The sequence below is a fragment of the Streptomonospora nanhaiensis genome, from assembly GCF_013410565.1.
GTDB classification, from domain to species: domain Bacteria; phylum Actinomycetota; class Actinomycetes; order Streptosporangiales; family Streptosporangiaceae; genus Streptomonospora; species Streptomonospora nanhaiensis.
This window is the reverse complement of the sequence record NZ_JACCFO010000001.1, coordinates 4,105,942-4,333,209: the sequence shown is the minus strand read 5'-3', so window position 1 is coordinate 4,333,209 and position 227,268 is coordinate 4,105,942. Positions and strand designations below refer to the sequence as shown.

Genomic DNA, 227,268 nt, shown 5'->3' with positions numbered 1-227,268 from the left:
GCCGGAGAACTGGAGGCCGCCGTCGGCGATCACCGGGATGTCGGCCGGGTTGGCGGCCTTGGCGGCCTCCATGACGGCGGTGACCTGCGGCGCGCCGACACCGGCGACCACGCGGGTGGTGCAGATGGAGCCCGGGCCGACGCCGACCTTCACGGCGTCGGCGCCGGCGTCGATGAGCGCCTGGGCGCCGGCGCGGGTGGCGATGTTGCCGGCCACCACGTCGGCGGAGCTGTTGGCCTTGAGCTTGGCGACCATTTCCAGCACGCCGGCGGAGTGGCCGTGGGCGGTGTCGACCACGATGAAGTCGGCGCCGGCCTCGACGAGCGCGCGCGCCCGGAGTTCGGCGTCGGGGCCCACGCCCACCGCGGCGCCCACGACCAGGCGGCCGTCGGCGTCCTTGGTGGCGTCGGGGAACTGCTCGCTCTTGATGAAGTCCTTGACGGTGATCAGCCCGCGCAGCCGGCCCTGGGAGTCGACCAGCGGCAGCTTCTCGACCTTGTTGTCGCGCAGCAGCCGGAACGCCTCCTCGCGGGAGACGCCCACGGGGGCGGTGATCAGCGGCATCGGGGTCATGACGTCGCGGACCTTGCGGTTGCGGTCGACCTCGAAGCGCATGTCGCGGTTGGTGACGATGCCGACCAGGCGGCCGTCGGAGTCGGTGACCGGGGCGCCGGAGATGCGGTAGTGGGCGCTGAGCGCCTCGACCTCGGCCAGGGTGTCGTCGGGACCGCAGGTGACGGGGTCGGTGACCATGCCGGCCTCGGACCGCTTGACCAGGTCGACCTGGGCCGCCTGGTCCTCGACCGAGAGGTTGCGGTGGAGCACGCCCGCGCCGCCCTGGCGGGCCATGGCGACGGCCGTGCGGGCCTCGGTGACGGTGTCCATGGCGGCCGACAGCAGCGGGATCCGCAGCGTGATGTTGCGTGACAGCCGGCTGGTGGTGTCGGCCTCGCCCGGCTGGAGGTCCGAATAGGCCGGGACGAGCAGGACGTCGTCGTAGGTGAGCCCCGGCGGCAGGACCTTGCCGCCGTCCCCCGTGAAGAGCTGCGTCATATGCCTTCCAACCACTCGCGCGTGTTGTCTCATCCTAGGGTCTGCGCCGGGTGGTCAGGCGCCGGACCGGCCCGTTCACCCGGGGCCGCGGTCCGGCCGTGGGCAGGCTCACACCGCCGGGGAGACGTGCGGGGCCGGGCGCCGAGGGGGGCGCGGAGGCGCGCGGCGGCGGGCGGGCGCGGCGCGGTCAGGCCGAGCGCTCGGCCGCGGCGGCCTTGCGCAGCCGGGCCAGCGCCCGGTGCTGGGCCACGCGCACCGCGCCCGGCGACATGCCCAGCTCGTGGCCGGTCTCGTCGGCCGACAGCCCCCGGATCACCCGCAGCAGCACCAGGCGCCGCTGCTGTTCGGGGAGCTGGTTGAGCAGGGCGCGGGCGCGCTCGGCCTCGGCCACGCGCACGGCCGACTCCTCGGGCCCGGGGTCGTCGTCGGGGCGGTCGGGCACGGCGTCGGTGGGCAGGTCGGCGCGGGTGGAGCGGCGCAGCGCGTCGGCGACCTTGTGCGCGGCGATCCCGAACACGAACGCGGCGAAGGGGCGGCCCATGTCCTCGTAGCGCGGCAGCGCCGCGAGCAGCGCGATGCAGACCTCCTGGGCGACGTCGTCGGAGTAGTGGACGTAGCCGGCGACCCGGGAGAGCTTGGCGCGGCAGTAGCGCACCACCATCGGGCGGACCTCGCGCAGCAGCGTGTCGACCGCGCCGTGGTCGCCCTGGACCGCCAGCGAGGTGAGGTCGTTGAGTTCCGTGTCCTTCGCTCCGCGCAGGGCGTCCGCTCGGTTCGCGCGCGTGCCCCCCGCTGCGCGTAGATCCGTCACGTATCGAATGATGCCCCGCCTCGGCTACTTACACTTCACCAAGCGCGGATACAGAATGATCACATTTGCCCAAAAAGCCCGGTAAGTCAGGCGCGCCCCGGGCGCGGTGCCCGGGGCGCGGTGGTAATGCGCTCGCGCCGCCGCCCCGGGGGGCGGCGGCGCGCGGTGCCGGCCGGCGGCGGAGGGGCCGCCGGGGCCGGCGCGGGTGTCAGTGCCCGTGGCCGTGGCCGTGGCCGGCCTCGGCCTCTTCCTCCTCGGGCTTGTCGACGACCAGGGCCTCGGTCGTCAGCAGCATCCCGGCGATGGAGGCGGCGTTCTGCACCGCCGAGCGGGTGACCTTGACCGGGTCGATGATGCCCTGGGACATCAGGTCGCCGTAGGTGCCGGTGGCGGCGTTGTAGCCCTGCCCGACCTCCATCTCGGCGATGCGGTGGGTGACCACGTAGCCCTCGGCGCCGGCGTTCTCGGCGATCCAGCGGGCGGGCTCGGCCAGCGCGCGGCGCACGATCGCCACACCGGTGGCCTCGTCGCCGGTCAGGCCGAGGTCGTCCAGCGCGGTGGCCGCGTGCACCAGGGAGGCGCCGCCGCCGGCGACGATGCCCTCCTCGATCGCGGCGCGGGTGGCCGAGATCGCGTCCTCAAGGCGGTGCTTCTTCTCCTTCAGCTCCACCTCGGTGGCCGCGCCGACGCGCAGCACGGACACACCGCCGGCCAGCTTGGCCAGGCGCTCCTGCAGCTTCTCGCGGTCCCAGTCGGAGTCGGTGTTCTCGATCTCCTTGCGGATCTGGCTGATCCGGTCGGCGACCTCGGACTGCTCGCCGCCGCCGTCGACGATGGTGGTGTCGTCCTTGGTGACGGTGATGCGGCGGGCGCTGCCCAGGACGTCCAGCTCGGCGTTCTCCAGGGTCAGGCCGACCTCCTCGGCGATGACCTGGCCGCCGGTGAGGGTGGCGATGTCCTGCAGCATCGCCTTGCGGCGCTCGCCGAAGCCGGGGGCCTTGACGGCGACCACGCTCAGCGCGCCGCGGATCTTGTTGAGGACCAGCGCGCCCAGCGCGTCGCCCTCGATGTCCTCGGCGATGATGAGCAGCGGCTTCTTGGTCTGGACGACCTTCTCCAGCAGCGGCAGCAGCTCGTTGAGCGAGGAGATCTTGCCCTGGTTGATCAGGATGAGGGCGTCCTCAAGCACCGCCTCCTGGCGGTCGCCGTCGGTGACGAAGTAGGGCGAGACATAGCCCTTGTCGAACTGGAGGCCCTCGGTGAAGTCGAGGTCCAGGCCCATGGTGGGGGCCTCCTCGACGGTGATCACGCCGTCCTTGCCGACCTTGTCGAACGCCTCGGCGATCAGGTCGCCGATGGCGGAGTCCTGGGCGGAGTTGGTGGCGACGTAGGCGATGTCGGCGCGCTCGCCGACCTCGCGGGCGCGCTCGACCAGGATCTCGCCGACCTTCTGGGCGGCGGCGTCGATGCCCTTCTTCAGGGACATCGGCGAGGCGCCGGAGGCCACGCTGCGCAGGCCCTCGCGGACCAGCGCCTGGGCGAGCACGGTGGCGGTGGTGGTGCCGTCGCCCGCCGCGTCGTTGGTCTTGGTGGCGACCTCCTTGACGAGCTGGGCGCCCAGGTTCTCGTAGGGGTCCTCAAGCTCGACCTCACGCGCGACGGTCACACCGTCGTTGGTGATCGTGGGGGCGCCGAACTTCTTGTCGATGACGACGTTGCGCCCGCGCGGGCCCAGCGTCACCTTGACGGAGTTCGCGAGGCGGTCGACGCCGCGCTCCAGGGCGCGCCGCGCGTCGTCCCGGAATTCCAGAATCTTGGGCATGTGGGTCTTCCTCAATCCGTACAGGTACGGCGGACATGAAAACCGCCCCGCCCGGCAGGGCGCCGGCCGGGGCGGGAGGTGTCGGCGTCGCGGATACCGCGCGCGGGCCGAGGAGAACTACTTCTCGACGACCGCGAGCAGGTCGCGGGCGGAGAGGACGAGGTACTCCTCGTTGTTGTACTTGACCTCGGTGCCGCCGTACTTGCTGTACAGCACGATGTCGCCGACCTTGACGTCCAGCGGGATGCGCTTCTCGCCGTCCTCGTCCCAGCGGCCGGGACCCACCGCCAGGACCTCGCCCTCCTGCGGCTTCTCCTTGGCGGTGTCGGGGATGACGAGGCCGGAGGCGGTGGTCTGCTCGGCCTCAAGCGTCTTGACGACAACGCGGTCCTCAAGCGGCTTAAGCACAGTCTTGGTGGCGGTCGACACGGTTGTGACCTCCCCCTTCAGGTTCGAGGATTCGAAACGGCATGCTTGGTAAAGGGGCGAGCACGGCGGCCTGCCGTCGCGGGTGCCAGACCGGCCTCGTCGCGATTAGCACTCTACCCTTGAGAGTGCCAGTACTGAACATTAGCCGGGCCCATAGTGCCCGTCAAACAACAGGTCACGGGGGAACATGTCGGTGTCCAGCGGGCGAACCACGCCCGACTCGGTGTTCCGCGCGCTGCTCTCTCCGGCGGGTCGCCGGGTCCTCCGGGCGGCCGATCCCGACGAGGTCGCCGCCGACCCCCTGAAGGCCGCCACGGCGCTGCGCGCGGTGGCCGAGGAGGCGGCGGCCGAGGCCGCGGCCGAGGGCGCGCCCCCGGTGCCCGCCGACGCGCTGGCCGGCGCCGCGCTGACCCAGGCGCGGCTGCGCGGCCGGGCCCGGGAGAAGTTCGGCGCCCGCGCCGGGCGGATGTACTTCACCCCCCAGGGCCTGGAGCAGGCCACCAGGTCGCCCGTCGCGGCCTACCGCGCCCGCCGGCTCGCCGCGGCGCTGCCGCCGGGCGCGCGCGTGGCCGACCTGTGCTGCGGGATCGGCGCGGACATGATCGCCATGGCGGAGGCCGGCCTGCGCGTCGAGGGCGTCGACGCCGACCCGCTGACCGCGGCCGTGGCGGCGGCCAACCTCGCCGAACTGGACCTGGCCGAACGCGCGCGGGCGCGCGTGGGCGACGCCGCCGTCGACACCCGCGCCTTCGACGCCGTCTTCTGCGACCCCGCGCGGCGCAACGCGCGCGGCCGGGTCTTCGACCCCGCCGCCTACTCCCCGCCGTGGTCGGCGGTCCTGGCGGCGGCGGCCGGCGCGCCGGTCTCGTGCGTCAAGGCCGCGCCGGGCATCCCCCACGAGGCCATCCCCGCCGACGCCGAGGCGGAGTGGATCTCGGTCGACGGCGACCTGAAGGAGACCGCGCTGTGGCGGGGCGCGGGCGCGCCGGGCGGCCGGCGCGCCACGCTGCTGCGCGGCGCGGGCGGCACCGCGGCCACGCTGACCGCCGACCCCGGCGCCGGGCCGGCGCCGGTGGCGCCGCCGGGGCGCTACCTCTACGAGCCCGACAACGCGGTGGTGCGCGCGCACCTGGTGGCCGAGGCCGCCGCGCTGGTGGGCGGGGCGCTGCTGGACCCCAACATCGCCTACATCACCGCCGACCGGCTGGTGGCCACCCCCTTCTGCCGGGCGCTGGAGGTACGCGAGGTGCTGCCGTTCTCGCTGAAGCGGCTGCGCGCCGCGCTGCGCGATCGCGGGGTGGGCCGGGTAACGATTAAGAAACGCGGATCAGCGGTCGACGTGGAGAAACTCCGCCGCGACCTGCGGCCCGCGGGTCCGGAATCGGCGGTCGTCGTGCTCACCCGCGTGGGGGATCGCCCGATTTCGCTCGTATGTTCCGAGGTCACGGGCACGGAATGAACAAAACACACTCATCGGACAAACCACCGCCATTCACCGCCCACTGCCACAAGGGGTGACTAACGCGGCGATCGGTACTAGCGTGACGCTCCAGACCACTTCCGTCCGCACCTCTCCTTTGCCGCTTCTAACACGGTGAACAGGCGCGAGTCGTTAGACTGGCCACCGCTGAATCCGTCCTTTCCTGGGCTCCCCCGGCGAAGCGCACAGGTCGGTCGCCGGTCGGCCGGTTGCCCCCGTCCACCGCGACCCCGACCATCACCCCGCGTGACCATCGAGCCCCCGTCCGTGTGCGGCGCGTCGCGGGCGCGTCCCCCGCCGGACACCGTGCCAGAGCCACGCCGGAACCCCCAGGAGCCCACCGCCCATCCACGGCCGAACCGGGTGGGGCGCCCGATCCGAAAAGGAGCACCTCGGTGGAACAGCCCAACCACGACTTCCTCAACGGAGGAGGTCAGGCCGGAGTCTCCGACCGCATGCGGGAGCTGCTGTCGCGGGCAGCCCAGGACCAGCTGTCCGAGCAGAAGTCCCAGAGCGCGGTCAACGAGGAGATGCGCCAGCGCCTCGAAGGCATGGAGTGGCTGCTGCGCGAGTTCCGCGAGCGCGAGTTCGCCACCCTCGCCGAGTCGGTCGCCGGCGTCCAGGCGCGGGTCGACGAGCTGACCTCGCGGCCCCCGGAGTGGGCCGAGACCCTCGCCGAGCACATCGCGCTGGTGGGCGAGCGCGTCAAGCCGCTGGCCGAGATGGCGGCGCTGCGCGCCGACATCCGGGGGATCACCGGGCACCTCGACTCCGTGCTGACGCGGCTGCGGGCGCTGGGCGAGTCCGGTGAGCAGCACTCGGCGCGCCTGGACACCCTCACCGAGCGCCTGGAGGGACTGGCCGCCGGCGCCGAGGCGCGGTTCGCCCGCCTGGACGAGGCGGTCGAGGGCCTGCGCGGCCAGGCCGAGTCGCTGAGCGGTTCGCTGGCGCAGGTGGGCGAGCGCATGGCCGAGCAGCACGAGACCGCCATGGGCGCCGCCGCCGAGCACCGCGAGGCGCTGGCCGCGGCGGTCGAGGAGGGCCGCGCCGCCCTGGCCGAGGCCATCACCGAGGGCCGCGCCTCCGTCGAGACCGCCGTGGCCGAGGGCCGCGAGTCCCTGGCCGCCTCGATCGCCGAGAGCCGCGAGGCCCTGGAGTCGGCGGTGCGCGAAGAGGCCGGGTCGCTGGGCGGCAGGATCGACACCGCGGCCGACTCCCTGCGCGGCACCGCCGAGGAGCAGCACACCGCCGTCACCGAGGGCATCGGACGCCTGGAGACCCGCGCCGACGAGCACCACAGCGCGCTGACCGAGGGCATCGACCGCCTCGACTCCCGCGCCGACGAACGCCACACCGCCCTCACCGAAGGCGTCGAGCGCCTGGAGACCCGCGCCGACGAGCACCGCACCGCCCTCACCGAGAGCGTGGAGCGCCTCGACTCCCGCGCCGACGAACGCCACACCGCCCTCACCGAGGGCATCGAGCGCCTCGACTCCCGCGCCGACGAGCACCGCACCGCCCTCACCGAGGGCGTCGAGCGCCTGGAGACCCGCGCCGACGAACGCCACACCGCCCTGGCCGCGCAGGTCGGCGAGGGCTTCACCACCCTGGGCACCCAGGCCGAGGAGAACCACGCCGAGGCCACCGCCGCCGTCGCCGACGCCAACAGCGCCGTCGTCAAGCTGGCCGAGGACACCGAGGAGCGCCTGGCCGACATCCGCGCCCACGTGCGCGACCGGCTCACCGAGCTGCACGAGCAGCTGGAGCTGCACCGCGCCGAGCTGCGCGAGCGCGACGACCAGCAGCGCACCGACCTCGCCGCCCGCCTGGAGGAGACCGCCGGGGGCCTGCGCGCGAAGTTCGACGAGGACCACACCGCCGCCCTCGCCGCGCTGCGCGAGCTGCGCACCGCCGTCGAGGAGCGGGTCGCCGCGCTGCGCGACGGCGTCGAGGAGCGCATCGGCGAGCTGCGGGAGTCGGTCGACACCCGCATCACGGAGCTGGGCGCCTCGGTCGAGGAGCGCACCGGCGCCCTCCAGCAGAGCGGCGACGACCGGCACAGCGCGCTGACCAACCTGGTCGAGGAGCAGCGCGAGGCCATCGACGGCCGCCTGGAGCAGAGCCGCAGGGAGCTGGCCGAGCGCGTCGACCGGCACCTGGAGTCCATCACCGCGCAGTTCGAGCACGGCCTGGGCCGGCTGGCCGACCGGTTCGACACCTTCGAGGGTCACTTCGAGGGCAGCTTCGAAGGCGTCGAGGGCAAGATCGACGGCGTGGACGGCCGCATCGACGGCATCAACGGGCGCCTGGACGGCATCGAGGGCCGGGTCAACGGCGTCGAGGGCCAGTTCGAGGGCGTCAACGGCCAGATCGACGGTGTCGACGGCCGCCTGGAGGCCGTCGACGACCGCCTGGAGGCGCTCAACCAGCGCCTGGCCCAGCTGCCGGCCACACTGGAGTTCAGCGAGGTGCACCGCCGCCTGGGCGAACTGGTGGACCGCCCGGTCATCGACCCCACCGACCGCCTGGAGAGCCTGAGCAGCCGCCTCAGCGAGAGCGTCGACCCGCTGCTGCGCGAGGTCCAGGCCCGCCCCGACCGCCACGAGTTCGAGGAGGTCATCACCGAGGCGGTCGAGACCTCCCACGACGACGTCACCAAGCGCCTGGCCGCGCTGGAGGAGACCATGTTCGCCCTGGCCGAGGCCCTGCTGCGGCCCGGCCGCGACGGCAAGAAGCGCCGCCGCCGCGACCTCGACGAGGACGACGAGGAGTAGCCGCCCGTCTCCGCGCGCGGACGCCGCCCGCGGGCCCGGTGAGTGGTCGGGGCCGACCGCCGTTCCGGCGGTCGGCCCCGCCGTGTTCCGCGCGCCGGCGCGGCGCGCGTGGGGACACCCTCGCACGCCGGACCCGAATGCGGCCTACCTCCCGTTTCCAGCCGTTGAATCCCTGGAAAGGACGGTACCGGAAAACCGCCCGGATTAACCGCCGGGCACTGGTTTGAGAATTCCCCACAAAGGCCACATCCGGCCAATGTGACATAAGTGAAAAGTGAGCTTGACGCGCGAAAAAGCGGTTGGTTGTCTGGCCCCTGGTCTCATCCCAGGGATTGTGAACCGGTTATCCCAGTCCAACGAAGGAATGCGGGAGAACGGATGCGCAACAACCAACTCTGGAAATCCAATTTAGGACTCCTCTTCGACCGCAGGGCGCGAACGGGCAAGCCCATGGTCTTCCGCCTCAGCCGGCCGCTTGACATCGACCCGCGGGGCCGCACCCTCCTCGACATCGGCGAAATGGCCGACTGCGTGCGCGGCACTGCGGCGGCCCTGCACGCGGCCGGGGTCCGCTCCGGCGACCGGGTCGCCGTGTTCAAGGACAACCACTTCGACTGCGTGCTGCTGGCCGCCGCGGCGAGCCGGATCGGCGCGGTTCCGGTGATGCTCTCGGGCCTGCTGCCCGACGACGCGGTGCGGGCGCTGCTCCAGCGGGTGGAGCCCGCGCTGCTGATCAGCGACCGGCGGCGGCTGACCCCCGCCGACGGCGACGGGAAGCCGCTCGCGTCCTTCGCCGACCGCACACTGTCGCTGGACGGCGGCGTGCCCGGCGCCCTCACCCTGGCCGAACTGGAGGGCGCCCCCGAGCCCGCGCCGGCGCCGCGCCCCAACAACGAGCTGATGATGCTCACCCACACGTCGGGGACCACGGGCGTGCCCAAGCTCATCATGTACACGCCGGCCAAGCTCCAGGGCCAGATGGCCCGGCTGGAGTGCCGCCACCTGCCGCCGATCACGTTCCGCCGCTCCGACACGGTGGCCGTGTTCATGCCCTACGTCCACGCCCGCGCCTTCACCTGGATCTACTCCGTGCTGACCCTGGCGCCGGCCAAGGTCCTGCTGATGAGCGACAGCGACCCCGCGACCGTCCGGCCGCTGTTCCGCGAGCACCCGCCCACCGTGATCGAGGCGCTGCCGATCGACTTCACCAACCTGGAGGACCTCGCCCGCGAGCGCGCCAGCAACGTGTTCTCCTCCGTCCGGATGTTCGCGAGCACGTTCGACGCCGTGTACTGGTCGACGATCCGGTCCTTCCTGAACGCCTCCCAACACCCGTTCCCCCTGTGGCGGTACGGATACGGCCAGTCCGAGACCGGCGGCCTGGGGATGACGTTCATCACCCGCCGCACCGCCAACCGCCGCCGCGACGAGGAGCCCGGCCCGCGCACGGTGGGCCGCCCGATGCCCACCTTCGTCCAGATCAAGGTGGTGGACCCGCAGACCTTCCAACCGGTGCCCGACGGCCGGCCCGGCCTGGTGTTCGCCCGCACCAAGGCGCGCTGCGTCGGCTACTACGGCGAACCGGAACGCTGGCGGGAGAAGGCCGTCGGCGAGTGGTGGAACACCGGCGACATCGGGATCAGGACCCGCACCGGAAGCGTCAAGCTGCTCGACCGGGAGGTCAACCACACGCCCGGCCTGAGCTGCCTGGAACTGGAGGACGTCCTCGTCGACCACCTGCCCCCGCGGCACGACGTCGCGCTGCTGGCGGTCAGCGGCGGTCCGCCGGTGCCCGTCGTCGCCACGCCCGACGGCCGGCTCGACCCCGAGGTGTGGCGGCGGGCGGCGCGCGGCCTGCCCGACCTCGCCGACCCCGTCGTGATCGCCCTCGCGGACATGCCCCGCACCGGCACCGGCAAGGTCCGCCGGGAGGAACTGCGCCGCCGGCACCTCGGCGAGGCCGAGCGCCCCGGCACCGGCCGCTGGACGTAGGCACGACACACGGAGGCGCAGTGGACAGGAACGAAAAAGCCGGACACCGCCCGGCTCCCTTCACCGTGGAACCGTTCACGGAAACGTGCCAAACGGTCTGGCAGCAGCGGCAGCACGTCGTTTTCGGGGTGAGTCCCGGAAACAGCTATTTCCGCACCGAACTGATGGCGGAACTGCTGCGCTGGCTGTGCGCGGAATTCGCCCGCGTGGACGTGGTCGTTCCCAACTCGGCGCTGGCGCACACCTTCCGCGCGCTCGGCTACGACGACCGCCGGGCGGAAAAGAAGGCGCGCGGCGAGACCAACGTACTGCGCAACAGGGTGGCGCGGGCCTGGGAAAGCAGCGGCGGGCCCCGGAAGGACGACGGCCTGCACCGGATGTCGGACCTGGCGGACAACGCGGTCTACCAGGAAAGGCTCGCCGAGTGCGAACAGGCGCTGGAGGCGGACGACCTCCTGTGGGAGACCTGCGCGGAGATGAGCGGCGCCGTCCTGCTCGGCCGGGGGTACGACGGCCCGCTCACCCCCGACCGCGTCGAACGGGCCATGCGCTACCTCATCGCCGAACTGCCGTTCTTCCTGGCGTCCGCCGACGTGTTCGGCGCGCCCTCGTCGCTGAACTTCTACCACCAGCGGCTGCCCCTGGCCGAACTGGTCTTCGCCGGAAAGTCCGTGCTCCAGGCCCCGCCCTGGCAGGGCTATGCCACCATCCGCCCCGCGGCCCCCGCCGCGGACCCGGCCTGACGGCCCCGCACACCGGCCCCGGCCGGGGGCGCGGCGCGCGAGGCGCGCGGCTCCCCCGGTCCGCCCCCGGGCGGGGGTGGCAGGAATTTGGCGAAGACCGTCACCGCTGTCACTGCTCCGGCGGGCGGCACCCTGCGAACGTGGTCCTCCGCAACCACCGCTCAGGCGCGAACGCGTCCCAGGTGGACGCCGGCCGCTACCCCGGTGACGACGCCACGGTGGACGTGCAGATCGCGGCCGTGGACCACCTCGTCCACGCGGCCCGGACGCGCGGGATCGACACCGGCCTGCCCGAACTGCTCAAGGGCCTGATGGAGCGGGCCGCCGCGGCCGGGCACGGCGCCGACAGCTTCGCCGGAGTGGTCGAGGTCCTGCGCGCGCCGGTGGAGGCGCGGTGACCTCCGCATCCGGCCCCCTCTCCCCGACCGCCGCCCGTTCCCCGGCCGCGGCCCCGGGACGGCCCGCGGACGCGGTCCGGACGTGGCCCCGCCTGCTCACGACCGCCGCCGACACCTGCCTGGACGCCCTGCTGGCGGCCGCCGACCGGGACTGGTCGCGCCCGGCCCACGGCCTGGACTGGTCCTGCCGGCAGACGCTCGACCACCTGGCGCTCGGGCTGCTGGGCTACGCCGGGCTGCTCATCGCCCGGCCGCGCGACCGCTACATCACCCTCTTCGGCTCGCTCGACCCCCAGGCACCGATCGCCGACTGCGTGGAAGGGCTGCGGATCGCCGCGTCCCTGCTCACCACGACGGTGCGGGACACGCCCGAGGAGGTCCGAGCGTGGCACCCCTGGGGCCACGCCGACGCGGCCGGGTTCGCGGCCATGGGGGTGGTCGAACTGCTCGTGCACACCCACGACATCGGCCGGTCGCTCGGCCTGGCCTGGACCATGCCGGGCGACCTCGGCGCGGCGGCACTGGCCCGCCTCTTCCCGGACGCCCCCGGCGGCCACGCCCCGGCCGCGACCCTGCTGTGGTGCACGGGCCGCGCGGCGCTGCCGGGCCTGGCCCGGCGGACGTCCTGGCAGTGGGACGGCCGGGTGCGCTGAGTCCGGTCCGGCGGGATCGGGCCATCCTCCGCACCGGGGCCCGGAGCGGCGGCGCGCCGCCGCTCCGGGCCCGCCGGCTGCTTCTAGGCGGCCAGCGGGCGGTCCACCGGCAGTGAGGTGTCGGTGGCGAGGGTGAGGCTCGACGGCGGGAGGCCGGCGGCGACGATCTCGGCGCCCAGGGCGGCGATCATCGCGCCGTTGTCCGTGCACAGGCGCGGTCGCGGCACGCGCAGGTGGACGCCGGCCTCGGCGCAGCGCTGCTCGGCCAGGGCGCGCAGCCGGGAGTTGGCCGCCACGCCCCCGCTGATCACCAGGTGCTCGACGCCGTGCTCCAGGCAGGCGTCCACGGCCTTGCGGGTCAGCACGTCCACCACCGACTCCTGGAAGCCCGCCGCGATGTCGTTGACGGGCAGTTCGCGGCCGTCGCGGACGCTGTCCTCGACCCACCGCGCCACCGCGGTCTTCAGCCCGGAGAACGAGAAGTCGTAGGTGCCGTCCCCCCACTTGCCGCGCGGGAAGCGGATCGCCCGCGCGTCGCCCTCGCGGGCGGCGCGGTCGATGGGCGGGCCGCCCGGGTAGGGCAGGTTGAGCAGCCGCGCCACCTTGTCGTAGGCCTCGCCCGCCGCGTCGTCCACGGTGTCGCCCAGCGACTGCACGTCGGTGGCCAGGTCGCGCACCAGCAGCAGCGAGGTGTGGCCGCCCGACACCAGCAGCGCGATGGCGGGCTTGGGCAGCGGCCCGTGCTCCAGCTGGTCCACCGCGACGTGCCCCACCAGGTGGTTCACCCCGTACAGCGGCTTGCCCAGCGCCATGGCATAGGCCTTGGCCGCCGACACCCCCACCAGCAGCGCGCCCGCCAGGCCGGGGCCGGCCGTGACCGCGATCGCGTCCACGTCGGCCAGCTTCACCCCGGCGGAGTCCAGGGCGCGGCGCACGGTGGGCGTCATGGCCTCCAGGTGCGCCCGGCTGGCGACCTCGGGCACCACCCCGCCGAAGCGGGCGTGCTGGTCGACGCTGGAGGCGACCTCGTCGCCGAGCAGTTCGCAGCCCCGGACGAGGCCCACTCCGGTCTCGTCGCAGGAGGTCTCGATGCCCAGGATCAGGGGCTGGTCCATCGAACTCATCACGCCTTCTCCTCACCCGGCGCCGCGTCGCGGCCGCCCGCCGGGTCCGTCGTGTCGGTCATGCCGCCGTCGTGCGAGTCGGCGAACGCGGCGCCGAAGCCGACCGGTCCGCTCGCGCGGGCGCCGGGCAGCGGCTCGGTGCCCTCAAGGGGGTCGTCGGGGGAGCCGGCCTCCGGTGCCTCGCCGACCTCGCCCCCGCCCGTCTGGACGAGCGCGCTCGCCACCTGCGAGCAGCGCATCACGATCGCGTCGGCGTCGCGGTAGTAGTTGCGGCGCACCCCGATGTCGACGAAGCCGAAGCGCCGGTACAGCTCCTGGGCGCGCCGGTTGTCCGAGCGGACCTCCAGGAACACGTCGGTGACCTCCTGGGAGTAGGCCCGGGTCAGCAGCTCGGTCAGCAGCGCGGTGGCGATGCCCCGCCCCCACCAGGCGCGGTCCACGGCGATGGTCTGCACGTCGCCCTCGGGCGGCACCGAGCGCAGCCCGGCGTAGCCCAGCACCGGCCCCCCGCCGTCCGAACCCGTCCCGGCGCCGCCCTCGGCCGTGTCGTCGCGGCAGGCGACGACGTAGTGCCGGGTGGGTTCGGCGAACTCCGAGCGGAGCATGGACTCGCTCCAGGCGTCGGCCCCGAACAGGTCGTTCTCCAGGGCCATGATCGGCCCGATGTCGTACTCCGTCATCGGCCGGACGTGGAAGCCGCGGTTCACGCCTGCCACTGCCGCACCTTCTTCGGCGCCCCCGGCAGGACGGCGTCGGGGCGGCGCAGGTAGAGCGGCCGGGGCTCGGGCAGCGGCTCGCCCGCCGCCAGGCGGCGCAGGGCGACCTCGCCGATCGCGGCGGCGGTGGGGTACAGCGGCTCGGGGTCTGCCGCGGCGGCGCCGAAGACCTCGGTGTAGAGCCGCGCGCCGTGGCCGATGACCGGCAGCCCCCCGGTGTCGATGTCGGCGGGCCGGTCCACGGAGATCTCGCCGGTGCGGGTGCGGCTGTCGGCGTAGCGCGCCCAGAACACCTCCTTGCGGCGGGCGTCGGTGGCCGCGATGAACGGCTCGTCGCGGCCGGAGGCCAGGGCGAGGGCGTCCAGCGTGGCGACCCCGTGGCAGGGCACGCCCAGGGCGTCGGCCAGCGCGTGGGCGGTGGCCAGCCCGACCCGCAGCCCGGTGTAGGGGCCGGGGCCGATCCCCACCGCGATGTGGGTGACCTCGGTCAGCTCCGCGCCCGCCCGCGCCATCACGTCGCGGATCTGGGGGGTCAGCAGCTCCCCGTGGTGCCGGGCGTCGACGGTGGAGGCGTCGGCCCGCACCAGGACCCCGCCGGAGTCGTCGGACTGGCACAGGGCGGCGGTGACGGCCGGGGTTGCGGTGTCGAAAGCCAGAATCAGCACAGTTGGCCAGCCTATTCCGGCCGGAGCGCGACATCGGCCCACCGCGCGCCGATACCGGTGAGCGTGATCCCCCGGGTGTCGTCGGGGTGGCGCGCGATGGTGATCTCCAGGCGGTCCTCGGCCAGTTCCTCGGCCACGCCCTCCCCCCACTCCACCACGGTCACGGAGTCGGCCAGGGAGCTGTCCAGGTCGAGGTCGTCGACCTCGGCGGAGCCGCCGAGGCGGTAGGCGTCGACGTGGACCAGCGGCGGGCCGCCGGCCAGCGGCGGGTGCACGCGGGAGATGACGAAGGTGGGCGAGGTGATCGGGCCGCGCACGCCCAGCCCCTCGCCGATGCCCTGGGTGAGCGTGGTCTTGCCCGCGCCCAGCGGGCCGCTGAGGATGAGCAGGTCGCCGGGGCGCAGCAGGCCGGCGATGTGCCGCCCGAGGGCGCGCATGGCGGCGTCGGTGTCGGCGGTGACGAAGGCGGTGCCGGCGGGGGCGCGCGCGCCGGGGTCGGCGGCGGCGTCCGCGGCGGGACGGGTGGTCTCGGTCATGGGCTCACAGCGCTGTGTCGACGGGCTGTCTCGTGGATGTCGGGCGGGGCGCGGTGGTGGGTCCGCCCTTGTTACCAGGGTAGGCGTGTTGGGACGCCCCGGTGACGCCGTCGGTCGCGGACGCCGGAGGAGGCCCGCCCGGTGCGGCGGACCGCGCCGGAGGCGGAGGCCGCCGCCCCCAGGCGCGCGCCGAGGCGGCCGAGCGCGCCCGCGCCGAGGAGCGCAGGCGCCGGGCGGAGTTCTACGGCTGCCCCCGCGGGCGTCAGCCCCCGACGTAGACGCGGGGCACCCGCGGGCTGATGCGGGTGACGATCTCGTAGGGGATGGTCCCCAGCGCGTCGGCCCAGTCCTGGGCGGTGGGCTCCCCGCCGTCGCCGGGGCCGAACAGCACCGCGTCGGGGTGCTCCTCGGCGGTGTCGTCGCCGATGTCGACCATGAACTGGTCCATGCACACCGTGCCCGCGACCGTCCGCCGCCGGCCCGCCACCCACACCGGGCCGGTGTTGGTGGCCGCGCGCGGGATCCCGTCGCCGTAGCCCAGCGGCACCAGGGCCAGATTGGTGGCGCGGTCGGTGGTGTAGCGGTGCCCGTAGGACACCCCGCTGCCCGCCGGGACCCGCTTGACCAGGGCGATCCGGGCGCGCAGGGTCATGGCCGGGCGCAGCCCGGTGCCGGTCAGGCCGGGGATGGGGCTGATGCCGTAGCTCGCGATCCCCGGCCGTACCAGGTCGAAGTGGGTCTCGGGCAGGGTGAGCGTGGCGGCGGAGTTGGCGATGTGGCGCACCTCCGGCCGCAGTCCGGCCTTGGCGGCGACCTCCAGCGCCTCGTGGAAGGCTGCGGTCTGCGCCGCGATGGAGGGGTGGCCGGGCTCGTCGGCGCACGCGAAGTGGGAGAAGACCCCGACGACGCGGATCAGCCCGTCGGCCTCGGCGCGGGCCGCCGCCGCGACCGCCGCGGGCCACTGGTCGGCGGTGACCCCGCCCCGGTTCAGGCCGGTGTCGGCCTTGAGGTGCACGCGCGCCCGCCGCCCGGTCTCGCGGGCGGCCGCGGCCACGGCGGCGATGAGCGGCGGGTCGCTGAGGCCCAGGTCGATGTCGGCGGCCAGCGCCGCCGCCAGCGGGGCGCCGGGCGGCACGATCCAGGAGACCAGCGGTGCGGTGATGCCGGCACCGCGCAGCTCCAGCGCCTCCTCGATGATGGCGGTGCCCAGCCAGGTCGCCCCGCCCGCGAGCATGGCGCGCGCGGCGGGCAGGATGCCGTGGCCGTATCCGTCGGCCTTGACCACGCCCATCACCTGGGCGCCGGCCGCGCGGCGCGCCAGGGTGGCGGTGTTCTCACTGATGGCGCCCAGGTCAACGCGGGCTTCGGCGAACGAGGATGGCATGCCGTCCAGTCTGGCACGCGCGCGCGGAGGGGGTGCGCGCAGACCGGTGCGGGCCGGGCGCCGGTGGCGGGGCCGGACGCCTGCGGCCGCTCCGGCTCCCCTGGCCGGGGCCGCCCGCGCGGCGGTCCCGGCCGGCGCCCCTCATGCGGGGTCGGCGGTGCCCGCCTCGGCCTCGGCGAGGCGCTTGAGCCGGGGCAGGGTCTCCTCGATGCCGCGGGCGTTGCGCGCGGGGTAGCCCAGCAGGATGTAGGCGAAGGCGCCGACGGAGTAGTCGAAGGTCTCGGTGACCTTGGTGGTGCCGTCCTCCTGCGGCTCCAGCTCCCAGCGCCAGATGTGCGGGCCGATGTGGCGCCAGGCCAGGCGGCGGTTCTCGACGTACTCCACCACCCGGTTGGCGGTGCGGTAGGGCAGGCCCATGCGCATGCTCATGCCGAAGCGCGAGCCCGGCCCCAGCCGCTCGTCGCCCTCGTGGAGGCCGACCACGGTGCCCGATCCGTCGAACTCGTGGTGGCGCCCGGGGGTGGCGATGATGTCGAAGATCTTCTCGGCGGGGGCGTCGATCACGACACTGCGCGAGACTCGGTTCTTGTCCATGCGCCCAATTCTCTCAACACGTGCCGCACCAGGTGCCAATCGCCCACTCCGCAAGGACGCGGGCCCCGCCTAGACCCGGACCGCGTGGCGCTCCACCGCGGCGAGCGCGCGGTCGGCCTGGGCGATGTGCAGCACCCAGAAAGCGGCCTTGCGCAGGGACAACTGCTGGGTGACCGGCGCGCCGAGCCGGCCCAGCGCCTCGCGCATGAGGAACGGGATCAGCTCGCCGTGGGTGCAGACCACCGTGGGGCGGCCCTCTTCCAGCAGCGTGACGAACGCCTCGGCGGCCGCCTCGCGGTCGAAGGCGGCGGTGTCGGCGCCCACCACCTGCGCGGTGAACGCGCGCTCGGTGCGCATGTCGGCGCCGCTGTCCACGGTGAAGGGCAGCATCGTCTCGGTGCAGCGCGCCGCCGCCGAGCTGACCACGCGCGGGGCGCCGAAGGCCGCCAGCACCGGCGCGAGCTCCTGGGCGTCGGCCCTTCCGGCGGGGTCCAGCGGGCGCAGCAGGTCGTCGTCCCAGGAGCTCTTGTCGCCCGCCGCCGCGTGCCGCAGCAGGACGATCGGGAAGGTGCGGGCGGGACCGCTGGCGAAGTTGTTGACGACCTGGATGTCGTGGCCGTAGGTGAGCCGCCGCCGGGCCTTCTCCAGCGGCAGCCACTCCACCCGGTCGATCTCGTCGTTGGGCGCGAAGGCGGACTCCCCCTCGGCGGTGGCGGCCCACCACTCCACCTGCTTGGGCCAGCCCTCCTTGAGGTAGCGCTGCGGCGGCACCCGGCGGCCCAGGACCGGCGCCAGGCCGGTCTCCTCGGTGACCTCGCGCACGGCGGCGCACAGCAGGTGCTCGCGGTTCTTCACCTTGCCCTTGGGCAGCGACCAGTCGTCGCGGTCGGGGCGGTGCACGAGCAGGACCTCGCGGGAGGCGGGGTCGGTGTCGACGGTGTCGGGGTCGCCGCGCCACAGCACCCCGCCCGCCGAGCGGATCGGTTCGAGGTAGCCGCTGGGCGCGGTCTCGCGCGGCGGGAAGGCACTGGTGATCGTGATCGGGTGCTCTGGGTTCTCAGCCATCGACGACCCGCAGGTGGCGGTCGCTGCGCAGCGCGTTCTGGATGTCGAGCAGGTAGCCGCCGTCGGAGTCGCGGGTGACGCGGGTCCACTCGCCGTCGGCGGCCATGCGCCAGGAGGTGGTGGTGTCGGCCATGGCGAGGTCCATCAGGTCGACCAGGCGGCGGCGCTGGTCGGGGTCGGCGACACGGATCAGCGCCTCGACTCGGCGGTCCAGGTTGCGCGGCATGAGGTCGGCGCTGCCGAGCCACACCTGCGGTTCCCCTCCATTCTCGAAGACGAAGATCCGGGAATGCTCCAGGAACCGTCCGAGGATACTGCGTACCCGGATGTTCTCCGACAGGCCGTCCACTCCGGGGCGCAGCACGCAGCTGCCGCGCACCCACAGGTCCACGGGCACGCCCGCGCGCGAGGCGGCGTAGAGGCCGTCGATGACGTCCTCGTCCACGAGCGAGTTGACCTTGATGCGGATCCGCGCGGGCAGGCCGTTCTCGTGGTTCTCGACCTCGCGGCGGATGCGGTGCATGAGGCCGTCGCGCAGCGCGGCGGGGGCCACCAGCAGCCGACGGTACTCGGACTTGCGGGAGAACCCGGTGAGGTGGTTGAACAGGCCGCTGAGGTCCTCGCCGACCTCGGGGTCGGCCGAGAACAGGCCGAAGTCCTCGTAGATCCGGGCGGTGCTGGGGTTGTAGTTGCCGGTGCCCACGTGGCAGTAGCGGCGCAGCACGCCGTCGTCGTCCTGGCGCACGACGAGGGCGAGCTTGCAGTGGGTCTTGAGCCCCACCACGCCGTAGACGACGTGGCAGCCCGCCTCCTCCAGCTTGCGGGCCCACAAAATGTTGTTCTGCTCGTCGAAGCGCGCCTTGATCTCCACCAGCACCACGACCTCCTTGCCCACGCGGGCGGCGTCGATCAGCGCATCCACGATGGTGGAGTCGCCGCTGGTGCGGTAGAGGGTCTGCTTGACGGCGACCACCCGGGGGTCGGCCGCGGCCATGGCGAGGAACCGCTCGGTGGTGGTGGTGAAGGACTCGTAGGGGTGGTGGACCAGCAGGTCGCGCCGGCGCACGGCGTCGAAGAAGTCGTCCTGGGACAGCACCTGCGGCTCGACCGGCACCATCGGGCTGAACCGCAGCTCGGGGCGCGGGAGGTCGGCGATCTGGTGGAGGCCGGCGAGGTTGAGCGGGCCGGGGACCCGGTAGACCTCCTCGTCGTCGGCGCCCAGCTCGCGGCGCAGGATGGCCAGCACGTCCTCGGAGATCGTCTCCTCGACCTCCAGCCGCACCAGCGGGCCGAACCGGCGCCGGAGCAGCTCGTTCTCCAGGGAGGTCACCAGGTCGTCGGTCTCGTCCTCGTCCACCTCCAGGTCGGCGTTGCGGGTGACCCGGAAGGCGTGGTGCTCCAGCACCTCCATGCCCTCGAACAGCACCGACAGGTGGCCGGCCACCACGTCCTCGACCGGGACGAACCGCTCGCGGCCCAGGTCGATGAACCGGGGCAGCGCCGAGGGCATCTTCACGCGGGCGAACATGGTGCGCCCGTTCTCGGGGTCGCGCACGGTGACGGCCAGGTTGAGGGAGCGGCCGGAGATGTAGGGGAAGGGGTGGGCGGGGTCGACGGCGAAGGGGGTGAGCACGGGGTAGATCGAGCCGTGGAAGAACCGGTGCATGCGGCGGCGCTCGGTGTCGTCGAGCTGGTCCCAGCGCACGATGCTGATGCCCGCCTCGGCCAGCGCGGGCGCCACCGACTCGTGGAAGCAGCGGGCCTGGCGCAGCATCAGTTCGCGCGAGACGTCGGAGATGCGCTGGAGGAGCGCCCGCGGATGGTGGCGGGTGGAGGCGGTGACGGCCACGCCGGTGGCCAGGCGCCGCTTGAGGCCGGCCACGCGGACCATGAAGAACTCGTCCAGGTTGCTGGAGAAGATCGCGAGGTAGCGGGCGCGCTCCAGCAGGGGGGTGTCGACGTCCTCGGCGAGTTCGAGGACCCGCTGGTTGAACCGCAGCCAGCCCTCCTCGCGGTCGAGGAAGCGGTCCGGCGGAAGGTTTGGCCCGCTTTGCCCAGGAACCACCGATTCAAGTGTCACGGTCGCAGAGTCCCCCATCCGTGTGAACGACGTCCGGCGCGCCGGTGAGCCCGCGGTTAATGGCGGCGTCGGGAGGTACCGGGAGATACCGGGATACCGCCGCGCCCGCGGGCACCCGGGCGCGGGACCGCTCCGGACCCGTCCGCGCGGCGGCCCCAATCAGGGTGTTCCCCGTGGGCGCCCGCAGATCCCCCGCAACACCCCGTACACCGCCCAGCTTCCCAAACCGGACACGCACGGAGGGGGCCGGGGTGGCCGGGGCCGGGCGGAGGGCGCTTCGCCCCGTGGCCGGCCCGGCACCCTCAGAGCAGCCGGAGCTCCGGGATGACGGTGAGCAGCAGGGAGCCGCCGCGGAAGAGGATGCTCAGCCAGATGTTGCGGTAGCACGACCAGACGTAGCCGTAGACGATCCCCGCCGCCCCGTAGACCACCACGGACTCCAGCACGCCGGCCGAGACCGTCGCCGCCTCGGTGGTGGAGTCGCCGTAGGCGGCCAGGAACACGCTGACCGCGGTGAACAGCGCCGACGTCGCCAGGATCCCGCCCCACCGGCCCAGCAGCCGCTCCAGCCGGGTCTGCACCAGCGCGCGGTAGAAGATCTCCTCGGGCACCGCCACCGCGGCGAAGATGGCCAGCGCGGCGCCCACCACCAGGCCCGCCGGGACGGGCGGCGCCGGGAACAGCGCGGCGGCGATCAGCGCGAGGTTCACCCCGACCGGGAAGAGCCCGGTCCAGCGCCAGCGGTCGGTCACCCGCATGGCCACGCGCGGCATCACCGTGCCGTGCCCCAAGGTGGTGAACCCGCCCCGGTCCACCACCAGCAGCGGCAGCACGAACAGGAACAGGATCCGCACCGGCGGCATGAGGATCTCCCACGACACCCCGTGGAACAGCGCCGCGGCGAAGTGGGAGACCGCCACCGTGGCCGCGGTGAAGCCCGCGAGCAGCGCCATCAGCCACGACAGCTCGTAGCGCATGGAGTGCCCGTCGAGCGCGGCCCGCGCCCGCCGGTCCAGTGCCTCGCGCCTGCGGTGGTCGGTCACCAGCGCGGCCACGGCCATGGTCACCGGGATGGGCACCAGCACGCTGGCGAACAGGGGCGCGCCGCGCCACCAGCCCAGCGCCGGCAGGCCCGGCAAGAGGACGACGACGAGGGCGGCTGCCGTCACCACGACGGCGAGCCCCCACCTCAGCGCCCGTCCGTACTCCTTCGCCACCGGCCTCCCCCCAGGTCAGGACCTCAGTCTCTCCTGAAGACAGGAAAAGGTGACGCAATGGCAACGGTATGTCGTTACTCTCCGTTTTTTTACCTAACGCTGGCCGACGGCGGCGGCGGGGCGGCTCCCCCGGAGCCGCCCCGCCGCCGTTCGGCGCCCGCGCGGGCGCGGGCCTCAGCCGTGCTCCAGCACCGCCTTGAGGAAGGTGCGGGTGCGCTCCTGCTGGGGGTCGCCGAAGATCCTCTCGGGCGTGCCCTCCTCGGCGATCTGCCCGTGGTCGAACATCAGCACCCGGTGCGAGACGTCCCGGGCGAAGGACATCTCGTGCGTCACGCACAGCATGGTGATGTCGGTGCTCTGGGCGATGTCGCGCAGCACGTCGAGCACCCCGGCCACCAGCTCGGGGTCCAGCGCCGAGGTGACCTCGTCCAGCAGCAGGATCTGCGGCCGCATGGCCAGCGCGCGGGCGATGGCCACGCGCTGCTGCTGGCCACCGGAGAGCTGGGTGGGGTGGGCGTCGATCTTGTCGCTGAGCCCCACCAGCTCCAGCAGCTCCTCGGCGCGCTGGTTGGCCTCGTCCTTGGACACCCCGAGGCTGTGGATCGGGCCCTCGGTGATGTTGCGCCGCACGTTCATGTTGGGGAACAGGTTGAACTGCTGGAACACCATCCCGATCCTGCTGCGCACCCGCCGCAGGTGGGCCTCGTTGGCCTTGACCAGTTTGCCGTTGCGCTCCATGTGGCTGAGCGGGTCGCCGTCGACCCAGATGACGCCGCCGTCGACGGTCTCCAGGGTCATCAGCAGGCGCAGGATCGTGGTCTTGCCCGAACCGCTGGGCCCGATGAGCGTCACGCGCTCGCCGGGGTCCACGGTGAAGTCCAGCTCGCGCAGCACCACGTTGTCGCCGTAGCGCTTGACCACCTTGTCGAATCGGATGATGGGGCCGGCGGGTGCCGCCTCTGCGGACTGCACGCCGGCGGTCGGCTCAGACTGCGGCATAACGGCGCTCCAAACGTCGGATCACAATGGCGGACGGCACGCTCACCAGGAGGAACAGCAGGCCGACCAGGGTGTAGGCCTCCATGCTGCGGAAGGTCTCACTGCCGATGGTGTCCGCGACGAACATCATCTCGTGGACGGTGATCGCGAACAGGAGCGGCGTGTCCTTGAACATGGCGATGAGGTAGTTGCCCAGGGCGGGGATGACCTTGCGGATGGCCTGCGGCAGCACCACCGCGCCCCACACCCGCAGCGGGGGAAGGCTCAGCGCGCGGCACGCCTCCCACTGGCCCTTGGCCACCCCCTCGATGCCCGAGCGGTAGACCTCGGCGGTGTAGGCGGCGTAGTGCACGCCCAGCACCGCCACACCGATGGTCAGCGGCGTGAGGTTGGCCGGCGCCAGGTAGAAGACGAAGAAGAGCTGGACCAGCAGCGGCGTGGAGCGGATGAACTCGAAGACCGCGAACACGATCGGCCCCACCACGCGCACGCGGCGGACGAGCGCCACGGCCAGGCCCAGCACCAGCGCGACCGCATACCCCAGCAGGGTCGCCTGGACGGTGACGACCAGGCCCTCCAGCAGCTGGGGCAGGATCCCGACGGCGAACTCGGTGTCCCACATCATAGGGCGGTCACCTTCGCTCCGGTCGAGGGCGAGGGCGGCCGCAGCAGGCCCAGCAGGCCGCCGCCGGCCGGTGCCCGGCCCAGTCGGCGGTTGGCCCGGCGCTCCAGCAGCCGCACGCCCAGCACCAGCAGCTGGGCCAGGACGAAGTACATGACCAGCGCGCTGGTGAACGCCATCACCGTGTCACCGGTGGCGGCGCGCTGCTGGTTGGCGATCTGGGTCAGGTCGGCCACGCCGACCAGCGACACGATCGCCGACGCCTTCATCAGCTCGATGACCAGGTTGCCGAAGGTCGGCAGCATCTGCGCCCACGCCTGCGGCAGGATCACCCGCCAGGTGCGCCGCGCCCACGACATGTTGAGCGCGACGGTGGCCTCGGTCTGGGCCCGGGGCACCGCGTTGATCGATGCGCGCACGACCTCGGCGCCGTAGGCGCCGACGTTCAGGCCCAGGGCCAGGATCGCGGCGAAGTTGATGTCGAGCTGGTAGGGCGTGATCTGCGGGATCGCGAACGCCAGCCAGAACATCACGACCAGCGCGGCCACGCCCCGGAAGACCTCGGTGTAGAAGGTCGCGATGCCCCGGGCCACGGGGTTGCGCAGCGTGCCCAGGATGCCGATCGCCATCGCCAGCACGAAGGCCAGCGCGGAACCGGCGACCGTGAGCAGGAGCGTGATACCGGCCCCGGCCAGGTACATCGGGAACGTCGAGACGAAGAAATCCACGGGGAAACCTCTGCCTTACCTGTTACTCCGAGCACAGCTCTTCGGTGGTCAGGTCCCCGGGGTGGGCGGTCTCGTCGAAGCCGAACGGCTCGCCGATCTCCGTGAGCCGGCCGTTCTGCTTGAAGTCGGCCAGGACCTCGTTGAACGCGTCGAGCAAATCGGTGTCGCCCTTGCGGAACGCGAACGCGCCGGCCGGCTTGACCTCCTCGCCGTCGACCACCGGGGTGAAGCCCTCGGTGACCTCGTACTCGTCGCCCATGTTGCGCTGCTTGAGCTGGTAGTTCAGCGAGAAGGTGCTCAGCCCCACCGCGTTGACGCGGCCCTTCTCCAGCAGCTCGATCATGCCGACCGCGTTGTCGCCCAGCTCCATCTGCTCGGCGGGCACGCCGGCGCCCTCGGCGTACTCCTGCTCGACCGAGGCGTTGAGCACCGCCACCTTCAGGTCGGGGTTCTCGGCGAAGGTCTCGAAGGTCTCGATGTTGTCGGGGTTGCCCTTGGGCACCATGAACGCCTGGAGCACCTTGTAGTCGGGCTCGGCGAACGCGACCTCCGCGCAGCGCTCGGGGGTGATGTACATGCCGGCCGCCACGACGTCGAACCGGTTGGCCTTGAGCCCCGGGATCAGCCCGTCCCAGGCCACCGTCTCGGCCTGGACCTCATCGATCCCCATCTCCTTGGCGATGGCGCGCAGCAGCTCAGGGGCCTCGCCGGTGACGTTGCCCTCCTCGTCGATGAATCCGAAGGGGGGCTCGTTGTTGATGGCGGCGCGGATGAAGCCCTGCTCGCGCAGCGCGTCCAGCGTGGACTGGCCCTCACGGGGCTCGGTCCGCGAACACGCGGCCAGGCCGGGCACCGCCACGAGGGCGGCGGCGGTGACGCCGCCGACGCGCAGCGCGTCGCGGCGGCCCAGGCGACCAAGGGGATTGGTGTTCGTCATCGTCTTCTCGTCTCCTCATCGTGAAACCAGGGTTGGCGGACGGCGCGGCGCTCCCTCCCCGGGTGGGGAGGAAGCGCCACTTTCCGTCGGTACACGGACGTTGCGTGGCCCAGAGACGGCCCTGGTCGGGGCGTGGAGCAGGGCGTCTCAGTACCCCCGGTCACGCGGGTCGCGGTGCAAGGACAGTTGCTGCGAACTCCGTGCCCATGATCGCTTCGGACTAACTGCGGCGGAATAGCACGTTATGCACTGGTTACCCCGCCACCTGGCCGGGACCGGCCCCGTAACGATCGCGCCACGGAGCGGCCCGGTTTGTCCTGGTTCCACCTTCGTGATCTTGATTGACCGGCGGTTGCGGTGGGATCACACCGCGGTGAAATCGCGCGCCCCCAGGAACGCCGGGCGCGGCTTGGCCGCCGCGAACGGCGCCACGCACGTGTTCTCGACGCTGTTGTAGACGACGAACACGTTGGCGCGCGGGTAGGGCGTGATGTTCCCGTTGGAGCCGTGCATGCAGTTGGAGTCGAACATGATCGCGCCGCCGGCCGGACCGGTCAGCACGTCGATCCCGTGCTGCTCGGCCAGGATGGACAGGCTGCCCTGGTCGGGCGTGCCCACCTCCTGGCGCTTCAGCGACTCGCGGTAGTGGTCGTCGGGGGTCTCGCCCACGCAGGACACGAAGGTCCGGTGCGAGCCCGGCATGATCATCAGCGAGCCGTTGTGGACGTGGTTCTCGGTGAGCGCGATGGAGATGCTGACCGCGCGCATCCGGGGCATGCCGTCCTCGGCGTGCCAGGTCTCGAAGTCGGAGTGCCAGAAGAAGTCGGTGCCCGAGAACCCCGGCTTGTTGTTGACCCGGCTCTGGTGGATGTAGACGTCGGAGCCCAGGATCTGGCGGGCGCGGTCCACGATCCGCGGGTCGCGCACCAGCTCGGCGAACACCTCGCTGATGCGGTGCACCTCGAAGATGGACCGGACCTCCTCGGAGCCGCGCTCCACGACGACGCGCTCGTCCCCTTTCAGCCGGGCGTCGGCGCTCAGCCGCTCCAGCTCGGCGGTGTAGGACTCCACCTCCGCCGGCGTGATCAGCTGCTCGATCTGCAGGTAGCCCCGGTCGTCGTAGCCGCGCAGCGCGGCGTCGTCCAGGGGGCCGGAGTCGGCGCCGCCCCAGACGGTGCGGTCCCGGCGGTAGATCAGCGCGGGCGTGTGGTGCTTGCGGGACGGGTAGTCGTCCATGGTCGGCTGCTCGAATTCGGTGGTCAACACACTCATGGCCTTACCCCTGAGGGATTCGCTCCTTCGGTCTGCTGCGGAGTGCGGCCCGCCGTGCGGCGGGCCATTGGTCCTCTGGTCGCTGGGTGTTCCGCCGGTTGTCCAGTGCCCCCGTGTTCCCCCGTCCCGCCGGGGGCGCCCGCCCCCGGGTTGGGTTCCGCCGCCCCGTCCCCGGCCGGCCGCCCCGCGCGGGGCGGCCGGCCGGGGACGGGGCGGGCGCGGCACCGCGGCCGCGCCCGCCTCGGTCCTACTTCGTCGCCTCCTCGCCGTCCTCGGTCAGCAGCGGGTAGACCCCGTTCTCGTCGTGCACCTCGCGGCCCGTCACCGGAGGGTTGAACACGCACAGGACCCGGAAGTCGGTCTTGGGCCGCACGGTGTGGTGCTCGTGGCCGTTGAGGAGGTACAGGGTGCCCGGCGTGATGAGGAAGGTCTCGCCGGTGTCGTCGTTGGTGACCTCGGCCTCGCCCTCAATGCAGTGCACGAGCTCGATGTGGTTGGCGTACCACATGCTGGTCTCGGTGCCGGCGTAGAGGACGGTCTCGTGGAACGAGAACCCGACACCGTCCTTGGCGAGGACGATGCGGCGGCTGCGCCAGGTCTCGGTCCTGACATCGGCGTCGGTTCCGTCGACGTCCTGCAGGCTGCGCACGATCAAGGTGCTTACTCCTCCTGGTTGGTGCTGTGGGCCCGAAGGCGGTGCCCGGCGGGCGCCGGGCACCGGTGCTCCATCCGGCCGCTGTGAGGGTGGACTACCCGCTTTGACCGGGCGCGATCACGCCGGAAGGGGCTCCTTCATGACGGCGCGGGCGGCCTCGGCCATGATCGCCAGGCCCTGCTCCAGCTCCTCCTCGGTGGTGGTGAGCGGCGGCAGCAGCTTGGCGACCTCGTCCTCGGGTCCGGACGTCTCCAGCAGCAGGCCGCGCTCGAACGCCTCGCGGCTGAGGGCCTTGGCCGCGCCCTCGCGCTGCAGGACCAGCCCCCAGGCCATGCCGCGGCCGCGGACGTGGGCCTCGTCGGCGCCCAGCTCGTCGGCGACCTCGCGCAGCCGGCGCTCGATCAGCGCGCCCTTGGCGGCGGTGGAGCGGGCCAGCGCGTCGTCGCGCCAGAAGTGCTCCAGCGCGGCGGTGCCGGTGACGAACGCCGGGTTGGGGCCGCGGAAGGTGCCGTTGTGCTCGCCGGGCTCCCACACGTCCAGCTCGCGCTTGAACAGGGTGAGGGCCAGTGGCAGGCCGTAGCCGCTGATGGACTTGGACACCGTGACGATGTCAGGGGTGATGCCGGCGTGCTCGAAGCTGAAGAACGGCCCCGTGCGCCCGCAGCCCATCTGGATGTCGTCGACGATGAGCAGCATGTCGTACTCGCGGCACAGCGCCTCAAGCCCGCGCAGCCACTCGGCGCCGGCGACGTTGATGCCGCCCTCGCCCTGGACCGTCTCCACGATGACGGCGGCCGGGGCGTCCAGGCCGCTGCCGCTGTCCTCCAGCAGGCTGCGCAGCCACAGGAAGTCGGGCGTCTGGCCGTCCATGTAGCCGTCGAAGGGCATCGTGGCCGCGTGGTTGAGCGGCACGCCCGCGCCGCCGCGCTTCATGGAGTTGCCGGTGACGGCGAGCGCGCCCAGGGTCATGCCGTGGAAGCCGTTGGTGAAGCTGATGACGGTCTCGCGGCCGGTGTACTTGCGGGCGAGCTTGAGGGCCGCCTCGACGGCGTTGTTGCCGGCCGGGCCGGGGAACTGCACCTTGTAGTCGAGCCCGCGCGGGCCCAGCACGATGTCGCCGAAGGCGGTCAGGAACTCCCGTTTGGCCACCGAGTATGCGTCGAGGCTGTGCACGACGGAGTCCGCCATCAGGTACTCGATGAGTTTGGTCTTGAGCACCGGGTTGTTGTGCCCGTAGTTCAGGGAGCCGGCGCCGGCGAAGAAGTCGAGGTAGGGCCGCCCTGTCTCGTCGTAGAGGTGGCTGCCCCGCGCCTCGTTGAAGACGACCGGCCAACTGCGGCAGTAGCTGCGGACTTCGGATTCGAGGCGGTCGAAGATCTCCATGGTGGCTTCCTTCATTCCTTTCCCCGGACCCGGGTCGCGGGTTCCGGGCGAATGACGCACGGGGTTGTCGGGATCGTGTGTCGTTACCGGAGTGGATCCGCTGCGGTCAGGTGCCCGCCCGTCCCAGCGGGCCGATGCGGACCAGGTCCTCGTGCTCGTCGTCCTCCGCGGCTTCGGCCGGGAAGTGCTCGGGTCCGAACAGCGGCGACCAGACCGCCTCGCAGCCCCGGGACCGGGCGAAGGAGGCGAACAGCGCGCGGGAGGCGGCGTTGTCGGGGGTGACGGTCGCCTCCAGGTGGGTCAGCCCGCGCTGGGTGATGCGGTCGCCGACGTGGTCGATCATCCGGCGCGCCAGGCACCGCCCGCGGAACGCCGGGTCCACCCCGACCTGCCACAGGAAGTAGGTGTCGGGCGCGTCGGGCCGCACGTAGCCGATGATGTAGCCGCGGGCCTGCCCGCCGGAGTCGCGCGCGATCACGCTGGTGGCCGCGAAGTCCCGGGTCCACAGCGTGTAGCAGTAGGGCGAGTTCAGGGCCAGGCCGGCGAGGCGGGCCAGGCGCCACAGGTCCGGACCGTCGCCCAGGACCGGCGCGGCCAGGCGGACGCCGGAGTCGGCGCCCTCGGCTACAGCGGGTTCCGGCGCGGCCGGCGCGGGCGCGCCCGTCTGGTCGTCGCGTGTTCCGTGAGGCACATGGCTCTGTTGGTGAGGCACGTTGTCGGAACATAGCGAACGTTCCTGAGCAGCGTTTTCTGCTGATTCGTCGCAAATGTTTCGACCATGTTGCGCCGGGTAGGTCACGGGATTTGGCCGCGGGCCGTCACCTTGGGTGGTCGGCGCGGGCGCCGCGGGCGGCGCGGGAGAGGGACCCGACACGCGGGTGCCACCAGGGGGTTCCGCCTCCTCGCGGCGGGGGCCTCGCGCGGGCCCCGGCGGCGGGTTCCGCGCGGCCGTCGTGCCTGGCAACAGCCAAACATAGGGGCTGTCCCAGCGAATCTTAAGGGTGTCGTACGTCACACCAATTCGGGTGAATCCTCGCGACATTCCCACCAGGCGACATAAACCCCGGGTGAAGCGGTCCCAAAACGCGTGCCGGCATTCGCGGGAATCCCGGCGGATTCGGGGTAGCGGCGCCGCGACCATGGCGAACGCGGCCGCCCCACCCCGCCCCGCGGCGTGGCCCGCACCACGGCCACCGGGTTGATCCGGCGCCTCCGAATTTGGCAGACTCACTGTAGTACGACCGCTCGTAGTACTACGATAGGTCGCAACAGCGGCGACGAAGCCGGATCCCGGCCACTGCCGCGTCCACATGTCGTCCCTCGCGCGGCCGCGGCCATCCGCCCGCCCCCGCCGAGCGGACCGGCCAGGGAACGGAGGCTCCTGGTGAACCGCCTTTACCACGAAAGCGAGGACTGGGTCGAGCAGGGCGCGTGCCGCCAGTACGACCCCGAACTCTTCTTCCCCGTCAGCACCACCGGGCCCGGACGCGCCGACGCCGAACTGGCCAAGGCCGTGTGCCGCACCTGCCGCGTCCGCCAGGAGTGCCTGAACTGGGCGCTGCGTGCGGGCGAGCCGCACGGCGTCTGGGGCGGCACCACCCCCGAGGACCGCCGCTACCTGCGCCGCGACCTGCTGCCCGCCGCCTCCTGAAAGGCCGCGCCCGCAGGGGTGCGGCGTGCGCCGGGCACGGGGGCTCGGTTAGGTTCGGATCCGTGCGGCGCGGCGTGCGCCACCCGGCACGGCGGCGCGCCGGCACCCGGTCCGCTCCGCCCGCCCCACCGCGTACCGCGCGCCGCACACGAAACACCGCCCCGCCCACGGCCGCGCGCCGCACGGGGAACAACCGGTGTGCGCCCGCCCGCGCCGGCCGGGCCGCACACCCCCGCCCGGAAGGTGCCGACCCGATGACCCCAGCAGCCCCGCCCGCCTCCGCCCCTGCGGCCGCGCCCCCGCGCCGCGCCGCCCGCCGCCTGGCCGTGCTCGCCTCCGCCCTGGGCGCCGCCCTCGCGCTCGGCGTCGGCGCCGCGCCCGCCGCCCTGGCCCACAACACCCTCATCGACTCCTCGCCCAAGAACGAGGCCGAACTGGACACCGCGCCCGAGGAGGTCGTGCTCACCTTCAACGCCGACGTCGGCGAGGGCGCCAACGCGATCGTGGTGACCGGGCCCGAGGGCGGGGACACCTACGAGGACGGCGAGGTGGCGATCGAGGGCGCCGAGGCGTCGGTGCCGCTGCGCGAACTCGACGCCGCCGGCGAGTACACCGTGGCCTACCGGATCGTGTCGGCCGACGGCCACATCCTTGAGGACGACCTCACGTTCACCCTGACCGAGGAGGCCGTGCCCGAGCCCAGCCCCTCGGAGGAGGACCCCGCGGCCGCGCCGGACGGGGAGTCCGCCGACTCCCCCGCCGAGGAGCCCTCCGCCTCGCCCGAGCCCGCCGACCCCCTGGCGGCGTACGGCCCCGTGGGCGCCGTGGTCGGCGGCATCGCGATCGTGGCGCTGATCGTCATCCTGCTGGTGCGGCTGCGCCGCCGCCCCGGCCCTCCGGACCAGGGCGGGCGCTGAGCCCGGCCGTCCCGGCGGCACCCGGCGCACGGCTCGCCCGGCACTTCGCACCCCCTCATCCCCGCGCACACGGCGGCCCCCGGAGCCCGAAGGCTCCGGGGGCCGCTGCGCGCGGGGCCGGCTAGATCCGGCGGGCCAGCAGGATGCTGATGTTGTCGCGGCCCGAGGCGTCCATGGCGGCCTGCCACAGCGCGTGCACCGCGGCCTCGTCGCTGCCGGCCTCGGCGATGATGCGCTCCATGTCCTCCAGCGCCACCAGGTCGCTCAGGCCGTCGCTGCACATCAGCCACGTGCCGGGGTCGGGCTCGTGGTCGCGGCCCACGTGCGGCACCATCGCGGTGCTGCCGCTGCCGCCCAGCGACTGGGTGATGAAGTTGGTGGTCACCGGCTTGCCGTCGTCGGAGGGGGGCAGCGGCGGGGAGTCGTCCTGGGAGAGCTGGCGCAGCCGGGTGCCCTCCAGCCGGTAGGTGCGGGAGTCGCCCACGTTGAACCAGAAGTTGCCGTCGCTGTTGAGCAGCAGCCCGGCCACCGTGGTGCCCATGCCGGAGAACTCGGTGTGCTGGTTGGCGTGGTCCTTGATCTCCTCGTCGATGTTCTTCAGCAGCACGTCGACGTCGTCGGGGCTGAGCAGGCGCGGGCTCATCTCGGCCATGCGGTGCACGGCGTGCTCGGAGGCGATCTCGCCCGCGGCGTGGCCGCCCAGGCCGTCGGCCACGGCGATGACCACCGGTTCGGTGAGTGGGAGCACACACCGCACCGGCATCGTCATGTTGGCGCTGGCGATGGTGAGCGCACCCATGACCACGGCGTCCTCGTTGGCCGAGCGAACAGCGCCCCGGTGCGTGAGGGCTGTGACAGTGACTTCCCCGCCGGCGACACCCATGCGCCCTAACCTCCTGTTTCAACGGCAGTACCTGCCGAACAGTCCCAAGCGGCGCCAAGCCGGACCGCGGCCAAGGCGCGTTGATCAAGCAACCGTATCGGGGGACCGCTGATCGTGGTCAAAATCCGCGTACATCATGGCGGAAATCGCCCCCATACGCAGTTCCTGTTCCGGTTCCCGCCTCCAAAGTACGGTTTCCTCGGCTCCTGAGGCGAGCATCCGGCCCGCCCGGGCCCTTCCGGCCGCCGTTTCCGTCGTTTTGGGCTAGGCCGGGGCGCCGAGCACCTGCGCCACATCCAGCACGTCACCGGTGCGCGCCGCCCCGGCGGCGAGCCGCACCACAGCCGCCGCCACCTCCGCGTCGCTGTCGCGGCGGCCGGCCAGCAGTCCGGTGAGGCGCACGCCCCGGCGGCGCAGGGCCGCGGCCAGCGGCGCCGCCGCCGCGCGGACGCCCCCGTTCACCGTGATCGCGGTGCCCGCTCCGGCCTCGGCCCCGGCGGGGCGGGCGGGCCCCGGCTCGGCCAGCACCACGGCCGAGGCCCCCTCTCCCAGCAGCCCTCGGACGCCGCGCACCAGGCGCAGGCCGCCGCTCAGCAGGCTGTCCCACACGGCCGCGCGCGGGGCGGGCGCGGGGCCGGCGGGCGGCGCGGGGGGGCTTTCGCACACCACCACCACGTCCACGGCGCCGAACTCCAGCAGGGTGTGCGCCGCGGCGGCGCGCACGTCGCGCTCGGCGCGGGGGTCGCAGTGGATCGGCAGGGCCCAGGCGCCCAGGGACGCCAGCACGCGCGCCAGGTCGGCGAGAGGGCCGTCGCCCGCCCCGGCCGCCGGCACGGCCCCGGCCTCGCGGTGCCCGCCGGGCGCGCGGTCGGCCACGGCGACCGCGGCGGCGCCCTCCTTGGCCAGGGCCGCGGCCACGGCCGCGCCCGGGCCTCCCTCGGTGACACCGCCGACCACCAGGGCGCGGCGGTCGGCCAGCCGCCCCGTTCCGGTGTAGCCGGGCAGGGGGTCGGCGGGGTCTCGGGAGTCCGCGCGCGGTCCGGCCCGCCGGTGGGGAACCGGGGGGCGCCGCCGCGGTGGCCGCGCGATCATGGGGGCCTCCGTCTCCGGTCCGGCCGCGGGGGCCCGGACCTGTGCGGTGTCAAGGCGGGCGGAGTGGGGCGGTGGTCAACCGCCGTTCGCCTACGCGCCCACCCTGCCCCTGCCGCCGGGGGCCAAACGCGGCGCGGCGGCCCCCGGCGGCGTCGGCGCACGTAAGCCAGGGGTTGCACCAAGCCGCCGACGTCTGGCACAATCGGCCGCGTTGGGTGTCTAAGACGCAGACACACCGACGTTCGCGCGCTCGCGCCGGGCCACCTCGTGGTGTCCGCGGACTTGCGAGCGCTTTGTCGTTTCCTCCCGCGAACGCTCAAGGTGTGATTCCCATGCGTCTGGCCCGACTTTTTCTTTTTCCGGAGCAGCCACTCCCCTCGGAGTCCCGACTCCCTTCCTCCACCCCCTCCCGCCGCGTGCCCGGTGTCACGCGCCGCGCCCTCCGCCGCGCCCCGCGGCGGCCGGTGCCGCGCCTGTGCGCCGCGCACGTCGGCTCCGCCGCGCCCTGCGCGGCACCGCACACCAGCGGCCCAGCACCCGCCTTCGTTCCGGGTCGTCGTCTCGCCATGAGGAGCCACACGTGAAGATCGCCATGGTCGTAGAGCACGCCAACCCGCTTCCCGCCCATAAGGGCGAGCCCACCGGCGCCGACAGCGTCCACATCGCCGCGCTGTCCCGCCACCTGGCCAAGCTCGGCCACCGGGTCACCGTCTACGTCCGCCGCCAGGACCCCGAGCAGCCCGAGCGCGCCCGCATGGGGCGCGGCGTGCACGTCGAACACCTCGCGGCCGGAGAGGCGCGGCCCCTGTCCGAGGACAACGCCGCCGAGCACACCGGCGCCTTCGCGGCGCTGCTGTCCGAGCGGATCGCCGAGGACACCCCCGACGTCCTGCACGCCGTCGGCTGGACCAGCGGCCTGGCGGCGATCACCGCGGCCGGCGGGGTCGACACCCCCGAGCCGCTGCCGGTCGTGCAGACCTTCCACTCCCTCAACGTCGCCGAGCGCCGCGCGGGCCTGACCGCGCGCCCCGACCGCGCCCGCATCGAGGCCGCCATCGCCGGGCGCGCCGACGCGGTGGTGGTCAACTCCGACGACCAGCGCTTCGAACTCGCCCGCATGGGCGTGCCGCGGCCCCGCGTCAGCGTGGTGCCCTTCGGCGTCGACCCCGACCAGTTCGGCCCCGAGGGCGCCACCGCCGCCGAGACCTGGAGCCCCCGGAAGAAGGGGAGCACCCGCGTGGTCACCGTGGCCGACCTCTCCCACGGCGGCGCCGAGGTGCTGATCGACGCGCTGCGCCGGCTGCCCGAGGCTGAGCTGACGATCGTGGCCGGCCCGGCGCAGGTGGAGGTCCCGCTCAACGAGGACGCCCGCCGGCTGGAGCTGTACGCCAAGGAGGCGGGGGTCGAGGACCGCGTCGCCCTGACCGGGCCGCTGGCCCGCAAGGAGCTGCCGCGCCTGCTGCGCTCGGCCGACGTCTTCGTCTCCGGGGCCGCCTACGAGCCCTACGGCGGCGCGGTCGTCGAGGCGATGGCCTGCGGTCTGCCCGTGATCGCCCGCGGCACCGGCAGCGCCAGCAGCGCGGTGCTGCACGGCACCACCGGCACCCTGCTGCGGGTCTCCCGGCCCGACGCCGTCGCCCGCGCCGTGCGCGCCATGGTGGGCGAGCCCACGATGTCCACGGCCTACGGGATCGCCGGTGTCGACCGCGCGTCCTCCCGCTTCGCCTGGGAGCGCGTGGCCGTGGAGACCGAGCAGGTCTACCGGCGCGTGTGCCCCGAGCGCGAGGCCGAACTCCCCCGCGCCGCCGGTGATGATGCACACTAGAGCCCGTTCCGGCGGGCGGGGCCGGACAGCGGGAGGCGCCCCGGCCCGCCGACGGGACCGGAGCGGTCCGACCAGACGGAGCAGCCGGTACGCCGCCGCGCGTCCAGGCTGGGAGGGTGGCCCGGGGTGAGGTTATGACGTCGCACGTGGAGTCGGCGCGGCTGGACCGCGACGACCTCCGGGAGTTCGAGCACCACGCGGTCCTGTTCGACTCCGCCGAGCACCTTCGCCGCACCGCCGTGCCCCGCCTGCGCTCCGCTCTGCGGCGGGGCGAGCACGCCGTGCTGGCCGTGGCCGACCCCACGCGCGACGTCCTGCTGGCCGGCCTGGGCGCCGCCGACGCGGCGCGCGTGCACGTGGCCGACCACGCCGGGTTCTACGACGCCCCGGGCCGCACGCTCGCGGCCCTGCACCGGCGGGCGCGCGCCGAGCACCCGCGCCGGGTGCTGGTGGTGGGCGAGCCCCCGCTGCCGCTGAGCGAGCCCATGCCGCTGCGCGAGTGGCACCGCCTGGACTCCGCGCTGGCCGGCGCCCTGGCCGAGACCCGGCTGGGCATGCTGTGCCTGCACGACGTCCGGGGCCTGCCCGAGGTCGTGGTCCGCACCGTGCGCCGCACCCACCCGGTCCTGCTCACCCCCGACCGGGAGCTGGCCAGCCCCGACTACACCGACCCCGCCGTCTTCAGCGCCGCCGACCTCGCCCGCCCGCTGCCCGCCCCCACCGGGGCCCAACTGCGCATGGACATCACCGCCGACCTGGGCGCGCTGCGCGGCCGGTTCGCCGACCTGGCGGCCCGTGCCGACGTACCCGGGGAGCGCCGCGACGACCTCGTGCTGGCCGTGAACGAACTGGCCGCCAACGTGGTCGAGCACGGCGGCGGATCGGGCGTGGTCGCGCTGTGGCGCCGGCCCGGCTGGGTGGTGTGCGACGTGCTGGACCACGGCGGGGAGCTGCGCGACCCGCTCAGCGGCTACCACCCGGCCGACCCCTACAGCCCGCGCGGCTACGGCCTGTGGATCACCCGCCAGCTGTGCGACTTCATGGAGATCCGCGCGACCGCGCAGGGCACGCTGATCCGGCTGCACCTGCGCGGCTGAGCCGGGCGGGGGCGGCTGGCACGGGTTCTACGGACACTCGCCCGACTGCGCGGCGCCCCGGGCAGGGATTCTCCATACACCGCGCCCTAGGCCAGGACCGACTCCACCGCGTGGCCGGTGTCCTCCTCGATCGGGATGACCTGGTCGATCCCGGCGATCATGAACAGCCGCAGCACCGCCCGCTGCGGCGCCGACAGGGCCAGGCCCATGCCGTTGTCGCGGGCCTGCCGGTAGGACGACACCAGCACGCCGATGCAGCGGGAGTCGCAGAAGGTCACCTGGGAGAGGTCGATCACGACGCCCCGGCAGGAGTCGGGGTCGCCCAGGATGTCGTTCAGCACGTCGGCCAGCCCCGGGGACGTCACCGCGTCCAGTTCGCCCGCGGGCGAGACGACGACCACGTCGCCCTCGGCCCGCACCGGGATATCCGATGCCACAGTCATGCTCCTCGATCTCGCCGGGGGGCGCTGCGCGCCGCGGAGGATCCGCTCACTCGCCGCCCAGCTCCCTGGTTCGGAAGCGCTGCGCGCCGGACCGCCGGCCGCTCCACGCGAGGCGGGGCAGGACCGGGTCAGCCCCCGAACGCACGCGCCGGTGCGCTCACACGGGGGCGATCCGCTGCGGTCAACACTAGCGGCACAACAGTAGGCGATACAGGATGCGGTTCCGGCCTTGACCACACTGATACGCCCCGTGCGCGGCCGATGCGGTCCCGGTCACGCCCGCGCGCCCGGCCCGGGACGAAGGTCCCGGCCAGGGGCTCGGCACGCGGGCCCGCGCGGCGCGCACGCGGCCGCCGCCCGCGCCTCTAGCGGCCGCCCGTCTCGGCGTGCTGGGCGTGCTCGGCCACCAGGCTGCGGGCGACGTCGGCGACCTTGAGGCGGTTGCGCTGGGCCACCCGGCGCAGCTCCTCGAACGCCTCGGCGGCGTCGCACCCCCGCGCGTGCATGATGATGCCCTTGGCCTGGTCGATCACCGCGCGCACGGTGATGGCGCGGCGCATGTGCGCGGCCTCGCGGGCGACGTCGGTGTAGCGGCCGGCGCTGTGCAGGGCCGCCGCGGCGTGCTCGGCCAGCAGCGCCACCACCGGTGTGACGACCGCCTCGTCGAAGGCGTCGGGGCGCACGGCGTGCACCCCGAAGGTCACGACCTCGCCCTCCAGTTCGGAGGGGAAGGTCACCGAGGCGCGGTCGCCGCACTGCACGGCCATGCTGGTGTAGGCGGGCCAGCGGTCCTCGCGCAGGACGTCTCCCACGGCCACCGGCCGCATCTCGCGCACGGCCTCGACGGCGGGCCCCTCGTCGGTGGTGTACTGGTGCTCGAAGGCGGTGGCGAGGTCGGGGTGCGAGGCGCCGTAGTCGACCACCACGTGCCGCCCGGCCGCGCGCGCGGTGTCCTCGGCGGCGCCTCCGCCGGCGCCGACGTCGCGCCAGATCACCACCAGCGCGGCCGAGCAGCCGGGCACGGCGCGGGCGGCGGCGGCGCTCATCTGGTCCAGCGCCCGCTCCGGGGTGGCGGTCTCGGCCTGCCCCAGGGCGCCGATCTCGCGCGCGAGGCGGTCGACCCACATGGGCGGACTCCCCCTTTCGGCTGTCGGCGCGGTCGGGTGCGCGGCCTTTCGCGGCGCACAGGCGGCACGGCGCGCGGCGGAACCCCGCGCGGCCACCGCACGTCTCCACGGTAGCCCTGATCCCGGGGGAGCGGTCCATGCGTTAGCGTCGTCCCGGGGCCGGCGGCCCGTACACCGCCCGCGCGCCCCGCCACCGTCAGTCAGGAGTGAGCGTGCCGGAGAACCTCGCCGACCTGCAGCGCGAGATCAGCGAACTGAGCGACCGCGTCGCGGCGCTGCGCAGCACGCAGGCCATGTACCCCGGCGACGCCGCCAGCACGGCCGAGGCCGTGCTGGCCGAACTCGGGTTCGCCGAGGAGCTGCTCAAGGACTGCGGCCGCCGGCTGGCCGAGGCCGCCGAGACCGCCGCGCCGCGCCGGGGCGGCGGCGACGACGAGCGCGCCCTGCTGCGGGCGGTCTTCAGCGAGCTGACCGTGCCGGTGGTGCTGCTGGACCACGAGGGCTACATCCGGCGCATCAACACCATCGGCGCCGAGCGGCTGGGCAGCACGCCCGGCTACCTGTCGGGCAAGCCGTTCTCCAACTTCGTCGACCTGCGCCGCCGCGCGGCGATGCGCTCGTGGCTGGCGGCGGTGCTGCGCAACGGGGAGTCGGCGTCGTTCGACTCCCGGCTGGCCCAGCGCGGATGGGCCGAGGACGTGCACGTGACGCTGACCCGCCTGGAGGTCTCCACCGAGGCCGCGCCGATGGTGCTGGTGGTGATGTCGCCGCCGCTGGACGGCGCCGACGACAACGGCCCCGCGCCCCTGGAGGCCGAGGTCGAGGACCAGGTGGTGGTGCTGGCGGCGCGGCGGCTGGACGTGCTGACCCGGATGACCCGGCTGCTGCTGGCCAGCGCCGGGCCGGGCGGCGGCAAGGGCCCGCTGGCGCTGGAGGAGGCGGCCGCGCTGCTGGCCGACTCCTACGCCGACTGGGTGGTGGTCGACGTCTGCGACCTGCCCGACAGCGCCGACCGGCCGCGCCGCGCCGTGGTGTCGGGGCCGCCCGGCGAGGACGCCCAGCACGACCTGCTCGCGGCACTGGACCCGCGCGACTCCGAGATCCCCGGCACGGTGCTGGCCAGCGGCAAGTCCGTGCTCAACCAGCTCATCGAGGACGAGACCGTGCTGGGCCGGGCGCGCACCGGCGCGCCGGTGCTCAGCGCGCTGGGGGCGGGCTCCATGATGTGCGTGCCGCTGCGCGGCAGCCGGGGCGTGCGGGGCGCGCTGACCCTGATCCGGCGCAGCAACCGGGGGTCGTTCCGGCTCGCCGACCTGGGGCTCATCGAGGAGATCGGCGAGCACATCGGCCTGGCCCTGCCGCCGCGCGTCGCCGAGTAGGGCGCGCGGCGGCAGGGCGCGGCCGTGTCCCTCCGGTGAGGAGCGTCCGTCCTCCACGCCCCTCACCGGGGTCGGGTGCCGCCCGCGGCTGTGTGGACCCGGCCTACCGGCGCGCCGCCGGGCGACCGGCCGCCGCGCCGCGGGCGGTGTGCCGCGGGCCGTAGGTGAGGCGGCGCAGCGCCGACTCCGCGGGGCCGCGGATCCCGGCCCGGCGCAGCACGTCGGCGAGGACCACCGTCGCCGCCCAGACGCCGGCGCCCATCGCGACCGCCGCCGTCCCGTTGACGCGCACCGCGAGGTCGAGCATGTAGGGGGCGAAGAGCACGATCCAGGCGACGGACTGCAGCAGGTAGGAGGTCATCGACCGCTCCCCGCACGCGGCCAGCGCCGTGACCACCGGCCCGCGCCGCTCGCCCACCCGGGCCGCTACCAGGGCGATGAGGGCGGCGTAGCCGAACCCGCCCGCGTAGCCGGTGAGCATGAACGCCCACCCGGTGGCCGCCGCCGCACCGGGCCCGCCGGCCCACACGCCCGCCGAGATGAGCGCGTAGGGCAGGCCGCCGACGACGCCGACCGGGATGCCGATGGCGGCCGTGCGCACCAGCAGCGCGCGGTTGCGCTCCGGCGCGGTCAGCACGCCGCGGCGCGCCGCCCATACGCCGACGAGGAAGGGGAACACCGACGTGACGAGCAGCAGCGGGGCCATGGCCGGCCAGGTCATCGCCCGGGTGGCGATGTCGGTCAGGGGGTGCGCCAGGACCTGGGTTTCGCCCTCGACGTCGGCCACCAGCAGGTTGTTGACCAGTGTGTAGACGCCCGTTCCGGCGACGGCCCACACGGCGCCCCAGGCGAGGAGGCGGCGGTCGCCGCGGACGAGCATCCCGGCGAACATCATCGCGATGAGGCCGTAGACGGCGAGGATGTCGCCGAAGAACAGCAGGAGGGTGTGCAGGATGCCGAACACGAACAGCCAGCGCCCCCGGCGGCGGATCAGCGAGCGGGCGGTCGGCCACGAGTCGCCCTGGGCGGCCCGGCGCGCGTGGACGCTGGCCAGTCCGTAGCCGAAGAGGGCGGCGAACATCGGGTAGCCGCGGCCCTCGCCCAAGGCGAGGACCGCCACCGAGGTGACGGTGTCGACCGCGCTCGACGGGGCGGCGCCGCCGTGGGCGAGGCCGTGCAGAATGTGGGCGTGCACGACGGCGATGACCAGCAGCATGACGCCGCGGGCCAGGTCGGGGGCGAGGGACCTCTCGGCGGCGGTCACGGCTCCTCGGGGGGCCGCGACGGAGGTGGGAGGCATGCGGGGGTACCTTTCCGGGGTGTCCGCGGGACGGCGGACCGGTAATAAGAAACACTGACGTATCTAACATAGCATCATAAGAAACGCTCGCGTATCTCAAGGCGGCATCATAAGATACGTTCACGTATCCAGGAGAGTGGCGGACAGGTGAGTGACGACGGCGAGGCGCGGCGCCCCGGTGCGACCCGGCGGCGCGGTGAGGAGCTGGTGCACGCCATCCACGACGCGGCGATCGAGGAACTGCTCGCGGTCGGCGTCGACCGGATGACGATGGAGGGCATCGCCCGGCGGGCGGCCACGGCCAAGACCTCCCTCTACCGGCGCTGGCCGTCGCCGCACGAGGTCCTCGTCGACGCCTTCCTCCGCGTCTTCCCCCAGGAGGAGCCCTCGCCGTCGACCGACGACCTGCGCGGCGACCTGGTGCGGGCGCTGCGGATGATGCGCGACTGGATGTCCACTCTGGGAGCCCGCGCGGTGGCCGAAGTCGTGACCGCGCGCGACCGCCACCCCGAACTGGTCGAGGCCGTGTACGCCCGCGTCTTCGGCGAGCGCGGCGGCCGCTTCACCCAGACCGTCCTGCTCCACTACGCCGAGCACGGGGTGGTCGACCCCGCGCGGCTCACACCGGTGGTCCTCGACATCGGCGAGGCGCTGATCATCAAGTACGGCCTCGACCACGACCACTCCGTGCCGCCCGACGACGCCTACATCGACGCCGTCGTGGACCAGGCGATCCTGCCCGCGCTGGGCCTGCCGCCCGGCGGCGACTGACCCCGGCCGGTACCGGACCGGGCGGCGGCAGGGAACCGCTGGCGCGAAAGGGCGCCGCCGCGCCGCCGGCCGACCGGACGCCGCCCGCGGCGGCTCCGACGAGGCCGCCGCCCTCTTTACACGGCGCGGCCCGCGGGCTAACTTAACGTCTCAGTAACTTACCGATTGGTAGGCGCGCGGACCACGGCGGAGGCGCGACCGCCCCCGCGACCGCCTGCCCTCCCCCGCCCCCGATCCCCCGTTCACCCCTCCGGCCCGCCCTCGGGGCCGGACGTCGCGTCCGAGGTAGCCGATGCCCTCCACCCGTGCCCTGGCGGCGAGCGCGCTCGCCGCACTACTCCTCGTGTCCTCCCCCGCACTGCCCGCGCACGCCGACACCCAGGCCCCCGCCGGGGTCGACGTGGACTACCGACCCCTCCCCGGCTCCGGCGGGGTGAACCTGGCCGCCATGGTGATCACCCCGCCCGGCGAGGGCCCGCACCCGCTGCTGGTCATGCCCGCCGCCTGGTCCACCAGCAACCTGCTGTACGTGGGCGCCGCCTACCGGCTGGCCTACGAGTCCGGCTACCAGGTGGTCAGCTACACCTCCCGCGGCTTCTGGGACTCCGGCGGCGAGGTGGAGGTCGCCGGTCCCGAGGACGTCGCCGACGCCCGCGCCGTGATCGACTGGGCCCTGGCCAACACCGACGCCGACCCCGAGCGGATCGGCATGGCCGGGATCTCCTACGGCGCCGGGATCAGCCTCCTCACCGCCGCGGCCGACGACCGCGTGCGCGCGGTCGGCGCCATGAGCGGCTGGTCCGACCTCGCCGAGTCGATCTACTCCAACGAGACCATCAGCTACCAGGCCGTGGAGCTGCTGCTGGGCTCGGCCCGGCTCACCGGGCGCCCCGGCGCGGCGCTGCGGGAGATGGAGGAGGAGTACCGCCGGGGCAACGTGCAGCCGGCGCTGGAACTGGCCCCGGAGCGGTCGGCCGCCACCAAGATCGAGGCCATCAACGCCAACGGCACGGCCGTCATGATCGGCCACGCCTGGAACGACGGCATCTTCCCGCCCGGCCAGCTCACCGACTTCTACACCGACCTGACCGGCCCCAAGCGCCTCATGCTCTCCCCCGGCGACCACGCCACGCCCGAGGCGTTCGGCGCGTTCGGCCTGCCCAACGAGACCTGGGAGTCGCTGACCCGGTGGTTCGACCACCACCTGCGCGGCGTCGACAACGGCGTGGACACCGAGGCGCCCGTCCGCGTCAAGCCCAACAACGGACGCGGCGACTGGGCGGCCTACCCCGACTGGGAGTCGGTCACCGCCGAGGAGACCACCCTGCACCTGGGCCGGCCGGAGCGCACCTGGACCAACTGGCAGTCCACCGGCGGGCTGGAGACCGCGCCCGAGGACGGCTGGGAGTACACGGTCAACGCCGGAGCCGGCACCACCGCCGAGAGCGGCACGCTGTTCCTCTCGGGCGCCCTCCAGCAGTTCGCCGACATCCCCACCGGGGTGTCGCTGCCGCTGGTCAACCGCAGGAACGCCGGAGTGTGGACGGGCGATCCCCACGCCGACGGCGTGCGGGTCAGCGGCTCGCCGCGCGCCCACCTGACGGTCACGCCCACCGCCGAGGAGCAGTCGCTCTACGTCTACCTCTACGCGGTGAACTCCCGGGGCACCGGGGCGCTGATCACCCACGAGCCCTACACCCTGCGCGAGGCGCGGCCCGGCGAGCCGGTGACCGTGGACGTGGAACTGGAGCCGGTGGTGTGGGACGTCCCCGCCGGGCACCGGCTGGCCCTGGTGGTCGACACCCGGGACGCGCGCTACGTCAACGAGACCGCCTCGGGCGACCAGGTGGTGCTCGGCTCGCCCGAGGGCGACCCCGCCACGCTGACGGTCCCCACCGCTTGAGCGGCGCCGCGGCGCACGCGGGCCGCCCCGCGTCGTGTCCGGTCCCAGCGCGGCGGGTGCCGCGCCCGGACCGGAGGGCCGCTAGGAGCGGCGCATGAAGTAGACCAGCAGACCGATCATGGCGATGGCGCCGATGAGGATCACACCGCCGACGACGGCCGCGATCACGATCATGGTCTGGCCGCCCTCCTCGGCGACGCCGGTGGAGGGCGGGGCCTCGGCGCCGGGGTCGGTGGCGCTGTCGGTCGGCGCCTCGGTGGGCGCGGCCTCGCCGGTCACGGTCACGGTGGCCAGGGCGTCGGTGGTGACGTCGGGCACGCACACAGTGGTGGAGGGGCCCATGCTCTGGTTCACGTAGATCGTGATGTTGCCCGGGGCGACGGTGATCTCGCCGGGGGCGGTCGGCGTGAACGTGCCCGTGAGCGCGGTCTCGTCGAACGTCTCCTCGTTGTTCTCACCGAAGGGGCCGGCGGCGTCGATCTCGGCGCTGGCGGTGGAGGACGGGGCGGCCTCGCCGCCGAGCTGGACCTCGGCGGTCAGGGTGCCCTCGGTGACCTCACCGCCGGACGTGTACATGTAGTAGTTGTAGTTGTCCGGCTCGACCTGGAACTGGACCTCCTGGCCGACCTCCGCCTCGGGCTGCGCCCCGACCCAGACGTTGATGTCCATGGTCTCGGTGAGCGTGGAGTCGTCCTGGTCGGTGCAGGTGTAGCTGTAGGTGGCCGAGGTGCCGTCGACCGTGTCCGCCCACACGGCCGTAGTGCTGAGGGAGTATCCCAGGCCCAAGCTGATCGCGGCGAGGCCGAAAGCCGTGCGGGACATCGTACGGGACACGGTTGTCGCTCCAAGGAGTCCGGTGGATGAGGGCATGTGCGGTTTGCGCGGGACGGCGGCGGATTCCGGAGTCGGGGGCCGGAGTCTCGGGGGCCGCTGTCGCGGATAGGGGATTTATCGATGCGAGGGCGTCCGGGAAGCTACCGCGCGCTTCGCAGCGGGCCATGCGGCTCATCGATGTGCAGCAACATGCTAGATGAACCGAATGCCCCCAACTGGGAGGATTCACCCTTTGTTACACACACGAGACCGCCTGGGTACAGCATCGCCGCTGAGTAGCGCCCCTTCGGGCCCCATCTCTGGCAGATAGGACGCCGCCCCGCGGGGTCCGGTTCCCCCGGATTCGCGGGGTTCGCCCGCGGAGCCGGCCGCACCCCCGCCCCACCGGCCCCGCCGCAGGTCAGCGGGGTGCGGCCGCGGCGGGCGGCGTCGGCCGCCGAAGGCCGGCGGGGCGTCCGGCCGGGCGCCGGGGGCCGGACACGCGCCGGCCCGGCCCCCGATGCGGGGACCGGGCCGGGGCCGCGCGGCTACTCCGGGCCGCGCAGGGCGTCCACGAGCGTGGTGAGCTGGGCCAGCGAGCGGTCGAGGTCGCGGACGGCCTCGACCGTGCGGGGGTCGGAGTCCAGCTCGTCGGCGACGATCCGCTCCCGCAGGGTCTCCAGGCTGGAGTTGAGGTCGGCCACCCGCCGCGAGAGCTGCGCCACCACCGGGGCGGCGGACTCCCCGGTCTCGGCGGCGAGGTCGCGCTGCAGCATCAGCGACTGGGTGCGCAGCCGCTGCTTGACATGGTGCAGCTCCACGAACACCTCGACCTTGGACCGCAGCACCCACGGGTCGAACGGCTTGGTGAGGTAGTCGATGGCCCGCGCGGCGTAGCCCCGGAAGACCCGGTGCCGGTCGATCCCCACGCCGGTGAGGAAGATGATCGGCACGTCCTTGGTCTTCTCGCGCTGCTTGATGTGGGAGGCGGTCTCGAAACCGTCCATCCCCGGCATCACGACGTCGAGCAGGATGACCGCGAACTCGTCCTCCAGCAGCGCCTTCAGGGCCGCCTCGCCCGAGTTGGCGCGCACCAGGTTCTGGTCCAGGGAGGTCAGGATCGCCTCCAGGGCCGTGAGGTTCTCGTCGCGGTCGTCCACGAGGAGGATGTTGGCCTTCTGCGGCACGTCTACTGCTCCTGCTCCTTGTCCGTGCTCTGCGGGGAACCGCCACCATCCAACCACCTGCGGATGACGTTGAGCAGGTGGTCGAGGTTGACCGGCTTGGTCACGTAGTCGGAGGCGCCCGCCTTGAGGCTGCGCTCCCGGTCGCCCTGCATGGCCTTGGCGGTCAGCGAGATGATCGGCAGGTCGGCGAACTGCGGCATCTCGCGGATGGCGCGGGTGGTGGCGTTGCCGTCGAGCTCCGGCATCATGATGTCCATCAGCACCAGCTCGACGTTCTCGTTGGCCTCCAGCTTCTCGATGCCGGCGTGGCCGTTGTCGGCGTAGTGCACCTTCAGCCCGTGCGCCTCCAGCGCGCTGGTCAGCGCGAAGACGTTGCGGATGTCGTCGTCGACGATCAGCACCTCGCGGCCGGCCAGCGCGGCGTCGCGCGCGGGGTCGTCGGCGGCCTCGGCCGACTCCTCGGCGCCGGCCCCCGCGCCCTCCGCGGGCTGGGCCAGCACCGGCACGGCGGGCTCCTGCGCGGCCTCGGGCTCGGGCTGCTAGGCCGCCGGGGCGGCGGGCTCCTCCAGCGGGGCGAGGTCGGACTCGCCGTCGGTGATCTCGGCGGAGACCTCGGTCAGCGGCTCGATGTCGGAGCGCTCCTCGGCCAGCCCCACGGGGGCGGGCTGCTCCTCCATGCGCCGGGCGGTGCCCTCGGGCACCCGCACCGGCAGCAGCAGGGTGAACGTGCTGCCCTCGCCGTGGACGCTCTGCACCCGGATCTCGCCGCCCAGCAGCCGCGCGAAGTTCTGGCTGATGGACAGCCCCAGCCCGGTGCCGCCGAAACGGCGGCTGGTCCCGCCGTCGCCCTGGTGGAACGCCTCGAAGATGACCTGGAACTTGTCGTCGGGGATGCCGATACCGGTGTCGGCCACCGAGAACGCGATGATCTCCTCGTTCTCGCCGAACATGTCGAGGTCGGCGTCCTCCAGCGCCCACGCGGGCTCGATCAGCAGCCGGACCTCGCCGGCGGGGGTGAACTTCACGGCGTTGGACAGCAGGTTGCGCAGGATCTGCTGGAGGCGCTGCTCGTCGGTCCACAGGTGGCTGGGGATGTCGGGCGAGACCTCGACCCCGAACGCCAGCCCGCGCTCGGCGGTCATCGGCCGGAACGTGGCCTCGACGTAGTCGACCAGCTGGCTGATGGAGACGTCGGAGGGCTGGACCTCGGCGCGCCCGGCCTCGACCTTGGCGAGGTCGAGGATCTCGTCGATGAGCTGCAGCAGGTCGTTGCCCGCCTTGTGGATGGTCTGGGCGAACTCCACCTGCTTGGAGGTGAGGTTCTGCTCGCTGTTGTCGGCCAGCAGCCGCGCCAGGATCAGCAGGCTGTTGAGCGGCGTGCGCAGCTCGTGCGACATGTTGGCCAGGAACTCCGACTTGTACTTGGAGGAGACCTGGAGCTGGTGGGCGCGGTCCTCCAGCGAGCGCCGCGCCCGCTCGATCTGCCGGTTCTGCAGCTCGATGGCGCGGTTCTGGCTGGCCAGCTGGCCCGCCTTGCTGTGCAGCTCGGCGTTCTTGCGGCGCAGCTCCTCCTGCTGGCGCTGCAGCTCGTTGGAGCGCTCCTGCAGCGCGTTGGTGAGCTGGCGCGACTGCACCAGCAGGTACTCGGTCTTGGAGTTGGCCAGGATGGTGTTGACCGTGGTGCCCAACTGCGCCACGAACTGGCGCAGGAACTCCAGGTGCACCTCGCGGAAGCGGCTGTAGGAGCCCAGCTCCACCACGCCCAGCACCCGGCCCTCCGACAGGATGGGCAGGATCACGATGGTCAGCGGCTCGGCCTCGCCCAGGCCCGAGCCCACCCGCACGTAGCCGCTGGGCACGTCGTGGATGATCATCTCGCGCTTCTGGGCGATGACCTCGCCGACCAGGCCGGTGCCGGCGCGCACGCGGCGCCGCTGCTCGTCGGGCTGGTAGCCGAAGCTGCCGTAGAGCAGGAAGTTCTCCGCATCGTCCTGGTCCTCCAGCAGGTAGCAGGCGCCGTGCTGGGCCTCGACCTGGGGCGTGACCTCGGTCATGATCAGGCGCGCCAGCTCGTTGAGGTCGCGGTGGCCCTGGATGCGGCCGGAGATCCGGGCGAGGTTGCTCTTGAGCCAGTCCTCGTCGCGCTGCGCGGCGGTGGTCTCGCGCAGGTTGCTCACCATCAGGTTGATGTTGTCCTTGAGCTGCTGCATCTCGCCGCGGGCGTCGACCTGGATGTTGCGGGTGAGGTCGCCGCGGGTGACCGCGCTGGCGACCTCGCCGATGGCGCGCACCTGGGTGGTGAGGTTGCCGGCCAGCTCGTTCACGCTGTCGGTGAGCTGCTTCCAGGTGCCCGACACGCCCTCGACCTTGGCCTGGCCGCCGAGCTGGCCCTCGCTGCCGACCTCGCGCGCCACCCGGGTGACCTCCGTGGCGAAGGCCGAGAGCTGGTCCACCATGGTGTTCACGGTGTCCTTCAGCTCCAGGATCTCCCCCTGGGCGTCGACCGTGATCTTCTTCGACAGGTCGCCGTTGGCCACCGCCGAGGTCACCTGGGAGATGTTGCGCACCTGCGTGGTGAGGTTCTGCGACATCGAGTTGACGTTGTCGGTGAGGTCCTTCCAGATGCCCGACACGCCCTTGACGTCGGCGCGCCCGCCCAGCTTGCCCTCGGTACCGACCTCGCGCGCCATGCGGGTGACCTCGTCGGCGAACGCCGAGAGCTGGTCGACCATCACGTTGATGGTGTCCTTGAGCTCCAGGATCTCGCCCTTGGCGTTGACGGTGACCTTCTTGGAGAGGTCGCCGCGGGCCACGGCCGTCGTGACGGTCGAGATCTGGCGCACCTGGTGGGTCAGGTTGTTCGCCATGGAGTTGACGTTGTCGGTCAGGTCCTTCCACACGCCCGAGACGCCGCGCACGTGGGCCTGGCCGCCGAGCGTGCCCTCGGTGCCCACCTCGCGCGCCATGCGGGTGACCTCGCTGGCGAAGGACTCCAGCTGGTCCACCATCGTGTTGACGGTGTCCTTCAGCTCCAGCATCTCGCCCTGGGCGTCGACCGTGATCTTCTTGGAGAGGTCGCCCTTGGCGACCGCGGTGGTGACCTGGGAGATGTTGCGGACCTGGTAGGTCAGGCTGTTGGCCATCGAGTTGACGTTGTCGGTGAGGTCCTTCCAGATGCCCGACACGCCCTTGACGTTGGCCCGGCCGCCCAGCTTGCCCTCGGTACCGACCTCGCGGGCCACCCGCGTGACCTCGTCGGCGAAGGACTCCAGCTGGTCGACCATGGTGTTGACCGTGTTCTTGAGCTGGAGCATCTCGCCCTGGACGTCCACGGTGACCTTGCGGCCGAGGTCGCCGCGCGCCACGGCCGTGGTCACCTGCGAGATGTCGCGCACCTGGTTGGTGAGGTTGTCGGCCATGGAGTTGACGTTGTCGGTCAGGTTCTTCCAGATGCCCGACACGCCCTTGACGTTGGCCCGGCCGCCCAGCTTGCCCTCGGTGCCCACCTCGCGGGCCACCCGCGTGACCTCGTCGGCGAAGGAGTCGAGCTGGTCGACCATGCCGTTGACGGTGTCCTTGAGCTGGAGCATCTCGCCCTGGACGTCCACGGTGACCTTGCGGCCGAGGTCGCCGCGCGCCACGGCCGTGGTGACGTCGGAGATGTCGCGAACCTGGGCGGTCAGCCGCGAGGCCATCTGGTTGACCGCCTCGGTGACGTCGCGCCAGGCGCCCGAGATCCCCTCGACCTTCGCGCTGCCGCCGAGCTTGCCCTCGGTGCCCACCTCGCGGGCCACGCGTGTGACCTCGTTGGTGAAGCCGGTCATCTGGTCGGTCATGCGGTTGACCGAGGTGGCCAGGCGCAGCAGGTCGCCGTGCAGCGAGCCGTGCCGGCTGGTGAGGTCGACCCGCTGGGACAGGTCGCCGTTGGCGACCCCCTCCAGGATCTGGGCGACCGAGGTGACCGGCTGGCTCACCTCGTCCAGCAGCTGGTTGAGCGCGCGCACGCTCTTGCCCCAGGCGCCGCGCGCGGGGCTCACCGCGATGCGCTCGTTGAGGCGGCCCTCGCTGCTGACCACGCCGCCCACGCGCTGGAGTTCGCTGCTGAGCTGTTCGCAGTGGTCCAGGACCTCGTTGAAGACCGAGGCGACCTCGGCGGCCCTGCCCTCGCCCCGCGGGTGCAGCCGTACACTGAAGTCGCCGTCCCGCATGCTGTAGAGCGCGCGCAGCAGCTCGTCGAGCTGCGCCTCCTGCTTGTCCGGTGCCTGGGTGGCCTCGGGCATCGTCCCCTCCTCTTGGCCTCTACGGCTCAGCGCGGCATCTCGGGCGGGGGCTGCCGGGTGCCGCACGCACGGGCGGCGGTTCCCGCCTGGCAGTATCGTCGTGGCGGGCGGCCGTCGACGCACCGTACCGTGATGCGTGGAGGCCCCACCAGACATCGGCCGAGATGGACGCGATGCTTCAGGTTATGCGGCCTGCCCGCGCTATGGATGAACGTTCTGACATCATGACTTCGTCACCCTTTCCCGTTACCACCCCACCCGAGGCGCGCCGCTCGGGCCGCGCCGCCGCCGGCACCGGGGCAATCGCGGGGGACTACGCCGAGGAAACCGTACGGCCGCACGATGCCACCTGAAACGCTGAAGACAGCCCGCCGCGAGTTCTCCCCCACACCCGAGACCGCGGGCGAAGCCCGCGAGTTCGTCCGCGAGACCCTGGCGTCCTGGGGCGCCGAACGCTCCGCCGACGACATCATCCTGCTGGTCAGCGAACTCGTCACCAACGCGGTGGTGCACGCCGAGAGCGTGCTGGAGCTGGTGGTCCGGCGCCTCCCCTCGGCCGTCGAGGTGGTCGTGGCCGACCGCGTGCCCGAGCGCGCCGTGCCGCAGGCCGGCCCGCTGGCCGTGGACACCTCGCCCTCCGCCGACCCCGGGCGCAGCGGCGGCCTGGGCCTGGCGCTGGCGGCGGCGCTCGCCACCAGCTGGGGCGTCAGCTACAGCAAGGACGACAAGGCCGTCTGGTTCCGCATGCAGGAGGACGCGCCGACGGAGGCCGACGGCCCGGCCCTGGCGCCGCCGCTGCCGGTGCGCCCGCAGCGCCGCCGCCCGCCCAGACCCAGTCCGTGGGCGGCGCTGGACGCCGCGCTGTCGGCGCGGCTGGCGCTGCCCGACCTGCTGGACCGCACGGTGGAGTACGCCCGCTCGGCGCTGGGCGGTGACGCCGCCTACATCGCGCTGGCCACCACCGACGAGACCCAGTGGGACATGCGCGCGGCCACCGGGCTGTCGTCCGGGCCCTGGCGGCCGTTCCGCAGCCGCACCGAGGAGACCTTCCCGTCGGTGGCGCCGGCGCCGGGCGCGGTCATCAACGACGACCTGATGATCGCCCGCGCGCACCGGGGCAAGCTGGCGCGGGCGGGCATGCGCTCGCTGGTCACCGCGCCGCTCATCGTCGACGGGCGCATCACCGGGCTGATCGGGGTCGCCTCGCGGCGCATCCGGCACTTCGGCGACACCGCGGCGCAGCGGCTGCAGGACGGCGCCGACCGGATCGCCCTGCCCATCGAGCGCGCCCGTCTGGCCGAGGTGGAGCTGGCGCGGCGGGCGAGCCTGAGCTTCCTGGCCGAGGCCAGCGACCTGCTCACCGGAACGCTGAACGAGCAGATGACCGCCGCACTGGCGGCGCAGCTCGTGGCGTCGCGGCTGGGCAGCTGGTGCGCGGTGCACTCCATCAGCGACCTGGGCACCTCGCGGCTGATGCACGTGATGCACCGCAACGAGAACTACAACGACGTCCTGCGCACCCTGCTGACGGAGCTGCCGCCGCCCGAGCAGCGCGAGCCCCGGCCACTGTGGAACCGCGACATGCTGTCGCTGGCCGGGATGGACGACGAACTGCTGCTGGAGCTGGCCGAGGGGCCGGGGATCAGCGTGCCGCTGGTGGCGCACGGGCAGACCCTGGGGCGGATGACCCTGGGCAAGGACGCCGGCGCCGACTTCACCCGCGACGACGTGGACGTGGTCGACGACCTCGCCCAGCGGGTGTCCTCGGCCATGGAGAACGCGCGGCTGTACGCGGGGCAGACCTCCATGAGCGAGGCGCTGCAGCGCAGCCTGCTTCCGGCCAAGGAGAAGGAGCCCGACATCCCCGGCGTCGACCACGCGGTGTTCTACCGCTCGGCCGACGAGCGCACGGTGGTCGGCGGCGACTTCTACGACATGTTCGCCACGGACGGCCGCTGGTGCTTCGCCATCGGCGACGTCTGCGGCACCGGCCCGGCGGCCGCCGCCGTCACCGGCCTGGCCCGCCACACCCTGCGCGCGCTGGCGCGCGAGGGGTTCTCGCCCGCGCACATCATGGACCGGCTGAACAAGGCCATCCTGGACGAGAACACCAGCACCCGGTTCCTGACCATGCTCTACGGCGAGATGACGCCGCTGGGCGGCGACGAGGGCGGCATGCGCATCCGCATGGTGTCGGCGGGCCACCCGCTCCCCCTGCGCCTGAACCAGAAGGGCGAGGTCGACTCCCTGGGCACCTCCCAGCCGCTGCTGGGCGCCTTCGAGGACGTGGACTTCTTCACCGAGACCATCGAGGTGCACTCGGGCGACGTGCTCCTGGCCGTGACCGACGGCGTGACCGAGCGACGCAGCGGCACGGAGATGCTCGGCGACGAGGGCCTGACCCGCATCTTCGCCAACTGCTCGGGCCTGACGGCCCAGGCGGTCATCGTCCGCATCGACCGCGACCTGGAGGAGTTCGCCCCGGGCGGCCACACGGACGACACGGCGATGCTGGTGCTGCGCTTCCTGTAGAGGGTTCCTTTGGAGAGTCCCCACGTCCATTCCTGTCAAGGGTCCCTTAGCGGGTCCCCGCGTCCATCCGGGTCCATCCGGCGGGCGGGCACCGGGCCTGTGAGCGGACTGCTGGGGTGGCGACGGGGCGGCGGCGGCAACCAGGGGGTTCGGCCCGCACCCACCGGTTCGGCGGCGCACGGCCGATGCTGCAACGGGGCGCCGACGCCAGTACCGGCTACAGCCAGCCCATCTCCTGGGCGGTGCGGATGGCGGACATGCGGTTGTCGGCGCCCGTCTTGGTGATGGCGCTGGACAGGTAGTTGCGCACGGTTCCCTCCGACAGGTGGAGGGTGCGGGCGATGGTGCCCACCGCCTTGCCCTCCGACGCCGCGCGGAGGACCTCGGCCTCGCGGGCCGTCAGGGGGTTCTCGCCCGCCGCCATAGCGGTGGCGGCGAGTTCGGTGTCGATGTAGCGGCCGCCCGCGTGGACCTTGCGGATGGCTCCGGCCAACTGGTCCACAGGCGCGTCCTTGGCGAGGAAACCGCGCGCGCCCGCCGCAAGGGCGCGGCGCAGGTAGCCGGGGCGGCCGAAGCTGGTGAGGATGAGGACCCCGCACCCGGGGGCGGCCTTGCGAAGGTCGCCCGCGACCTCCAGGCCGCTGCCGCCCGGCATCTCGATGTCGAGCACGGCGATGTCGGCGTCCTTGCCCACGACCGCGTCGACCACCGCGTCGCCTCGGCCGACCTCGGCGACGACCTCCAGGTCCTCTTCCAACCCCAGCAGCGCGGCGATGGCCCCGCGCACCAGGTGCTCGTCGTCGGCGAGCACGATGCGGATCACGCGGTCACGTCCTCTCTGCCCCCTCTGTCGTCTCCGCCGGTACCGGGCCCCCGATGGCCCGGCCGGCCCACTCGGCCGTCGGTTCCGCCGCGGGGGCGGTCGCCCTCGCCCCCGCCGGTGCCGTCCTCTACCGCTCCCGTGCTCGGCGCCCGGGACGCGGGCAGCGGCAGCACCGCCCGGAGCAGGAACCCGCCGCCCCCGGTGTGGGTGGCCGTGAGCGCCCCGCCGGCCGCCGCGACCCGCTCGGTCAGCCCGGACAGGCCGTTTCCGTACTCCGGCGCGCTCCCGCCCTGACCGCGGTTCGCGCCCTGGTTCGCGCCGTTGGGCACGCCGTCGTTGTGGACCTCGACCACCAGGGTGTCGGCGCCGCGACGCAGCACCACCGAGCAGGACCGGGCGGAGCTGTGCCGGAGCACGTTCGTGGTGCCCTCGCGCACCACCCACGAGGCCACGGCGCGCTGCGCCGAGGGGAGGTCGAGGTCGGCCCCGGTGACCGTGCAGCGGACACCGGCGGCGGTCAGCACCGCCTGCACGCTCGCGGCCTCGGCGGCCAGGTCGACCTCGCGGTAGCCGCTCACCGCCGCCCGGACCTCGCGCAGGGCGTCGCGCGCCAGGTGCTGCACGGCCGTCATCTCGCTCGCGGCGCGCTGGGGATCGCGCTCGGCCAGCCGGGCGGCGAGTTCGCTCTTGACGGCGAGCGCCGACAGGCTGTGCCCCAGAAGGTCGTGCATGTCGCGGGAGAAGCGCAGCCGCTCCTCCGAGACGGCGAGCCGGGCCTGGGCGTCGCGGGCCGCGTGGGCCTCGGTGACGATGTCCCACAGCACGATGATCGCGGCGTTGCTGGCGAGCATGACGCCCCAGACGATCAGGTAGACGACCACCGAGTACAGGGTGACGAACACCGGCACGATCAGCGGCTCGCCGCGCAGCGCGATCACCAGCGGGACGATCGAGGCGAGCAGCATCAGCACGGCGTAGAGCGCCTTGCGCCGCCGGGTGCCGGTGATGCACACACTCGCGCCCCAGAACTGGGAGCTGGCCAGCGCGTAGGGGTTGGGGCCCAGCAGGGCCATGCTGACCACCAGCGCGAGGTAGGACAGGACGACGTCGCGGTCCAGCGTGGTGGCGGGCCGGTCGATGCGGGTGCGGATCACCCGCATCGAGAAGTAGCCCTGGACCAGGGAGAACAGCACGCCCACGCCCGCGAGCGCCGGGGCGAGCGCGCCCGGCGCGCGGCTGGCGAAGGTCTCCACGGCATCCACGCCGAAGCCCATGTTGGGCACCGCCGCCATGGCGGTGAGCACGGAGAACGTGGGCGTGGTCAGGGACATCGCGAGCACGGCACGCCGCGCCGTGTTCAGCCTCCGCTGGAGGCCGTCGCGGGGTCGGCCCCGCCGCTGTTCGCCCGTGGCCGCTCCGGCCATGCGTCCGCCCTCCGTCCCTTCGCGCTCCGCACCCTCTTCGGCCTTCTTCACGGTCGGACTGTTCGAGGTCCGCCCCCCGCCCGCGCCGTTCAGCCCGCCCGGACACCCGCCCACCACGCCTGGCGCCAAGCCTAGTGCGGCGCCCCTGCCCGCGATCTCGTTGTCCACAGCCCCCGGCCACGCCCCGTCCGGCTTTGGCCGGCCCGCCGCCCACCGGCCCGCCGCCGCACCCGCGCGGTCCCCACGCGGGTGCGGGCGCGGCGGCCCGAGACGGCCTCCGCGCCCGCGCCGCCGGAGGACGCGCGCCCTGCTCCTCCGGCGGGTTCTCCAACGCCTACTTCGGCTGGCGGGGGTCCCAGCGGAAGTAGCGCAGCGAAAAGACCGCGATCCCCACCCACACCGCGCACACGCCCAGCGCGGGCAGGGCGGCGGCCCACAGGTTGAGGCCCGTGGCGGCCTCGGCGCCGTCGACACCGCCGAAGAGGTCGCGGCCGAAGTAGCCCGCCCGCACGAGGTCGACGGCCGGGGCCATCGGCAGCAGCCGCCCCACCGTGGCAACCCCCTCCGGGAAGACGTCGAGCGGGATCATCAGCCCGCCGGAGGCGTAGAGGCCCAGGAACGGCACCATGCTCAGCATCTGCGCGCTCTCGGCGTTGGCCGCCAGCCGCGTCATGGCCGCGCCCAGCAGCGACATGGTCACCGCCGTCAGCAGCACGCCCGCCGCCACCAGCACCGGATCGGCGGGCAGGGTTCCGTACATCCCGGCCATCACCGCGCCGGCGACCAGGGTCAGCGCGGCGGTGACCGCGACGACCGACAGCGTCGTCGCGCCGAACATGGCGTAGGGCGAGACGCCGCTGGCGCGGTAGCGCTTGAGGATCAACTGCTCGCGCCGGGCCGCGTAGGCGTTGGAGACGTGCATGATCCCGATCATCATCGCGATGGCGGCGGGGGTTCCGGCGACCGAGAACTCGGCCGCCGACACGCCCTCCAGCAGCGACGGCCCCTGGCCCGCGGCCGCCAGCGCGACGAAGACCAGGGGGAACAGCACGAAGAACAGGGCCGTGCGGTACCGGTAGATGAGCGTGAACTCGGTGCGGGTCAGGCGCAGCGTCTGCCGCGCCACCCCGACGGGCCGGCGCGCCGCCGGGCGGGTGGCGGCCGCTGCCGCGGTTTCGGTGGCGGTCATGGCAGGGGGTCCTTTGCTGGGGTCGGTGTGTGGAGTCGGGTGTGGAGTGGGGTGTGCCGTGTGGGGAGGGGGGCGCGCGGCGCGGATGCGGGCACGTGCACCGGCTGCGGGTGCGTGCGGGAGGCGCGGCCCCGGCCGGGGCCGGGTGCGGCCCCGGCCGGGGCGGTGGCCGCAAGAGGCGTGCGGCCGGGCGGCCGCGGACCGGGCGCCCGGGAGACCGGCGCCACGGCGCCCCGCCCCGGTCAGGCGCGGGTGCCGCCCGCCACGGCGTCGGCCGCGCCCTCGGCGACGCTGAGGAACACGTCCTCCAGCGAGGCGCCGCGCAGCTCCAGCCGACGCAGGGTGACGCCGCGCTCCCGCGCCCAGGCCAGCAGTTCGGCCATCGCGCGGTAGGCGCGGCCGTCGGCGTCCTCGCCGTGCACGGTGTAGGCGGCCCACGCCTGGCCCCCGCGCATCTCGACGGCCCCCGTGGCGCCGGGCAGCGCGGGCAGGTCCTCGGACCGGACGTCGGGCGGCAGCAGGAAGCCGATCCGGTCGCCCCACCGCACCACCACGTCGCGCGGCGTGCCTTCGACCCTGATCTCGCCCCGGTGCATGATGGCGAGCCGGTCGGCCAGGCGCTCCGCCTCCTCCAGGTAGTGCGTGGTGAGCACGATCGCCATCCCCTGCCGGACCAGGTCGCCGACGGTGGCCCAGGTGGCGCGGCGCGCCTCGGGGTCCATGCCGGTGGTGGGCTCGTCGAGGAACAGCGCCTCGGGCCGCGACAGCACGGCCAGGCCGAGGTCGAGCCGGCGGCGCTGGCCGCCGGAGAGCTGGCGGACCTGCACCCCGGCCTTGTCGGTGAGGCCGGTGAGGGCGAGCACCTCGTCGCGGCCCATGGGGTCGGCGGCGAGGTCGCGGGAGAGGTCGACGGTCTCGGCGACGGTCAGCTCGGGGAACGAGCCGCTGTGCTGGAGCACGGCGTCGACGCGTTCGCGCAGCGCCGCCGGCTGTCCGTAGGGGTCGAGCCCGAACACCCGGACGCTGCCGCCGGTGGGGCGCCGGAAGCCCTCGACGGTCTCGATGGTGGTGGTCTTGCCCGCCCCGTTGGTGCCCAGCAGCGCGAACAGCTCGCCTCGGGCGACCTCGAAGGAGACCCCCTTGACCGCCTCGAAGTCGCCGTAGCTCTGCCGCAGGTCGCGCACGGTGATCGCGTTCTCGCCGCCGTCCGGTCCGGCGCTCGGCCGTTGCCCTGTGCTCATGTACCCGATCCTGGCCGAGGGGCCCGGCGCGCGGCAGATCCCGATGTCACCGGAGCGGGGTGCGTATCACCCCGTCCGCGACATGACACCTGTCATACCGGTCGGGGCCCGCCCGGACCCGCTGCCTCCGCCCCCTCTCCTCCGCTCCCCCGGGCCGCGGGCCGGACCCCGCTCAGCTGTCGAACCCCATCCCCGCCGCGTCCAGCGCCCGCAGCCACAGGTTGCGCCGGCCGCCGTCGCGGTCGGCCGCCGCCATGGACCGCCGGGTCAGCTCGATCCCGGCGTAGCGCAGCGGCTCGGGCGGGAACGGCACCGGCCGGCCGCGCACCATCGCCAGGCGGGTGCGCTCGGTGCCGGCACCGGCCAGCCGGTCCAGCAGGACCTCGGCGCCGAACCGGGTGGCGCCCACGCCCAGCCCCGTGTATCCGGCGGCGTAGGCCAGCCGACCGCCGTAGGCGGTGCCGAAGAACGCGCAGAACCGGCTGCACGTGTCGATCACCCCGCCCCACGCGTGGCTGAAGGAGATCCCCTCCAGCTGCGGGAACGTGGTGAGGAAGTGCTCGGCCAGCCGCCGGAACGTGGCGGGCCGCCGGTCGTACTCCGGCCGCACCCGCCCGCCGTAGTGGTATACCGCGTCGTAGCCGCCCCACAGGATCCGGTTGTCCGCGGTGAGCCGGTAGTAGTGGAACCGGTTGCCCGCGTCGCTGAGCCCCTGGCGCCCGCGCCACCCCACGGCGGCGGCCTGCTCGGCGGACAGCGGCTCGGTCGTCAGGGCGTAGTCGTAGACGGGCGCCACGTAGTGCCGCAGCCGGCGCAGCGGGCCGGGGAACGCGCCGCCGCACCAGGCCGTCCGGCGCGCCGTCACCGACCCGCCCCGGGTCTCCAGGCGCAGCCCGCCCGCCTCGGCGCTGATGGCGCGGACCGGGCTGTGCTCGTAGAACCGCACCCCCAGCCGCTCGCAGGCGGCGCGCAGGCCCCAGGCGAGCTTGGCGGGGTGCAGCATGGCCACGCCGTCGGGGTCGAGCAGGCCGCCGAGGTAGGTGGGCGAGGCGACCTCGGCGCGCGCCTCCTCGGCGGTCAGCGTGCGCACCGCCCGGCCCAGCGCCCGCAGGGCCGCCGCCTCCTCGGCGAGCCCGTCGAGCTGCCAGGGCTCGGTGGCGACCACGAGTTCGCCGGTGGGCTCGAACTCGCAGTCGATCCCGTGGCGCCGCACCGCCTCGGCGATACCGGCGAGGTTGGCGTGGCCCAGCCGCTCCAGCTCGGCGATCTCGTCGGGCCAGCGCTCGGCCCCGTTGGCGTGGCCGTGGGTGAGGCTGGCGGCGCAGAACCCGCCGTTGCGCCCGGAGGCCGCCCACCCGCTCGCGCGCGCCTCCACCAGCACGACGTCGCGCTCGGGGTCGCGCTCCTTGGCGATCAGCGCGGTCCACAGGCCGCCGTAGCCGCCGCCGACCACCGCGAGGTCGGCGCGCACCCGGCCGGACAGGGCGGGCGCGGGCGGCGGCGGCCGGTGGCCGGGCACCTCGGGGTCCAGCCAGAACACGGCGGGACGGGCCGGGGCGAGGGCGTCGGCGGCGCGGTCGGCCGCCGCGGACCGCCGCGCGGACCGGCGCCGTGCGGACGCGTTCCGGGATGAGGCGTGCGGGGCGGACGGGGGCCGGGCGGACGGGTCTGCGGACATGGCGCGTTCGGCTCCGTTCGTCTGGGGTTCGCGGATGCTCGGGCCGGCGGCCTCAGCGGGTGCGGCGCCGGGCCAGCAGCACGTTGCCCACCGCCAGCAGCACCCCCACCGCGAAGATCAGCGTGCCCATCACGTTGACCTGCGGCGGGATACCGACACGCGTGGCGCCCCAGATCCACAGCGGGAAGGTCTGGGTGCTGCCGCTCACGAACGAGGTGATGATGAAGTCGTCGACCGACAGCGCGAACGCGATCAGTCCTCCGGCCGTGATGGCGGGCAGCAGCAGCGGCAGCGTCACCAGGCGGAACGTCGCCACCGGGCCCGCACCCAGGTCGCGCGCCGCCTCCTCGACGCTCGCGTCCATGGTCAGCACCCGCGCCCGCACGGTGATGGCCACGAACGACACCGAGAACATCACGTGCGCCAGCAGGACGGTGAGGTAGCCGGCCGCGACGTTCATCGTCAGGAACATCGACAGCAGCGCCGCGCCCAGCACCACCTCCGGCGCCGAGATCGCGGAGAACATCACCAGGTCGGTGGCCGCGCGGGGGAACCACGTGACAGACCGGCTGAACGACCCCGGCGCCGACCTCCAGCAGGCGGCGCGCGACCACCTGTGGATGCACTTCACCGACGGCTCGGCCTACGCCGACTCCGAGATCCCGGTCATCACCCGGGGGGAGGGCCCCTACGTCTACGACACCCGGGGCCGGCGCCGGCTCGACGGCCTGGCCGGGCTGTTCGTCTCCCAGGTCGGGCACGGGCGCGCCGAGATCGCCGGGGCCATTGCCGAGCAGGCCCGCACCCTCGCCTACTTCCCCATCTGGACCTACGCCCACCCGGCCGCGGTGCGGCTGGCCGACCGGCTCGCCGCCCTGGCTCCCGGCGACCTCGACCGCGTCTTCTTCACCACCGGCGGCTCCGAGGCCGTGGAGACCGCCTGGAAGCTCGCCCGCCAGTACTTCAAGGCCGTGGGCCAGCCCACCCGGCACAAGGTCGTCAGCCGCGCCGTCGCCTACCACGGCACCACCATGGGCGCGCTGTCGATCACCGGCGTGCAGGCGCTGAAGTCGGCGTTCGAGCCGCTGGTCCCCAGCACGATCCAGGCGCCCAACACCAACCTCTACCGCGCGCCGGTGCACCGCGACGACCCCGAGGCGTTCGGCGCCTGGGCGGCCGACCAGATCGAGCAGGCCATCGTGCAGAACGGCCCCGAGACCGTCGCCGCCGTCTACGTCGAGCCCGTGCAGAACTCCGGCGGCTGCTTCCCGCCGCCGCCCGGCTACCTGCGGCGGGTGCGCGAGATCTGCGACCGCCACGGCGTGCTGATGGTCTCCGACGAGGTCATCTGCGCCTTCGGCCGCCTCGGCGAGTACTTCGGCGCCCAGCGCTACGACTACCTGCCCGACATGATCACCTTCGCCAAGGGCGTCACGTCCGGCTACGTGCCCATGGGCGGGGTGATCGCACGCGAGCACCTGATGGCGCCCTTCCGCGAGCCCGGCAGCATGTTCTCCCACGGCATCACGTTCGGCGGCCACCCCGTGGCCGCGGCGGCGGCGCTGGCCAACCTCGACGTCATCGAGTCCGAGGGGCTGCTGGAGAACGTGCGGCGCAACGCGCCGGTCTTCCGCGCCACCCTGGAGAAGCTCTACGACCTCCCCATCGTCGGCGACGTGCGCGGCGACGGCTACTTCTACGGCATCGAACTGGTGAAGGACCGCGAGACCCGCGAGACCTTCTCCGACGACGAGGCGGCGCGCCTGCTGCGCGGGTTCGTCTCGCCCGCCCTCTACGACGCCGGGCTCATCTGCCGCGCCGACGACCGCGGAGACCCCGTCGTCCAACTGTCGCCGCCGCTGATCTGCGGGCCGGAGCACTTCGAGGAGATGGAGGCGATCCTGCGCGCCGTGCTGTCGGAGGCCGGCCGACGCGTGTGACCCCGCACGGCACCACCGGCCCGTCCGTGCCGGGCCCGCCCCGCGCCCGCGCCGGCCGGGCGCCGGGGCGGAGCGCGGAGCGGACCCGGCCGCGTGCGCGCGCGGGGCCGGCTACTCGCCCTTCCACCGGGGAGTGCGCTTCTCCGCGAAGGCGGCGGCGCCCTCCATGGCGTCGTGGCTGACGAACACCGGACCGGTGACGGCGTCCTGGCGCTCCCACATCTCCTCGGCCGGCCAGGCGTCGGACTCGGTGATCACCCGCTTGGACACCGCGACCGACAGCGGCGCGTTGGCCGCCACCCGCGCCGCCAGCGCGCGGGCGCCCTCCAGGGCGCCGCCGGGCGGGGTGAGGGTGTTGACCAGCCCCAGCTCGGCCATGCGCGGGGCGGCCACGAAGTCGCCGGTCAGGGCGAACTCCATGGCGATGTTGCGGGGGATGCGGCGGGGCAGCCGCAGCAGCCCGCCGCCGGCCGCCACCAGGCCGCGCTTGACCTCGGGGATCCCGAACCGGGCGTCCTCGGCCGCCACCACCAGGTCGCAGGCCAGCACCGCCTCGAACCCCCCGGCCAGGGCGTAGCCCTCGACCGCGGCGATCAGCGGCTTGCGCGGCGGGCGCTGGGCGAATCCGGCGAACCCGCGCCCCTCGACCGTGGGGACCTCGCCCTGCATGAACGCCTTGAGGTCCATCCCGGCGCAGAAGGTCTGCCCGGCGCCGGTCAGGATGCCCACGACCAGGTCGGAGCGGGAGTCCAGGTCGTCCAGCGCCTCGGCGATCCCGCGCGCCACGGCGGCGTTGACCGCGTTCTTGGCCTTGGGGCGGTTGATGGTGATGACCGCTACGCCGTCCTCGGCGGTGTAGTCGACCTCGTCGCTCATCGCGCTCTCCTTACTTGGGCGGCATCCGCAGGCCGCCGTCGATCCGGACGACCTCGGCGTTGATGTAGCTGATCTCCAGCAGCGCCCGCACCAGCCGGGCGAACTCCTGGGGGGTGCCCAGGCGCTTGGGGAAGGGGACCGGCGCGGCCAGGCGCTGCTTGAACTCCTCGGCCTCGGGGCCCTGCCCGTAGATGGGGGTGTCCAGGATGCCCGGCGCGACGGTGTTGACGCGGATGCCCGCGGCGGCGAGGTCGCGGGCGGCCGGCACGGTCATGCCGATGATGCCGCCCTTGGAGGAGGAGTAGGCGATCTGGCCGATCTGGCCCTCGATGCCGGCCAGCGAGGCGGTGTTGACGATCGCGCCGCGCTCGCCGTCGGCGTTGACCGGCTCGGTGGCGTTCATGGCGGCGGCGGCCAGCCGCAGCACGTTGAACGTGCCGATGAGGTTGACGTCGATGACCTTCCGGTAGCTGGCGAGATCGTGCGGCTGCCCCTCCCGGTTGACGGTACGGGTGGCCCAGCCGATACCGGCGCACGACACCGCCGCGCGCAGCGGGCGGCCGGTGTCCACCGCCTTTGCCACGGCGGCGGCGACCTGGTCCTCGTCGGAGACGTCGGTGGCGGCGAAGACCCCGCCGACCTCCTTGGCCAGGGCCTCCCCGCGCTCGGCGTTGAGGTCGGCGATCACGACGGTCGCCCCCGCGGAGGCGAGTTCCTTGACGGTGGCTTCACCCAGCCCGCTTGCGCCGCCGGAGACGAGGGCGGCAACTCCATTCAGCTCCATGGGCGGCACTCTACAGACGCGCGGGGCCGCAGACTAGAACGAGGTTCGGTCAATCGCTGCCGGCCCTGCACACGGGAGGCACCGGCCCGGCGGAGGGAGTGCGCGCCCGGGGCGGCGGGCGCCGATCGGGGCCGCCGGCGGCCGGTCAGCGGCCGTGCCGGGGCTACTCGGGGGCGCCGGGGCGGCGCCGGCGGCGCGCGGGCCGGCCGATCCGGCCCTGGCGGCGGCCCTGCCGCCGGCGCGGCAGCGCGTCGCGGGCCAGGTCGGCGGCGCCGATCAGCCCGGCCTCGTTGCCCAGTTCGGCCGCCTCGATGCGGGCCTCGGGGCGGTAGCCGCGCCCGGTCAGCGAGCGGCGGAACGCGCGCCGCGCGGGGGCCAGCAGCAGTTCCCCGCTCTCCGACACCCCGCCGCCGATCACGAACAGCTCGGGGTCGAAGGCGGCGGCCAGGTTGGCCAGGCCCACGCCCAGCCAGGTGCCGGCCTCCTCCATCAGCTCCACGCACGCGCGGTCGCCCTCGGCGGCCAGTTCGCTGACCAGGGGCCCGGTGATCAGCCGGGGATCGCCCGCCACGGCGCTGAGCAGCGCCCGCGCCACCGGGGAGTCGGCGGCGGCCATCTCGCGGGCCTCGCGGGTGACCGCGTTGCCGCTGGCGTACTGCTCCCAGCAGCCCCGGTTGCCGCACTCGCAGCGGTGCCCGCCGGGCACCACGGTCATGTGGCCGAACTCCCCGGCGATCCCGTGGCGGCCCCGGTACAGCTCGCCGTCGATCACGACCGCGCCGCCGATACCGGTGCCCAGGTTGACCACGACCACGTCGGAGGCCCCGCGCCCGGCGCCCACCCGGGCCTCGGCCCAGGCCGCGGCGTTGGCGTCGTTCTCGACCACCACCGGCAACTCCAGGCGGTCGCGCAGGGCGTCGCGCAGCGGCTCCTCGCGCCAGGACAGGTGCGGGGCGAACAGCACGTTGGCGCGCTGCTCGTCGACGAACCCGGCGGCGCCGATCCCCACCGCGCGCACCGGGTGGCGGCGGCGCAACTCCTCGACCACGCCCACGATGGTGTCCTCGACGACCTTGGGGCTTTTGCTGCGGTCGGGGGTCTCGGTGCGCACCCGCTCCAGCACCCGCCCGGCCGGGTTGACCACCCCGGCGGCCACCTTGCTGCCGCCGATGTCGACGCCGATGGCGAGCCCGCGCTGGTACAGGCGGTCGCCGCCCCAGGAGATAACCATGACCCCGCCAACTCTAGGCGACCACCCGGGCACAGGAGGGGTGGTGACGGGGCACCGAGGCGTGGCGCGTGGTGCGGGCACGCGGTTTCCGTACCGCAGGACACGCGATCGAGGCGGCGACGAGGCGCCGAGGGCGGCGCGGGCACGGGCACGCGATCACCGGCAAGCAGAGCAGACAGCCGGGGCGGGCGACGGGCACGACGGGGCTTCATGGCCCGGCCTCTGCCCCGGATGGCCCGACTGAGGGGGCGGATGGACAGAATCCGCATCTCGTCTGCGCTTGGCGCCGCACTTCCTCACGGTTTGCCCACTTTGTCGCTGTCAACGTCGGTTGCGGCGGCGCCGGAGAGGCCGCCCCTTGAAAGCCCTGGCGTCCACATCGTGAGACAGCCGACCTGAACCCAGTGGTTTGCGAACGCCCCGGGATTCGCCGGGCAGAGATCGCCGGGACCGACGGCCATAAGACCACGTGCCGCATCGCCATCCCGCCGAACCCGCGGCCATCCGCCCCGCGGCCCGACCACCGCCCACCCGGGCCACCCGCCGCCCTCGCCGCCTCCGTCGGGACATCACCACCGGCGCGCGGGCCGATGCTCGCCGCCCGAGCACCGCCGCCCCAGCCGCTTTAGCCTTCTCGCCGCCCTCGCCGCACGCCTAACCCGCCCGAGTGAGGGTCCTGGGGTCGACGGCAGCTGCCGCGTCGACCGGGGGTTCGAGGTCGTGGCGGCCGGCGATCAGCTCCTGGACCCGGATCTTGGCGCGGATCAGGGGGCGGCGGATGCGGCGGTCCCGGCGCAGGGCCTGGTGCCACTTGGCCGAGCCCGTCGGATAGCGCCAGCGCGCCCACGGCGAGCCGGGCACGGCCAGCCGTACGGCCGCAATGATCGAGACGGCGGGCAGGAACACCCCGATCAGGCCGGTCCAGATCTTGCCCTTGAGCAGGCTGACCACCGAGCCCGCGAGGTTGACGAGGCTGAGCGCCATCAGGGCGAACTGCACACCTTGCCCCCCGACCGGCTGGCCCGGGCCGGGCTGGAACTGCTCCCAGCCGAACGGGCGGACCCCGGTCAGCAGCAGGCCGGTCAGCGCGATGGCGACGAACACGGCGTCGACCGAGGCGCGCCCCTGCTCGGTCCAGTAGACGTCGCGCAGGTGCAGGATGAGCGCGAACTCGTCGAGCACCAGGGCGGAGCCGAAGCCGAACAGCGCGGCGGCGACGGCGATCGGAACGCCGGTGCGGTCGGGGATGAGCAGGGCCGCCACCCCGCCGATCATCATGAAGCCCACGCCGAACACGACGTGGTGGATGTGCAGCCCGCCGGGCCGCACGTTGCCCGGCCACCAGCGCACCCGCGCGCGGATCAGGCGCACGCTCATGCGGATGAGCAGGAAGCCGGCGACAAAGGCGACGAAGAAGCTGAACAACGGCAGCCGGCCGGTCGCCACGACGCTGCTGCCGAACCACTCGACCATCGGACTCCTTGAGTGGGAAAAAGCCGCCATCCCCGGGGAGATCAGGGGATGGCCTTCCCCAACAGTACGTTCTCGCGGCCGGCGCAGCGGCGACGCGCCGCCGCGCGGGGCGCCCGGCCCCGGCGCGGCGGCAGCGCCGACCGGTTCAGGCGCGGCGCCCGCGCAGGGCCGTGACCTGCCACAGCGCGAACCCGAGGACCGCTACGGCCTGCAACACCGTCCAGGCGCGGCCGATTCCGGTCAGGGGCAGCACGGACCCGGCGGCGACCGCGAGGCTCGCGGCGGTCCACAGCAGGTTGACGCCCACCACCGGCCACACGGCGGCGCGCACGGGGCCGCGTCCGGCCGCGCGGCGGGCGACGAGGGCCACGACGGCGGCGTAGCAGGCCAGGAAGGCGCCCACGGCCAGCAGCCAGGGCCGGGGCGCGCCCAGCAGGTCGGCGAGCGGGGCGGCGAGCGCGAGGTAGAGCAGGGCGTTGGCGCCGGTCACGGCGGCGTCGGCGCCCAGCGCCAGGGGCAGGGAGCCGAGCAGCCGCGCCGGCCCGCTCGCGGGCGCGGGGGCGGGGCCGGTGGAGCGGGTGGGCTGGATGGAGTGGGTCATGTCCGCCTCCTGCGGGTAGCGGCTGGTGCGTGCTCCGAGCCTCCCAGCGGAGGCGCTGCGGCGCGATTACCTGGGAGGTCATGCCGGAGCGCCGGACGCGCGCCTCGCCCGACCGCGACCGGCCCGTTCCGGAGGCCGCGTTTAGGGTTGGTCCGTCCCGTTGGACCCGGGTGCCCCGGATGCCGCCGACCGTCCCGACCGACCCGGGCTGTCCAGCGCCCGCCGCCGCACCGCCCGCCGACCCTCGAACCGCCTGCCTGCGGCCCTCGAACCGCCTGCCTGCGGCCCTCGAACCGCCTACCGCCGACAAGGAGACCCCGTGAGCGCACCGAGCGGAAACCCCTGGGCGATCCTCGTCGCGCTGTGCCTGGGCTTCTTCATGACCCTGCTGGACCTGACGATCGTCAACATCGCCATCCCCGACATGACCCACCGGCTCGGTGCCGCGCTCGACCACATCATGTGGGTGATCAACGGCTACACCCTCGTCCTGGCGGTGCTGATCATCACGGCCGGCCGGCTGGGCGACCTGTTCGGCCCGCGGCGGCTGTTCCTCGTGGGCGTGGCGCTGTTCACGGTGGCCTCGGGCCTGTGCGGGCTGGCCCCCGACGTCTACACGCTCATCGCGGCGCGGGTGCTGCAGGGCGTGGGCGCGGCGGTGCTGATGCCCCAGACCATGGCGCTGATCGTGCGGGTGTTCCCGCCCGAGCGGCGCGGCGCCGCCATGGGCGCCTGGGGCGCGGTCGCCGGCCTGGCCACCATCACCGGCCCCACGCTGGGCGGGTTGCTGGTGACCGCGCTGGACTGGCGCTACATCTTCCTGGTCAACCTGCCGGTGGGTGCCGTGGCGCTGGTGCTGGGCTGGCGGCTGATCCCCGCCGACACCCCGACCGGCCGCCGCCCGGCCCTGGACCTGCCCGGGGTGCTGCTGGCCACGGCCGCGCTGACTTTGGTGTCCTTCGCGCTCATCGAGGGCGAGCGCTTCGACTGGGGCACGGTCTACGGGCCCATCGGCATCCCGCTGCTGCTGGGCCTGGGCGCCGCGCTGTTCGCCGCGCTGGCCGTGCAGCAGGTCCGCCGCCAGGGCCGCGACCCCCTCGTGCCGTTCGCGCTGTTCGCCGACCGCAACTTCGGGCTGATGTCGCTGGCCGCCTCGCTGGTGTCGGTGGCCATGCTCGCGTTCTTCCTGCTGGTGTCGATCCACCTGCAGTCGGTGCTGGGCATGAGCGCGCTGGAGGCCGGCCTCACCCTGGTGCCGCAGGCGGCGGTGTCGATGGTGGCCGCGCCGGTGGTGGGCCGGCTGGTCGACCGGGTGGGCGGCAAGTACCTCCTGGTCGGCGGATGCGCGCTTTTCGCCGCCTCCTCCGCCTGGGTGGTGGCCGCCTTGGGCACCGAGGGCGACTGGCACACCTTCCTGGCCCCGCTGCTGCTGATGGGCCTGGGCGTGGGCGCGGTGTTCGGCCCCATGAACACCCTGGCCATGGACCGCGTGCGCCCGGACATGGCGGGCGCGGGGTCCGGGGTGCTCAACACCGCGCGCCAACTGGGCTCGGTCGTGGGCGGCGTGGTCGCCGGGGCGCTGCTGCAGTCGGTGCTGGCCGACCGGATCGGCGCGCGGGCCCGGGACGCGGCGGGCGGCCTGCCCGAACCGGTGCGCGAGCCGTTCGTGCGCGGGCTGACCCGCTCCGCCGACCAGGGGGTGGAGATCGGCGGGGCGGCCGCGGCCGCCCCGGCGCCGCCGGAGGGCGTGCCCGCCGAGGTGGCCGACCAGATGGCGCGGCTGGCGCGGTCGGTGTTCGCCGACGCCTTCACCGAGACCGCGCACGTCGTCGGGCTGGTGCCCGTGACGGCCATGGCCGTGACGGCACTGACCGCGCTGGCGGTGCGCAACACCCGCCGGCGCGCCGGCGGCGGCCCCGGCACCGCCGCGCGGGCGGGCGCCCGCGCGGCGGAGTGAGCCGCCCTCCGTCCGGAGCCGCCCCCGGTCAGGGGTGGGCGGCGTCCAGCAGGGCCGCGTCCTCGGGCGGGGCCTGCTCCCATGGGAACCGCTCCGCTCCCAGGGCCGGCTCCAGGTCGAACAGCCAGGCGGCCTTCTCGTCGTAGCGGGCGAAGAAGGGCCGGCCGACCAACTCGGGGTCGCGCGCCTGGATGAAGTGGCAGACGAAGACCTTCTCGCCCGCGATCTCGGCGACGCCGTCGATGCACACCTTGCCGGGCGTGGCCGACATCGACGGGCCGCGCACGGTGCGCGCCAGGCCCGAGACGCGGTTGTAGGCGCCGCGGTAGATCTCGTAGGCGCGGGCCAGCGGAACGGCGAAGTAGTCCTGCGGCCCGGTGTCGCGCTCCACGAACATGTAGTACGGCACCATGCCGTGGCGCACGTGGGTGCGCCACATGGTCTCCCACGTGGCCGCGTCGTCGTTGATGGTGCGGATCAAAGGTGCCTGGGTGCGGATGACGGCACCGGTGGCCCGGATGCGCCGCACCGCCCGCTGCACCAGCTCGGGCGCCATCTCCCGGGGGTGGGAGAAGTGCGCCATGAAGGCGAGGTTCTTGCCGGAGTCCACCACGCGCTCGAACAGCCGCAGCGTGTCGTCGGCGTCGGGATCGGTGGTGAAGCGCTGCGGCCAGTAGGCCAGCGACTTGGTGCCGATCCGGATGGACTCCAGGGTGTCCACGCCCAGCAGCGGCTCGACGTAGCGGGACAGCACCGCCTCGCCCATGATCATCGGATCGCCGCCGGTCAGCAGGACACTGGTGACCTCGGGGTGCTCCTTGAGGTAGGCCACCAGGTGGTCGACCTCGCCGGAGGCGAACTTCAGGTCGGCGTCGCCGACGAACTGCGCCCACCGGAAGCAGTAGGTGCAGTAGGCGTGGCAGGTCTGCCCCTGCTTGGGGAAGAACAGCACTGTTTCGTGGTACTTGTGCTGCATGCCCTCCAGCGGGTCGCGCCTGTCGATGGTGGGCACGTTGAGATCCATCTGCCCCGCGGGGTGCGGGTTGAGCCGGGCCCGGATCTCGTTGGCCGCCCGGTTCACCTCGCCGGCCGGCGCCCCGGCGCGCAGCAGGTCGGCGATGCGCGCCACGTCGGTCTGCGGCAGCATGTCGGCCTGGGGGAACACCAGCCGGTAGATGGGATCGTCGGGCGCGGCGTCCCAGTCGATGAGTTCCTCGATGACGTAGCTGTTCACCCGGAACGGCAGAACCGCGGCGACGGCCCGCACCGCGAGGCGCTCCGCCTCGCCGAGCCCGGCGCGCGCCGTCAGCTCGTCGAGGTGTTTGGCCGTGTAGGCCCGGAACCGGCGGCCGGCGGACGGCGACGGCGTCGCGTCGTGCGTCAAGCTCACGCGTCTCCTTTCCTGGGGGATGGCCCCGCCCCGGCGTGTGTCAGGGCAGGCGACGGCGGGAGGGCCCCGCTCGTGGCGGGGCTCTCCGCGAAACACTTCAGTACTGATCGCGCCGGCCGGGAGCGGGGGCACCGGCCCGGCCGATGAGTCAGCTCACCCGACCTTGGGTGGTTTGTACCCAATCATCCGCCATGAAGGGTTTTGCTGGAAGGACCCGCTTGCAGTTGATGGCGGGTGGTGGCCGGGCCGTTACCTAACCGGCAGGTCCCGGTCCTTCGTCCGCGCCGCGCGCGCGGCGGCATAGCCTTGAACCGGTGGGTCGGAGCGGTGTCCTCCGGGCCGTGCGCCGGGCCGGTCGCCGCACCCGGCGCCGCCCGCGGCCGGCGGTGGAGAGTGAGGGGTCCTCGTGAGCACACCCCAGGCGGCCGGGCCCGCCGGGAGAGCCGAACCGGTGATCGCCCTCGACGCCATGGGCGGCGACCACGCGCCCGACGAGATCGTCAAGGGGGCGGTCCTGGCCCGCGAGCGCGGCCTGCGCGTGCTCCTGGTGGGCCGCCGCCCCGAGATCGCCCGGCTCCTGGCGCAGGAGGGCGCGGCCGGGACCATCCCCATCGCCCACGCCGAGGACGCGCTGGCCATGCACGAGGGCGCACTCGCCAGCTGGCGCCGCCCGCGCTCCAGCGTGGCCGTGGCCTGCAAGCTCATCCGCCAAGGCGAGGCCACCGCGCTGGTGTCGGCCGGGTCCACCGGCGGGGTGGTGGCCACCTCGACCGTGCGGCTGCGCACCCAGCCCGGCGTGCTGCGCCCCGCGCTGGCGGTGGCCCTGCCCACCCGGCCCACGCCCACCGTCCTGCTGGACGCCGGGGCCAACGCCGACGCCAAGCCCGAGATGCTGGTGCAGTTCGCGCACCTGGGCGCCGCCTACGCCCACAGCGCGTTCGGGGTGGCCCACCCGCGGGTGGGCATGCTCACGATCGGCTCGGAGCCGGGCAAGGGCAACCGGCTGGCCCGCAAGACCGCCGAACTGCTCGCCGCCACCGCCGCGCAGGCGCCGCGCCTGGACTTCCGGGGCAACGTGGAGGGCCACGACCTGCTGGCGGGCGAGGTGGACGTGGTCGTCACCGACGGGTTCACCGGCAACGTGGCGCTGAAGTCGGTGGAGGGCGCGGTGCGGTTCACGATGTCGGCGGTGACCGAGGCGCTGACCTCCAGCACCATGGCCAAGGCGGGTGCGCTGCTCCAGCGCGGGGCGCTGCGCTCGCTGCGCGGCCGCTTCGACTCCGAGACCTACGGTGGGGGCGTGCTGCTGGGCCTCAACGGCACCGTGGTGATCGCCCACGGCGCCAGCCAGGCGCCGGCGGTGGAGCGCGCCTGCCAACTGGCCCACGACCTCGCCGCCGGCGGGATCGCCGAGCAGGTGCGCGGCCGGGTGCAGGCGACGGCCCGCTCGACCTGGCTGCACCGTCGGGGGCAGGGCGAGGAGCAGCCGGGGCGCTCCTAGCTGGTGCGGTCCGGGGGCGTTGGGGTGCGGACCGGGGGGAGCAGAAGGGAGAACGCGGCCGGAGGCCGCGCCGGTGGGCGGGTGCAGGGCCCGTGGTCACCGGGCGCGGGGGGCTCAGCCGAGCTTGGGCCCCTCGGGCCGGCGGGGATCCCGGCCCGGCGCCCAGCCGCGCCGGGGATCGGTGACACCGCGCTGCGATGAGTCCTGCTGCTGCGCCCGCCGCGCCCTGGCGAGCCGGCCGGGGCCGATACTGACTCCGTCGCCGAGGACCACGGGCTTCTTGGCGCCCTGGCCCTGCTGCCGCCTCTCCAGGTCCTTCAGCGCGGTGAGTTTGTCGCCGAGCGCCTTGGGGAGCCGCGCCCCCCTCTCCACGATCACCCCGTTGGGGTATTCGGACGACACCCCCTGCCCGATCGTCAGTCCCTGGGGGAAGACGGCGTGCGTGCGGCCCTCGAACCGCTCCTCGGGCACACCCGAGTACACGGTGGGCAGGTTGGGGAGCGTCCTGCCCTCGGGGTCCCACCTCGGGGCCCCGTCGGCCGAGGGCCCGCCCGTCCGGGACGGCCCCGCGGCGCTGTCGGGAGTCGACTCGTTGCCGGTGCTGTCGGCCATGTCCATCACCTCTCCTCACCGGAAACCTAGCGAGGTCCCCCGCCCGACGCGAGGGCCGCGCGCGGCCGGAACCGGCACCCCTCCCGGGCGGGCTCCCGGCCCGTGCTCCGCCCCGTACTCCGCATGCGCCATCGGCGCGGGACGTGGGAAAACCGCGTACGTCCGGCACGCCCGGATCGGTAGGCTTGAGGGCATGGCCGACCCGCAGGAGATCCTCGCGCAACGGGTCCAGTCCGCGCTCGGTGCCGCCTTCGGCCCCGACTTCGCCGACACCGACCCCGTCATCCGTCCGTCGCAGTTCGCCGACTTCCAGGCCAACGCCGCCCTGCCCCTGGCCAAGCGCCTGGGCCGCGCGCCGCGCGACGTCGCCGCCGACATCGTCGCGCACCTGGACGTCAGCGACATGTGCCGCGACGCCGAGATCAGCGGGCCCGGCTTCATCAACCTCACCCTGCGCGACGACTGGATCGCCGCGCGGGCCCAGGACCTGCTGAGCGACCCCCGGGCGGGCATCCCCCAACAGGAGCCCCAGACCATCCCGATCGACTACTCCGCGCCCAACGTGGCCAAGGAGATGCACGTCGGCCACCTGCGCACCACCGTGGTGGGCGACGCCCTCGCCCGCGTCCTGGAGGCGCTGGGCCACAACGTGGTCCGGCAGAACCACATCGGCGACTGGGGCACCCCGTTCGGCATGCTCATCGAGCACCTGCTCGACTCCGGCGAGCACTCGCCCGAGGCCGAACTCGTCAAGACCGACCCCAACGCCTTCTACCAGGCCGCGCGCACCAAGTTCGACGCCTCTCCGGAGTTCGCCGAGCGGGCGCGCAAGCGGGTCGTGGCCCTCCAGGCCGGCGACCCCGAGACCCTGCGGCTGTGGCGCGAACTGGTCGACCTCTCCAAGATCTACTTCAACCGGGTCTACGCCACGCTCGACGTCACCCTCACCGACTCCGACCTCGCCGGCGAGAGCATGTACAACGACATGCTGCCCGGCATCTGCGACGAGCTTGAGGACAAGGGCATCGCCGAGGTCAGCGAGGGCGCGCTGTGCGTCTTCCAGCCCGAGTTCACCGGCCGCGAGGGCAAGCCGGTGCCGCTGATCGTGCGCAAGAGCGACGGCGGATACGGCTACGGCACCACCGACCTCGCCACCATCCGCTACCGGGTCGAGGAGCTGGGCGCCACCTCGCGCGTCGTCTACGTCGTGGGCGCGCCGCAGGCGCTGCACTTCCGCATGGTGTGGGCGGCGGCGCGCAAGGCCGGCTGGCTGCCCGACCGCGTCACGCCGATCCATGTGCAGATCGGCAACGTGCTCGGCGACGACGGCAAGATCCTGCGCACCCGCAGCGGGCAGCCGATCCGGCTCATGGCCCTGCTGGAGGAGGCGGTCGACCGCGCCGCCAAGGTCGTCGCCGAGAACCGGCCCGACCTCGACGACGCCACACGGGCCGCCATCGCCCGCGAGGTCGGCATCGGCGCGGTGAAGTACGCCGACCTCTCGGTCTCCCACGACACCGAGTACGTGTTCGACTACGACCGGATGCTGGCGCTCAACGGCAACACCGGCCCCTACCTCCAGTACGCCGCGGCGCGGATCCGGTCCATCTTCCGCAAGGGCGGCGTCGACCCCGACTCCGCCACCGGACCCATCACGCTGACCGAACCCGCCGAGCGCGACCTCGCGCTGGCTCTGCTGGGGTTCGGCCCGGTGGTGAGCGCGGTCGGCGACACCCTGGAGCCGCACCGGCTGTGCGGGTACCTCTTCGACCTCGCGCAGGCGTTCACGGCCTTCTTCGAGCACTGCCCGGTGCTCCAGGCCGAGGACCCCGCCGTGCGCGACTCCCGGCTGGCGCTCATCGCGGCCACGCTGCGCACCCTGGTCACCGGCCTGGGCCTGCTGGGCGTGCGCACGCCCGAGCAGATGTAGCGCCCGCCGCCACCGCAGAACGCGCGAAGGGCCGCCCCGCTGTGCGGGGCGGCCCTTCGCTGTGTCGTGGCCGCCGCGGCCGCGCGGACCCGGCGGCACACCTCATCAGGCCGAGGGGGTCGGCGAGGGGGCGGGCGGCGCGGCGGAGTAGTCGTGGTAGCCGGGCCGCCCGGGGCGGCCGTCGTCGTCATCGTCGTCGTCCCAGTCCGGTGTGCTGGGCGAGGGGTCGGGGGTCGGCGTGGGCGGCCCGTCGGTGGGTCGGCCGCCACCGCCGCCGCCACCTCCACCACCGCCGCCACCTCCACCACCGCCGCCACCGCCGCCTCCCCCTCCGCCGCCACCGCCGCCGCCGGAGGCGGGGGTGTCGCCGGGCGCGGCAGTGGTGGGCGCACCGGCGCCGGGAGCGGGGACGGCCGTGGGGGTGGAGGCGCCGCCCGGCGCGGACGGCGAGGGCTGGGCGCCGCTGTCCCGCGAGGCCGAAGGGCTGGGGTCGGGCGGGTCCGAGGGGCTGCCGGGGTCGTCGCTGACCTGGCCCGGAGCGGGCGGCGGGTTGTCGACCCCCACCTCGGTGCCGGTGCTGGGCAGGCTGAAGACCGCCAGCATGACGATGGTGATGGTCAGCCCCGCGGTGAGGACACCGGCGGCGATCATCCACTGGCCGCGCTTGCGCAGCCGCTCCTGCCGCCGGCGGTCATGGCGGCCCGGTACTGCCTCGGGACCTTCGTGTGCGCTGCTCATGCGGGTGGCTGGCTTCTCGGTGAGGGTGGTGTCGGCCTGGGCCGTCGTGCGGTGCACGGACTCCCGGCGCACGGATTCCCCAAGGGTACAACGCGGGCACTTCGCCACTATCTATGCGATACCGCCAATCCGGCACGCCCGTCCCGCTCGCCTCGGGCGCACCGGGCGCAGCAGCGGTTACGGCCGCCGCCGCGGCGCGGGTGTGATGTATCCGACACGCCGCCCGGCGCGGCGCGTCCGCGTGCCACGCCTCCGCCACCGCCCCGAGGGCGGCCGCACCGCCCCCGGCCCGCGGCGTGGGGCCGCACGTCCGCCCGCCCCAGCGCTCATAGCGGGACAAACAGGATGAAACACGCTATTAGCCTGATACTTCACCGAATAAAGGGGAAAGCAGTCATGACTTCAGTTCCGCCACCTGAGGAGGCCCTCGGCCCGGAACCGGGCACCTGGCACCTCGACCCGGTCCACTCCTGCATCGTCTTCGTGGCGCGCTACCTGCGCTTCGGCCGTGTGCAGGGCACCATCAGCGACGCCAGGGGCGCCGTGGCGGTGGCCGAGGACCCCGCCGACTCCACGGTGGAGGTCTCCATCCGCGCCGCGTCGCTCAACACCGGCGTCCAGGCCCGCGACGACCACCTGCGCTCCGCCGACTTCCTCGACGTCGAGCGGTTCCCCGAGATCCGCTTCACCAGCACCCGCGTCCAGGAGCGCTCCCGCGCCAAGGGCACCTTCCACCTGGACGGCGACCTCACCCTCCACGGAACCACGCGCCCGGTCTCGCTGGACTGCCAGTGGGCGGGCGAGGCCCCCGACTACGCCGACCCCGACAACACCTACGGCCACTTCTTCGCGGGCAACGGGCAGATCCGCCTCAGCGACTTCGGCGTCGGCGACGGCGGCCCGGTGCCGTGGGGCGGCCGGCTGGTCGGCGACACCGTCGACATCGTGCTGGAGGTGCGGCTCCAGAACCGCGACCCCATCCACTTCCTGCGCAGCATCGGCCACGTGGCCTAGCGGGCGCGGTGCGGGAGCCGCACCCGCCCCGGCACCGCCCGGCGGCTAGCCCCGCCGCAGCAGGTCCTCGATCTCGGCGCGCGCGGGCATCGACGGCGCGGCGCCGTGGCGCTGCACCGACAGCGCCGAGGCGGCCGACGCGAAGCGCAGCGCCTCCTCGGGCGCGCGGCCCTCGGCGCGGGCCACCGCGAACGCGCCGCAGAAGGTGTCGCCGGCGGCGGTGGTGTCGACCGGCGTGACCCGGCGCGCCGGCACGTGCACCGGTTCGGCGCCCCGGCTGCCGTACAGCGAGCCGTCCTCGCCCAGGGTGACGATCGCCTCGGGCACCGTGCGCAGCAGCGCGGCCAGCGCGGCGCGGGGCTCGTGCTCGCCGGTGATGGCGGCGGCCTCGTGCTGGTTGGGCACCAGCAGGTCGACGTGCTCCAGCAGCTGAGCCGGCAGCTCGCGGGCGGGGGCGGGGGTGAGCACCGTGGGCACCCCGGCGGCGCGGCCGGCGCGCGCGGCGGCCACGACCCCCTCCATCGGCAGCTCCAGCTGCAGCAGCAGCGCTGCCGCGCCCGCCAGCAGCCGGGTGTCCTGGGGGGCGAGCCCGGTGACCTCGCCGTTGGCGCCGGGGATCACGATGATGGAGTTGGCCCCGCTGCCCTCGACCACGATGTGCGCCACGCCCGAGGCCCCGCCCACCGTGCGCAGGCCCGTGACCTCGATGCCGCACTCGACCAGGTTGCCGCGCAACTGGGTGCCGAACGCGTCGTCGCCGACGGCGCCGATGAAGGCGACGTCGGCGCCCGCGCGGGCCGCGGCGACCGCCTGGTTGGCGCCCTTGCCGCCGGGCACCTGGGCGAACCGGGTGCCGGTGACGGTCTCGCCGCTGGCCGGGGCGGTGCCGACGTAGGCGACGAGGTCCATGTTGACGCTGCCGAAGACGACGATGCGCGGCTGCCGCGCCGGGGAGGTGGTGGTCGAGCTCACGCGCCGAGCCTATCGGGCCGCCCCGGAGGGCTCCCACCCCGGCGCGGCGGGTCAGGCCGCGCCGGTCCGTGCGGTCAGGCTGTGTCAGCCCTGCGGCGGCGCGGCGGCCCCGGCGGCGTCAACGGAGTCGCTGGTCTCCTGCGCGGTGCGGTCGAGGTCGACGATCACCGGCGCGTGGTCGGAGGCGCCCTTGCCCTTGCGCTCCTCGCGGTCGATGAGCGCGCCGGTGACCCGCGCGGCCAGCGCCGGGGAGGCCAGCACGAAGTCGATGCGCATGCCCTTGCGCTTGGGGAAGGACAGCTGCTTGTAGTCCCAGTAGGTGTAGACCCCGGGGCCGGGGGCCAAGGGCCGTACGACGTCGGCGAAACCGGCGTCGACCACGGCCTGGAACGCGTCGCGCTCGGGCTTGGTGACGTGGGTGCGGCCCTCGAACTCGGCCATGTCCCAGACGTCGTCGTCCTGCGGCGCGATGTTGAAGTCGCCGCACAGCGCCATCTGCGCGGCGGGGTCCTCGGTCAGGCACCCGGCGGCGTAGGAGCGCAGCGCCTCAAGCCAGCGCAGCTTGTAGGAGTAGTGGGGGTCGTCGATCTCGCGGCCGTTGGGGATGTAGAGGCTCCACACCCGCACCCCGCCGCAGGTGGCGCCCAGCGCCCGGGCCTCGGGCGCCTCGGGCTCGCCCCAGCCGGGCTGGCCGGGGAACCCGATCTGGACGTCGGTGATCCCCACGCGCGACAGGACGGCGACGCCGTTCCACTGGGAGAGCCCGTGGTGGGCGACCTCGTAGCCGAGTTCGGTGAACAGCTCCGTGGGGAACTGGTCGTCGCGGCACTTGGTCTCCTGGACCGCGGCGACGTCGATGTCGCTCCGCTCCAGCCAGGCGGCGATCCGCTCGCCCCTGGCCCGGACACTGTTGACGTTCCATGTCGCGATACGCACACCGCCAGGCTAGCGCCCGGGTACGACACGCGCCGCCCGATCGGGCGCGCGGCGCGGCCGGGGCGGTGGGCGGGCGTGGCGGGCGCGGGCGAGGCCCCGGCGCGGCCGTCCTCCGCGCCGGGGCCTCCTGTCTCCCTGTGGGGGTGAAGCGCCGTCATCGCCGCTCTGCCAGATGTGACGCAGGGGACGCCCGAACGGTTCAACCCGCGCGCCGCCGATTCCGCCGCGCGGTCCTCAGCGATTTCCCAGCGCGCGCACTGCCGGGTCACAGCGGGGCACGGCATGCTGGGCGCCGAGCCGCTGAGGGGGCCGCCGGCCCCGCGCCGGCACCGAGTCCGGGCCCCCTGCTCCGCCGACCGCGGAGCCGGCGGGGGCGCCGCGCATGGCGCGCAGCGGCGCCCCCGCCCTCCGGCGCGCGGGGCGGGCGGCGCGCGCGTGCCCCCGCCCCTGCCGCCTGCGGCATCATGGAGGCCAGGCCGGACACGCCGCGCTGAAGGTGGGATGCATGCCCGAGACCGCGACCCGCTCGCACGTACTGGTGATCGACGACGAGCCCAACATCCGCGACCTCGTGCAGGCGGCCCTGCGGTTCCACGGCTTCAGCGTGAGCACCGCCGAGACCGGCGACCAGGGGCTGGCCATGGCCCGCGACCGCCACCCCGACCTCATCCTGCTTGACGTGCTGCTGCCCGACATCAGCGGCTTCGACGTCTGCCGGCGGCTGCGCGACTCCGGCGACGACGTCCCGGTCATCTACCTCACCGCCCGCGACACCCCGTCTGACACCGTCACCGGGCTGTCCCTGGGCGGCGACGACTACGTCACCAAGCCGTTCTCGGTCGAGGCGCTGATCGCGCGCGTGCACGCGCTGCTGCGCCGCGCCCGCCGCGACGACGGCGCCGAGCCCGACCGCGCCGAGCAGGGCGTGCTGCGCGTGGACGACCTCGAACTCAACGAGCGCACCTGGACCGTGCGCCGCGCGGGCGTGGCCATCGAGCTGTCGCCCACCGAGTTCCGGCTGCTGGCCTACCTGATGAGCAACGCCGGCCAGGTCCTCACCCGCGCCCAACTGCTGGAGAACGTGTGGGGCTGGGACTACGCCGGCCAGTCCCAGATCGTCGAGACCTACATCAGCTACCTGCGGCGCAAGCTCGACCCCCTGGGCCCGGCGCTCATCCACACCCAGCGCGGCGTGGGCTACGCCCTGCGCGCCCGGGACCAAGGCTAGATGACGCGCTCGGGCGGCCTGCGCTCGCGCCTGCTCGTGGGCCTGATCGCGGTGACCGGAACCGGCCTGCTGCTCACCTGCGTGGTGGGCTTTTTAACCCTGCGCAGCTTCATCACCGACCGCATCGACGCCCAGCTCCAGCTCACCGCCGAGCGCGCGACCGTCCGGCTGGACAACGACACCCCGCCGGTGGGGGTCGACGCGCCCAGCCCCTCGCCCTACTTCGTGGTGCTGCTGAACAACCGCACCGGCGCCATCGACCAGGTCTACGGCGACACCGAGCGCGAGGACGTGGTCCTGGACCGCATCCGCGCGATACCGCTGGACCAGTGGCGCGAGTACGGCTCCACCGGCGCGATCTTCGAGCTGGACGGGGTGGACGACTCCGTCGCGCCCTACCGCGCCACCGTCCGGCTGCGCCCCGACACCATCCTGGTCACCGGGGTGCCCACCAGCGACCGCGAGGAGTACCCCTGGCGGCTGGTGCTCACCCAGCTCGTGACGGCCGGCCTGCTGCTGGGCGGCCTGCTGATGGCGGGGCGCTGGCTGATCGGGCGCGGCCTGGAGCCGCTGGACGAGATGGCCACCACCGCCAACCGCATCAGCGTGGGCACCGACATGACGGTGCGAATGCCGGGCTCGGGCTCGCACAGCGAGGTGGGCCGGCTGGCCGGGGCCATCAACACCATGCTGCGCCGCATCGACGACGCCTTCGCCGCCCAGCGCGCCTCGGAGGAGCGGGTGCGCGCCTTCGCCGCCGACGCCTCGCACGAGCTGCGCACCCCGCTGACCACCATCCGCGGCTACGCCGAGCTGTACCGGCAGGGCGCCATCCCCGCCGAGGAGCTGCCGGGGGCGATGCGGCGCATCGAGAACGAGGCGGAGCGGATGAGCCGGCTGGTGGCCGAGCTGCTGGAGCTGGCGCGGCTGGACCGCACCGGCGCCCTCCAGCGCGGCCCCACCGACATCGCCGCCGTCACCGCCGAGGTGGTCGCCGACGCCCGCGCGCTGGAGCCCGGCCGCCCCCTCACGCTCGCCGCGCCCGAGGCGCTGACCTGCGACGCCGACGAGGCGCGGGTGCGCCAGATCCTGGCCAACCTGCTGGCCAACGTCCGCGAGCACACACCCGAGGGCACGGCGGCGGCCGTGCGGCTGCGCGAGGAGGGCGGCACGGCGGTGCTGGAGGTCGCCGACGAGGGCCCGGGGATGGCGCCGGCGGACCTGCGGCGCGCCTTCGACCGGTTCTACCGGGGCACCCGGGCGCCCAACAGCGGCTCCGGACTGGGGCTGTCCATCGTCAAGGCGATCGCCGAGGCCCACGGCGGCGGGGTGGAGCTGGCCTCGGCACCGGGCGAGGGCACGACCGTCACCGTGCGCATCCCGCGCCGGCGCGGCGGCTGACCGGCCGAACCGCCGTCCGGCGAACGGATGACCGAATGACCGGCTGACGGGCGCTGTCGCAGCCGGGCTCGCGGCGGCGGGGCCCTGACCGGGGCATGCTTGCGCGCTGCGGCCGGGGGTAGGTGGTGTGACGTAGGCCATACCCGTCGTTGGCGCGACGTCGTTTCGGTGAGGTGATCCACCACCATGACAGCGGTGAACCGCGAGACCGGCCCCGGGCACGTCGACGAGCGGCAGGCCCGCGCCGTGGCCGAGGCCGCGCGCGAATCCGAGTGGCGCCGGCCCAGCTTCGGCCGGGAGCTGTACCTGGGCCGGCTGCGCCTGGACCTCGTCCACCCCCACCCCCGCCCCGACCCCGACTCCGCGGCCGCCGGCGAGGAGTTCCTGACCCGGCTGCGCGCCTTCTGCGCGACCGTCGACGCCCAGCGCATCGAACGCGAGGAGCGCATCCCCGACGAGGTCGTGCGCGGCCTGAAGGAGCTGGGCGCGCTGGGCATGAAGATCCCCCGCGCCTACGGCGGCCTGGGCCTGAGCCAGCTGGACTACAACCGGGCGCTGACCCTGGTGGGCTCGGTCTCCCCCGCCCTCGGCGCGCTGCTCTCGGCCCACCAGTCGATCGGGGTGCCCCAGCCGCTCAAGATGTTCGGCACCGAGGAGCAGAAGCGCGCGTTCCTGCCGCGCTGCGCCACCACCGACATCAGCGCGTTCCTGCTCACCGAGCCCGACGTCGGCAGCGACCCCGCGCGGCTGCGCTGCACGGCCACGCCCACCGAGGACGGATCGGCCTACCTGATCGACGGCGTGAAGCTGTGGACGACCAACGGCGTGGTCGCCGACCTGCTGGTGGTCATGGCCCGGGTGCCCCCCGGCGAGGGCCACCCCGGCGGGATCACCGCGTTCGTGGTCGAGGGCGGCTCCGAGGGCATCACCGTGGAGCACCGCAACCGGTTCATGGGCCTGCGCGGGCTGGAGAACGGCGTCACCCGGTTCCACCGGGTCCGCGTTCCGGTGGAGAACCGCATCGGCGAGGAGGGCAAGGGCCTTCGGATCGCGCTGTCCACCCTGAACACCGGCCGGCTGTCCCTGCCCGCCATCTGCGTGGGCGCGGGCAGGTGGTGCACCAAGGCCGCCCGCGAGTGGGCGCGCGAGCGCGTCCAGTGGGGCCGCCCCGTCGGCACGCACGAGGAGGTCGCCAAGAAGATCGCCTTCATCAGCGCCACCACCTACGCCATGACCGCCATGCTCGACCTGGCGAGCCACTTCGCCGACGACGAGCGCCGCGACATCCGCATCGAGGCCGCCATCGCCAAGCTGTGGTGCTCGGAGATGGCCTGGCGCGTGGCCGACGAACTGGTGCAGGTGCGCGGCGGCCGCGGCTTCGAGACCGCCGACTCCCTCGCCGCGCGCGGCGAGCGCGGGGTGCCGGCCGAGCAGATCCTGCGGGACCTGCGGATCAACCGGATCTTCGAGGGCTCGACCGAGATCATGCACCTGATGATCGCGCGCGAGGCGGTCGACGCCCACCTGGCCGTGGCCGGCGACATCATCGACCCGTCGGCCGGCGCCGCCGCCAAGGCGCGGGCCGCGGCCAAGGCGAGCGGCTTCTACGCCGCCTGGTTGCCCACCCTGGTCGTCGGCCAGGGCCGGCGCCCCGGCGCCTTCGGCGAGTTCGGCCCGCTGGCCGGCCACCTGCGCTATGTGGAGCGCGCCGCCCGCCGGCTGGCCCGGTCCACCTTCTACGGCATGTCGCGCTGGCAGGGCCGTATGGAGACCAAGCAGGGCTTCCTCGCCCGCGTGGTCGACATCGGCGCCGAACTGTTCGCGATGAGCGCGACCGTGGTGCGCGCCCACCACGACCGCGAGGAGCACCCCGAGCGCGGGCAGGGCGCCTACGAGCTGGCCGACGCGTTCTGCCGCCAGTCCCGCCTGCGCGTCGACGCGCTGTTCACGGCGCTGTGGGCCAACACCGACGACCTCGACGGCAGGCTCAGCCGCCGCGTGCTGGACGGCCGCTACCCCTGGCTGGAGGAGGGCATCCTGGACCCGTCCGTGCCCGGCCCGCTGATCGCCCCGGCCGAACCCGGCCCCTCGGTGCGGGAGAATGTGCGCCGGACGATGGGCTGAGCACTCCGCCGTGCGCCGCACCGGGCCCGTGCCGTCCCCGCGGCGCGCGGCGGGCGCGGCCGGCGCGGAGGAGCGGACGGAGGCGACGATGGACGGGAAGACCCTGTGGGAGGCGGCCCAGCGGTGCGCCGAGGCCCTCCCCGGCGCCCGGCTGGAGTACCCGTTCGGGCCCGGGCACGAGGTCTTCAAGGTCGGTGGGCGGATGTTCCTGCTGGCGACCGACGCCCCCGGCGAGCCGGTGGTGGTGCTGAAGGCCGATCCCGCCGACGCCGAGGCCCTGCGCGCGGCCCACGCCGACATCACCCCCGGCTACCACATGAACAAGCGGCACTGGATCACGCTGGCCCCCGGCGGCTCCCTCGACGAAGGGCTGGTGGCCGAACTGGTGGCCGAGTCCTACCGGCTTGTGGTGGCCGGCCTCCCCCGCTCTCGCCGGCCCGCCGGATCCGAGGCTCCCGACGGCCTGGGCTGAGCCGCGGCCCGCCCACCCGCTCCCGGTTCCGGCTCCCGGCTCCGGGGGGCGGTTCCGCACGCGCGCCCGCCGTCCGCTTAGGGCACCGGACGCGGCGGCGCAAGGGCCGGTTCTCCCGCATTCCGCCGCAATTGGGCCCGTTCCGCGGGTTGTTTCCGGATCAGCCGAGTGGCTAGTATTCCCCGGGTCACGCTCTGCCACGCACCCCACGCTCCCCCCGACAGGGCGTCTTCCCCGCCTTCCGTGCAGAGGAGTCCCCTCGTGTCCTCCCACGCCTCGCCCGAGGCAGCCGCGGACGACCGCTCCCCGGACCCCGCGCCCGCCCTCACCAGCGACTTCAACATTCCGCGCGGCGCCGAGGACCCGCCCGGCCCCGGCGAGCCCCGGCGCGGCGGGCTCCGCCGCCGCCTGGCCGCCGTCGCGGCCGGCGCCGCAGTGCTCGTGGGCGCCGCCTACGGCGTGAGCGCCCTCGTCCCCGCGCTGTCCGGTTCCGAACCCGGCGACGGCGCCTCCGTCGTGGTCGACGACCCCGCCCCCACCAGCGAGCACCCCGGCGACGACGTCGGCGAGCCGCAGGGGGCCTCCGCCCCGCCGCAGCGGGTCGAGGAGCCCACCGCCGCGCCGCCCGCCGCCCAGGTCGAGGCGCCCGTGCAGGAGCCCCCGCCCGCGCCGTCCGAACAGGAGCAGCCCGCCGACGAGCCCGCCCAGCCCGCCGAGGAGCCGGCCGGCAGCGGCCCCAGCTACCCGCCCGGCATCACCGAGGAGGACGTCGAGCGCGCCTGGGAGATGTGGGAGGAGTACCAGCGCCAGCAGAACGGCGGCTGAGCCCGGCACCTGCCGCTCGATTCCTCGCCCCCTCCCCTCGTCGGGCGGGCGGTCATCGGACCGCCCACCGGTGGCTGACCCAGGCAACGAGGGCGGCGACGGCGGCAGGTGGCCCGGGCCGACGGCCATCGGGCCGCCCACCAAGGGCTGACGCGAGCAACGACGGCAACAACGGCGGCGGACGGCTGCGGTGCCCCTGCCCAATCACGAGGACGGACAGCCGGACGGCGGGAACGCGATGTCGGTGGGCGCGGCTAGGGTCGTCGGTATGCACGAGTCAGCGCCGCCCCACCCCCGGCGCGGCTCCACCCTCTCGGCGGCCCAGGCCCGCCGGATCGCGGTGGCCGCGCAGGGCTTCACCGATCCCCGGCCCGCGGCCCGCCCCACCGCGCGCCACCTCCAGCGGGTCATCGACCGCATCGGCGTCATCCAGATCGACAGCGTCAACGTCCTGGCCCGCAGCCAGTACCTGCCGGTCTTCGCCCGCCTGGGCGCCTACGACCCCGCCCTCCTCGACCGCGCCGCCACCCGGCGCGGCGGCCGCCTGGTCGAGTACTGGGCGCACGAGGCCAGCCTGATCCCGCCCGCCACGCACCGCCTGCTGCGCTGGCGCATGGAGCGCGCCCGCGCCGAGGCGTGGGGCGCCATGCGCGAGATCGCCGACAGCCACCCCGACCTCGTCAAGGCCGTGCGCGCCGAGGTGGAGCGCATCGGCCCGGCCACCGCCCGCCAGGTCGAGGCCGCCCTGGAGCACGACACCCCCCGCGCCCGCGACCACTGGGGCTGGAACTGGTCGCTGGTCAAGCGCGCCCTGGAGTTCCTGTTCTGGTCGGGCGAGGTCACCACCGACGGCCGCACCGCCCAGTTCGAGCGCCGCTACGACCTCCCCGAACGCGTCCTGCCGCCCGAGGTGCACAACGCGCCCGACCCCGACCCCGCCGCCGCCCGCAGACAGCTCGTCGCCATCGCCGCCCGCGCCCACGGCGTGGCCACCGAGACCTGCCTGCGCGACTACTTCCGGCTGAGCGCCGCCGAGGGCCGCGCGGCGGTGGCCGACCTCGTCGACTCCGGCGAACTGGTGCCCGTCAGCGTCGCCGGCTGGCCGCGCCCGGCCTACCTGCACCGCGACGCCCGCGTGCCGCGCGCGGTGCGCGCCCGCGCGCTGCTCAGCCCGTTCGACTCCCTGGTGTGGGAGCGCTCGCGCACCGAACTGCTGTTCGGGTTCCGCTACCGCCTGGAGATCTACGTGCCGGCCGCCAAGCGCGTGCACGGCTACTACGTGCTGCCGTTCCTGCTGGGCGACCGCCTGGTGGCGCGGGTCGACCTCAAGGCCGACCGCGCGGCCGGGCGGCTGCTGGTGCGGCGCACCACCGTCGAGGACTCCGCCCCGCCCGAGACCGCCGCCGAACTCGACGCCGAACTCCGCGCCATGGCCGAGTGGCTCGGCCTGCCCCACGGCGTCGTGCACGAACCCCGCTGAACCCCTCCGGGCACCCCTGCGCTCCCCCGGGGCCCCCTTGGACCCCGCGGAGCGCGGGGTGCGGTCTCCCGCTCCCCGCGCTCCCGCGCCCTGCTCCCGCACGCGCCCCTCCCCGCCCGGCGGTCCCGCGCCGGACGGCCGCGGGGCGGCCGGGCCTCAGCTCCCGGCGCGCGGTGCGGCCTGCGATGCGGGAACAGGGGCCGGCCGCGCCGCCGCGGGCGGCTCGTGCGGCACAGCCGGCGGCAGGTGGGCGGCGAGCAGCCCCGTCAGGCGCAGCACGATCGCCGCCAGGAAGGCCAGTCCGCTGCCCAGCTCCACGACCTCCTCCAGGGACTGCTGGACGCGTTCGGCCGCAACCGTCCAGGTGGCGGGGTCGATCGAGTCCATGCCGACCGCCACCACGGCCAGCAGCACGCCCAGCGCCAGGGCGTTGCGCGAGGCGGTGTCCACCCGCACCGCGCGCCACACCGCCGGCAGCAGCGCCAGCCCGACCACGGCCAGCCCCATCACCAGGAAGTCGCCGGGGGCCACCCACGGCAGGAACGGCACGGTCACCCCGCGCGGGGCGAGGTAGCCGTCGCGCACCCGCTCGTGCAGGGCGAACCGCTCGTCCAGGGCCAGCGCCGCGAAACCGGCGGCCAGCAGCCACCACACCCCGGTGCGCCCGCCCGAGGTGCGGCGCAGCACGAACGCCACGAGCAGCGCCCCGGCGGCGGCGAGCACGAGCACGACGCTCTGCACCCACGTCATCGGGGTCATCTCCTGGGCGATGTAGTCCCACCAGCGCGGCCACCGCGCGGCGGCCAGCACGGCCGGCACCACCAGCCACACCGCGGCCAGCGCGGCCGCCGGCGGGACCCAGCGGCGGCTCACGCGCCCACCGCCGGAGCCAGGGCGGCCGGGGCGTGCTCGGGCCACGTGACGGGGTCCAGCGGCGCGCCGCACACGGCGGCGAGCATGCGCTCGCCCCACATCCGGGCGCCCCGGTCCAGGGTCTCGTCGCGCCACCAGGCACTGTGCCCGGTCTGCAGGACGCGCCCCTGCACCAGCAGGTCGCCGTCGCGCGCCGGGTCCACCACGGCGTCGTCGACGGCGTAGCCGCGCAGCCGCCCGCCGCGCACCGCCGCCACGGCGGCCGCGGTGTCCACCAGCGACGCCCGGGCGACGTTGACCAGCAGCGCGCCCTCGGGCAGGGCGGCGAGTTCGGCGGCGCCGATGACGGGCGGGGCGCCGAAGGTGTGGCTGGCGCACACCGCCACCGCGTCGGCGGCCAGCACGCCCGCCAGATCGGTGGTCTCCACACCCGACGCGGCGGCGCGCGCGGCGGCCGCGGGGTCGGTGTCGGTGCCGCGCACCCGCATGCCCAGGGCACGGGCCATCCGGGCGACCTCGCCGCCGATGCGCCCCAGGCCCACCACGCCCAGGGTGCGCCCGCCCAACTCGACGCCGCGCAGCGACACCGTGGGCGGCGCCGCCCCCCGGCTGCGGTCGTGGGCCAGGTGCAGGCGGGTGGCCAGCCCGAACAGCAGGGCCAGGCAGTGCTCGGCCACGGCGGTGGTGGCGTAGCCGGGCAGGATCGACAGGCCCACCCCGCGCGAGCGCAGCAGCGCGATGTCGAGGTGGTCGTAGCCGGTGGCGTAGAGGACGATGCCGCGCAGGCCGGGGAGGGCGTCGAGCAGGTCGGCGTCGACGGCCGGCAGGCACAGGTTGGTGGCGGCGAGCAGGTCGGCGCCGGCCAGCAGCCTGATGGCGTCGGCGCGGTCGGGCGCGCGTTCGCACGGCACCACGAGCACGTCGGCGTGGCGCTCCAGTTCGGCCCAGTGGGCGGGGTCGAGTGTCGCACGGCCGCGACGGCTCAGTACGACGAGGCGGGGCAGTGTCATCCGAGGCGGTCTTTCGGTTCGAGGGCGAATACAGGGAAGGGGCGGCCCCGTCTGGGGCACGGCCGTGCAGACCGGCCGCATCGACCACCTCCACCTCCACCTGCCGCCGCCCGGGGAGGGCCCGGCGGCGGGCGGCCCGCCCGGGGGCCGGCCCCCGGGCGGCACCGGTCCCCGGTAGGGCCGCGGCGCTCCGCCCTCCGCCCCAGGGCGCCGGACGCCGCGGCCGAAACCCCCGGTGGGCCGCCCGCCCCGCTCAGGAGTCCAGAACCGCGGCGACCGCCTCCACCTCGACCAGCTGGTGGTCGTAGCCCAGGACGGTCACGCCCATCAGCGTGCTCGGCACGTCGTGGTCGCCGAACGCGTCGCGCACGACCTCCCACGCCGCCACCAGGTCGGCCTGCCGGTCGGACGCCACGAGGACGCGGGTGCTGATGACGTCCTCCAGTGCGGCGCCCGCGTCGGCCAGGGCGGTCCGCAGGTTCTCCACGGCCTTGGCGGCCTGCCCGGCGACGTCGCCCACCGCCGCCGTGGTGCCGTCCTCGTTCAGCGGGCACGCCCCCGCCAGGAAGATCAGCCGCGCCTCGGCCGGAGCCGTGGCGGCGTAGGCGTACTCGGCGACATCGGACAGCGACGCGGAGCGGATCAACGTGACGGCACGCGGCATGGGACCACCTCTCGAGATCGACCGGAACAGCCGAACGGTCCCACAGACCGGCGGAGTTATCGACCGGTTTTCCGTCGCCGCGAGGCCCCCGTTTCGGCTTGAAAGAGCCGAGAGTTCAGGCCATGGGAGGAGTGTGGTGGTGTCAAAGGCGTGGTACCTATCTGACGGTACTACTCACGCAATGTAGCGAATGGACAACCCTGCGGAGGGTCCCGGGCCGCCCTCGCGCCGAGCACGGCGCCCGCCGCCGTCGCCACCGGGCCGCCCACCGCCATCGCGGCCGCCGACCGCCCCGCCCCGCCGCATCCCGCGCGCGCGTCGCCGACCGCACCACCCGCCCACTCGGCCCCTCCCGCAGCCCCGGGCCGCGCCCCCGCCTTCCGCCGACCGTTTCCCTACCCGACCGGCCCCCCGAAAGAAGGACGACCATGAGGCGCCTGACCGCCGCCGTCGCCACGTTCGCCGCGCTCTTGTCCGGCTCGGCCCTGTTCGCCGCCCCGGCCCACGCGGCCGAAGGCTCGATCACCATCGAGGTACTTGAGTACGACTCCACCGAGAACAGCGACAACTGGACCCGCACCGAGACCATCGTCATCGAGGACCCCGGAGCGGGCAGCTGCCACCCCCTGCCCGAGCAGTGGGTCAACGAGGACACCCAGCAGGAGCGGGTCATCGCCAAGCTCCACAACGGAACCGACGTCACGGTCATGATCACCAAGGACCCCTGCGACAACCTCCAGGGCGGCCTCTGGCCCGACGACTGGTTCGACCTCGGCGCGGGCCAGGAGACCTTCAGCGTGCCGCACCACATGCGGAGCGTCGTCGTCCTGGGCTGACCCGGTCCCGCCCGTCGGGACCCCGGCGCTCCCGGCGGCCCTCGGCCGCCGCGTCCACCTGGAACCGCGGGCCAGGCGGGCGGGTGCCCCTGCCCCCGCCCGCGGGGCCTCCGCCCCTTGCGCCGCGCCCAGCGCGGCGGGGCGCGCCCCTCTCGCGGAACCCCGCGCCATGCTGTGCCGTTCCCCCCAGTACCAGGAGACACACCCGCACCACCCCGTGTTGGACGGGCCGAGGCGGGAAGGTGTGCTCCGAGCCTGGCCGCCGCCAGGCGGTTCCGGCATCAGCATGGAAGGTCGCTCATGGAGAACTACGGGGTCCAACTCGGCCTCGTGCTGATCCTGGTCGTGCTCAACGCCCTGTTCGCGGGCAGCGAGATCGCGCTCATCACCCTGCGCGAAGGCCAGATCAAGAAGCTTGAGGCGCGGGGAGCCGGCGGGCGCACCGTCGCCCGCCTGGCGCGCGAACCCAACCGCTTCATGGCGACCATCCAGATCGGCATCACCCTGGCCGGGTTCCTCGCCTCGGCGACCGCCGCGGTGTCCCTGGCGCAGCCGCTGATCGGCCCCCTCGGCTTCCTCGGCGACGCGGCCGGCCCCGTGGCCATCGTCCTGGTGACCATCGTGCTGACCTTCATCACCCTGGTGTTCGGCGAGCTCGCGCCCAAGCGGATCGCCATGCAGCGCGCCGAGGGCTGGGCGCTCCTGGTCGCCCGCCCGCTCAACCTGCTGGCGGCGCTGTCCCGCCCGGCGGTGTGGCTGCTGAGCGTCTCCACCGACCTGGTCGTGCGCCTGACCGGCGGCGACCCCAACGCCGCCCGCGAAGAGGTGTCGGAGGAGGAACTGCGGGACATGGTCGCCACGCAGCGCGGCATGACGCGCGAGCAGCGCACCATCATCACCAGCGCCTTCGAGATCAACGACCGCCGGCTGCGCGAGGTCGTGGTGCCCCGCGGCAGCGTCTTCGTCATCCCCGCCCGGACCGAGGCGGCCGAGGCCACGCGGATGCTCGCCGAGCACGGGCACTCCCGCGCGCCGGTGGTCACCGACGACGACCTGGACGACGTCATCGGCGTGGTGCACTGGTCCGACCTGGTCCAGAGCGAGGGCACCGCCCGCGAACTGTCCCGCCGCCCCCTGCTGCTGCCCGACTCCCTGGTCGTCTCCCTGGCGCTCCAGCGCATGACCTCCGAGCGCCAGCAACTGGCCGTGGTCGTCAACGAGACCGGCGGCATCGACGGCATCGTCAGCCTGGAGGACCTGCTGGAGGAGATCGTCGGCGAGATCTACGACGAGACCGACTCCGACATCCGCACCGCCGTGCGCCACCCCGACGGCTCGATCACCCTGCCCGGCACCTACCCGGTCCACGACCTGCCCGACATCGACGTCCACCTCAAGGAGCGCCCCGACGGCGACTACGTCACCGTGGCCGGACTCGTCATCGCCCTCCTGGGCCGCATCCCCGAGCAGCCGGGCGACCTCGTCGGCCTCGGCGAATGGACCGCCCGCGTGGCCGAGACCAACGGCCGCGTCATCTCAGCGGTCACCCTGCGCCGCCACAGCGACCCTCCCCCCGAGGACACCGCGGCCGCGGAGTGACCTTTCCGCCCCCGGCGCCCTGGGCATCGCCCGGGGTCCGTCCTGAACGCCCCGCGCGGGAACCGCCCCACCCACCGCTCAAGACCGCCACGTCCTCGCCGCCGGTGCCGTGAGACAGGAGTCCGCGCTCGCGACCAGGGCGGCCCGCCCTGGTCTACTCAGGGGACCAGCGGATAGAACGGCTCGTCGGCCGCGGAGCCGTCGACTCCCGTGAGGGCTCCGACGGACGAGCCGTCGATGAACTGGGTGTAGATCTCACAGCGCACCGGCAGCCCCTGTCTCGGTGCATACTCATATTCCACCCCGCTTCTCCTGTGCGAAAGCACGCCTATCCGCGTTTCTCCGCCCGTTGCGCGTCGCCATCACCGACGAAAGCAGCGAAAGGCTGTTGGCGGCACAGCGCGAGCTCCGACGCCGAACAGGCGGCACCTGAATGCTGACGTGCGGGAAGCGCTCCACATACGGCTCGGGCAGGCCTTGCGCAAAGCCGCAAAGGCGATTGCTGCCAGGGGGCGGAAAGTGCGCGCCCGCCGCACAAGAAACCCGGGCGGCGATTCTGCATGGCCGCCCTGGCCTGCGGCTATGGGCATGAAAAGAGCCGACGAGGGGACTTGAACCCCTAACCTATCGCTTACAAGGCGATTGCTCTGCCAATTGAGCTACGTCGGCTGATGACACCCCCAGGGGGTGCCCAAAGGCATGGTACCGGGTTCGGGCTAGTGCTCGGTGGTGCGGCGGCGGGTGACCTCGTAGAGGGCGACTCCGGCGGCTACCGAGGCGTTGAGGGACTCGGCTCCGGTGATCGGGATGGCGGCGATCAGGTCGCAGGTCTCGCGGACGAGGCGGGACAGGCCGCGGCCCTCCGAGCCCACCACGATCACCAGGGGGCCCGTGGCGAGTTCGAGCTGGTCCAGCCGGGTGTCGCCGTCGCCGTCGAGGCCGACCGCGAACACGGCCTCGCTCTTGTAGGCCTCCAGGGTCCGGGTGAGGTTGGTGGCCTGGGCGACCGGAAGGGTGGCCAGGGTGCCGGCCGAGGTCTTCCACGCCGCCATGGTCACGCCCGCGGCCCGGCGCTCGGGGATCAGCAGGCCGTTGGCGCCGAACGCCGCCGCCGACCGGGCCACCGCGCCCAGGTTGTGCGGGTCGGTCACGCCGTCGAGCGCGACGAACAGCGGGGGGACACCGGTCCCCTGCTCGGTGCGCCGGGCGGCGTCGAGCAGATCGGCGGGGTCCCAGTAGCGGTAGGGGCGGGTGTGCAGGGCGATGCCCTGGTGCACCGCGCCCGGCTGGCCGTTGCTCTCGCACCGGCGGTCGAGTTCGGCCCGGGGGACCTCGCGGATCTCGACCCCGGCGGCGCCGGCGAGGCGGGCGGCCTCGGTGACGCGTTCGTCCTGGTCCAGGCTGTTGGCCAGGAACAGCCGGGTGGCGGGCACGCCCGCCCGCAGCGCCTCGACCACCGGGTTGCGCCCCACCAGGAACTCCGCGCCGCCCCCCGCGGGGGTGGCCCGGGGTGCGGCGCCGCCGCGCCCGGCGCCGGCGGGCGCGCCCGCGGCGGGCTTGTCGGGCCGCTTGGCCGCGCGGCGCTGCTTGTCGGAGTACCAGTGGCGCTCCTCGGCGGGAAGGGTGCCCTTCCGGCCTTCGAGAGCACGCCGCCCCTTGCCGCCGCTGCCCTTGGTGGGGCCCTTCTTGCTCTTCTTCGCGGGCATGGGTGTTCGTCCTCGTCGTGTGGTGGATTGCCGGTGGCCGTGCGCCGGCCCGGCCGCAGGCCGCGGCCGTGCCCTTCCATGGTCGCCGATGCCGGGGACCGCGTGCGCCGTCGGTCCGCGGGCGGGCGACGGCGCACCCGCCCGCCGGAACGGTGCCGCCGCTAGGAGCGGCGCAGCTCCCAGCGCGGGCCGCGCGGGGTGTCCTCGACCACCACGCCCGCCGCCAGCAGCTGGTCGCGGATGGCGTCGGCCGCCGCGTAGTCCTTGCGGGCCCGCGCCGCCTGCCGTTGCTCCAGGGCCACGGCCACCAAAGAGTCGACGACGTCGCTCAGCCCGGAATCGGCGCTCTGCGTCCAGGTGTCGGACAGCGGGTCCAGCCCCAGGACGGCCAGCATGGCCCGCACCTGCCCCGCCAACTCGGCGATGCGCTCCTTGCCGCCCTCGGTGATGGCGGTGTTGCCGTCGCGCACGTGCCCGTGCAGCACCGCCAGCGCCTGGGACACCCCGAGGTCGTCGTCCATGGCCGCGGCGAACGGGCCGGGCACCCGCCCGGCGGGCTCGACCGCGCCCACGACCTCGACCGCGCGGGTCAGGAAGCCCTCGACCCGCTGGAACGCCGCCGCGGCCTCCGCCAGGGCGTCGTCGGAGTAGTCGATGACCGAGCGGTAGTGCGCCTGGGCGAGGTAGTAGCGCAGCTCCACCGGACGGACCTTGCGCACCATGTCGGGGATGAGCAGGGAGTTGCCCAGCGACTTGCTCATCTTCTCGCCGCCCATGGTGAGCAGGCCGTTGTGCAGCCAGTACCGCGCGAACCCGTCGCCGGCGGCGCGGGACTGCGCGACCTCGTTCTCGTGGTGGGGGAAGACGAGGTCGAGCCCGCCGCCGTGGATGTCGAAGGAGCCGCCGAGGTACTTGGTGGACATGGCCGAGCACTCCAGGTGCCAGCCCGGCCGCCCCCGCCCCCACGGGGTCTCCCAGCTGGGCTCGCCCGGCCGGGCGCCCTTCCACAGCGCGAAGTCGCGGGGGTCGCGCTTGCGGCGGTCGTCGTCGGTGTCGGCGGCCCCCCGCATCTGGTCGGGGCGCTGGTTGGACAGCGCGCCGTAGTCGGGGAACGAGGTGACGTCGAAGTAGACGTCGCCGGAGCCGTCGGCGGCCGGATAGGCGTGGCCGCGGTCGATGAGCCGGCGCATCAGCTCGATCATCTCGGGCACGTGGCCGGTGGCGCGCGGCTCGACGGTGGGCGGCAGGCAGCCGAGGGTGTCGTAGGCCGCGGTGAACGCCCGCTGGTTGCGTTCGGCGACCTCCCACCACTCCACGCCCTCACCGCGGGCGACGTTGATGATCTTGTCGTCGATGTCGGTGACGTTGCGGCACAGCGTGACGCGGTAGCCGTGGTAGGTGAGCCAGCGCCGCAGAATGTCGAAGTTCACGCCCGAGCGGATGTGCCCGATGTGCGGCGGCGCCTGCACCGTGGCACCGCACAGGTACAGCGAGGCACACCCCTCGCGCAGGGGCGTGAAGTCGCGGACCTGCCGGGCACTGGTGTCGTAGAAGCGCAGACTCACACTGCAAGGGTAGCCGTTTCCCCGTGTACCACGGCCGGTTCGTCCACAGCCGACCGCCCCCGGATCAACGCGCCCCCGCCCTTTCCCGCGGCCCCCTTCACCGGCCGCCGACCAGGGGCGCGGCACCCGTTGCGCCCTTTCCCCCGCCCCGCCGCCCGGCGCGCGGCCGAAGGGCGGTATGCGGCCCGCCGAAAACCGGTTCCCACCCGAACGGAAATCCGGCCGACCGCAATTCCCGGCGCCATGTGAGCTGAATCCCGCGTGTCGCTACCGGAGGTCCGCCCGCTCGTAACCCAGAGCAAGATAATCACCACCGAACTGGACAAATTCCCATTCCGCCGCGGACGCGCGCCCCGCCTCTTGCGGTCGGTTTCGGGCGCGACCTCGTGTTCGCCGTGTTCGCTGGGCTACCCTTCTGCGCACCATGGCCGGTAAACCCTCCTCCAAAACCCCAGGTGCACGCGACGCGGGCGGCCCCCACGCGCCGCCCAGGTCCGGCTCGCGCTTCGCCGCCGTCGCCGTGACCGCGCTGGGCGTCCTCGTGATCGCGGCCTGCGCCGTCCTGCTCTCCTACAACGGCATCTACCAGATCGCCGTGCAGGGCAACATCGACCGCCGCTACGCCCACCTCTACCCCGGCGCGTTCACCCTGCTGATGCTGATGGCGTTCTGGGGCGGCTACCTGCTGCGCACCGCCCCCCGCTCCCGGCGCCTGTGGGTCGACGCCCTCATCCTGCTGCTGATCCTGCTCGCTGCGGGCGCCAGCGCGCTGCGGGCCTACGGCCTGGTGCTGCTCCCCGACGTCGCCGTGGTCGTCGCCGCCGTCGCGCCGTGGGTGGCGCTGCTCGCGGCCTTCCGCATCTTCCTCTCGGTGGTCATGCACCTGCGCGGCGAGATCCCCGGCACCCGGCCCCGGGCCGCGCGCCGCCGGGCCGAGCCCGTCGACGACGGCACCGAGCCGCCGACCGCGCCGCTCGCCGCACCGGCCGCCACCGAGCCCGCCGCCCTGGCCGAGGAGGACGGCCTCGCGCGGCGCCCGCGCCCGGCCGACGAGGCGCCCCGGCTGCTGCGCGACGACGACCCCACGCACCGCCTGGACTACCCCGGCCCCGCCGACGACCCCGCACCCGACCGGTACGAGGGGCGGCCCGTGGGGGTCGACACCGCCTCAGCCGGCCGGGAGGAGCTGTTCGACCGCGAGGGCACCGACGACCGCGGCATGGCCGGAGCCGCCGCCCAGCCGGCGCCTCCGGCGGCCGGGCGCCGCACCGAGGAGCGCGTGGCGCGCCCCGAACCCGTCGCCGACACCGTCCCGGCCGACCGCGCCGACGACGGCGTCGACGCCAAGCCGCTGTGGCCCGAGTCCGCCGGCGGCCCCGAGCCCGACACCGGCACCGTCCGCACCCACCCGCTGGCCCTGCGCCACGCGCTCCGCGCCGAGGACACCGGCGTTGAGGACACGAGGTCCGCCGCGCCGGACTCCCCGCTCGGCCCCGCCGGCGCCGACGACGCCGCCGCCGCGCGCCGCGGCGCGGCGGCCGCGCCCGAGGAGACCCCCGCCCCGGCCGCCGGGGACCCCTCCGCCGAAACCGCAACCGCCGCCCGGTCCGAACCCGCGCACGCGGACGGGGACCGGGACGCGGCCACCGGCGGCCGTGACGACCACGATGACCGCGCCGACTCCGATGACGTCTACGCGGCCTGGGGCGCGGTGCCGCGCACCGCCGCCGACGACGACCGCCCGCGCGCGGAGCCGGAGCGGACCGGCGCGGCCGGCACCGGCGACACCGCCGACACCCATGGCGAGGACGGCACCGCCGCCGACGCCCCCGCCCCGGCGCTCTCGGTCGCCGCCGCCGGCGACGGCGACCGTTCCGACGCCCCGGATGGCCCCGACGGCGCCGGCTCCGACCTGCCCAGGCGCACCCGCCGCGAGAACCCCATCAAGCGGGCGGCGCAGGCCCCGCCGGGCGCGCCGGGTTCCCCGGCGGAGCGGCACGGCACCGATGCCGACTCCGAGCCCGCCTTCGCGGAGGACGGGTTCGTGGACGACCTGCCGCCGGGTGATCCGACCAATGACGAGGGCGAGCCGCTGACCGCCGCTCCCGAACAGCCCGGGGCCGACCCGACCGCGCCCGCCGCAGAGGACTCCGAGCCCGCCCCCGCCGCTGCCGAGCCCGACCCGCTCCCCCCGCCCGAGGGCCCGGCGCACTCCGCCGCGCCGCCCATCGAGAAGCGGCCCATGGTCCTCAAGCCCCGGCGCTCGCCCCGGCGGCAGGGGTCCTCGCCGTTCCCGGCGGAGCCGCCGTCCAACCGGGTGCGCAGCCAGCCCACACCCCCTGACGAGGACTGAGCGCCCTCCTGCGGCGCGGCGGACCGACCCGGCCCCCGCCCGCACGCGGCGCACCGCGAAGCGCCCTGCCGGCCCCTGGCGGACCGGCAGGGCGCTTCGCGTCTCAGCGGGCCGCTAGTCGCCCGGCACGCACAGGGCGGTGGCGATCGCGGCGATCCCCTCGCCCCGGCCGGTCAGCCCCAGGCCGTCGGTGGTGGTGGCCGACACGGTCACCGGCGCGCCCACCGCCTCCGACAGCACCTTCTCGGCCTCGGCGCGCCGGGGGGCGAACTTCGGCCGGTTGCCGACGACCTGCACCGCGACGTTGCCGATCTCGAACCCGGCCGCCCGCACCCGCGCCGCCGCCTCTCTCAGGAGCGCGACACCCGAGGCGCCCTTCCAGCGGGGGTCGGAGGTGCCGAACTGCGCGCCGAGGTCGCCCAGCCCGCAGGCCGAGAACAGCGCGTCGCAGGCGGCGTGGGCGGCGACGTCGCCGTCGGAGTGCCCGCTCACACCGTCCTCGCCCGGCCATTCCAAACCGGCCAGAAAAAGGATTCTCCCGGACATGAAAGGGTGGACGTCGGTCCCGACGCCCACCCTTGGCATTTTCACCATCAACTGAATTGTTCTTCGTGGCCGAATATCAGTTCGTGAGAACTTCGTCGAGAAGCGCCTCGGCCTTGTCCTCGTTCGTCTTCTCGGCGAGGGCGAGCTCACTTACCAGAATCTGCCGCGCCTTGGCCAGCATGCGCTTCTCGCCGGCCGAAAGCCCGCGCTCCTTGTCGCGGCGCCAGAGGTCGCGGACGACCTCGGCGACCTTGTTCACGTCGCCGGAGGCGAGCTTCTCCAGGTTCGCCTTGTAGCGCCGCGACCAGTTCGTGGGCTCCTCGGTGTGCGGTGCGCGCAGCACCTCGAAGACGCGGTCGAGGCCATCCTGCCCGACCACGTCACGAACGCCGACATCCTGGGCGTTGTCCGCCGGTACGCGTACTGTGAGATCACCCTTGTCGACCCTCAGAACGAGGTAGGTCTTATCCTGGCCCTTAATGGTGCGAGTCTCGATCGCCTCAACACGGGCAGCCCCATGGTGGGGATAGACAACGGTGTCGCCGACCTTGAAAGTCATGTGACAAGTACCCCTTCCGCTACCACCAGGATACCACGAATCTGTGACTTAACGTACCTATTCGGTTTACGTACGCGCAGGTCAATGCCGCTTTCGGGGTCTTGACAAAGCTCACCCGAGGTGCTTCGGACCTGGTGGAATACGGTCCGGGCCCGTGCCGCGCGGGGTGCCCGCCGGCCCCGCCGCCGGGCCGCGCGGCCGCACGGCGAGCACGCAGGGTGAAGGTGAAGACCTCCCCCCATGATCTCACCACCGGCCGGTGGCCCGACCTCCGCCCCCTCGACCTCCGCGCGCCGCCCCAAAGCACCGCGCCGCCGCACCGCGTGATCTTCGCCACGCTGCGCGGCGGCGCGCCGTCTCGGCCGGGCCCGCAGGCCCGGGTCAGCTCTCGGTGTCCATGTCCTTGGGCCGCTGGCCGGTGACCATGTAGACCAGGTTGTCGGCCACGTGCACGGCGTGGTCGCCGAAGCGCTCGTAGAACCGCCCGGCCAGGGTGACGTCCATGGTGGCCTCCACCCCGTGGTTCCACCCCGGGTCCAGGATCCGGGTCAGCAGCCGGCGGCGCAGCCGGTCCATGCGGTCGTCGTCCTTGTCCAGCTCCAGCGCGGTGTCGGCGTCGCGCTGCGCCACGACCTCTCCGGCCTTGATGACGAGCAGCTCGGCCTGGTGGCCCATCTCCAGGACCGTGGACCGCAGCTCGGCGGGAATGGCGGAGTCGGGGTGGCGCCGGCGGGCGATCTTGGCGATGTGGACCGCGTGGTCGCCCATCCGCTCCAGGTCGCCGGACATGTGCAGGGCCGTGATGATGACCCGCAGGTCCGAGGCCACCGGCTGCTGGCGGGCCATCAGGTCGAAGGCGCTGGCCTCGATCTCCTCGTCGAGGCGGTTGAGCTCCTCGTCGCCGGAGATCACCTCCTGCGCGGCGTTGAGATCCGCGTCGAGCAGCGCCGTGGTGGCGCGTGCGATCGCGTGCCGGGCGAGCCGCGTCATCTCGACGAGGCGCTCACCGAGGGCGTCAAGCTCCTCATGATAGGTATCGCGCATGTTCACATCGTCCCAGGTCGTAGCTGAATCATTTCGGAATCATCGGTGAATAGTGACGAAACCTCGGTTGTAACCCGTGGTCAGAAGGGTAAAGCAGGCCATCCGCCGCTTACGATCGAACTGTGCAAGGAGAACTGCTCGCCGCTATAGCGGGACTCGTCGGCCTCGTGACAGGCGTCGCGGCGGGTCTGGCGTTCCGCATCAGCGAGTCGGGCGGCTCCCGCGCCCACGAGCCGCAGACCCGGACCGAGCTGCCCGCCGGCATCGCCGAGGTGCTCGCCGCGCTGCCCTCCTCAGCGGTGGTCCTCGACTCCGCCGACCGGGTGCTGCGCGCCAGCTCCGCCGCCCGCGCCTACGGGATCGTCCGCGGCGACGAACTCGTCATCGGCGACCTGCTCGCCCTGGCCCGCCAGGTGCGCCGCGACGGCGTCATCCGCGAGACCGAGATCGAGGTCGCCGTCCACAAGTTCGGACCCGATTCCACCTCCTTCGCCGTGCGCGTGGCCCCCCTGGGCGGCACCGGCCTGGTGCTGGTGCTCGCCGAGGACCAGACCGAGCGGCGCCGCGTCGAGGCCGTGCGCCGCGACTTCGTCGCCAACATCAGCCACGAGCTCAAGACCCCGGTCGGCGCGCTGTCGCTGCTGGCCGAGACCGTGGCCGACGCCAGCGACGACCCCGAGGCCGTGCGCCGCTTCACCGGGCGCATGCAGCAGGAGGCCGCCCGGCTGACCAGCGTCATCCAGGATCTCATCACGCTGTCGCGGATCCAGGGCGCCGAGCCGATGGCCGAACCCGACCGCATCTCCATGGAGAGCGTCGTCGACGAGGCCCTCGACGCCGTCCGCATGGCCGCCGACGCCAAGGAGATCGAACTCGTCTCCAGCGGCACCGAGGACACCACCGTGCTGGGCGACGAGGGCCTGCTGGTGACCGCCATGCGCAACCTGGTGGCCAACGCCGTCGCCTACAGCCCCGAGCGCACCCGGGTGTCGGTCACCGCCGAGGCCGTCGACGACATGGTCGAGATCAGCGTCGCCGACCAGGGGATCGGTATCCCCACCCAGGACCTGGAACGCATCTTCGAGCGGTTCTACCGTGTGGACGCCGCTCGGAGCCGGGCCACCGGAGGCACCGGCCTCGGCCTGGCGATCGTCAAGCACATCATGACGCACCACCGCGGGGAAGTGACCGTGTGGAGCAAGGAGGGGTCGGGGTCGACGTTCACCTTGCGTCTGCCCCGCGCCCAGACCCGGGAGCCGCTCAGCCCCGGTGAGAACACCAATCAGGAGGCAGCACAGTGACGCGTGTACTCGTCGTTGAGGACGAGGAATCCTACAGCGATGCCCTCTCGTACATGCTGCGCAAGGAAGGGTTCGAGGTCGCGGTCGCACCGACCGGAACGGTGGCGTTGGAGACGTTCGACCGCACCGGGGCCGACCTGGTGCTGCTCGATCTGATGCTGCCCGGCCTGCCCGGCACCGAGGTGTGCCGCACCCTCCGGCAGAAGTCCAACGTCCCGGTCATCATGCTCACCGCCAAGGACTCCGAGATCGACAAGGTCGTCGGCCTGGAGCTGGGCGCCGACGACTACGTCACCAAGCCCTTCTCCTCCCGCGAACTCGTCGCCCGCATCCGCGCGGTGCTGCGCCGCCGCGGCGAGGACGAGGCGCTGCTGCCCACCGCCCTGGAGGCCGGCCCCGTCCGCATGGACGTGGAGCGGCACGTGGTCACGGTGCGCGGCGAGAACATCCAGCTCCCGCTCAAGGAGTTCGAACTGCTGGAGGTCCTGCTGCGCAACGCCGGCCGGGTGCTGACCCGCATGCAGCTCATCGACCGCGTGTGGGGCGCCGACTACGTGGGCGACACCAAGACCCTCGACGTCCACGTCAAGCGGCTGCGCGCCAAGATCGAGACCGACCCCGGCAACCCCGAGTTCATCGTCACCGTGCGCGGCCTGGGCTACAAGTTCGAGCCGGTGGCCGCGGAGTAGCCCCCGCGCCCCACCAGCGCCCGGCCCGGGCACCGGGCGGGCCCGGCGGCACCGCCGCCGTCGGCCGTTCACACCTCGACGACGACGGTGAACGGCCCCTCGTTCGTCAGCGACACCGACATCATCGCGCCGAACACCCCCGTCTCGACGCGGGCTCCGAGGTCGCGCAGCTCTTTGACAACGGCGTCGACCAGCGGCTCGGCCACGGGACCGGGGGCCGCCGCCTGCCATGTGGGCCGGCGGCCCTTCCGGGCGTCCCCGTACAGCGTGAACTGGCTGACCACCAGCACCGGCGCGCCCACCTCCGAGCACGACCGCTCGCCCTCCAGGATCCGCAGCCCCCAGATCTTGGCCGCCAGGCGCCGCGCCTCGGCCTCGGTGTCGGTGTGGGTCACCCCCACCAGCGCCATCAGGCCCGGACCGGTGATCTCGCCGACCACGGCGCCCTCCACCGTGACCCGGGCGTGCGACACCCGCTGCAGGACCGCCCGCATGCGCGTCCCTCCCCTTCTCGACCAGACGTGTCGGTCCGCGGCGCCTCAGCGCAGCGTGCGGAACTGCCGCGTGTTGGAGATGACCCCCGTCAGCGTCAGCGCGAAGGACCGGATGGAGTCGGCGAAGTCCTGGAGCTTCCAGTCGTCGGGGCCCACGTACCAGGGCAGCCCGTCGGCGGGGTCCTCGCTGCTGGCCGAGGCCAGGATCGCCGCCCACCGGTCGACGTTGTCGAAGATGATGGCGTAGGGCAGGTAGCGCGAGAACAGCGCCACGCGATGCCGCGGCGGCACGTCCTCGGCCTCGGCGCTGAGCAGGTAGTCGCGGAACCCCAGGGTGTGGGCGAACACCACGCTGCCCTGCCGGGTCTTGGCCGGCATGAACTGCGCGCCCACCGTCACCGCGGCGCCGGCGATCACCACGGCCAGCCCGGTGAACGCCGCCTGGGTGAAGACCGCCAGCAGCACGGTCAGCACCACGCCCACCACCGTGATGGCGATGCCCACGGTCGCCCACCGGTTGCGCTCCACGTTGGGCCGGTTGGCGAACCACTTCAGCCGCACCATGTCGCGGTACAGCTCGTCGCGCACCTCCGACAGCCGCGCCGGGAACTCGCTGCGGCCCAGCTCGGAGAGCTTGACCTGGTGCCACTGGTGGAACAGCGCGTCCAGCAGCATCCGCTCATAGGGCAGCAGGTCGTCGTCGACGGGGCCGGGGCGCTTGTCCAGCCGCCAGTCGGTCGCCGAGTACTGGGCGTGCGGCAGCTCCCGGATGGTGAGGTGGCCGCGCACCGCCAGGTCCACCACGGTGGCGGTGATGTCCACCACGTCGGCCTGCTCGTCGATGAGCGTGCCGATCTGACCGGGGTGGACGTTGTCGGGCGGGCGGAACCGCACCGCGTCGGGCTCCCCGGCGGCGCCGCCCGCGGCCGCCACGGGCGCCCGCCCGGCCGCCGCCTCGGTGCGCAGCGCCCGCTCGTCGCGCCCGCGGATGCGGATCAGCGCGATCAGCCCGCCCACCGGCACCAGCAGCAGCAGCCCGAACACCGTGGCGGTGCCCGGGGTGATGGCGAACGCCGACTGCAGCGACCAGTTGCGCTCCAGGATCGCCTCGCCGCCGATCGACCCGGCCGGGTAGCCCACTACGATGTAGAGGAAGTCGCCCGGCTCCATGTCGGTCTGCAGGAAGCGCGCCAGCAGCGCCTGGTGGCCGCCCATGTCGGAGGAGGTGCAGTAGATGGAGCTGCTCGGCGCGCCGGCCGTGCACGACAGCGCGCTGGGCGGCACGGCGGCGTCCACGACCACCGTGGTCTCGGCCACGGGGGCGCTGTAGCCGCCCACGGCGGTCCACTCCAGCTCGGTGCCGGTGCCCACCGGGTCCACGGCGCCGCGCACGGTGTAGCGCAGCACGACCTCGGAGCGGCCCTCGGTGTCCATGCGCAGGTCCAGGGTGCCGTCGCGCTCGGCGCGCTCCACCTCGACCGCGCCGCCGGAGACGTCCACCGCCGAGACGTCGCTCACCTCGAAGAGGCGGTCGTGCTCGGCGTCGTAGGGCTCGCGCACCACCAGGGTGCGCACGAACTCCTCGGGCGGGTCGGCGCCGAAGGAGATGGCCTCCTCGGCGTGCAGGACGCCGTTCTCGCCCAGTTCCAGCCGGATGGCGTTGCTGGTCTCGCGGCGCGCGCCGTCGCCGGGCAGCGCGGCGGGCAGGGACTCCGTGGCGGAGGGCTCGGGCGGTTCGGCCGGCGCGGCGAGCGCGGGCGCGGCTACGGGCACGGACGCGGACACGGCCAGCACGAGTGCCGCAGCCGCCGCGCGCGCCAGTCCAACCCCGCCCATGTCGTGAGAGCCTATCGGTCGACGTCGGGCGGCCGGTACGCGAGCGCCGCCGGCGGGCCGGCGCCCCGCACATGTCACCACGTGCCGCCATAATCGATGTGGTGCGGCCGCGCTGCCGCACACGCGGACGGATACCGAACGGGGAGGGGGACCAGCGCGTGGCAGAACGCTTCGGGGGGTTCGGCACGGCGGCCGGCCGGCACGCCGCGCTGCCCCGCTACGCCCGCAGGCCCCCGCGCCAGCGCCTGGGCACCGCCGTCAGCCTCGCGCTGTGCACCGGCCTGGCCGCCATCGGCCTGGCGGCCTTCCTCAGCGTCTCCGCCATGTTCGGCCCCCCGGCCCACGCCGGCCCCGCCACCGGACTGCCCGCCGGCACCGCCCCCGCCGCCGACGAAACCCCCGTCGGCGACGACACCGGCGCCGACATCCTCACCCAGAACCCGCTGTACGCCACCGGCGCCATGGCCGAGGTCGAGTGCGAGGCGCCGCCGCTGGACGCCCACGACCCCGCGTCGATGGAGAACTTCCTCCACGACATCACCGACTGCCTCGACCGCGCCTGGGCCGAGCAGTTCGCCGGCACCGGCGCCGAGTTCGAGCCGCCCAGCCGCATCTACTGGTACACCGCCGGGCAGAGCCCATGCGGCAACTTCCCCACCGCCGGCACCGCCGCGTTCTACTGCCAGGCCAACAAGGGTCTCTACCTCGGCATCTCCGACATCGTCGACAACTCCAACGACAGCACCCGCCGCGAGACCTACACCTTCCTGCTCAGCCACGAGTACGCCCACCACGTCCAGGGCGAGGCCGGCATCCTGCAGTACTTCCACCACACCCGCGCCGCCGAGGACGACCCCGCCGCCCAGGACCTCCTCACCCGGCGCAGCGAACTCCAGGCCAACTGCCTGGGCGGGCTGTTCCTGGGCGCCGCCGCCGACTCCTACCCCGTGGGCGCCGACGAACACGACGCCATCCTCGACGACGCCGAGCGCCGGGGCGACTACAATTCCGGCGACCGCACCCACGGCTCACCCGAGAACGGCCGCCTGTGGACGGCGCACGGCATGGACCGGGTCGACCCGGCCGCATGCAACACCTGGGAGGCGCGGGAGGAACTGGTCGATTGAACACCCCACGCTCGCTGACCGCCCTCGGGGCCGCGACCCGGCCGCACGGCGGCTGACCCGCCCGGCACCGCCATGGCGACCATTCCCGGGCCCGCCGGCGGCCCCGGACCGCCCGCGCGCGGCCGCGGCGCGCTCTACGCCGCCCTGGCCGCGCTGCTGGCCGCCTTCACCGCCCTGACCGGGATCGCCGTCGTCGGCGACGACCCCGGCCCCGGGCCCGGCACCGCCGCCACCCCCCAGGCCGGCGCCACCGCCGACCAGGGCGACACCCAGCGCCCCTCCGGCCAGAGCGCGCTGGTGGCCAACCCCCTCTACGAGACCGGCCGGCTGATGCCGCTGCCCTGCCCGGCGCCCGAACTCCACGTGCACGACCCCGCGTCCATGGAACGCTTCCTCCACACCGTCGCCGACTGCCTCGACGACGCCTGGGCGCGCCAGTTCCGCGAGGCCGGGGTGCCCTTCGAACCGCCCCGGCGGGTCTTCTGGAGCGAGGGCGGCACCAGCCCCTGCCGCGCCTACCCCTCGGGGGCGGGCGCATTCTACTGCCGCGCCGTCAAGAGCATCTACATCGGCACCTCCGACGTGGTCGACAAGTGGGGCGGCAACGAGGTCAGCGCCGTCTACGCCTCCCTGCTGGCCCACGAGTACGGCCACCACGTCCAGGGCGAGGCCGGGCTGCTGGAGTACTACCACCAGCAGCGCAGCCTGGAGACCACCCGCATCGACCAGAACGTGTGGACCCGCAAGAGCGAACTCCAGGCCAACTGCCTGGCCGGGGTCTTCCTCGGCGCGGTGCGCGTGACCTACCCGCTCACCGACTCCGACGTCGCCGCCGTGCTCGACGACGCCGCCGCCACCGCCGACCGCGAGAACGGCCCCGAGGAGGAGCGCACCCACGGCTCGGCCGACAACAGCGTCCTGTGGCTGGAGCACGGCATGGCCGACCAGTCGCCCGGGGCGTGCAACACCTGGGCCGTGGAGGACGACGCCCTGGTGCAGTAGCGGACCGCCCCGCCCCCGCCGCGCGCCGCCCTTCCCCGCCCGCCCCGCCGCGAACGACCTGGTCACCCCGGTCGCCGCCGCCCCTGGGCGCGGCCTGCGCGCTCGCCGCACCGCCCCCGGCCGCCGCGAGCGCGCCCCCCGCACCGGTTTCGGGTCCGCGCCGCCCCCGCCCGCGGCGGATCCGGGCCGCCGTATCCCCCCTACGCCCCGGCGGCGCGTGCGAAAATCACGGCATGCAGCTACGCGCGGTGGAGTTGCGGGTCCACGGAGTAAGCGGGGGCGAGGCCGAGGAACTGCTGGACGTCGAACCCGCCGTGCGGGTCTCCGGCGACCGGCTCGCCGGGTTCTTCCGCTGGCGCCGCAAACCCGACACCGAGACCGTGCCCGGCGTCCCCCGCGAGATCTTCGCCTGGGGCACCCTGACCTCCGGCCGCTCCTCCCGCGCGCTGTGGCTGCTGCTCCTGCCGTTCATGCTGGTCAACATCGCCTACTGGATGCGGCCCGGCCGCCTCGACGACGCCCGCTCGCGGCTGGGCGCCGCCGCCGACGCCACCTTCGGCGCGGCCGTGCGGCTGCTGGCGCTCACCCTCACCGCCCTGCTCATCCTGGCCGCCGCCGGAATCGGCATGGACCTCGTCGGCTGGCAGTGCGCCGGCCACGGTACCGCCTGCGCCGAACTGCGCCCCCTACTCGGCCCGCTCTCGGCCCCCGGCGCGCCCCTGGCCCAGCCGCCCCGCGCCCTGGCCGTCGGCGCGCTGCTGCCGCTGCTGGTGGTGGCGGTGCTGTGGCGGCTGTCGCGGCGCACCGCCGCCTACACCGTCACCGGCGCCCTGCCCGCCCCCGACCCCGCCGCCGAGGCGCCGCTGAGCGCCCCCGGGTTCTGGCGCCGCGAACCCACCACCGCGCGGCTGCGCTCCGCCCACATCGCCACGGCCGTCGCGGTGGTCACCGTTCTGCTCGTCGCCCCGCCCCTGACCGCCGACGGCCTCAGCCCGGCCGGCTCGGTCGGCGCCGCCCTGGCCGGACTCACCGCCGGGGTGGTGCTGCTCAGCGCGGTCGGCGTGGTGCTGCCCGGCGACGGCGACCACCGCCACCGGCTCGCCGACCTGTCCTGCCGCGTCGTGCGCGACGTGTCGCTGCTGCTGCTGGTCGCGGCGCTGGCCTACGCCCTGTGGCCCCGCCCCGGCTGGACCGCCCAGGGCCCCCTGCCCTGGTACAGCACCATCCTCAACACCCTCTTCGCGGTGCAGTGCGTGCTGGGCGCCGTGCTGCTGGCCGCCGCGATCGTCCTGCACCTGCGGCGCGGCACCCGCGCCGGCACACCGCTGGGCGGCACCGCCGGACCCGCCGCCGCGATCCTGGGCACCCTGCTGGGCGGCGCGCTGTCGGCCGCCACCGTCTACCAGGCCGCCGGCTGGCTGGGCGGCTGCTACTACCCCGGCGCCGAGGACGACGGCTGCATCGTGCTGCACCCCGCCGGCGCCTACTCCTGGCTGCAGCTGGCCTTCACCATGGAGGCCGCCATCGCCCTGGCGTGCGCGACCGCCGCCCTGGTGGTGCTGCGCCGGCGCGCCCCCGAGGAGGAGCTGCGGGTGCGCGAGATGTACCCCGGCGCCGACGACCCCGCACGCACCCGCGAGATCGCGCGCGCCCGCGCGTTCGGCGGCGTCACCGAACTCCTGCCGGCGTGTGTGGCCGCGCTGCTGCTGCCCGTGGGCGCGCTGGTGGCGCTCGTGCTGTACTCGGCCTTCACCGGGCACCTCACCGCCGCACCCGGCGAGGACGCCGGCACCGGCGGCCCCCAGTCGGTCACCGCCGGAGCGCTGCAGGCCGCCGTCACCGTGATGGTGACCGTCGGCTCGTTCCTGGGCGGCGCGTTCCTGCTGGCGCTGATGTGGCTGGGCGGCACCGCCTACCGCAACGCGCCCACCCGCCAGGCGGTGGGTGTGCTGTGGGACGTCGGCACGTTCTGGCCCCGGCTGGCGCACCCGCTGGCCCCGCCCAGCTACGGCGAACGGGCCGTGCCCCAACTGGTGGCCCGCGTCGCCCACATGGCCGAGCAGGGCACCGGCGTGGTGCTGTCGGGCCACTCCCAGGGGTCGGTCCTGGCCGCGGCCACCCTGTGGCAGCTGCCCCGCCGGCTCGGCGGGCAGGTGGTCCTGCTCACCCACGGCTCGCCGCTGTCGCGGCTGTACGCGCGCTACTTCCCCGCCTACTTCGGCCCCGCGTCGCTGGGCGACCTCGGCTCGCGCACACTGCGCTGGCGCAACCTGTGGCGGGCCACCGACCCCATCGGCGGGCCGGTGCGGATCGCGCGGGAGGGCGGGCCGCACCCGGTGGAGTCCGCCGAGCCCCTGCCCGACCCCCGCCACTACGGGGTCCAACCCGGCGAGGCGCTGTGCCCGGAGGTCCTGGGGCACTCCCGCTACACCCGCGACCCCGCCTACACCACGGCGATAGCCGACGCGGTGGACCTGCTGGCCGAGCGCGCGCGGCCCCGCGCCGAGGAGGACGCCGACGCCGCGGGGGCGCCGGCCGCCGAGGCCCCGCCGGCGCCGCGGCGCCCACCGGGCGGCGCGCCGGCCGCGGACCGCGCGGCCGAAAGGGGCGGCGCGCCGGCGGGAGCCGACCAGCCGGGGCCCGCGGTGGCGCCCGCCCCGGGCGCCGCACCCGCCCCCCGGGCCGAGGGCGCCGCCGCCCCGGCGCCGCAGGACCTACCAGGGGCCGTAGGGCCCGTCCTTGCGCCCGATACCGCGCACGGCCGGGCGGACGTCGAGCAGGTAGATCAGCGCGACGATCAGCGCGATGAAGACGAAGAACCGTACTGAGGTGAACACCGCGCTGAACGACACGAAGGTGGAGACCCCCAGCAGGACCAGCCACAGCTTCTTGGTCTGCTTGTCCATGGCGGGGAACGCCTGGGAGGGCGTGCGTGCGGCGTCGACCAGGGCGAACAGGCTGGTCACGAAGATCGCGACGTAGATGAGCCACCACATCAAACTCAGCGTGCCGAGCACTGGACCCCTCCGAACCTCAGACGGCTGCTGACGGGCCGGCGGCGGGCCGCCGGCCTCTCCCACCCTAAACGGCCAGGCTCGCGCGATGGTGCCCGAACAGGCCCGCCCGAAAAGCCGGGCGGGCCGGGGAGAAAACGCCGGAGAGGAGCCGGGGCGCGCGGCACCGCGCGCCCGCCGCGCCTACAGCGGCACGTGCCACAGGGTCAGGATCGACGCCATCAGCAGCACGGCCGCGCCCAGCACCCCCGCGCTCTGCGAGGGGGTCAACGCCTTCGCCGGGTTCAGCAGCCGCGACACCCGGGTCAGCACCTCGGGCTCGTCGGTGGTGACCGCCAGCGCGCCCGCCGGAACCGGCGAGGCGCCCGACGCGCCGAACCGCAGCAGCGCCATGGCCAACTCGCGCGGCGACCGCTCCCGCCGCGCCTGGTCGTCGGCGCACATCTCGATCAGCAGCGCCACCGCGCGGTAGTAGGTCTCGACCACCTTCACGTGCGGAAACGCCCGCTTGAGCGAGGAGAACGGCAGCAGCACGAGGTCGTGGCGCTGGCGCAGGTGCGCGTGCTCGTGGGCGATCACCGCGGCCAACTCGCTGGGGTCGAGCACCTTCAGCGCGCCCGCGCTGATCACCACCTCCGAGCGCAGCACGCCCGGCAGGCAGTAGGCCGCGGCCGTGGGGTGGTCCAGGATGCGCGCGCCGGGCACCTCGGGGTCGTCGTGGGCGACCAGCCGCAGCAGATCGTGGTGGCGCCGGCGCACGCGCAGCACCTGCACGAACGACGCCGTCAGGCCGCTGAACAGCAGCAGGGTCAGGCTGAAGGCGAGGACGACCGCGCCCACCTGGGTGGCGCCCAGCGTGGTGCCGGAGATCCGCGACAGGTAGAGGTCGTGCGCCCAGGCGTCCTCGGCCAGCGCGAACAGCCCGCCGATGACGCCGCGCCCGTAGGGGGCCAGGCCGAACGCGAGCAGCGCGCCGATGGTGGAGAAGCCCCAGGCCAGGCCCAGCACCTGCCAGGCGATCACGGCGACGTAGGGCCCGCGCGCGGGCCAGGAGGCCCGCCGGAGTCGTGCCGCGGCCACGAAACAGCCAACCGCGATGGTGGTGAGCAGTGCGGCACTGACCATTCGGCTACGTCCTCGGCTCGTCGATTTCCGCGAGCGCGCGGCGCAGCGCCTCGGCCTCGGGACCGCTCATCGAGCGGACGAACGCGGCCAGGGCGGCATCGCGGTCGCCCGTCTGGCCGAGCGCGTCGAACATGAGCTCCGAGACGTAGTTCTCCCGGCTGGCTGCCGGGCGGTAGCGCCACGCGCGTCCTTCGCGAGCCCGTGCCACGACCCCCTTCTTGGCAAGCCGGTCCAGCACGGTCATGACAGTCGTGTGCGCGAGGTCGCGGTCCGCGAGAGCACGGCCCACCTCACGGACCGTCAAAGGCTCGTTCCGCTGCCACAGTACATCCATCACCGCGCGTTCGAGGTCGCCGAGCCGATTCATGGTCCGGAGTCTACCCGGGGTAGTACTACAGGCTGTCGCGGGGCACGTTTCCAGTTCGTGAACTGCCAGACCCCTTGCCGCACAAGGCTTCCCGCACCTCACCCGCCCCACGGCGCGCCCCGGCCGACCGGGGCGCCGGCGGGCACCGGGGGCCCCAGGGGCGGTGGGGTGCCGCCGGAGGCGCCGGATGACCTGGAGGACACCGGGGACACCGGGGACACTTGACCGAGGGCCCCGAGGAGCACCCGCCGGACCGCCGCCCGGTACGCCTCGCCGCGCGCGGGAGGCGGAACCGTTCGACGCGGGGAACGGAACGGGGCGGGCGCGGCGCGGCTGGGCGGGGGCGGCACACGCCGCGGCCGCGCGGCCGCGGGAGGGAAGGGGAAGAGGGCGATGGAGATCACCCTGGTCGAGGGCGACATCACCGAGCAGCGGGTCGACGCGGTCGTCAACGCCGCCAACTCCGCCCTGCTGGGCGGGGGCGGCGTGGACGGCGCGATCCACCGCAGAGGGGGGCCGCGGGTGCTCGCCGCCTGCCGCGAACTGCGGGCCACCGTCCTGCCCGACGGGCTGCCCGCCGGGCAGGCGGTGGCGACCACCGCCGGGGACCTGCCGGCCACCTGGGTCGTCCACACCGTCGGCCCCGTCCACAGCACCCGCGAGGACCGCTCCGCGGTCCTCGCCGCCTGCCACCGCAACAGCCTGCGCGTGGCCGCTGACCTGGGCGCCCGGACTGTGGCGTTCCCCGCGATCTCGACCGGGGTCTACGGCTGGCCGGTCGACTCCGCCGCGCAGATCGCGGTGCGCGCGGTCCGGGCGGTCGCGGCCCAGGATGCGTCGACTACAGTGGGTGAGGTCCGGTTCGTGCTGTTCGGCAGGGAAGCGTATCAGGCGTTCGCACGGGCACTCGGCTGACCCCGGACCATTCCCTTGACCTTGACCTTTTAGGACCTCGGTGTGTTCACGACGCTCTCACGCAGAACCGCGGTGCTCGTGGCTTCCTCACTCGTGGTAGCCACCGCCGGCACCCTCGCCTCGCTGCGGGCCGACGAGGAGCCGCCCGGCGCCAGCGCCCCCGTGGCCGGCGCCGCGTTCCTGCCCGGCGCCGCCCAGGACGCGCCCGCCGTGCACCCGCGCCCCGGCGAGGTCGCCTCATGCGAGCAGGCCGGCACCGACGAGATCATCACGGTCCCCGACAAGGGCGCGCCCGACGGCGAACGCCCCATCTGGGTGCGCCGCCCGCCCGGCCCCGACAGCGCCGACCTGCCCGTCCTGTACCTGCTGCACGGCTCCACCACCACCCACTACGACGTCCGCGACGCCGGCGTGGGCAAGGCCATGGACGAGCAGATGTGCCGCACCGGGGTGGAGTTCGTCATCGCGGCGCCCTTCGGCCAGGAGGTCGGCGGGCGCGACACCGAGTGGGGCGACGACGCCGACGGCGAGTTCGCCATCGAGACCTTCGTCACCGAGAAGGCGATCGAGGCGGTCGAGGGCGACCACACCCGCCCCCGCCAGCTCCGCGCCATCGGCGGGTTCTCCATGGGCGGCTACGGCGCCGCCGCGCTGCCGCTGCGCCACCCCGACACCTACTCCCAGGGCGTCAGCTGGGCCGGGTACTTCAAGGTCGACGACCCCAGCGGCACCTTCGGCGACAACCCCGCCCCCCACGCGCCCGACCGGCTCCTCGACAACCCCGACGTCCGCGACATCCGGTTCATGCTCATCGAGGGCAAGGACGACCACACGCCCCTGCAGGAGGGCAGCATCCACGGCGAGGCCCGGCGCTTCGCCGGGCTCCTGCGCGAGCGCGACATGACCGTCGAGACCCTGTACCCCAAGGGCGGCCACGACTTCGAGACCTGGGTGCCGACCTTCCCGCAGGCGGTCGACTTCCTGGTCGAGGGCTGGACCGCGCCCGTGGCCGAGCCCGGCGGCAACTGAGCCCGCCCCGCCCGCCGCGCCGGGCGCCCCGCGGGGCGCCCGGCCGGGGCCGCTTGGGACCACCCCGGGTGAACCCCTCCCGACCCTGCGCGTCCATCATGGAACACCGTGCGGCCCGGCCCTGTTGAGTGAACGAGACGCTGACCGCGTCCGGAACCCCCGTGCCGGGCGCGGTGGGAGCGCGCGCTCCGGCAGCGCGGCCGGACCGGGCACACACGCCGACAAGCACCGGGAAGGGGACGACAGCAGTGGTGCCGGACAGCCCTGACGCGCCCACGACACAACCCGCCACCCCCGCGGCCGGACCCCGGCCGGGCGGCACCCCGCCCGGCGCCTCCGCCGCCTCCGCCGCACCGGTCCCCGCCGCACCCCCCGCCGACCCGCCCCGCAGGATCGCGTCGATCAGCATGCACACCTCGCCCCTGGAGCAGCCCGGAAGCGGCGACGCCGGGGGGTTGAACGTCTACACCGTCGAGGTCGCCAAGCGGCTCGCCCGGCGCGGGGTCGCCACCGACGTGTTCACCCGCGCCACCGGCCCCGACCAGCCGCCCGTCGTGGAGATGCTGCCCGGGGTCACCGTCCACCACATCCCCGCCGGCCCCTACGGCTCCCTCGACAAGAACGCCCTGGCGCACTACCTGTGCCCCTTCATCTTCGGCGTGCTCCAGGCCGAGGCCGGCAACGAGCCCGGCCACTACGACCTCGTCCACGGCCACTACTGGCTGTCGGGCCGCGCCGGCCTGGCCGCCGCGCACCGCTGGGGCGTCCCGCTCGTGCAGTCCATGCACACCCTGGCCCGGGTGAAGAACCTCGCGCTGGCCCAGGGCGACACCCCCGAACCCGACAGCCGGGTCCGCGGCGAGGACCAGCTCGTCCGCCAGGCCGACCACCTGGTCGCCAACACCGGCGTGGAGCGCGGCCAGCTCATCGAGCACTACGGCGCCGACCCCGGCCGCGTCAGCACCGTTGCGCCCGGCGTGGACCTGGAGCTGTTCAGCCCCGGCTCCCGCCAGGAGGCGCTGCGCGCGGTCGGCCTGCCCGGCGACGCCGAACTCCTGCTGTTCGTGGGCCGGGTGCAGCGCCTCAAGGCCCCCGACGTGCTGCTGCGGGCCGCCGCCGCGCTGCTGGAGCGCGACCCCGCGCTGCGCGACCGCCTGGTGGTGGCGATCGTCGGCGGGCTGTCGGGCGGCGACCTCTCCCAGCCGCGCATGCTCGCCGAACTCGCGCGCTCGCTGGGGGTGGCCGACATCGTCCGCTGGGAGCCGCCGCGCTCGCGCGCCGAACTCGTCTCCTACTACCGGGCCGCCACCGCCACGGTCGTACCCTCCTACTCGGAGTCCTTCGGGCTGGTGGCGGTGGAGTCCCAGGCGTGCGGCACACCGGTCGTCGCCTCGCGGGTGGGCGGCCTGCCCACGGCGGTGCGCGACGGCGCCTCGGGCGTGCTCATCGACGGCCACCGCCCCGAGGACTACGCGCGGGTGCTGCACCGGCTGGTCCGCGAGCCCGCCTGGCGCGCGCGCCTGGGCGCCGAGGGGCTCCGGCACGCGGCCGGACTGGGGTGGGACGCCACGGTCGACGGCCTCCTCGGGGTCTACCGTGAGACTTTGGTCGGCGGGCGCCTGCCGCTCGCCGCAGGGCAGTAGGGACCGCCGCGAACAGCGCGGGGTCCGCGGCGGGCACCGCCGGGCCGGCGCCCGCCGGCAAGGGTCGACAGTTTCGAGGACGCATGTCAGAGCAAGCCAGGGCGGCCGCGGTCGCCGCCGTCGAGGCCGCCGTCAAGGAGGCCGAACTGGAGGTCGAGCGGTCCTCCCCCGAGTCGTTCGTCGTGGCGCTGCCCGGCCGGCGCAAGCTCAAAACGATGGTCGTCATCAGCGTGGGCGAGCACAGCCTGCTGGTGAAGACGTTCTTCTGCCGCCGCCCCGACGAGAACCACGCCGAGTTCTACCGGTGGCTGCTGCAGAAGAACGACGCCATGTACGGCATGGCGTTCTCCGCCGACGAGGTCGGCGACGTCTACATCTCCGGGCGCCTCCCCCTGGCCGGCGTCACCCCCGAGGAGGTCGACCGGCTGCTGGGGTGCGTGCTCAGCTACTCCGACGACAACTTCAACGGCGCCCTGGAGCGCGGGTTCGCCACCTCCATCCGCAGGGAGTGGGACTGGCGCTACCGGCGCGGCCACAGCCTGCGCAACCTGGAGGCGTTCCGCCACCTGGTGGAGGAGGACCGGCAGGCCCCGCCCGCGCGCGGCTGAGGGGGGTCGGGGACGCCGGGGGCGCCGGGCTCGCCGGACGGCACGGGAGTGCGGGCCGGGGCCGGGGGACCGGGGGCCGGGCCGCACAAGTACCGCCCGGGCACCGGACGGCCAAATGGTCTGGACCATTCACGCCCCCGTGGCCCGCCGTCCGCCCGCAAGTCGCTAGGCTGGCCACCATGGCGACTCTCGTTCTACTGCGACACGGTGAAAGTGTCTGGAACGCCGAAGGGCTGTTCACCGGCTGGGTGGACGTCGACCTGTCGGCCACCGGCGAGGAGGAGGCGCGCAGGGGCGGGGAGCTGCTGCGCGACGCCGACCTCCGTCCCGGCATCGTGCACACCTCGGTGCTCAAGCGCGCGATCCGCACGGCCAACATCGCCCTGGAGGCGGCCGACCTGCACTGGCTGCCGGTGCGCCGCTCCTGGCGCCTCAACGAGCGCCACTACGGCGCCCTGCAGGGCAAGAACAAGGCCCAGACCCGCGAGGAGTACGGCGACGAGCAGTTCATGGTCTGGCGCCGCTCCTACGACACCCCGCCGCCGCCGATCGCCGACGACGACCCCTACTCGCAGGTGAACGACCGCCGCTACGGCCAACTCCCGCCGGAGCTCATGCCCCGCACGGAGTGCCTGGCCGACGTGGTCGACCGCATGCTCCCCTACTGGTACGACGTCATCGTCCCCGACCTGGCCGCCGGCCGCACCGTCCTGGTCGCCGCCCACGGCAACTCCCTGCGCGCCCTGGTCAAGCACCTCGACAAGATCGACGACGAGACCATCGCCGGCCTCAACATCCCCACCGGCATCCCCCTCGTCTACGAACTCAACGACGACTTCACCCCGCGCAAGCAGGGCGGAGAGTACCTCGACCCAGAGGCCGCCAAGGCCGCCATCGAGGCCGTCAAGAACCAGGGCAAGAAGTAGCCCGTTCGCCCAAGGCCCCCTACCGGAAATTTTCTTCGGTAGGGGGTTTTTCATGGTCATTGACCGCGATCACGCTGATGCGGCCGACGTTCATCGATCGCTCACCCATTGCGGCGCAGAGCATGAAGCGGGAAACCGGTCAAGGGGCGGTGCGGGCTCAGTTCGGGGGTTCCTCTCTGGGATCGGAGGTGGGGGCCTCTGCCGGGGCCTGGATGGGGTGGGTGACTCTTTTTCCAGTTGCGTCGCGTTCGGTGAGGGCTATGGCGTCGAAGAAGCCGACGCTTCCGAACAGGGTGCAGATGGCGATCGGAACCGACAGGAGCCACCACCAGCCGCCCTGGAGCATGGGGAACGTCAGGGCCACGGCCACCGCGAGCAGGAAGGACGTGAACGAGATCCCCGTCCAGTCGCGGGACTTTCTGGAGCGGTTGGCGATCAGGTCGGCCAGGGAGCGTTCGATGCGGGCCTGGAGTGGGGCCCGCATGGGGCTGGTTTCCGGCAGGAGGGACAGCAGTTCCAGTTCGTGCTTGATCTCGTCGTAGGCGTGCCCCTTGCGCCGGCTCTGTAGGTAAACACCCGCCAGACCGAGCGCGGCCACCGCTACCGCCGAAACCGGTTCCAGGTTCATGACGGGATGGTGCCAGAGGGCGTGAGCGGGCACGAACCCTTTGCCGGGGCCGGACGCACTGATCGGCGGTGCGGGGCCGCGGACCGACTTCGGGCGCCGCGATCCCGACTGCGATTACGGCACGGGCGGTGCCGGCCGCGCCGCCGGTGCCGACTGCGGGAACAGGACCGGCGGCGCCAGGGCTGACGGCACCGGTGTCAGTACACCAGGGCCTGGGCGCCGTCCCGGGTGATCTCCTCGACGAAGGTGGGGGCTCCGGCGATGCGGACGCCGTCGATGAGGTCGGCCTGGGTGAGTTCGCGGCGGGCGGCGCACTGGGTGCAGACCGTGATCGAACCGGCGGCCAGCACCGACTCCAGCAGGTCCGGCAGCGGGGCGGCGTGCGGGAGGGAGAACTCGGCGGCGCGGCCCGGCACCGCGAACCACGACGCCTCTCCGGTCAGCCACAGCGACACCTGCACGCCGCTGGCCACCGCCGCCGCAGCGACCGTGAACGCCTGGTTGCAGCGCTCGGGGTCGTCGTGGCCCGCGGTGGCCTTGATCACGAGAGTGCGGTCCATGGGGGCCAGCGTAACGGCACCCGGTGACGCTTCGGGCACGCTCCCGGCCGGTGGGGCCGTTACCGCCGATGCCGCAGGGGCTTGGCATCAGGTCCTTTCGGCCTCTCCGCGCGTCCGTCAACGCTGCGGACCTCGCGCGCTGCGCCTGCTCAGGCCCCCGCCAGCGTCAGCAGCAGCCCCGCGCACGCCGACACCACCGCTCCGCCGCACAGCAGCAGCGCGTTGGTCCCGCCGACCGCCTGCGGCTCCTCGGCGGGGCGGCCGTGCTCGATGCGCAGGCGGCCGTCCGGCGGCGCCGTGATCACCGGGTGGCCCTCGCGCAACTCCAAAAGACCGGTCACCACCACCGGCTCCCCCGGGCGCAGGATCCACTCGCGGTACTCGAACTCGATCGTCTCGCCGCGGAACAGCCCCGAGATGCGGCCCTTCACCCGCGGCAGCAGGTCGTCGGCCGGAGCCGGCACCCCCCGCTGCGGCCGCCCCACCACGCGCTGCAGGCACAGGTCCGCGCCCTTGAGGGCGGCGTCCTCGGGCTCCACCAGCACCGGCATCGGGTCGCGGCGGCGCTCGGGGTCGGCGACGATCCCGAACCGCTCCGTGGAGGCGTAGTCGGCGATGGAGTCGCAGTCGCGCACCCGCACCCGCTCGCCCGTGTCCGAGTCCTGCGTCAGCGACCAGTAGTGCCGCAGCACCTCGTGGCCGTGCCACACGCAGTCGTGGCGTGCCAGCCGCGACTCGATCGGCCCGGCCGGCCCCGGCACCGCCACCCCCGACACCGTGACCACGCTGCCCACCTGGCCGGTGAAGGCGCGCGGCCGGACCTGCTCCACGTCGCGCTGGTGCGACCACCGGCGCAGCGCCAGCACCGCCGGCGGTGCCAGCACCAGCGCGCCGAGCAGGAGGGCCACCCCGATGATCACCAGCATTGAAGGCCGCCTCTCTGGGTCGCGAGTGGGAATGCCGCGTACGCGCCGCACCGCCGCGCCGCGGATTGCATCCTCTTTACCAGGTGCCGCGGGGACCGCGGGCACGGCGCGGTGGCCGCTTCCCGACCGGCGTGCGCCCGCGCGTGTTCGAGTGAACACCGTAATACCTGAGGGGAGAGTCCGGACCGTGAATAACAGTTGGATTACGCACCCCGGGCGGCGAACACGAAGTGTCACCCGGCCGCCCGGCCCCCGGCGCGCTGCGTACGGCCCACCCGGGCACGGCCACTACGCTCGAAGACTATGCAGCCCGAGGTGCACCCCGATCTGGAGAAGCTGTCGTTTTTGATCGGTCGCTGGGAAGGCGTCGGCGTCGCCGGCTACGCGGACATGGACGAGTTCCAGTTCGGCCAGGAGATCGAGTTCACCAACGACGGCGGCCCCTGCCTGACCTACCGCAGCCGCGTGTGGCGGCTGACGTCCGACGGCTCCCTCGCCGACCTGTGGACGTCGGAGTCCGGCTACTGGCGCTGCCGCACGGCCGAGGCCGCGCGGCCCGCCGAGCCCGACGCCGCCCCGGTGCACGTCGAGGCCCTGATCGCCCACCCCGAGGGCTACAGCGAGGTCTACCTCGGCACGGTGTTCGCCACCCGCGTGGAACTGGTGACCGACGCGGTGCTGCGCACCGAGACCGGTGAGCAGGTCACCGCCGGCCGCCGCCTCTACGGCCTTTTCGGCGACCAGCGCGAGACCCTGGGCTACGCCTGGGACATGGCGGCGCGCGGGCACGAGATCCGCTCGTTCATGTCGGCGCAGTTCAAGCAGGTGAGCTGAGCCCGCGGGCGCGCCGCGCCGCGCCCGCGGGCGCCGTGCCGCGCCGACAGGGTGACGCCCACGCACGCGGCCTTCCGCCCGCTTCGCGGGCGGGTCGGGATCCTTCACAGGTCCACAGGTCCGCCCGGCGCCTGAAGTCAAGAGGCCCCCAGGAGGCGGGAGATCTCGTGGGCCGCCGCCGCGACCTGCTCGCCGCGCCAGGCCGCGGTCCCCTCCGTGGGCAGGTGCACCAGGGCGGCGGCGCTGACCCCCGCCACCACCTCGCCGGTGTAGTCGGTGATGGCGGCGCCCACCGCGTGGACACCCAGCTCGTTCTCCTCGCGGTCCTCGGCGTAGCCCCGCGCGCGCACCGTCTCCAACTCCGCGCGCAGCCGCTCCTCGTCGGTGATGGTGTTCGGGGTCCGGGACGGCATCCCGGTGCGCTGCAGCAGCGCGTGCACGCGGTCCTCCGGCAGCCGCGCCAGCATCGCCTTGCCGACCGAGGTGCAGTGCAGCGCCAGCTGCATGCCCACCCGCGACGCCAGGTGGTAGGGCTTGGAACCCTCCAGCTTGGCGGCGTAGACGGCCTCGTCTCCGGTGAGCACGGCCAGGTGCACGGTCCACTCGGTGCTCTGCTGGAGCCGGTTCAGCACCGGGTAGGAGCGCTGCGGCAGGTCGAGCTGGCGCATGTAGCGGCCCGCCAGCGACAGCACGCGCGGCCCGCCGGTGTAGTGGCCCTGCCCGTCGGTGCGGACGAAGTCGCGCGCCACCATCCGCTGCAGGATGCGGTGCACGGTCGGCTTGGGCAGGTCCGTGGCCGCCGCGATGTCGGCCAGCCGCGAGGTGTGCGCCAGCGCTTCCAGGACGTCCAGCGTCCGATCCGTCACCGTCTCCTTCTCACGCCCAGCAGCCATGCCTCGATTATCCGCGCTCGCGGGGGCGCGGCGGGGCCGGGTGCGGCGGCGCGCCGCTCCCCCGCCCCATGGCCGGTCCCCGCACGCGCCCCGCGGTCTACGCCACCCGCGGCAGGACCTGCTCCACCATCCGGTCGAGCATCGCCAGGTCCTCCTCCACCGGCCGGAAGCGGTCCGGGCTGCCGGGGTAGGTGTCGAACAGCACGTGCTCGGCGCCCAGCTCGGCCAGCTCGTCGAGGTCGCGGCGGATCTGGTCCAGCGTGCCCTGGCCCACAAGACGGTCCTCGCCGTCGATGGGGCCGTCCGTGACCAGCAGCGGCAGCCGCGGCGCGAACTCCGGCGGCCGCTCCCGGCCGGCCTCGGCCGCGGCGCGGCGCAGCGCGGCCAGGCCCTCGCGCAGGTCGGCCATGCGCTGGTTGAGCGGGTGCCAGGCGTCGCCGTAGCGCACCGCGCGCCGCAGTGCGGCCGGGCTCGCCCCGCCCACCCACACCGGCGGGACGCGCACCGGCAGCGGCCCGGTGGCGGCGCGCTCGAACGACACGAACTCCCCGGCGAAGGAGAACTCCTCCTCACGCCAGGCGCGCGTGATGACCTCCAGGTACTCGTCGGTGATCGCGCCGCGCCGGTGGAACGGCACGCCCAGGGCCGCGTACTCCTGGCGCGGCCAGCTCACGCCCACGCCCAGGATCAGCCGGCCGCCGCTGAACCGGTCGATGTTGGCGGTGACGCGGGCGGTGTGCAGGGGGTGGCGGTAGGGCAGGATCGCCACGGTCGTGCCCAGTTCGACGCGCCGGGTCTGGCCCGCCAGCCAGGCGAGCGTGGTGAACGGGTCGTAGAAGGGCGCCGGGTAGACCTGGGCCACGTCGGGCGTGATGGCGACGTGGTCGGAGATCATCGCGGAGTGGAACCCGCGTTCCTCGGCGTAGCGCGCCCACCGCAGCAGGGTGTCGGGGGTGGTGCCGGACGTGAAGTTGAGGATGTTGACGCCGAAGCGCATGGTCGCTGTCGAGCCTTCCGAGTCGGTTCCTGGGCAGTCGGCGGCCGGCGACCGCGGGCGCCGCCGGGTGCCGTCTGGGGTGCGGTCGAGGTGCCGGGGGGACGGCGCCGCACCGGGCGAGGCTACCCGCCGCCTCGGCGTTGCCCTGGGCCGGGGCTCGGGCTGCCGCCTCGGCGGCCGGGCACCGCCCCGCGGCGCTTCCGGGAGCGCGTTCGGCGCCCGCCGCCGCCCGCCGCCGCCCGCCGCCGCCCGGTGTGCCGAGTACCGGTTGCCGGGGCCGGGTGGGCAGGACCGGATGGCGGTGGGGGTTCGGGGCGATTGCGGCCGCGGATGTGGCGTTGGGGCTGCGGACCGATACCCCGTGTGCGGTCGCCGCGCGCCGCCTTCCCTCGCGCGCCGCCTTCCCTCGCGCTCCGCGCTCACCGCGCTCCCCGCGCACGGCGGACCCGCCGTGCCCGCCGCTGCCCGCTACCCACCCGCCGTGGGCCCGCCGCATAGCCTCCGGGCGGTCGACCTCCCGGGTCAGGACATCGGTTCCTCGTCCTCGTGCGGCGCGGCCCCGGCGCCCGGTCCGCGCCCGCCGCCGGCCTCCCGGCCGCGCGGCGCGCCGTCCTCCGTGTCCGTCCCCCTGCCCGTGCCCGCGGCCCCGCCCTCCCCCGGCCCCTCGCCTTCGCCGAGGGCCCCGGCCGGGTGTGTGCCGAATCCCGTGTCCGACATCACGTCGGCCTCCTCCGCCCACCGCGCCCAGTCCGCCAGCGCCTCGTTCACCCTGATCCCGGCCTCGATCGCCACCCGCATCGCGCGCGTCGGCGGGGCGCTCCCCCACTCGCCGCGGTCCTTGGACTCCGCGTAGCCGCGCAGCGTCGCCGCCATCGCCGTGAAGTGGGCGCGCTCCCGCTGCAGGTAGGCCGTGCGCTCGCCCGGCTCCATCAGCCAGCAGAAGTAGGCGCGCTGCAGGGTCTCCATCCGCAGGGCGTGGTCGGTGTCCTCGGTCGTGAGCCACTGCCGCACCTCGGCCATCCCGGCGTCGGTGATGCGGTACGCCTTGCGCCCGCGCGGCCCGTGGCTCTCGACCTCGGCCAGCCCTTCCTTCGCCAGCCGGGTCAGCTCGACGTAGATGCGCGGGTGCTGAGCGGGCCACACCAGCCCCAGGGACTCCTGGAAACGACGCGCGAGGTCGTAGCCGCTCGCGGGGCCCTCAGCGAGCAGACCCAGCAGTCCGTGGCGCAACGACATGTCCTGGCTCCTTCGTGATCAGCACTAACACCATCTTGACATGCCCCAATCCACCGCTACTCTCAGAGATGTACCTACAGACATGTCGGTACATACTTGTGAATTGAGTGGAGAGAGAAGGCCTTCCCATGGCGGACGCCACCACGTCTGCGGCCGTACTGATCACCGGCGCCACCGGGGGCGTCGGCATCGAGGCCGTCCGCGCGCTGACCGCGAAGGGCTTCCGCGTCTACGCCGCGGCCCGCAACCCCGACGCGGTGCCGCGCGGCGCCGGGATCCACCCGGTCCGGCTCGACGTCACCGACCCCGCCGGGGTCGCCGCCGCAGCCGACGAGCTCCGCGCCCAGGGCGTCACATCGCTGCGCGCCGTCGTCAACAACGCCGGAATCATCGTCCAGGGCCCCCTGGAGGTCGTTCCCGACGACGAACTGCACCGCCAGTTCGACGTCAACGTCTACGGCCCCGCACGCGTCATCCGCGCGTTCCTGCCGATGCTGCGCGCCGGACAGGGCCGCATCGTCAACATCACCGCCGGCACCGCCCGCATGGCGGTCCCCTACCTCGCCCCCATCTCGGCGAGCAAGGCCGCGCTGCAGTCCATGTCCGACGCCCTGCGCGTGGAGCTGGCGCACCTGGGCGTGGACGTGGTCGTCGTCGAACCCGGCACGATGGACACCCCGATCTTCGCCACCGCCGCCGAGGCCGCGGCCAAGGCCCAGGCCGGCGCCGACCCCGCCGTGCTCGCGCTCTACCGCGACCAGGTCGCGGCCATGGAGCGCGTGCAGGCCAGCGGCAAGCCCGGCCCGCCGCGCCTGGTCGCCGACGCGATCGTCACCGCCGTCACCGCCACCCGCCCCAAGGCGCGCTACAGCGTCGGCGGCGACACCCGCGTCCTGGGGCTGCTCAGCTCACTACCGCTGCGCACCCGCGACCGCCTCGTCCGCCAGGCCATAGGGCTCGACAAGGCCGCCGCGGCCAACACCGCCGGCGCCGCCAAGTAGCCGGGGGTCCGCCGCCATGAGTCCGTCCTCGGCCGCCCCTCAATCCCGCCCGCGCACCGTCGTGCTGGTCGGCGTGTCCTCGGGGATCGGCCGCCACGCCGCCCTGCGGCTCGGCCGGCAGGGCCACCGCCTCCTCCTCGTGGGCCGCGACTCCCGGCGCGGGGAATCCGTGGCGGCGGCCGTCAACGCGCGCGCGGGCGACCCGCGCCGCGCCGTGTTCATCGCCGGCGACGTCTCCACGCGCGCCGGGATCGAGGCGGTGGTGGAGCGCGTCACCGCCCTGACCGACCGCGTGGACACGCTCCTCAACAACGCCGGGGTCATGCTGCCCGGCCGGCAGATCACCGCCGAGGGCCACGAGATGCACTTCGCGGTGCACCACCTCGCGCCCTGGACCATGACCGGGCTGCTGCTGCCGCTGCTGGAGCGCGGCGACGGGCGCATCGTCAACACCGGCTCCGAGGGGCACCACACGACGCTGACCGGGATGCGGGTGGCGCTGGACTTCGACGACCTGGAGAGCGAGCGGTACTCGATGTTCCAGGCCTACAGCCGGAGCAAGCTGGCCAACCTGCTCTTCACCTACGAGTTCCACCGCCGGTATCCCCGCTTCACGACCGCGGCCGTGCACCCGGGAATGGTCAGCACCCGGCTGATCCGGGGGGCGGGGCTGCGCAACCCGCCGCTGTGGCTGCTCTACCAGGCGATGCGGCCGACACTGCTGCGGCCCTCGCAGGGCGGCAGGCCGCTGGCGCACCTGGCCACCGCGCCCGACATCGCCAACGGCCGCTACTACGACCGGTTCACCCCGCGCGCCTCGTCGGCGGCGTCGATGAACGAGGCCGACGCCCGGCGCCTGTGGGAGATCACCGAGTCCCTGCGCGGACCGCTGGAGCCGAGCCCGGCCCCCGACGGGGTTGGCGGAGGCGACATGCCGGGCGGCTGACAGGAGGGGCCACCGGGGGCTACCGGGGGGCCACCGGAGGGGCCACGGGGCGGCCGGGAGACCGGGCGGCCCACCGGGCAGACCGGGCGGCCGGGAGACCGGGCGGCCCGGAGGGAGCGGGCCAGTCGGACGGCCGGGGAGGGAGGGGCAGGGGACAGGTGCGGGCAGGTGCGGCGGCCCATGGGGGCGCCGCCGCAGCGGTCGGGCCCCCGGGTCCTCTTCCGGCTCCCGCCCCCATCACGCTTTGCCGGTGGTGCCCGCCGGTGGGGCACGAGCGTTCCCGGCCGGCCGCCCGGCCGTCCTCGGCTAGGGTTCGGCGTCCTCCGCCCAGCCCGCGTCATGCACGAGCAGCGCGACCTGCACCCGGTTCGACAGCCCCAGCTTGGCCAGGATCCGAGACACGTGGGTCTTCACCGTCGGCACGCTCACGTGCAGCGACGCGCTGATCTCCGCGTTGGACGCCCCCGCGCCCACCGCCACCGCCACCTCGCGTTCGCGGTCGTTCAACCGCTCCAGCCGCTCCCGCGCCCGCGCGCGGCGGCGGTCCTCCTCCGCACCCGGACCCGCCGCGCGGGCGATCAGGCGGCGGATCACCGGCGGCGACAGCACCGGCTCGCCCCGCGCGACCCGCCGCACCGCCTCCACGATCTCCGCCGGCGGGGTGTCCTTCAGCACGAACCCCGCCGCACCGGCGCGCAGCGCGCGCAGCACGTGCTCGTCGGCGTCGAACGTCGTCAGCACGACCACCTCGGGCGCCCGGCCCCGCGCCCGCAGCGCCTCCGTGGCCGACAGCCCGTCCACCACCGGCATCCGGATGTCCATCAGCACCACGTCGGGCCGGTGCCGCTCCACCAGCGCGGGCACCTCCGAGCCGTCGCCCGCCTCACCCACCACTGCCAGGTCCGGCGCACCGCCCAGCATCATCGCCAGCCCGGCGCGCAGCAGCGGATCGTCGTCCACGATGGCGACACGGATGGGCTCGGCGGGCCGCGCCGCGGGCTGCCCGGAGTCGGAGGCGGTCATACGGGCCAGGGTAGCCAGGCCGCCAGGCGAAACCCGCCCTCGCCGTCAGGCCCGTGGGTCAGGCGCCCGCCCGCCAGCGACACCCGCTCGGCCAGCCCGATGAGGCCCTGGCCCCCGCCGGGGGCGCCGACTCCGGCACCGGCGCCGACACCGCCGCCCGCAGTCGGGGCGGGGGCCGCAACCGGGTCCGGGGACGGCGCCGAGGACCCCGGACGGCCTGGGCCGTGCGCCGGCGCCGCGCCGTTGCGCACCTCCACCTCCAGGCCGTCGCCGGCCGCGCCGCGCAGCACCACCCGCACCGCGGCGCCCGGCGCGTGCCTGCGGGCGTTGGTCAGCCCCTCCTGCACGATCCGGTAGGCCGTGCGCCCCACCGTGTCGGGCGCGCGCCCCGCCACCGCCTCCTCCAGCGTCACCGGGGTGCCCGCCTCCACCGACTCCGCCACCAGGCTCCGCACGTCGGCCAGCGTCGGCTGCGGCAGCTCACCCACCGGCGCCCGCAGCACACCGATGACCTCCCGCAGGTCCTGCAGCGCCTGGTGGGCGCTGCCCCGGATCACCGCCGCCGCACGCGCGACCTCCTCGGGGGGCGCGTCGGGGCGGTACTCCAGCGCGCCCGCTTGCACGCTCAGCAGCGACAGCCGGTGCCCCAGCACGTCGTGCATCTCGCGGGCGATCTGCTCGCGCGCCCGCATCTGCGCCTGCTCGGCCCGCAGCTGCGCCTCGGCCTCGGCGCGCACCGCCCGCTCGCGCAGCGACACCACCAGTTGCCGCCGGTGGCGGACCATCATCCCCCAGCCCAGCACCGCCAGCACCGTGATGGCGGTGAAGCCGACGATCCACAGCATGTCGTCGTCGGGCGCGTCCGGATTTCCGGCGAGCAGCAGGTACAGCCCGAAGTACAGCGCCTGGGCGACGACGACCGCCGTCCCCACGGGCGCCGCGACCTTGGCGGGCCGGTGCACCGCGACCGTGAACAGCGCGACGAACTGGGCGCCGTCGGCGAGCGTCGCGTAGGACGACAGCGGGATGAGGCCCAGCGCCAGGCCCACCGGCCAGCGGCGGCGCAGCCACAGCGCGGCGCAGGCGAGGACGCACGCGGTCTGCTCGCGGATCAGCGCGACGTCGGAGACCTCGGGGTCCTCCTCCAGGGCGATCGCCCAGGCCAGCCCGTAGAGCACGGCGACCGTGAACAGGCCGATGTCCACGACCCACTCGCGCAGGCCGCGCCGCCGGTGGGCGCGCGCGGTGGCGCCGGGTGCCGTGGCGCCGGGTGCGGGCGGGCCGCCGCCGGGCCGGGCCGGGGCGGGCTGGGAAGGGGGCGCGGGGCCGTCCATGCCTGCGAACCTACTCGCCGCGCGACCGTCGGCGGCGCCTCCCGGCGGGATCGGCGACCAAAGTCGCGGCCGTGTCCGACCTTGGTCGCACGGCCGGGGCGCAGGCCGATGCCGTGGTCGCGCGGGTCGATACCGGCGGCCGATGCGGCGGGGGCGCGGCGCGGGCTAGCGTCGGGTGCATGGCACGAGTCGTGCAGGTGCTGGGGCTGGCCGTCTGCCTGGTCGGTGTGGGCGGGCTGGTCGACCACCTCGGTCCGCGCGCGTGGGAGGGCGTCCTCCTGCTCAACCGGGTGCCGCTGCTCGCCGGGTACGAGGTCTTCGCCAACGCGTCGGTGGCCATCGTCGGCGCCGCCGTCGTCGTGGCCGCCGGCCGGCTGCGAGCGGCCGCGCGCGAGGCGGAGGCCGGGCACGCGGCGCGGCCCGGCGGGACGGACGGAGGGGCGGGGGCGGAAGGCGTGGTGGATTCGAGTGGCACTGCGGGCGCGGCAGGTGCGAGGAGCGCCGTGAGGCGAACGGAGGAAGGGGTGAGGGAGATGAGTCCGCGAGCGTCGTCGGCGCCGGGCGCCACGGTGGTCAGCCCGTCCGTCGGCGACCGGCTGCTGATGTGGGGCCTGCTGCCGGTGGTGGGAGGGGCGCTCGGTGCGCTGCTCAAACCGCTGTCCGACTGGGCGCTGTCCCTGCCGTGGTTCCCGTTCGAGGGCCCGATGCGGCTCGTCACCTCGATCCCCGACACCCCTGCCACGATCGGCGGCACGGTGGTGGGCGTGATCGCGGGCCTGGTGCTGGCGATGATCGGCGAGCACGAGGCGGGGACGGTCGCGGTCACCGACGAGGAGGTGACGGTGACGGCCAACGGCCGGACCCGCACGGCGCCGCGTGAGCGGGTCAGCGCGGTGTTCAAGGACGGCAAGCGCCTGGTGCTGCTGGACCCGCGCGGCGGGGAACTGGCGAGCGGCGTGGTCGACCTCAAGCCCCACCGCCTGGCACAGGCGTTCCGCGCCCACGGCTACCCCTGGCGGGGCGACGGCGATCCCCACGCGGGGGATTTCCGCCGCTGGGTCCCGGGCCTGCCGGAACTACCGGCGGGCGCCCACGCCTTGCTCGCGGCGCGCGCCAAGGCCCTGGAGAAGGACCAGTCATCGGACGCGGAGGACCTGCGCGAAGAACTCAGCACCCTGGGCGTGGTCGTGCGCGACGACCGCAACCGCCAGTACTTCCGCCGCGTCCCCGACGCGAGTGAGGAGTAGGCCGGGCGGACGTCGTTGGCCCGAGGTACGGTGACGAGGACGGCGGAGAAGAGGACAGGATTTGGCCGCCAATGCCCCAAACTTCGACGGATTCAGTCTCAGATCGATAACGCCCCCGCATTCCCCCAGGTCCCGAAGGGGTGTTCCCCGCAAGCGCGGGGATGGCCCGCGCCCTCCGGCACCCGCCGGAGGGCGCTTTTTGTGTTCCCCGCAAGCGCGGGGATGGCCCCCGGCTGGACATGCTCCTCAAGGCCGCCTTCGCGTGTTCCCCGCAAGCGCGGGGATGGCCCGCGGGAGCCTTCACGCCCGCCTCACTGCGTGCTGTGTTCCCCGCAAGCGCGGGGATGGCCCCATCAGCACCATGGCGACCGCCACCAGGCCCAGGTGTTCCCCGCAAGCGCGGGGATGGCCCGCGCCCTCCGGCACCCGCCGGAGGGCGCTTTTTGTGTTCCCCGCAAGCGCGGGGATGGCCCGTCCGCGATCGGCCGGGACATGCGCGGCGGCCTGTGTTCCCCGCAAGCGCGGGGATGGCCCCACGGGATTGCCGTCGTGCGTGAACTTTTGCTCGTGTTCCCCGCAAGCGCGGGGATGGGTTGCCCCTGGATCCCGCACCGACCGCGCGGGGACTCGCTACGCGTCCAAGTACGTCAGCACTGCACGCACCCTGCGGTGACCCGAGTCTCCCGGGTCCAAGTCCAGCTTGGCGAAGATGTTGCCGATGTGCTTGTGCACCGCCCGCTCCGTTACCACCAGCTTTTCGGCGATCTCGGCGTTGCTCAGCCCCTGCGCCATATGTTCCAGGACCTCGCGCTCGCGGGCCGTCAGCCTTGTCAGGGGGCTGTCGCGCCGCACGAGCAGCTGTCCGATCACGTCCGGGTCGATCGCCGTGCCTCCGGCCGCCACCCGCTTCAGCGCGTCGATGAAGTCCCCGACCCGGCTCACCCGGTCCTTCAGCAGGTAGCCCACCCCGCCCCGGCCGTCCGACAGCAGTTCCCGCGCGTAGACCTGCTCCACGTACTGCGAGAACACCAGCACCGGCAGCCCCGGCACCAGCCGCCGGGCCGCCAGGGCCGCCTGCACGCCCTCGTCGCGGAACGTCGGCGGCAGCCGGACGTCCACCACCGCCGCGTCCGTGCCGCCCTCCTCCACGATCTTCAGGAACGGCGCGGCCTCGTCCACCGTCGCCACCACCTCGAAGCCCGACGTACTCAGCAGCAGGTTCAGCCCTTCGGCCAGTACCGCGCTGTCCTCCACGATCACGACCCGCATGGCAGCAACGCCTCCACTCTCGTCGGTCCCCCAACCGGGCTGACCACGGTGAACTCCCCGTCCAGCGCCGCCACCCGGCGCCGCATCCCGCCCACACCGGTGCCGCCGTCCTCCGCGACCCCGCCGCGCCCGTCGTCGGTGACCGCGATCCGCAGCCACCCCCCGATCCGCGAGAGGCTGATCTCCGCCCGCGACGCCTCCGCGTGCTTGGCCACGTTGGTCAGCGCCTCAGCCACCAGGTGGTAGGCGGTGGCCTCCACCGACGCCGGCACCGCGCCCAGGTCGTCCACCGACACCGTCGCCGGGACCACGCTGCGCGCCGCCAGCGCCTCCACCGCGCCCACCAGCCCCCGGTCCGACAGGACCGGCGGATAGATCGTGCGGATGACCTGCCGCAGCTCCGTCATCGCCTCCTCGGCGCCCGACTGCGCCTCGGCCAGCAGCCGCGCCGCCTGCTCCGGGTCCTCGCCCATCCGGCTCCGCGCCAGACCCAGCCGCATCGCCAGCGCCACCAGCCGCGCCTGGGTGCCGTCGTGCAGGTCCCGCTCGATGCGCCGCAACTCGGCGGCGTGGGCGTCCAGCGCCCCGGCGCGGGTGTGGCTCAGCGTCTCCACCCGCTCGGCCAACTGGGCCGCGCGCGAGCGGCCCAGCAGGGCGGCGGCGACGGTCGCGTGCAGCCGAGCCAGCGGCGCCACGCCCCACAGCAGCAGCGCCGCCAGGACGACGAACTGGACGGCGCCGTAGAGCAGCGCGGTCGGCCAGTCGGTGACCGACCGCAGCGCCAGGGTCGCCGGCTCCCCGTCGGGCGCCATCCACCACAGTGCCGTCTGCAGCAGCGTGCTGGGCACGCCGACCAGCGCCACCATGCCGAAGAGCCCCAGCAGAACACCCATGACGATGTGCCAGCCCAGCCAGGCCAGCTCCCGCAGGGTGACCGGGTCCAGGAGCGTGGCGCGCAGCCGCTCGCCGAACCCGGAGGGCAGGGGCCGGTAGCGGGCCGGGATCGCACGGCCCAGGAAGCCGCCGGTCCGGCGGCGCTCCTGGTCGGCCCACCTGCGCACCAGGGCCAGGTTCACCGGCAGCACGACGAGTCCCGCGCCGGCCGCCCCGATGAGCGCCACCGACACCATGAGCGTCGACAGGACCACCATCGACACGAGCGCGGTGCCCAGGCCGATGCTGAGATAGAGCGCCGCCCGCATGCCCTTTTCGGCGCGCGCGGTGAGGCGGGGGAACGGGGACATGTCCGCATTATCGCGGTCCGCGCCGCCGGTGACAGTGCAGCAGGCTCCACCATCGGGGCGGGTACCTGCGACCCCGGGGCGGCCGTGGACGGCCGCTGAGCCGTTCCGGCCGTCGGTTGGAACGGCCTTGGCCGCTCCCCGCCGCGCCTGGACGCGCTTCGGGGGACGCGTTGGCGGCCGTGCCGGGGATGGGCTTGGGCGGGCACTGTGCGACAGTCCGGCGCACACGCCGGACTACGCGGCGAGGCTCCGGTGCATCGGTGAGCGGCGGCGCGCGCCCTCACGCGGTCGTGATCCGCAGCGGGAACCGCCGGCTGCGGTGCGCAGCAGGCAACTCCCCGGGAGGGCCTTCGGGCCCGGGGCGGTGTGGGCACCACCGGGACCCCGGCGGTTCGCGCCGCCCTGCGCCGCTGGAGGCGGGGCGAAGCCGTCGGACCGCGCGCTTTGGCTGCGCCCAGCGCCTCAGTCCCGCTCCGACGGGCCTGCCCCGCCGCGCCGCAGGGCGGTGGCGGTGAGCCCCGCCAGCAGGGCCACCGCCGTCAGCGCCGTGAAACCCACCACGTACCCCCGAGGGCCGCCCCCGCCCGCGACCACCGCCAGCACCACCCCCGCCGCACCGAGGGCTCCGCCCACGCGCTGGGAGATGTTGACCAGGGTCGCGGCGTCGCCCACCCGGCCGGGCGGGACGGCGCCGTAGGCGGCGGTGACCGCCGGCATCTGCGCCAGCGCCATCCCCGCACCTCGCACCACCAGCACCACCGCCAGCGCGGCGGTGGACAGCGCTCCCTCCGGGCCCGGCAGGAGCACGGCGGCGGTGGCGGCCGCCAGCAGCACGGCCCCGACGACGCTGACCGCGCGCGGCCCCCGCCGGTCCGTCAGCGCGCCACCCGCGTACAGGGCGGCGGCGCTGCCCAGGCCCATCGCCAGCAGCAGCATCCCCGCCTCGGTACCCCCGCGCCCCGCCTCGGGCAGGTAGACCGCGAGCAGCAGCAGGCCGCCGTACATCGCCGCGCCGGTGAGGGCGGCGGTGGCCGTCGCGGCGGCGAATGCGGGACGGCCCAGCAGCCGCAGGTCCAGCAGCGGCGACGACGCGGCACGCACCGCCGCCACCGCGAACACCGCCACGAGGACCGCACCCGTCGCGGCGGCGAGCAGGGGAAGGGGTGCCGCGCCGCCGGCGCCGACCTCGGTCGCACCGAAGAGCAGCAGCGGCAGCCCGGTACCGAGCAGCAGCAGACCGCGCAGGTCCAGGCGGCGGGACCGGTCCGCCCGGCCGGCGGGCACCAGGGCCCGCGCCGCCAGCAGCGCGGCGATTCCCACCGGCACGTTGATCGCGAACACCCACCGCCACGACACGGCCTCCACGAGCAGGCCCCCCACGGCGGGCCCCACGGCCGGGCCGAGGCTGACCACCACGCCGAGCGCACCTATCAGCCGCCCCATGCGCTCGGCCCCGGCTTCGGAGGCGATCACCGCCTGCCCGGCGGGCACCATGGCCCCGGCCGCCAGGCCCTGCGCGGCGCGGGCGGCGATGAGGACCATCGGGCCCGGCGCCAGCGCGCACACCGCCGAGGCGGCCGTGAAGGCGGCCAGCGACACCGCCCACACCCGGCCGTGGCCGAAGCGGTCCCCCAGCCAGGCGGCGGCCGGAAGCGAGACCGCTCCGGCGACCAGGTAGCCGGTGGCCACCCACTGCACCAGCGCGAGGGTGGTGCCGAACTCCGAGCGGACCGGCTCCAGGGCCAGGTTGGCGACCGTGGAGTCGAGCATGGCCATGAACGCCCCGGAACCGGTGACGGCGGCCATCCACCAGATGCGGGCGGGGATGGGAACGGCGGCCGGCCGTTCGGGGCGGGCGCGCGGTGATCGGGATGCCATGGCGAGGGCGGTCCTTCCGCGGTGGGTCGGGGTGGGGCATGCAGGAGGCAGGCATGCGGGGGCCGGGCAGTGGCGGGTGGTGTCGCGGCACGTGGGCCGTCGCCTGTGGTGCCGCCGCCATTTTTATGATACGCATGTATCATAAAAATGGGCGCGAGGGCGCGAGGGCGCGAGGGCGCGAGGGCGCGAGGGCGCGAGGGCGCGAGGGCGCGAGGGCGCGAGGGCGCGAAGGCGCGAAGGCGCGAAGGCGCGAAGGCGCGAAGGCGCGAAGGCGCGAAGGCGCGAAGGCGCGAAGGCGCGAAGGCGCGAAGGCGCGAAGACGCACCGGCCGATGCCTTTCGGGCGGTGGGCCCGCTCCGCCGGCTTCGCGCTGTGCGGGACCGGGCGATCGGTACCGCGCGTGGCGCGGGTCTGGCGGCCGGAGGTTCCGTCCCCTACGCCGGGTGCGGAACCGTTCTGCACGTGGTGGCCGGCTTCGCGCTGTCGCGAACGGGGCGCCCGGTGGCGGGGGTACCGAAGGGGCCGGATGCGCCGCCCGGCCCGCTACGCGGGGGTCCCCCGGGGCCGGCGGGCCCCCGTCGGCGACCTGGCGGCCAAGCTCGCGGCGGGGCACGGCCGATGGGGCACAATCGGAAAGTGCCCAGGACCGTCGACCACGCGCAGCGCCGTACCCAGATCATCGAAGCACTCCTGCGCGTCGCCGGGCGCGACGGCCTGCACGCCGTCACCATGCGCTCCGTCGCCGCCGAGGCCGGGGTCTCACTGCGGCTGGTCCAGTACTACTTCCACAGCAAGGGCCGCCTGGTCAACACCGCCCTCACCCACCTGGAGGAGCGGAGCAACCGGCGGTGGGCCGAACGTATGGCCCGCGAGCCCGGCGGATCGGCGCGCGCCGCCGTCGAGGGGTTCCTCGCCGAGGCCCTGCCCACCGACGAGCACAGCCGCGCGTTCCACCTCGTCTTCGCCTCCTTCGCCGTCCTCGCCATGACCGACCCCGGCCTCGCCGAACAGCCGTTCGTGGCCGGCACCGACCGCATCGAGCGCCGCCTCACCGACCTCCTGGCCCGCGCCCGCGACGACGGCGAACTCGCCCCCGACCGCGACCCCGCCGCCGAGGCCGCCCGCCTGCTCGCCCTCAACCACGGCCTGGGCACCGACCTCCTCACCGGCCGCCGCACCCCCGACAGCGCCTGGGCGGTGCTCGCCTACCACCTCGACCAGGTGTTCACCGGCGCCGACCGCGCCCAGGGCCGCAGCCCGGACGGGCTATGAGGAATCCCCGCTCGCCCCTCGCGAGGCGCCCTCGCTCCGCGGAGGACTCCCGCCCGGAGCCGCGGCGACCACGAGGGTCCCTACCGCGGCGCCATAAGCCCCTGCGCCCCGCTACTCCTTGCCCAGGCCGTGGATGGCGCGGGACATGCGGCGGCCCAGGAACAGGTAGCCCAGCAGCGCGCCGGTCGTGTTGAGGATGACGTCGTCGATGTCGAACGCGCGCCCGGTGATCAGCGCGCCCTGGACCACCTCGACCAGCAGCATCGCCGCCGCGGCCATCAGCACCGTGCGCAGCACGCCGCGCGAACCGGGGAACAGCGTCGGCAGCAGCACCCCGAACGGCACCCCCAGCGCGATGTTCCCGCCCACCTGCTGGAGCGCCTCACGCGCCGGGGCGTCGAGGTAGTGGCGCAGCGACCAGCCGGGCTGCAGGTTGGTGTGCGTCTGCTCGACCGCGCCGGGCATCGGGGTGAGGGTGAGCTGCGCCAGCACCACCGCGAACGCCACCATCGCCGCGAACGCCGCGAGCACCGCGACCGCGCGCAGCAGCAGGTAGCCGAACCGCCGCAGCGCCTCGGCCGCCGACCGCCCCCCGCCGGGGGCCTCCCCCTCGCCCGACCGCGCTCCCCCGGACCGGCCCGCCGGCCCCTGGGCCATGGCGGTCTCCACCCGGCGCGCCCCCGCGCCGGAGCTCGGCCCCCTCGGCGGGCGCTCAGCGCCCCCCGCGTCGTCGGTGCCCTTCGCGTTCTCGGCGTCCGCGGCCGGGCGGACGGTGTCCTCGGTGCGTCCCTGGAAGCCCTTCACGACATCACACCCACGGGTCTCGGCGGCGCGCCGACGGGGGTGGCCGGCGCGTACGCGGTACCTACCGCGTGAGAGCGCCCTCTAACACCCTGTCGCCGACGGCGCGCCCTCCGCGACCGTGCCGGCGCCGCCCTCGTCCCTGGTCGGAGCGGCCCCGGCACCAACCCGTGGCGGCGCTAGGCCGTGGCGAGGTAGTCGGCGCAGGACTGCATCAGGAACTCGCTGCCCATCCGGGACATCTCGCACGCCTCGGCACTTGCGCAGGTCTGGTGGATCGTCAGCTCGGTCCGCCCGTCGCCCAGGTCGCGGAAGTCCTCGTACATCAACTCGGGCTCCTCCGCCATGGGCACCGAGGTCGCCGTCACGATCCGGCGGTGCTCCTCGACCACCGGGAAGGTGCCGCTGATCGGGTGCACCTCGCCCGTCGGCGTGACGATCTCGGCGCTGAAGGATCCGCCCGGCCGCACGTCCAGCTCCAGGGTCTCGCGCCGCGCGCCGAACACCGCGCTGAAGGGCTCCGGTGTGGACCAGACCTCCCACACCTTCTCGACCGGGGCGTCGTAGACCCGGGTCAGGGTGTAGCTGTGCTCGCGGCCCTGGGGGGTGGTGGTCTCGGTCATGGCGGACTCCCTCGCTCTCGTGTGCTTTCACAGCGGTAGACACCGGGGCCCGCCCGAACTCATCGCTCTGGCGGCCTCTTTTTCACGCCGGATGTCCACAGGCGCGCACCCGAAGCGGACGCGCACCCCAAGATCCCTTTAAGGTTCCCTTACCGCGATTTGAGCGGCGGAAAGTGAAGGGCGGGGGCCATGGCACAACGCAGGCGCGGCAACCGGCAACTCGGAGTCCGGCGCGACAAGAACGTCAAGCTCAGCCTGAGCGAGGACGAACACGCCCTGCTGTCCAAGGCCGCCCTCGCCAAGGACATGACCCTCAGCTCCTACTGCGCCGACGCCGCCGTCGCCGTCGCCCGCGACGAGGTCGACCCCACGCCGGACGTACGCCAGACCATGGTCGCCCTCAACGACCAGATCACCCGCCTGTGCGACGCCGGCGCCCTCCTCGGCGCCGGCGACCCCGCCGCCCCCCATCCCCCCGACGGCACCGCGGACACCCCCGGAGCCCTCCTCCGCCGCATCTCCCGGATCGTCGACGAACTGGAGGACACCGCCTACGAGCTGAAGCGGAGCGTGCGACGGTGATCGCCAAGGTCATGCGCGGCAGCGACACCTACGGCCTCCTGCGCTACCTCTACGGCCCCGGCCGCGCCAACGAGCACATCGACCCCCACCTCGTCGGCGCCTGGCGCCCCCTCGGCGTCCCCGACCCCGGCCGCTCCCCCGACGCCGCCCTCCCCACCCTCGCCCGCCGCCTCGACCAGTTCGTCGCCCCCGACACCCGCACCCGCCACGTCTGGCACTGCGCCGTCCGCGTCGCCCACGACGACCGCCCCCTCACCGACCCCGAATGGAACACCGTCGCCCGGCGCATCGCCGCCGCCGGCGGCGTCGCACCCCACGGCGACCCCCGCGGCTGCCGCTGGATCGCCGTCCGCCACGACGGCACCGAAAGCCACCACATCCACCTCGTCGCCACCCTCAAACGCCAGGACGACACCCGCCCCGACATCCACAACGACGCCCTGCGCCTGCGCGACGAGTGCCGCGCCCTCGAACACCACCTCGGCCTGCGCACCACCGGCCCCTCCAACGGCACATCCGACCGCCTGCCCAAACGCGGCGAGGTCGAGAAGGCCCTGCGGCGCGGCCGCAGCGAACCCGCCCGCGTCCTCCTCGCCCGCGAGGTCCGCACCGCCGCCGTCGCCGCCCACAGCGAGGACGAGTTCTTCGCCGCCCTCCGCGACGAAGGCGTCCTCGTCCACCGGCGCACCGACGGCGCCGAACTCGTCGGCTACGCCGTCGCCCTGCCCGACGACCGCAACGACACCGGCGAACCCGTCTGGCTCAGCGGCTCCACCCTCGCCCCCGAACTCTCCCTGCCCCGGCTCCGCCGCCGCTTCGCCGCCGCCGCACCCCCCGAACCCGGCATCGGCGCCGCCCGCGCCTGGGCCCGCCTGCGCCGCTGCCTCGACGAGGCCCGCCAGCGCACCCCCGGCGACACCATGGGCCGCCGCGCCGAGACCGCCGCCGCACTCAGCGACGCCTTCACCGCCGTCGCCGCCGCCGCGCCCCGCCCCCTGCGCCCCGGCCTGCGCGCCGCCGCCGACGCCTGGCAGCAGGCCGGCCGCCTCCCCTGCCCCACCCAGCAGCACCCTCAGGCCGCCCGGCTGCGCGACGCCGCCCGCACCCTCATCCGCACCGACGGCACCCCCGACACCCAAGACCTCCGGGGCGTGCTCGACCTCCTCGACGCCCTCGCCGCCGACCTCGCCGAGTGGTACACCGCCCAGCGGTGGGCACCCCAGCGCCACCGCGCCGAACTCACCCGCACCCACCTGGCCGCCGTCGCCCTCGACGACCCCTGCGCCGAAACCGGCTAGGCGTCCTCCCCCCGCTGCCACGGCAGGGGCACCCGGCGCTTGTCCGACCCCCGCCCCTGGCCCGGGCGGGAGTTCCACATCAGCAGCAGGTCGCGCACGTAGTAGCGCGCCCGCGGATACCACCGGCGGCCGTCCACCGTGTCCGGAAGCGAGTCCGGGCGGTCGTCCTTGATCTGGGTCACGCTCTTGCCGTCCACCCCGATCAGCGCCGCGAACCCCCCCAGCGTCACCTCGCGGTCCAGGTCCTCAGGCGCCACCTCGACCGGATCCGGGCGGCGCGGCCGGAACCGCTCCAGCTTCGCCGGGTCGTACAGGTTGCTGCCGCCCCCGCCGCCCTTCTCCGTGGCCCCCTTCCGGCGGACCTCCGGCTCGGGGAAGTCGGGGTAGTAGCGCGGCATCACGTGCACCGCGTAGGCGTGGCTGTAGCCGTTGCGCTCCGCCCACTCGCGCAGCGTCACCAGCCCCCGCCCGTCCTCCTGTGCGGACATCCGGCCTCCCTTCCGCGGCCTCGCTGTCAGAGGCCCCGCTGCGGCCCCCGCCGCGGCGGCCCGCCGCGGCGGGCGCCAACGGGCTTGCGGCCCTTCACCGCTTGTTCCACCGCCGCCTTCACCGAAGCCCGCCGGGGGATCTCCAGCTCGTCACTGACCATCGTGTCGTCCCGGTCCGTCAGCGTACGGGCGTAGCCGTCGATCAGCCGGCGCACCAGCTCCCCGTCGTTGCGCACCCCCCGCACGTCCACCGACTCCAGCCCCTGCGCCGCCAGGTACAGATCCGCCCGCGCACGCGACCGGCTCATCGCCGGGTACAGCGAGTGCGCCTCCGCGCCGATCCCGTACACGTGCGCCCGCTCGCAGGTCAGCCCCTGCGCGGCGGCGATCGTCATGGCGTACCCGTGGCTCAGGTCCCCCCGCGCGATCGCCTCCGGAGACACCCACGCGCTCAGCGTCTCGCCCTCGTGGCGCCACTCCACCCGCGCGCCCCGCCGGCCGTCCACCTCGGCCACCACGCCCCGGAAGCCGTTCAGCACGTCCGGCCCCTCGCCCCGGCGCGACCGGTAGTCGTTGCGCCGCACCCGCACGACGTCACCCGAGGCCAGCGCCAGCCGGCCGCCGCCCCGCAGCGCGAACGCCACCTCGTCGTCCGCCAGATGGCCGCCCGCCCACGCCAGCGCCCGCATCCGCATGTTCAACTCGTCGACGTCGCTGTTGCGCGCCGCCAGCACCAGCAGCTCGCCCACCGCCTGGTGCGCATCCGACAGCTCCTGCCGGTCCTTCCACCAGCCCCGCGCCACCAGGTCCAGCGCCTCGTGCGCCCGCTCCGCCGCGTGCACGCGCCCGGCGTGCCCCCAGGCGTGCAGCGCGGTCGCCCGCCCGCCCGCAAGCCACAGGGCCAGCGCGGCGCGGTCCACGTCGTTGCGCTGCCGCCGGTTCTCCGTAAGCGTCTCGCCCGCGACGATCTCGTGGACCGCCTTGAACCCGCCGCCGACACCCACCGCGCGCAACTGGGCCGGGTCGCCGATCCCCACGATTTTCGTGCCGCTGGCGTCCGCCGCCTTCACCAGCGCGCTCATGGAGCGGTCGTCGACCATCGCGGCCTCGTCCACCACCAGCACGTCGACACCCGCGAGGCCCTCGCCCGACTCGATGCGCCGCAGCCAGGTCGCCACCGTGTGGGATGTGATCCCCGACTCCGCCGCCAGGTTCGCCGCCGCGACCGCGGCCGTCGCCGCACCCTCCACGCGCAGCCCCGCCGCCGACCACCCCGCCAGCGCGGCGCTCATCAGCGTCGTCTTGCCCGAACCCGCCACGCCCCGGACCATGTCCAGGCCGTGCCCGCCCCGCAGCAGCCGCTCCGCGGTGCGCCGCTGCTCGGCCGAGAGCGCGAATCCCCGGTCGGCCTCGAACCGGCGCAGCGCCTCCTCGGCGGCACCCGCCGGGACCACCGCCGCCCCCTCGCCCAGCCGCCGCTCCGCCGCGGTGATGATCGCCTGCTCGGCCTCGACGATGTCGGCCGAGGTCCACCGGTCGGCGTTGGACAGGTGCCGCGGCCCGCCCGAGGGCAGCCGGACCGCGCGCCCCGTCGACAGCACGGCATCGGTCAGCACCTCCAGGTGGGACGCGCTCACCACCCCGCCCGGGCACGCCGCCGCCACCGCCGCCATGATCTGCGGACGGCTCACCGCCTTGCGGTGCGCCGTGACACCCGTCTCCGGATCCCAGACGATCGCGGCCAGCTCGTCGACGCTGGGCACCGGCTGGCGGGCCGCCGCACCCCGGCTCAGCGCACCGTCCAGGAGGCCGTCGACGTCGAACCCCGCCTCCCGGGCCACGCGGCGCCACCAGCGGCGGGCGTGGCCCTGGCGGACCGACGACTTGGCCTGCGCCAGCTCGCGCGCGGCCGCCCGCGCCTGCGCGGCCGAGGCGTCCCGGCCCACGTGGTCGGCGATCTGCCGGGACCGGGAGCTGAACACGTCCCGCACGTCCCGGTCGAACCCGGCGATCTCCCACTCCCCCGTGCGCTCGTCGCGCGTCCACACCACACCGAAGCGGCGGCTCAGCCGCTCCCGCATCCGCGCCTTGGCCAGCTCACCCGCCACGGCGACGTGGCGGTGCAGGTCCCGCCCGCCCGCGCCCAGCGCCCGCCACTTGCCGTCCTCGCCCCGGACCATGTTCGCGATCATGACGTGGGCGTGCAGGTGGGGGTCGCCCATCCGGCCGTCGACCGGCCGCGCGGAGCGGTGCAGCGTGATCGACGCGATGAGGCCGGAGGTCGAGACGCGGGCCGCGCTCCGGCCGTCGCCGTGGTGTCCCGCGACGGCGTACCCCGCCCACTCTTCGAGGGAGGCGACCGTCTCGCGCACGCAGTCGAGGTAGATCTCCTCGATCTCGGCCGCCGTGCGGTCCTCGACCAGCCCGTAGAGCACCGACATCGACTTCGGCATGTTCAGGACGGTGTCGAAGCCCCGGTTGCCCACGCGGACCCGGGAGTCGGCGTGCTCCCGGGCGGTCGCCAGTTCCGCGGGGTCCCACAGCATCGCGGGGTCGACCCCGGCCTGCTCGGCGATGACCTCCAGGTCGCGGACGTAGGCGTGGTGGGCCTCGCCGTCGCGCAGCAGGCCGCGCTCCAGGCGGGCGAACCGCTCGGCCGCGGCGGCCGACGTGAAGAGGTCGGCCGCGGGCATGTGCGCGGCGTCGGCGATCGCGTAGACGGCGTCCACAAGGGGGCGCGCCGCCAGCTTCGCCCGGGGGTCGACGGCCTCCTTGGGCGTGACGAGCACCTCGCCGGTGACGGGGTGGCAGCCGGCCATGATGCGGCGCATGGCCTCCAGGTCGGCCTTGCCCGCGAACTCGCTGCCGGGTGCCTGCCCGAACTCGCTCCAGCCGCCGCCGATCCGCTGGAGGGGGCGGTCGGCGTCCTTGATCCGGTACTCGACCTGGAGGTCGTCGGCGTCGCCGTGGCTGTGGGCGTGCGCGTGGGCGTCGCAGCCGCACTGGCCGGTGAGGCGGTACTCGACCTGCGTGGGGTCCGGGCCGAGGGTGGTGACCCAAGCCATGAACGTCTCCGCTGGCGGACGGTTTTCGGGGGGCGGGTGGCGCGATCGGTCGAGGTGATTTTGACGCATCCGGGCGGACATGTCCACCGCGACACGCCCGTATTTCGAGATGGGTGATACCTGCGCGCTTCCCGCTTCTTCGGGCGGGGGCGCGGGTCCGGCGGGGGCCACCCACCGGGGGCCGTGGCCCCCGGTGGGTGGGGGGCTCACTTGCCGCCCTTCGGCTTGCCGAGGTTCTTGGTGGGGGTGTCCTCCTCGTCGCTGTGCATCACGTCACCTCCCTTCGCGGGGTGGGGGCGGTCGGCTGGCGGGGGCGGGTCAGCCCCTCCGGATGTCCCTGCGGAGTTCGGCGGTCTCCTCCTTGATCTCCTCGCGGAGCTGCTCGGGCGTCTTGCCGCCGTTCTCGGCGTCCCGGATGATCTCGTCCGGGGTCCGGTTGTCCTGCTTGGCCATGCGTCTCACCTCCTCTGGCCGTTCATAGGGTCATCGGGTGTTCCGTCCCCTACTCGGGGACGGGGCCGGGGGGACGCTCCCCCTCGTCCTCCGTCGGGGACGGGGGGCGCTCCGGGTCCTTCGGCTTGCCCATGCGGCTCACCTCCTCTCGGCGCTCTGTGGAGTTGCCAAGGTGCGGGGGACGGGACCCGGGTCCGCGTGGGGCGCGGGTCCCGTCCTACTGGCCGTTCACTGTAGATATTACCCGTTCCAGTGGCGGCCAAACCTGGGACTTGCGGGCCTCTTACGGGTGGGCCTTGGTGGAGCCGTCGCCCCCCTGGCTGTCGCTCGACTCACCGGCCGGGGGCATGTTCTCCTGGATCTCCCGGTTGGCCTCGGCGGCCCACTCGGTGTAGCCGGTGCCCTGCTCGTCGCCCTGGTACGCCTTCGGCTTGTCGGACATGGTGACCTCTCGTGTCGTGTCGTGTGGTGGATCGAAGATCCCTGCGCGCTGGGTGGCCCCCGCCGGACCCGCGCCCCCGCCCGAAGAAGGAAAAGGGGGCCAGGACGTGACGCGAGCCGCGCGGGACCGGTGATGCACGGTGACGAAATGATTGCTCTTGGTGGACGATCGGTCGCTCGCCGGAAGGACGGGTGGAGTGAAACGCCCGAAGCTTTAGAGCGTTGATACCTGCGCGCTTCCCTTTCGGGGGCGCGGGGCGCGGGTCCGGCGGGGGCCGGGCACAGGCGGCCCCCGCCGGAGGTCACCGCTGCGGCGGCGCCTTCGGCCCAGGCTTCACGTCCTTGGCCCAGTCGGGGAGGTCACTCGTGTCGTCGTCCCCGTTGCCGAGGACGACCGGGAGCACGGCCTTCATCGGTTCACCTCCTTCGCACACTGTTGAGTTGTCAGGGAACGGTGCGGGACTCCGGCTACTTCGGCTGGGGCAGACCGCAGTTCGCGCAGTCGGCACCGTTGGGCGGGTACGGCGTCCCGCAGTTGGGGCAGTTCACTGTAGATTTTACCCTTCTTGCTGGATGTGAAACCGGGGGATCGGAGATCCCTGCGCGCTGGGTGGGCCCCGCCGGATCCGCGCCACGCGCCCCCGGAAAGGGGTTTTACCTGTGGGAATGCGGAGGAAGCCCTCAACACACACCCTTAGATATAACTTGCTCTCTCTTCCCTCTTCACTCTCTTCTCTCTTCACTGCTCTCTGCCCGCTTCGCAGAGGCGGAGGGCTGTGAAGGACGGGGGCCAAAGGCGGTGGAGCGGGTGGCGGGGGTTTGGGGGCAAATGAGAAGCGGCAGCCGGCCTGCGGAGGCGGCTGCCGCTTCTTGGGGTGTTGCGAGTCGGGGATCAGGTGGGCTTGGGCTTTTTGCGGGCGACCAGGGCGATGGTGGTGGTGATCGCGAGCAGGAGCAGGAAGAGGGCGATCCAGACCATGCCCTGGGTGACGTTCATTTCGGCGCCCTCCACGCCTCGGGTGCGGCCGCCGTCGCGGCCGGTGATCGCGACCGCGAGGATCGTGAGGATCGCCGCGGCGGTGCCGATGCGGGCGGTCCAGCCGAGGGCGCGGGCGAGTCGGCCGCGGGTGTGCAGGCGCTCGTTCCGGCGGGCCGGGGCCAGGAGGCGGACCAGGACCAGGGCGGCCACCGGCAGTTGGAGGAGCCACACCGCGGTGCGGAACCAGCCGTCGAACCAGACGTTCGTGCCGTAGAGCAGCGTGTGCCAGACGCTGAGGGCGTAGACCACGATGACGAACCGGTGCAGCGCCAGCCAGACCCGCGATCCGGTGCGGTGGCGCAGGTAGAACGCCAGGCCGAGGGGGATCGCCAGGTAGAGGGCGATGAGGCCGAGCAGGATGGCCACCTGGCCCGTGCCGGTCGCGTAGCCGCCGGGCACGAACGTCTCCACGAACGCCGTGCCGATCCGGCCGGCCCAGCCCAGGCCGTGCTCGTTGCCGCGCACCAGCTCGGCGAAGAACATGAACGCGTGGCCGAACATCAGCCCGATGGTCGTCAGGCTGGTCGTGCGGTGCCACCGCTCCAGGCGGGCCGGCGGCACGGGGTTCCACCGGGCTCGGGCCGTGGAGCGGATGAGGCCGAGCATCACCGTGATCCACGCCCACAGCAGGGCGGACCAGCCGAACGCCTGGCACAGCCAGTACATCCAGTAGCGGTCGGGGTCGGCCAGCATCGGCATGACCTCGACCGTGGGCGAACCGCCGTCGGCCACGCGCGCGTAGAGCCAGGCGAAGATCGCCGCCGTGGCCGCCAGGGCCGCGGTGGCGTCGGGGATCGCGCCTCGCGCGTCGGATCTGAGGGCCGCCCAGTCGAAGCCGCGGCGGTGGCCCGCCGCCGCGGGGCGTGTGGTGTCTCTGGTCACGGCAGCCGTCCTTAGGGGGTCGGAACGCTGCGAACCGGGCTTGCCCCGGGGTCGCGGAAAGCGACTTCTTTGTAACCCGCGGAAGGCGAATGGTCTAGACCCCTGCTCCGCGCTCGGCCCGCTAGCGTGTGGGGCGGGGGCGGACGGGTTCGACCGCCGGGGCGCGCATGTGCTCGTAGACGACGCTGGTCTCGACGTCGGCGACCTCGGGGCGCTCGGTGAGGCGGTCGATGACGAACGCGTACAGCCCGTCGGTGTCGGGCACCGCCACGTGCACGAGGAAGTCGCGGGTGCCCGAGGTGACGAACACGCTGACGGTCTCGGGCAACCGCGCCACCCATTCGCGAAACGCCTCGATGTTGCGCCGGGACGGCGGGCGGATGCGGACGGCGATCATGGCCTGCACGCCGCGGCCGATGGACTCCAGGTCGACGTCGGCGCGGTAGCCGCGCAGCACGCCGCGCTCGCGCAGGGAGCGCACGCGCTCCAGGGAGGTGGAGGGGGCGACGCCGACGGCGGCGGCGAGGTCGCGGTTGGTGCGCCGTGCGTCCTTCTGCAGTTCCCGCAGGATCGCCCGGTCGAGTTCGTCGAGGTCCATGGTTTTGAGGGTAGCGCCGAATTTTGTTCGGCGAGTGTTGGCGTTCTTTGGGTGAGTGGCTAGCTTCTTGGGCTGTCGCTGGATTTTCAGGAGGTGTGTGGTGCTTGACCAGGATGTCCGGGGATTCGTGCTGGACCCCGACGATGTGCGCATCGACGAGCCCACCCGCAGCGCCCCGGTGAAGTGGGTGATGGTGGTCAACCGGGGGCTGGGGCCGGGCCTGGTGGCCAACACCGCGGGCTGCCTGGCCGCGGGGGTGGCGCGGCAGGCGCCGCTGCTGGTGGGCCCCGGCGGGCCCGACGCCTCGGGGGCCGAGCACGCCGGGCTGCCGTGGACCGGGTGCACGGTGCTGGGCGCCGAGGACGCCGCGGAGGTGCGGCGGGTGCGGGAGCGGGCGCTGGCCAGGGACGGGCTGCTGGTGGTGGACATGCCCGCGCTGGCGCAGGTGTGCCGGGTGTACTCGGGCTACCTGGAGTCGCTGGCCGCGACCGAGGCCGACGACGTGGAGTACCACGGGGTGGCGCTGGTGGGGCCGCGCAACCGGGTGGACAAGGTGGTGGGGCGGCTGCCGCTGCTGCGGTGACGGCGCCGTGGGGGAGGTGGGCCCACCTCCCCCACGGCGTTCGCTCAGTCCCCGGTGCCGATGACCTCTCCGGCGCCGACGGTGAGCCCGCCCTCGCGCACGGCGAATCCGAGGCCGGGGCGCATGGCCAGGGGAACGCCCAGCTCCACCTCGACCTCGGCGGTCTCGCCCGGCAGGGCGGTGTCGGCGCCGCGCAGCGTGATCCGGCCCGGGGCGTCGGCGGTGCGCAGGTAGAACTGCGGCCGGTACCCGCTGACGACCGGGTTGCGCCGGCCGCCCTCCTCGGCGGTGAGCAGGGTCAGCCGGGCGCTGAAGCGGCGGTGCGCGCTCTGGCTGCCGGGGGCCGCCAGGACCTGGCCGCGCCGGACCTGCTCGCGGCGGACGCCGCGCAGCAGCAGCGCCGCGTTGTCGCCGGCCTCGCCGCGCTCCATGGTCTTGCCGAAGGTCTCCACCCCGGTGACCACGGCGGTGAAGCCGTCGTCCAGGCCGACCGCCGCGACGGTGTCGCCGACGGCCACGGCGCCCTGCTCGATGGCGCCGGTGACGACCGTGCCGCGCCCGGTGACGGTGAGCGCGCCCTCGACGGGCATGAGGAACGGCGCGTCGGTGTAGCGCTCGGGCACCGGGACGTGGTCGTCGACGGCCCGCAGGAGGTCCTCGACGGCGGCGATCCACTCCGGGTCGCCCTCCAGCGCGCGCAGCCCCGAGACCCGCACGACGGGCGAGTCGCGGTAGCCGTGCTCGCCGAGGAGTTCGCGCACCTCCAGCTCGACCAGGTCGGCCAGCTCGGGGTCGGCGCCGTCGGCCTTGTTGAGCGCGACGACGATGTGGGCCACCCCGACGCGGCGGGCGAGCAGCACGTGCTCGCGGGTCTGCGGCATGACGCCGTCCTGCGCCGAGATGACGAGGATCGCGCCGTCGAGCTGGGCCGCGCCGGTGAGCATGTTCTTGACGTAGTCGGCGTGGCCGGGCATGTCGACGTGGGCGTAGTGCCGGGTGGCGGTCTCGTACTCGACGTGGGAGATGCTGATGGTGATGCCGCGGGCGGCCTCCTCGCGGGAGCGGTCGATCCGCTCGAAGGGCACGTAGGCGGCCCGGTCGGCGGCGCTGAGCACCTTGGTGATCGCGGCGGTGAGGGTGGTCTTGCCGTGGTCGACGTGACCCATGGTGCCGATGTTGAGGTGCGGTTTGGTCCGGACGTAGGCCCGCTTGGCCATGGTGTTCCCTTTGCCTGCTCGAATGGGCGGCGGCCCGCGCGGCTTCCACCCCCTCCCGCGGGGCCGCCCACGGGCGTGCGGGAAGGGGTCAGCGGTCGGCGCCGTCGCGGTGCAGGCGGGCACGCGCGGCGGCACCCGCGGGGGCGGGTGCGGTGGGGTGCGCGTGCCGGGACATGGCTTCGATGGTGGACCGGGGCGGCGGGCGCGGCAACCGGTTTTCCGGGCGAAGTGGCCACCTTCGGCCGCGCGGCGGGGGGTGGCGGCGGGTACATCCACCACAGCTGCGGGGGGACGGACACAACGGCATAAGGGTGGTTGGGCATGGGCGACGTCGAACGGCAGGTGGCCGTCTTCATCGACTTCGAGAACCTGGTCTGCGGCGCGCCGCAGGGCGCCGGCGGCGCCGACCCCGTTCCCGCCGACGCGCTGGGCCGGTTGTGCCGCTACTACGGCAACGCCGCGATCCGGGTCGCCTACGCCGACTGGAGCAGGTTCGGCGGCCACCAGCACAAGCTGGCGATGAACGGGATCGACATGATCCACATCGCTCCGGCGGGCGCGGCCGGGAAGAACGGCGCCGACATCCGGATGGCGGTGGACGCGGTGGAGACGGTCTTCATCCACCCCGCGCTTGAGGTGTTCGTGCTGGTCACGGGGGACAGCGACTATTCGGCGCTGGTGGGCCGGCTGCGCGAGCACGGCAAGTACGTGGTGGGGGTGGGCACCGAGAGCAACGCGAGCCGGCGGCTGGTGTCGGTGTGCTCGGAGTACAAGTACTGGGGCACGCTGGTGGCGGAGGTCGATCCGGCGGTGCGGCCGGTGCGCGACGCGGCGTTCCGGTTGGAGGCGGCTGAGGCGCTGCTGCTGCGGGCGTTCGAGGAGGCGACCACGGACACGCCCACGGCGGCCAGTCTGAAGAGCCGGATGCGGCTGCTGGACCCCACGTTCGACGAGCGCAACCACGGCTTCCGCAACTTCCGGGACTTCCTGGCGGCGTTTCCGCAGCACGTGCGGCCGGTGGGGCACTCGGGCGCCGACATCACGCTGGCGCGGGTGCCGGTCGCGTCGTAGCGTACGTGTGTGATTGGTTGGTTTTGTGTGGGGACCGGGGTGCCGCACCGGTCGGGGCTCGGTAGATTTGCCCCATGAAGCGCATCCTCGCCCTGGTTGCCCTGGTGCCGTTGACCGCCTGCTCGGGCACCGGTGCGGTGGACCCGGTCGAGACGCGGGCGCCGGTGCCGCTGCCGGCGAGCCCGGTCTTCGACTACCAGATCGGCGGCGCCTCCACCCCCGCCGAGGACGTCGAGGTCGTCATCCGCGACCGCGAGGCCCCGCCCGCCGAGGGGCGCTACAACGTCTGCTACGTCAACGGCTTCCAGACCCAGCCCCAGGAGCTGGGGTGGTGGGAGGAGGAGCGCCCCGACCTGCTGCTGCGCGGCGCCGACGGCGAGTACGTCGTCGACGGGGAGTGGGACGAGGTGCTGCTGGACATCTCGACCAGGGACAGGCGCGCGGCCCTCGCGGAGATCGCGGCCGCGTGGATGGCCGGGTGCGCCGCCGACGGCTATCAGGCCGTCGAACTGGACAACCTGGACTCCTGGGTGCGCTCGGACGGCCTGCTGACCCCCGGCCACGCGGAGTCCTACGCCCGGCTGCTGACCGGTGCCGCGCACGACGCGGGCCTGGTGGCGGGCCAGAAGAACGCCGCCGAACTGATCGAGCGCGTCGGCGGCGGCCCCGCGGCCGGGTTCGACTTCGCGGTGGCCGAGGAGTGCGGCCGCTACGACGAGTGCGGGGTCTACCTGGGCGCCTACCCCGACCGGGTGCTGGATGTGGAGTACCGCGCGCGGGACATGCCCGCGGCCTGCGGGTTCGTGGAGCAGGGGGTGTCGGTGGTGCTGCGCGACCTCGGCGTGACCGCCCCGGACGACCCCGCCCACGTCCGCGGTACCTGTGCCGACTTCTCCTAGGACGACGGTCCGTCCCCGTCGCGCCGCGGCCTCCCCGCCTGTGCGGGGAGGCCGTCGGCGTCAGATGAGGGCCAGTTGCCCGGTGGGCGGCGGCTGGGTGGCGGGCGGCGCCGGGCGGTGGTCGGCGGATCCGGCCGGGCGCGCCAGGCCGTGGCGGCGGGCGGCCTCGTGCACGCGGGCGGCGACCAGGGCGCGGTAGGGCTTGGGGGCGTAGGCGCCGCGCCGGTACAGCTCGCGGTAGCGCGGCACGAGCCGGGGGTGCTCGCGGGCCAGCCAGGCGAGGTACCACTCGCGGGCGCCGGGCCGCAGGTGCAGGGTGATGGGGGTGAGGCTCGCGGCCCCGGCGGCGGCGATCGCGGCGACCGTGGCGTCGATCTGCTCGGGGGAGTCGGTGAGGCCGGGCAGGATCGGGGCCATCAGCACCGAGCAGCGCAGGCCGCGGTCGGCGCAGCGGCGGACGACGTCGAGGCGGCTCGCGGGGCGGGGGGTGCCGGGTTCGACCGAGCGCCACACGGATTCGTCGAGGGAGCCGACCGACACCGCCAGGCCGACGTCGGTGACCCGCGCGGCCTGTTCCAGGAGGTGGAGGTCGCGCAGGATGAGCCGGCCCTTGGTGAGGATGGAGAACGGGTTGGCGAAGTCGCGCAGCGCGGCGATGATCTCGGGCATGAGGCGGTAGCGGCCCTCGGCCCGCTGGTAGGGGTCGGTGTTGGTGCCCATGGCGATGGGTTCGCCGCTCCAGCGGGGGTGGGCGAGTTCGCGGCGCAGGAGTTCCCCGGCGTTGACCTTGACCATGATCTTGGTGTCGAAGTCGTGCCCGGGGTCAAGGTCGAGGTAGGTGTGGGTGCGCCGCGCGAAGCAGTAGACGCACGCGTGGGAGCAGCCCCGGTAGGGGTTGACGGTCCAGCGGAAGGGCACCTGGGACTCCCCCGGCACCCGGTTGATGATGGAGCGGGCGCGGATCTCGACCGCCACCGGGGAGTCGCCCTGGCCGGCCTGGATCGGCCCGGGTCCGGGCGCGGACAGGCCGGCCCGGCCGGTGCCCCGGGCGGGTTCGGCGGGCGCCACGGCCGCGCGGTCGAAGAGCGCGGGGGCGGTGGAGTCGTCGCGGAGTCCTTCCCATCGCATGCCCCAATTCGAACACAAGTTCGATTTATTGTCCAGCGAAAACCGGACAAAGAACCTGGAAGCCGACACCCGTCCGGGGCCCGCCGGGGAGCGGGATCGCCGGTGCGGCAGGGGTTCCCGGGCCCCGAGGGCGGTCTTTGACACCTGGGGCGGGGGCGACTTCACTGGGCAGCGGAACGGACACCGTGTGAGAAAGGAGACAATCATGTACGAACTTCCCGGTCTGCTCTTCATTGGCGTCGCCGTGATCGCCGACGAGGTCCTGCACATCGAGGGCTGGCGCGGCGAACTCCTCGAAGGGGACCTGGGCTAGCGCCCAGACCACGTTCGTACGGTCATCCATCCGTCCGGGGTCCGCGGGAGCCACCCGCCGGGCCTCTTTTCTGTCCCGGTTTGTTTCGGCGAACGCCGCTTAAGGTGCATAGGGCGCGGATTCTTGAAAAGCGGCATTCACTGATCTTGTCGACCTTTCGGGTATCCGATGACGCCCTCCGCGCGGTGCGGCGGCGGATTCCCCCGCCTCGCGGTTGACATTCGATTCCCGGTCCCATTCACTGGTCGGCGGAACATCCGCCCAGGTGGAGGGGATCCGCGACGTCCGGTCTGCCCGGCGCGGCGGGGCGGCCCGCGGCGGCCTCGGTTAAGCATTTCCGCACCCGCCCCCCTTTTCCCGTTCGGCCCCCGCGGCTGTCCGGGGCGCGTTTTTCCGCACCACGACAGGAGGCATCCGTGGCCGTTTCCGATTCCGACCGCGTGGCGATGCGGCCGCCCTCCCCGCGGCGCGGCGACGACGCCGACCGCATCCACGGGCGCGTCGTCGCCGACCCCTTCCGCTGGCTGGAGGACGACTCCACGCCCGAGTGCGCCGAGTGGCTGGCCGGCCAGGCCGCGCTGCTGGAGCGCCACCGCGCCACCTGGCCCCTGCGCGACGCCCTCCACCGCGACCTCGCCGAACTGATCGGGGTCGGCGCCCTCACCGCGCCCGTGTCCTCTCCGCCCGTGGTGCGCCGCGGCCGCCGGTTCTCCCTGCGCCGCGCGCCGGGCCAGGAGCTGCCCGTGCTCGTGGTGGCCGACCCCGGCGCCGAGCCCCGCGTGCTGATCGACCCCCTGGCGCTGGACCCCGGGGCCCGCACCACCCTGGACTCCTGGCGGCCCTCGTGGAACGGCGCGGTGCTGGCCTACCAGGTCTCCACCGGCGGCAGCGAGCGCCCCGTGCTGCACGTCGTCCGCGTCGCCGACGGCACCCCCGTGGACTCCCCCATCCCGCTGGCCCGGCCCACCCCCGTGGCGTGGCTGCCCAGCGGCCTGGGGTTCCACTACACCGCGCCCGACGGAGAGCGGGGCCGCCGGGTGCTGCTGCACCGGCTGGGCACCGACCCCGCCGACGACGAGACCGTCTACCGCACCGACCGCCCGCACCTGGCGATCAAGTCCGCCCCCGCCCGGCCGTGGCTGATGATCACCACCTCCAGCGGGGTGACCTCCGGCAACACCCTGCTGGTGGTGCCCGAGCCCGGAGCCGAGCCGCGGGTGCTGCACGACGGCGACCGCGACGGCTCGCGCGCCGTGCTGAAGTTCGGTCCGGGCCCGCTGGTGCTGGCCGTCACCGACCTCGGCGCCCCGTTCGGGCGCGTCTGCGCGGTCGACCCCGACGACCCCGCCTCCGGATCCTGGCGCACGCTGATCCCCGAGGAGCCCGGCGCGGTGCTCGACGACGCCGTGCCCCTGCTCGACCCCGACACCGGCGCGCCGTGCCTGCTGGTGAACCGCACCCGCCGCGGGCTGAGCGGGCTGGCGCTGCACGGCCACGACGGCGCCCGCCTGTGCGACGTCCCCGTGCCCGGCTCCGGGTCGATCCGCCGCATGGCCGCGCCGCCCGACTCCGACCGGGCGTGGTTCGCCTACACCGACTTCGTGACCCCGCCGACCGTCTACCGGTTCGACCTGCGGGAGCGGCGGTGCGTCCCCGAGCCGGCCGAGGGCGCGCCGCCCGCGCCCGCCGCCGCGGGCGGCGCTGACCCCGCCGCTCCGCGGGTGCGCCAGGTCGACTACACCGCCGGCGACGGCACGCGGGTCGGCATGCACCTGGTCTTCGCCGGCGACCCCGCCGACGGTCCGCGGCCGACCCTGCTCACCACCTACGGCGGGTTCGGCGCCTCCAGCGTGCCGGGCTACTCCCCGACCATCCTGGCGTGGGTGCGCGCGGGCGGGGTCTACGCGGTGGCGGGGGTGCGCGGCGGCGGCGAGGGCGGCACAGCCTGGCACGCCGCCGGCAGCGGCGCCAACAAGCCCACGGCGATCGCCGACTTCTTGGCCGCCGCGGAGTGGCTGGTGGCGCAGGGCTGGACCGCGCCCGACCGCCTCGCCGTCAAGGGCGCCTCGCACAGCGGCCTCATGGCCGCCGCCGCGATCACCGCGCGCCCGGACCTGTTCGCGGCGGCCGTGGTGTCCGACGCCCTCACCGACATGGTGCGCTACCCCGGATTCGGGCTGGGCCGGATGTGGTGCGAGGAGTTCGGCACCGCCGACGACCCCGACCAGCTCGACACCCTGCTGTCGTACTCCCCCTACCACCGGGTGCGCCGGGGCGCCGGCTACCCTGCGGTGCTGCTGACCTGCCCGCGCACCGACGCCCGGGTGGACTCCATGCACACCCGCAAGCTCACCGCGGCGCTGCAGGACGCGGCGGCGGACACGCCGGGGGCGCGGCCGGTGCTGCTGCGGTGCGAGTCCGACGTGGGCCACGGCATGCGGTCGGCGTCGCGGTGGATCGGCCTGCAGGCCGACGTGCTGGCGTTCTGCGCGGCCCACACCGGGCTGGGCGCCGGGGCCGCGGGCTGAGGGGGCGGGCCGCCGCGCGTCGGGGTGCTACCAGTCGCGGTGCAGCGGGTGGCCCCAGTCGACGATGTTCCAGGGGCTGCGCACGTCGGTGCGCAGCTTCTCGAACGCCTGCTCGAACCGGTCCTGGTTGTCGGGCGCGCCGCCCGCCCACAGGCGGCGCCCGCTGAGGTAGTAGCCGCCCATCTCGGTCCAGGAGCCGTAGTGCCGCTGGATGTCGCGCGCCAGCGGCAGCATGCGCTCCCAGCAGTACTCCTCGGTGAACCACCCCGCCTGGTGGCCCCACCGGTACAGCATCATGGCGCGGGCGTAGTCCCAGATCATGTGCTTGTTGAGCCCGAGGTCGGCCGGCTGCCCCACGAGCATGGCGACCCGGTTCAGCTCCTCCTTCCAGAAGTCGGGGTCGGAGCTGAGCTGGACGAGCAGGTGGCCGACCTCGGCGAGCACGGGCGACTCGGGGTTGTCGGGTGAGGGCCGCAGGCCGGCGAGGAACGCGTCGTAGGCCATGGCGTGGCGCCGGCCGTGGGCGCCGTGGCGCAGGAGCAGCAGCCGGCGCATGGCGGTGTCGATCGGCCCGGTGCCGAACCGCGCGCCGGCGGCCAGCTGCTCGGCCACCCAGTGCAGCAGGCGGGCGTGCTCGTCGCGGGCCTCGGGCGGCAGGGCCGCGACGGCGGAGCTGCGCAGGAAGTCCTCGCGGTGGCCGCCGGCGATCAGGGACTCGACGTTGGCCAGGAGCTGGTCGGCGGTCTCGGTGGACCACGCCGACGCCAGGATGCGCTTGGCGGTGACCTGGTCCAGGGCCCGCCCGGCGGAGGTGTCGGAGCTGAAGCGGTCCAGCGGCTGCCCGTTGACCTCGGCGAACACCGCGAAGGTGCCCATGATCCACCACTGGGTGGGGGTGAGCGTGCTGCCGTAGGTGCCGATGCCGCGCACGTCGGTGGCCGAGAACAGCTCCCAGAAGAGCTGGCGCAGCCGCAGGGCGGCGGCCTCCTCGCGCTGGCGGAAGGTGGCCAGCTCCTTGTTGATGCCGCCGCCCCGGAAGATCAGCTTGATCTCGCCGTCGCCGGGCTGGAGGAACATGTACTCGGGGCGGATGGCGTTGAAGGGCAGCAGCGCCTTCTTGTGGGCGACGGTCTGGCGCAGCAGCCGCACCTCGAACCCGGGGCGCCGGTTGGCCCAGCCGAACAGGGCGAGGAACGCGATACCGACGGCCAGGGCCGCGACGGCGATGTCGCCGGGGCCGACGAACGCGACCACCAGGGCGGTGAGCAGGCCGGCGATCCCGGCGAGCATGAGCAGCATGGTGGACGCCGCCCAGCTGGTGAACAGGCCGGGCACCTTGACGATGCTCTTGTCCTGGTCGAAGTAGAAGTCGTTCTCGGCGAGGGTGCCCTTGACGGTCGCCTCAAGCTGTTCGATCTGGTTGGCCATTGCGGTGCGCTTTCCACCTTGTGGAGGGAGGTCCCAAAAGGGGGAGCAGGGAAGGGACGCGGGAGGGGGCGTCCGCGGCCGCGCGCGGTCGTGCGGCGGCTGCGGGGCGTGTCGGCACCTCTGACGCGGCTACCCGGCCGATGGTTGCACACCGTCCAAAATCCGCCGACCGAAACCCCGCCCCGCCCGCGGGGCGCGCCGCGCGGCGGGGTGCCGGCCGGGCCTCACGCGCCGGCGGGGGCGGGCAGCACCACCTGCAGCCGGTCCTCGGGGATCGGCCGGCGCCGCCACTCGCGGGGGTAGCCCAGCGAGACCTCCTGGAAGCGGACGCCGTCGTAGTGGGTGGTGCGGGGGATGTGCAGGTGGCCGTAGACCACGGCGGCGGCGTTGTACTTGGTGTGCCAGTTGGCGGTGTGCACGCTGCCGCACCACTGCGCGAACTCCGGGTACCACAGCACGTCGGTGGGCTCGCGCACCAGCGGCCAGTGGTTCACCAGCACGGTGGGCCCCGACACCTCGGCCAGCCGCCGCTCGGAGTACTCCAGGCGGGCGCGGCACCAGTCCTCGCGCGCGGGGTAGGGGTCGGGGTGCAGCAGGTACTCGTCGGTGCACACCACGCCGGTGCCCCGCGCGTAGGCCAGCCCCTCCTCCTTGGTGGCGGTGCCGGGCGGGTGGAAGGTGTAGTCGTAGAGGGTGAACAGCGGGGCCACGGTCACCGGGCCGCCGGCGCCCCGCCACACCGGGAACGGGTCCTCGGGGGTGTGCACGCCCAGGCCCCGGCACAGCTCGACCAGGTGCTCGTAGCGCTCCACGCCGCGGGTCTGCGCCGGGTCGCGCGGCGTGGTCCACAGCTCGTGGTTGCCCGGCACCCACACGACCTCGGCGAAGCGCTCGCGCAGCAGGCCCAGGGCGGACTCCACGTCGGCGGGGATCTCGGCGACGTCGCCGGCCACGATCAGCCAGTCGCCCGGCGATCCGGGCCGCAGCCCGTCGAGGACGTCGCGGTTCTCCCCGTGGGAGACGTGCAGGTCGCTGATGGCGAGCAGGCGCGGCGGCGCCTCGCTGGATCCGGGCATGTGCGCTGTGCTCCCCCTGTGCCGTGCGCGGGTCGTCCGACCCAGTGTGCGGCACGGCCCCGCCCGCTGCCACCGGCCGCCCCCGGCGGGGGCGCCCACGGCGGGGAGCGGGGCCGGCCGCATAGAGTGGGTGGTCCCACGCACCGCCGCCGACCTGCGAAGGGAGCACGGTGACCCGGTACCGCCCCGCCGCCGCGCCCGGCGACCTCGCCGAGGTGCTGCGGCTGTCCTGGACCGCGCGCCTCGGCGGCCCGCAGCGGCTGGTGCCCGACGGCTGCGTGGACGTGCTGTGGATCGCGGGCCGCCGGCTGGTGGTGTGCGCGCCCGAGACCTCCGGCTGGACCTTCGAGCTGCCGCCGGACACCCCGGCGGTGGGCGTGCGGTTCCGGCCGGGCCGGGCGGGCGCCGTGCTGGGCCTGGACGCCCGCGCCGCGCTGAACCGCCGGGTGGGGCTGGCCGACCTGCTGGGGGCGCGCGCCGAGCGGCTGCTGCGGGACCGCCTGGAGGCGGCCGCCGCGGACCCCGCCGCGCAGGTGGGGGTGCTGGAGGACTTCGTGCGGCGCCGGGCCGAGCGCGCGCCCGCGGCCGACCCGGTGGCCGGCGCCGCCGCGGCCCTGCTGGAGGCCGACCCCGCCGCCACGGTGGGCGCGATCGCCGCCGCCGCGGGCGTCGGCGAGCGGCAGGTGCACCGGGCCTGCGTCGCGGCGTTCGGCTACGGCCCGGCGATGCTGCGGCGGATCCTGCGGCTGCAGCGGTTCCTGCGGCTGGCCCGGCACCCGGGGGCGCCCGCCGACCTGGCGGGGCTGGCGCACCGGGCGGGGTTCACCGACCAGTCGCACCTGTACCGCGAGGCCCGCGCCATCGGGGGCGCGGGCCCCAGCGAGCTGGCGGGGCGCCGGGCGGTGCCGGCGGGCGAGGCGCTGGGCGCCGGGGTGGCGCCGATGTCCGATCCGTACACGACACGGGCCCGCCCGGGGCGGGAGAGTGGTCGCCATGACGACCACCACCGACATCGGCGGGCGCTATCGCGCCCGCGCCGCTGAGTTCACCCGCAGGGTCGAGAACGTGCCCGGCGACCGGTGGGACTCCCCGTCGCCGTGCGCCGGCTGGAGCGCGCGCGACGTGCTGCGGCACATGATCGACAACCACCGGTCCATGCCCGCCTGGGGCGGGCTGGAGGTGCACCTGACCGCCTCGGTCGACGACGACCCGGTCGGCGCCTGGCATGAGGCGCGCGACGCCATGCAGGCGCTGCTGGACGACCCGGCGAAGGCCGCCGTGGAGTACGACGGCTACCTGGGCCGCACCAGCGTGGGCGCCACCGTCGACCGGTTCCTGGGGATCGACCTGGTCGTGCACGCCTGGGACCTGGCGCGCGCCACCGGCCAGGACGAGGCGATGCCGCCCGGCGACGTGGCGTGGGTGCACGAGACCGCGCTGGCGCTGGGCGACAGCCTGCGCGGCGAGGGCGTGTGCGGGCCGGCCCTGGAGGTGGGCCCGTCGGCCTCGCCGCAGGATCGCCTGCTGGCCTACCTGGGCCGCCGCCCCTGATGCGGGCGGGTGCGCGCGGCGGCGCCGCGCCCGGTCAGGGCGCGGCGCCGCCGTCGGACTCCAGGGCGCGCATGATGGCGCCCAGCTGCTCGGTCTGCTCGGGGGTGAGCCGGTCGAAGACCCGGTCGCGCACGAGCGTGGCGTGGCCGGGCGCGGCCGCGCGCAGCAGCGCCAGGCCCTCGTCGGTGAGGACCGCCCACGCGCCGCGGCGGTCCTCCTCGCAGGTCTCGCGGCGCACGAAGCCGGCGCGCTCCAGTCGGGCGATCTGGTGGGAGAGCCGGCTCTTGGACACGATGACGCTGTCGGCCAGCAGCCGCATGCGCATCCGCGACTCCGGCGACTCGGACAGGGTGACGAGGATGCCGTACTCGACCAGGCTGAGCCCGTTGCGGGACTGCAGGTCGTGGTCGAGCAGGCGCTCGATCCGGGAGTAGGCGCGCAGGAGGCTGCGCCACGTCCTCTGCTCCTGCGCGTTGAGCCACCTGATGGCGTCCATGGCCGCCATCGTACTCATCCGGCCCTCCCCCGCTCGGGGTTTTGCCCGCCCAGGCCGGAGGTGTCCAGCCAGTCGCGGGCGGCGGCCAGCACCGGGGCGGGCAGGGCGTGCCCGCCGGGGTGCTCGGCCATCCGCACGTCGGCGCCGCGCGCGCCGAGCTGGTCGGCGAGCAGCCGCGCCTGGTCGATGGGCGTGACGGTGTCGGCCCGGCCGGCGCCGAGGAACACGCGGGTGCCGGTCAGGTCGACCTGGTCGGGTTCGCGGCCCTGCAGCGGCGCGGCGGCGGCCAGCAGCACCGCGCCGGCCAGCAGGCCCGGGCGCAGCAGCAGCGTGGCGGCGGCGATGTTGGCGCCGTTGGAGAACCCGACCGCGACCAGGTCCTGGTGGGCGATGCCGCGCTCGGCGGCGGCGTCGGTGACGAAGTCGGCCAGCTCGTGGGTGCGGGCGATGACGTCGTCGACGTCGAAGACGCCTTCACGCAGCCGGCGGAACCACCGGTTCGCGCCGTTCTCGCTGACCCGGCCCCGGGGCGACAGCAGCGCCGCGCCCGGGGCCAGCGCCCGGCCCAGGTCGATCAGGTCGTGCTCGTCGGCGCCGGTGCCGTGCAGCAGGAGCAGCGCGGGGCGCCCCGGCTGGGTGGCGGGCAGGAACACGTGGTGGAACGGGGTGCTCACGGCTCACTCCTGGGCGGCGGGTGCGGGGTCGGCGGGGCCGACGCGCAGCTCGGGCAGGTGGCGCTCGATCTGGGCGCGGTTGGGCTCCAGCCACGGCGGCAGCTTCAGGGCGCGGCCCAGCTGCAGCAGCGGCTCGTCGTAGTCGAACCCGGGGCCGTCGGTGGCGATCTCCAGCAGGACGCCGCCGGGCTCGCGGAAGTAGATGGAGGTGAAGTAGGAGCGGTCGCGGATCTCGGTGACGCCGACGCCCTCCTCGGCGAGGCTGCGCTGCCAGCCGATCTGGGTGGGCTGGTCGGGGGCGCGGTAGGCGACGTGGTGGACGGTTCCGGCGGCGACCAGCCCGCGCTTGGCGCGCGGGTCGGCGAGGACGTCGACGACGGTGCCGACGCCTTCGGCGGACCGGGTGGTGTGGAAGCGGTAGCGGTTGCCGGTCTCGGCGGCGAGTTCGAAGCCGAGGGTGCCGCTGAGCATGTCGGCGGTGCCCTCCAGGTCGTGCTCGGTGAGGGTGACCGCGCGGATGCCGCGGATGGCGTGCTGCAGCGGGACCGCGCCGCCGTCCCAGGGGTCGGTGTCGTGGTAGTCGGCGCTGGCGACGAGTTCGATGACGAGGCCGTCGGGGTCGCGCAGGGTCAGCACGTCCTCCTCCAGGCGCTCGGCGGGCCGGGTGGCCTCCACGCCGAGCGCGGCGAGGTGGCGCTGCCACCAGCCCAGGGAGCCCTCGGGCACGGAGAAGGACGTGGTGGTGGCCTGGCCGGCGCCGAGGCGGCCGCGGGGGGCGTCGGGCCAGGGGAAGAACGTCATGACGGTGCCGGGGTTGCCGGCGCGGTCGCCGTAGTAGAGGTGGTAGGTGTCGGGCGCGTCGAAGTTGACGGTCCGCTTGACCAGGCGCATGCCCAGCGCGTTGAGGTAGAAGTCGGCGTTGGCCTGGGGGTCGCTCGCGATCGCGGTGACGTGGTGGATCCCCGCGGGGCGCACATCCATGGTCGGGCCTCTCGTCTGTGGTACCGCTTGGTGCCGCTGTCATCGCCCACCAACAGTTGAAAATTAAACTATATTCCGCGGCGGCGCCAGGGGCGGTGCCCCGGGGGCGCGGGGGCGGCGGCCTCCCGCTAGCATCCCGTCTCGCGCGGGCGTACGCGAACCCCTTGGGTCAAAGGAGACATCCATGGCGGAGAACAACGGGCGGCGCAGCCTGCTGCGCGCCGTCGCGGCGGCGGCCGCCACCGCCGGCGCGCTCGACCCCCTCAACCTGGCGGCGGGCCGGGCGGGCCGGGCCGGCAGCGGCTCCGGGTGCAGGTCCGGCAGGACCCCGGTGAACCCGGGCGGCGGCGGGGAGGAGAGCGAGAGCCCCCAGGCCCGCGGCGGGCGCTCCCGCACCGCTCCGCCGGCCGCGTCCGCCACCTCGCGGCGCGCCTTCATGACCGGCGGCCGCGGGGCGCGCGCGGGCCGCTGAGCCGCCCACCGGCTCCTTTGGATCCGGGGCGCGCCCGCACGCGCCGCGCCGCGACCTGGTGGCCCGGCCGGTCCCCCGCCGCCCGGGAGCGGCACTACGGTGGGGCGGACCGACGAAAGGGGAGCACGTGGAGGCAGAGCACGGCGTGCGCGAGATCCGCCTGGGGGTCTACGCCACCGAGGAGCAGGCCGAGGAGCTGAAGCGGCGAATCACCCGGCTGCTGTGCCCCGACCCCGACCACGCGGGGCCGTGCCCGGTGCCCTGGTCGGTGGCGCTGCTGGCCGACGCCGAGGACGCCTACCCCGAACTGCTGGAACAGGCCCGCGCCGAGGGGCGCGGCTAGTCCGGCGCCAGGTTCCAGGCGGTCAGCACCGGGCGGTCGTGCTCGAGGCCCAGGCGGCCCACCGCCGCGGTGTCGAGGCGGAACAGCCGCCCGTGGTCGGGGGGCAGGCCCAGCCGCCGCGCGGTGAGCACCCGCAACTGGTGGCCGTGGCCCACCAGGGCGACGTCGGCGGCGCCGGGGTCGTCGAGCAGCGGCGCGACGCGCGCCAGCACCCGGTCGGCGCGCGCGCCGACCGCCTCCACCGTCTCGCCGGGGTGGTCGGGGTCGCCGGGCACCACGCCGTCGCGCCACAGGTACCAGCCGGGCCGCCGGGTGCGGATGTCGGCGGTGGTGATCCCCTCGTAGCCGCCGTAGTCCCACTCCATGAGGTCGGCCTCGGGCTCGGCCCCGGCGAGCCCGGCCAGTTCGGCGGTGCGGGCGGCCCGCCGCAGCGGGCTGGTCAGCACGCGGGCGAAGGTCCGCCCCGCCAGCAGGGCGCGCAGCGAGCGCGCCTGCTCCTCGCCCTCGGGGGTCAGCGGCACGTCGGTGCGCCCGGTGTGCCGGTGCGCGGCGCTCCACTCCGTGCGGCCGTGGCGGATCAGCAGCAGCTCGCCCATGGGGCCTCCCGTGTCGGCTCGGTTCCCGCCCCCTTCCACTGCCCCGCCGAAGGCGCCGTGCAACCCCGGCCCGCCCGGCGGGCGCGGGCGGGCCGGGTGCGGGGCCCTACCCGGCGCGCAGGGCGCGGTAGCGGCGCACCAGCTCGGCGGTGGAGGAGTCCAGGCCGGGGACCTCGGCGCCCTCGGTGAGGGCCGGCTCGATCCGCTTGGCCAGCACCTTGCCCAGCTCCACGCCCCACTGGTCGAAAGAGTCGATGTCCCACACCGCGCCCTGCACGAACACCTTGTGCTCGTAGAGCGCCACGAGCTGGCCCAGCACCGAGGGCGTCAGCTCGGGGGCGAGGATCGTGGTGGTGGGCCGGTCGCCGGTGAAGGTGCGGTGCGGCACCTGCTCGGCGGGCACGCCCTCGGCGGCGACCTCCTCGGCGGTCTTGCCGAACGCCAGCGCCTGGCCCTGGGCGAACATGTTGGCCATGAGCAGGTCGTGCTGGGCGCTCAGCTCGGGGCTCAGCTCGGCGGCGGGGCGGGCGAACCCGATCAGGTCGGCCGGCACCAGCTTGGTGCCCTGGTGCAGCAGCTGGTAGTAGGCGTGCTGGCCGTTGGTGCCGGGGGTGCCCCACACCACGGGGCCGGTCTGCCACGAGACCGGGCGGCCCGCGCGGTCCACCGACTTTCCGTTGGACTCCATGTCCAGCTGCTGGAGGTAGTCGGGGAAGCGGGCGAGGTAGTCGCTGTAGGGCAGCACCGCGTGGGACTGGGCGTCGTGGAACGACCCGTACCAGATGCCGAGCAGGCCCATCAGCAGCGGGGCGTTGGCCTCGGGCGGCGCGGTGCGGAAGTGGTCGTCGACGGTGGCAAACCCGGCCAGCATCTCGCGGAAGCGGTCAGGGCCGATGGCGATCATCAGCGACAGCCCGATCGCGGAGTCGTAGGAGTAGCGGCCGCCCACCCAGTCCCAGAACTCGAACATGTTGGCGGTGTCGATGCCGAACTCGGCGACCTTGCCGGCGTTGGTGGAGACCGCGACGAAGTGGCGGGCCACGGCCGCCACGTCGCCGCCCAGGCCCGACAGCAGCCACGCCCGCGCCGAGGTGGCGTTGGTGATGGTCTCGACGGTGGTGAAGGTCTTGGAGGCGACGATGAACAGCGTGCGGGCCGGGTCGAGGTCGCGCAGCGCCTCATGCATGTCGGCGCCGTCGACGTTGGAGACGAACCGGACGTCGAGCCCGCGGTGGGTGAACGGCTTCAGCGCCTCATAGGCCATGGCCGGGCCGAGGTCGGAGCCGCCGATGCCGATGTTGACGACGGCGCCGATGGGCTGACCGGTGTGGCCGCGCCACTCCCCCGAGCGCACGCGGTCGGCGAAGGCGGCCATGCGGTCGAGCACCTCGTGCACGCCGGGCACCACGTCGCGGCCGTCGACCTCGACCACGGCGTCGCGGGGCGCGCGCAGGGCGGTGTGCAGCACGGCCCGGTCCTCGGTGACGTTGATCCGCTCGCCCCGGAACATGGCGTCGCGCAGCTCGGCGACCCCGGTGGCGGCGGCCAGGTCGCGCAGCAGCGCCAGGGTCTCGTCGGTGACCAGGTGCTTGGCGTAGTCGATGTGCAGGTCGCCGACCTGGAGGGTGTAGCGGGCGCCGCGGCCGGGGTCGGCGGCGAACAGGTCGCGCAGGTGCACCTCCCCGAGCTTCGCACGGTGCTCGGCCAGCGCGGCCCACTCGGGCAGCCGGTCCAGGCGTGTGCGGCCGGTGGGGTTGGTCTCGGGCATCGGTCGTTACTCCTCGCGTCGTTCGTGGGCGGCCTCGCGGCCCGCGGCGGGCCCGCGCGCCGGGCGGCCTTCCGCGCACTTCTACCCGGCATCATGCACGCTCGCGCCCGCCCGCGGGGCGCGTGCCCGGCGCGTCGGCGCGGCCGGTGCGCGGGCGGCGCCGAAACCGGCCCGGCAATCGGGGCGAATGCGGGCGAACCACCCCAACACCGGCGCGGCGGGCCGGGCGTGTCGGCGGCGCGCGGGGCCCGGCGTGGCGTAGGAAGTGAGTCGGCCCCCACCGGGCCGGCCGGCCGCGCGGCCCGGCACCGCAGCGAGCATGAGGAGCAGCACATGGAAGAGCGGTTCGACGCCGTCGTGATCGGCATGGGTCCGGGCGGCGAGGTGGCCGCCTCGCAGCTGCTCGACGCGGGCCTGCGGGTGGCCGTGGTCGAGCGGGAGCTGATCGGCGGGGAGTGCGGGTACTGGGCCTGCATCCCGTCCAAGACGCTGCTGCGCCCGCTGGAGGCGGCGGCCGAGGCGGCGGGGGTGGCCGGGCTGGACCGGCCGGTGCCCGACTGGCCGGCGATGCGCGACTACCGCGACACCATGATCCGCCACCTCAACGACGCCAAGCAGGTGGCCGGCTACGCCGACCGGGGCGCGGAGGTGGTCAAGGGCGCCGCCCGCGTGGTGGGGCGCGACCCGTGGGTGGTGGAGGTGGAGGGGCGCCGGCTGCGCGCCGACCACGTCGTCGTCGCCACCGGGTCGGCGGCGGCCCGCCCGCCGGTCGAGGGCCTGGAGGAGGTCGAGCTGTGGACCAACCGCCAGGCCACGACCCTGCAGGAGATCCCCGGCCGGGCCGTCGTGGTGGGCGGCAGCGCGGTGGGCGTGGAGATGGGCCAGTTCCTGGCGCGCATGGGGTGCGAGGTGACGCTGGTGCAGCGCTCGGGCGCGCTGATGAACCGCGAGGAGCCGCGGGTGGGCGAGCTGGCCGCCGAGCTGCTGCGCGGCGACGGCGTGGACGTGCGCACCGGGTCGGCGCCCGTGCGGGCGCTGCGCCGGGGCCGCGACAGCGTGCTGGAGCTGGCGGACGGCTCCGAGGCGGTGGGCGACGTGGTGCTGCTGGCCGCGGGCCGGGTGCCCCGGGTGGGCGAGCTGGGCCTGGCGGAGCTGGGGGTGGACACCGGCGGCGCGGGGCTGGCGGTGGACGAGCGGTGCCGGGTCGCGCCGGGGCTGTGGGCGGTGGGCGACGTGACGGGCACGGCCATGTTCACCCACGTCGCCAAGTACCAGGCGCGCGTGGCGGCCGCCAACATCCTGGGCCGCGACCGCACGGCCGACTACACGGGGGTGCCGCGGGTGGTGTTCAGCGACCCGGAGATCGCGGCGGTGGGGCTGACGGCCGAGCAGGCGCGCGCCCGGGGCCTGGACGTGGTGGCGGCCGAGGTGGACCTGCCCGCGGGGCTGGCCCGGCCCTGGACCTATGAGACCGAGCCGACGGGCCGGCTGGGCGTGCTCGCCGACCGGGGCGGCCGCGTGCTGGTGGGGGCCTGGGCGGTGGCGCCGATGGCCGGGGAGTGGATCCACACGGCGGCGCTGGCGATCCGCGAGGGCATCGGGGTGGACCGGCTGCGCGACGGTGTCGCCCAGTTCCCCACCTACAGCGAGGGCTACCTGCTCGCGGTGGAGGCGCTGGACATGTAGCGCGGCGGCGGGTGCGGTCGCGGCGCGGCCCGGCCCGCTCCGGCGGCGGGCCGCGTAGGCTGGTGCGCCCACGGGAGTACGGGCGCGGTCGCCCGCGGGATGACGACACGCGGGGGTCGCGCGCGGCAGACTCGGCGGCACGACGTCGATTCGACGGCACGAGGGGCGGTCCCCATGGCAGCCGAAACGGTGCGGCGCCTGCTGGGCCGCCTGCGCGCGTCCGGTCCGGCGCCGGGCGGGGCCGCGCGGCCCCGCGCCGGTCCCGCCTCGCGCGCGCCCGCGCCGCCCTCCTCGGCCTCGGCGGCCGCCCCGGTCGCGGCGGCGCTGTCGGTGCTCACCGCCCTGGGCGCGCTGGGTGTGCTGGGCGGGCGCGTGCGGGTTCCGCCGCCGCGCACCCCCGAGCCCCTTCCCCCGCCCGCGCCGCGCCCGCCGCCCGACGACCGGGTGCGCGGTCGGGCACCGGCCGCGCCGGCGCCGGGCCCGCGAAGGGCACCGGGCACCTGGTGGCGCCCGGCCGCGCTGTGGTCGCTGCGCGCCGGCGCAGGCGGCCGTGCTGCTGGTGGCCGCCGCAACCGCCGGCGGCCCGGGGGCGGGGCCGGTTGGATGGGCCCCGTGGCCGGTGTGGCCGCTGGCCGTGCTGGGCGCGGTGCAGGTGGCCGCCGCGGCGGCGATCGCCCTGGGCGCGCCCGCCTCGTGGTGGCCGGCGGTGTTCAGCGCGGCAATGGCCGCCGGCGGCCCCGCCCAGGCGGTGCTGGCGCCCGGCCTGGGGCCGGGCGGACCCTTGCTGCTGGGCGCGGTGCTGGTGGCGCCGGGCCTGTGGGTGGCCGTGTGGGCGTGGGGGTGGTGCTGGCCGCCGGCGCCGGGCGCGGCGCGGCCGTGCGGCGGCCCGCCGCCGGGTCAGGGCCGCCAGGAGGGGTCGTAGTCGGGGTGGGCGGCGTAGACGGCGGCCAGGTGCTCCAGGGCGCGGCGCCAGGCGTGCAGGGCCGACCAGGCGCCCGCGTCGTCGCCGGGGGCCGCCGAACCTTGGGCCGCGGCGGCCATGCAGGCGCGGTGGGTGGCGGTGTAGCCGCTGAGGATGCGGCGCTTGGCCTCGATGTCGGCGCGGACCCGCTCGGGGCCGCCCGTGGCGGGTGCGGCGGCGTGCGCGGCCCGCTCGTCCTCGGCCAGGCGCGCCGCAAGGAACTCGTCGATCTTCACCCGCTCGCTCTCCCTTCGCCGGCCCGCGCCCGGCCGCCCGCTGTCCCGGCGCGCCGATTGTGCCTGATTCGCCGCCGGTTGTCGCCCCTGGGGGTCAGCCGCAGCCCTCGAACTGGGGGACCGTGGTCACGAGGTCCAGGCCGGTCTGCCCGAACCACTTGTCCAGCAGCCGCTCGGCGGTGCCGTCCTGGTACATCAGGGTGACGGCGCGGTTGACGGCCTCGCACCCGGCGATGTCCTCCTTGGCGATCCCGATGCCGTACTTCTCGCTGGTGAACGGTTCGCCGACCAGGCGGAACGCCGACGGCTTCTCGGCGAGGTAGCCGGCGAGGATGAGGTCGTCGGTGGAGACCGCGTCGACCACGCCCACGGCCAGCAGGTCGACGCACTCGCTGTAGGTGGGCCGCTCCACGCGCTGCGCGGGGATTCCGCGCTCCTCGATGATGCGGTTGGCGGAGTTGGACCCGGCGCCCTGGCACAGCCGCTCCCCGGCGAGGTCCTCGGGGCCCTGCACGTCGGTGTTGTCGGCGCGGACCAGGATGTCCTGCCGGGCGACGTAGTAGGGGCCGGCGAAGTTGACGACGGTCTTGCGCAGCTGGGTGATGGAGTAGGTGGCCAGGACCAGGTCGACGTCGTCGTCGACGAGCACGTCCTCGCGCTCCTCGGAGGTCACCTGCACGAACTCCACGTCGGCGCGGTCCACCCCCAGGTAGTCGGCGATGTAGTAGGCGACGTCCACGTCGAACCCGCTGTAGGTGTCCACCCCGGTGCGCAGGCCCAGGCCGGGCTGGTCGCCCTTGACCCCGATCCGCAGGGTCTCGGCGTCGAGGATCGACGTGTGCTCGCCCGCGGCCACGGCGCACGCGGGCAGCGCGACCGCGAGCGCGGCCGCGCAGGCCAGATGGCGCAGCCTCATCCGCGCTCACCTCCTGGTGGTGGGCCGGGCGGGCGGCGCGGCCGGCGCCGGCCGCCGCCTCGGCGAACGGGTGGTGTCCTGCGTGCCCCCTGGTCTGCCCCCGCGCTAGCGGTACTCCGCCAGCCGCGGCCGCACGCCCAGCGCGATCAGGAGCGCGAACGCGCCGCAGGCCGCGACGACCGCGTGGTTCCAGCCGGCGAGGTCGTCCCTGGCGGTGGCGACGGAGGTGTCGAAGGTGGACATGTGCAGCCGGGTCAGGTCGATCAGCGCCTCCTCGTAGTCGGCGAACACCGCCTCCACGGAGTCGGGTCCGGTGATGTGGGCGTCGACGGCCGCGGCGGTGTCGCCCTCGCGGGCGATGGCGCGCATCCGCTCATCGGCGCGCAGGAACGCCGCGTAGGTGCGCAGCGTGCGCCGCAGGGCGCGGGTCTCGCCCTCGCCGCCGCCCGTGGCGACCTCCTCGCCGAGCAGGCCGAGCATGCGGCCGGGGTAGTCGTCGTGGCGCGGCACGGCGGCGGTGACCTCGGTGGTGTAGCCGTGCAGGTTGCCGGGGATGTCGCCGTCCTCGGGCACGAGGAACACCACCGTCTGGGCGTCCTCCAGGAAGTTCTGCTCGTAGGTGGCGGCGTTGTCGGGGTCCATGAGCCAGCGGCTCTGGTCGGCGTTCATGCCGGTGCTGATGGCGCGGGCGCGCGACAGCGCCAGCACCGACTCCAGGCCCTCCTCCTTGGCGGTGCGCAGCAGCACGGACTGGCGCTGGAGCATGGCCACGGAGGCCAGGCCCATCACCAGCACCCCGGCGGTGGCCAGGCCCAGCCACGCGTTGTAGCGGCGGCGGAACCGCCGGCGCAGGAAGACCTGGAGCACGACGAGGGCGGCGAGCAGGGCGGCGGCCGCGGCGGCGACCAGGCCGATCCCGGCGGTGGCGGCCGCGCTGTTCGCCTCGTAGGTGCTGCGCACGGTCGCGCCGCTTTCGAGGGTGAGGTTGTAGGCCTTGGGCAGCAGGTCGCGCCGCATCAGCTCGGCGGCCTTGCGGTAGAGGGCGATGACCTCGTCGGAGGGCGGGCCGGCGGGGTCGTCGTCGGCGTCGTTGAGCAGCCGCGCCTCGGCCACCAGGCGCTCGTAGCGGTTCATGCCGTCCATGACGGCCCAGACGGTCTCCTCCTCGACGCGGTCGCCCTCGGCGAGCTGGGCGGCGTGCAGCAGCGCGCGGTTGGCGGTGGCGCGGCGCTCGTCGTAGCGCTCCAGGGCGGCGTCGCGGCCGGTGCCCAGGTCGTGGTCTCCGCCCAGCAGCAGCACGTTGGCCATCTGGGCGTCCATGTCCGACAGCGCGAAGTACAGGTTGGCCGTCTCCACGACCTTGCGCCCCTCGCCTTCGCCGATGACGTCGAGCCCGTCGCGGGCGCGCTCCAGCGCCACGTAGGTGGCGGCGAACAGGGCGGCGACCAGGCTCAGGCACAGCACGGTCAGCAGCCGCAGCCGGCCGCGGGTGCCCAGCCGGCGCAGCCACCGCGGGCGGGCCCGGCCGCGCCGCGGGGGCGCCGGGTCGCCGGCGGGGTGTTCGGCGCGGGCGGGGCCGGGCCGGTCGGTCGTGGCCACCGCCGCTCACCCCCGCTGCCGGTGCAGGGTGATCGCCGTCCAGGCGCCGACGTAGATCCGGTCGGACTCGCGCAGGGGGACCTCCACGTTGGCGGCGACGGGGTGGTCGGTCCCGTTGACCGTGGTGCCGTTCATGGAGCCCTCGTCCATGAGCACCCAGGTGCCGCCGGGGCGGGCCAGCAGCACGGCGTGGGCATGGGAGACCCCGGGGTCCTCCGGCGGCGCGGACAGATCGATCTCGGGGTGGATGCCGCGGGCGATGCTGCGCCGCCCGATCCGCACGCGCGCCCGGTTCAGCGGGACGCGGCGCTGGGGGGCGTGGGCGGGGAACGCGATGGCGTCGGGGTCGAGCAGGCCCCGGTCGGCCATGGCCTGGTAGTAGGCGGGGTCGGCGGTGATGATGGCCCACCAGTGGTCGGCGGCGGCGCCGCGCGGGTCGTGGCCGGCCGGGGTGTGCCGCCGGGGGGCGGGCGGTTCGGAGCGCAGGGGGACGGGCTCGGAGAACAGCGGGAACGGCGACGCCTCGGTCTGGTCGGCGCCGGTGAAGTCGTGGCCGCAGCCCTCGCAGTAGCGGCCGGCCCGGTCGCCGCCGCAGACGGGGCACAGGTCCTCGTGCGCGGCGGCGGGCCGGCTGAGGGGCGCGGCCGCGAGCACCACGCACACCGGGCATCGGGGGTCGGCCGGCGGCGTGTGCCCGGCCAGGCAGGTCATCCGCATGGTGGGGCCGCTCCTTCCCGGGTTCCGGCCGGGACGCCGCGCCCGCCCACGCGCACGGTGCGGGTCGAGTGGGTGTCCAGGGTCATCTCGTCGAGCTTGGCGACCGAGGGGCGCAGCCGCACCGTTCCGGTGGCGGGGTCGTCGACCTCGACGACGCGGCGCAGCAGCGCGGCGGTGGCGGCGTGGCGCCCGGAGTGGGCCAGGGCCACGGCGCGGCCCAGCCGGACGGTGGCGGTCGCGGTGTCGCCGTCGCGGCGGGCGCGCAGGCCCTCCTGGATGGCCTGGGCGAGTTCGGTCTGGCCGGTGTAGTGGGCGACTGCGGGGTTGATCTCGGCGGCCGGGCCGGGGTCGGCGGTCCACTCGGCGAGGACGTCGGCGGGCGCGGTGGCCTCGCCGCCGCCGGGGCCGGGCACGACGATCCCGACGCGGGCGGCGCGCATGCGCCGGCCGGCCGCGCCGGGGGGCACCTCCAGCCGCAGGTGGTAGTCGCGGCTCTCGTCGGCGTCCCAGGAGCCGGTGGGGTAGTCGCCGGTGCGCGGGTCGGCCTCGGCGCGCCGGGCGGTGAGGTCGTTGAGGGTGGGCGCCACCTGGGCCAGGGCGGTGACCCGGGTGCCGCGGGGGGTGCGCAGCCGCAGCGCGACGTCGGCGACGGTCTTGGCCATGGCCGACTCCGCCATGGCGCGGAAGTCCGCGGGCATGCGGGCGGGTTCGGCGATGATCCCGACGGTGCCGAGCAGGGCGGCGGCCACGCGGCGCAGCTCCTCGACGTTCCAGTCGGTGCCCACGCCCCGGCAGTCGCACACGAAGCGCCCGGCGGCCGCGGCCAGGACGGGCTCGAAGGTGGCGGGCTGCTCGTTGTTCTGGCCGTCGGTGAGCAGGATGGCGTGCTTGAGGGTGCCGGGGGGCAGCGGCGCGAACAGGTCGCCGGCGGCGCGCAGCCAGGCGCCCATGCGGGTGCCGCCCTGGGCGGTGAGCCCTTCGACGGCGTCGCGGACGGCGGCGCGGGTGCGGTCGGTGAGCGCGGCCAGACCGCCGCCGGGCGGGTAGACCACCTCGGCGCCTGCACCGCCGGCGACCACGGCGAGGGCCACGCCGTCGCGCAGGGCGTCCACGGCGGCGCAGGCGGCGAGCTTGGCGGCGGCGAGCTTGGTGCCGTACATGGACCCGGAGGTGTCGACGATGACGACCTCGGCCGCGGGCGGGGGCGGCGCGGGCTCGGCGGCGGGGGCGGTGGTGACGCGCACGACCGCCTCCACGGTGGTGCCGCCCGGGGGCAGGTACCGGTTCTGCTCCACGCGCACGGTGAACGCGGGCCCGCCCGCCCGGGGGGTCACCGGGCACCGCCCCGGGCCGCGGGGCCGTGCGGGGGCGCGGCGGGCACCCCGATCACGCAGGCGGTGACGTTGTCGGGGCCGCCGCGCTCCAGGGCCAGCCGCACGCACGCCCGCGCGGCGTCCAGCGGGTCGGGCCCGGCGCCCAGGACGAGCGCGGCGAGGTCGGCGGGGTCGGGCAGGAGGTTCCACAGCCCGTCGGTGCACAGCAGCAGCGCGCCCGGCCCGCGCGGGGCGAGGTCGGCGGTGCGGCCCCGGACCTCGCCGTAGTCGGCGCCCAGCCAGGCGGTGAGGGCGTGGGCGTGCGGGGAGCGGGCGGCCTCCTCGGGGGTGAGGGCGTTGAGGGCGACCATGGTCTGGGCCCAGGTGTCGTCGCTGGTGAGCAGCGCCGAGGGCGCCGCCGTGGGGGCGGCGGCCAGCCAGTAGGCGCGGCTGTCGCCGACCCAGGCGACGGTGATGGGGCCGCGCGCGGGCACGAGGGCGGCGACGAAGGTGCAGGCGGGCGCCTGCGGGCCGGGGCCGGCGAGCGCGGCGACGGCGCGTCCGGCGCGGCGCAGGGCGGTGGTGAGGGCGGCGGCGGGCCCGGCCCCGGCGGCGGTCTCCTCGGCGAGGGCGGCGGCGCCGGCCTCGGCGGCGGCGGCCGACGCGGCGGCGGGGCGCGGCGAGGTGGAGACGCCGTCGCAGACCACGGCGGCGGTGGTGGCCGCGCCGCCGCGGCGCAGGGCGCGCAGGGCCAGGGCGTCCTCGTTGCGCGTGTGGCGCAGGCCGCGGTCGCTGACCCCGGCGCCGGTGCCGGCGCGGGCCTCGACGTGGTCGCGGCGCCCGGTGCGGGCCAGCCCGCAGGCGGCGCAGGCGCCGTCGGCGACCGGGCCGCCGCAGCGGGCGCAGGGGGCGGCGGGCGCGGCGGCGGGGCCGGCCAGGGTGTGGCCGCAGCCCTCGCAGTAGGTGTCGCCGTGCGCGGCGACGGCCCCGCAGGCCGAGCACTTCACCAGCACGGCGGCCACCTCCTGGGGCGGGCGGCGCGGGACGGCGCGGCGGCCCGGCGCGCGGGCGGCAGGGCGCGGCGGGCGGGGCCGGTGCGGGCGCTCACAGCCACGTCCTGGGCCGGACCTCGTTGGCGAGGTCGATGAGGGCGCGGCGCCGCACGCCGTCCTCGGCGTGGCGGGAGCGCTCGCGGTAGACGCGTTCGAGGGCGCGGCGCAGCCCGTCCTCGGTGAAGGGCGCGCCGAGCAGGTCGGCGCCGTCGTGGGCGGTGTTGCCGGCCAGGACCCAGTTCAGCGCGGCGTGCAGGACGCGGGCCTTGAGGCGCTGGCCGGCGTCGCCGTGCAGGCCCAGGCGGCGCAGCCGGGCCTCGGCGTCGTGGAAGACGGCGGCGTCGAGGTCGTCGGGGTCGCGGTCGCCGATCAGGACGCTGACGGCGGCCATCTGCGCGGCGATGTGCACGCTGGAGAGTTCGGGGACCATGTCGAGCACGCGCACGGCGGCGGCGGGGTCGCCCTGGGCGAGGCGGATGCGGGCCAGGCCGAAGGCGGCGCTGACGTAGGAGTGGTCGGTGATCCACACGGTGCGGTAGAGGCCGGCGGCGGCCTCCCAGGCGCCCTGGCCCTCGCACGCGGCGGCCAGGCCGAGCTTGGGCGCGGCCTCGCCGGGCAGGTGGTCGAACAGCTCGTCGAAGCGCTCGCGGGCGGTCTCGTGGTCGCCGGCGGCCAGCGCGATCGCGGCCCAGTACCAGAACGGCCGCCAGTGGTCGGCGGAGCCGGTGCCCAGTTCCTGGAGGTGGGCGGCGGCCGCGTCGGGGCGGCCCAGGCCGATGAGCGCGCGGACGAGCATGAGCCGGGACTCGGGGGTGGGGTCGCTGTCGCCGGAGAGGGTGGCGGCGAGGTCCTCGGGCCCCAGCGCGGCGATGTTGGCGAGCTGGTCGGCGGCGGGGTCCTCGGGGTCGACGCGGGGGTAGGGCAGCCCGGCGGCGCACTCGGCGGGGGCGGGGCGCTGCAGCAGCCGGTCGGCCTCGTCGATGACCCCGCCCAGGTGGCCGGAGCTGAAGAGGGGCCGTTCGGGTCCGAAGAGGGCCGAGGGCGCGGGGTGGGGCCGGCCGTCCTTGTCGGAGAGGACCTCGCGCAGGACGCCGATGAGTTGCTCGGCCATCTCGGCGGCGTCGTGGAAGCGCAGCACGGGCTCGGGGTTGAGGGCGCGCCGCAGCAGCCGGTCGTAGGAGGGGTTGCGGGCGAGCACGGGGATGCTGCGGGCGGGCGGCAGGTCGTGCTCGTAGCGGCGGGCGTAGTCGAACCGGAAGCTGAGCACGGCCATGCAGCGGGCGATGGCGTAGAGGTCGGAGCTGACGGAGGGGCCCAGGGCGCGCAGCTCGCTCTCGGGCACCCCGAACCCGGGGGTGGTGTAGACGCGGCTCTGGGAGTCGATGCGGCGCACCGCACCCAGGTCGATGAGCTTGACCTGCTCCTCGCACTGGATGACGTTGTCGGGTTTGAAGTCGCAGTAGAGCAGGCCCTTGGCGTGCAGGTGGTGGACGGCCCGCAGGCACTCCAGCCCGTAGGCGATGACCTGCTCGACCGGCAGGCCGTCGGTGCCGTTGCGGGACCGGCGCTCCAGCAGCACCTCGCGCAGGGACTTGCCGCCGACGTACTCCAGGACGATGTGGCCGGCGGGGATCCCGGTGCGGGGGTCGGGGTGCTGGACCCAGTTGTAGATCTTGACGATGTTGGGGTGCTCGACCTCGGCGAGCACGGCGCGCTCGGCGGCGGCGGTCTGGTGGGCCTCGGCGTCGCCGCTGTTGAGCAGGCCCTTGAGGACGACCCACCGGTCGTTGACGTTGCGGTCGCGGGCGAGGTAGACCCAGCCGAACCCGCCGTGGGCCAGGGGGCCCAGCACCTCGTACTGGCCGGCGACGAGGTCGCCCCGGCGCAGCTTGGGGGTGAAGGAGAACTCGGTGCGGCAGGAGCCGCAGTAGCCCTCGGTGCGGCCGGGGCGGCCGTTGCGGGAGCGGCCGACGGGCTCGTTGCAGTGGCCGCAGAACCGGTTCTTCTCGGCGACCACGGGGGCGCTCATGACCGCGGTGGCGGGGTCGCGGTAGGGCACGGGCGGCACCTGGACCATGCCCAGGCCCAGCAGCCCGCGCGAGGAGGGGCCGGTGCCCACGAGGGGGGTGTCGGCCAGGACGGCGGTGGCGCGCGGGCGGGGCGGCGGCGCGGTGCGGCCGGACATGCGGGCGGCCTCGCGCAGGGAGGGCACGGGGGCGGACGCCTCGGAGGGCGCCGACGGATCGGCGGACCCGGCCCGCCCGGACGGTTCGCCGGCGCCGCCGTCCCCGTCGGCCGAAGAGGGCGCGCCGTTCGGCGCCGCGGGCGGGGTGACGGGCTGCGCGGCGGCCGGGCGCCCGCCGAGGCCGGGCACGACGGCGACCGCGGCGGCGGAGCCGCCGGCCGCGAGCGGCGCGGGCACCACCCACGTCGAGGCGGCCGGCGCCATGCCGCACACGTCGCAGTAGCCGTCCTCGATCGCGCCCTCGCAGGCGGGGTCGGTGCAGTGGGTCATGGGCGCGCTCCGGGTGCGTCGCGTCCCCCGGGGGCGCGCCGGCGCACCGTGCGGGCGCGGGCGGGGCCGGTGCTCCGGGCGCGCGGGGGCCGGGGCCGCAGCCTCCGGCCGCTCCGGCGCGGCGCCGGGCCGAAGCGGTCCGTGGTCGTCGGCGGCCTGGGCGGTGCGGGCGTACTCGGCACTGGCCGCATGGTTGTTCGTCTCCGGCGACTGTGTCACGGGTCTTGGACAAGAGTCTCGCCCCGCCGGGGGAGCGCCACAAGAGCGCGCGGTGCCGACGGCCGTGTCCGGCCAGTGACGGCGGGGTAACCCCGCGGCGGTTCGCCCTGTGTTATGCCGTCTGCCCCGTGCGGGCGGTTTCAGTCCCCCGGAGGCCGGAGGGGCGGCGGGCGCGCGGAGAGGCCGGAAGGGCGGGCGGTGTCAGCCGAGCCAGCCCGGGCGCACCACGCCGCTCTCGTAGGCGATGACGACCAGCTGCGCCCGGTCGCGGGCGCGCAGCTTGGTGAGCACCCGGCTGACGTGGGTCTTGGCGGTGGCGGGGCTGACCAGCAGCCGCCGCGCCAGCTCGTCGTTGGACAGCCCGGCGGCCACCCCCGCCAGCACCTCGCGCTCGCGCTCGGTGAGGGAGTTGAGCAGGGGCGCGGGCGGGGGCTCCTTGACGCGGTCGGCGAACTCGCCGATGAGGCGCCGGGTGACCGAGGGCGCCAGCAGCGCGTCGCCGCGGGCGACCACGCGCACGGCGTGCACCAGCTCGGCGGGCTCGGTGTCCTTGACGAGGAACCCGCTGGCGCCGGCCTTGAGGGCGCCGTAGACGTAGTCGTCGAGGTCGAACGTGGTGAGGATGACGACCTTCACCGCGGCCAGCCGGGCGTCGGCGGCGATCCGGCGGGTGGCCTCCAGGCCGTCGACCACGGGCATGCGGACGTCCATGAGGACGACGTCGGGGCGTTCGGCGGCGGCCAGGCGCACCGCCTCGGCGCCGTCGCCGGCCTCGGCCACCACAGAGATCCCGTCCTCGCCGTCGAGGATGGAGCGGAATCCGGCGCGCACGAGGTTCTGGTCGTCGGCGAGCAGCACCCGGATCATGCGGTCCTCACCTTCGTGGTGGGCGGGGGCGGTGGTGCGGCGCGGGTGGCGCCGCACCCCCTTCCTACCAGGGGCGGGCGTTCGGCGGCGGCGGTGCGGGGCCGCGGAGGCGCAGCGGCGCAGGAGGCCGGGTGCCACGTCACCCGGCGGTGGTGCCCGCACCACCCGCGCCCGGTGCCAGGGGCAGGTCCGCCTGGACCGCGAACCCGGGCGCGCCGGCGCGGGGCGCGGCACGGACGGTGCCGCCCACCGCGGCGGCGCGTTCGCGCATGCCGCGCAGGCCGTTGCCCTCGGCCACGGGCCCGGCGGCGCGGCCGTCGTCCTCCACGCGGACGCTGACGCCGTCGGCGCGGTAGGCGACGGACACGGCGGCGCGCGCGGCGCCGGAGTGGCGCAGCGCGTTGGTGAGCGCCTCCTGCACGATGCGGTAGGCGGCGAGGTCGACGGCGGCGGGCAGCGGCACGGGGTCGCCCTCCACCCGCAGGTCCACCGGCAGCCCGGCGCGGGTGGTGTGCTCGGCGAGTTCGCCCACGCGCGCCAGGGTGGGCGCGGGCGCCGTGGGCGCTGCAGGTTCGGGGCCGCCGTCGACCTGGCGCAGCACGCCCAGGGTGGTGCGCAGTTCGCGCAGGGCCTCGCGGCTGGCGGCCTTGATGGCGTCCAGGGCGGCGTAGGCGCCCTCGGGGTCGTCGCGGCGGTAGGCGGCGGCGCCGGCCTGCACGTTGATCAGCGAGATGTGGTGGGCCACGACGTCGTGCAGTTCGCGGGCGATGCGCAGCCGCTCCTCGGTGGCGCGGCGGCGGCCCTCCTCCTCGCGCGTGCGCTCGGCCTCGGCGGCGCGGCGCTGGACCTCGTGCAGGTAGGCGCGGTTGCTGCGGGCGATCTCGCCGGCGAGCAGCACGACGAGGGCGCCGCCGAGGGTGGACAGCGCGCGCCACAGCTCGAAGCGGATGGACTCCCCCACGGCGATGGTGCCCATGAACAGGACGGTGGCGGTGACGGCGGCGGCGCGGTGGCCGGTGGCGCCCAGCCGGATGACGCCGATGGGGAACGCGATCGAGGCGGCCCAGGAGTCCACCTGGCCGAGCATGTAGTACAGCGGGTTGACCGTGCCGATCACCACGGCGGCCGGCAGCGGCAGCCGGGTGATCACGGCCAGGGCCAGCGCGCCGGCCATCAGCAGGGCGACGCTGTGGCCGGGGACGGCCCGGCCCTGCCCGGCGGCGGTGACGTACTCGGCGGCGAGCGCCACGGCGGCCACCGGCACCGCGAGCAGCAGGTCGACCGCCCAGGCGGGCAGCCGCAGCCGCCCGATCAGCACGGATCCGGAGTCGGCCGGCCAGGCGCGGGGGCCGGCCTCACCACGGCCGGCGGGCGGCGCGGGCGCCGGTGCGGGCGGCCTCCGGCGGGACGGGGGCCGCGGGTCGGGGGGTTCCACGGGAGGGCTCACCCGCCCGGGGGGCGGATCGCTGGTCGCGCATGGGGCATGCCTCCATTCAACTACGCCCTCCGGGGCGGGGGCGCGGGTGCGAGTATGGCGCGCGGTCGCGGCCCGGCGCGTCGGCCGCGGGGCGGAGGCGGGCGTGCGCCGGGGGGCGCACGCGGGCGGGCGGGTGTCGGCCGCGCGCGTTAGGCGCCGTCGCCGGCGCCGGGGGCGCCGGGCTCGTCGCGGCGGCCGGGGCGGCCGGTGCGCTCGCGCCCCTGGGGGTCCTCGGGGTGGCCCTGTTCTGGGCGGTCGCGGTCGGCGGCGGTGCCGGACGTGTCGTGGGTTCCGGCGGCCTCGGGCGCGCGCAGCGCGTCGAGGCGGCCGCCGTGCTCGGCGCGTACCAGGCGCAGCCGCAGGCTGAGCACCACGAGGGCGGCGCCGAAGACGATGGCGTAGACGCCGACGACGAACGCGAGGCCGAGGGCGCCGGCGATGGGGGCGACCCACATCACCAGGCCGAAGGCGACCGACAGCACGCCGGCGAAGATGAACAGCCACTCCCCGCTCAGCTGCTTGCTCAGCCGCACCGCGGCGGCGATCTCGAAGGCGCCGGTCACCACCGCCCACAGGCCGATGATCAGCGAGAGCAGGAAGACGGTGAGCGCGGGCCAGGTCAGCGCGAGGATGCCCAGCAGGACGCCGAGCACGGCCTCCAGGACCAGCGGCGGGCGGTCGGGTTTGGCGGCGCGCAGGGCGGACCACCCGGCGAGCAGGCCGTCGGCCAGGGCGTAGGCACCGAAGGCGACCGCCAGGGCGAGGACGGTGAGTCCGGGCCAGAGGACGGCGACGAATCCGAAGAGGATCGCCAGGGCGCCGCGCGCCGCCAGCGCCCACCAGTTCCGGACCATGTAGTCAAGCATGTCTCCCCCGATCGTTCCGGTCCGGGAGGACGCCTGCCCGGGTGCGGCGGCGGTGATGGCCGGTGCGGGGGAGTTTTTAGGGGGACCGGGCCAAGACGTTGCCCGGTGCCGACCCGGTGGGCGGCGCGGCGCCGCCCACCGGGGCCGGTGCGGTCAGGAGCCGCTGTAGGAGCGCTTGGCGTGCCCGGTGTAGAGCTGGCGGGGGCGCGCGATGCGGGCGGCGGGGTCGAGCCGCTGCTCCCGCCAGTGCGCGATCCACCCGGGCAGCCGGCCCAGGGCGAACAGGACGGTGAACATGCTGGTGGGGAAGCCCATGGCCCGGTAGATGACGCCGCTGTAGAAGTCGACGTTGGGGTAGAGCTTGCGGTCGGTGAAGTAGGGGTCGGCCAGCGCCTTGGCCTCCAGCCGCAGGGCCAGCTCGAACAGCTCGTCGGGTTCGGCCTGGCGGTCGAGGATCTGCGCGGCCAGGCCCTTGATCTCCTTGCTGCGGGGGTCGTAGTTCTTGTAGACGCGGTGGCCGAACCCCATCAGCCGGGTCTTGCTCTCCTTGTCCTTGACCTTGGCCAGGTAGGAGTCGACGTCGCCGCCGAGGTCGCGGATCTCCTCCAGCATCTCCAGGACGGCCTGGTTGGCGCCGCCGTGCAGCGGGCCGAACAGGGCGTTGACGCCGGCGGAGACGCTGCCGTAGAGGCTGGCCTGGGAGGAGCCGACGACCCGCACGGTGGCGGTGGAGCAGTTCTGCTCGTGGTCGGCGTGCAGGATGAGCAGGAGGTCCATGGCCCTGACGAACAGGGCGTCCAGCTCGGACTCCCCGCTGAGGCCGCCGAAGGTCATGCGCAGGAAGTCCTCGACGTAGCCGAGGGAGTCGTCGGGCTCCAGCGGCGGCTGACCCACGGAGTTGCGGTAGATGTGGGCGGCGATGGTGGGCAGCTTGGCCAGCAGCAGGATCGTGGCGCGGTCGACCTGCTCGCTGTCCTTGGGGTCGACGGTGTCGGCGTAGAACGCGGCCATGGTGTTGACCGCGCTGGCCAGCAGGGTCATGGGGTGGGCGTCGCGCGGGAAGGCGTCGAGCATGGCGCGCATCTCGGCGGGCAGGGCGGCGTTGGCGCGCAACTGCTCGGAGAACTCCTTGAGCTGGCCGGAGTCCGGCAGCTCCCCGTGGATGACGAGGTAGGAGACTTCGAGGAAGGAGCTGTGCGCGGCGAGCTCCTCGATGGGGTAGCCGCGGTAGCGCAGAATGCCCGCTTCACCGTCGATATAGGTGATCTTGGATTGACAGGCGGCCGTGTTGGCGAACCCGGGGTCGAGGGTGACCTTGCCGGTGGCCGACAGGAGGGTCTTGGTCTCGAAGGCTTCGTCGCCTTCGGTCCCGGTGAGCAGGGGAAGGGTGTGCGCCCCACCTTCGTACCGCAGCTCTACCACGCGCTCTTTGCCGTCTTCGCTCATGCCCGAGCACCTTTCCAGGCGGGGATGCGGGGATCAGGGAATGCCGTCCCGGTCTCTCTGTTCAGTTCTTATTAAACTCCGGTGAAGCAAAATAATACAATTGTCGCGCAATGGCGAAGTGGTGACATGGGCCACACCGCTAATCGCGCGGCAAATTTCTCCATGCGGGAAATTTCAACGTTCTTTCCCGTGACAGCGGGTGGATCCGTTCACATCCTGGACACACCCGCGGCCCGCCGGAACCCCGGCGGGCCGCGGTGTGTCGGCTCGGGCGCACACCCGCCCGCTAGCGCCCGGTGCGGGCCGCCGCCGAGGGGCGCCAGGGCCGCAGGCGGGGCACCCAGGCCCGCACGTTGCGGCGGTACTCGGTGTAGTCGGCGCCGAAGGTGCGCTCCAGGGTCGGCTCCTCGTAGAAGCGCACGAACAGCGCCGCCACCAGCCACGCCGTCAGCGCCCAGGCGAGCACGCCGAGTGAGCCGAACAGCAGGGCCTCGCCGATCAGCACGTGCAGCAGCGCGACGTACATGGGGTTGCGGACGTAGCGGTTGAAGCCGTCGACCACCAGGTGCTCGGTGGGCGCGGCGGGGATGGGCACGCCCTGGGCGGCGACGAACCGCGTGAAGGCGTGCGCGCAGACGTAGAGGCCGGCGGCGATGAGGACCGCACCGGTCCACCGCGCCACCGCCCAGTAGGGCAGGGGCTCGGTGAACTCCCACCCGGTGATCAGCCACGGGATGACACCCACCACCGTGCCCGGGGCTGGGGGCCGTCACGCTGGAGGCGGTGGCCGCGGCCGCGCCGTGCGCGCTGCCGAGCCTGCACACCGTCTTCCACGGCCGCGACGGCCTGCTGGCGGCGGTCTTCGAGCGCTACGGCCCGGTGGTCGACGTCGAGGCGCTGGCCGCCGCGCCGCCCGAGCGGCTGGAGGACATGGTGCGCGGCGTGCAGCGGGCGGTGGTGCACGCCTTCGCCCGGGAGCCGCGCGTGGTGCCCGCCATCTTCGCCGACCTGCTGGCCCGGCCGCAGGGGCCCGGCACCCGGCTGCTGCGCGAGGCGATGCCGCGGGTGTTCTCGGGGATCAGCGCCCTGCTGCGGCCCGAACTCGCGGCGGGCCGGGTGCGCCCGCTGCCCATGCCGGTGCTCATCCAGCTGATCATCGGCCCGCCGGTGGTGCACATGATGACGCGGCCGGCGCTGGAGGCGGCGCTGGGCGAGGGCCTGCCGCCGGTGGAGGAGTCGCTGGACCACTTCGCCGCGGCGTTCCTGCGGGCCGCCGCGCCCGGTGGCGCCGGGTAGCGGCCCCGGGCCCGCCCCCCGCGCGGGCGCGCCCCCGGCCGCCGGTGGCGGTGGGGGCGCGCCCGCGGGGGGTCGCCGGCGTCAGGCGCGGAGCGGGCGGAGGCCCAGGCGGCCGCGGGTGAGCGCCACCAGCACCAGCGCGGCCAGGGCCACGAACGCGACCTCGCCGACGCCGGCGGCATCGCCCACCGCCGTGCCCTTCAGGCCGGTGACGACGTTGACGGCGGCGTGGGCGGCCACGGCGAGGAGCACGCCGCCGCGGGTGGCGTTGAAGACGTAGCCGAGGACCACGGTGAGGCCGACGCACAGCAGGGCGTAGGCGGGGAAGGCGATCTCCGACTGCACCGTGCCCGCCATCGTGAACAGCGGGGCGTGCCACACGGCCCAGACCGCGCCGAGCACCGTGTTGGCCGCCACGGGGGGCAGCGCCCCCTGGAGGCGCGGCAGCGCGAAGCCGCGCCAGCCCAGTTCCTCGTTGCCGCCGCCGGCCAGGGCGATCACCAGGAGGTTGACGGGCGCCAGCACGGCGGCCGCGCGCAGGGCCTCGGTGTCGAGCGCGGCGGTGCCCAGGTAGAGGGGCACCGCCGCGGAGCCGGCGATGGCCGCGAGCACCAGGACCGTGGCGCCGAGCGCGGCGAACCAGCCGCGCCGCCGGGGCGAGTAGCGCCGGAAGAGGGCACCGGCCCCGGAGAGGCCCTCGGTGGCCAGGGTGACGGCCACGGCGGCGACGGCGGGGCCGAAGCCGCCCGCGATCACCGCCGGCATCGGGCTGCCGGGGAGGAAGGCCGAGCCGGCCCACCACACCCCCCAGGAGAAGGCGAACGCGATCACCAGGAAGGCGGCCAGGCCGCGCGGCGCGAGGGCGGTGGCCCGCGCCGGGTCGGCGGCCGCCGCGTGTGCGGGGGCGGCAGGGGCGGCCGCGTGAGCGGGTGCGGCGACGGGCGTGGACACGGGGGGCCTCCAGAGGCTTGCGGGATGTGCCGTTGCCGAGAAACATACACTGTTGGATAAAGCCATACAATGTAGGATTCCGAGTAGGCTGAGCACCATGGCCGAACCCGAACCCTCCAGCCCCCGGCGGTCCGACAGCGTGTTCACCCGTCCACCGCGCGGCCGCCGCTCCCAGCCGGCGCTCACCCGCGACCGCATCGTCGCCGGGACCATCGCGCTGCTCGACCGCGAGGGGTCGGCGGCGCTCACCATGCGCAGGGTCGCGGCCGAACTGGGCGTGCACGCCACGAGCCTCTACTGGTATGTGGCCCGCCGCGAGGACCTGGTCGACCTGGCCGTCGACGGCATCCTGGCCGAGGCCGCCGCCGGCCTGCCCGGGCCCGAGGAGCCCTGGGACCTGGCCGTGCGGACCACCGCCCGGCGGTTCTACGCGGCGCTGACCGCGCACGCCTGGGCGGCGGAGTTCGCCGGTGTCCGCCCGCTGCTGGGGCCCAACGCGCTCGCCCTGTCGCGCCGGATCGTCGCCGCGCTGGGCGACTCCGGCGGCGGCGAGGAGGCCCAGGCGGTGGCGATCCGGGCGCTGGCCAACCAGATCCTGGGCGCGGCCACCACGACCGTCGCCATGCGCGTTGGTGCCGCCGCCGGCGGCGGCACCGAGGACGCCCGCGCCGCCGCCGTGTCCGCCGCCGACGCCCTCGCCGTGGAGAACGCCTACTTCGACCAGGTGATCGACCTGCTGCTGGCGGGGATCCGGGCCCGCAGCGCCGGCTGAGGCCGCGCCGACGGCAGGCGCCGGGAGCGCCGGAGCCTGCGGGCGGCCGGTGCGGGCGGCCGGTGCGGGCTGTCGGCGCGGGAGCACGGCCCGCTACCCTGCTGGTTCGCGCCCGCGGCGTGGCGGGCGCGCCGGCGCCGCGCCGCCCGTGGGCGGGCGACCGCCGGACCGCCGACCGAAGGGACGCCGAATGGCGCGCGACCTGCCCCGTGAGGCCGTCTGCAGCGGCTGCGACGGCCACAGGACCGTACCGGGAGGACCTCCCGGCCACCCCGCGGCCGGGGGCGAGGTGCCCTGTCCGGCCTGCGGCGGCACCGGGCGCATCCCCTGGCGGCCGCGCGCGGACGCCGACGCCCTCCTTCCCGGCGACCCCGGCGCCCCTGACACCCCCGCCGGCCCGGCCGCCCCGGCCCAGGCCGCCGACTCGGCCGCCGACGCCGTGCTGGGGCCCCCGGCCGGGCGGCGGCTCCGGCTGAGCGCGCCGGCCCGCGCGGCCGCCCCCGTCGGCGCCGCCACGCGCGCGAAGCCTTCCGCGCGGGTCGCCCTCGGCGCCCCCGACGCTCTGCCGCTGCGGCAGGCCGGCACCGCCCCCGGCGAGCGGCGCCGGGACACCGCCGCCGCGGAGCCGGCCGGCGCCGAGGGCGGGGCCGAGCCGCCCCCCGAGCCCGCCCGCCCCACCGGGCACGCCGTGCCCGCCGGGGCGCGCCCCCTCCGCGCGCTGGACGAGGCCGTCCGCCCGCTCGCCTCCGCCGACCACGACCAGGACCCCTTCGGCGACGCGCGCGGCCGCGTCCCCCGGCGCCCGCGCGTTCTGGGCGCCGCCGCGGGCGCGGTCGGGCCGGCCCGCACGGCCTCATGCACGCCGTGCTCGGCGAGTGCGCGCTGGACTCGCGCGGCGTGGCCGCGCAGGGCCGCCGCACCCCCCCTGCACCTGGGCGGTGCGGGCCCGGCCCCCGCCCGGACCCGGACCGAGGCCAACGCCCGGGCGCGTCAGAGGGGCCCGTTGGGCTCCAGCGCGGCGCGCACGCGGTCCAGCACGTCGGCGCCGGGCGTCCGGGCGGGGTAGACCGCCACGAGCACGGCCTGCGACTCGCCCGCCGGGCGCGCGCCCTCCTCCGGCGCGCGCAGCAGCGCGCCCAGGGACTCGGTGACGAAGTCCATGGCCTCGTCGAACCCGGCCCAGGGCACGGGGTCCTCCGGCGACCGCAGCCAGGACCGCAGCACGTGGTTGTGGGCGGCGATCACGGACGCCGCCAGCGCCTCGGCGGCCAGCGCGCGCGGCCCGGTGCCCGCGCCGCCGCGCAGGTAGCGGCTGAACGCGCGCTGGTAGCGGGCGGTCATGGCGATCTCGCGGTCGCGCAGCCGCGGGACCGCCCGTACCAGCCGGAACCGGGGCACGGTGACGGCGGGGTCGCCCGCGTAGCGCTGGAACACCATGCGCGCGGCGGTCCGCACGGTGGCCACGGGGTCGTCGCCGGGGGCGGCGTCCAGGTAGCGCTGGACGGTCTCGAAGAGGTCGTCCAGTTCGGCGAAGAGGATGTCCTCCTTGGACCCGAAGTGGCGGAACAGGCTGCGCCGGCTGGTGCCGGCGGCGGCCGCGATGTCGTCCATGGTGGTGGACTCATAGCCCGCTTCGGTGAACAGGCGCAGGGCGGCGGCCACCACCGCCCCGCGGTCGGGCGCGGCGCCCCGGCCGGTGCCGCCCGCCTCGCCGCCGCCCGTGGTCGGCTGGCCCATGCCCCGCTCCCCTCGTCGCCCGGCGCGCACCGCCCGCGTTCCGGCGCGGTCCGCGACCGCGTTCTCGAACTCCGAGTATCGGCGACCGTTCCCCTTGCCCCCGACACCCCGTAGGCTGACACTAGATGCCATGATGCGACACTCGGTGCCAGCGGTGCGCCGGGTGGCCGCCGCCGTCAGCGAGGAAGGAGCGGCCCGGGCCATGAGCGACTTCGCCTTGTTCACCACCACCGAGGAGCACGAGGAGCTGCGCGCGGCGGTGCGCGCCGTCGCCGAGGACAAGATCGCGCCGCACGCGGCCGAGGTCGACGAGCGCGCGGTGTTCCCGCAGGCCGCCTACGACGCGCTGCGCGCCACCGACTTCCACGCCGCCCACATCGGCGAGGAGTACGAGGGCATGGGCGCCGACGCCCTGGCCACCTGCATCATCATCGAGGAGGTCGCGCGGGCCTGCGCGTCGTCCTCCCTCATCCCGGCGGTGAACAAGCTGGGCACCATGCCGCTCATCCTGGGCGCCTCCGAGGACGTCAAGCGGCGCTACCTGCCGCCGGTGGCGCGCGGCGAGGCGATGTTTTCCTACGGCCTGTCCGAGCGCGAGGCCGGCTCCGACACCGCGAGCATGCGCACCCAGGCGGTGGCCGATGGCGACGACTGGGTCATCAACGGCCAGAAGTCCTGGATCACCAACGCCGGGGTCAGCTCCTACTACACGGTGATGGCGGTGACCGACCCGGACGGCCCGCGCGGTCGCAACGTCAGCGCGTTCGTGCTGCACGCCGACGACCCCGGGTTCACCCTGGGCGAGCCCGAGCGCAAGCTCGGCATCAAGGGCTCCCCCACCCGCGAGCTGTTCTTCGACAACGTCCGCATCCCCGGCGACCGGCTGGTGGGCCAGGTGGGCGAGGGCCTCAAGATCGCGCTGCGCACCCTGGACCACACCCGGGTGACCATCGGCGCCCAGGCGGTGGGCATCGCCCAGGGGGCGCTGGACCACGCGGTGGCCTACGTCAAGGAGCGCAAGCAGTTCGGCAAGGCGATCGCCGACTTCCAGGGCGTGCAGTTCATGCTCGCCGACATGGCCATGAAGCTGGAGACCGCCCGGCAGATGGTCTACGCCGCCGCGGCGAAGTCCGAGCGCGGCGACTCCGACCTCGCGTTCTTCGGCGCGGCCGCCAAGTGCTACGCCTCCGACGCCGCCATGGAGATCACCACCGACGCGGTGCAGCTGCTCGGCGGGGCGGGCTACGTCAAGGACTTCCCGCTGGAGCGCATGATGCGCGACGCCAAGATCACCCAGATCTACGAGGGCACCAACCAGATCCAGCGCCTGGTGATGGCCCGCCAGCTGCTGAAGTAGCCGCCGCCGGTGGGGGCGGCGCGCCGCGCCGCCCCCACCGGCGGTCCGCCGGCGCGGTGCTCCGGGCCGGCGGAGGGCGCCGGTGCGCCGGTGGCGGGCCCTCACGCGCCCGGGTCCGGACCGGCGGCGGGGGTGCGGCGGGTGGCGACCGCGCCGACGGCGGCGGCGGTCACGCAGGCCACCGCGCCCCACTGGGCGGGGTCGAGCCGCTCCCCCAGGACGAGCAGGGCCGCCACCGCGCCCACCACCGGCTCCAGGCTCTGCAGGACTCCGACGACCCGGGGCGGCAGCCGGCGCAGCGCGGCGAGGTCCAGGGAGTAGGGCACCACGGCCGACAGGACCGCGATCCCGGCGCCGGCGGCCAGCAGCCGGGGGTCCAGCAGCGCGGCACCCTCGTGGGCGGCACCGATGGGCAGGGTGATGAGGGCGGCCACGGCCACCGCCCAGGCCGGCGGCGCGCCGCCGGCGGCGGTGGCCCCCGCCCGGCGGCTGAGCAGGATGTAGGCGGCCATCGACACCCCCGACCCCGCCGCGAAGGCCAGCCCGACCGGGTCGGCGCCGCCGCCTTGGGTGTCGGCGAACAGCAGGATCCCCGCGGCGGCCAGCCCGCCCCACACCAGGTCGGCCGCGCGCCGCGACCCGGCGAGCGCCACCGCCACCGGGCCCAGGAACTGCACGGTGACCGCCATGCCCATCGGCAGGTGCGCCATGGCGGGGTAGATGAGGTTCATCCCGGCGATGGCCGCGCCGTAGGCGCAGACGAGCAGCAGGGTGCGGGCGTCGCGCGGTGCACGCGGGCGCCACAGCGGCAGCAGGACCAGCGCGGCGATCCCCAGCCGCAGCGCCACGACCCCCGCCGGGCCGGTCCAGGCGAACAGGTCGCGGCCCAGCGCCTGGCCGATCTGCACGCTGAACACGCTGCCCAGCACAAGCGCGGGCGCGGGCACGGCGCGGCCCCGCCACGGGGCGCCGGGACGGGATGTGTCCGGGGATGTCCGCATGGTCCCGAGTCTGGGTGCGGCCGACCGTGCAGGTCCATCTCGCTTTTGTGCACAGCGTCGTGTAGTCCTGACTACATGATCGACGTGCGGCGCCTGCAGATCCTGCGGCTGCTTCACCAGAAGGGCACGGTCACGGCCGCCGCCCGCGCCGCGCACCTGACCCCTTCGGCGGTCTCCCAGCAGATCCGCCTGCTGGCCCGCGAGGTGGGGGTGGACCTGCTGGAGCGCCGGGGCCGGCGGGTGCGCCTGACCGACGCCGCCCACACGCTCCTGGCCCACGCCGACGCGCTGTACGCCCAGTGGGAGCGGGCGCGGGCCGACCTCGACGCCCACGCGCGCGGCGCGGCCGGGACCGTGCGGATGTGCGCGTTCCCCACGGCGCTGGCGTCGGTGGTCGTCCCGGCGGTGCTGCGGCTGGGCGAGGCGCACCCGGGGGTGGCGGCGCACATGCGCGAGGCCGAAACCGGGGAGTGCTTCGACCTGCTGCTGGCCGGGGACGCCGACATCGCCGTGGTGGCGCCCACCACGGAGAGCCCCCCGGTGGACGACCCCCGCTTCGAGCAGTTCCCGCTGCTGGACGACCCCCAGGACCTGCTCGTGGCGGCCGGGCACCGGCTGGCCGACCGGGAGAGCGTCGAACTGGCCGAGGCCGCCGCCGAGCCGTGGATCGCCGCGCCCGAGAGCGTCGACTGGCACCGGATGATCCTGGCGGCGTGCGCGGCGGCCGGGTTCGCGCCGCGCATCGCGCACCGGGCGCAGGAGTGGAACGCCATCTGCGCGCTGGTCGCCCACGGGTTCGGGGTGTGCCTGCTGCCCCGGCTGGCGCCGCTGCCGGCCCACCACGGGCTGGCGCGGCTGCCGCTGCGCGGCGATCCGGCGCCCTCGCGGCGGGTCCTGGCGTGCGTGCGGCGCGGCGGAGCGCGGGCGGCGGCCACCGCCCACGGCCTGGCGGCGCTGCGCGAGGCCGCCCGCGACCTGCCGCCGCCGCTGGTGCCGCCCTGCGGCGACCCCGGCCACGACGCCCGCGCGGGGGTGGCGCCGCACCGCCACCGCCGCTGAGACGGTGAAACGCCTGAAAGGCTTCGCCGCAGCCCGGGCCGGGGCGCGGCGGCCGCCCGGCAGGGTCACGCCGGGCGGCGCCCCTACTCCTCGGCGGGCTCGAAGGACTCGGTCATCTCGTCGAGGATCGCCCGGTTGAGGGCGAAGTCGTCCTCGGTCGAGACCAGGAAGAGGGCGTAGCCCTTCTCGTCGGTGTGGAACGCGCGGTTGACGGCGTGCATCCGGCCGTCGCCGCCGTCGAAGGTGAACTCCCAGTCGGCGGCGCTGACGTACTCCTCGACCGCCTCGCCCTCGACCGCCTCGATCCCCACGAGCTCGTAGCCGGAGAAGTTCTGCGACAGGCTGGGCTCCTGGTCCTGCCAGTCGGTCAGGGCGTTGCTGCGGGGGTTGTCGGTCTGGTCGATCTGCAGGTAGCCGCCGCCGGGGATGTCGAAGAAGACGCTGGTGCCCTCGCGGCGGTCCAGCGGCCAGTTCTCGGGGACGTCGACGGCGAACCCGGTCTGGTCCTCGTGCTCCTCCATGTCGGGCAGTTCGGGCTCGTCGTCGCCGCCGTCGTCGCCCTGGTCGGGGGTGGCGCTGGGTTCGGCGGCTGCGGGGTCGTCCCCGGCGCCGGCGGTGGCCTCCGCGCCGCCGGTGGCGTCCGGGCCGGCCTCGGCGGAGGCCGAGGGGGTGCCCTCGGAGCCGGTCAGCTCGCCGGGGCCGCCGCCGCTGCGCAGACCCAGCCACGCCGCCAGGGCGACGACCGCGACCAGCGCGAGGGCTCCGGCGGCGAGCACGAGGGGGCGCCGGGCGCCGTCGCGGCGCGCGCCGCCGGGGCCGGGGCCGGGCGGGATGGAGGCGTCGTAGCGGTCCCGCGCGCCGCCGCCGGGCGGCGGCACGGGCGCGGCCCGCATGGCCGTGGTGCGCTCGGCCTGCGGCGCGGGCTGCTCGGTGCGGGTGGTGGCGTGGTCGTCGGCGGCCGGGGCGGCTCCGGCGGCCTGGGCGACCTCCTGGAGCATGCGGGCGGTCTCGTGGACGGAGGGCCGCTGCTCGGGCTCCTTGTGCAGCAGGCGCTCGATGACCGGGGTGAGCGGTCCGGCGGCCTGCGGTGCGGGGACCTCGGCGGTGACGATCGCGGTGAGCGTGGCCATGGGGGTGGCGCGGTGGAAGGGGGTGCGGCCCTCGGTGGCCTGGAACAGGGTGACGCCCAGCGACCACATGTCGGTGGCGGGGGTGGCGCGATGGCCGTGGGCCTGCTCGGGCGCGAGGTAGCTGGGCGAGCCCACCAGCAGGCCCGTGCTGGTGAGGTTGGTGGTGCCCTCCAGGCGGGCGATGCCGAAGTCGGTGAGGACCGCGCGGTCACCGCGCGCGATCAGCACGTTGGCGGGCTTGATGTCGCGGTGCACGATGCCGCGCTCGTGCGCCACGGCGAGCGCGGCGGCCACCTGCAGGCCGATCCTGGCCACACGCGCGGGCGGCAGCGGCCCCTCGCTCTTGATGACGTCGGACAGCGAGGTCCCGCGCACCAGCTCCATGACGATCCAGGGCCGGTCGTCGATCTCGACCACGTCGAAGACGGTGATGATGTTGGGGTGGCTGAGCTGGGCCGCGCTGCGCGCCTCGCGCAGCATGCGGGTGCGCAGCACCTCGACCTCGTCGCGGGGGAGCTGGGGCGGGATGATCAGCTCCTTGATGGCGACGGGGCGGTCCAGCAGCTCGTCGACGCCCTCCCAGACGCGCCCCATCCCGCCTTCGCCGATCAGCTCCGACAGCCGGTAGCGGCCGGAGAGCAGCCGCCCCGACTCACTGTGCTCGTTGGTCATGGATGAGGGTTCCTTCGTAGGGAGATGGCGACGTCCGAAGGGGCCGGAGCGTCATCAAGGCGAGTGTAGAAGCTGCCGTCGGACCCCCACCGCCGCGGCGGCGCGGGCGGACCAAGGGCGGTCGGCGGCGCGCGGCCGGGCCGGAGCCGAGCCGCGTACCGCCCCCGGGCTCCTGGCCTGCGCCGAGGGGCCCGGCGGCCGCCCGGAGGGCGCCGCCGGCGCGTCCTTCATGAGGGGGTTTTCATCTTTATGCCGCACCGAGTTCCGGGCCGCTATGGTGGGCGTGTGATATGCCCTAAGTGCCAAGGCCGTATGCAGACATTCGACCGCATGGGGATCCACCTGGAGCAGTGCGAGAGCTGCCGGGGGATCTTCCTGGACCGCGGCGAGCTTGAGCAGATCGTCGCCGCCGAGCAGCGCCACTACGGCGGTGCCCCCGGCCACGCGGCTGCGCGCCCCTACCGCGACTCCCCGCGCGGCTACGGGCGGCCCGACTCCCCCGCCCCCTTCCACGGTGGCCACCACGGCGGCGGGTACCACGACTCCCCCCGCCCCTACGGCTACTCCGACTCCCCCCGTCCCTACGGCCAGCGGCGCCGCAAGAGCTTCCTTGAAGACCTCTTCGACTAGCCGGCGCGGCCCCGCCGGGACCGTTCGGGGCGGTGCCGCCCGTGGCGCCGCCCCGGCCCGGGCCGGGGCGGCGTGAACCCGCTCATCTGCGCCCGCTGCGGTGAGCACACCGACCACCCGCGGGTGGAGGAGGGCCCGGTGCTGCGGTGCGCGCGGTGCGGCCACCGCGAACCGTTCGCCCGCCTGCCGCTGTACTGCGTCACCGGCCCCAGCGGCACCGGCAAGTCCACGGTGGCGCGGCTGCTGGTGCGCCGGCTCGCCGACCGGTTCGTGGTCCTGGAGCAGGACATGCTGTGGACGGCGGGCCTGCGCGACTCCGGCACCGAGCACCCGCTGTTCCGCTCCACGTGGCTGCGCATGGCGGCGATGATCCACCAGAACGGCCGCCCGGTGGTGCTGTGCGGCACGGTGGTGCCGCCGGAGCTGGAGCCGCTGCCCGAGCGCGCGCTGTTCTCCGAGATCCGCTACCTGGCGCTGATGGCCGACCCCGAGGTGCTGGCCGAGCGGCTGCGGGCGCGGCCGGAGTGGCGGCAGTGGGACGAGCCGCGCATCGCCGAGATGCTGGAGTACACCCGCTGGGTGCGCGACACCGCCCACGCGATGGACCCGCCGGTGCGGCTGCTGGACACCACGCACGCGAAGGTCGAGGACACCGCCGACGAGGTCGCGGCCTGGGTCGCCGGCCACGCCGCCCGCACGGGGGCGGCGGGCGGCGCGCAAGGCGCCGCCGGCGCGCGGGAGCGCGCCTAGCCCTCCCCGTCGTCCCGGCCGGTGCCGTCCGCCACCAGCGGCGCGATCCGGTCCACCCGGTTGGTCCACACCAGTCCGGCGTAGTCGTCGGGCACCCGCTCCAGCGCCGCGGGGGTGTCGAAGCCCTCGGAGAACCCGCCGGAGCCCGCCACCAGCACCACGCGGGTGTCCACCGAGGCCATGCGTTCGGTGAAGCGGGCCGGCCACCCCCACAGCCACGGCGCGTAGCCCTCGGGGATGTGCAGCTGGGTGTGGGCGCAGGAGTCGGGGACGTGGCCGGTCCAGCCGAGGGCCTCGTAGGCCAGCAGGCAGTCAGTCAGGGTCTCGCGCGACATCGACCGCACCTGCGGCAGCTCCGCGCGCAGCGCGGCGACGGGGCGGTCGCCGCCGTAGACGGTGATGCCCGCCAGCTGCTCGCGGGGCAGCCGGGCCAGCCGGTCGGCGAGCAGCGCGCCCTCCTCGGGGTCCTCGCTCTTGACGTGGATGAGCAGGTCGCGGTCGGGGAACTCGGCGAGGACATCGTCGAGGGAGGGCATGAGGCCCACGCCCTCGCCGCGGAAAGGGTGGGTGCGGCCGCCGTCGGCGGTGTAGCCGTGGCCGATGTCGAGCCGCCGCAGCTCCTCCAGGGTGAAGTCGCGGGTGGTGCCGCTGCCTCGGTGCGGCAGTCGACCTCCCAGTCGTGGAACACCGCGAACCGGTCGTCGGCGGTGCGGTGGACGTCGAACTCGACCTGGTCGGCGCCAGCGTCGAAGGCGGCCCGCATCCCGGCGATCGTGTTCTCCAGGTAGGGGTGCTCCGGCGGGTCCATGCGCTCGGCCGTGCAGGTGTCGGCCTCCACACCCCCGGGGGTCGAAGGTCTGGCCCAGCCCGCGGTGGGCGAGCACGTCGGGCCCGGTGTCGGGCTCGGGCGCGAGCAGGGCGGTGTTGTTCAGCCATGTTCCGGCCACCAGCAGCACCAGCGCGGCAAGGACGACGCGGCGCACCCGGCGCGGGCGGCGCGGCTCGGGAGTGGGCGAGGGGGCGGATGAGGGGGTTTCCGACATGACGGGATTGTGCCAGCGCGGCGGGACCGCTCGGGCCGTCCCGGCCGCGGGGCGCCGCGCGGCGCCCGGGGTCAGGGCAGCGCGGCGGGCACCCGGGCCAGGGCCGCGAGCGACTCCACGAAGAAGTACACGCCGCGGAAGAACAGCAGGACGTCGCCGTGCTCCAGGCGCATCTGCCGGTACATCAGCACCCGCCCGGGGTCGTCGCCGACGAGCAGGCGGCACCAGACGGGGTAGTCGGCGCTGAGGACGTAGGTGCCGGGCGGGGTGGGCGCGCCGGGCGCGGTGACGGCGGCGCGGACGCACCGGCCGGCCGCCCACTCCAGGGTGAGGTCGCGGCGGGTGCCGCCGAGTGCGGCGGGGGCGCCGCGCACCCCCAGCACCCAGGTGGCGGTGTAGTCGGCGCGGCGGCGCTCGATCCAGGCCCAGTACTTGTCGAGCTTGGCGGCGCGGACCTCGGGCGGGGGGCCGGAGTCGACGGCGGCGCGGACGGAGTCGGCCCACGCGGGCCCGAGGAACGGCGGCGGGGCGGCCACCGCCGGAGCCGGGGCGGCCGCGGCGGGGCGTGCGGTGCGGTCGAGCGCCACGGTCATCCTCCGGCGAGGTCGGGTTCGATGCGCTGGATGCTGTCGCGGATGTCGGGCGGCAGGCCGATGCCGACGTCGTTGACCTTCATCCACAGCTGGCGGATCATCAGCCGCCGGACCTCCTCGCCCGACCAGCCCAGCGCGCCCAGCTCCACGGGGCGGCTGGTGGCGCGGTTCATGGCGAGCAGGGTGCGCAGGGTCTCGTGGACCTCCAGCAGCAGGCGGGGGTCGGCGCGCACGGAGTCGCGCAGGAAGCGCATGCCGAACTGGACGTGGCGGGCCTCGTCGCGGCAGGTGGCGGTGAACCCGGCGGCGTAGCCGGGCAGGACGCCGCGGGCGCGGCAGTAGCCCAGGGTGATCTTCATGACCGACAGCGCCAGCACGCCCTCGATCCACAGGAAGTAGGCGGTGCCGAACCGCACCCGGCCGGCGGGGTCCTCGGGGTCGCGGCGCAGGGAGTCGCCGAGGTGGGCCAGCAGCCCGAAGGGGCCGATGAAGGTCTCGGAGACGTAGCCGTAGGAGGCGTCCAGCACCTCCTGCACGGAGTCGCCGGGCAGGCCGACGACCTCGCGGTAGAAGCGGTCGAAGAAGACGGTGTGCCGGGCCTCGTCCTCGATCTGGCTGGAGAGGTAGACCTTGGCCTCCTCCTCGCCGCCGAGCATGAACAGCGGGAGCTCGACCTCGACCTGGCGCTCGCCGTGGTGGAACCCCGAGGAGATGGCCACGAAGGCGTCGCGCTCGTCGGCGGTCATGCGCTCGGCCCAGTCGCGGGCGTCGGGGGCGAAGTCGAGGGCGAAGACGTCCCAGCGCTGGCGGAGGTAGCGCCGGTAGAGGTCGAGGTAGCGCCGGTAGAGGTCGAGGTAGCCGGGCAGCCGTTTGAGGTCGCGGTGGAGGTAGTCGAGGACGTCGTCGACGTCCACGGTGCCGAGCACGTCCAGGCCGGACTCCTCGACGGCCGAGGGGGTCGTGGTCACGGTCCGCACCTCCCATCGTCGTGGCCACCGTACCCCGCCCCGGTCGGCCCGGTCAGGAGTACGCACAGACCTGTGGACGAGCGTCTTCCGGGCCGTGTTTCCGGCCTGGCCGCTTCCACGTCGGTGCCGCTCTGGGCAAGCCTTCAGGGGCGACGAAGCCGATGGACTCCCGAGAAATGGAGATGGGGCATATCCAGGCCCCGAAATACCGTTTGCCCCGAATACTGAATGTTTGCACCCTGGAATCCTTTACTGGGACACAGGGACAAGATAGTCACTGTTGAGTTAGAGAGGCTCTGGGCATGCTATCTCTGGCACATGAGGCCAGAAAGAAGGTGGAATATTGACCATCACCGCCCTCGATCGCCGCACGTGGAATTTTCCTCGCATGCTGTGGCTGGACATGACCAGGAAGTGCCAACTCAACTGCTCGCACTGTTACAACTCGTCCGGCCCGACTGAAGAGCACGGGACGATGACCCGTGATTCCTGGCTCGCGCTCGTAGATCAAGCCGCAACAGTCGGCGTTGAACACATTCAACTCATCGGCGGCGAACCGACTCTTCACCCCGACGCTGGGGATGTGGCCAATCGAGCCTTGGAATACGGAATTTCGGTCGAAGTATACAGCAATCTCGTGCATCTCACGGATGCTTGGTGGGACCTTCTCCAACGCGATGGAATGTCACTGGCCACCTCCTACTATTCCCACTGCGCCGAGAAACACAATCGGGTTACCATGCGCCCGAGCCATCGCCATACGAGGGCCAACATGAAAAAAGCATTGGCTCTCAGAATTCCACTGCGCGTCGGGGTTGTCGTGGAGGACGACGGCCCGCATGTTGATATGATTATAAGAGACCTCAAGTCGCTCGGAGTCGCACGCATCGGCGTTGACCACGTGCGGCCGTTTGGTCGAGCCGCCCATGATCAGGACCCGGACACTTCGGGCCTCTGCGGCCGCTGTGGAACCGGCACTGCGTGCATCGGCCCTGATGGTGATGTCTCACCCTGCATCATGTCCGGATGGCTGAGCGTGGGGAACGTCCAGACCAAGCCGCTCTCCACTATCCTGAGTGGCCCGGAGATGGCTCGTGCTACTTCTACGATCCGCTCTGCCAAAGAGCCCAAGGACCCCCAGGACCCGCCGAACCCGATACACAAGCCGTGCGATCCCGACCATTGGTGCAAACCTGGGACTCCGGGCAGTGGGTGTCCACCACGGAGGTAGTCGCTTTGACAATTCAGTTCGCGGGTCTCATCCAGCCTTACACGGGTCACATATCGAGCATCAAACCCGTGTCCGAGGGAAGCAGGTGGACTACAACAGCCCTGATCGATTGCGAAAAAGGAGAATTCTTCGTTAAGGCTGTCCCAAATCGACCGGGAGGGCTGCGAGATTCCGTCCTTCGAGAATGGGTTGTCAACCCCTTTGTTCGCCCTGTATCACCCGCGGTTCAATGGCAGGCCGAGGACGGCGATTGGGTGGTCCTCGGGTTCGATCGGATCGACGGCCGATCAGCCGATTTCAGTCCAGGTTCTTCCGACCTCCCCAAAATCATTGACGTATTGAACCGGATATCAAGAATCCCCATCCCGGAGGTCGCCGGCGACTGGGAAGAAACGCGATGGGATGCCTTCCTCCCCGAGAAGGAAATTGCACTCGTCCGGGGAAGCGATCTACTATACGTGGATGTTCAGCCCGATAACATAATGATAGGCTCAGGCCAAACCTGGGCAGTCGACTGGGAATGGCCTACAAAAGGAGCCGGTTTCATTTCCCCGGCCTGCTTCGTCGTCCAACTTATTTCGGGCGGCCATAGTCCCGCAGCCGCTGAAACCTGGGTGGGGAACTGCATCGCATGGGAGAGCGCCGATCCGGCGGCCATCGACGCATTCGCCCGAGCAAACGCACGCCTGCAGCAGCATCTTGCCGAGAGGTTCCCTGAAGAGTCGTGGCTGGCCGAGATGGCAACGGCAGCCGAGGTGTGGGCCGACCATCGGTTGGCAGGCTAGGAACCGCCACACGAACGATGCTCAAGGAATCTCGACCACCAAGGAGCCGGCATGACGCGGATCGGGATCACCGGTCACTCCAATCTGACGGCCGAGAGCGTTGCGCTGGTGCGTGCGGCCCTGGCCGAGGTGCTGGCGCCGTACCGGGACGGCGACCTGGTCGGCCTGTCCTGCCTCGCCCGCGGGGCCGACCAGATCTTCGCCGAGGTCGTCCTGGAGGCCGGCGGGAGGCTCGAAGTCGTGCTCCCCTCGGTGGACTACCGCGAGGCGAAGGTCAAGCCGGACAACCTGGAGCGGTTCGACGGCCTCCTGATGCGCTCGGCCCTGGTCCGCTACATGCCGCACCGGACCGCCGGCCGGGAGGCATACGAGGCCGCGAACGAGGCGGTCCTGAACGGGATCGACCGGCTCGTCGCGGTCTGGGACGGGCAGCCCTCCGGCGGCAGGGGCGGCACCGGCGACGCGGTGGCGGCCGCGCGCGGCCGGGGCGTTCCGGTGGATGTGGTCTGGCCGGAAGGCGCCCGCCGGGAGTAGTGCGCGCTTCCGCGCGGTGCCCTTCCGAAGCTCTCAGCACCAGGACTGCGGAAGCCCTTCGAAAAGCACAACGCCCCCCTCGTCCAGGATCTGCTCTGGGCTCCATTTCATCTCCAGCCAGGACTGGACTATGCCGCGCAGTTCGGGGTTGGCCACCAGCTTGCCGGGCTTGGGCCGGGCTCGACGCTGGTTGGCGCGGGCCTGGGCGGCGTGCGGCCGGTAGTGCCAGTCGTTGCGGGCGCCCTCGGTGCGGTTGCGGCGAACCTCCCGGCTGATCGTCGAGGGACTGCGGCCCAGCTCAGCAGCGATCGTCCGCAACGACGCGCCCTCGCGGAGTCGGTCGGCGATGTGGATTCGGTCGGACTCGTTCAGGTACCGCCCCGACAAAAGCGAAGGTCGGGGCGCCTCCGTAACCGGAGGCGCCCCTGGACGGCCGCTGGTCGGGTTGGTCCCGTTCCTCCACCGCTTGCCGGTTCGCCGATTGACGCCGACGATCCGGCAAGCTGCCTGACTGCTGTACCCCGACTCCATGAGCCGGAAGTATTCCGCCCGCTCCCGCTCTAGCTTCTTGCGGCCCTGTGGCCCTCTGTCCTTGCGGATCTCGAACCCCATCGCATCCCCTGGCTCAGGGTGTTGCGACGACCGCTAGAAGGTGAGAGGAGACCGAAGGGGGCGCTCGCCACAGGCGAAACTACAGGTCGGCGGTCTTGACCGCCACGAGGAAGGCCGCCCACTCGGCGGCGGGCATACTCAGATGCCCCGCGTCCCGGTTCTGGGTGTCACGGACATCGGCTCCGGCCGCGTGCTCGCGAACCTCCACGCAGTTCTGCGCAGCAGCGCTATACGTGCTTTTGTGCCACTGGTCAACCACGTTCGTACTCCTCAATCATCCTGTGCAGGTAGTCCACCGTCTCCTGCGGTGTCCGCGCAGACGCCTGTACGCGCATAAACGTCATGGTGAACTCCCGTACCGCCTGGGGGGCGTCCGTTTGCTGACCACGATAAGTGCTCTCCACGTGGAGGGTGTCCGGTGCGGTGGGGGAGGACAACAGGCTGAACGGGCCGCCAAGCCCGGCATTGGGACGCGCATGGAACGGGTGGGCCTGGATCATGACCCGCCCTTCCTTCACTCGGTCCACAAGGGTGCGCAGTTGGGCCGCCATTACGTCCGGTTCACCCACAGGCCGCATGATCGCCGCATCATCTATGACCACGTGGTAGTGGGGAGTGGGCTGTCCCAGTACACGTTCGGAGTTGCGTAACCTCCGTCGAACTGTAGCCTCCACACTCTCCGGCGTCAGCCACGGACCAGTAGCCGCGATGATCGCTCGCGCGTACCCCTCTGTTTGCAGCAACCCGGGGATGAGCCAGGGGTGCCATTCGCGGATTATCTCCGCTTCTGCTTGTAGTTCTCCAAGGTTCTCCAGCCAGTCAACCGTTCCCTGCTCTTTCAGTTCCTTGTACAGGCGCACCAAGCGCCCCTTGGCCCCGAGGCGCTTGTCCGCTGCGCGGACGTCGGCGGGATCCATGGCACGCCGTCCGCTCTCAACGTTGCTGATATGGCTGTCGCTTCGCCCTATGTCCCGGCCCAGCCGTGCTTGCGTGAGCCCTTCGAACTTCCGCGCCGTTGCCAAAGCTCGCCCAAATCGGACGTCGGCAACATCCCGATGGTCGTCCATATGACCAATAGTGCCAGCCGCGCCCAGGCCATTCCACGAAATCTTTCAGGTTCCCACGCAGGATTTCGACTTTCTTCGGCGTGCCGTCCGGCCTTCCCTGGAACTGCCTCTATGTCCATCGTGGATGCGTGGCCAAACTGGCCGACGACAGGCACACGAACAGTCGGAACCGCATAATTCCCCGTGCAACTGTTCGCACCTCCTGTGAGGTTTTGTCCATTTAAAGAAGCGGCCCTGCCGGTGCTGACGACACCGAACAGGGCCTTGATCCCCGACCTGGGAAAGCAGGTGGAGACCCGTGCTGAACCCTATACGCCCGCAATCGCCCTATACGCCGCGCCATTCCACGCGCTACCGCCCCCGCCACGCGCGGGCCGGCCGGATCCGGCCCTACCTGTGGTGGAGCCGCCCCGACGTGTGGTGGGGCAGGCGGGCATGAACACCGCCATCCACTGCCGCGCCTTCGCGCGCTATGTCGACCAGGTCGCACGCGCCCGCGCGTGGCTGGAGGACACGCTCGCCACGGCCGGCCACATCCCCGACGACGCCCGGGCCACCGCCGTGCTGCTGCTGTCCGAAGCCGTGACCAACGCCGTCCTCCACACCACAAGCAGGACCATCACCGTCCGCGTGGAACTCTCCCCCGGACGGCTGCGCGTGGAGGCCCAGGACGAGGGCACCGGAGCCACCAAGCCCCACGTGGTCCAGGCCGACCCCGACGCCGAGCACGGGCGCGGACTGCGCATCATGAGCGCCTTCGCCCACGAATGGGGCTGCCTGGACCACAGCCCCGGCCTCTACTACGTCATCGCGTTCACACCCGGAAAGGCCGCCCCCTGACCGAGGCCGCGGACTGATCCGCGCCCGCGATCCACCCCCGCCCGCCTCCGTGCGAGACCCCGGCGGGCGGGGGTGCCCGACCCCTTGGACTTTGACCCCCCGGACGGAGCCATGAACACCCAGCACCCGCAGCACGCCACGGACCCCGCGCCGCAGCCCTCGCCCCGCTTCTACACCCCCGCCGAGGTCCGCGACATCTTCCGCATCAGCCAATCCACCGTCCGCCGGTGGACCGACACCGGCCACATCCGCACCGCCCGGACCGTGGGCGGCCACCGCCGCCTCTACGCCGACGACGTCGACGCACTGCTTCACAGTGAGGAGTCCGCACAGGCGGGCGGCGGCTGACTTCAAGGGGAGGCGGCCACCGCGCACACGCCGGGGGCCGCTCGCGCTTCGCGCGGGCGGCCCCGGAATGCGTCGGACCTCGGAGTCCGCTACGCCCCGCTGCCCCGGTCGGGGCCGGGGGTGGACGGGCCCCAGGTGGCGTGGGCGATGTCGACGCCTCCGGGCGCGGGGGCGTCGCCGTCCCCGCCGGGCGCCTGCCCGTAGCCGTCGGCGCCGCCGACGGCCTGGGAGCCGCCTTCGGCCTCGCGGGCCAGCGGCTTGAAGCCGCGCAGCCGCAGGCTGTTGCTGACCACGAAGACGCTGGACAGCGCCATCGCCCCGCCCGCGATCATCGGGTTGAGCAGCCCGGCCGCGGCCAGGGGCAGCGCCATCACGTTGTAGGCGAACGCCCAGAACAGGTTGCCCCGGATGGTGGCCAGGGTGCGGCGGGAGAGCCGGATGGCGTCGGCGACCAGCCGGAGGTCGCCGCGCACCAGCGTGAGGTCGCCCGCCTCGATGGCGACGTCGGTGCCGGTGCCCATGGCCAGGCCGAGGTCGGCCTGCGCCAGCGCGGCGGCGTCGTTGACCCCGTCGCCGACCATGGCGACCGTGGCGCCCTCCTCCTGGAGGCGGCGCACCACCGCGGCCTTCTCCTCGGGCAGGACCTCGGCGATCACCTTCTCGATTCCGACCTCGGCGGCGACGGCCTCGGCCACGCCCCGGGTGTCGCCGGTGAGCAGCACCGGGGTCAGGCCCATCTCGCGCAGCCGGCGCACGGCCTCGGCGCTGGTGGGCTTGACGACGTCGGAGACCGCCAGCACGCCCCGCGCCGCGCCGTCCCAGCCCACCGCCACGGCGGTGCGGCCCTTGGCGTGCGCCCGCTCGGCCGCCTCAGCGAGCCCGGCGGGCAGCGCCAGGCCGCGCTCCTGGAGCAGCGAGGGCCGCCCGACGACGACCCGGCGCCCGGCCACGGTGCCCTCGACGCCGCGCCCCTGCACGGCGGCGAAGTCCGCCACCCCGGGCAGGTCGCCGACGCGCTGCACGGCGCCCTTGGCCACGGCCTGCCCGATGGGGTGCTCCGAGGCGTCCTCCAGGGCCCCGGCCAGCCGAATCAGCTCGTCGGGGTCCTGGCCGTCGGCGGGCACCACGTCGACGAGGGTCATGCGGCCGGTGGTGACGGTGCCGGTCTTGTCCAGCACGACGGTGTCGACGCGGCGGGTGTTCTCCAGCACCTCCGGGCCCTTGATCAGGATGCCGAGCTGGGCGCCGCGCCCGGTGCCCACCAGCAGCGCGGTGGGGGTGGCCAGGCCGAGCGCGCAGGGGCAGGCGATGATCAGCACGGCCACGGCTGCGGTGAACGCCTGGGCGGTGCCGCCGCTACCCAGCCAGAAGCCGAGCGTGGCCACGGCCAGGGCGATGACGACCGGCACGAACACGCCTGACACCCGGTCGGCCAGGCGCTGGACCTCGGCCTTGCCGCTCTGCGCCTCCTCGACCAGCCGCGCCATCTGCGCGAGCTGGGTGTCGGAGCCGACGCGGGTGGCGCGCACCAGCAGCCGCCCGCCGGCGTTGACGGTGGCGCCGACGACCTCGGAGCCGGGCCCGACCTCCTCGGGCACGGACTCCCCGGTGAGCATGCTGCGGTCGACGGCGGAGGTGCCCTCGACAACGCGGCCGTCGGTGGCGATCTTCTCGCCGGGGCGGACCACGAACAGGTCGCCCGGCGCGAGCCGGTCGACGGGCACGCGCTCCTCGCGGCCGTCGCGCACGACCGCGACCTCCTTGGCGCCGAGTTCGAGCAGCGCGCGCAGGGCCTCGCCCGCGCGGCGCTTGGCGCGGGCCTCGAAGTAGCGGCCGAGCAGGATGAAGGACGTGACCCCGGCGGCGACTTCCAGGTAGATGTTGGCCGATCCGTCGCCGCCCCCGACTGTGAACTCGAAGGGGTGCACCATGCCGGGTTCGCCGGCCTCGCCGAGGAAGAGGGCGTAGAGCGACCACCCGAAGGCGGCGAGCGTGCCCAGCGAGACCAGGGTGTCCATGGTGGCCTGGCCCAGCAGCAGGTTCTTGGCGGCGGCGCGGTGGAACGGCCAGGCGCCCCACACCAGCACGGGCGCGGCCAGCGTGAGCGAGGCCCACTGCCAGTACTCGAACTGGAGGTCGGAGAACATGGCCATGGCGATGACCGGCACCGACAGCAGGACGCTGACCACCGTGCGGGTGCGCAGGTCGCGCAGCGGGTCGGACTCGGCCGGGGCGCCGCCGGGGTCGCGTTCGGCCGGCGGCTCGGGCAGGGCCGCGGTGTAGCCGGCCTTCTCGACGGCGGCGACGAGGTCCTCGGGCGCGATGCCCTCGCCGTAGGTGACGCTCGCCTTCTCGGTGGCGTAGTTGACGGTGGCGGTGACCCCGTCGAGCCGGTTCAGCCGCTTCTCGATGCGGTTGGCACAGGAGGCGCAGGTCATGCCGCCGATGGCGAGTTCGATCCTGCCGGTCGCCTGGGTGAGTCCGTTGGCGTCGCCGTTCATTGCGTGCGGGTTCCCTCCGGGCCCTCTGCGGGCCCCTGGCTGCGTGGTGGCGGGTGCGGGCGGCGGTGCGGGCGGGGTCAGTGCCCGTGCTCGGCGCCCTCGCCGGGCGGCGCGACCTCCCACCGGCCGTCCGCGGCGACGGTGAACTCCGCGGTGCGCACCTCGCCGCCGTGCTTGAAGTCGAGGAAGAGCCGGTACTCCCCCGGTGAGGGGGTCTCGGCGCTGAAGGTGATGTCGGGCCCGGCGGGGCTGCCGCCGCCGGAGTCGAGCTTGGGGTGGACGTGCAGGAACGCGAGGTCGCCGGTGCGCAGCGCCACCAGGTGGCCGTAGGCGCCCAGGTAGGGCTCCAGGTCGGTGACCGGGCGGCCGTCCCTGCTGACCGTGAAGACGAGGTCGCGGGGGCGGCCGGGCTCGATCTCGCCGGAGAGCGCGACCTCGTAGCCGTCCACCTCGGCGGTGGCCGCGGGTTCGGGCAGCGGCTCGGGCGCGTAGTCGCCGGGCACGCCGAGGTCGGCGCCCAGCACCAGGCCCTCGGAGTGGGCGGTGGGCACGAAGTCGGCGAAGACCCGGTAGGGGCCGGGGTCGGCGAGTTCGAGGTCGGTGCGCCACACGCCGTCGTCGTCCATGGCCGGGTGCAGGTGCTGGTAGCCGGTCATGTCGCGGCCGACCACGATGAGGTGCATGCGGCGTTCGTGGGCGGTGGTGAACTCGGTGACCGGCCGGGTGTCGGGGCCGACGATCCGGAAGGCGAGTTCGTCGCGGTCGTCGGCCTCCTGGGGGGCCGACAGCACGTCGAGCCGGTAGCCGGCCTGCGCGACGCGCAGGCCGGCCGGCTCCATCTCGGGCGGCGCGGTGTCGTCGGGCCGGTCGGCCTGGGCGGTGTCGGGGACCAGCGGGTCGGCGATCCGTCCGGCGCCCAGCGCCCCGGCGAACGCCACGACCAGCGCGAGGCCGTAGACGCCGAGCCTGCCGCGGGTGTCCATGTCAGCCCTCCACGGTGTAGCCGGCCTGGGCCACGGCGGCGCGGACGGCGGCGGGGTCGGCGGGGCCCTCGCCGGTGACGGTGACGCGCCCGGTCGCGACGTCGACCTCGACCGCGGTGACACCCGGCAGCGCGCCCACCTCGCGGCGGACGGAGGCCGCGCAGCCGCCGCAGTGCATGCCGGTGACCGTGTAGTCGGTGCTGACGGCGGCGCCGGGGGTGCTTGCGGTGTCGGACATGGTGGTCTCCTCGTATCCGGGGGAGGTGGCCGCTACGCCGCGGGCCGTTTCCCTGAAGTCTAGGAAATACTATACCCCCCTACCGTATATTCGGGCACTGTGTCCCACATCACCGCACTACCCGGATCGGGTGCGTTAACGGACCGTCCGCGCCGCCGGGGACGGGCCCGGAACCGGAACGGGCCGCGCCGGGCCGCCGTGGCCCGGCGCGGCCCGTCCGCGTGCCGCCCGGTGCGGGGCGCGGTGGGTCGCCGGTGGGTCCGCCGTGAGCGGACGAGGGGCGCTCAGCCCGCCGCCGGGGCCGCCTCGGCGGTGTCCGCCGGGGCGGTCCGCCCGCCGCAGAACACCTCGGCCACGAGCCGCCGCGTGGCCTCCTGGAAGGCCCCGGCCAGGGACATCCCGGCGTCGTCGACGTAGTTGAGCCCGGCGGTGAGGGTGGTGGCGCCGTCGGGCGTGCTGTACATCAGGCCCGCGTGGCCGGCGATGCCGCCGTTGTGGGTGATGACGGTGCCGCCGCAGGGGGTCTCCTGCACGAACACCCCCAGGCCGTAGCCGGCCTTGGGGTGCGGCGCGAACATCTGCTCCAGCAGGTCCGCGGGCAGCAGCCGGCCGCCCACCAGGGCGGAGATGAAGGTGTGCAGGTCCTGGGTGGTCGAGACCATGTCGCCGCCGCTGGAGATCCAGGAGGGGTTCTGCCGGGTGACGTCGACCGTCTGCTCGCGGCCGTCGGCCGCGTAGCGGTAGTAGGCGCGGGCGTGCGGCTCGGGGATGTCGGTCTCGGTGGTGGGTGCCAGGGTGCCCGGCATGCCGAGCGGCTCCAGGATCCGGCGCCGCATCTCCTCGGCCACGGGGCGGCCGGTGACCTTCTCGACCAGCAGCCGGGCCAGCACGTAGTCGGTGTTGGCGTAGCTCCAGTCCGTCCCCGGCTCGAAGCGGGCGGGCTTGTCCAGGGACAGCCGCACCAGCTCCTCGGGGGTGTAGGTGCGGAACCGGTTCTCCACCCACTCGCGGCCCGACCAGGTGATCCCCGGCGCGAACGAGCCGTCGTCGTAGTACTCGCCGGTGAAGTTGAAGATCCCGCTGGTGTGCTGGAGCAGCATCCGCACCGTGATGCGGGGGTCCAGGCCGAACCCGGGCAGGTGGTCGCCGACCGGGTCGTCCAGGCCGATCCGGCTCTCGGCCACCAGCCGCAGCACCAGGACGGCGATGAAGGTCTTGGTGTTGCTGCCGATCCGGAAGTGCCCGTCGGTCGGCGGCGGCTCGGCCGAGCCGATCTCGCGGGCGCCGGCGCTGCCGGTCCACGTGCCGTGCTCGTCGTTGACGCGCACCTGCACACCGGTGAAGCCGAGGGCGGCGATCTCCTCGACGGCCTTCCGCAGCTCGGGGCGGTCGGCGCCGGTGCGGGTGCCGCGGGGGGAGGGGGTGGCGGACATGGCGGGTCTCCTCGTCGTCTGGGTCCCGGAGCGGCGCCCTCGGCGCCTCCTGTGCGTTCGGGAATCTCTGAACAAAGCCGACAGTACGTTGCGTTCAAAAATATGTCAACACAAAGATCTCAGGATTCTTCCTGTTCATACGGGATATCAGCCGTTCTTTGCAATGAACATGGTGGTGAACGCAAAGGTGTTGCCGACGACGCTTTGCAATGAGGTGGCTGTGAACGCATACTGGCGGCACAGCGCGCCGGGGCGCCGATCCCCGCGCACGTCGACGCAAGGGAGCCGAACACCGATGCCCGGAGGCAGACTGACCAGCGAGGACCGCCAGCACATCGCCGACTGGCTGGCCGAGGGCCTGGGCTACGCGGAGATCGGCCGGCGCCTGGGGCGGCCCGCCTCAACGGTCATGCGCGAGGTCACCCGCAACGGCGGCCCCGAGGCCTACCGGGCCGACCGCGCGCACGAGGCCACCCGCCACCGCGCGCGGCGCGGCCGGCGGGAGCGGCCGCCCGCGCCGGCGGTGGCCGACGACACCCACGGGCGCGACCCCCAGGCGGTCCAGGACTTCACGCTGTCCTTCGCCGAACTGCTCATCCAGCAGGGCGTGCCCCGGATGGCGGCCCGGGTCATCGCCTGCCTGTACGTGGTCGACTCCGGCAGCCTGACCGCCGCCGAACTGGTCCAGCGGCTGCGCGTCAGCCCGGCGTCGGTCTCCCAGGCCGTGGCCTTCCTCGAACAGCAGGGGATGGTGCGGCGGGAGCGGGACTCCGGTGGCCGCCGCGAGCGCTACGTCATCGACGACTCGGTGTGGGCGCGGTCCATCATCGCCTCGGCGCAGATGACCGACGCCCTGAACGAGGCGTCGCTGCGCGGTGTCGACGTCCTCGGCGCCGCCACCCCGGCCGGGGCCCGCTTCGCCTCCGCCGCCGAACTCCTGATCCTGGTGAGCGAGTCCCTGCGCCGCGGAGTGGAGCAGTGGCAGCGCGGCCGGGGGGCCGACCGACCCGCCGCGGACGGGTGACCTGCCGGCCGGCCCCGGCCGCCGGAGCGGTCCGGCGGCGGGTCGCGGCGGTCCTCCAGCCGATCCCGAACCGGGGTTACCGCCGCGCCGCAACCGGTGGGCGTTTTGCCGGAAACGCCGCCCTGCGCCCGCCGCGCCCCGTTCGCCACCGCGGCCCTGATGCGCACCTTGCCCCCGCCTGCGGCTTTTGTGCCTGACCCGCCTCCGGTGATGTCGGAAACTGCGATTACCGGCATGGTCCGATGGAGAAAACCTTCATCGAGCGGGACACGCGCCGGTCCGGGCCGGCGCCCCCGCGGGACCGACCGGCTGACCTCCGTTCGCCCTTGCGGGCGCACGGACCGCGGCACGGAGACCAACCCCCCCGAAAGGGGCGCGATCACGGGTTCATCGCGCCCCCGCCCCCGCCGCCGGCAGCGGCGGCGGGGGCGCCTCCCGCACGACCGGCTCCGGCGGCGCGCACACGCGCGGACCGCCCGGCGGACTGGGCACCCGCCGCGGCGGTCGCCGCCCGGCCCCGCCCTCAGTCGTCCTTCAGGGTCAGGCGGGCGATCGGCCGCTCGCTCACCGGATGGGGCTCGCAGGCGAACCCCGCCTTCTGGAACATCCGCACCGTGCCGGTGTAGACCTCGGCGCTGGGCGCGCGCCCGCCGGCGGTGTCCACGGGGTAGGCCTCCAGCACCCGGCCGCCCTTGGCGCGCGCGTGCTCGATGGCGGCGTCGAGGAGCTGGGAGCCCAGGCCCTTGCGGCGGCGCCGGGGCGGCAGCCAGAAGCACACCAGCGACCACACGCCCGGCTCGTCGGGGTCGACGGGGCGCAGCGAACGCGACCGCGACAGGCGGATGAAGTCCTCGCGGGGGGCGACCGACACCCAGCCGCAGGGTTCGCCGCCGTCGTAGGCGATGAGCCCGGGGACCGCGCCGTCGAGGGTGATGCGCCGCAGCGCCTCGCGGTTGGCGGCGCCGCGCTCGGGCGGCGCGCACGAGATGCTGGCGGTGAAGTCCTTGGCGCGGCGGCGGAAGTAGACGCACCAGCAGTGGCCGTAGGCCCCGGTGGGGCCGAACAGCCGCTCCAGGTCCGGCCACCGCTCCGGGGTAGCGGGCTCGATCGCGACGATGGTCATTCCGGCCCCCTCGCACACGGGCTGCTGTGACCTAGAACACTAGCGACTCGTGGCCGAATTCGGCACCCTCAGAGGGGTTGACTTGTGGTAGCGCGCGTGGGCGCCGCCGCCCGCGGGATCAGGGGCGCGGCGCCGCTCGGGCGTCCTCGTCGGCGGGTTCGCGGGCCGCCCGCAGCTCCGCCAGTTCGACGCGCAGCGCCCGCAGTTCGGCCATGATCGCCTCGGTGCCGGCGGTGTCCGGTCCCGCGTCGGCGGCCGAGGCGGCCCGCACGTCGTCCTGCTCGTGCTCCAGCGCCTCCACGGCGACCGCGATGAACAGGTTGAGGGCGATGAACGTCGAGGCGAGGATGTAGAGCACGAAGAACACCGCCGCCGTCGGCTGCTCCTCCATGACGGTGCGGGCGATGGAGCCCCAACTGTCGCCGGTCATGATCTGGAACAGGGTGAACACCGAGGTCGCCAGGTCGCCGAAGTGCTGCGGCGCGGTGGCGCGGAACATGGTGGTCGCCATCACCGCGGCGATGTAGAGCAGCAGGCTTACCAGGATCGAGATCGAGGCCATGCCCGGCAGCGCCTTGAAGAGGCCGCCGACCACGTGCCGCAGCGAGGGCACCGCCGACAGCAGCCGCAGCAGCCGCAGCAGCCGCAGCACCCGCAGGACCCGCAGCACGCGCAGCACCGACAGCGGGCCGGAGGCGGGCAGCAGCGCGACCAGCACGATGAGCAGGTCGAACCAGCTCCACGCGTCGCGGAAGAACGCCCCGCGGTGGGCGTAGATCCGCAGGGCGATCTCCACGACGAACACGCCCAGGATCGCCAGGTCCAGGGTGTGCAGGAGTTCACCGTGGGAGGCGACCAGGCCCGGTGAGGTCTCCGCGCCCAGCAGTACGGCGTTGACCAGGATCAGGGCGATGACACCCCGCTGGAACCACCGGGCCGCCACGACCTCTTGGACGCGTTCGCGCACACTCACGGGAAGGGACTCCGTCCACGCTGCTACCGGACGCGGCCGCGCGGGGGCCGCTCAGGACCCCGGAAGCCTATCGACATGTTCGTCCCGTTTCGCCGCGTTGGCGGCGTGCCCCGTCCCCGGCGGGATCAGCGCGTCACCGCGCCGGCCGCCCGGCGGAGCGGGGGGCGCCGGGGCGTCGCGCCGGAGGGGTGGTCTTGCGCAGGCTGACACGGCCCCCCGCCTTCGGCGCGGCGGAGGGCGCCGGTCCGTCCGCCAGGACGGAGGCGACCGGGCCGCGGTCGGGGCCGGCCGTCCCCGCCTGCTCGGCGCCCTCCTCGGCGGCCTCCTTCTCCGCGGCCTTCTTGGCGGCGGCGGCCTTCTCGGCGTCGGCGATCTCGGTCCTCATCACGCCCGCGGCCTCCCTGAGACGGCCGGTCGACGCGCGCACCTGCTCAATGGCGGTCTCGACCGCCCAGAAGAAGTGCTCGCCGCCGTACCTGCGCAGGAACCCCGGCGAGTGGAGCGGCGGCAGCCGCACGGCGTCCGCCGCCTCGCTGTGGGCCCCGGCCGCCTCGATGGCCTTCGACAGCTCCGCGATGTGGGCCGAGCCCGTCTTCGTGGTCCCGTTCGCGAGTTCCGACTTGCGCAACCGGCGCGCCTCGGGGATCAGGCGCTCCACCTCCGCCCGGACCGTGGTCCACTCGCGCACGGCGCTGCTCCACTGCCTGGTCAGCTCGTCGGTGGACGCCGTCCGCCGCCGAGCCCACTCACTCAGATTGAGCGGCGCAAGGACGCGGTCCAACTGGGCGCGGGGCTCGGCGGGGCCAGGGGTGAACGTGGCGTGCGGGACACCGGTGCGCGCGGGAGCCCGCGCGGCCTCGGCCGCGCGGGTCGGCGCACGTTCCGCGCGTCCGCGCGGGGCGTCCGGCGCGCCGGCGGCGCGCCGCTCGGCGTCGGTCCGCGCGTCGGGGGCGGCGGGAGGGAACTTGTCGGCGCCCTTGATCGACGCCGACGCCTCGCCGACCGCGCCCACCTGCGGGATGCCGGAACGCAGGATCGACTCCAGCCCGGTCCGCCCGTTCTCGTAGCCGGCGATGTCGAACTCCGCGCCGCGGATCACGCGGATGTGCCCGTCAACGGCCTTCCGCGAGGCGTCCAGGACGCCGGTCGCGTGCCGGACGGTCTTGGTCAGCGCCTTGGGTCGGTGGGTCCGCAGCGCCTCGCCGGGTTCGGACACGAACTTCAGCACCCCGGGGTCCGCCTGCCCGAGGCGCAGGGCGTCGGCCGGCTCGCGGATGTTGAACGTGTGGGACCTGGCGGCACCGGTGGCCTTGGCGAGGGCATCGACCAGCTCGGGGGTCCGGCGGGTGTCGTTGAGCACGTGCCCGAGCAGCCGGTCGGAGGTCTCATACAGCCCGGCGAGGGTGTCGCGGCTCTTCTTCCACCGCTCGGCCGCGGATTGCAGGCCCTCCACCGCCTCCTTCAGCGCGTCGGCCCCGGTGGGCTGCCGTCCGTCTTCCTCGGCCACGGTCGTCCTCCAGGTCTCGGTGCCGGGCGGCGGGGGCGGGGCTCGCGGTCGATCATTGTCGGTGCCGGGCCGGTGCCGGCGCAACCCCGCCGCCCGCCGGGGCCGGTGCGGGGCGGGCGTGCGCGCGCCCCGCACCGGCGGGCGGGTGGACCGTCAGGCGTCGACCCGGGCGGGCCGCTCCGGCTGGCCCTCCCAGCACTGCACGCCGCGCAGCTGCGGCAGGCGGTCGCGGGTGAATACCGGGTCCAGGCCCTGCCTGCGCTGCGCGGTGTAGTCCTTGACCAGGAGGAACACCGCTCCGCCCAGGGGCGCCAGCGCGATCAGGTTGACCAGGGCCATGAAGCCCATCGTGGTGTCGGCCAGGCTCCACACGATCCGCACCGAGCCGATGGAGCCGAGGAACGTCGCCAGGAGGAAGACCAGCTTGAAGCCGAGCATGACCGACCGGTTGCCGGTCATGAAGGCGACGTTGGCCTCGCCGTAGTAGTAGTTGCCCAGGATGGAGCTGTAGGTCAGCAGGAGCAGCACCAGGGTGAGGGCGTGCAGCGACCACGTGCCCAGGCTCGACTCCAGCGCCTCCTGGGTGAGGGCGGGGCCGCGTTCCGCGCCGAAGGTGGGGTCGGACACCAGGATGAGGAACGCGGTCATGGAGCAGACGACGAGGGTGTCGAAGTACACCCCGAGCGTCTGAACCAGGCCCTGCTTGACCGGGTGGGTGACGGCGGCGGTGGCGCCGGCGTTGGGCGCCGAGCCCAGGCCGGCCTCGTTGGAGAACATGCCGCGCCGCACGCCCTCGACGATGACGGTGCCCAGGGCGGCGCCGGCGAACTCGCGCAGGCCCAGGCCGCCGGTGAAGATCTGGGCGAACACGTCGGGCACCCGGTCGAGGTTGAGGGCGACCACGGCCAGGCCCATGAGGATGTAGGCCAGGGCCATGAACGGCACCAGCACCTGGGTGACGTGGGCGATGCGCCGCACGCCGCCGAAGACGACCAGGGCGGTGACGGCGACGATGATCGCGCCGACCACGGGGAAGAGCCAGGCGGGGACGCCCCCGCCCAGCGCGTCCACCGAGGTCCCCACGGCGTTGGTGAGGGTGTTGGCCTGCACCGCGTTGAACACGAACCCGAAGGTGAAGGTGATGGTGATCGCGAAGATCACGCCGAGCCAGCGGGCGTTGAGGCCGTGCTGCATGTAGTAGGCGGGGCCGCCGCGGTAGCCGCTGCGGTCGCGGACCTTGTAGAGCTGCCCGAGGGTGGACTCCACGAAGCTCGCCGCGCCGACGAGCACCGCCATGATCCACATCCACAGCACCGCGCCGGGGCCGCCGACCGCGATCGCGCCGGCGACGCCGACGACGTTGCCGGTGCCGATGCGGGCGGCGGCCGAGATCGAGAACGCCTGGAACGACGAGATGGCCTTGCCGCCGTCGGGGGCGGTCTCGGGGGCGCTGCGCAGGGTCCGGAACATCTCCGGCAGCATCCGCACCTGCGCTCCGGCCATGCGCACCGTGAAGTACAGGCTCAGGACGACGAGCAGGGGGATGAGCAGCCACATCCAGAAGTGGTCGGTGAACGCGACGACCGCGTCGTTCACCGTTGTGTTGAGTTCTTCCACGGCCCGTTGGGCTCCTTCGTTTGGGGGACGGCACCTGCTGGTTCATGAGTCGGCGCCTCGCACCCCGTACCCGGCGCGGCCCGTCCGTCACGTTTCGGGCTAATCCGTTGTTGGATGAGAACCGTTCCGTAACCGGCGCGCCGAGGGCGCGCACGCGGCGGGAGCGGCCCCGCCCGCCTGCCCGCGCGCCCCCGCCGCGCGTCAGGGCGCGCGGTAGGGGTCGGTCACCCCGTCCGGGCAGGCCGTCTCCGCGATGTCCCAGCCCAGCCCGCGGGCGCCCGCCCGGTAGGCGGCCTCGTAGAAGTCCAGCACCGCCGCGCGCGGGTCGGGCGCGGTGCGGGCCCGGTCGTAGCGCAGCAGCGCCAGGTGCCGGTCGGGCGCGGTGGCCAGCCACTCGGCGCCCTCGGGCAGGGGTTCGTCGGCCAGCCCGGGGGGTTCGGGCGCGGTGTAGGAGTAGAACGCGGGTTCGGGCACGGAGTCGTCGCCGAACCAGAACCCGAAGCTGACCGCCTCCCGCGAGTACGCCTCGCGGATCAGCGGGCCGGCCTCCTCGGGCAGGCGGACGGGCGTGTTGGAGAACCGGGTCGTGGCGATGTCGAGGGTGTGCCAGAAGTGGTGCACCGGGCTGGTCTTGCCGGAGTAGCGGCCGGCGAACTCCTCCAGCAGCAGGCCGACCTGGCTGAGCACGCGCCAGTACCGGGTGACCGCCGCCGGGTCGTAGTCGGCGTGCTCGGTGTCGTCGGCGAACGGCCGCTCGGCGTCGGGCAGGTCGTAGGGGTAGGGGTGCGGTATCCGGGCGTGCACCCCCAGCCCCATCAGGGTCGTCAGCACCTCCTGGTGGAAGGTGGCGACGCTGTGCCCGGGCAGCGAGAACGACGCCTCGCGGCCGTCGAGGACTCGTGCGAGGAGCCGGTGGCCCACCAGGTCGAAGTCGACGGTGAACACCGGGTTGCCGTCGATCTGGCCCATGGGGCGGGTGGTCAGGCCGTTTCCGGTCAGGTGGAAGGGCACGTGCCACCAGTGGTTGCGGCGCGGGCTGGACTCCAGGCGGATCTTGCCCACCACCTGCAGGAAGCGGTGCAGGGTGTGCTTGGTGGGCGCCCAGTCGGCCAGCGGGATCGGCGGGAACAGCTCCATGCGGATCGGTCCTTTCGGCGGTTGCGGGCGCGGCGGCCGGCGCCGGACGGCGGCCCGCCGCACCGGGCGCTCAGGCGCGCCGGTGGCTGGTGCGGGGCTCGGCGGCGCGCGGCGGCGGGACGCGGGGCGCCTCGCCCGCGGGCGGGCGGGGCGCCGCGGGCGCGCCGATGCGGGTGACGGGCGCCGGCTCGGGCGCGGCCGGCAGGCCGCCCTCGGCGCGCGGCTCGGCCGCCGGCGGCAGGGTGGCGCACACCGCGTCGAGCACGGGGGCATAGGCGCTGCGGTCCTGGTGCAGCCGGGCCCGCAGCGGTTCCACGCCCGACCGGAAGCGGTTCAGCAGCGCCTCGCCCGCCGCGGCGTCGCCGCGCGCGGCGAACTCCAGCAGCACGGCCAGGTGGTCGTGCGGCTCGGGGCCGGCGACGCTCCAGCCGTGGTCGGCCAGGACGCGCTGGACGCGGGCCAGGGCGTGGCCGCGGCGGCGGACGTCGCCGTGGCCGCCGAAGGTGTGCACGGTCAACTGGAGGGCGCGCCGGCCGCGGGGGTCGAACACGCGCGTGTAGTGGGCGGCGAGGCGGGCCTCGGGCTCGGCGGCGGCGTGGTCGCAGAACCCGGTCAGCCCGCGGCGGGCGGGGCTGGGCGGCAGTTCCAGCAGCGCCCGGTAGACCAGCGGCAGCCGCCGGTAGAAGGCGGGGTCGGGGTGGGCCAGCAGCACCGCCGCCGCCTGGCGCAGCACGGCGTGGCAGCGCGCCTCGTCCAGGGTGTCGGCGCCGGGGCGGCCCCGGGCGCGCTCCGCCGCCCCGGGCGGCGCCGCCGTCCGGGTGAGGTGGGCCCCCGCGCTCAGCAGGAGTTCACCGGCGCGGCCGTGTCCCCCGGCCACCTTGGCGCCGTTGTGCATTGGTATCACTCGCCCCTTGCGTCGTGGCGGCACGCGAACGAACGAGTCCCGTCGAGGCCCCGCAGCCAGTAGCGGGACCAATACCCAGGTGGGCGGGGTCAACGCATGCGGTGTGCGCGCGGGCGCGCGGGGGTGTCAGGCGCGGGCGTCGGCGGCGCGCACCAGCACGGCCGCGCGGTTGCCCACGCGGACCCGCTCCAGCGCCGCGACGCCCTCGGGCAGGGCGACCTTGCGGGTGCGCGCGGTGACGGTGATCACGGCCTCGGGCGGCAGGACGGCGGCGAGCGCGCGCAGCAGCGCGCCGACGGGGTCGCCGCCCTCGGCGGGGGCGTCGCGCCAGCGGGTGAGGCCGCCGTAGGGGATGTCGGTCAGCACGACGTCGACGGGGCGCTCGGGCGGCTGGGGGGCGAAGGCGTCGCCGGTGCGCGCGGCGGCGGGCAGGTCGCCGCCGGCGGCGCGCAGGCGGGCGGCCAGCCGCGCGGCGGCCTCGGCCCGCTCCTCCATGGCGGGCCGGCCGAAGGCGGCGGCGTCGGCGCGCAGGCCGCGTTCGCGCTCGGCCAGGCCGCCGGCGGTGAGCAGGGCGAGGTTGCGCCGGGCGATGCCGAGGGCGGCGGGGTCGGCGTCGGTGGCGAGAACCCACGAGAGCCGCTCGCGGTGCAGCAGCCCGACCGTGGTGGCCAGGTGGCCGCTGCCGCAGCAGGGGTCCCACAGGGCCACGGGGCGGCCGTCGGGCGCGGCGCGGGCGGCGGCGCGCTGGAACAGCTCGTCGGCCAGGCGGACGGGGAAGCCGGGGTGCCCGGGCGCGGAGCGCAGCACGGTGCCGCTGGCCAGGTCGGAATGGTCGGCGCGCTCGGTGGCGTAGCGGTAGGCCACGGCGGGGTCCTCGCGGGTGGGCGGCGCGGGCCGGGCGGAGAAGCGGGAAAAGCGGAAAAGAGGGGCGGTCCTGACGGGATTTGAACCCGCGGCCTCCACCTTGACAGGGTGGCGAGCACTCCTAACTGCTCCACAGGACCTGGGCGACCGGCCGCCGTGGGCGACCGCGCACGAGCACCAACTTTACCGGCAGTTGGGAGTGCACCGCACCACGGTTTCCCCAGGGAGCCGGGAGGGTCAGGCGCGCTCGCGGCGCACCCGGCCCTCGTCCCACACGGGGGTGTCGGTGGTGTGCACCCGGCCGTCGGCGCCGAAGACGAGAAACCGGTCGAAGGAGCGGGCGAACCAGCGGTCGTGCGTGACGGCCAGCACGGTGCCCTCGTAGGACTCCAGGGCCGCCTCCAGCGCCTCGGCGGACTCCACGTCGAGGTTGTCGGTGGGCTCGTCGAGCAGCAGCATCGTGGCGCCCGACAGCTCCAGCAGCAGGATCTGGAAGCGGGCCTGCTGGCCGCCGGAGAGGGTGTCGAACCGCTGCTCGCGCTGGTGCACCAGCTCGTAGCGGTGCAGCAGCGGCGCCGACTCCCCCAGCGGCAGCGCGTGGTCCTCGGCGAGGATGGCGGTGAGGGTGCGGCCGTTCCACTCGGGGTGGTGGTGGGTCTGGGCGAAGTGGCCGGGCACCACGCGGGCGCCCAGGCGGGCCTCGCCGGTGTGGCGCACGGATTCGGGGTCGGCGAGCAGCCGCAGGAAGTGGGACTTGCCCGAGCCGTTGGAGCCGAGCACGCCGATGCGCTCGCCGTAGAAGACCTCCGTGCTGAAGGGGCGCATCAGGCCGGTGAGTTCGAGGTCCCGGCAGGTCAGGGCGCGCACGCCGGTGCGGCCGCCGCGCAGCCGCATGGAGATGTTTTGCGGGCGCGGGGGCTCGGGCGGCGGGCCGGCGTCCTCGAACTTGCGCAGCCGGGTGAGGGCGGCCTGGTAGCGGCTGGACATGGAGTCGTTGTAGGAGGCCTTCTGGCGCAGGCCGTGGACGAGTTCGCGCAGCTGGGCGTGGCGCTCGTCCCAGCGGCGGCGCAGCTCGGCGAAGCGGAGGTGGCGGTCGGCGCGGGCGCGGTGGTAGCTGTCGAAGCCGCCGCCGTGCACCCAGGCGGTGTTGCCGGCCGCGCCGCCGCCCTCGACGGTGATGACGTGGGTGGCGGTGCGGGCGAGGAGTTCGCGGTCGTGGCTGATGAACAGCACGGTCTTGGGGGTGGTGCGCAGCCGCTCCTCCAGCCACTGCTTGCCGGGGACGTCGAGGTAGTTGTCGGGCTCGTCGAGGAGGAGGACGTCGTCGGGGCCGCGCAGCAGCGCCTCCAGGGCCAGGCGCTTCTGCTCGCCGCCGGAGAGGGTGCGCAGGGCGCGGCGGCGGGCGGAGTCGTAGCCGGTGCCGAGGGCGGCGACGGTGCAGACGTCCCACAGGACCTCGGTGTCGTAGCCGCCGGCGTCGGCCCAGTCGGCGAGGGCCTGGGCGTAGCGGAGCTGGGCGGGTTCGTCGTCGCGGACGGATAGGGCGGATTCGGCGGCGGCGAGCTCGCGGGCGGCGCCGCGCACGCGCGGCGGGGAGACGGAGACCAGCAGGTCGTGCACGGTGGAGTCGGGCGCAAAGGGTGCGGTGACGCCGTCGGGGTCCTCCTCGTCCCCGGCGGCGGAACCGGAGTGGGACCCGATGAACTGCCGCATCACCCCGAGCCGCCCGCTGCGGGTGACGGCCCCCTCGGAGGGGTCGATGTCGCCGGCGACGATCCGCAGGAGCGTCGTCTTGCCACTGCCGTTGGCCCCGACGAGGACCGCCTTCATCCCGTCCCCGACACGGAAGGACACGTCGTCGAGCAGGAGGCGGCCATCGGGCAGGTGGTAGCCGACACCGGCGACGTCGATATGGCCCATGTGCGGCACTATGCCGAGGGGCGGGGAGGGCTGTCGACCGGTTTTCCACAAGGGTGGGACTAGGGTGGTGTCGTCTCGACACAATCCGGCAATATTGGAACGGTATTCGGCCGTTCCGTTATCGCAGGTCAATAAGTGTGCGCCCCGCGCATGCGGGGATGGTCCGAGGGCCTCAGCGGGGTGCATCCCGCTGAGGCCGTGCGCCCCGCGCATGCGGGGATGGTCCGCGGGCGAGGGTATCGACGTCACTCTTAATCTCGTGCGCCCCGCGCATGCGGGGATGGTCCGGCGGCGTGGCGTGGTCGCTGGCCAAGGTCGGCGTGCGCCCCGCGCATGCGGGGATGGTCCACCTGGTGTGGGTGGCCATGGCCGCGCTCGGGCGTGCGCCCCGCGCATGCGGGGATGGTCCGTGAGGGGGGTGGGGGCGGATGGCGGGAATCCTGTGCGCCCCGCGCATGCGGGGATGGTCCGGGCGATGGTCCGCTCATCTGTCGAGGGCACATGTGCGCCCCGCGCATGCGGGGATGGTCCGAACAGGATGATGCCGGCGATAGCGCGAGCTGCGTGCGCCCCGCGCATGCGGGGATGGTCCGGCGTCGATGCCGGCGGGCAGGCGGTCTCTGACGTGCGCCCCGCGCATGCGGGGATGGTCCGCGGGCGGCCACCACCACGAGGAGAACCCCATGGTGCGCCCCGCGCATGCGGGGATGGTCCGGCGCCGGCGGCGACCAGCACCATCGTGGACTGGTGCGCCCCGCGCATGCGGGGATGGTCCGTGTTTTCGCCTGGTCGGCTCCCTGTTTTGGCAGTGCGCCCCGCGCATGCGGGGATGGTCTCTAACCCTTCCCTTCCGGTCTCCGCGCCATCACCGCTACCCCCAGTGCCGCCAGGGCCAGTCCTCCCCCGAGGTACATGGCTCCCGGCAGGCTGACCGTGTTCACCACGGCCCCGCCGACCAAAGCCCCTCCCCCGATGGCGGCGTTGAAGACGCCCACGAACAGCCCCGACGCCGCCTCCCGGTCCTTTCCGGCCGCTGCCGCGATCCAGGCCGTCGTGCTGACCGACACCCCGCCGTACGCCAGGCCCCACACCACCATCACCGCCGCCGCGCCGACGCCCGTCGCACCGAGGAACGGCACCAGCGGCATCACCGCCGCCAACCCCACTCCGATGACCGCCAGCGCCCGGCGCGGGTTCGGTCCGGCCAGCGCGCCCGCCGTGAAGTTGCCGACCACGCCCGCCACCCCGTACACCAGCAGCAGCGTGCCGATCAGGGCCGCGCCCGCGCCCAGGGTGTCCTCCAGGACCGGCCGGACGTAGGTGTAGGCGACGAAGTGCCCGCCGACCAGCAGCGCCGTCAGCGCCAGCCCCGCCCGCACCGCCGGGATCCGCAGGGTGCCCACCACCCCGCCCACCCGCACCGGCCCCTCGGCCGGGAGCCGGGGCAGCAGCAGCGCCATCACCACCGCCGCCACCAGACCCAGCCCCGCGACGGCGGCGAAGGCCGCCCGCCAGCCCGCGAGTCCGCTGAGGAACGTCCCCAGCGGCACCCCCAGAACCGACGCGACCGCGACCCCGCTGAACACGATCGACGTCGCCTTCGCGGCGGCGTGCTCGGGCACCAGGCGCGGCGCGACCCCCACGGCGAACGTCCACAGGAACCCCATGCCGATCCCGACCAGCACGCGCGCGGCCACCATCACCGCGAAGTTCGGCGCCGCCGCCGCGATGAGGTTGGCCACGGCCAGCAGCACGGCCGTCAGCACCAGCACCGTGCGCCGATCCATCCGCCCGGCGATGGGGGTGGCCGGCGGCGCGGCGACCGCCGCGACGAATCCGGTGATGGTCAGCGTGAGCCCGGCCGTGCCCGGGGACACCCCGAGGGCATCGCCCATCGGGGTGAGCAGGCCGACGGGCATCATCTCGGCCGTGACGACGGTGAAGGTGCCCAGGGCGACCGCCGCCGCCGCGAGCCATCCCCGCACGGGAACCCGCTCGGGCGCGCGCCGCGCGGCCCGCCCCGAGGACGTAGAACCGGGCGCCGGATCGGGGGACGCCGGGTCCGGGGACGTGGTGGGAATCGAGTTCGACATGCCCACCAGCGAACCGGTGCGGCCTCCCCCGAACAACGGCGAAGTCCTCGACGTTCCATAAGCTGGGCTCATCGATCCAGCTCGGCGGGTGCGGAGGCGGCCATGGCGCAGAACGTGGAGAGCCGGGAACTGGAGTGCTTCCTGGTCCTGGCCGAGGAGTTGCACTTCGGCCGCGCGGCCGAGCGGCTGCTGGTCTCCCAGAGCCGCGTCAGCCAACTCCTGCGCGCCCTGGAGCGGCGCGTCGGCGCGCGCCTGGTCGAGCGCACCAGCCGCCGCGTCCGCCTCACCCCCCTCGGCGCCGACCTCTACGCCGACCTCGCGCCCGCCTACGCGGCGGTGCGGTCGGCGGTCGAGCGCACCCGCTCCGCCGCGCGCGAGGTCGCGGGCGTGCTGCGCGTCGGCTTCCAGGGCACGGTCTACCGGCACATGACCGCCGCCATCGCGCGGTTCCACGAGCGCTACCCGGAGTGCCGCGTCTCCGTGGTCGAACTGCCGCTGTCGGACCCCTTCGGTGCCCTGTACCGGGGCGAGGTGGAGGCGGCGACCGTGCTGATGCCGGTGGCCGAGGACGGCCTTACCGTTGGCGCCACGTTCTCGCAGCGGCAGCGGATGCTGGCGGTCGGCGTCGGCCACCCGTTCGCGCGGCGGGCCGGGGTGGACGTCGAGGATCTTGCGCGGGTGGCGCTGGTGCCGTTCGACGAGCCCGCCCCGGCGTACTGGCGCGGCGACCACGCGCCCGACCGCACGCCGCAGGGGCGGCCGATCGCGCACACCGAGCCGGTGAAGACCCTCCAGGAGGGCCTGACCCTGGTGGCGGCGGGCGCCGGGGGCATGCTGGTCTGCCGGCCCACGGCGGACTACCACCGGCGCGACGACGTGGTGTACGTGCCGGTCACCGGGATGACGGCCTCGGCGCTGGCCCTGGTGTGGCCCACGGCGGCCGAGACGGCGGTCGTCCGGGCGTTCCGGTCGGTGGTCGCCGAGACGCTGGGACCGGCGGAGGCGCGGGCGGACGGCGGCGCACTACAGTGCGGTGAGGAGGAGCCGTCGGCGGTGCCGGCGGGTTCGGTCCCGAGCCTGGAGGGGATGCGCACGTGAACGACCCGGAGCACACGGTCCCGGCGGCCACGGGCGGCGGACCGGGGTCCGCGAGGGGCAGCGCCGAGCAGTCGCGGGCGCGGGAGGCCGGGGGCGCCGAGGGCGGTCCCGCCGCCCGGCAGGCCGCGCCCGGCGAGCCGGGTGCGGGTGCGGGCGCGGAACCCGCCGAGGGAGCCGGGGACACCGAGGGCGCGGGAGGCCGCGAGGCCGGGCGTCCGGCGCCGCCCCTGCCTCCGGGGCAGCCGAGCGGCCGGGTGGACCGCTGGATCTGGGCGGTGCGCCTGGCCAAGACCCGGGCCGACGCCGCCCGGGCGTGCCGGGGCGGCCACGTGCGCGTCAACGACCGCGCCGCCAAGCCCGCCACGACCGTGCGCGTGGGCGACGAGGTGCAGGTGCGGCTGAACGGGGTCACCCGGATCGTGGACGTCACCCACATCATCGACAAGCGCGTCGGCGCTCCCGTCGCGGTGCGCTGCTACACCGACCGCAGCCCCGAGCCGCCGCCCCAGGCACGCGGACCGGTGCTCCGCCGCGACCGGGGCACGGGCCGCCCGACCAAGCGCGACCGCCGCCAGATCGAACGCCTGCGCGGCGAACGCTAGGCGCCGACGGCACACCGCACGGCCGTCCGCCCTGCCCCAGTCCGCGTCCCGGCACGTCGGCGCGCCGCAACGACGCGACCGCGAGCGGCCCTCCAGGCCGGTGTAGGCCCCGCGCATCCGGTGCCGCTCAGCCGTCCTGGTCGGCGCAGCCGACACGCGGCCGAGGACATTGTGGCCTGGCCACCGCCGTCGGACAGGCGGCCGAGGTTCCCCGACGCCGACGCGGACCGATCGGCCGGGCCAAGCGCGTTCGTAGCGGCGCACGTGTTCGCCGGTGCCCCGGCCAAGAGCACCAAGCGGGCAGGCCATACAGCGCAAGAACACGGCAGGCGGCAGGTCGCGGAAACCGCGACGCCGCACCCGGCAGCCGACCGCACCGGACCGATCCAGGGCTGCGCGCGCCGCATGCTCCCACCCGCTACTCGATCGCCCCGGGGATCTGGCACGGACGGCAGCGGGGGCGGCCGGAGCGGCCATACGTCCCCGCCGCGCCGTGTCGGTCGGCGGACCGCGCTCCGGGACGGGCACCTCCTGGGTCGGGCACCGCCCGGTGGGCGACAATCGACCAGTGCTTTCGCGTCTGCGCACCCTGGCCGTGCTGGAACTGGTCAACATCCCGCTGTTCGCCGTGGTGCTGTTCGGGGTCCTCGGACTGCCCCCCACGCCCGCGAACGCGGCCGGGTTCGCCCTGTTCTCGGTTCTGCTGCTTGAGGGCTCCGCCTACTGGTGGGCCAAGGCGGCGCAGGTGCGCTCGCGGGCTTCGCACCCCGCCGGCCTGCCGCTGTTCCGCCTTCTGCGGGCGGCCAACCCGGTGCTGCTGGCGGCCGGAGGCGTAGTGGTCGCCTGGCAGCTGACGGGCGGGGTGCCGTGGACGCACACCTGGCCGGGGGCGGGGCTGGCGGTGTTCGCGCTGCTGGAGCACGTCAACTACTTCCACGTGCAGCTCTCCCACCAGAACCGCGCCGACCTGGCGCGCCTGTGGCGCACCCGGCGCCTGCACCGGTCCCACCTGGCGCGCGACCTCGCGCGGCAGGCGGGGCGCGAGCCCCTTCCGCGGTGAACGCGTCGCCCGACCGTCCGGCCCCAGTCCTGTCGCCGTCCCCGCCGACGACTGCCGCGCGGACCCGTCCGCGCTGAGAAAACCGGCGAGCGCGAGCCGCCGCGCGCACCGCCCCAGCGCGGGGCCGAGCCCCTTCCCGGGCGGCATGGGCTTCACCAGAGCCCCGACCAGTGAGGCGGCCCGCCGTACTGGGGCGCGCGCTCATCCGCCCGGCCCGCGCCGGACGACCCGCCGACCGGACCTTCCCTGCCGACTGAGCCGACGCGCCGAGGCGATGGCCTGGGCACCGGCAAGCGCGCTCGGCCCGAAGCGCCACCGCGCCCGCACCAGCACCCGCACCACCGAAGGACCCCCGACCGGGTATGTCAGCGCGCCCGCGCGCTCAACGCCGCACTCGGCACGACCGGATGACCGGCGCACCGTTCTAGCGGGCGCCGCCATCGGGCCCGGGGCCCTCGGGCGCGTCTCCCTTCGGCCCGTTCTCCGCGTCCCCGTCCGGCCCGCCCTTCGGCTGGGCGCCGCCGTCCGCCGCCGCGCGGCGGCGGTTGCGGGACAGGCGGTGGAACACCCATGCGCCGTCGAGCATGGCCACGGCCAGCAGGGCGAACACGATCGCCTCCAGGCTCCAGCCGTCGGCGCGGTAAGCCGTGAACCAGAAGTAGCCCATGACCAGGGCGCAGGCCACGGCCACCGCTATCGTCCACCGTCCGATCACGCTGGGTCCTCCTCACCCGTTTCCGCCGATCCCCGGAGTTCGGCCGCGCGGCGGGGCCTGGCCGCGCCATCGGCCGTCGCGCCGGGCGGAGGCGCTGCGCGCCCCTCTCGGTACCACGCCGGCCACCGGGCGCGGCGGCACCACGCGGACCCGGAACCGCCGCCACGTCGACCGCCGCCGCGCACGGAGCTGACCTCGGCCGACACCGCGCTGCCCGGTCCCCGGCCCGTCTATGATCCCCTGCTTCCCCGCGACCCGCCGCACGCGGTCCGCGATCCGCGCCCGCAGCCCGAGGCGGTCGCCTCTCGCGAAGGCTGGTACACGGCGCTCACCCTGCCCGGCGACGAGAATCCGCAGATCGTCGGCACGGCGAGAGCGGGTTTCTCACGTATGCCCTGTTATGCGCGGCCCCAAGACGCCCCCGAAGGCAGCAGAGGCCGCTTGCAGTCCACCATGTGAGACACAATTGCCGCCACGGAGGCACTCTGGACCCAATGTCCGTTTTCAAGGGCGACGATCCACGGTTTTCAGCCGCATGGGCGACCGTGGATGCGAGGTCGCTGGAACCAACGACAATTTCGTCTCACCACGTGAGACAACCAGGACGAGCAAACGGTTTCCGCTCCCCGCTCACGCCCTCCCGGCCACCGCACTCTCCCGGCCGCCGGTCAGGCGGGGCGGGCCGTGGCGGCCAAGGCGCGCAGGCCCTCCAGGACCTCCTCCGCGGTGGGGGCGTTGTCGGGGTCGCTGAGGCTCTGGATCATCACACCCGCCATCAGGGCGGTCTGCACCATGCCGAGCGTGCGGGCGGAGCGGTCCGACACCTCATCCTCCGGCACGCTCTCCAGGATCGCGGCCATACCGCGCCACCCCCCGGAGACCCCGCGCGCCAACTGGGCTCGCAGGTCGGGCTGGCGGCGGCTCTGGAGGAACAGTTCGACCGTGGCCACCCACAGGTCCGGGTGCTCCCTGAACTGCTCGACGAGCCCGGCCCACATGCGCGCGAACCCCTGGGCGGCGTCGTCGCCGGCGCCGGGCGCCAACGCGCGGCCCACGCTGTCACCCCACTCGTCCAGCAGCTCGAACAGCGCCTTGTTGAGCAGTGTCTCGCGCGACCCGTAGTGATAGCCGATCGCGGCGGTGCTCACACCGGCGGCGGCGGCGATGTCGCGCACGCTGGTGCGGTCGTAGCCCTTCTCCCGCAGGCAGCGCTTGGCGCCCGCGAGCAGTTCCTCGCGATTTCCCATGGGCGGCACCCTACCAGCGCCTTGCACGGACGGATGAGACGAACGCATTGCGCGTCCGACTTACTCAATCGCATTGCTCGATCGAGTTGCACGATCGCGCAAACGGCTGTTACGGTCCTCCCCATCGCCCGGTCGGCAGGCTCCGACCGGCCCAAGGCAGGGAGAGGCGCATGAGGAAGATCTGGACGGCGGGCCTGGGGCTCGCGCTGCTGGGCACGCTCGCATCGGCCGCCGTCGTCGGGTCCGCCGGCCAGGCGGCCGCCGCCGCCGAGGACCCCGCCTCCGCCGTCGTGCAGACCGACCAGGGCGCGGTGCGCGGCACGGTGGGCCCCGAGGTCCGCTCGTTCAAGGGCATCCCCTACGCCACGGCCGAGCGGTTCGCCAAGCCGCGCCCCGCCGAGGGGTGGTCGGGGGTGCGCGACGCCACCGAGCGCGGCACCACCTGCGCGCAACTGCCCGGCTATCCCATCGGTGAGCCCAGCACCGCCGAGGACTGCCTCAACCTCAACGTCACCACCCCGGTCGGCGGCGGCGAGGACCTGCCGGTCGTCTTCTGGATCCACGGCGGCAGCATGATGGTCGGCTACGGCGACCTCTACGGCCCCGACCGCCTTGCCGCCGAGGGCGCCGTCGTGGTGTCGGTCAACTACCGGCTCGGCCCGACCGCGTTCCTGGCCCACCCCGATTTGGAGGAGTCCGGTTCCCTGGCGCTGGACGACCAGCGCGAGGCGCTGCGCTGGGTGCGCGACAACATCGCGGAGTTCGGCGGCGACCCCGGCCGCGTGACCCTCATGGGGGAGTCCGGCGGCGGCTTCGCGGTGTGCGGCCACCTGGCCTCACCCGCGTCCGACGGCCTGTACCGGCAGGCGGTCATCCAGAGCGCGCCCTGCTCGACGCCCGGCAACGCCTCACGCACCCGGGAGGAGGCCGAGGCCGACAGCGAGCAGGTCATCAAGGACCTCGGCTGCCTCGACGCCGAGGACGTCGCGGCCTGCCTGCGCGAGGTCCCGATCGACCAACTGCTGGAGAAGTACGGCACCGACCGCGAGCCGCGCCCGGTGAGCGGGACCCCGGAGCTCCCGCTGCCGGTGGACGAGGCGCTGCGCACGGGGCGGTTCAACCGCGTGCCGGTGCTGATCGGCGTCAACCACGACGAGGAGAACGGCATGGTCATCGGCGCGGAACTCGCCACCGGGGAGCCCATGGCCGACGCGGACTACGAGGCCGCGATCCGGAGGGACGACTCCTACGGCGACGACGCCGACGCCGTCCTGCGGCGCTACCCGCTGGGCGACTCGGCGGGCGCCACGCTGGCCCGGGTGCGCACCGACTCCGTGTGGGCCGTGCCCACCCTGGACACCGCCCGCGCGCTGTCGCGCCACACCAGCACCCGCATGTACGAGTTCGCCGAGCAGGACACCCCGTGGTACCGGGACCTCCCCGAGCCGAGCTTCCCGGCCGCCGCCCAGCACATGGCCGAGCTGCCCTACATGTTCGACATGGCGCTGTTCGAGGACCTCACGCCCGAGCAGGCCGCGCTGGGCGCCCGGATGAACAGGGCGTGGGTCCGCTTCGCCGCCAGCGGCGACCCCAACGGCGGCGGTGAGGCCGCCTGGCCGCGGCTGCGCGACGACCGGGGCCGGTCGGGCTGGTACGTGCAGTCGCTGTCCTCGGGCGACTGGAGGCGCGCCGACTTCGCCAAGGACCACGGGTACCGCTTCTGGAGCCGGCTCTCCGACTGACCGGGCTCCGGAGCACCTCGGCCCGGCCGCCCCGCACCCGGGGCGGCCGGGCCGCGCGTTCTCCGGCCGCACCGCCGCACTTCCGCACGGCTGCACGGGCGGGCGGCCGGCGGCGGGCGGCTACGGGCCGGGGACTCCACGGCGCGGTGCCTTCCCCGCACCGCGGGTCAGGAGGGCGGGCGGGCGTCGAACCGGTTCAGGACCGCGCTGACGTCCTCGGCTCGGGCGGTCTCGGGGAAGCGCACGACCCACCAGGTGGCGCCCGCATCGCGGTAGGGGGCGGGGTCGGCGTCGGGGGGACCCCCGGCGGCGACGTCGAAGCCGCCGAGGCCGCCGCGTCGGCGTTCGATCTCGGCCAGCATCCGCCGCAGCTCGTCGGGGGAGGTCTCGGGGCACAGGCCGTCGAACCGCGCGGCCCGCCGCAGCGGCGCGGGGGCGGCGGAGCGGGCGGCGACCCAGATGGGGATGCGGGGGCGCTGCACGGGGCGCGGGAAGGACCGGACGTCCTCGACACGGACGTGGCGGCCGACGTGGGTGGTCCGCTCACCCGACCACAGGCGGCAGATCACGTCGAGGCTCTCGTCCAGCATCTCGCCCCGGGGGTGCGGAACGTCGGATGCGCCGGATGCGCCCAACCGGGCGCCGCCATCGGGGCCGCCGAGCCGACCGGGGCTGCCGGAGGTGTCGGCACCGCCGGGAGCGTCGGCGCCGCCGTCGCGCGGGTGCGGGACGCCCGCGCCGCCGCCCGCGGCCCCGTCGTCGTCATCCCCCGGCCCGGCGCCGAGGACGAACCGCCCCCCGCTGAGCCGGTCCAGGGCGACCGCCTGCCGCGCCACCTCCTGCGGCCGCCGCCGGGGCAGCGGCGTCGTCCAGGTCCCGATGGTGATCCGCGACGTGCACAGGGCGATGGCCGAGAGCGCGATCCAGGGGTCGCACACGGCGACATCAGCCGAGGGGCGCACGACGTGATCCCGCAGGAACACCCCGTCGAACCCGGCCGCCTCGGCCTTCTCCGCGAGTTCGCCCAACACCCCGGGATCCGCGAGTTCCCCAAGGGGCGGAAGGTACAACGCATACCGCATCGGCCTCACCCCTCCCCGAACGGCGCTTCCTGTAACTTCCAGCGTCTCTCAGGGGCGGGGATCCGCTGCTCGCGGGGCCCGCGGGAGCGCGTCCGGCCCGGGGCAGGGCGCCGTGTGGACGACCGGCGGCGCCCCCGCAGGGCAGGCGCGCGGCGAGGCCGCGAAGCGGAGGGCAGGCCCGCTCAGGCGTCGTCGTCGGGGGGCGTGCCGTGGACGCGGTGGACCGATCGCAGCCACAGGAAGGCGCCGGCCATGACGAGCGACAGCGCGCCGTACCCGATGGCCAGGGCCCTGTTGCCGTAGATGAACGGCGGGATCGCCTGGCAGGCGAAGAAGACGGCGCCGAACGCCGTCGCAAGCACCCACCCCGGCGCGCCTGTTCTCCCGTGGACCCGGAGTTCGCGGCATCTGCGCCTCCTGTGCGTTCGGGGGACGTGGTGATGCCGACCGCTAACGGAAAGTCAACGCGGGCCGAACGCCGGGCGCAACCCCTGACACGAGAGGCACCGACACCGCCGGCCGGGACGGGGTGGGGTGGGGTGGGCGCGGCCGTTGCCGTTGCTGTCGCGGAGAACGCCGAAGCCACCAGAAAAGCCCGGCGCCTATTCGGCTCCGGGCTTCTTCGCTGGTCATACTGTGTGGCCAGGGGCGGGGTCGAACCGCCGACCTTCCGCTTTTCAGGCGGAGCAACCGGGCTGACCAGCCACAACGTACGTCGTCGGGCGGGTGCCACTGTCGGCGGTCGGACGGGGCCGGTTGCTGTCGTTGCTGTCACGGTTGCTGTCATGCGGCGGCCCTTCCGACCTCGCCCAACGGACGGGAGGTGCGGCACCCGCCGGTACGTGATCGCCGGCCGCCCTCCTCCACCACCGATCCTGGAACCACAGCGGCGGGTGACCACGGTTCGATCCCGCGCGGGTTCTGGCGCGATCAGTCCGCACCCCATCACGTCCTTGTTCGCGCCAGGTTCCGTGCGGGCTCCGGGGGTCCATGGGGGCGGTAGCCCCCTGGTACCACCAGTCCTCAGCAAAACCACAGAAGACGCATCGCGCTCAAGCGACGTCCCCGAAGGTACGGAGAGCTTAGGCCAGTCCAGGAAAATCCAAAGACGCACGGATTTTGGACCGGCGTGCTTTTGACCAGCGAAAACTCTTACCTTGCCGCAGCAAAAAGGGTGTCTGTAGTCATCGGCGCGCATGGCAGCCACTACGTGCTCGACACGGTGGGTGGGCTCGGGCACTCTCCTGTCCCACGGGGCCAGTACTGGCCCAGAGAGAGGGAGCAGCGCATGAGCGCTCATGGATATGCCTCCGCGGTGGGCGGAGAGCCGGACTACGCGCCGGCGCTACGCGCGCTGGTGCATCCGCTACGTCAGCGCATGATCGAGCTCGGGTGGAGTCAGGCACAGGTGGCGATACGCCTCGGGTGTGATCGGTCGCGTGTATCGCGGGCGCTGTCGGGACGAGAGGTGCCCCCGCTCGACCGCGTTGAGCAGCTCGCAGGAGTACTCGGAGCCGATGTTGCTGAAGCGAGGGGCCGCTGGCGAGAGGTGGTCGCACTACGACGCAGGGCTACGGCAGGTGGGGCTCCGGGGGCACCGCCATACGACCTGCGCAGCTACGCGGAGTTTATCGCCGCCTTGAGAGAGCTACTGCGCAGGCGTGCGATGTCACAGAGGGAGGCCGTCCGTCGGGATCGCAGCAGGATTCTGGCCCCCTCGACGGTCTCGGCGGTCCTACGCGGCGAGCGAAGCGCCCGGCGGGATGTGACCCAGGCACTGGTGCGCGCGTGCGGGGTCAGTGAGGAGGCAGCAGCAGCCTGGGATCTCGCGTGGTGCCGGCTGGCCCTGCCCCACCGGGATCAGCTCCACCAGCGCAGGATCAACTGCTACCGGCATGTGCGGGAGAGGGTGATGGCCTACTCCTTCCTCACCGATTACCGCGAACTCCGCCATAACGGCACGCGGCCGGTCTTCCGCTAACGCCTGCCGACGTGCACGGCATCGTGCTGGGTGCTGGGCGTGCGGGGTGGGACCGGGCGGCAGCCCGCAGCCCACCCCGCACCCCCAGCGCGTAGCGACGGCGGCGCGAAGCGCCGTCGCCTTGATCCCATACAGCCCAATTCGGCAGTGCGTTCCTAGAACTCGACGCCGACGGCTCCGTTCCAGGTGTGCTCGAAGCTGTTGATGTACGTGGCGAACAGTTCCGGCTCGGTGTCGCCGTCGATGACGAGTACGGGGGTCGCGGACGCTGGTGCGCCATAGATGTGCTGGTTGATCAGCATCCGGTTGTCGGCTCGGAAGACGGAGTTGTACAGCACGGTTCCGTGCTGGCGGATCTCGATGCCGTCGATGCTCATTAGGGGCTTGTAGAGCACCAGGGCGTTCCGGACCTTCGCGGCCATGGCCGAGCCGATGCCCTCTTCGTCTCCTCGGTCCTGGACGTGGGGGCTGCCCGGATCGCCCAAGAGGATGCGCACACGGACCTCGGCGTGTGCCTTCTCCTCGAACAGGTGCAGGATGCCCGTGTCCTCGGCGAGGAACAGGCCGCTGTAGACGAGTACGCCGATCTCGTGGTGCGCCGACTCGAACAGTTGCCGCCATACAGCGTGCGGGACTGCCCAGCGGTGTGGATAGACCTTCGGGTCATCGGCCGGGAACGGCTGCGATTCCTCGCGCCTGACGGCTGCGGTCGGCCACAGTTCGTGCTCGGGGATGCCCACCAGGTCGGCCATGGCCCAGCGGTGGCGGGCATAGGGCGTCTGACCGGACAACCAGCGGCGGACCGTCTTCGGGTCCACGCCCAAGCGTTCGGCCGCGTCGGTGTCGGTGAGGCGAGCGTTGGCCAAGGCTCGGCGGAGGGCTTCGTTCACTGCGTCGTCCTCCCGGATCAGGAGACTTGACGGTATCAGAAGACGTCCCTAGACGTCCCTCAAGAAGTCCGATACGTGGTACACATGTCCGCACGTTCTAGGCAGTGTTTCCGCAGGTAGACAAGACCCCCGCGAGTGGGCCAACACTCCGGGGGCGTGGTCCCGACCTGACGGAAGCAGGTGGAACATGCGGAACCCTATCGCGCGCCCATTCCCACGAGTGTCGTCACGACTCCGGCCCTATGCGCCGCTGCCGTTCACCCCGGCCCCTGAGCCCTACGACGTCCCTCCGCGAGCGGCCATGGTCCGACCGTACGTACTTCACCTTGAGAGGCAGCGGCGCCAGTGGCGCGACGACCGAAGCCGCCTCGGGGTGGCTGTGCTCCTGGACCTGTCTCGGTCGGCGGCGGTGCTGGTATGAGCCAGCACGACAGTCCGCTGTTGCAGCTCCTTCAACGCCACTACGGAGACCGGTGGAACATCCGCCGAACCGAACACCTGTGGATCGCCACGCTGCGGAAGCCGGATGCCGAGCACGCTCCGACTCTGGTCGAACCCGACCTTGAGGAGTTCGTGCGCCAACTCGAAGACCCGCCCGCGAGCATCGGGCGCTCCCTGCTGTCGGGGGGCTGGTTCCAGTCCCGGTTGCACACGCTCACGGACGGCATCTATCGCTCGGAGGAACCGCCCTCAGCGTGACCAGGCCGCCGCGCGGCCGGTGGTCCGTCCGCGACTTCCCACACCGGCCGCGCGGTGAGTAGGTGCGTGAGGACAGCGACTCACGCATCTGCAAGCATGCAACTGACAGGTGTCACTACAGAGCCGGAGGTTTTCAGAGGTGAGTCCGCGTGCCACCCCTTGGGGCACCTACACCCAGATAGCGGAGACGCTGAGACAGCGGATCGTCTCCGGTGCTCTGGAGCCGGGGGCGGTGCTCCCCTCTGAGGCGGCGCTTCGTGAGGAGTTTGGCGTCGCGCGGAGCACGATCCGGCGTGCTCTGGCCTCGTTGGAGGCGGACAAGCTGATCAAGGCTCGTCCGGGGACAGGACGTGTCGTCTGCGGTCAGGGGGGCTCCGCGGAAGGCGCTTCCGGCGACCTACCCCAGTACCGGCGCATCGCTGACGCGCTGCGGGACCAGATCACCCGAGGGGACTTCGCGGCCGGGGACGCCTTGCCAAGCGAGTCCGCTCTCGTCCATCAGTACGGCGTTTCCCGGGGTACCGCGCGGCGGGCGCTGGTCGAACTGGAGGCGTCGGGCCTCGTCGTCTCGCTTCAGGGCAAGGGCCGCTTCGTCCGAGGGGCCGATACGCCGCGAAGCTAGTCTGATACATGTGAGACATGTTCCCTGGGCGCGGGATCTCGCGCGGAACCTCCTCGAAGAGCCGTTGCCCCGGCGGTGGGCGCACACCCAAGGCGTGGCCAAACAGGCCGCGACCCTGACCGATGTCCTCGGCCATGACGCCGACCTGGTGACGGCCTCGGCCTGGCTGCACGACATCGGGTACTCACCGGCCCTCGCCGAGACCGGCTTCCACCCCCTCGACGGTGCCCGCTACCTGCGCCGGGTCGAGCGCGCCGACGAACGCCTGTGCTCCCTGGTGGCCCACCACTCCGGCGCTATGGTCGAGGCCGAAGAGCGCGGGATGCTCGATGAACTCACCGGGGAGTTCCCCCTCCCCGACCCCGAGCTGTTGTCCGCGCTCACCTACTCCGACATGACCACCGGCCCGGACGGCACCCATCTGCCCGTTGAGCGGCGCCTCTCCGAGATCCTTGAGCGCTACGCGCCGGGGGACCTGGTGCACCGCGCCGTGACCCGCTCGCGCCCCGACCTGGTGAAGGCGGTCCGCTCTGTTGAGGCGCGCGAGAGCGCCCTTCGCCGCCCTGCGGGCCGGACAACTCGCTCAGCCGATGTGGGGCGCGGCCGTTCCCTGTAGGAAGTGGTCGATGCGCAGACGCATGGAGCGGTCCATCTGGTAACCGGGCAGCTCGGTCCTGGGCACCCAGTAGACTTCGCGGGACTCGCTGCTCGGGGTGGGCTCGCCGGAGAGCGGCCGGCCGGTGAGGACGATGGAGAACTCCTGGCGCGCCTCGCCGTCGCTGGTGTAGAGGATGATGTGCCGGGGATCGGAGTAGATCCCCGATATCCCGGTGATCTCGCAGGTGATCCCGGTTTCCTCGCGCGTCTCGCGCACCGCCGCCTCGGGCACGGACTCGCCCAGGTCGATGGCACCGCCGGGCACCGCCCAGTTGCCGTTGTCGGTACGCCGGATCATCAGGACCTCATCGCGGTCGTTGACGACGATGACGTTGACCGAGGGGACGAGGCTGTTGGCGGGCGGGGCCTGGGGGTCGTCGAAGTAGTCGATCCGCCGTGCCATCGGCCTTCCTCCCTCACCCAAGCGGCGCCGCCTCGTCCCAGACGCGCTCGAAGCTTTCCAGGTACGTGTTCACCATCCCGCCACCGGCGATCTTGCGCAGGTGGAAGACCGGAGCGTTGGACGCCGGCGCCCCGTAGACGTGAGTGTTGACGAGGAGTTGCCCGTCCGCGCGGTAGATCGAGTTGTACAGCGGGGTGCCGTGCAACCGGAACTCGATGCCGTCCACACCGCGTAGCGGCTTGTAGAGGACGATGACGTTGCGGATCTTCGCGGCCATCGCGTCGTCAATGCCCTCGTCGGCACCGCGCTGGGCCACGGCGGCGCTGTCGGGGTCGCCGAGCAGAATGCGCACCCGGACGCCGGCCTCGGCCTTCTGCCGCAGCAGCCGCAGGACGCTCGCGTCCTCGGCGAGAAAGAAGCCGCTGTAGACGAGAATGCCGATCTCTTCCCGGGCGGACTCGAACAGGCGCTTCCAGGCGTCCCGGGGCACGGTCCACCGGTGCGGGTGGACGGTCAGGATCTCGCTTTCGGACGCTTCGGCGCTCTGCGCCGGGCTCAGCGCCTTCGGCCACAGGAACGCCTCGTCCACTCCCAGACGTGCCGCGACGGCGTAGCGGTGCCGCCGGTAGGGGGTGCGGTCGCGACTGATCCAGCGCTCCACGCTCTTGGTGTCAACGCCGACATCGGCGGCCAGATCAGCGGGGGTCAACCCGTGTTCCAGCAGCGCCGCGCGCAACCTCTCGTTTGGCATCTGCCCCGTGTTCGCAGGACGTCTAAGGACGCGCTCACATTATCGAGACGTCCCGAACACGTCCAGCCATGTAGTGATCGCGTCCCGGCCCCTTACCGGATGCTCGTACATGTCCGAAGGTATCGGCCTCGCGAGGGGCGGTCGGCCGGGGCGTGGGTTCGTGGAGAGGAACAGGGATGCCTAATGCTTGACGCACCATCTTCGATACATGTATTATACATGTATCGATTCTCGTCCGGGTGTGCGCCAGCGCCGGATCGGACGGGGTGTCTGTCTGCCAACTGGACCAACGAACAGGAGTGACCGCATGGCGATTCAGGGTGCGCTGCCGATTGAGTTCGGGGCGGTGTTCCCCTACGGCGCGTTCGCGCTGGGGGTGGAGCCGGTGACCGACTTCGAGACCAAGCGCCCGCAGCTGGACAAGGCGACGGGGCTGCCGCTGTGGGCGGTGGACGTGATCGACGCCGACCCCGAAGCGCGGGGCAAGGCCAAGTCGGTGAAGGTCAAGGTGGCCGCCGAGCACTGCCCGGTGCTGCCCGACGAGGTGCCGGGCCTGCCGTTCCGGCCGGTGGAGTTCGAGGCCATGTCGGTCATGCCCTACGTCGATGACTCCGGGCGGCGCCCTCGGGTGGCCTACTCGCTGCGGGCGCGGGGCGTGAAGACCCCCAGTAGCGCGGGCGCCCGCAAGACCCCGGCGGCTGCCGCCGCCAAGGATGCGAGCTAGCCGCTGAACCAAAGCGGGGCGGCCTGGTGCTGCAACACCTCGGCCGCCCCTTTCAACCCCTCCTGGCCTGCGTATCCATGGAAGAGGTGTGACCAGCTTATGTTGGGCGACAACAAGGCGGGCGCGACCCAGGTCCGCCCCACCGCGCCGGTTCCGGCGCGCACCATCCGCTTCACCACCCCGGTCGTTGAGACGCCGGGGATCTTCATTCTCACCGGGTGGCTCTGGCGCTTCCTTCGCGCCCTGGTGCTGCTGCCCGCCCAGTTCCCGATCGCGTTGAGCGCCCTCGGGGCCTCGATCGCCACCTACCACTTCGGCGGCTGGATCAGCCTGGCCGTGCTCTGGTCGGTCGTTGACCTGGTGCTGCTGGTGTGGTGGCGGCGGTGGCCGCGCTCGTTCCGCGATGTGGTGGCGCTGCGGGCGCTGGCCGCCTGGCGCCGACTGTGGGTCTACCGCCGCCACTGGCAACCCGTCCTGGTGGTCGCCGGACTGGCCGAGTCCTACCTCGAACGCCAGTACCTGCCCCAGATTCGCGGGGTGACCTGCTCGGCGTGGGCCGACCGGGTGCGGGTGAGGATCGTGGCCGGCACGTCCCCGGCCGACTTCCAGAAGCGCGTGACCGAGCTGGCCCACGGCTTCGGCGCCCCCTCCTGCCGGGTCGAAGTGCGCGGACCGCGAGACCTGGTGCTGGAGTTCCCCCGCTATGACACCCTCGCCGACCCCATCGACGCCCTCCCCATCCCGAACGAACCGGACCTGTCCGCCCTGCCGGTGGGGATCTGCGAAGACGGGGAACCCTGGTTCCTGCGGCTGCACGGCACCCACGTGCTCACGGTCGGGGTGACCGGGGCCGGTAAGGGCTCGGTGCTGTGGTCGGCCATCCGCGCCATGGCCTCGGCCATCAGGGCCGGTATCGCCGAGGTGTGGGCGATCGACCCCAAGCGGATGGAACTGTCCTATGGGCTTGCCCTGTTCGCGCACTACGCGGCCGACGCCGAGACGGCCGTGGCCCTCCTGGAAGCGGCGGTGGCCGCGATGCAGGAGCGGGCCGAGCGCTACGCCGGACGCCAACGCGTGCACGTGCCGACCGTCCGCGACCCGTTCACGGTGGTGGTGCTGGACGAGGTGGCGTTCCTGACCGCCTACCACCCCGACCGCGACATCCGCCGCCGCGCCGAGAACGCGATCGCCACGTTGACCAGTCAGGGGCGCTCGGTGGGGTTCTGCGTCCTGGCCGCGCTCCAGGACCCCCGCAAGGAGGTGCTGAACCTGCGCAACCTGTTCCCGGACAAGATCGCGCTTCGCCTGGACGAAGCGAGTCAAGTGGACATGGTGCTCGGCGAGGGAGCCCGCGACCGGGGCGCCAACGCCCACCTCATCGACCCCGAGCTTCCCGGGGTGGGGTTTGTGAAGCTGGAGGGCTCCCCTGTCCCGGTGCGGGTGCGGGCCGCGTTCGTCTCCGATGCCGACATCGACCACATGACCGCTACGACCGCTGGAACGGGGGAGTGATGCCCACCCCGACCGGCAAGAGCACGCGGGCCGAACGCCTCGCCCAACCCCTGGCGCGTGAGGTCGCCGAGACCATCGCCGCCGAGAAGGGGGTGTGCATCCGGCCGGTGGCGCTGCGCCGCACCGACATCGCCACCGGCCGGACCGAGATCATCGACGTGCCCTGCAACTCCACGCTGGAATCCCGCTGCCCCGCCTGCGCGCGGCGCAAGCGCTCCATCCGCCGCACCCAGTGCGAGGAAGGCTGGCACCTCAGCGAAGACCCGACCGTCGTTCCCGATCCCGCAAGCGAGGTGCAACGCGCCTGGGTCGAACGCCGCGCGATGGTCACCGCCGAGCGTGACCGCATCGTGGAGGACGGCCGCGCCACCCCGGCCGAGGTGGCGGCGCTGGATGCGGCCATCGCCGACCTGGACGCCGAGATCGCCGCCTCCGGGCTGCGTGGCTCGGTCTCGCGGAGCGCCTCGGCGTCGGGGCGGTCGCGGCGGGTGCGCTCCACCAGGCGCCGCCAGGACGCTCCTGACCTGCCCCAGCGGCAGAAGGCGCCCACCACCGTGGGCCGGGCCTTCGAGGACCCCGCCACCGGTCGGATGTTCCGGCCGTCGCTGTTCATCACCCTGACCTGCGACACCTACGGGCGGGTCAAGGCCGATGGCACGCCGGTAGACCCGGCCGCCTACGACTACCGGCGTGCCGCGCGCGACGCCCTGCACTTCTCCAAGCTCATCGACCGCTTCGTGCAGAACCTCCGCCGGGTGGCGGGATTCGACATCCAGTACTTCGCCACGGTGGAACCGCAACGGCGCCTGGCGCCCCATCTGCACATGGCCACGCGCGGGACGATTCCGCGTGCGGAGCTGCGCCAGGTCGCGGCGGCCACCTACCACCAGGTCTGGTGGCCGCCCGCCGATGAGGTGGTCTATGACGGGGCGAACCTGCCCGTCTGGGACGAAGCGGTAGGGACCTACGTTGATCCCCGCACGGGTGAGGTGCTGCCGACCTGGGGTGAGGCGCTGGACGCTCTGGACGCCGATCCCGACGCCGAGCCGATGCACGTGGTCCGCTTCGGGCCGCAGGTGGATGCCAAAGGCGTCCTGGCCGGGTCCCCGGATGCCGACCGGTGCGTGCGCTACCTCGCGAAGTACCTGACCAAGGACATCGCCGAATGCCACGCCGTGGAGACCGACGCCCAAGCCCGCCACGTGGAGCGGCTCGTTGAGGCCCTGCGGTTCGAG

General features: G+C 74.2%; 202 protein-coding genes, 3 tRNA genes, 5 pseudogenes and 2 CRISPR repeat arrays (2 of these 212 cut by a window edge). Of the genes and pseudogenes, 78 read left to right on the top strand and 132 right to left on the bottom strand.

Translation table 11 applies throughout. The annotated features are described in order from the left end of the window. The 4 genes from guaB to groES form a co-directional block, all read right to left on the bottom strand. A protein-coding gene (gene guaB, locus HNR12_RS19170; RefSeq protein ID WP_179768905.1) for an IMP dehydrogenase crosses the window boundary here: on the bottom strand, positions 1-1,053 show its 5' portion. It extends 441 nt beyond the left edge of the window; only the first 1,053 of its 1,494 coding nucleotides appear in the window; the start codon lies at positions 1,051-1,053; the stop codon falls past the left edge of the window. Between the two features lie 187 nt (positions 1,054-1,240). After that, positions 1,241-1,864 carry an RNA polymerase sigma factor ShbA gene (gene shbA, locus HNR12_RS19165; RefSeq protein WP_179768904.1) on the bottom strand — a complete coding sequence of 208 codons (624 nt, stop codon included), beginning with the start codon at positions 1,862-1,864 and terminating at the stop codon, positions 1,241-1,243. 208 nt (positions 1,865-2,072) lie between these two features. Beyond that, positions 2,073-3,686, bottom strand: coding sequence for a chaperonin GroEL (groL, locus tag HNR12_RS19160; RefSeq protein WP_179768903.1), 1,614 nt, complete (start codon positions 3,684-3,686; stop codon positions 2,073-2,075). Positions 3,687-3,803: 117 nt separating this feature from the next. Next, positions 3,804-4,115 (bottom strand): co-chaperone GroES, encoded by a 312-nt coding sequence (groES, locus tag HNR12_RS19155; protein WP_179768902.1) that lies wholly within the window; start codon positions 4,113-4,115, stop codon positions 3,804-3,806. Positions 4,116-4,308: 193 nt separating this feature from the next. Between groES and HNR12_RS19150 the strand changes: the two genes are divergently transcribed. The 6 genes from HNR12_RS19150 (at position 4,309) to HNR12_RS19125 (ending at position 12,155) form a co-directional block, all read left to right on the top strand. Beyond that, positions 4,309-5,574, top strand: a complete 1,266-nt coding sequence (locus HNR12_RS19150; protein WP_308118409.1) for a class I SAM-dependent methyltransferase — start codon at positions 4,309-4,311, stop codon at positions 5,572-5,574. Positions 5,575-5,990: 416 nt separating this feature from the next. After that, positions 5,991-8,369 (top strand): apolipoprotein A-IV repeat region-like domain-containing protein, encoded by a 2,379-nt coding sequence (locus HNR12_RS19145; protein ID WP_179768900.1) that lies wholly within the window; start codon positions 5,991-5,993, stop codon positions 8,367-8,369. Positions 8,370-8,747: 378 nt separating this feature from the next. Beyond that, complete coding sequence (locus HNR12_RS19140; RefSeq protein WP_246425128.1) at positions 8,748-10,361, top strand: class I adenylate-forming enzyme family protein; 1,614 nt, start codon at positions 8,748-8,750, stop codon at positions 10,359-10,361. Positions 10,362-10,381: 20 nt separating this feature from the next. Then, on the top strand, positions 10,382-11,104 hold the full coding sequence (locus tag HNR12_RS19135) for a tRNA-dependent cyclodipeptide synthase (protein WP_179768899.1): 723 nt from the start codon (positions 10,382-10,384) through the stop codon (positions 11,102-11,104). Positions 11,105-11,244: 140 nt separating this feature from the next. Further along, entirely contained in the window at positions 11,245-11,502 is a 258-nt protein-coding gene (locus HNR12_RS19130; protein ID WP_217783064.1) for an imine reductase family protein, read from the top strand. Continuing rightward, positions 11,499-12,155, top strand: coding sequence for a maleylpyruvate isomerase N-terminal domain-containing protein (locus HNR12_RS19125; RefSeq protein ID WP_179768898.1), 657 nt, complete (start codon positions 11,499-11,501; stop codon positions 12,153-12,155). The genes HNR12_RS19130 and HNR12_RS19125 overlap by 4 nt, the downstream gene beginning before the upstream one ends. Positions 12,156-12,238: 83 nt before the next feature. On the opposite strand, the gene tsaD is transcribed toward HNR12_RS19125, so the two are convergent. The 17 genes and pseudogenes from tsaD to ectA form a co-directional block, all read right to left on the bottom strand. Beyond that, entirely contained in the window at positions 12,239-13,279 is a 1,041-nt protein-coding gene (gene tsaD / locus HNR12_RS19120; RefSeq protein ID WP_179768897.1) for a tRNA (adenosine(37)-N6)-threonylcarbamoyltransferase complex transferase subunit TsaD, read from the bottom strand. 233 nt (positions 13,280-13,512) lie between these two features. Then, positions 13,513-13,959 (bottom strand): annotated as a pseudogene (gene rimI, locus HNR12_RS19115) (ribosomal protein S18-alanine N-acetyltransferase); the annotation flags it as partial. A 23-nt stretch (positions 13,960-13,982) separates the two neighbouring features. Continuing rightward, positions 13,983-14,660, bottom strand: a complete 678-nt coding sequence (gene tsaB, locus HNR12_RS19110) for a tRNA (adenosine(37)-N6)-threonylcarbamoyltransferase complex dimerization subunit type 1 TsaB (protein ID WP_179768896.1) — start codon at positions 14,658-14,660, stop codon at positions 13,983-13,985. 11 nt (positions 14,661-14,671) lie between these two features. Beyond that, entirely contained in the window at positions 14,672-15,196 is a 525-nt protein-coding gene (tsaE, locus tag HNR12_RS19105; protein WP_179768895.1) for a tRNA (adenosine(37)-N6)-threonylcarbamoyltransferase complex ATPase subunit type 1 TsaE, read from the bottom strand. Between the two features lie 262 nt (positions 15,197-15,458). After that, on the bottom strand, positions 15,459-16,580 hold the full coding sequence (gene alr, locus HNR12_RS19100; RefSeq protein WP_179768894.1) for an alanine racemase: 1,122 nt from the start codon (positions 16,578-16,580) through the stop codon (positions 15,459-15,461). Positions 16,581-16,721: 141 nt separating this feature from the next. After that, the gene (locus tag HNR12_RS19095; protein WP_179768893.1) at positions 16,722-17,174 is read right to left on the bottom strand and encodes an SRPBCC family protein; all 453 of its coding nucleotides are present in this window, start codon (positions 17,172-17,174) and stop codon (positions 16,722-16,724) included. Positions 17,175-17,243: 69 nt separating this feature from the next. After that, positions 17,244-18,239: an NUDIX hydrolase gene (locus HNR12_RS19090; protein WP_179768892.1), complete on the bottom strand. Its 996-nt coding sequence runs from the start codon at positions 18,237-18,239 to the stop codon at positions 17,244-17,246. Continuing rightward, positions 18,232-20,337: an RNA degradosome polyphosphate kinase gene (locus tag HNR12_RS19085; protein WP_179768891.1), complete on the bottom strand. Its 2,106-nt coding sequence runs from the start codon at positions 20,335-20,337 to the stop codon at positions 18,232-18,234. Before HNR12_RS19085 ends, HNR12_RS19090 begins: the two co-directional genes overlap by 8 nt. A gap of 284 nt (positions 20,338-20,621) precedes the next feature. After that, entirely contained in the window at positions 20,622-21,536 is a 915-nt protein-coding gene (locus HNR12_RS19080) for a CPBP family intramembrane glutamic endopeptidase (RefSeq protein ID WP_179768890.1), read from the bottom strand. A gap of 174 nt (positions 21,537-21,710) precedes the next feature. Then, entirely contained in the window at positions 21,711-22,535 is an 825-nt protein-coding gene (gene ehuA / locus HNR12_RS19075; RefSeq protein WP_179768889.1) for an ectoine/hydroxyectoine ABC transporter ATP-binding protein EhuA, read from the bottom strand. After that, positions 22,522-23,160, bottom strand: coding sequence for an ectoine/hydroxyectoine ABC transporter permease subunit EhuD (gene ehuD / locus HNR12_RS19070; protein WP_179768888.1), 639 nt, complete (start codon positions 23,158-23,160; stop codon positions 22,522-22,524). Before ehuD ends, ehuA begins: the two co-directional genes overlap by 14 nt. Further along, positions 23,157-23,885 carry an ectoine/hydroxyectoine ABC transporter permease subunit EhuC gene (ehuC, locus tag HNR12_RS19065; protein WP_179768887.1) on the bottom strand — a complete coding sequence of 243 codons (729 nt, stop codon included), beginning with the start codon at positions 23,883-23,885 and terminating at the stop codon, positions 23,157-23,159. Before ehuC ends, ehuD begins: the two co-directional genes overlap by 4 nt. Before the next feature lie 22 nt (positions 23,886-23,907). Next, positions 23,908-24,822: an ectoine/hydroxyectoine ABC transporter substrate-binding protein EhuB gene (gene ehuB, locus HNR12_RS19060; RefSeq protein WP_179768886.1), complete on the bottom strand. Its 915-nt coding sequence runs from the start codon at positions 24,820-24,822 to the stop codon at positions 23,908-23,910. Between the two features lie 363 nt (positions 24,823-25,185). After that, positions 25,186-26,094: an ectoine hydroxylase gene (thpD, locus tag HNR12_RS19055; RefSeq protein WP_274613897.1), complete on the bottom strand. Its 909-nt coding sequence runs from the start codon at positions 26,092-26,094 to the stop codon at positions 25,186-25,188. Positions 26,095-26,341: 247 nt separating this feature from the next. Then, positions 26,342-26,749 (bottom strand): ectoine synthase, encoded by a 408-nt coding sequence (locus tag HNR12_RS19050; protein WP_179768885.1) that lies wholly within the window; start codon positions 26,747-26,749, stop codon positions 26,342-26,344. A 117-nt stretch (positions 26,750-26,866) separates the two neighbouring features. Then, positions 26,867-28,132, bottom strand: a complete 1,266-nt coding sequence (gene ectB, locus HNR12_RS19045; protein WP_179768884.1) for a diaminobutyrate--2-oxoglutarate transaminase — start codon at positions 28,130-28,132, stop codon at positions 26,867-26,869. A 106-nt stretch (positions 28,133-28,238) separates the two neighbouring features. Beyond that, positions 28,239-28,823: a diaminobutyrate acetyltransferase gene (gene ectA / locus HNR12_RS28615; RefSeq protein WP_308118410.1), complete on the bottom strand. Its 585-nt coding sequence runs from the start codon at positions 28,821-28,823 to the stop codon at positions 28,239-28,241. Positions 28,824-29,516: 693 nt separating this feature from the next. Between ectA and HNR12_RS19035 the strand changes: the two genes are divergently transcribed. Further along, the gene (locus HNR12_RS19035) at positions 29,517-29,783 is read left to right on the top strand and encodes a WhiB family transcriptional regulator (protein ID WP_179768882.1); all 267 of its coding nucleotides are present in this window, start codon (positions 29,517-29,519) and stop codon (positions 29,781-29,783) included. Between the two features lie 254 nt (positions 29,784-30,037). After that, the gene (locus tag HNR12_RS19030; RefSeq protein ID WP_179768881.1) at positions 30,038-30,700 is read left to right on the top strand and encodes a copper resistance CopC family protein; all 663 of its coding nucleotides are present in this window, start codon (positions 30,038-30,040) and stop codon (positions 30,698-30,700) included. 121 nt (positions 30,701-30,821) lie between these two features. Here HNR12_RS19030 and HNR12_RS19025 read toward each other — a convergent pair whose 3' ends face one another. After that, the gene (locus HNR12_RS19025) at positions 30,822-31,583 is read right to left on the bottom strand and encodes a PP2C family protein-serine/threonine phosphatase (protein ID WP_179768880.1); all 762 of its coding nucleotides are present in this window, start codon (positions 31,581-31,583) and stop codon (positions 30,822-30,824) included. A gap of 264 nt (positions 31,584-31,847) precedes the next feature. Continuing rightward, positions 31,848-32,675 (bottom strand): hypothetical protein, encoded by an 828-nt coding sequence (locus HNR12_RS19020; RefSeq protein WP_179768879.1) that lies wholly within the window; start codon positions 32,673-32,675, stop codon positions 31,848-31,850. A 580-nt stretch (positions 32,676-33,255) separates the two neighbouring features. Between HNR12_RS19020 and HNR12_RS19015 the strand changes: the two genes are divergently transcribed. Further along, positions 33,256-34,500 carry a glycosyltransferase gene (locus HNR12_RS19015; RefSeq protein WP_179768878.1) on the top strand — a complete coding sequence of 415 codons (1,245 nt, stop codon included), beginning with the start codon at positions 33,256-33,258 and terminating at the stop codon, positions 34,498-34,500. 134 nt (positions 34,501-34,634) lie between these two features. Then, entirely contained in the window at positions 34,635-35,597 is a 963-nt protein-coding gene (locus HNR12_RS19010) for an anti-sigma factor RsbA family regulatory protein (protein WP_179768877.1), read from the top strand. 86 nt (positions 35,598-35,683) lie between these two features. Here the strand turns inward: HNR12_RS19010 and HNR12_RS19005 are convergent, their stop codons facing one another. Together HNR12_RS19005 and HNR12_RS19000 are read right to left on the bottom strand one after the other, a co-directional pair. Further along, positions 35,684-36,034: an STAS domain-containing protein gene (locus HNR12_RS19005; RefSeq protein ID WP_179768876.1), complete on the bottom strand. Its 351-nt coding sequence runs from the start codon at positions 36,032-36,034 to the stop codon at positions 35,684-35,686. 371 nt (positions 36,035-36,405) lie between these two features. Next, positions 36,406-37,167 carry an ANTAR domain-containing response regulator gene (locus HNR12_RS19000; protein WP_179768875.1) on the bottom strand — a complete coding sequence of 254 codons (762 nt, stop codon included), beginning with the start codon at positions 37,165-37,167 and terminating at the stop codon, positions 36,406-36,408. Positions 37,168-37,379: 212 nt separating this feature from the next. Between HNR12_RS19000 and HNR12_RS18995 the strand changes: the two genes are divergently transcribed. After that, positions 37,380-38,546, top strand: coding sequence for a GAF domain-containing protein (locus HNR12_RS18995; protein WP_179768874.1), 1,167 nt, complete (start codon positions 37,380-37,382; stop codon positions 38,544-38,546). A 103-nt stretch (positions 38,547-38,649) separates the two neighbouring features. Here the strand turns inward: HNR12_RS18995 and HNR12_RS18990 are convergent, their stop codons facing one another. After that, positions 38,650-39,846 carry a DUF418 domain-containing protein gene (locus HNR12_RS18990; protein WP_179768873.1) on the bottom strand — a complete coding sequence of 399 codons (1,197 nt, stop codon included), beginning with the start codon at positions 39,844-39,846 and terminating at the stop codon, positions 38,650-38,652. Between the two features lie 147 nt (positions 39,847-39,993). Between HNR12_RS18990 and HNR12_RS18985 the strand changes: the two genes are divergently transcribed. Beyond that, the gene (locus tag HNR12_RS18985) at positions 39,994-40,617 is read left to right on the top strand and encodes a TetR/AcrR family transcriptional regulator (RefSeq protein WP_308118411.1); all 624 of its coding nucleotides are present in this window, start codon (positions 39,994-39,996) and stop codon (positions 40,615-40,617) included. A 292-nt stretch (positions 40,618-40,909) separates the two neighbouring features. Continuing rightward, entirely contained in the window at positions 40,910-42,520 is a 1,611-nt protein-coding gene (locus HNR12_RS18980) for a CocE/NonD family hydrolase (RefSeq protein WP_179768872.1), read from the top strand. Between the two features lie 81 nt (positions 42,521-42,601). Here the strand turns inward: HNR12_RS18980 and HNR12_RS18975 are convergent, their stop codons facing one another. The 4 genes and pseudogenes from HNR12_RS18975 to HNR12_RS18965 all read right to left on the bottom strand — a co-directional run bounded on the left by HNR12_RS18975 (position 42,602) and on the right by HNR12_RS18965 (position 48,800). Beyond that, the gene (locus HNR12_RS18975) at positions 42,602-43,342 is read right to left on the bottom strand and encodes an EGFR-like transmembrane domain-containing protein (RefSeq protein WP_179768871.1); all 741 of its coding nucleotides are present in this window, start codon (positions 43,340-43,342) and stop codon (positions 42,602-42,604) included. Positions 43,343-43,881: 539 nt separating this feature from the next. Beyond that, the gene (locus tag HNR12_RS18970; protein ID WP_179768870.1) at positions 43,882-44,520 is read right to left on the bottom strand and encodes a response regulator; all 639 of its coding nucleotides are present in this window, start codon (positions 44,518-44,520) and stop codon (positions 43,882-43,884) included. Positions 44,521-44,522: 2 nt separating this feature from the next. Beyond that, positions 44,523-45,032, bottom strand: a pseudogene (locus HNR12_RS29795) (response regulator); the annotation flags it as partial. Between the two features lie 27 nt (positions 45,033-45,059). Then, positions 45,060-48,800 (bottom strand): HAMP domain-containing protein, encoded by a 3,741-nt coding sequence (locus HNR12_RS18965; RefSeq protein ID WP_394353918.1) that lies wholly within the window; start codon positions 48,798-48,800, stop codon positions 45,060-45,062. Positions 48,801-49,142: 342 nt separating this feature from the next. Here HNR12_RS18965 and HNR12_RS18960 point away from each other — a divergent pair, with 342 nt between their 5' ends. After that, positions 49,143-51,332 (top strand): SpoIIE family protein phosphatase, encoded by a 2,190-nt coding sequence (locus HNR12_RS18960; RefSeq protein ID WP_179768869.1) that lies wholly within the window; start codon positions 49,143-49,145, stop codon positions 51,330-51,332. Positions 51,333-51,549: 217 nt separating this feature from the next. On the opposite strand, the gene HNR12_RS18955 is transcribed toward HNR12_RS18960, so the two are convergent. The 6 genes and pseudogenes from HNR12_RS18955 to HNR12_RS18930 all read right to left on the bottom strand — a co-directional run. Continuing rightward, a complete protein-coding gene (locus HNR12_RS18955; RefSeq protein ID WP_179768868.1) occupies positions 51,550-52,155 on the bottom strand; it encodes a response regulator transcription factor in 606 nt (201 codons plus the stop codon). Further along, positions 52,152-53,486, bottom strand: coding sequence for a sensor histidine kinase (locus HNR12_RS18950; protein WP_246425127.1), 1,335 nt, complete (start codon positions 53,484-53,486; stop codon positions 52,152-52,154). Before HNR12_RS18950 ends, HNR12_RS18955 begins: the two co-directional genes overlap by 4 nt. Before the next feature lie 427 nt (positions 53,487-53,913). Next, positions 53,914-54,768, bottom strand: coding sequence for an ABC transporter permease (locus tag HNR12_RS18945; RefSeq protein WP_179768867.1), 855 nt, complete (start codon positions 54,766-54,768; stop codon positions 53,914-53,916). A gap of 242 nt (positions 54,769-55,010) precedes the next feature. Next, positions 55,011-56,009, bottom strand: coding sequence for an ABC transporter ATP-binding protein (locus tag HNR12_RS18940; RefSeq protein ID WP_179768866.1), 999 nt, complete (start codon positions 56,007-56,009; stop codon positions 55,011-55,013). A 172-nt stretch (positions 56,010-56,181) separates the two neighbouring features. Further along, the gene (locus HNR12_RS18935) at positions 56,182-57,549 is read right to left on the bottom strand and encodes an NAD(P)/FAD-dependent oxidoreductase (RefSeq protein WP_308118954.1); all 1,368 of its coding nucleotides are present in this window, start codon (positions 57,547-57,549) and stop codon (positions 56,182-56,184) included. 190 nt (positions 57,550-57,739) lie between these two features. Continuing rightward, a pseudogene (locus tag HNR12_RS18930) lies at positions 57,740-58,231 on the bottom strand (ABC transporter permease); the annotation flags it as partial. Positions 58,232-58,244: 13 nt separating this feature from the next. Between HNR12_RS18930 and HNR12_RS18925 the strand changes: the two are divergent. Further along, positions 58,245-59,627, top strand: a complete 1,383-nt coding sequence (locus HNR12_RS18925) for an aspartate aminotransferase family protein (protein ID WP_308118953.1) — start codon at positions 58,245-58,247, stop codon at positions 59,625-59,627. 111 nt (positions 59,628-59,738) lie between these two features. On the opposite strand, the gene HNR12_RS18920 is transcribed toward HNR12_RS18925, so the two are convergent. From HNR12_RS18920 to HNR12_RS18900, 5 genes are all read right to left on the bottom strand, one after another. Further along, a complete protein-coding gene (locus tag HNR12_RS18920) occupies positions 59,739-60,503 on the bottom strand; it encodes a crotonase/enoyl-CoA hydratase family protein (RefSeq protein WP_179768864.1) in 765 nt (254 codons plus the stop codon). Positions 60,504-60,513: 10 nt separating this feature from the next. Continuing rightward, positions 60,514-61,287, bottom strand: coding sequence for an SDR family oxidoreductase (locus HNR12_RS18915; protein WP_179768863.1), 774 nt, complete (start codon positions 61,285-61,287; stop codon positions 60,514-60,516). Between the two features lie 163 nt (positions 61,288-61,450). Continuing rightward, a complete protein-coding gene (locus HNR12_RS18910; RefSeq protein WP_179768862.1) occupies positions 61,451-62,518 on the bottom strand; it encodes an ROK family glucokinase in 1,068 nt (355 codons plus the stop codon). 654 nt (positions 62,519-63,172) lie between these two features. Further along, the gene (locus HNR12_RS18905) at positions 63,173-63,991 is read right to left on the bottom strand and encodes a hypothetical protein (RefSeq protein WP_179768861.1); all 819 of its coding nucleotides are present in this window, start codon (positions 63,989-63,991) and stop codon (positions 63,173-63,175) included. Between the two features lie 145 nt (positions 63,992-64,136). Beyond that, a complete protein-coding gene (locus tag HNR12_RS18900) occupies positions 64,137-64,592 on the bottom strand; it encodes a hypothetical protein (RefSeq protein WP_179768860.1) in 456 nt (151 codons plus the stop codon). Between the two features lie 319 nt (positions 64,593-64,911). Between HNR12_RS18900 and HNR12_RS18895 the strand changes: the two genes are divergently transcribed. Beyond that, a complete protein-coding gene (locus HNR12_RS18895) occupies positions 64,912-66,549 on the top strand; it encodes a DHA2 family efflux MFS transporter permease subunit (protein WP_179768859.1) in 1,638 nt (545 codons plus the stop codon). A 28-nt stretch (positions 66,550-66,577) separates the two neighbouring features. On the opposite strand, the gene HNR12_RS18890 is transcribed toward HNR12_RS18895, so the two are convergent. Then, entirely contained in the window at positions 66,578-67,933 is a 1,356-nt protein-coding gene (locus HNR12_RS18890; protein ID WP_218902890.1) for a KamA family radical SAM protein, read from the bottom strand. 412 nt (positions 67,934-68,345) lie between these two features. Here HNR12_RS18890 and plsX point away from each other — a divergent pair, with 412 nt between their 5' ends. Next, entirely contained in the window at positions 68,346-69,440 is a 1,095-nt protein-coding gene (plsX, locus tag HNR12_RS18885; protein ID WP_308118752.1) for a phosphate acyltransferase PlsX, read from the top strand. A gap of 114 nt (positions 69,441-69,554) precedes the next feature. On the opposite strand, the gene HNR12_RS18880 is transcribed toward plsX, so the two are convergent. After that, positions 69,555-70,052 (bottom strand): hypothetical protein, encoded by a 498-nt coding sequence (locus HNR12_RS18880; RefSeq protein ID WP_179768857.1) that lies wholly within the window; start codon positions 70,050-70,052, stop codon positions 69,555-69,557. Between the two features lie 193 nt (positions 70,053-70,245). On the opposite strand from HNR12_RS18880, the gene argS reads away from it, so the two are divergent. Next, positions 70,246-71,982: an arginine--tRNA ligase gene (gene argS, locus HNR12_RS18875; protein ID WP_179768856.1), complete on the top strand. Its 1,737-nt coding sequence runs from the start codon at positions 70,246-70,248 to the stop codon at positions 71,980-71,982. A 105-nt stretch (positions 71,983-72,087) separates the two neighbouring features. Here argS and HNR12_RS18870 read toward each other — a convergent pair whose 3' ends face one another. Next, positions 72,088-72,792, bottom strand: coding sequence for a hypothetical protein (locus HNR12_RS18870; protein WP_179765516.1), 705 nt, complete (start codon positions 72,790-72,792; stop codon positions 72,088-72,090). A gap of 324 nt (positions 72,793-73,116) precedes the next feature. Between HNR12_RS18870 and HNR12_RS18865 the strand changes: the two genes are divergently transcribed. After that, complete coding sequence (locus HNR12_RS18865; protein ID WP_179768855.1) at positions 73,117-73,734, top strand: YceI family protein; 618 nt, start codon at positions 73,117-73,119, stop codon at positions 73,732-73,734. Between the two features lie 45 nt (positions 73,735-73,779). Here HNR12_RS18865 and rbsK read toward each other — a convergent pair whose 3' ends face one another. Both rbsK and HNR12_RS18855 read right to left on the bottom strand, forming a co-directional pair. Then, a complete protein-coding gene (rbsK, locus tag HNR12_RS18860) occupies positions 73,780-74,706 on the bottom strand; it encodes a ribokinase (protein ID WP_308118750.1) in 927 nt (308 codons plus the stop codon). Positions 74,707-74,790: 84 nt separating this feature from the next. Beyond that, a complete protein-coding gene (locus HNR12_RS18855; RefSeq protein ID WP_179768854.1) occupies positions 74,791-75,642 on the bottom strand; it encodes an exodeoxyribonuclease III in 852 nt (283 codons plus the stop codon). A 505-nt stretch (positions 75,643-76,147) separates the two neighbouring features. Here HNR12_RS18855 and HNR12_RS18850 point away from each other — a divergent pair. The 6 genes from HNR12_RS18850 (at position 76,148) to HNR12_RS18825 (ending at position 83,172) form a co-directional block, all read left to right on the top strand. After that, positions 76,148-76,870, top strand: a complete 723-nt coding sequence (locus HNR12_RS18850) for a response regulator transcription factor (protein ID WP_179768853.1) — start codon at positions 76,148-76,150, stop codon at positions 76,868-76,870. Further along, positions 76,871-78,271: a sensor histidine kinase gene (locus HNR12_RS18845; protein ID WP_179768852.1), complete on the top strand. Its 1,401-nt coding sequence runs from the start codon at positions 76,871-76,873 to the stop codon at positions 78,269-78,271. A gap of 186 nt (positions 78,272-78,457) precedes the next feature. Further along, positions 78,458-80,395, top strand: a complete 1,938-nt coding sequence (locus HNR12_RS18840; RefSeq protein ID WP_179768851.1) for an acyl-CoA dehydrogenase family protein — start codon at positions 78,458-78,460, stop codon at positions 80,393-80,395. Between the two features lie 88 nt (positions 80,396-80,483). Continuing rightward, on the top strand, positions 80,484-80,867 hold the full coding sequence (locus HNR12_RS18835) for an MmcQ/YjbR family DNA-binding protein (RefSeq protein WP_179768850.1): 384 nt from the start codon (positions 80,484-80,486) through the stop codon (positions 80,865-80,867). Positions 80,868-81,128: 261 nt separating this feature from the next. Beyond that, the gene (locus HNR12_RS18830) at positions 81,129-81,692 is read left to right on the top strand and encodes a hypothetical protein (RefSeq protein ID WP_179768849.1); all 564 of its coding nucleotides are present in this window, start codon (positions 81,129-81,131) and stop codon (positions 81,690-81,692) included. 268 nt (positions 81,693-81,960) lie between these two features. Then, on the top strand, positions 81,961-83,172 hold the full coding sequence (locus tag HNR12_RS18825) for a winged helix-turn-helix domain-containing protein (protein ID WP_179768848.1): 1,212 nt from the start codon (positions 81,961-81,963) through the stop codon (positions 83,170-83,172). Between the two features lie 156 nt (positions 83,173-83,328). Here the strand turns inward: HNR12_RS18825 and HNR12_RS18820 are convergent, their stop codons facing one another. From HNR12_RS18820 to HNR12_RS18810, 3 genes are all read right to left on the bottom strand, one after another. Then, positions 83,329-84,045, bottom strand: coding sequence for a hypothetical protein (locus tag HNR12_RS18820; RefSeq protein WP_179768847.1), 717 nt, complete (start codon positions 84,043-84,045; stop codon positions 83,329-83,331). Next, the gene (locus HNR12_RS18815) at positions 84,042-85,055 is read right to left on the bottom strand and encodes a 2-hydroxyacid dehydrogenase (RefSeq protein ID WP_179768846.1); all 1,014 of its coding nucleotides are present in this window, start codon (positions 85,053-85,055) and stop codon (positions 84,042-84,044) included. Before HNR12_RS18815 ends, HNR12_RS18820 begins: the two co-directional genes overlap by 4 nt. A 253-nt stretch (positions 85,056-85,308) precedes the next feature. Next, positions 85,309-85,719, bottom strand: a complete 411-nt coding sequence (locus tag HNR12_RS18810) for a RidA family protein (RefSeq protein ID WP_179768845.1) — start codon at positions 85,717-85,719, stop codon at positions 85,309-85,311. A gap of 428 nt (positions 85,720-86,147) precedes the next feature. Between HNR12_RS18810 and HNR12_RS18805 the strand changes: the two genes are divergently transcribed. Together HNR12_RS18805 and HNR12_RS18800 are read left to right on the top strand one after the other, a co-directional pair. Further along, positions 86,148-86,555, top strand: coding sequence for a hypothetical protein (locus HNR12_RS18805; RefSeq protein ID WP_179768844.1), 408 nt, complete (start codon positions 86,148-86,150; stop codon positions 86,553-86,555). Between the two features lie 300 nt (positions 86,556-86,855). Then, positions 86,856-88,154, top strand: coding sequence for a hemolysin family protein (locus tag HNR12_RS18800; RefSeq protein ID WP_179768843.1), 1,299 nt, complete (start codon positions 86,856-86,858; stop codon positions 88,152-88,154). A 596-nt stretch (positions 88,155-88,750) separates the two neighbouring features. On the opposite strand, the gene HNR12_RS18795 is transcribed toward HNR12_RS18800, so the two are convergent. From HNR12_RS18795 to cysS, 3 genes are all read right to left on the bottom strand, one after another. Continuing rightward, positions 88,751-88,823, bottom strand: a tRNA-Thr gene (locus tag HNR12_RS18795). Between the two features lie 47 nt (positions 88,824-88,870). Continuing rightward, complete coding sequence (rlmB, locus tag HNR12_RS18790; RefSeq protein ID WP_179768842.1) at positions 88,871-89,860, bottom strand: 23S rRNA (guanosine(2251)-2'-O)-methyltransferase RlmB; 990 nt, start codon at positions 89,858-89,860, stop codon at positions 88,871-88,873. Between the two features lie 161 nt (positions 89,861-90,021). After that, entirely contained in the window at positions 90,022-91,425 is a 1,404-nt protein-coding gene (cysS, locus tag HNR12_RS18785; protein WP_179768841.1) for a cysteine--tRNA ligase, read from the bottom strand. Between the two features lie 424 nt (positions 91,426-91,849). On the opposite strand from cysS, the gene HNR12_RS18780 reads away from it, so the two are divergent. Next, positions 91,850-93,778 (top strand): hypothetical protein, encoded by a 1,929-nt coding sequence (locus HNR12_RS18780; RefSeq protein WP_179768840.1) that lies wholly within the window; start codon positions 91,850-91,852, stop codon positions 93,776-93,778. A 114-nt stretch (positions 93,779-93,892) separates the two neighbouring features. On the opposite strand, the gene ispF is transcribed toward HNR12_RS18780, so the two are convergent. The 3 genes from ispF to phoU all read right to left on the bottom strand — a co-directional run bounded on the left by ispF (position 93,893) and on the right by phoU (position 95,927). Beyond that, positions 93,893-94,363 (bottom strand): 2-C-methyl-D-erythritol 2,4-cyclodiphosphate synthase, encoded by a 471-nt coding sequence (gene ispF / locus HNR12_RS18775; protein WP_179770713.1) that lies wholly within the window; start codon positions 94,361-94,363, stop codon positions 93,893-93,895. A gap of 37 nt (positions 94,364-94,400) precedes the next feature. After that, a complete protein-coding gene (locus HNR12_RS18770) occupies positions 94,401-94,883 on the bottom strand; it encodes a CarD family transcriptional regulator (RefSeq protein WP_179768839.1) in 483 nt (160 codons plus the stop codon). Between the two features lie 381 nt (positions 94,884-95,264). Continuing rightward, positions 95,265-95,927: a phosphate signaling complex protein PhoU gene (gene phoU / locus HNR12_RS18765; protein ID WP_179768838.1), complete on the bottom strand. Its 663-nt coding sequence runs from the start codon at positions 95,925-95,927 to the stop codon at positions 95,265-95,267. Between the two features lie 122 nt (positions 95,928-96,049). On the opposite strand from phoU, the gene HNR12_RS18760 reads away from it, so the two are divergent. Together HNR12_RS18760 and HNR12_RS18755 are read left to right on the top strand one after the other, a co-directional pair. After that, a complete protein-coding gene (locus tag HNR12_RS18760) occupies positions 96,050-97,228 on the top strand; it encodes an ATP-binding protein (RefSeq protein WP_179768837.1) in 1,179 nt (392 codons plus the stop codon). Then, positions 97,225-97,917 (top strand): response regulator transcription factor, encoded by a 693-nt coding sequence (locus tag HNR12_RS18755; protein WP_179768836.1) that lies wholly within the window; start codon positions 97,225-97,227, stop codon positions 97,915-97,917. The genes HNR12_RS18760 and HNR12_RS18755 overlap by 4 nt, the downstream gene beginning before the upstream one ends. A gap of 68 nt (positions 97,918-97,985) precedes the next feature. Here HNR12_RS18755 and dtd read toward each other — a convergent pair whose 3' ends face one another. Both dtd and HNR12_RS18745 read right to left on the bottom strand, forming a co-directional pair. Then, positions 97,986-98,411, bottom strand: coding sequence for a D-aminoacyl-tRNA deacylase (gene dtd, locus HNR12_RS18750; RefSeq protein ID WP_179768835.1), 426 nt, complete (start codon positions 98,409-98,411; stop codon positions 97,986-97,988). Between the two features lie 45 nt (positions 98,412-98,456). Continuing rightward, a complete protein-coding gene (locus HNR12_RS18745; RefSeq protein ID WP_179768834.1) occupies positions 98,457-100,247 on the bottom strand; it encodes a DUF2207 domain-containing protein in 1,791 nt (596 codons plus the stop codon). A 158-nt stretch (positions 100,248-100,405) separates the two neighbouring features. Here HNR12_RS18745 and HNR12_RS18740 point away from each other — a divergent pair, with 158 nt between their 5' ends. The 3 genes from HNR12_RS18740 to HNR12_RS18730 all read left to right on the top strand — a co-directional run bounded on the left by HNR12_RS18740 (position 100,406) and on the right by HNR12_RS18730 (position 105,204). Beyond that, positions 100,406-101,374, top strand: a complete 969-nt coding sequence (locus HNR12_RS18740) for a neutral zinc metallopeptidase (protein ID WP_308118904.1) — start codon at positions 100,406-100,408, stop codon at positions 101,372-101,374. Between the two features lie 72 nt (positions 101,375-101,446). After that, positions 101,447-102,376: a neutral zinc metallopeptidase gene (locus HNR12_RS18735; RefSeq protein WP_179768832.1), complete on the top strand. Its 930-nt coding sequence runs from the start codon at positions 101,447-101,449 to the stop codon at positions 102,374-102,376. A gap of 233 nt (positions 102,377-102,609) precedes the next feature. Further along, positions 102,610-105,204: a hypothetical protein gene (locus HNR12_RS18730; protein ID WP_179768831.1), complete on the top strand. Its 2,595-nt coding sequence runs from the start codon at positions 102,610-102,612 to the stop codon at positions 105,202-105,204. Here HNR12_RS18730 and HNR12_RS18725 read toward each other — a convergent pair. From HNR12_RS18725 to HNR12_RS18715, 3 genes are all read right to left on the bottom strand, one after another. Next, a complete protein-coding gene (locus tag HNR12_RS18725) occupies positions 105,091-105,372 on the bottom strand; it encodes a DUF2516 family protein (protein ID WP_179770712.1) in 282 nt (93 codons plus the stop codon). The two genes, HNR12_RS18730 and HNR12_RS18725, sit on opposite strands and share 114 nt — an antisense overlap. 201 nt (positions 105,373-105,573) lie before the next feature. Further along, positions 105,574-106,515: a M56 family metallopeptidase gene (locus tag HNR12_RS18720; RefSeq protein WP_179768830.1), complete on the bottom strand. Its 942-nt coding sequence runs from the start codon at positions 106,513-106,515 to the stop codon at positions 105,574-105,576. A gap of 4 nt (positions 106,516-106,519) precedes the next feature. Further along, positions 106,520-106,882, bottom strand: a complete 363-nt coding sequence (locus tag HNR12_RS18715; protein WP_179768829.1) for a BlaI/MecI/CopY family transcriptional regulator — start codon at positions 106,880-106,882, stop codon at positions 106,520-106,522. Positions 106,883-107,275: 393 nt separating this feature from the next. Between HNR12_RS18715 and HNR12_RS18710 the strand changes: the two genes are divergently transcribed. The 5 genes from HNR12_RS18710 to HNR12_RS18690 all read left to right on the top strand — a co-directional run bounded on the left by HNR12_RS18710 (position 107,276) and on the right by HNR12_RS18690 (position 112,003). After that, positions 107,276-107,797: an O-acetyl-ADP-ribose deacetylase gene (locus HNR12_RS18710; RefSeq protein WP_179768828.1), complete on the top strand. Its 522-nt coding sequence runs from the start codon at positions 107,276-107,278 to the stop codon at positions 107,795-107,797. Positions 107,798-107,839: 42 nt separating this feature from the next. Further along, entirely contained in the window at positions 107,840-108,826 is a 987-nt protein-coding gene (locus tag HNR12_RS18705; RefSeq protein ID WP_179768827.1) for an alpha/beta hydrolase, read from the top strand. A 392-nt stretch (positions 108,827-109,218) separates the two neighbouring features. Beyond that, positions 109,219-110,469 carry a D-inositol-3-phosphate glycosyltransferase gene (gene mshA, locus HNR12_RS18700; protein WP_308118433.1) on the top strand — a complete coding sequence of 417 codons (1,251 nt, stop codon included), beginning with the start codon at positions 109,219-109,221 and terminating at the stop codon, positions 110,467-110,469. Positions 110,470-110,552: 83 nt separating this feature from the next. Beyond that, entirely contained in the window at positions 110,553-111,077 is a 525-nt protein-coding gene (locus HNR12_RS18695; RefSeq protein ID WP_179768825.1) for a YbjN domain-containing protein, read from the top strand. 179 nt (positions 111,078-111,256) lie between these two features. Then, the gene (locus tag HNR12_RS18690) at positions 111,257-112,003 is read left to right on the top strand and encodes a phosphoglyceromutase (protein WP_179768824.1); all 747 of its coding nucleotides are present in this window, start codon (positions 111,257-111,259) and stop codon (positions 112,001-112,003) included. Positions 112,004-112,160: 157 nt separating this feature from the next. On the opposite strand, the gene HNR12_RS18685 is transcribed toward HNR12_RS18690, so the two are convergent. The 3 genes from HNR12_RS18685 to HNR12_RS18675 all read right to left on the bottom strand — a co-directional run bounded on the left by HNR12_RS18685 (position 112,161) and on the right by HNR12_RS18675 (position 114,117). Continuing rightward, the gene (locus HNR12_RS18685; RefSeq protein WP_179768823.1) at positions 112,161-112,631 is read right to left on the bottom strand and encodes a hypothetical protein; all 471 of its coding nucleotides are present in this window, start codon (positions 112,629-112,631) and stop codon (positions 112,161-112,163) included. 197 nt (positions 112,632-112,828) lie between these two features. Further along, positions 112,829-113,191, bottom strand: coding sequence for a DsrE family protein (locus HNR12_RS18680; RefSeq protein WP_179768822.1), 363 nt, complete (start codon positions 113,189-113,191; stop codon positions 112,829-112,831). A gap of 149 nt (positions 113,192-113,340) precedes the next feature. Continuing rightward, the gene (locus HNR12_RS18675) at positions 113,341-114,117 is read right to left on the bottom strand and encodes a GIDE domain-containing protein (protein WP_179768821.1); all 777 of its coding nucleotides are present in this window, start codon (positions 114,115-114,117) and stop codon (positions 113,341-113,343) included. A 303-nt stretch (positions 114,118-114,420) separates the two neighbouring features. Between HNR12_RS18675 and HNR12_RS18670 the strand changes: the two genes are divergently transcribed. Further along, entirely contained in the window at positions 114,421-114,951 is a 531-nt protein-coding gene (locus tag HNR12_RS18670; RefSeq protein WP_179768820.1) for a nitrobindin family protein, read from the top strand. A gap of 137 nt (positions 114,952-115,088) precedes the next feature. Here HNR12_RS18670 and HNR12_RS18665 read toward each other — a convergent pair whose 3' ends face one another. The 3 genes from HNR12_RS18665 to HNR12_RS18655 form a co-directional block, all read right to left on the bottom strand. Then, positions 115,089-115,844: an IclR family transcriptional regulator gene (locus HNR12_RS18665; protein WP_179768819.1), complete on the bottom strand. Its 756-nt coding sequence runs from the start codon at positions 115,842-115,844 to the stop codon at positions 115,089-115,091. A gap of 97 nt (positions 115,845-115,941) precedes the next feature. Then, a complete protein-coding gene (locus tag HNR12_RS18660) occupies positions 115,942-116,841 on the bottom strand; it encodes a TIGR03619 family F420-dependent LLM class oxidoreductase (protein ID WP_179768818.1) in 900 nt (299 codons plus the stop codon). Between the two features lie 522 nt (positions 116,842-117,363). Beyond that, positions 117,364-118,077, bottom strand: a complete 714-nt coding sequence (locus tag HNR12_RS18655; protein ID WP_179768817.1) for a PadR family transcriptional regulator — start codon at positions 118,075-118,077, stop codon at positions 117,364-117,366. A gap of 128 nt (positions 118,078-118,205) precedes the next feature. Between HNR12_RS18655 and HNR12_RS18650 the strand changes: the two genes are divergently transcribed. Both HNR12_RS18650 and HNR12_RS18645 read left to right on the top strand, forming a co-directional pair. After that, positions 118,206-119,078 carry an SDR family oxidoreductase gene (locus HNR12_RS18650; RefSeq protein ID WP_179768816.1) on the top strand — a complete coding sequence of 291 codons (873 nt, stop codon included), beginning with the start codon at positions 118,206-118,208 and terminating at the stop codon, positions 119,076-119,078. Positions 119,079-119,094: 16 nt separating this feature from the next. Beyond that, complete coding sequence (locus tag HNR12_RS18645) at positions 119,095-120,024, top strand: SDR family NAD(P)-dependent oxidoreductase (protein ID WP_179768815.1); 930 nt, start codon at positions 119,095-119,097, stop codon at positions 120,022-120,024. Between the two features lie 306 nt (positions 120,025-120,330). Here the strand turns inward: HNR12_RS18645 and HNR12_RS18640 are convergent, their stop codons facing one another. After that, the gene (locus tag HNR12_RS18640) at positions 120,331-121,047 is read right to left on the bottom strand and encodes a response regulator transcription factor (RefSeq protein WP_179768814.1); all 717 of its coding nucleotides are present in this window, start codon (positions 121,045-121,047) and stop codon (positions 120,331-120,333) included. Further along, positions 121,044-122,381, bottom strand: a complete 1,338-nt coding sequence (locus HNR12_RS18635) for a sensor histidine kinase (RefSeq protein ID WP_179768813.1) — start codon at positions 122,379-122,381, stop codon at positions 121,044-121,046. The genes HNR12_RS18640 and HNR12_RS18635 overlap by 4 nt, the downstream gene beginning before the upstream one ends. A gap of 179 nt (positions 122,382-122,560) precedes the next feature. On the opposite strand from HNR12_RS18635, the gene HNR12_RS18630 reads away from it, so the two are divergent. Further along, on the top strand, positions 122,561-123,628 hold the full coding sequence (locus HNR12_RS18630; RefSeq protein ID WP_246425125.1) for a YqeB family protein: 1,068 nt from the start codon (positions 122,561-122,563) through the stop codon (positions 123,626-123,628). A gap of 140 nt (positions 123,629-123,768) precedes the next feature. Then, a CRISPR array of direct repeats spans positions 123,769-124,223; the repeat unit is 28 nt; unit sequence GTGTTCCCCGCAAGCGCGGGGATGGCCC. A gap of 35 nt (positions 124,224-124,258) precedes the next feature. Here the strand turns inward: HNR12_RS18630 and HNR12_RS18625 are convergent. The 3 genes from HNR12_RS18625 to HNR12_RS18615 form a co-directional block, all read right to left on the bottom strand. Continuing rightward, on the bottom strand, positions 124,259-124,897 hold the full coding sequence (locus HNR12_RS18625; protein ID WP_179768812.1) for a LuxR C-terminal-related transcriptional regulator: 639 nt from the start codon (positions 124,895-124,897) through the stop codon (positions 124,259-124,261). Next, positions 124,885-126,141: a sensor histidine kinase gene (locus HNR12_RS18620; protein ID WP_246425124.1), complete on the bottom strand. Its 1,257-nt coding sequence runs from the start codon at positions 126,139-126,141 to the stop codon at positions 124,885-124,887. Before HNR12_RS18620 ends, HNR12_RS18625 begins: the two co-directional genes overlap by 13 nt. Positions 126,142-126,603: 462 nt before the next feature. Beyond that, positions 126,604-128,019 carry a DHA2 family efflux MFS transporter permease subunit gene (locus tag HNR12_RS18615; protein WP_179768811.1) on the bottom strand — a complete coding sequence of 472 codons (1,416 nt, stop codon included), beginning with the start codon at positions 128,017-128,019 and terminating at the stop codon, positions 126,604-126,606. A 636-nt stretch (positions 128,020-128,655) separates the two neighbouring features. Here HNR12_RS18615 and HNR12_RS18610 point away from each other — a divergent pair. Beyond that, positions 128,656-129,291, top strand: a complete 636-nt coding sequence (locus HNR12_RS18610) for a TetR/AcrR family transcriptional regulator (protein ID WP_179768810.1) — start codon at positions 128,656-128,658, stop codon at positions 129,289-129,291. Between the two features lie 111 nt (positions 129,292-129,402). Here HNR12_RS18610 and HNR12_RS29560 read toward each other — a convergent pair whose 3' ends face one another. Further along, positions 129,403-130,095, bottom strand: coding sequence for a VanZ family protein (locus tag HNR12_RS29560; protein WP_217782355.1), 693 nt, complete (start codon positions 130,093-130,095; stop codon positions 129,403-129,405). A gap of 176 nt (positions 130,096-130,271) precedes the next feature. Next, positions 130,272-130,715 (bottom strand): SRPBCC family protein, encoded by a 444-nt coding sequence (locus HNR12_RS18600; protein WP_179768809.1) that lies wholly within the window; start codon positions 130,713-130,715, stop codon positions 130,272-130,274. 189 nt (positions 130,716-130,904) lie between these two features. Here HNR12_RS18600 and HNR12_RS18595 point away from each other — a divergent pair, with 189 nt between their 5' ends. Together HNR12_RS18595 and HNR12_RS18590 are read left to right on the top strand one after the other, a co-directional pair. Next, on the top strand, positions 130,905-131,297 hold the full coding sequence (locus HNR12_RS18595) for a hypothetical protein (protein ID WP_179768808.1): 393 nt from the start codon (positions 130,905-130,907) through the stop codon (positions 131,295-131,297). Next, the gene (locus tag HNR12_RS18590) at positions 131,294-132,595 is read left to right on the top strand and encodes a relaxase/mobilization nuclease domain-containing protein (protein WP_179768807.1); all 1,302 of its coding nucleotides are present in this window, start codon (positions 131,294-131,296) and stop codon (positions 132,593-132,595) included. The genes HNR12_RS18595 and HNR12_RS18590 overlap by 4 nt, the downstream gene beginning before the upstream one ends. On the opposite strand, the gene HNR12_RS18585 is transcribed toward HNR12_RS18590, so the two are convergent. The 6 genes from HNR12_RS18585 to HNR12_RS18565 form a co-directional block, all read right to left on the bottom strand. Next, on the bottom strand, positions 132,592-133,083 hold the full coding sequence (locus tag HNR12_RS18585) for a hypothetical protein (RefSeq protein ID WP_179768806.1): 492 nt from the start codon (positions 133,081-133,083) through the stop codon (positions 132,592-132,594). The two genes, HNR12_RS18590 and HNR12_RS18585, sit on opposite strands and share 4 nt — an antisense overlap. Positions 133,084-133,109: 26 nt before the next feature. Then, positions 133,110-136,148: a MobF family relaxase gene (gene mobF, locus HNR12_RS18580; RefSeq protein ID WP_179768805.1), complete on the bottom strand. Its 3,039-nt coding sequence runs from the start codon at positions 136,146-136,148 to the stop codon at positions 133,110-133,112. Positions 136,149-136,466: 318 nt separating this feature from the next. After that, positions 136,467-136,601 (bottom strand): hypothetical protein, encoded by a 135-nt coding sequence (locus tag HNR12_RS29215; RefSeq protein ID WP_274613903.1) that lies wholly within the window; start codon positions 136,599-136,601, stop codon positions 136,467-136,469. A gap of 283 nt (positions 136,602-136,884) precedes the next feature. Continuing rightward, positions 136,885-137,043: a hypothetical protein gene (locus HNR12_RS18575; RefSeq protein WP_179768804.1), complete on the bottom strand. Its 159-nt coding sequence runs from the start codon at positions 137,041-137,043 to the stop codon at positions 136,885-136,887. Between the two features lie 891 nt (positions 137,044-137,934). Next, positions 137,935-138,963: a ferric reductase-like transmembrane domain-containing protein gene (locus HNR12_RS18570; protein WP_179768803.1), complete on the bottom strand. Its 1,029-nt coding sequence runs from the start codon at positions 138,961-138,963 to the stop codon at positions 137,935-137,937. Positions 138,964-139,084: 121 nt separating this feature from the next. Then, the gene (locus HNR12_RS18565) at positions 139,085-139,561 is read right to left on the bottom strand and encodes an Lrp/AsnC family transcriptional regulator (protein ID WP_179768802.1); all 477 of its coding nucleotides are present in this window, start codon (positions 139,559-139,561) and stop codon (positions 139,085-139,087) included. A gap of 100 nt (positions 139,562-139,661) precedes the next feature. On the opposite strand from HNR12_RS18565, the gene HNR12_RS18560 reads away from it, so the two are divergent. Continuing rightward, positions 139,662-140,144, top strand: a complete 483-nt coding sequence (locus HNR12_RS18560) for a DUF2000 domain-containing protein (RefSeq protein ID WP_308251312.1) — start codon at positions 139,662-139,664, stop codon at positions 140,142-140,144. A gap of 44 nt (positions 140,145-140,188) precedes the next feature. Here the strand turns inward: HNR12_RS18560 and tuf are convergent, their stop codons facing one another. Then, positions 140,189-141,361 (bottom strand): elongation factor Tu, encoded by a 1,173-nt coding sequence (gene tuf / locus HNR12_RS18555; protein ID WP_179768801.1) that lies wholly within the window; start codon positions 141,359-141,361, stop codon positions 140,189-140,191. 321 nt (positions 141,362-141,682) lie between these two features. Between tuf and HNR12_RS18550 the strand changes: the two genes are divergently transcribed. Together HNR12_RS18550 and HNR12_RS18545 are read left to right on the top strand one after the other, a co-directional pair. After that, a complete protein-coding gene (locus HNR12_RS18550; RefSeq protein WP_179768800.1) occupies positions 141,683-142,432 on the top strand; it encodes an NYN domain-containing protein in 750 nt (249 codons plus the stop codon). Between the two features lie 74 nt (positions 142,433-142,506). After that, complete coding sequence (locus tag HNR12_RS18545) at positions 142,507-143,331, top strand: endo alpha-1,4 polygalactosaminidase (protein ID WP_179768799.1); 825 nt, start codon at positions 142,507-142,509, stop codon at positions 143,329-143,331. A 60-nt stretch (positions 143,332-143,391) separates the two neighbouring features. On the opposite strand, the gene HNR12_RS18540 is transcribed toward HNR12_RS18545, so the two are convergent. After that, positions 143,392-144,459: an Rv2578c family radical SAM protein gene (locus HNR12_RS18540; protein WP_179768798.1), complete on the bottom strand. Its 1,068-nt coding sequence runs from the start codon at positions 144,457-144,459 to the stop codon at positions 143,392-143,394. Positions 144,460-145,188: 729 nt separating this feature from the next. Between HNR12_RS18540 and HNR12_RS18535 the strand changes: the two genes are divergently transcribed. Next, on the top strand, positions 145,189-147,300 hold the full coding sequence (locus HNR12_RS18535) for a prolyl oligopeptidase family serine peptidase (RefSeq protein WP_179768797.1): 2,112 nt from the start codon (positions 145,189-145,191) through the stop codon (positions 147,298-147,300). Positions 147,301-147,327: 27 nt separating this feature from the next. Here HNR12_RS18535 and HNR12_RS18530 read toward each other — a convergent pair whose 3' ends face one another. Together HNR12_RS18530 and HNR12_RS18525 are read right to left on the bottom strand one after the other, a co-directional pair. Continuing rightward, positions 147,328-148,728, bottom strand: a complete 1,401-nt coding sequence (locus HNR12_RS18530) for a DUF1266 domain-containing protein (RefSeq protein WP_179768796.1) — start codon at positions 148,726-148,728, stop codon at positions 147,328-147,330. 224 nt (positions 148,729-148,952) lie between these two features. Next, on the bottom strand, positions 148,953-149,804 hold the full coding sequence (locus tag HNR12_RS18525) for a metallophosphoesterase family protein (protein WP_179768795.1): 852 nt from the start codon (positions 149,802-149,804) through the stop codon (positions 148,953-148,955). Between the two features lie 170 nt (positions 149,805-149,974). Between HNR12_RS18525 and HNR12_RS18520 the strand changes: the two genes are divergently transcribed. Then, positions 149,975-150,847: a helix-turn-helix domain-containing protein gene (locus HNR12_RS18520; protein ID WP_179768794.1), complete on the top strand. Its 873-nt coding sequence runs from the start codon at positions 149,975-149,977 to the stop codon at positions 150,845-150,847. Then, the gene (locus tag HNR12_RS18515; RefSeq protein ID WP_179768793.1) at positions 150,798-151,355 is read left to right on the top strand and encodes a TIGR03086 family metal-binding protein; all 558 of its coding nucleotides are present in this window, start codon (positions 150,798-150,800) and stop codon (positions 151,353-151,355) included. The genes HNR12_RS18520 and HNR12_RS18515 overlap by 50 nt, the downstream gene beginning before the upstream one ends. A 34-nt stretch (positions 151,356-151,389) precedes the next feature. Here the strand turns inward: HNR12_RS18515 and HNR12_RS18510 are convergent, their stop codons facing one another. Genes HNR12_RS18510 through HNR12_RS18500 form a run of 3 tightly spaced genes read right to left on the bottom strand, consistent with a single transcriptional unit; the run spans position 151,390 to position 153,506 of the window. Continuing rightward, the gene (locus tag HNR12_RS18510; protein WP_179770707.1) at positions 151,390-151,860 is read right to left on the bottom strand and encodes a MarR family winged helix-turn-helix transcriptional regulator; all 471 of its coding nucleotides are present in this window, start codon (positions 151,858-151,860) and stop codon (positions 151,390-151,392) included. Positions 151,861-151,865: 5 nt separating this feature from the next. Then, on the bottom strand, positions 151,866-152,525 hold the full coding sequence (locus HNR12_RS18505; RefSeq protein ID WP_179768792.1) for an alpha/beta hydrolase: 660 nt from the start codon (positions 152,523-152,525) through the stop codon (positions 151,866-151,868). A gap of 3 nt (positions 152,526-152,528) precedes the next feature. Then, positions 152,529-153,506, bottom strand: coding sequence for a ring-cleaving dioxygenase (locus HNR12_RS18500; protein ID WP_179768791.1), 978 nt, complete (start codon positions 153,504-153,506; stop codon positions 152,529-152,531). Between the two features lie 184 nt (positions 153,507-153,690). Here HNR12_RS18500 and HNR12_RS18495 point away from each other — a divergent pair, with 184 nt between their 5' ends. Together HNR12_RS18495 and HNR12_RS18490 are read left to right on the top strand one after the other, a co-directional pair. Next, positions 153,691-153,978, top strand: coding sequence for a hypothetical protein (locus tag HNR12_RS18495; protein ID WP_179768790.1), 288 nt, complete (start codon positions 153,691-153,693; stop codon positions 153,976-153,978). Positions 153,979-154,105: 127 nt separating this feature from the next. Next, the gene (locus HNR12_RS18490; RefSeq protein ID WP_179768789.1) at positions 154,106-154,321 is read left to right on the top strand and encodes a hypothetical protein; all 216 of its coding nucleotides are present in this window, start codon (positions 154,106-154,108) and stop codon (positions 154,319-154,321) included. Here the strand turns inward: HNR12_RS18490 and HNR12_RS18485 are convergent. Further along, a complete protein-coding gene (locus HNR12_RS18485; protein ID WP_179768788.1) occupies positions 154,318-154,917 on the bottom strand; it encodes a histidine phosphatase family protein in 600 nt (199 codons plus the stop codon). The genes HNR12_RS18490 and HNR12_RS18485 overlap by 4 nt on opposite strands. A 106-nt stretch (positions 154,918-155,023) precedes the next feature. After that, the gene (gene pgi / locus HNR12_RS18480; RefSeq protein WP_179768787.1) at positions 155,024-156,685 is read right to left on the bottom strand and encodes a glucose-6-phosphate isomerase; all 1,662 of its coding nucleotides are present in this window, start codon (positions 156,683-156,685) and stop codon (positions 155,024-155,026) included. A gap of 333 nt (positions 156,686-157,018) precedes the next feature. On the opposite strand from pgi, the gene HNR12_RS18475 reads away from it, so the two are divergent. Both HNR12_RS18475 and HNR12_RS18470 read left to right on the top strand, forming a co-directional pair. Further along, positions 157,019-158,371 (top strand): dihydrolipoyl dehydrogenase family protein, encoded by a 1,353-nt coding sequence (locus HNR12_RS18475; RefSeq protein ID WP_179768786.1) that lies wholly within the window; start codon positions 157,019-157,021, stop codon positions 158,369-158,371. A gap of 559 nt (positions 158,372-158,930) precedes the next feature. Next, positions 158,931-159,293 carry a hypothetical protein gene (locus HNR12_RS18470; RefSeq protein WP_179768785.1) on the top strand — a complete coding sequence of 121 codons (363 nt, stop codon included), beginning with the start codon at positions 158,931-158,933 and terminating at the stop codon, positions 159,291-159,293. Here HNR12_RS18470 and HNR12_RS18465 read toward each other — a convergent pair. The 12 genes from HNR12_RS18465 to HNR12_RS18410 form a co-directional block, all read right to left on the bottom strand. Next, positions 159,269-159,568, bottom strand: coding sequence for a DUF6221 family protein (locus HNR12_RS18465; RefSeq protein ID WP_179768784.1), 300 nt, complete (start codon positions 159,566-159,568; stop codon positions 159,269-159,271). The genes HNR12_RS18470 and HNR12_RS18465 overlap by 25 nt on opposite strands. Before the next feature lie 94 nt (positions 159,569-159,662). Then, positions 159,663-160,484, bottom strand: a complete 822-nt coding sequence (locus HNR12_RS18460; protein ID WP_179768783.1) for a glutamate ABC transporter substrate-binding protein — start codon at positions 160,482-160,484, stop codon at positions 159,663-159,665. A 105-nt stretch (positions 160,485-160,589) separates the two neighbouring features. Next, positions 160,590-162,083, bottom strand: coding sequence for a hypothetical protein (locus HNR12_RS18455; protein WP_179768782.1), 1,494 nt, complete (start codon positions 162,081-162,083; stop codon positions 160,590-160,592). 6 nt (positions 162,084-162,089) lie between these two features. Next, complete coding sequence (locus tag HNR12_RS18450; protein WP_246425123.1) at positions 162,090-162,800, bottom strand: FHA domain-containing protein; 711 nt, start codon at positions 162,798-162,800, stop codon at positions 162,090-162,092. Beyond that, entirely contained in the window at positions 162,791-164,134 is a 1,344-nt protein-coding gene (locus tag HNR12_RS18445) for a VWA domain-containing protein (protein WP_308251311.1), read from the bottom strand. Before HNR12_RS18445 ends, HNR12_RS18450 begins: the two co-directional genes overlap by 10 nt. Continuing rightward, a complete protein-coding gene (locus HNR12_RS18440) occupies positions 164,131-165,126 on the bottom strand; it encodes a PP2C family protein-serine/threonine phosphatase (RefSeq protein ID WP_179768781.1) in 996 nt (331 codons plus the stop codon). Before HNR12_RS18440 ends, HNR12_RS18445 begins: the two co-directional genes overlap by 4 nt. A 91-nt stretch (positions 165,127-165,217) precedes the next feature. Then, positions 165,218-167,680: a serine/threonine-protein kinase gene (locus HNR12_RS18435; protein WP_179768780.1), complete on the bottom strand. Its 2,463-nt coding sequence runs from the start codon at positions 167,678-167,680 to the stop codon at positions 165,218-165,220. A 420-nt stretch (positions 167,681-168,100) separates the two neighbouring features. Then, positions 168,101-168,766, bottom strand: a complete 666-nt coding sequence (locus tag HNR12_RS18430; protein ID WP_179770704.1) for a response regulator transcription factor — start codon at positions 168,764-168,766, stop codon at positions 168,101-168,103. 139 nt (positions 168,767-168,905) lie between these two features. Continuing rightward, positions 168,906-170,084 carry a histidine kinase gene (locus tag HNR12_RS18425; RefSeq protein ID WP_179768779.1) on the bottom strand — a complete coding sequence of 393 codons (1,179 nt, stop codon included), beginning with the start codon at positions 170,082-170,084 and terminating at the stop codon, positions 168,906-168,908. Between the two features lie 308 nt (positions 170,085-170,392). Then, a complete protein-coding gene (locus tag HNR12_RS18420; RefSeq protein ID WP_179768778.1) occupies positions 170,393-171,109 on the bottom strand; it encodes an HdeD family acid-resistance protein in 717 nt (238 codons plus the stop codon). 153 nt (positions 171,110-171,262) lie between these two features. Beyond that, positions 171,263-172,555 (bottom strand): citrate synthase, encoded by a 1,293-nt coding sequence (locus HNR12_RS18415; protein WP_179768777.1) that lies wholly within the window; start codon positions 172,553-172,555, stop codon positions 171,263-171,265. Positions 172,556-172,841: 286 nt separating this feature from the next. Then, positions 172,842-173,300 carry a methyltransferase family protein gene (locus HNR12_RS18410; RefSeq protein ID WP_308251310.1) on the bottom strand — a complete coding sequence of 153 codons (459 nt, stop codon included), beginning with the start codon at positions 173,298-173,300 and terminating at the stop codon, positions 172,842-172,844. Positions 173,301-173,338: 38 nt separating this feature from the next. Between HNR12_RS18410 and HNR12_RS18405 the strand changes: the two genes are divergently transcribed. After that, on the top strand, positions 173,339-173,851 hold the full coding sequence (locus HNR12_RS18405; RefSeq protein WP_179768775.1) for a TetR/AcrR family transcriptional regulator: 513 nt from the start codon (positions 173,339-173,341) through the stop codon (positions 173,849-173,851). An 81-nt stretch (positions 173,852-173,932) separates the two neighbouring features. On the opposite strand, the gene HNR12_RS18400 is transcribed toward HNR12_RS18405, so the two are convergent. Beyond that, positions 173,933-174,802, bottom strand: a complete 870-nt coding sequence (locus tag HNR12_RS18400; protein ID WP_338119793.1) for a CPBP family intramembrane glutamic endopeptidase — start codon at positions 174,800-174,802, stop codon at positions 173,933-173,935. A 97-nt stretch (positions 174,803-174,899) separates the two neighbouring features. Between HNR12_RS18400 and HNR12_RS18395 the strand changes: the two genes are divergently transcribed. Continuing rightward, positions 174,900-175,574, top strand: coding sequence for a TetR/AcrR family transcriptional regulator (locus tag HNR12_RS18395; protein ID WP_179768773.1), 675 nt, complete (start codon positions 174,900-174,902; stop codon positions 175,572-175,574). Positions 175,575-176,564: 990 nt separating this feature from the next. Here HNR12_RS18395 and HNR12_RS18390 read toward each other — a convergent pair. Further along, a complete protein-coding gene (locus tag HNR12_RS18390; protein ID WP_179768772.1) occupies positions 176,565-177,311 on the bottom strand; it encodes a TetR/AcrR family transcriptional regulator in 747 nt (248 codons plus the stop codon). 202 nt (positions 177,312-177,513) lie between these two features. Here HNR12_RS18390 and HNR12_RS18385 point away from each other — a divergent pair, with 202 nt between their 5' ends. Continuing rightward, complete coding sequence (locus HNR12_RS18385) at positions 177,514-178,668, top strand: acyl-CoA dehydrogenase family protein (RefSeq protein ID WP_179770703.1); 1,155 nt, start codon at positions 177,514-177,516, stop codon at positions 178,666-178,668. A gap of 101 nt (positions 178,669-178,769) precedes the next feature. On the opposite strand, the gene HNR12_RS18380 is transcribed toward HNR12_RS18385, so the two are convergent. Next, positions 178,770-179,669, bottom strand: coding sequence for an EamA family transporter (locus HNR12_RS18380; RefSeq protein WP_218901977.1), 900 nt, complete (start codon positions 179,667-179,669; stop codon positions 178,770-178,772). 75 nt (positions 179,670-179,744) lie between these two features. Between HNR12_RS18380 and HNR12_RS18375 the strand changes: the two genes are divergently transcribed. Beyond that, positions 179,745-180,728 (top strand): LysR family transcriptional regulator, encoded by a 984-nt coding sequence (locus HNR12_RS18375; protein WP_179768771.1) that lies wholly within the window; start codon positions 179,745-179,747, stop codon positions 180,726-180,728. Positions 180,729-180,811: 83 nt separating this feature from the next. On the opposite strand, the gene HNR12_RS18370 is transcribed toward HNR12_RS18375, so the two are convergent. Continuing rightward, positions 180,812-182,530, bottom strand: coding sequence for a serine/threonine-protein kinase (locus HNR12_RS18370; protein WP_179768770.1), 1,719 nt, complete (start codon positions 182,528-182,530; stop codon positions 180,812-180,814). Positions 182,531-182,815: 285 nt separating this feature from the next. Here HNR12_RS18370 and HNR12_RS18365 point away from each other — a divergent pair, with 285 nt between their 5' ends. Beyond that, positions 182,816-183,160 carry a TFIIB-type zinc ribbon-containing protein gene (locus HNR12_RS18365; RefSeq protein ID WP_308118966.1) on the top strand — a complete coding sequence of 115 codons (345 nt, stop codon included), beginning with the start codon at positions 182,816-182,818 and terminating at the stop codon, positions 183,158-183,160. 72 nt (positions 183,161-183,232) lie between these two features. Then, the gene (locus tag HNR12_RS18360) at positions 183,233-183,910 is read left to right on the top strand and encodes an AAA family ATPase (protein ID WP_179768768.1); all 678 of its coding nucleotides are present in this window, start codon (positions 183,233-183,235) and stop codon (positions 183,908-183,910) included. A 316-nt stretch (positions 183,911-184,226) separates the two neighbouring features. Here the strand turns inward: HNR12_RS18360 and HNR12_RS29790 are convergent, their stop codons facing one another. From HNR12_RS29790 to HNR12_RS18345, 3 genes are all read right to left on the bottom strand, one after another. Then, positions 184,227-184,673, bottom strand: coding sequence for a glycerophosphodiester phosphodiesterase family protein (locus HNR12_RS29790; protein WP_394353927.1), 447 nt, complete (start codon positions 184,671-184,673; stop codon positions 184,227-184,229). Between the two features lie 351 nt (positions 184,674-185,024). Continuing rightward, a complete protein-coding gene (locus HNR12_RS18350; RefSeq protein WP_179768767.1) occupies positions 185,025-185,540 on the bottom strand; it encodes a hypothetical protein in 516 nt (171 codons plus the stop codon). Between the two features lie 2 nt (positions 185,541-185,542). After that, positions 185,543-186,514, bottom strand: a complete 972-nt coding sequence (locus HNR12_RS18345; RefSeq protein ID WP_179768766.1) for a ribonucleotide reductase — start codon at positions 186,512-186,514, stop codon at positions 185,543-185,545. A 343-nt stretch (positions 186,515-186,857) separates the two neighbouring features. On the opposite strand from HNR12_RS18345, the gene HNR12_RS18340 reads away from it, so the two are divergent. The 3 genes from HNR12_RS18340 (at position 186,858) to HNR12_RS18330 (ending at position 189,064) form a co-directional block, all read left to right on the top strand. Continuing rightward, positions 186,858-187,745, top strand: coding sequence for a radical SAM protein (locus HNR12_RS18340; protein ID WP_246425120.1), 888 nt, complete (start codon positions 186,858-186,860; stop codon positions 187,743-187,745). 68 nt (positions 187,746-187,813) lie between these two features. Further along, the gene (locus HNR12_RS18335) at positions 187,814-188,530 is read left to right on the top strand and encodes a protein kinase (protein ID WP_308118963.1); all 717 of its coding nucleotides are present in this window, start codon (positions 187,814-187,816) and stop codon (positions 188,528-188,530) included. A gap of 51 nt (positions 188,531-188,581) precedes the next feature. Continuing rightward, positions 188,582-189,064: a hypothetical protein gene (locus tag HNR12_RS18330; RefSeq protein WP_179768765.1), complete on the top strand. Its 483-nt coding sequence runs from the start codon at positions 188,582-188,584 to the stop codon at positions 189,062-189,064. An 87-nt stretch (positions 189,065-189,151) separates the two neighbouring features. Here HNR12_RS18330 and HNR12_RS18325 read toward each other — a convergent pair. The 3 genes and pseudogenes from HNR12_RS18325 to HNR12_RS18315 all read right to left on the bottom strand — a co-directional run. Beyond that, positions 189,152-189,676, bottom strand: a pseudogene (locus HNR12_RS18325) (transposase); the annotation flags it as partial. Between the two features lie 79 nt (positions 189,677-189,755). Further along, on the bottom strand, positions 189,756-189,935 hold the full coding sequence (locus HNR12_RS18320; RefSeq protein WP_179768763.1) for a DUF397 domain-containing protein: 180 nt from the start codon (positions 189,933-189,935) through the stop codon (positions 189,756-189,758). Further along, entirely contained in the window at positions 189,928-190,743 is an 816-nt protein-coding gene (locus tag HNR12_RS18315) for a helix-turn-helix domain-containing protein (RefSeq protein WP_179768762.1), read from the bottom strand. The genes HNR12_RS18320 and HNR12_RS18315 overlap by 8 nt, the downstream gene beginning before the upstream one ends. Positions 190,744-191,178: 435 nt before the next feature. On the opposite strand from HNR12_RS18315, the gene HNR12_RS18310 reads away from it, so the two are divergent. Beyond that, positions 191,179-191,583 carry an ATP-binding protein gene (locus HNR12_RS18310; RefSeq protein ID WP_179768761.1) on the top strand — a complete coding sequence of 135 codons (405 nt, stop codon included), beginning with the start codon at positions 191,179-191,181 and terminating at the stop codon, positions 191,581-191,583. Positions 191,584-191,694: 111 nt separating this feature from the next. After that, a complete protein-coding gene (locus HNR12_RS18305) occupies positions 191,695-191,931 on the top strand; it encodes a helix-turn-helix domain-containing protein (protein WP_179768760.1) in 237 nt (78 codons plus the stop codon). Between the two features lie 89 nt (positions 191,932-192,020). On the opposite strand, the gene HNR12_RS18300 is transcribed toward HNR12_RS18305, so the two are convergent. The 4 genes from HNR12_RS18300 to HNR12_RS18285 form a co-directional block, all read right to left on the bottom strand. Then, positions 192,021-194,432, bottom strand: coding sequence for a heavy metal translocating P-type ATPase (locus tag HNR12_RS18300; protein ID WP_179768759.1), 2,412 nt, complete (start codon positions 194,430-194,432; stop codon positions 192,021-192,023). A gap of 77 nt (positions 194,433-194,509) precedes the next feature. Further along, the gene (locus tag HNR12_RS18295; protein WP_179768758.1) at positions 194,510-195,415 is read right to left on the bottom strand and encodes a hypothetical protein; all 906 of its coding nucleotides are present in this window, start codon (positions 195,413-195,415) and stop codon (positions 194,510-194,512) included. A gap of 1 nt (position 195,416) precedes the next feature. Beyond that, positions 195,417-195,653, bottom strand: coding sequence for a heavy-metal-associated domain-containing protein (locus HNR12_RS18290; protein ID WP_179768757.1), 237 nt, complete (start codon positions 195,651-195,653; stop codon positions 195,417-195,419). Positions 195,654-195,937: 284 nt separating this feature from the next. Next, the gene (locus HNR12_RS18285; protein WP_179768756.1) at positions 195,938-197,086 is read right to left on the bottom strand and encodes a serine hydrolase domain-containing protein; all 1,149 of its coding nucleotides are present in this window, start codon (positions 197,084-197,086) and stop codon (positions 195,938-195,940) included. A 295-nt stretch (positions 197,087-197,381) separates the two neighbouring features. Here HNR12_RS18285 and HNR12_RS18280 point away from each other — a divergent pair, with 295 nt between their 5' ends. Then, positions 197,382-198,110: a GbsR/MarR family transcriptional regulator gene (locus HNR12_RS18280; RefSeq protein ID WP_179768755.1), complete on the top strand. Its 729-nt coding sequence runs from the start codon at positions 197,382-197,384 to the stop codon at positions 198,108-198,110. A gap of 523 nt (positions 198,111-198,633) precedes the next feature. Here the strand turns inward: HNR12_RS18280 and HNR12_RS18275 are convergent. From HNR12_RS18275 to HNR12_RS18230, 10 genes and pseudogenes are all read right to left on the bottom strand, one after another. Then, entirely contained in the window at positions 198,634-199,233 is a 600-nt protein-coding gene (locus HNR12_RS18275; protein ID WP_179768754.1) for a GNAT family N-acetyltransferase, read from the bottom strand. 118 nt (positions 199,234-199,351) lie between these two features. Next, positions 199,352-200,206, bottom strand: coding sequence for an ion transporter (locus tag HNR12_RS18270; protein ID WP_179768753.1), 855 nt, complete (start codon positions 200,204-200,206; stop codon positions 199,352-199,354). A gap of 133 nt (positions 200,207-200,339) precedes the next feature. Next, positions 200,340-201,713, bottom strand: coding sequence for a hypothetical protein (locus HNR12_RS18265; protein ID WP_179768752.1), 1,374 nt, complete (start codon positions 201,711-201,713; stop codon positions 200,340-200,342). A gap of 153 nt (positions 201,714-201,866) precedes the next feature. Next, positions 201,867-203,270 (bottom strand): alanine/glycine:cation symporter family protein, encoded by a 1,404-nt coding sequence (locus tag HNR12_RS18260; RefSeq protein ID WP_179770699.1) that lies wholly within the window; start codon positions 203,268-203,270, stop codon positions 201,867-201,869. A 261-nt stretch (positions 203,271-203,531) separates the two neighbouring features. Beyond that, positions 203,532-204,467, bottom strand: coding sequence for a DUF5996 family protein (locus HNR12_RS18255; protein WP_179768751.1), 936 nt, complete (start codon positions 204,465-204,467; stop codon positions 203,532-203,534). A gap of 70 nt (positions 204,468-204,537) precedes the next feature. Further along, positions 204,538-205,362 carry a nitrate reductase molybdenum cofactor assembly chaperone gene (locus HNR12_RS18250; RefSeq protein WP_179768750.1) on the bottom strand — a complete coding sequence of 275 codons (825 nt, stop codon included), beginning with the start codon at positions 205,360-205,362 and terminating at the stop codon, positions 204,538-204,540. A 135-nt stretch (positions 205,363-205,497) separates the two neighbouring features. After that, positions 205,498-206,235 carry an rRNA methyltransferase gene (locus HNR12_RS18245; RefSeq protein WP_179768749.1) on the bottom strand — a complete coding sequence of 246 codons (738 nt, stop codon included), beginning with the start codon at positions 206,233-206,235 and terminating at the stop codon, positions 205,498-205,500. A gap of 65 nt (positions 206,236-206,300) precedes the next feature. After that, a tRNA-Asp gene (locus HNR12_RS18240) sits at positions 206,301-206,375 on the bottom strand. Between the two features lie 97 nt (positions 206,376-206,472). Continuing rightward, entirely contained in the window at positions 206,473-208,155 is a 1,683-nt protein-coding gene (locus tag HNR12_RS18235) for an ABC-F family ATP-binding cassette domain-containing protein (RefSeq protein WP_179768748.1), read from the bottom strand. A 137-nt stretch (positions 208,156-208,292) separates the two neighbouring features. Then, positions 208,293-208,992: direct repeats of the CRISPR family, unit length 29 nt; unit sequence GTGCGCCCCGCGCATGCGGGGATGGTCCG. Between the two features lie 74 nt (positions 208,993-209,066). After that, a pseudogene (locus HNR12_RS18230) lies at positions 209,067-210,074 on the bottom strand (MFS transporter); the annotation flags it as partial. A 276-nt stretch (positions 210,075-210,350) separates the two neighbouring features. On the opposite strand from HNR12_RS18230, the gene HNR12_RS18225 reads away from it, so the two are divergent. The 3 genes from HNR12_RS18225 (at position 210,351) to HNR12_RS18215 (ending at position 213,008) form a co-directional block, all read left to right on the top strand. Next, positions 210,351-211,346 (top strand): LysR family transcriptional regulator, encoded by a 996-nt coding sequence (locus tag HNR12_RS18225; protein WP_179768747.1) that lies wholly within the window; start codon positions 210,351-210,353, stop codon positions 211,344-211,346. A 227-nt stretch (positions 211,347-211,573) separates the two neighbouring features. After that, a complete protein-coding gene (locus tag HNR12_RS27880; protein WP_217781372.1) occupies positions 211,574-211,948 on the top strand; it encodes an RNA-binding S4 domain-containing protein in 375 nt (124 codons plus the stop codon). Between the two features lie 568 nt (positions 211,949-212,516). Then, entirely contained in the window at positions 212,517-213,008 is a 492-nt protein-coding gene (locus tag HNR12_RS18215; protein ID WP_179768745.1) for a hypothetical protein, read from the top strand. A gap of 424 nt (positions 213,009-213,432) precedes the next feature. Here HNR12_RS18215 and HNR12_RS18210 read toward each other — a convergent pair whose 3' ends face one another. Both HNR12_RS18210 and HNR12_RS18205 read right to left on the bottom strand, forming a co-directional pair. Then, a complete protein-coding gene (locus tag HNR12_RS18210; RefSeq protein ID WP_179768744.1) occupies positions 213,433-213,723 on the bottom strand; it encodes a hypothetical protein in 291 nt (96 codons plus the stop codon). Between the two features lie 668 nt (positions 213,724-214,391). Beyond that, on the bottom strand, positions 214,392-214,970 hold the full coding sequence (locus HNR12_RS18205; RefSeq protein WP_179768743.1) for a TetR/AcrR family transcriptional regulator: 579 nt from the start codon (positions 214,968-214,970) through the stop codon (positions 214,392-214,394). Between the two features lie 170 nt (positions 214,971-215,140). On the opposite strand from HNR12_RS18205, the gene HNR12_RS18200 reads away from it, so the two are divergent. Beyond that, positions 215,141-216,712, top strand: a complete 1,572-nt coding sequence (locus HNR12_RS18200) for a carboxylesterase/lipase family protein (RefSeq protein WP_179768742.1) — start codon at positions 215,141-215,143, stop codon at positions 216,710-216,712. A gap of 167 nt (positions 216,713-216,879) precedes the next feature. Here HNR12_RS18200 and HNR12_RS28600 read toward each other — a convergent pair whose 3' ends face one another. The 3 genes from HNR12_RS28600 to HNR12_RS18180 form a co-directional block, all read right to left on the bottom strand. Further along, on the bottom strand, positions 216,880-217,743 hold the full coding sequence (locus tag HNR12_RS28600) for an LLM class flavin-dependent oxidoreductase (protein ID WP_338119846.1): 864 nt from the start codon (positions 217,741-217,743) through the stop codon (positions 216,880-216,882). Positions 217,744-217,976: 233 nt separating this feature from the next. Continuing rightward, complete coding sequence (locus tag HNR12_RS18185; RefSeq protein ID WP_179768741.1) at positions 217,977-218,156, bottom strand: hypothetical protein; 180 nt, start codon at positions 218,154-218,156, stop codon at positions 217,977-217,979. 277 nt (positions 218,157-218,433) lie between these two features. Next, positions 218,434-218,499: transfer RNA gene (locus HNR12_RS18180), tRNA-Phe, on the bottom strand. 583 nt (positions 218,500-219,082) lie between these two features. On the opposite strand from HNR12_RS18180, the gene HNR12_RS18175 reads away from it, so the two are divergent. Then, complete coding sequence (locus HNR12_RS18175) at positions 219,083-219,775, top strand: helix-turn-helix domain-containing protein (RefSeq protein WP_179768740.1); 693 nt, start codon at positions 219,083-219,085, stop codon at positions 219,773-219,775. A gap of 155 nt (positions 219,776-219,930) precedes the next feature. Here HNR12_RS18175 and HNR12_RS18170 read toward each other — a convergent pair whose 3' ends face one another. Continuing rightward, complete coding sequence (locus HNR12_RS18170) at positions 219,931-220,665, bottom strand: XRE family transcriptional regulator (protein WP_338119791.1); 735 nt, start codon at positions 220,663-220,665, stop codon at positions 219,931-219,933. 417 nt (positions 220,666-221,082) lie between these two features. On the opposite strand from HNR12_RS18170, the gene HNR12_RS18165 reads away from it, so the two are divergent. From HNR12_RS18165 to HNR12_RS18155, 3 genes are all read left to right on the top strand, one after another. Further along, positions 221,083-221,364: a hypothetical protein gene (locus HNR12_RS18165; RefSeq protein WP_179768739.1), complete on the top strand. Its 282-nt coding sequence runs from the start codon at positions 221,083-221,085 to the stop codon at positions 221,362-221,364. A 109-nt stretch (positions 221,365-221,473) separates the two neighbouring features. Continuing rightward, the gene (locus HNR12_RS18160; RefSeq protein ID WP_338119790.1) at positions 221,474-221,986 is read left to right on the top strand and encodes a GntR family transcriptional regulator; all 513 of its coding nucleotides are present in this window, start codon (positions 221,474-221,476) and stop codon (positions 221,984-221,986) included. A 94-nt stretch (positions 221,987-222,080) separates the two neighbouring features. Next, the gene (locus HNR12_RS18155; protein WP_338119789.1) at positions 222,081-222,602 is read left to right on the top strand and encodes an HD domain-containing protein; all 522 of its coding nucleotides are present in this window, start codon (positions 222,081-222,083) and stop codon (positions 222,600-222,602) included. Here HNR12_RS18155 and HNR12_RS18150 read toward each other — a convergent pair. Continuing rightward, positions 222,570-223,046: an NUDIX hydrolase gene (locus HNR12_RS18150; RefSeq protein WP_179768738.1), complete on the bottom strand. Its 477-nt coding sequence runs from the start codon at positions 223,044-223,046 to the stop codon at positions 222,570-222,572. The two genes, HNR12_RS18155 and HNR12_RS18150, sit on opposite strands and share 33 nt — an antisense overlap. A 13-nt stretch (positions 223,047-223,059) precedes the next feature. Continuing rightward, positions 223,060-223,797 carry an XRE family transcriptional regulator gene (locus HNR12_RS18145; RefSeq protein ID WP_179768737.1) on the bottom strand — a complete coding sequence of 246 codons (738 nt, stop codon included), beginning with the start codon at positions 223,795-223,797 and terminating at the stop codon, positions 223,060-223,062. A gap of 307 nt (positions 223,798-224,104) precedes the next feature. Here HNR12_RS18145 and HNR12_RS18140 point away from each other — a divergent pair, with 307 nt between their 5' ends. The 3 genes from HNR12_RS18140 to HNR12_RS18130 all read left to right on the top strand — a co-directional run. After that, on the top strand, positions 224,105-224,521 hold the full coding sequence (locus tag HNR12_RS18140) for a plasmid replication, integration and excision activator (RefSeq protein WP_179768736.1): 417 nt from the start codon (positions 224,105-224,107) through the stop codon (positions 224,519-224,521). Between the two features lie 99 nt (positions 224,522-224,620). Next, positions 224,621-226,033, top strand: coding sequence for an FtsK/SpoIIIE domain-containing protein (locus tag HNR12_RS18135; RefSeq protein WP_179768735.1), 1,413 nt, complete (start codon positions 224,621-224,623; stop codon positions 226,031-226,033). Then, positions 226,033-227,268, top strand: the 5' portion of a protein-coding gene (locus tag HNR12_RS18130; protein WP_179768734.1) for a replication initiator. It continues 459 nt past the right edge of the window; the window shows 1,236 of its 1,695 coding nt (coding positions 1-1,236); the start codon lies at positions 226,033-226,035; its stop codon lies off the right edge, out of view. The genes HNR12_RS18135 and HNR12_RS18130 overlap by 1 nt, the downstream gene beginning before the upstream one ends.

Coding starts and splice junctions, on each gene's coding strand:
- groL (WP_179768903.1), bottom strand. CDS start 3,686: ATGCCCAAGATTCTGGAATTCCGGGACGACGCGCGGCGCGCCCTGGAG.
- HNR12_RS19140 (WP_246425128.1), top strand. CDS start 8,748: ATGCGCAACAACCAACTCTGGAAATCCAATTTAGGACTCCTCTTCGAC.
- tsaD (WP_179768897.1), bottom strand. CDS start 13,279: ATGAGTTCGATGGACCAGCCCCTGATCCTGGGCATCGAGACCTCCTGC.
- tsaE (WP_179768895.1), bottom strand. CDS start 15,196: ATGACCGAGACCACCCGTCCCGCCGCGGACGCCGCCGCCGACCCCGGC.
- alr (WP_179768894.1), bottom strand. CDS start 16,580: ATGCCATCCTCGTTCGCCGAAGCCCGCGTTGACCTGGGCGCCATCAGT.
- HNR12_RS19095 (WP_179768893.1), bottom strand. CDS start 17,174: ATGGACAAGAACCGAGTCTCGCGCAGTGTCGTGATCGACGCCCCCGCC.
- HNR12_RS19090 (WP_179768892.1), bottom strand. CDS start 18,239: ATGGCTGAGAACCCAGAGCACCCGATCACGATCACCAGTGCCTTCCCG.
- HNR12_RS19085 (WP_179768891.1), bottom strand. CDS start 20,337: ATGGGGGACTCTGCGACCGTGACACTTGAATCGGTGGTTCCTGGGCAA.
- ehuA (WP_179768889.1), bottom strand. CDS start 22,535: ATGCCGCAGTCTGAGCCGACCGCCGGCGTGCAGTCCGCAGAGGCGGCA.
- ehuD (WP_179768888.1), bottom strand. CDS start 23,160: ATGATGTGGGACACCGAGTTCGCCGTCGGGATCCTGCCCCAGCTGCTG.
- ehuB (WP_179768886.1), bottom strand. CDS start 24,822: ATGACGAACACCAATCCCCTTGGTCGCCTGGGCCGCCGCGACGCGCTG.
- thpD (WP_274613897.1), bottom strand. CDS start 26,094: ATGAGTGTGTTGACCACCGAATTCGAGCAGCCGACCATGGACGACTAC.
- ectB (WP_179768884.1), bottom strand. CDS start 28,132: ATGGAGATCTTCGACCGCCTCGAATCCGAAGTCCGCAGCTACTGCCGC.
- HNR12_RS19030 (WP_179768881.1), top strand. CDS start 30,038: ATGACCCCAGCAGCCCCGCCCGCCTCCGCCCCTGCGGCCGCGCCCCCG.
- HNR12_RS19025 (WP_179768880.1), bottom strand. CDS start 31,583: ATGGGTGTCGCCGGCGGGGAAGTCACTGTCACAGCCCTCACGCACCGG.
- HNR12_RS19020 (WP_179768879.1), bottom strand. CDS start 32,675: ATGATCGCGCGGCCACCGCGGCGGCGCCCCCCGGTTCCCCACCGGCGG.
- HNR12_RS19010 (WP_179768877.1), top strand. CDS start 34,635: ATGACGTCGCACGTGGAGTCGGCGCGGCTGGACCGCGACGACCTCCGG.
- HNR12_RS19000 (WP_179768875.1), bottom strand. CDS start 37,167: ATGTGGGTCGACCGCCTCGCGCGCGAGATCGGCGCCCTGGGGCAGGCC.
- HNR12_RS18990 (WP_179768873.1), bottom strand. CDS start 39,846: ATGCCTCCCACCTCCGTCGCGGCCCCCCGAGGAGCCGTGACCGCCGCC.
- HNR12_RS18980 (WP_179768872.1), top strand. CDS start 40,910: ATGCCCTCCACCCGTGCCCTGGCGGCGAGCGCGCTCGCCGCACTACTC.
- HNR12_RS18975 (WP_179768871.1), bottom strand. CDS start 43,342: ATGTCCCGCACGGCTTTCGGCCTCGCCGCGATCAGCTTGGGCCTGGGA.
- HNR12_RS18965 (WP_394353918.1), bottom strand. CDS start 48,800: ATGCCCGAGGCCACCCAGGCACCGGACAAGCAGGAGGCGCAGCTCGAC.
- HNR12_RS18960 (WP_179768869.1), top strand. CDS start 49,143: ATGCCACCTGAAACGCTGAAGACAGCCCGCCGCGAGTTCTCCCCCACA.
- HNR12_RS18950 (WP_246425127.1), bottom strand. CDS start 53,486: ATGTCCCTGACCACGCCCACGTTCTCCGTGCTCACCGCCATGGCGGCG.
- HNR12_RS18945 (WP_179768867.1), bottom strand. CDS start 54,768: ATGACCGCCACCGAAACCGCGGCAGCGGCCGCCACCCGCCCGGCGGCG.
- HNR12_RS18940 (WP_179768866.1), bottom strand. CDS start 56,009: ATGAGCACAGGGCAACGGCCGAGCGCCGGACCGGACGGCGGCGAGAAC.
- HNR12_RS18920 (WP_179768864.1), bottom strand. CDS start 60,503: ATGAGCGACGAGGTCGACTACACCGCCGAGGACGGCGTAGCGGTCATC.
- HNR12_RS18915 (WP_179768863.1), bottom strand. CDS start 61,287: ATGGAGCTGAATGGAGTTGCCGCCCTCGTCTCCGGCGGCGCAAGCGGG.
- HNR12_RS18910 (WP_179768862.1), bottom strand. CDS start 62,518: ATGGTTATCTCCTGGGGCGGCGACCGCCTGTACCAGCGCGGGCTCGCC.
- HNR12_RS18905 (WP_179768861.1), bottom strand. CDS start 63,991: ATGGTCGAGTGGTTCGGCAGCAGCGTCGTGGCGACCGGCCGGCTGCCG.
- HNR12_RS18900 (WP_179768860.1), bottom strand. CDS start 64,592: ATGACCCACTCCATCCAGCCCACCCGCTCCACCGGCCCCGCCCCCGCG.
- HNR12_RS18880 (WP_179768857.1), bottom strand. CDS start 70,052: ATGGCCGACAGCACCGGCAACGAGTCGACTCCCGACAGCGCCGCGGGG.
- argS (WP_179768856.1), top strand. CDS start 70,246: ATGGCCGACCCGCAGGAGATCCTCGCGCAACGGGTCCAGTCCGCGCTC.
- HNR12_RS18865 (WP_179768855.1), top strand. CDS start 73,117: ATGACTTCAGTTCCGCCACCTGAGGAGGCCCTCGGCCCGGAACCGGGC.
- HNR12_RS18850 (WP_179768853.1), top strand. CDS start 76,148: ATGCCCGAGACCGCGACCCGCTCGCACGTACTGGTGATCGACGACGAG.
- HNR12_RS18845 (WP_179768852.1), top strand. CDS start 76,871: ATGACGCGCTCGGGCGGCCTGCGCTCGCGCCTGCTCGTGGGCCTGATC.
- HNR12_RS18840 (WP_179768851.1), top strand. CDS start 78,458: ATGACAGCGGTGAACCGCGAGACCGGCCCCGGGCACGTCGACGAGCGG.
- HNR12_RS18835 (WP_179768850.1), top strand. CDS start 80,484: ATGGACGGGAAGACCCTGTGGGAGGCGGCCCAGCGGTGCGCCGAGGCC.
- HNR12_RS18825 (WP_179768848.1), top strand. CDS start 81,961: ATGCACGAGTCAGCGCCGCCCCACCCCCGGCGCGGCTCCACCCTCTCG.
- HNR12_RS18815 (WP_179768846.1), bottom strand. CDS start 85,055: ATGACACTGCCCCGCCTCGTCGTACTGAGCCGTCGCGGCCGTGCGACA.
- HNR12_RS18810 (WP_179768845.1), bottom strand. CDS start 85,719: ATGCCGCGTGCCGTCACGTTGATCCGCTCCGCGTCGCTGTCCGATGTC.
- HNR12_RS18805 (WP_179768844.1), top strand. CDS start 86,148: ATGAGGCGCCTGACCGCCGCCGTCGCCACGTTCGCCGCGCTCTTGTCC.
- HNR12_RS18800 (WP_179768843.1), top strand. CDS start 86,856: ATGGAGAACTACGGGGTCCAACTCGGCCTCGTGCTGATCCTGGTCGTG.
- rlmB (WP_179768842.1), bottom strand. CDS start 89,860: ATGCCCGCGAAGAAGAGCAAGAAGGGCCCCACCAAGGGCAGCGGCGGC.
- HNR12_RS18780 (WP_179768840.1), top strand. CDS start 91,850: ATGGCCGGTAAACCCTCCTCCAAAACCCCAGGTGCACGCGACGCGGGC.
- ispF (WP_179770713.1), bottom strand. CDS start 94,363: ATGCCAAGGGTGGGCGTCGGGACCGACGTCCACCCTTTCATGTCCGGG.
- HNR12_RS18770 (WP_179768839.1), bottom strand. CDS start 94,883: ATGACTTTCAAGGTCGGCGACACCGTTGTCTATCCCCACCATGGGGCT.
- phoU (WP_179768838.1), bottom strand. CDS start 95,927: ATGCGCGATACCTATCATGAGGAGCTTGACGCCCTCGGTGAGCGCCTC.
- dtd (WP_179768835.1), bottom strand. CDS start 98,411: ATGCGGGCGGTCCTGCAGCGGGTGTCGCACGCCCGGGTCACGGTGGAG.
- HNR12_RS18745 (WP_179768834.1), bottom strand. CDS start 100,247: ATGGGCGGGGTTGGACTGGCGCGCGCGGCGGCTGCGGCACTCGTGCTG.
- HNR12_RS18735 (WP_179768832.1), top strand. CDS start 101,447: ATGGCGACCATTCCCGGGCCCGCCGGCGGCCCCGGACCGCCCGCGCGC.
- HNR12_RS18730 (WP_179768831.1), top strand. CDS start 102,610: ATGCAGCTACGCGCGGTGGAGTTGCGGGTCCACGGAGTAAGCGGGGGC.
- HNR12_RS18725 (WP_179770712.1), bottom strand. CDS start 105,372: ATGTGGTGGCTCATCTACGTCGCGATCTTCGTGACCAGCCTGTTCGCC.
- HNR12_RS18720 (WP_179768830.1), bottom strand. CDS start 106,515: ATGGTCAGTGCCGCACTGCTCACCACCATCGCGGTTGGCTGTTTCGTG.
- HNR12_RS18715 (WP_179768829.1), bottom strand. CDS start 106,882: ATGAATCGGCTCGGCGACCTCGAACGCGCGGTGATGGATGTACTGTGG.
- HNR12_RS18710 (WP_179768828.1), top strand. CDS start 107,276: ATGGAGATCACCCTGGTCGAGGGCGACATCACCGAGCAGCGGGTCGAC.
- HNR12_RS18695 (WP_179768825.1), top strand. CDS start 110,553: ATGTCAGAGCAAGCCAGGGCGGCCGCGGTCGCCGCCGTCGAGGCCGCC.
- HNR12_RS18690 (WP_179768824.1), top strand. CDS start 111,257: ATGGCGACTCTCGTTCTACTGCGACACGGTGAAAGTGTCTGGAACGCC.
- HNR12_RS18685 (WP_179768823.1), bottom strand. CDS start 112,631: ATGAACCTGGAACCGGTTTCGGCGGTAGCGGTGGCCGCGCTCGGTCTG.
- HNR12_RS18680 (WP_179768822.1), bottom strand. CDS start 113,191: ATGGACCGCACTCTCGTGATCAAGGCCACCGCGGGCCACGACGACCCC.
- HNR12_RS18675 (WP_179768821.1), bottom strand. CDS start 114,117: ATGCTGGTGATCATCGGGGTGGCCCTCCTGCTCGGCGCGCTGGTGCTG.
- HNR12_RS18670 (WP_179768820.1), top strand. CDS start 114,421: ATGCAGCCCGAGGTGCACCCCGATCTGGAGAAGCTGTCGTTTTTGATC.
- HNR12_RS18665 (WP_179768819.1), bottom strand. CDS start 115,844: ATGGCTGCTGGGCGTGAGAAGGAGACGGTGACGGATCGGACGCTGGAC.
- HNR12_RS18660 (WP_179768818.1), bottom strand. CDS start 116,841: ATGCGCTTCGGCGTCAACATCCTCAACTTCACGTCCGGCACCACCCCC.
- HNR12_RS18655 (WP_179768817.1), bottom strand. CDS start 118,077: ATGTCGTTGCGCCACGGACTGCTGGGTCTGCTCGCTGAGGGCCCCGCG.
- HNR12_RS18650 (WP_179768816.1), top strand. CDS start 118,206: ATGGCGGACGCCACCACGTCTGCGGCCGTACTGATCACCGGCGCCACC.
- HNR12_RS18645 (WP_179768815.1), top strand. CDS start 119,095: ATGAGTCCGTCCTCGGCCGCCCCTCAATCCCGCCCGCGCACCGTCGTG.
- HNR12_RS18640 (WP_179768814.1), bottom strand. CDS start 121,047: ATGACCGCCTCCGACTCCGGGCAGCCCGCGGCGCGGCCCGCCGAGCCC.
- HNR12_RS18635 (WP_179768813.1), bottom strand. CDS start 122,381: ATGGACGGCCCCGCGCCCCCTTCCCAGCCCGCCCCGGCCCGGCCCGGC.
- HNR12_RS18630 (WP_246425125.1), top strand. CDS start 122,561: ATGGCACGAGTCGTGCAGGTGCTGGGGCTGGCCGTCTGCCTGGTCGGT.
- HNR12_RS18625 (WP_179768812.1), bottom strand. CDS start 124,897: ATGCGGGTCGTGATCGTGGAGGACAGCGCGGTACTGGCCGAAGGGCTG.
- HNR12_RS18620 (WP_246425124.1), bottom strand. CDS start 126,141: ATGTCCCCGTTCCCCCGCCTCACCGCGCGCGCCGAAAAGGGCATGCGG.
- HNR12_RS18615 (WP_179768811.1), bottom strand. CDS start 128,019: ATGGCATCCCGATCACCGCGCGCCCGCCCCGAACGGCCGGCCGCCGTT.
- HNR12_RS18600 (WP_179768809.1), bottom strand. CDS start 130,715: ATGACCGAGACCACCACCCCCCAGGGCCGCGAGCACAGCTACACCCTG.
- HNR12_RS18595 (WP_179768808.1), top strand. CDS start 130,905: ATGGCACAACGCAGGCGCGGCAACCGGCAACTCGGAGTCCGGCGCGAC.
- HNR12_RS18585 (WP_179768806.1), bottom strand. CDS start 133,083: ATGTCCGCACAGGAGGACGGGCGGGGGCTGGTGACGCTGCGCGAGTGG.
- mobF (WP_179768805.1), bottom strand. CDS start 136,148: ATGGCTTGGGTCACCACCCTCGGCCCGGACCCCACGCAGGTCGAGTAC.
- HNR12_RS29215 (WP_274613903.1), bottom strand. CDS start 136,601: ATGGCCAAGCAGGACAACCGGACCCCGGACGAGATCATCCGGGACGCC.
- HNR12_RS18575 (WP_179768804.1), bottom strand. CDS start 137,043: ATGTCCGACAAGCCGAAGGCGTACCAGGGCGACGAGCAGGGCACCGGC.
- HNR12_RS18565 (WP_179768802.1), bottom strand. CDS start 139,561: ATGGACCTCGACGAACTCGACCGGGCGATCCTGCGGGAACTGCAGAAG.
- tuf (WP_179768801.1), bottom strand. CDS start 141,361: ATGGCCAAGCGGGCCTACGTCCGGACCAAACCGCACCTCAACATCGGC.
- HNR12_RS18550 (WP_179768800.1), top strand. CDS start 141,683: ATGGGCGACGTCGAACGGCAGGTGGCCGTCTTCATCGACTTCGAGAAC.
- HNR12_RS18545 (WP_179768799.1), top strand. CDS start 142,507: ATGAAGCGCATCCTCGCCCTGGTTGCCCTGGTGCCGTTGACCGCCTGC.
- HNR12_RS18540 (WP_179768798.1), bottom strand. CDS start 144,459: ATGCGATGGGAAGGACTCCGCGACGACTCCACCGCCCCCGCGCTCTTC.
- HNR12_RS18530 (WP_179768796.1), bottom strand. CDS start 148,728: ATGGCCAACCAGATCGAACAGCTTGAGGCGACCGTCAAGGGCACCCTC.
- HNR12_RS18525 (WP_179768795.1), bottom strand. CDS start 149,804: ATGCCCGGATCCAGCGAGGCGCCGCCGCGCCTGCTCGCCATCAGCGAC.
- HNR12_RS18515 (WP_179768793.1), top strand. CDS start 150,798: ATGACGACCACCACCGACATCGGCGGGCGCTATCGCGCCCGCGCCGCT.
- HNR12_RS18510 (WP_179770707.1), bottom strand. CDS start 151,860: ATGGCGGCCATGGACGCCATCAGGTGGCTCAACGCGCAGGAGCAGAGG.
- HNR12_RS18500 (WP_179768791.1), bottom strand. CDS start 153,506: ATGGATGTGCGCCCCGCGGGGATCCACCACGTCACCGCGATCGCGAGC.
- HNR12_RS18495 (WP_179768790.1), top strand. CDS start 153,691: ATGGCGGAGAACAACGGGCGGCGCAGCCTGCTGCGCGCCGTCGCGGCG.
- HNR12_RS18485 (WP_179768788.1), bottom strand. CDS start 154,917: ATGGGCGAGCTGCTGCTGATCCGCCACGGCCGCACGGAGTGGAGCGCC.
- pgi (WP_179768787.1), bottom strand. CDS start 156,685: ATGCCCGAGACCAACCCCACCGGCCGCACACGCCTGGACCGGCTGCCC.
- HNR12_RS18475 (WP_179768786.1), top strand. CDS start 157,019: ATGGAAGAGCGGTTCGACGCCGTCGTGATCGGCATGGGTCCGGGCGGC.
- HNR12_RS18460 (WP_179768783.1), bottom strand. CDS start 160,484: ATGAGGCTGCGCCATCTGGCCTGCGCGGCCGCGCTCGCGGTCGCGCTG.
- HNR12_RS18450 (WP_246425123.1), bottom strand. CDS start 162,800: ATGCGGATGACCTGCCTGGCCGGGCACACGCCGCCGGCCGACCCCCGA.
- HNR12_RS18435 (WP_179768780.1), bottom strand. CDS start 167,680: ATGACCCACTGCACCGACCCCGCCTGCGAGGGCGCGATCGAGGACGGC.
- HNR12_RS18430 (WP_179770704.1), bottom strand. CDS start 168,766: ATGATCCGGGTGCTGCTCGCCGACGACCAGAACCTCGTGCGCGCCGGA.
- HNR12_RS18420 (WP_179768778.1), bottom strand. CDS start 171,109: ATGCTTGACTACATGGTCCGGAACTGGTGGGCGCTGGCGGCGCGCGGC.
- HNR12_RS18415 (WP_179768777.1), bottom strand. CDS start 172,555: ATGAGCGAAGACGGCAAAGAGCGCGTGGTAGAGCTGCGGTACGAAGGT.
- HNR12_RS18395 (WP_179768773.1), top strand. CDS start 174,900: ATGGCCGAACCCGAACCCTCCAGCCCCCGGCGGTCCGACAGCGTGTTC.
- HNR12_RS18390 (WP_179768772.1), bottom strand. CDS start 177,311: ATGGGCCAGCCGACCACGGGCGGCGGCGAGGCGGGCGGCACCGGCCGG.
- HNR12_RS18385 (WP_179770703.1), top strand. CDS start 177,514: ATGAGCGACTTCGCCTTGTTCACCACCACCGAGGAGCACGAGGAGCTG.
- HNR12_RS18380 (WP_218901977.1), bottom strand. CDS start 179,669: ATGCGGACATCCCCGGACACATCCCGTCCCGGCGCCCCGTGGCGGGGC.
- HNR12_RS18375 (WP_179768771.1), top strand. CDS start 179,745: ATGATCGACGTGCGGCGCCTGCAGATCCTGCGGCTGCTTCACCAGAAG.
- HNR12_RS18370 (WP_179768770.1), bottom strand. CDS start 182,530: ATGACCAACGAGCACAGTGAGTCGGGGCGGCTGCTCTCCGGCCGCTAC.
- HNR12_RS29790 (WP_394353927.1), bottom strand. CDS start 184,673: ATGCGGGCCGCCTTCGACGCTGGCGCCGACCAGGTCGAGTTCGACGTC.
- HNR12_RS18330 (WP_179768765.1), top strand. CDS start 188,582: ATGACGCGGATCGGGATCACCGGTCACTCCAATCTGACGGCCGAGAGC.
- HNR12_RS18315 (WP_179768762.1), bottom strand. CDS start 190,743: ATGGACGACCATCGGGATGTTGCCGACGTCCGATTTGGGCGAGCTTTG.
- HNR12_RS18310 (WP_179768761.1), top strand. CDS start 191,179: ATGAACACCGCCATCCACTGCCGCGCCTTCGCGCGCTATGTCGACCAG.
- HNR12_RS18305 (WP_179768760.1), top strand. CDS start 191,695: ATGAACACCCAGCACCCGCAGCACGCCACGGACCCCGCGCCGCAGCCC.
- HNR12_RS18300 (WP_179768759.1), bottom strand. CDS start 194,432: ATGAACGGCGACGCCAACGGACTCACCCAGGCGACCGGCAGGATCGAA.
- HNR12_RS18295 (WP_179768758.1), bottom strand. CDS start 195,415: ATGGACACCCGCGGCAGGCTCGGCGTCTACGGCCTCGCGCTGGTCGTG.
- HNR12_RS18290 (WP_179768757.1), bottom strand. CDS start 195,653: ATGTCCGACACCGCAAGCACCCCCGGCGCCGCCGTCAGCACCGACTAC.
- HNR12_RS18285 (WP_179768756.1), bottom strand. CDS start 197,086: ATGTCCGCCACCCCCTCCCCCCGCGGCACCCGCACCGGCGCCGACCGC.
- HNR12_RS18280 (WP_179768755.1), top strand. CDS start 197,382: ATGCCCGGAGGCAGACTGACCAGCGAGGACCGCCAGCACATCGCCGAC.
- HNR12_RS18275 (WP_179768754.1), bottom strand. CDS start 199,233: ATGACCATCGTCGCGATCGAGCCCGCTACCCCGGAGCGGTGGCCGGAC.
- HNR12_RS18260 (WP_179770699.1), bottom strand. CDS start 203,270: ATGTGGCTGCTCATCCCCCTGCTCGTCGTCCTGAGCCTGTACTTCACG.
- HNR12_RS18255 (WP_179768751.1), bottom strand. CDS start 204,467: ATGGAGCTGTTCCCGCCGATCCCGCTGGCCGACTGGGCGCCCACCAAG.
- HNR12_RS18250 (WP_179768750.1), bottom strand. CDS start 205,362: ATGCACAACGGCGCCAAGGTGGCCGGGGGACACGGCCGCGCCGGTGAA.
- HNR12_RS18235 (WP_179768748.1), bottom strand. CDS start 208,155: ATGGGCCATATCGACGTCGCCGGTGTCGGCTACCACCTGCCCGATGGC.
- HNR12_RS18225 (WP_179768747.1), top strand. CDS start 210,351: ATGGCGCAGAACGTGGAGAGCCGGGAACTGGAGTGCTTCCTGGTCCTG.
- HNR12_RS18205 (WP_179768743.1), bottom strand. CDS start 214,970: ATGGGAAATCGCGAGGAACTGCTCGCGGGCGCCAAGCGCTGCCTGCGG.
- HNR12_RS18200 (WP_179768742.1), top strand. CDS start 215,141: ATGAGGAAGATCTGGACGGCGGGCCTGGGGCTCGCGCTGCTGGGCACG.
- HNR12_RS18175 (WP_179768740.1), top strand. CDS start 219,083: ATGAGCGCTCATGGATATGCCTCCGCGGTGGGCGGAGAGCCGGACTAC.
- HNR12_RS18165 (WP_179768739.1), top strand. CDS start 221,083: ATGAGCCAGCACGACAGTCCGCTGTTGCAGCTCCTTCAACGCCACTAC.
- HNR12_RS18150 (WP_179768738.1), bottom strand. CDS start 223,046: ATGGCACGGCGGATCGACTACTTCGACGACCCCCAGGCCCCGCCCGCC.
- HNR12_RS18145 (WP_179768737.1), bottom strand. CDS start 223,797: ATGCCAAACGAGAGGTTGCGCGCGGCGCTGCTGGAACACGGGTTGACC.
- HNR12_RS18140 (WP_179768736.1), top strand. CDS start 224,105: ATGGCGATTCAGGGTGCGCTGCCGATTGAGTTCGGGGCGGTGTTCCCC.
- HNR12_RS18135 (WP_179768735.1), top strand. CDS start 224,621: ATGTTGGGCGACAACAAGGCGGGCGCGACCCAGGTCCGCCCCACCGCG.